The 228,700-nt window shown below is 57.5% G+C and carries 231 protein-coding genes, 1 other RNA gene, 1 pseudogene and 1 riboswitch (2 of these 234 running past the window's edge); of the genes and pseudogenes, 93 read left to right on the top strand and 140 right to left on the bottom strand.

Features of this window, described 5'->3' with window-relative positions:
* Positions 1-14, bottom strand: the start of a protein-coding gene (locus tag I9187_RS02840) for a glutathione S-transferase (protein ID WP_171181504.1). 616 nt of this gene lie to the left of the window's left edge; only the first 14 of its 630 coding nucleotides appear in the window; the start codon lies at positions 12-14; its stop codon lies off the left edge, out of view.
* An 18-nt stretch (positions 15-32) separates the two neighbouring features.
* Positions 33-530 (bottom strand): class I SAM-dependent methyltransferase, encoded by a 498-nt coding sequence (locus tag I9187_RS02835; protein WP_348540064.1) that lies wholly within the window; start codon positions 528-530, stop codon positions 33-35.
* A gap of 233 nt (positions 531-763) precedes the next feature.
* Here I9187_RS02835 and I9187_RS02830 point away from each other — a divergent pair, with 233 nt between their 5' ends.
* From I9187_RS02830 to I9187_RS02810, 5 genes are read left to right on the top strand one after another with little or no spacing between them, the layout of a single operon-like run.
* Positions 764-2,536, top strand: a complete 1,773-nt coding sequence (locus I9187_RS02830; protein ID WP_171181506.1) for an ABC transporter ATP-binding protein — start codon at positions 764-766, stop codon at positions 2,534-2,536.
* A gap of 28 nt (positions 2,537-2,564) precedes the next feature.
* A complete protein-coding gene (locus tag I9187_RS02825; RefSeq protein WP_245223124.1) occupies positions 2,565-4,442 on the top strand; it encodes an ABC transporter substrate-binding protein in 1,878 nt (625 codons plus the stop codon).
* Positions 4,443-4,456: 14 nt separating this feature from the next.
* Entirely contained in the window at positions 4,457-5,485 is a 1,029-nt protein-coding gene (locus I9187_RS02820) for an ABC transporter permease (protein WP_171094404.1), read from the top strand.
* Positions 5,482-6,636 (top strand): ABC transporter permease, encoded by a 1,155-nt coding sequence (locus tag I9187_RS02815; protein WP_171181511.1) that lies wholly within the window; start codon positions 5,482-5,484, stop codon positions 6,634-6,636. The genes I9187_RS02820 and I9187_RS02815 overlap by 4 nt, the downstream gene beginning before the upstream one ends.
* Positions 6,633-7,988 carry a CoA transferase gene (locus tag I9187_RS02810; protein ID WP_171181512.1) on the top strand — a complete coding sequence of 452 codons (1,356 nt, stop codon included), beginning with the start codon at positions 6,633-6,635 and terminating at the stop codon, positions 7,986-7,988. Before I9187_RS02815 ends, I9187_RS02810 begins: the two co-directional genes overlap by 4 nt.
* An 87-nt stretch (positions 7,989-8,075) precedes the next feature.
* On the opposite strand, the gene I9187_RS02805 is transcribed toward I9187_RS02810, so the two are convergent.
* On the bottom strand, positions 8,076-10,457 hold the full coding sequence (locus tag I9187_RS02805) for a mechanosensitive ion channel family protein (RefSeq protein ID WP_171181514.1): 2,382 nt from the start codon (positions 10,455-10,457) through the stop codon (positions 8,076-8,078).
* A gap of 393 nt (positions 10,458-10,850) precedes the next feature.
* On the opposite strand from I9187_RS02805, the gene I9187_RS02800 reads away from it, so the two are divergent.
* From I9187_RS02800 to I9187_RS02770, 7 genes are read left to right on the top strand one after another with little or no spacing between them, the layout of a single operon-like run.
* Complete coding sequence (locus I9187_RS02800; RefSeq protein ID WP_209509882.1) at positions 10,851-12,065, top strand: hypothetical protein; 1,215 nt, start codon at positions 10,851-10,853, stop codon at positions 12,063-12,065.
* The gene (locus I9187_RS02795; protein ID WP_171181518.1) at positions 12,062-13,309 is read left to right on the top strand and encodes a glycosyltransferase family 4 protein; all 1,248 of its coding nucleotides are present in this window, start codon (positions 12,062-12,064) and stop codon (positions 13,307-13,309) included. Before I9187_RS02800 ends, I9187_RS02795 begins: the two co-directional genes overlap by 4 nt.
* The gene (locus I9187_RS02790) at positions 13,309-14,385 is read left to right on the top strand and encodes a glycosyltransferase family 4 protein (RefSeq protein WP_171728109.1); all 1,077 of its coding nucleotides are present in this window, start codon (positions 13,309-13,311) and stop codon (positions 14,383-14,385) included. The genes I9187_RS02795 and I9187_RS02790 overlap by 1 nt, the downstream gene beginning before the upstream one ends.
* Positions 14,382-14,966 carry a histidine phosphatase family protein gene (locus tag I9187_RS02785; protein WP_171181522.1) on the top strand — a complete coding sequence of 195 codons (585 nt, stop codon included), beginning with the start codon at positions 14,382-14,384 and terminating at the stop codon, positions 14,964-14,966. The genes I9187_RS02790 and I9187_RS02785 overlap by 4 nt, the downstream gene beginning before the upstream one ends.
* The gene (locus I9187_RS02780; protein WP_209509881.1) at positions 14,963-16,105 is read left to right on the top strand and encodes a glycosyltransferase; all 1,143 of its coding nucleotides are present in this window, start codon (positions 14,963-14,965) and stop codon (positions 16,103-16,105) included. Before I9187_RS02785 ends, I9187_RS02780 begins: the two co-directional genes overlap by 4 nt.
* Positions 16,102-16,857 (top strand): polysaccharide deacetylase family protein, encoded by a 756-nt coding sequence (locus I9187_RS02775; protein ID WP_209940053.1) that lies wholly within the window; start codon positions 16,102-16,104, stop codon positions 16,855-16,857. Before I9187_RS02780 ends, I9187_RS02775 begins: the two co-directional genes overlap by 4 nt.
* A gap of 10 nt (positions 16,858-16,867) precedes the next feature.
* A complete protein-coding gene (locus I9187_RS02770) occupies positions 16,868-17,344 on the top strand; it encodes a class I SAM-dependent methyltransferase (RefSeq protein WP_171181529.1) in 477 nt (158 codons plus the stop codon).
* On the opposite strand, the gene I9187_RS02765 is transcribed toward I9187_RS02770, so the two are convergent.
* Positions 17,345-18,487 (bottom strand): alpha-D-ribose 1-methylphosphonate 5-triphosphate diphosphatase, encoded by a 1,143-nt coding sequence (locus tag I9187_RS02765; protein WP_171721902.1) that lies wholly within the window; start codon positions 18,485-18,487, stop codon positions 17,345-17,347.
* A gap of 52 nt (positions 18,488-18,539) precedes the next feature.
* Here I9187_RS02765 and I9187_RS02760 point away from each other — a divergent pair, with 52 nt between their 5' ends.
* Entirely contained in the window at positions 18,540-19,223 is a 684-nt protein-coding gene (locus tag I9187_RS02760; RefSeq protein ID WP_171238929.1) for a DUF1045 domain-containing protein, read from the top strand.
* On the opposite strand, the gene phnN is transcribed toward I9187_RS02760, so the two are convergent.
* Genes phnN through phnG form a run of 8 tightly spaced genes read right to left on the bottom strand, consistent with a single transcriptional unit; the run spans position 19,205 to position 24,801 of the window.
* Complete coding sequence (phnN, locus tag I9187_RS02755; RefSeq protein WP_209940052.1) at positions 19,205-19,753, bottom strand: phosphonate metabolism protein/1,5-bisphosphokinase (PRPP-forming) PhnN; 549 nt, start codon at positions 19,751-19,753, stop codon at positions 19,205-19,207. The two genes, I9187_RS02760 and phnN, sit on opposite strands and share 19 nt — an antisense overlap.
* Positions 19,750-20,433 carry a phosphonate C-P lyase system protein PhnL gene (gene phnL / locus I9187_RS02750; protein ID WP_171181536.1) on the bottom strand — a complete coding sequence of 228 codons (684 nt, stop codon included), beginning with the start codon at positions 20,431-20,433 and terminating at the stop codon, positions 19,750-19,752. The genes phnN and phnL overlap by 4 nt, the downstream gene beginning before the upstream one ends.
* Positions 20,434-20,455: 22 nt before the next feature.
* Entirely contained in the window at positions 20,456-21,226 is a 771-nt protein-coding gene (gene phnK, locus I9187_RS02745; protein WP_171181538.1) for a phosphonate C-P lyase system protein PhnK, read from the bottom strand.
* The gene (locus I9187_RS02740; RefSeq protein WP_171181540.1) at positions 21,223-22,083 is read right to left on the bottom strand and encodes an alpha-D-ribose 1-methylphosphonate 5-phosphate C-P-lyase PhnJ; all 861 of its coding nucleotides are present in this window, start codon (positions 22,081-22,083) and stop codon (positions 21,223-21,225) included. Before I9187_RS02740 ends, phnK begins: the two co-directional genes overlap by 4 nt.
* A complete protein-coding gene (locus I9187_RS02735; RefSeq protein ID WP_171181542.1) occupies positions 22,080-22,676 on the bottom strand; it encodes an HAD family phosphatase in 597 nt (198 codons plus the stop codon). The genes I9187_RS02740 and I9187_RS02735 overlap by 4 nt, the downstream gene beginning before the upstream one ends.
* Positions 22,673-23,764 (bottom strand): carbon-phosphorus lyase complex subunit PhnI, encoded by a 1,092-nt coding sequence (locus I9187_RS02730; protein ID WP_171181544.1) that lies wholly within the window; start codon positions 23,762-23,764, stop codon positions 22,673-22,675. Before I9187_RS02730 ends, I9187_RS02735 begins: the two co-directional genes overlap by 4 nt.
* A gap of 3 nt (positions 23,765-23,767) precedes the next feature.
* Complete coding sequence (gene phnH, locus I9187_RS02725; RefSeq protein ID WP_171721900.1) at positions 23,768-24,343, bottom strand: phosphonate C-P lyase system protein PhnH; 576 nt, start codon at positions 24,341-24,343, stop codon at positions 23,768-23,770.
* On the bottom strand, positions 24,343-24,801 hold the full coding sequence (gene phnG / locus I9187_RS02720) for a phosphonate C-P lyase system protein PhnG (RefSeq protein ID WP_171181549.1): 459 nt from the start codon (positions 24,799-24,801) through the stop codon (positions 24,343-24,345). The genes phnH and phnG overlap by 1 nt, the downstream gene beginning before the upstream one ends.
* 103 nt (positions 24,802-24,904) lie before the next feature.
* On the opposite strand from phnG, the gene phnF reads away from it, so the two are divergent.
* Positions 24,905-25,615 (top strand): phosphonate metabolism transcriptional regulator PhnF, encoded by a 711-nt coding sequence (gene phnF / locus I9187_RS02715; RefSeq protein WP_209509880.1) that lies wholly within the window; start codon positions 24,905-24,907, stop codon positions 25,613-25,615.
* A 44-nt stretch (positions 25,616-25,659) separates the two neighbouring features.
* Here the strand turns inward: phnF and I9187_RS02710 are convergent, their stop codons facing one another.
* From I9187_RS02710 to phnC, 5 genes are all read right to left on the bottom strand, one after another.
* The gene (locus I9187_RS02710) at positions 25,660-26,274 is read right to left on the bottom strand and encodes a chloramphenicol acetyltransferase (protein ID WP_171181553.1); all 615 of its coding nucleotides are present in this window, start codon (positions 26,272-26,274) and stop codon (positions 25,660-25,662) included.
* Between the two features lie 19 nt (positions 26,275-26,293).
* Positions 26,294-27,661 (bottom strand): phosphonate ABC transporter, permease protein PhnE, encoded by a 1,368-nt coding sequence (gene phnE, locus I9187_RS02705; protein WP_171181555.1) that lies wholly within the window; start codon positions 27,659-27,661, stop codon positions 26,294-26,296.
* On the bottom strand, positions 27,658-28,539 hold the full coding sequence (phnE, locus tag I9187_RS02700; RefSeq protein ID WP_171181557.1) for a phosphonate ABC transporter, permease protein PhnE: 882 nt from the start codon (positions 28,537-28,539) through the stop codon (positions 27,658-27,660). Before phnE (I9187_RS02700) ends, phnE (I9187_RS02705) begins: the two co-directional genes overlap by 4 nt.
* 67 nt (positions 28,540-28,606) lie before the next feature.
* Positions 28,607-29,509 (bottom strand): phosphonate ABC transporter substrate-binding protein, encoded by a 903-nt coding sequence (phnD, locus tag I9187_RS02695; RefSeq protein WP_209940051.1) that lies wholly within the window; start codon positions 29,507-29,509, stop codon positions 28,607-28,609.
* Positions 29,510-29,575: 66 nt separating this feature from the next.
* Positions 29,576-30,397 carry a phosphonate ABC transporter ATP-binding protein gene (gene phnC, locus I9187_RS02690; protein ID WP_171238919.1) on the bottom strand — a complete coding sequence of 274 codons (822 nt, stop codon included), beginning with the start codon at positions 30,395-30,397 and terminating at the stop codon, positions 29,576-29,578.
* A 163-nt stretch (positions 30,398-30,560) separates the two neighbouring features.
* Between phnC and rpe the strand changes: the two genes are divergently transcribed.
* A complete protein-coding gene (rpe, locus tag I9187_RS02685; RefSeq protein WP_171181564.1) occupies positions 30,561-31,250 on the top strand; it encodes a ribulose-phosphate 3-epimerase in 690 nt (229 codons plus the stop codon).
* Positions 31,251-31,331: 81 nt separating this feature from the next.
* Here rpe and I9187_RS02680 read toward each other — a convergent pair whose 3' ends face one another.
* The 5 genes from I9187_RS02680 to rpsL form a co-directional block, all read right to left on the bottom strand.
* A complete protein-coding gene (locus tag I9187_RS02680; RefSeq protein WP_171721897.1) occupies positions 31,332-32,195 on the bottom strand; it encodes a M48 family metallopeptidase in 864 nt (287 codons plus the stop codon).
* A gap of 250 nt (positions 32,196-32,445) precedes the next feature.
* Entirely contained in the window at positions 32,446-33,621 is a 1,176-nt protein-coding gene (gene tuf, locus I9187_RS02675; protein WP_171182005.1) for an elongation factor Tu, read from the bottom strand.
* Between the two features lie 60 nt (positions 33,622-33,681).
* Positions 33,682-35,799 (bottom strand): elongation factor G, encoded by a 2,118-nt coding sequence (gene fusA / locus I9187_RS02670; RefSeq protein ID WP_171180077.1) that lies wholly within the window; start codon positions 35,797-35,799, stop codon positions 33,682-33,684.
* Between the two features lie 18 nt (positions 35,800-35,817).
* On the bottom strand, positions 35,818-36,288 hold the full coding sequence (gene rpsG, locus I9187_RS02665; RefSeq protein ID WP_010441203.1) for a 30S ribosomal protein S7: 471 nt from the start codon (positions 36,286-36,288) through the stop codon (positions 35,818-35,820).
* Between the two features lie 15 nt (positions 36,289-36,303).
* Positions 36,304-36,675: a 30S ribosomal protein S12 gene (rpsL, locus tag I9187_RS02660; RefSeq protein WP_005621086.1), complete on the bottom strand. Its 372-nt coding sequence runs from the start codon at positions 36,673-36,675 to the stop codon at positions 36,304-36,306.
* 389 nt (positions 36,676-37,064) lie between these two features.
* Here rpsL and I9187_RS02655 point away from each other — a divergent pair, with 389 nt between their 5' ends.
* The gene (locus tag I9187_RS02655; protein ID WP_171180079.1) at positions 37,065-37,871 is read left to right on the top strand and encodes a putative rhamnosyl transferase; all 807 of its coding nucleotides are present in this window, start codon (positions 37,065-37,067) and stop codon (positions 37,869-37,871) included.
* 4 nt (positions 37,872-37,875) lie between these two features.
* Positions 37,876-38,682 (top strand): putative rhamnosyl transferase, encoded by an 807-nt coding sequence (locus I9187_RS02650; RefSeq protein WP_171180082.1) that lies wholly within the window; start codon positions 37,876-37,878, stop codon positions 38,680-38,682.
* Here the strand turns inward: I9187_RS02650 and I9187_RS02645 are convergent.
* Together I9187_RS02645 and I9187_RS02640 are read right to left on the bottom strand one after the other, a co-directional pair.
* Positions 38,667-39,536, bottom strand: coding sequence for a DMT family transporter (locus I9187_RS02645; RefSeq protein ID WP_171180085.1), 870 nt, complete (start codon positions 39,534-39,536; stop codon positions 38,667-38,669). The genes I9187_RS02650 and I9187_RS02645 overlap by 16 nt on opposite strands.
* 87 nt (positions 39,537-39,623) lie before the next feature.
* Positions 39,624-40,235 carry a hypothetical protein gene (locus tag I9187_RS02640; protein ID WP_171180087.1) on the bottom strand — a complete coding sequence of 204 codons (612 nt, stop codon included), beginning with the start codon at positions 40,233-40,235 and terminating at the stop codon, positions 39,624-39,626.
* A 223-nt stretch (positions 40,236-40,458) separates the two neighbouring features.
* Here I9187_RS02640 and I9187_RS02635 point away from each other — a divergent pair, with 223 nt between their 5' ends.
* Positions 40,459-40,956 (top strand): DinB family protein, encoded by a 498-nt coding sequence (locus tag I9187_RS02635; protein ID WP_171727852.1) that lies wholly within the window; start codon positions 40,459-40,461, stop codon positions 40,954-40,956.
* A 95-nt stretch (positions 40,957-41,051) separates the two neighbouring features.
* On the opposite strand, the gene rpoC is transcribed toward I9187_RS02635, so the two are convergent.
* The 7 genes from rpoC to rplK form a co-directional block, all read right to left on the bottom strand.
* The gene (rpoC, locus tag I9187_RS02630) at positions 41,052-45,293 is read right to left on the bottom strand and encodes a DNA-directed RNA polymerase subunit beta' (protein WP_171180089.1); all 4,242 of its coding nucleotides are present in this window, start codon (positions 45,291-45,293) and stop codon (positions 41,052-41,054) included.
* Positions 45,294-45,343: 50 nt separating this feature from the next.
* Positions 45,344-49,480 (bottom strand): DNA-directed RNA polymerase subunit beta, encoded by a 4,137-nt coding sequence (gene rpoB, locus I9187_RS02625; RefSeq protein WP_171180091.1) that lies wholly within the window; start codon positions 49,478-49,480, stop codon positions 45,344-45,346.
* 250 nt (positions 49,481-49,730) lie between these two features.
* Positions 49,731-50,105: a 50S ribosomal protein L7/L12 gene (gene rplL / locus I9187_RS02620; protein ID WP_008204003.1), complete on the bottom strand. Its 375-nt coding sequence runs from the start codon at positions 50,103-50,105 to the stop codon at positions 49,731-49,733.
* A gap of 79 nt (positions 50,106-50,184) precedes the next feature.
* A complete protein-coding gene (gene rplJ, locus I9187_RS02615) occupies positions 50,185-50,703 on the bottom strand; it encodes a 50S ribosomal protein L10 (protein WP_170387618.1) in 519 nt (172 codons plus the stop codon).
* A gap of 331 nt (positions 50,704-51,034) precedes the next feature.
* Positions 51,035-52,057, bottom strand: coding sequence for a Hint domain-containing protein (locus I9187_RS02610; RefSeq protein WP_171180092.1), 1,023 nt, complete (start codon positions 52,055-52,057; stop codon positions 51,035-51,037).
* Between the two features lie 204 nt (positions 52,058-52,261).
* Positions 52,262-52,960, bottom strand: coding sequence for a 50S ribosomal protein L1 (gene rplA, locus I9187_RS02605; RefSeq protein ID WP_171180094.1), 699 nt, complete (start codon positions 52,958-52,960; stop codon positions 52,262-52,264).
* Position 52,961: 1 nt separating this feature from the next.
* Positions 52,962-53,411: a 50S ribosomal protein L11 gene (rplK, locus tag I9187_RS02600; RefSeq protein WP_010440985.1), complete on the bottom strand. Its 450-nt coding sequence runs from the start codon at positions 53,409-53,411 to the stop codon at positions 52,962-52,964.
* Between the two features lie 454 nt (positions 53,412-53,865).
* Between rplK and I9187_RS02595 the strand changes: the two genes are divergently transcribed.
* The 3 genes from I9187_RS02595 to I9187_RS02585 all read left to right on the top strand — a co-directional run bounded on the left by I9187_RS02595 (position 53,866) and on the right by I9187_RS02585 (position 57,006).
* Entirely contained in the window at positions 53,866-55,065 is a 1,200-nt protein-coding gene (locus I9187_RS02595; protein WP_171180096.1) for a peptidoglycan-binding domain-containing protein, read from the top strand.
* 412 nt (positions 55,066-55,477) lie between these two features.
* Positions 55,478-56,245: a hypothetical protein gene (locus tag I9187_RS02590; RefSeq protein WP_171180099.1), complete on the top strand. Its 768-nt coding sequence runs from the start codon at positions 55,478-55,480 to the stop codon at positions 56,243-56,245.
* On the top strand, positions 56,242-57,006 hold the full coding sequence (locus I9187_RS02585) for a hypothetical protein (protein WP_209509674.1): 765 nt from the start codon (positions 56,242-56,244) through the stop codon (positions 57,004-57,006). Before I9187_RS02590 ends, I9187_RS02585 begins: the two co-directional genes overlap by 4 nt.
* 113 nt (positions 57,007-57,119) lie before the next feature.
* Here I9187_RS02585 and nusG read toward each other — a convergent pair whose 3' ends face one another.
* The 10 genes from nusG to ccoN all read right to left on the bottom strand — a co-directional run bounded on the left by nusG (position 57,120) and on the right by ccoN (position 66,188).
* Entirely contained in the window at positions 57,120-57,653 is a 534-nt protein-coding gene (gene nusG, locus I9187_RS02580) for a transcription termination/antitermination protein NusG (protein WP_170427716.1), read from the bottom strand.
* Between the two features lie 188 nt (positions 57,654-57,841).
* On the bottom strand, positions 57,842-58,039 hold the full coding sequence (secE, locus tag I9187_RS02575; protein WP_050605011.1) for a preprotein translocase subunit SecE: 198 nt from the start codon (positions 58,037-58,039) through the stop codon (positions 57,842-57,844).
* A 91-nt stretch (positions 58,040-58,130) separates the two neighbouring features.
* Complete coding sequence (ccoS, locus tag I9187_RS02570) at positions 58,131-58,289, bottom strand: cbb3-type cytochrome oxidase assembly protein CcoS (protein ID WP_170596844.1); 159 nt, start codon at positions 58,287-58,289, stop codon at positions 58,131-58,133.
* Between the two features lie 5 nt (positions 58,290-58,294).
* Positions 58,295-60,472, bottom strand: a complete 2,178-nt coding sequence (locus I9187_RS02565; protein WP_171180103.1) for a heavy metal translocating P-type ATPase — start codon at positions 60,470-60,472, stop codon at positions 58,295-58,297.
* A 3-nt stretch (positions 60,473-60,475) separates the two neighbouring features.
* Positions 60,476-60,934, bottom strand: coding sequence for a FixH family protein (locus I9187_RS02560; protein WP_171180105.1), 459 nt, complete (start codon positions 60,932-60,934; stop codon positions 60,476-60,478).
* A 2-nt stretch (positions 60,935-60,936) separates the two neighbouring features.
* Complete coding sequence (ccoG, locus tag I9187_RS02555) at positions 60,937-62,364, bottom strand: cytochrome c oxidase accessory protein CcoG (protein WP_171180107.1); 1,428 nt, start codon at positions 62,362-62,364, stop codon at positions 60,937-60,939.
* A 417-nt stretch (positions 62,365-62,781) separates the two neighbouring features.
* On the bottom strand, positions 62,782-63,645 hold the full coding sequence (ccoP, locus tag I9187_RS02550; protein WP_171180109.1) for a cytochrome-c oxidase, cbb3-type subunit III: 864 nt from the start codon (positions 63,643-63,645) through the stop codon (positions 62,782-62,784).
* Complete coding sequence (locus tag I9187_RS02545; protein ID WP_171095986.1) at positions 63,642-63,827, bottom strand: cbb3-type cytochrome c oxidase subunit 3; 186 nt, start codon at positions 63,825-63,827, stop codon at positions 63,642-63,644. The genes ccoP and I9187_RS02545 overlap by 4 nt, the downstream gene beginning before the upstream one ends.
* Positions 63,828-63,837: 10 nt before the next feature.
* Positions 63,838-64,566 (bottom strand): cytochrome-c oxidase, cbb3-type subunit II, encoded by a 729-nt coding sequence (ccoO, locus tag I9187_RS02540; protein WP_171180111.1) that lies wholly within the window; start codon positions 64,564-64,566, stop codon positions 63,838-63,840.
* A gap of 14 nt (positions 64,567-64,580) precedes the next feature.
* The gene (gene ccoN / locus I9187_RS02535; RefSeq protein ID WP_171095983.1) at positions 64,581-66,188 is read right to left on the bottom strand and encodes a cytochrome-c oxidase, cbb3-type subunit I; all 1,608 of its coding nucleotides are present in this window, start codon (positions 66,186-66,188) and stop codon (positions 64,581-64,583) included.
* Positions 66,189-66,389: 201 nt separating this feature from the next.
* On the opposite strand from ccoN, the gene I9187_RS02530 reads away from it, so the two are divergent.
* The gene (locus I9187_RS02530; RefSeq protein ID WP_171180113.1) at positions 66,390-67,229 is read left to right on the top strand and encodes a universal stress protein; all 840 of its coding nucleotides are present in this window, start codon (positions 66,390-66,392) and stop codon (positions 67,227-67,229) included.
* Between the two features lie 44 nt (positions 67,230-67,273).
* Here the strand turns inward: I9187_RS02530 and I9187_RS02525 are convergent, their stop codons facing one another.
* Both I9187_RS02525 and I9187_RS02520 read right to left on the bottom strand, forming a co-directional pair.
* Positions 67,274-67,528, bottom strand: a complete 255-nt coding sequence (locus tag I9187_RS02525) for a GlsB/YeaQ/YmgE family stress response membrane protein (protein ID WP_171180115.1) — start codon at positions 67,526-67,528, stop codon at positions 67,274-67,276.
* 72 nt (positions 67,529-67,600) lie between these two features.
* Positions 67,601-68,344, bottom strand: a complete 744-nt coding sequence (locus I9187_RS02520) for a transcriptional regulator FnrL (RefSeq protein ID WP_171180117.1) — start codon at positions 68,342-68,344, stop codon at positions 67,601-67,603.
* 61 nt (positions 68,345-68,405) lie between these two features.
* Here I9187_RS02520 and hemN point away from each other — a divergent pair, with 61 nt between their 5' ends.
* Entirely contained in the window at positions 68,406-69,761 is a 1,356-nt protein-coding gene (gene hemN, locus I9187_RS02515) for an oxygen-independent coproporphyrinogen III oxidase (protein WP_171180119.1), read from the top strand.
* 211 nt (positions 69,762-69,972) lie between these two features.
* Positions 69,973-71,901, top strand: coding sequence for an elongation factor G (locus I9187_RS02510; RefSeq protein WP_171180121.1), 1,929 nt, complete (start codon positions 69,973-69,975; stop codon positions 71,899-71,901).
* Positions 71,902-71,925: 24 nt separating this feature from the next.
* Here the strand turns inward: I9187_RS02510 and I9187_RS02505 are convergent, their stop codons facing one another.
* The 5 genes from I9187_RS02505 to I9187_RS02485 all read right to left on the bottom strand — a co-directional run bounded on the left by I9187_RS02505 (position 71,926) and on the right by I9187_RS02485 (position 78,290).
* Positions 71,926-73,503: an ABC transporter ATP-binding protein gene (locus tag I9187_RS02505; RefSeq protein ID WP_171238671.1), complete on the bottom strand. Its 1,578-nt coding sequence runs from the start codon at positions 73,501-73,503 to the stop codon at positions 71,926-71,928.
* The gene (locus I9187_RS02500; RefSeq protein WP_171180125.1) at positions 73,500-74,606 is read right to left on the bottom strand and encodes an ABC transporter permease; all 1,107 of its coding nucleotides are present in this window, start codon (positions 74,604-74,606) and stop codon (positions 73,500-73,502) included. The genes I9187_RS02505 and I9187_RS02500 overlap by 4 nt, the downstream gene beginning before the upstream one ends.
* Positions 74,607-75,701 carry a microcin C ABC transporter permease YejB gene (locus I9187_RS02495; protein WP_171180127.1) on the bottom strand — a complete coding sequence of 365 codons (1,095 nt, stop codon included), beginning with the start codon at positions 75,699-75,701 and terminating at the stop codon, positions 74,607-74,609.
* Between the two features lies 1 nt (position 75,702).
* Complete coding sequence (locus I9187_RS02490; RefSeq protein ID WP_171238672.1) at positions 75,703-77,607, bottom strand: extracellular solute-binding protein; 1,905 nt, start codon at positions 77,605-77,607, stop codon at positions 75,703-75,705.
* Between the two features lie 170 nt (positions 77,608-77,777).
* Positions 77,778-78,290, bottom strand: a complete 513-nt coding sequence (locus I9187_RS02485; protein ID WP_171180413.1) for a cytochrome c family protein — start codon at positions 78,288-78,290, stop codon at positions 77,778-77,780.
* Between the two features lie 120 nt (positions 78,291-78,410).
* On the opposite strand from I9187_RS02485, the gene I9187_RS02480 reads away from it, so the two are divergent.
* Positions 78,411-79,244: a prephenate dehydratase gene (locus tag I9187_RS02480; protein ID WP_171180131.1), complete on the top strand. Its 834-nt coding sequence runs from the start codon at positions 78,411-78,413 to the stop codon at positions 79,242-79,244.
* Between the two features lie 155 nt (positions 79,245-79,399).
* On the opposite strand, the gene I9187_RS02475 is transcribed toward I9187_RS02480, so the two are convergent.
* Together I9187_RS02475 and nudC are read right to left on the bottom strand one after the other, a co-directional pair.
* On the bottom strand, positions 79,400-79,867 hold the full coding sequence (locus I9187_RS02475; RefSeq protein ID WP_171180133.1) for an SRPBCC family protein: 468 nt from the start codon (positions 79,865-79,867) through the stop codon (positions 79,400-79,402).
* Between the two features lie 37 nt (positions 79,868-79,904).
* Complete coding sequence (gene nudC, locus I9187_RS02470; protein ID WP_171180135.1) at positions 79,905-80,888, bottom strand: NAD(+) diphosphatase; 984 nt, start codon at positions 80,886-80,888, stop codon at positions 79,905-79,907.
* Positions 80,889-81,086: 198 nt separating this feature from the next.
* Between nudC and I9187_RS02465 the strand changes: the two genes are divergently transcribed.
* The 3 genes from I9187_RS02465 to rsgA all read left to right on the top strand — a co-directional run bounded on the left by I9187_RS02465 (position 81,087) and on the right by rsgA (position 84,265).
* Entirely contained in the window at positions 81,087-82,940 is a 1,854-nt protein-coding gene (locus I9187_RS02465) for a bifunctional 2',3'-cyclic-nucleotide 2'-phosphodiesterase/3'-nucleotidase (RefSeq protein WP_245222934.1), read from the top strand.
* 39 nt (positions 82,941-82,979) lie between these two features.
* Positions 82,980-83,078: signal recognition particle sRNA small type (gene ffs, locus I9187_RS02460), an RNA gene on the top strand.
* A 158-nt stretch (positions 83,079-83,236) separates the two neighbouring features.
* Positions 83,237-84,265, top strand: coding sequence for a ribosome small subunit-dependent GTPase A (rsgA, locus tag I9187_RS02455; protein ID WP_171180137.1), 1,029 nt, complete (start codon positions 83,237-83,239; stop codon positions 84,263-84,265).
* A gap of 36 nt (positions 84,266-84,301) precedes the next feature.
* Here the strand turns inward: rsgA and I9187_RS02450 are convergent, their stop codons facing one another.
* Positions 84,302-85,159: a hypothetical protein gene (locus tag I9187_RS02450; RefSeq protein ID WP_171180139.1), complete on the bottom strand. Its 858-nt coding sequence runs from the start codon at positions 85,157-85,159 to the stop codon at positions 84,302-84,304.
* Between the two features lie 132 nt (positions 85,160-85,291).
* Positions 85,292-85,514, top strand: a riboswitch (cobalamin riboswitch).
* A 90-nt stretch (positions 85,515-85,604) separates the two neighbouring features.
* Here I9187_RS02450 and I9187_RS02445 point away from each other — a divergent pair.
* A complete protein-coding gene (locus tag I9187_RS02445) occupies positions 85,605-86,012 on the top strand; it encodes a hypothetical protein (RefSeq protein WP_171180140.1) in 408 nt (135 codons plus the stop codon).
* A gap of 2 nt (positions 86,013-86,014) precedes the next feature.
* Here I9187_RS02445 and I9187_RS02440 read toward each other — a convergent pair whose 3' ends face one another.
* Positions 86,015-86,515 carry a protein-tyrosine phosphatase family protein gene (locus tag I9187_RS02440; protein ID WP_171180143.1) on the bottom strand — a complete coding sequence of 167 codons (501 nt, stop codon included), beginning with the start codon at positions 86,513-86,515 and terminating at the stop codon, positions 86,015-86,017.
* A 139-nt stretch (positions 86,516-86,654) separates the two neighbouring features.
* Between I9187_RS02440 and I9187_RS02435 the strand changes: the two genes are divergently transcribed.
* The 4 genes from I9187_RS02435 to recR all read left to right on the top strand — a co-directional run bounded on the left by I9187_RS02435 (position 86,655) and on the right by recR (position 90,504).
* Positions 86,655-88,451 carry a DNA polymerase III subunit gamma/tau gene (locus tag I9187_RS02435; protein ID WP_256368838.1) on the top strand — a complete coding sequence of 599 codons (1,797 nt, stop codon included), beginning with the start codon at positions 86,655-86,657 and terminating at the stop codon, positions 88,449-88,451.
* Between the two features lie 87 nt (positions 88,452-88,538).
* Positions 88,539-89,408 carry a TauD/TfdA family dioxygenase gene (locus tag I9187_RS02430; RefSeq protein ID WP_171180146.1) on the top strand — a complete coding sequence of 290 codons (870 nt, stop codon included), beginning with the start codon at positions 88,539-88,541 and terminating at the stop codon, positions 89,406-89,408.
* A gap of 87 nt (positions 89,409-89,495) precedes the next feature.
* Positions 89,496-89,849 (top strand): YbaB/EbfC family nucleoid-associated protein, encoded by a 354-nt coding sequence (locus I9187_RS02425; RefSeq protein ID WP_171180148.1) that lies wholly within the window; start codon positions 89,496-89,498, stop codon positions 89,847-89,849.
* A gap of 61 nt (positions 89,850-89,910) precedes the next feature.
* Positions 89,911-90,504 (top strand): recombination mediator RecR, encoded by a 594-nt coding sequence (recR, locus tag I9187_RS02420; RefSeq protein ID WP_209509675.1) that lies wholly within the window; start codon positions 89,911-89,913, stop codon positions 90,502-90,504.
* Positions 90,505-90,573: 69 nt separating this feature from the next.
* Here the strand turns inward: recR and I9187_RS02415 are convergent, their stop codons facing one another.
* Positions 90,574-91,071 (bottom strand): lactoylglutathione lyase family protein, encoded by a 498-nt coding sequence (locus tag I9187_RS02415; RefSeq protein WP_171180152.1) that lies wholly within the window; start codon positions 91,069-91,071, stop codon positions 90,574-90,576.
* Between the two features lie 206 nt (positions 91,072-91,277).
* Between I9187_RS02415 and I9187_RS02410 the strand changes: the two genes are divergently transcribed.
* The gene (locus tag I9187_RS02410; protein WP_209509676.1) at positions 91,278-91,766 is read left to right on the top strand and encodes a hypothetical protein; all 489 of its coding nucleotides are present in this window, start codon (positions 91,278-91,280) and stop codon (positions 91,764-91,766) included.
* On the opposite strand, the gene I9187_RS02405 is transcribed toward I9187_RS02410, so the two are convergent.
* Entirely contained in the window at positions 91,763-92,392 is a 630-nt protein-coding gene (locus tag I9187_RS02405) for a ribonuclease T2 (RefSeq protein ID WP_171180155.1), read from the bottom strand. The genes I9187_RS02410 and I9187_RS02405 overlap by 4 nt on opposite strands.
* A gap of 130 nt (positions 92,393-92,522) precedes the next feature.
* Here I9187_RS02405 and I9187_RS02400 point away from each other — a divergent pair, with 130 nt between their 5' ends.
* Complete coding sequence (locus I9187_RS02400; protein WP_171180158.1) at positions 92,523-93,284, top strand: cell cycle transcriptional regulator TrcR; 762 nt, start codon at positions 92,523-92,525, stop codon at positions 93,282-93,284.
* Between the two features lie 50 nt (positions 93,285-93,334).
* On the top strand, positions 93,335-93,724 hold the full coding sequence (locus tag I9187_RS02395; RefSeq protein WP_171180160.1) for a hypothetical protein: 390 nt from the start codon (positions 93,335-93,337) through the stop codon (positions 93,722-93,724).
* Positions 93,725-93,780: 56 nt separating this feature from the next.
* On the opposite strand, the gene I9187_RS02390 is transcribed toward I9187_RS02395, so the two are convergent.
* Together I9187_RS02390 and I9187_RS02385 are read right to left on the bottom strand one after the other, a co-directional pair.
* The gene (locus I9187_RS02390) at positions 93,781-94,812 is read right to left on the bottom strand and encodes a permease (RefSeq protein ID WP_171180161.1); all 1,032 of its coding nucleotides are present in this window, start codon (positions 94,810-94,812) and stop codon (positions 93,781-93,783) included.
* Positions 94,805-95,113, bottom strand: a complete 309-nt coding sequence (locus I9187_RS02385; protein ID WP_171180164.1) for a metalloregulator ArsR/SmtB family transcription factor — start codon at positions 95,111-95,113, stop codon at positions 94,805-94,807. Before I9187_RS02385 ends, I9187_RS02390 begins: the two co-directional genes overlap by 8 nt.
* A gap of 133 nt (positions 95,114-95,246) precedes the next feature.
* On the opposite strand from I9187_RS02385, the gene I9187_RS02380 reads away from it, so the two are divergent.
* The 6 genes from I9187_RS02380 (at position 95,247) to I9187_RS02355 (ending at position 104,258) form a co-directional block, all read left to right on the top strand.
* Positions 95,247-96,707 carry a PLP-dependent aminotransferase family protein gene (locus I9187_RS02380; protein ID WP_171180166.1) on the top strand — a complete coding sequence of 487 codons (1,461 nt, stop codon included), beginning with the start codon at positions 95,247-95,249 and terminating at the stop codon, positions 96,705-96,707.
* Positions 96,708-96,830: 123 nt separating this feature from the next.
* Complete coding sequence (xsc, locus tag I9187_RS02375; RefSeq protein WP_171180169.1) at positions 96,831-98,606, top strand: sulfoacetaldehyde acetyltransferase; 1,776 nt, start codon at positions 96,831-96,833, stop codon at positions 98,604-98,606.
* 21 nt (positions 98,607-98,627) lie between these two features.
* Entirely contained in the window at positions 98,628-99,635 is a 1,008-nt protein-coding gene (gene pta / locus I9187_RS02370) for a phosphate acetyltransferase (protein WP_209509677.1), read from the top strand.
* Between the two features lie 90 nt (positions 99,636-99,725).
* On the top strand, positions 99,726-102,545 hold the full coding sequence (locus I9187_RS02365; RefSeq protein WP_209940050.1) for a molybdopterin oxidoreductase family protein: 2,820 nt from the start codon (positions 99,726-99,728) through the stop codon (positions 102,543-102,545).
* Positions 102,546-102,636: 91 nt separating this feature from the next.
* Positions 102,637-103,386 carry a 4Fe-4S dicluster domain-containing protein gene (locus tag I9187_RS02360; protein WP_171180175.1) on the top strand — a complete coding sequence of 250 codons (750 nt, stop codon included), beginning with the start codon at positions 102,637-102,639 and terminating at the stop codon, positions 103,384-103,386.
* Positions 103,386-104,258: a DmsC/YnfH family molybdoenzyme membrane anchor subunit gene (locus tag I9187_RS02355; RefSeq protein ID WP_171180177.1), complete on the top strand. Its 873-nt coding sequence runs from the start codon at positions 103,386-103,388 to the stop codon at positions 104,256-104,258. Before I9187_RS02360 ends, I9187_RS02355 begins: the two co-directional genes overlap by 1 nt.
* Positions 104,259-104,391: 133 nt before the next feature.
* Here I9187_RS02355 and dapA read toward each other — a convergent pair whose 3' ends face one another.
* Positions 104,392-105,264 (bottom strand): 4-hydroxy-tetrahydrodipicolinate synthase, encoded by an 873-nt coding sequence (dapA, locus tag I9187_RS02350; protein WP_171180179.1) that lies wholly within the window; start codon positions 105,262-105,264, stop codon positions 104,392-104,394.
* 134 nt (positions 105,265-105,398) lie between these two features.
* Between dapA and I9187_RS02345 the strand changes: the two genes are divergently transcribed.
* Complete coding sequence (locus tag I9187_RS02345; protein ID WP_171180181.1) at positions 105,399-107,372, top strand: lytic transglycosylase domain-containing protein; 1,974 nt, start codon at positions 105,399-105,401, stop codon at positions 107,370-107,372.
* Here I9187_RS02345 and I9187_RS02340 read toward each other — a convergent pair.
* Entirely contained in the window at positions 107,346-108,215 is an 870-nt protein-coding gene (locus I9187_RS02340; RefSeq protein ID WP_171180183.1) for a DMT family transporter, read from the bottom strand. The genes I9187_RS02345 and I9187_RS02340 overlap by 27 nt on opposite strands.
* Positions 108,212-108,877: a tRNA (5-methylaminomethyl-2-thiouridine)(34)-methyltransferase MnmD gene (mnmD, locus tag I9187_RS02335; RefSeq protein WP_171180184.1), complete on the bottom strand. Its 666-nt coding sequence runs from the start codon at positions 108,875-108,877 to the stop codon at positions 108,212-108,214. The genes I9187_RS02340 and mnmD overlap by 4 nt, the downstream gene beginning before the upstream one ends.
* A gap of 55 nt (positions 108,878-108,932) precedes the next feature.
* On the opposite strand from mnmD, the gene I9187_RS02330 reads away from it, so the two are divergent.
* On the top strand, positions 108,933-109,967 hold the full coding sequence (locus I9187_RS02330) for an FAD-dependent oxidoreductase (RefSeq protein WP_171238676.1): 1,035 nt from the start codon (positions 108,933-108,935) through the stop codon (positions 109,965-109,967).
* A 92-nt stretch (positions 109,968-110,059) separates the two neighbouring features.
* On the opposite strand, the gene I9187_RS02325 is transcribed toward I9187_RS02330, so the two are convergent.
* The 3 genes from I9187_RS02325 to I9187_RS02315 form a co-directional block, all read right to left on the bottom strand.
* Positions 110,060-110,602 carry an NAD(P)H-dependent oxidoreductase gene (locus I9187_RS02325; RefSeq protein WP_171180188.1) on the bottom strand — a complete coding sequence of 181 codons (543 nt, stop codon included), beginning with the start codon at positions 110,600-110,602 and terminating at the stop codon, positions 110,060-110,062.
* A gap of 132 nt (positions 110,603-110,734) precedes the next feature.
* Complete coding sequence (locus I9187_RS02320; RefSeq protein WP_171180190.1) at positions 110,735-111,406, bottom strand: OmpA family protein; 672 nt, start codon at positions 111,404-111,406, stop codon at positions 110,735-110,737.
* A 134-nt stretch (positions 111,407-111,540) separates the two neighbouring features.
* Complete coding sequence (locus I9187_RS02315) at positions 111,541-112,188, bottom strand: RluA family pseudouridine synthase (RefSeq protein ID WP_171180192.1); 648 nt, start codon at positions 112,186-112,188, stop codon at positions 111,541-111,543.
* Between the two features lie 92 nt (positions 112,189-112,280).
* Here I9187_RS02315 and I9187_RS02310 point away from each other — a divergent pair, with 92 nt between their 5' ends.
* Together I9187_RS02310 and I9187_RS02305 are read left to right on the top strand one after the other, a co-directional pair.
* Positions 112,281-112,691, top strand: a complete 411-nt coding sequence (locus I9187_RS02310) for a nuclear transport factor 2 family protein (RefSeq protein ID WP_171180195.1) — start codon at positions 112,281-112,283, stop codon at positions 112,689-112,691.
* A gap of 2 nt (positions 112,692-112,693) precedes the next feature.
* A complete protein-coding gene (locus tag I9187_RS02305; protein WP_171180197.1) occupies positions 112,694-113,404 on the top strand; it encodes an SGNH/GDSL hydrolase family protein in 711 nt (236 codons plus the stop codon).
* On the opposite strand, the gene rarD is transcribed toward I9187_RS02305, so the two are convergent.
* The 13 genes from rarD to I9187_RS02240 form a co-directional block, all read right to left on the bottom strand.
* Positions 113,395-114,300 carry an EamA family transporter RarD gene (gene rarD, locus I9187_RS02300; protein WP_171620043.1) on the bottom strand — a complete coding sequence of 302 codons (906 nt, stop codon included), beginning with the start codon at positions 114,298-114,300 and terminating at the stop codon, positions 113,395-113,397. The two genes, I9187_RS02305 and rarD, sit on opposite strands and share 10 nt — an antisense overlap.
* 265 nt (positions 114,301-114,565) lie before the next feature.
* Entirely contained in the window at positions 114,566-117,019 is a 2,454-nt protein-coding gene (locus tag I9187_RS02295; protein WP_171180202.1) for an FAD-dependent oxidoreductase, read from the bottom strand.
* Positions 117,020-117,109: 90 nt separating this feature from the next.
* On the bottom strand, positions 117,110-118,087 hold the full coding sequence (locus tag I9187_RS02290; RefSeq protein ID WP_209940049.1) for a helix-turn-helix domain-containing protein: 978 nt from the start codon (positions 118,085-118,087) through the stop codon (positions 117,110-117,112).
* Between the two features lie 8 nt (positions 118,088-118,095).
* Positions 118,096-118,989, bottom strand: a complete 894-nt coding sequence (locus I9187_RS02285; RefSeq protein ID WP_171180205.1) for a homocysteine S-methyltransferase family protein — start codon at positions 118,987-118,989, stop codon at positions 118,096-118,098.
* Positions 118,986-120,053 carry an alcohol dehydrogenase family protein gene (locus tag I9187_RS02280; protein WP_209509680.1) on the bottom strand — a complete coding sequence of 356 codons (1,068 nt, stop codon included), beginning with the start codon at positions 120,051-120,053 and terminating at the stop codon, positions 118,986-118,988. The genes I9187_RS02285 and I9187_RS02280 overlap by 4 nt, the downstream gene beginning before the upstream one ends.
* A 1-nt stretch (position 120,054) precedes the next feature.
* Positions 120,055-120,531, bottom strand: a complete 477-nt coding sequence (locus I9187_RS02275; protein WP_171180209.1) for a cupin domain-containing protein — start codon at positions 120,529-120,531, stop codon at positions 120,055-120,057.
* A gap of 18 nt (positions 120,532-120,549) precedes the next feature.
* A complete protein-coding gene (locus I9187_RS02270; RefSeq protein WP_171180211.1) occupies positions 120,550-122,997 on the bottom strand; it encodes an FAD-dependent oxidoreductase in 2,448 nt (815 codons plus the stop codon).
* Positions 122,998-123,013: 16 nt separating this feature from the next.
* Positions 123,014-123,394 (bottom strand): GFA family protein, encoded by a 381-nt coding sequence (locus I9187_RS02265; protein ID WP_171180213.1) that lies wholly within the window; start codon positions 123,392-123,394, stop codon positions 123,014-123,016.
* A 4-nt stretch (positions 123,395-123,398) separates the two neighbouring features.
* Positions 123,399-124,022 carry a LysE family transporter gene (locus I9187_RS02260; protein WP_171180215.1) on the bottom strand — a complete coding sequence of 208 codons (624 nt, stop codon included), beginning with the start codon at positions 124,020-124,022 and terminating at the stop codon, positions 123,399-123,401.
* On the bottom strand, positions 124,022-124,591 hold the full coding sequence (locus tag I9187_RS02255; protein ID WP_171180216.1) for an XRE family transcriptional regulator: 570 nt from the start codon (positions 124,589-124,591) through the stop codon (positions 124,022-124,024). Before I9187_RS02255 ends, I9187_RS02260 begins: the two co-directional genes overlap by 1 nt.
* 145 nt (positions 124,592-124,736) lie before the next feature.
* Entirely contained in the window at positions 124,737-125,279 is a 543-nt protein-coding gene (locus I9187_RS02250) for a GNAT family N-acetyltransferase (protein ID WP_209509681.1), read from the bottom strand.
* A gap of 99 nt (positions 125,280-125,378) precedes the next feature.
* The gene (locus I9187_RS02245; RefSeq protein WP_171180220.1) at positions 125,379-125,834 is read right to left on the bottom strand and encodes a GAF domain-containing protein; all 456 of its coding nucleotides are present in this window, start codon (positions 125,832-125,834) and stop codon (positions 125,379-125,381) included.
* Between the two features lie 73 nt (positions 125,835-125,907).
* Positions 125,908-127,080, bottom strand: coding sequence for an acetyl-CoA C-acyltransferase (locus I9187_RS02240; protein ID WP_209509682.1), 1,173 nt, complete (start codon positions 127,078-127,080; stop codon positions 125,908-125,910).
* A 103-nt stretch (positions 127,081-127,183) separates the two neighbouring features.
* On the opposite strand from I9187_RS02240, the gene I9187_RS02235 reads away from it, so the two are divergent.
* The 4 genes from I9187_RS02235 (at position 127,184) to I9187_RS02225 (ending at position 129,782) form a co-directional block, all read left to right on the top strand.
* Positions 127,184-127,522 (top strand): STAS domain-containing protein, encoded by a 339-nt coding sequence (locus tag I9187_RS02235; RefSeq protein WP_171180223.1) that lies wholly within the window; start codon positions 127,184-127,186, stop codon positions 127,520-127,522.
* Positions 127,523-127,537: 15 nt separating this feature from the next.
* Positions 127,538-127,903 (top strand): ATP-binding protein, encoded by a 366-nt coding sequence (locus I9187_RS02230; RefSeq protein WP_245222920.1) that lies wholly within the window; start codon positions 127,538-127,540, stop codon positions 127,901-127,903.
* Entirely contained in the window at positions 127,873-127,992 is a 120-nt protein-coding gene (locus tag I9187_RS22175; protein WP_348540063.1) for a hypothetical protein, read from the top strand. The genes I9187_RS02230 and I9187_RS22175 overlap by 31 nt, the downstream gene beginning before the upstream one ends.
* Positions 127,993-128,204: 212 nt before the next feature.
* Positions 128,205-129,782: a gamma-glutamyltransferase family protein gene (locus I9187_RS02225; RefSeq protein ID WP_171180228.1), complete on the top strand. Its 1,578-nt coding sequence runs from the start codon at positions 128,205-128,207 to the stop codon at positions 129,780-129,782.
* A gap of 35 nt (positions 129,783-129,817) precedes the next feature.
* On the opposite strand, the gene hspQ is transcribed toward I9187_RS02225, so the two are convergent.
* Complete coding sequence (hspQ, locus tag I9187_RS02220) at positions 129,818-130,144, bottom strand: heat shock protein HspQ (protein WP_171180231.1); 327 nt, start codon at positions 130,142-130,144, stop codon at positions 129,818-129,820.
* 80 nt (positions 130,145-130,224) lie between these two features.
* On the opposite strand from hspQ, the gene I9187_RS02215 reads away from it, so the two are divergent.
* Together I9187_RS02215 and I9187_RS02210 are read left to right on the top strand one after the other, a co-directional pair.
* A complete protein-coding gene (locus I9187_RS02215) occupies positions 130,225-131,106 on the top strand; it encodes an AEC family transporter (protein WP_171180233.1) in 882 nt (293 codons plus the stop codon).
* A 61-nt stretch (positions 131,107-131,167) separates the two neighbouring features.
* Positions 131,168-131,749: a lytic transglycosylase gene (locus tag I9187_RS02210; RefSeq protein WP_171180236.1), complete on the top strand. Its 582-nt coding sequence runs from the start codon at positions 131,168-131,170 to the stop codon at positions 131,747-131,749.
* 16 nt (positions 131,750-131,765) lie between these two features.
* On the opposite strand, the gene I9187_RS02205 is transcribed toward I9187_RS02210, so the two are convergent.
* The 4 genes from I9187_RS02205 to I9187_RS02190 form a co-directional block, all read right to left on the bottom strand.
* A complete protein-coding gene (locus I9187_RS02205; protein ID WP_171180238.1) occupies positions 131,766-132,362 on the bottom strand; it encodes an outer membrane lipoprotein carrier protein LolA in 597 nt (198 codons plus the stop codon).
* A 39-nt stretch (positions 132,363-132,401) separates the two neighbouring features.
* Positions 132,402-135,314, bottom strand: coding sequence for a DNA translocase FtsK (locus I9187_RS02200; protein ID WP_171180246.1), 2,913 nt, complete (start codon positions 135,312-135,314; stop codon positions 132,402-132,404).
* 14 nt (positions 135,315-135,328) lie between these two features.
* Complete coding sequence (locus I9187_RS02195) at positions 135,329-136,510, bottom strand: aminotransferase class I/II-fold pyridoxal phosphate-dependent enzyme (RefSeq protein ID WP_209940048.1); 1,182 nt, start codon at positions 136,508-136,510, stop codon at positions 135,329-135,331.
* 108 nt (positions 136,511-136,618) lie between these two features.
* Positions 136,619-137,947 (bottom strand): amidase family protein, encoded by a 1,329-nt coding sequence (locus tag I9187_RS02190; RefSeq protein WP_171180250.1) that lies wholly within the window; start codon positions 137,945-137,947, stop codon positions 136,619-136,621.
* Between the two features lie 52 nt (positions 137,948-137,999).
* Between I9187_RS02190 and I9187_RS02185 the strand changes: the two genes are divergently transcribed.
* Positions 138,000-139,262 carry an FAD-dependent monooxygenase gene (locus I9187_RS02185; protein ID WP_245222917.1) on the top strand — a complete coding sequence of 421 codons (1,263 nt, stop codon included), beginning with the start codon at positions 138,000-138,002 and terminating at the stop codon, positions 139,260-139,262.
* On the opposite strand, the gene I9187_RS02180 is transcribed toward I9187_RS02185, so the two are convergent.
* The 6 genes from I9187_RS02180 to I9187_RS02155 form a co-directional block, all read right to left on the bottom strand.
* Positions 139,259-139,444 (bottom strand): Trm112 family protein, encoded by a 186-nt coding sequence (locus I9187_RS02180; RefSeq protein ID WP_171180252.1) that lies wholly within the window; start codon positions 139,442-139,444, stop codon positions 139,259-139,261. The two genes, I9187_RS02185 and I9187_RS02180, sit on opposite strands and share 4 nt — an antisense overlap.
* Positions 139,441-140,082 (bottom strand): LON peptidase substrate-binding domain-containing protein, encoded by a 642-nt coding sequence (locus I9187_RS02175; protein WP_171180262.1) that lies wholly within the window; start codon positions 140,080-140,082, stop codon positions 139,441-139,443. The genes I9187_RS02180 and I9187_RS02175 overlap by 4 nt, the downstream gene beginning before the upstream one ends.
* A 27-nt stretch (positions 140,083-140,109) precedes the next feature.
* Entirely contained in the window at positions 140,110-141,024 is a 915-nt protein-coding gene (gene trxA, locus I9187_RS02170; protein WP_171180264.1) for a thioredoxin, read from the bottom strand.
* A gap of 75 nt (positions 141,025-141,099) precedes the next feature.
* Complete coding sequence (locus I9187_RS02165; protein WP_171180266.1) at positions 141,100-141,888, bottom strand: exodeoxyribonuclease III; 789 nt, start codon at positions 141,886-141,888, stop codon at positions 141,100-141,102.
* Between the two features lie 121 nt (positions 141,889-142,009).
* Positions 142,010-142,801, bottom strand: a complete 792-nt coding sequence (locus I9187_RS02160; protein WP_245222914.1) for a hypothetical protein — start codon at positions 142,799-142,801, stop codon at positions 142,010-142,012.
* Between the two features lie 211 nt (positions 142,802-143,012).
* Positions 143,013-143,699: a response regulator transcription factor gene (locus I9187_RS02155; RefSeq protein WP_171180271.1), complete on the bottom strand. Its 687-nt coding sequence runs from the start codon at positions 143,697-143,699 to the stop codon at positions 143,013-143,015.
* A gap of 162 nt (positions 143,700-143,861) precedes the next feature.
* Here I9187_RS02155 and ribA point away from each other — a divergent pair, with 162 nt between their 5' ends.
* A complete protein-coding gene (gene ribA, locus I9187_RS02150) occupies positions 143,862-144,953 on the top strand; it encodes a GTP cyclohydrolase II (protein WP_171180273.1) in 1,092 nt (363 codons plus the stop codon).
* The gene (locus I9187_RS02145; protein ID WP_171180275.1) at positions 144,950-145,450 is read left to right on the top strand and encodes a L,D-transpeptidase family protein; all 501 of its coding nucleotides are present in this window, start codon (positions 144,950-144,952) and stop codon (positions 145,448-145,450) included. The genes ribA and I9187_RS02145 overlap by 4 nt, the downstream gene beginning before the upstream one ends.
* On the opposite strand, the gene I9187_RS02140 is transcribed toward I9187_RS02145, so the two are convergent.
* A complete protein-coding gene (locus I9187_RS02140) occupies positions 145,434-146,093 on the bottom strand; it encodes a YggS family pyridoxal phosphate-dependent enzyme (protein WP_171727858.1) in 660 nt (219 codons plus the stop codon). The genes I9187_RS02145 and I9187_RS02140 overlap by 17 nt on opposite strands.
* Positions 146,094-146,194: 101 nt before the next feature.
* Positions 146,195-147,253 carry a porin gene (locus tag I9187_RS02135; RefSeq protein ID WP_171180280.1) on the bottom strand — a complete coding sequence of 353 codons (1,059 nt, stop codon included), beginning with the start codon at positions 147,251-147,253 and terminating at the stop codon, positions 146,195-146,197.
* A 283-nt stretch (positions 147,254-147,536) separates the two neighbouring features.
* Between I9187_RS02135 and I9187_RS02130 the strand changes: the two genes are divergently transcribed.
* From I9187_RS02130 to holA, 4 genes are all read left to right on the top strand, one after another.
* Positions 147,537-148,022 (top strand): DUF3576 domain-containing protein, encoded by a 486-nt coding sequence (locus I9187_RS02130; protein ID WP_171180282.1) that lies wholly within the window; start codon positions 147,537-147,539, stop codon positions 148,020-148,022.
* 72 nt (positions 148,023-148,094) lie between these two features.
* Positions 148,095-150,629, top strand: coding sequence for a leucine--tRNA ligase (gene leuS, locus I9187_RS02125; RefSeq protein ID WP_171180284.1), 2,535 nt, complete (start codon positions 148,095-148,097; stop codon positions 150,627-150,629).
* Positions 150,616-151,119 carry an LPS assembly lipoprotein LptE gene (gene lptE, locus I9187_RS02120; protein WP_171180286.1) on the top strand — a complete coding sequence of 168 codons (504 nt, stop codon included), beginning with the start codon at positions 150,616-150,618 and terminating at the stop codon, positions 151,117-151,119. The genes leuS and lptE overlap by 14 nt, the downstream gene beginning before the upstream one ends.
* Positions 151,116-152,144, top strand: coding sequence for a DNA polymerase III subunit delta (holA, locus tag I9187_RS02115; RefSeq protein WP_209509684.1), 1,029 nt, complete (start codon positions 151,116-151,118; stop codon positions 152,142-152,144). The genes lptE and holA overlap by 4 nt, the downstream gene beginning before the upstream one ends.
* Before the next feature lies 1 nt (position 152,145).
* On the opposite strand, the gene I9187_RS02110 is transcribed toward holA, so the two are convergent.
* Entirely contained in the window at positions 152,146-153,330 is a 1,185-nt protein-coding gene (locus I9187_RS02110) for a TIGR03862 family flavoprotein (RefSeq protein WP_209509685.1), read from the bottom strand.
* 48 nt (positions 153,331-153,378) lie between these two features.
* On the opposite strand from I9187_RS02110, the gene I9187_RS02105 reads away from it, so the two are divergent.
* Entirely contained in the window at positions 153,379-153,675 is a 297-nt protein-coding gene (locus I9187_RS02105) for an HNH endonuclease (protein WP_171180292.1), read from the top strand.
* Here I9187_RS02105 and I9187_RS02100 read toward each other — a convergent pair whose 3' ends face one another.
* Genes I9187_RS02100 through I9187_RS02090 form a run of 3 tightly spaced genes read right to left on the bottom strand, consistent with a single transcriptional unit; the run spans position 153,676 to position 155,758 of the window.
* Positions 153,676-154,413 carry a VOC family protein gene (locus I9187_RS02100; RefSeq protein WP_209509686.1) on the bottom strand — a complete coding sequence of 246 codons (738 nt, stop codon included), beginning with the start codon at positions 154,411-154,413 and terminating at the stop codon, positions 153,676-153,678.
* Positions 154,410-155,018: an enoyl-CoA hydratase/isomerase family protein gene (locus I9187_RS02095; protein WP_209509687.1), complete on the bottom strand. Its 609-nt coding sequence runs from the start codon at positions 155,016-155,018 to the stop codon at positions 154,410-154,412. Before I9187_RS02095 ends, I9187_RS02100 begins: the two co-directional genes overlap by 4 nt.
* Entirely contained in the window at positions 155,015-155,758 is a 744-nt protein-coding gene (locus I9187_RS02090; RefSeq protein WP_171236087.1) for an SDR family oxidoreductase, read from the bottom strand. Before I9187_RS02090 ends, I9187_RS02095 begins: the two co-directional genes overlap by 4 nt.
* Positions 155,759-155,900: 142 nt before the next feature.
* Between I9187_RS02090 and I9187_RS02085 the strand changes: the two genes are divergently transcribed.
* The 5 genes from I9187_RS02085 to lpxK all read left to right on the top strand — a co-directional run bounded on the left by I9187_RS02085 (position 155,901) and on the right by lpxK (position 161,936).
* The gene (locus I9187_RS02085; RefSeq protein ID WP_171620077.1) at positions 155,901-157,415 is read left to right on the top strand and encodes a DUF2125 domain-containing protein; all 1,515 of its coding nucleotides are present in this window, start codon (positions 155,901-155,903) and stop codon (positions 157,413-157,415) included.
* 164 nt (positions 157,416-157,579) lie between these two features.
* On the top strand, positions 157,580-158,926 hold the full coding sequence (locus I9187_RS02080) for a TldD/PmbA family protein (protein WP_209509688.1): 1,347 nt from the start codon (positions 157,580-157,582) through the stop codon (positions 158,924-158,926).
* Complete coding sequence (locus I9187_RS02075; RefSeq protein WP_209509689.1) at positions 158,913-159,713, top strand: 3'(2'),5'-bisphosphate nucleotidase CysQ; 801 nt, start codon at positions 158,913-158,915, stop codon at positions 159,711-159,713. Before I9187_RS02080 ends, I9187_RS02075 begins: the two co-directional genes overlap by 14 nt.
* A complete protein-coding gene (locus I9187_RS02070; RefSeq protein WP_209509690.1) occupies positions 159,710-160,948 on the top strand; it encodes a glycosyltransferase N-terminal domain-containing protein in 1,239 nt (412 codons plus the stop codon). Before I9187_RS02075 ends, I9187_RS02070 begins: the two co-directional genes overlap by 4 nt.
* On the top strand, positions 160,935-161,936 hold the full coding sequence (lpxK, locus tag I9187_RS02065) for a tetraacyldisaccharide 4'-kinase (RefSeq protein WP_209509691.1): 1,002 nt from the start codon (positions 160,935-160,937) through the stop codon (positions 161,934-161,936). Before I9187_RS02070 ends, lpxK begins: the two co-directional genes overlap by 14 nt.
* Positions 161,937-161,973: 37 nt before the next feature.
* Here the strand turns inward: lpxK and I9187_RS02060 are convergent, their stop codons facing one another.
* A complete protein-coding gene (locus I9187_RS02060) occupies positions 161,974-162,636 on the bottom strand; it encodes a DsbA family protein (RefSeq protein WP_209940047.1) in 663 nt (220 codons plus the stop codon).
* Positions 162,637-162,649: 13 nt separating this feature from the next.
* On the bottom strand, positions 162,650-163,156 hold the full coding sequence (locus I9187_RS02055; protein WP_171188610.1) for a DciA family protein: 507 nt from the start codon (positions 163,154-163,156) through the stop codon (positions 162,650-162,652).
* Positions 163,157-163,237: 81 nt separating this feature from the next.
* Here I9187_RS02055 and mutY point away from each other — a divergent pair, with 81 nt between their 5' ends.
* Together mutY and I9187_RS02045 are read left to right on the top strand one after the other, a co-directional pair.
* Positions 163,238-164,293, top strand: coding sequence for an A/G-specific adenine glycosylase (gene mutY / locus I9187_RS02050; RefSeq protein ID WP_171620087.1), 1,056 nt, complete (start codon positions 163,238-163,240; stop codon positions 164,291-164,293).
* A gap of 61 nt (positions 164,294-164,354) precedes the next feature.
* Positions 164,355-165,491, top strand: coding sequence for an alkane 1-monooxygenase (locus I9187_RS02045; RefSeq protein ID WP_171620089.1), 1,137 nt, complete (start codon positions 164,355-164,357; stop codon positions 165,489-165,491).
* Between the two features lie 79 nt (positions 165,492-165,570).
* On the opposite strand, the gene I9187_RS02040 is transcribed toward I9187_RS02045, so the two are convergent.
* The 4 genes from I9187_RS02040 to I9187_RS02025 all read right to left on the bottom strand — a co-directional run bounded on the left by I9187_RS02040 (position 165,571) and on the right by I9187_RS02025 (position 169,487).
* On the bottom strand, positions 165,571-166,953 hold the full coding sequence (locus I9187_RS02040; protein ID WP_171238701.1) for an adenylate/guanylate cyclase domain-containing protein: 1,383 nt from the start codon (positions 166,951-166,953) through the stop codon (positions 165,571-165,573).
* Between the two features lie 140 nt (positions 166,954-167,093).
* Positions 167,094-168,194 carry a site-specific DNA-methyltransferase gene (locus tag I9187_RS02035; protein WP_171188606.1) on the bottom strand — a complete coding sequence of 367 codons (1,101 nt, stop codon included), beginning with the start codon at positions 168,192-168,194 and terminating at the stop codon, positions 167,094-167,096.
* A 107-nt stretch (positions 168,195-168,301) separates the two neighbouring features.
* A complete protein-coding gene (locus tag I9187_RS02030; protein ID WP_171238719.1) occupies positions 168,302-168,919 on the bottom strand; it encodes a ribonuclease HII in 618 nt (205 codons plus the stop codon).
* 109 nt (positions 168,920-169,028) lie between these two features.
* Complete coding sequence (locus tag I9187_RS02025; protein WP_209940046.1) at positions 169,029-169,487, bottom strand: hypothetical protein; 459 nt, start codon at positions 169,485-169,487, stop codon at positions 169,029-169,031.
* A 175-nt stretch (positions 169,488-169,662) separates the two neighbouring features.
* On the opposite strand from I9187_RS02025, the gene I9187_RS02020 reads away from it, so the two are divergent.
* The 3 genes from I9187_RS02020 (at position 169,663) to I9187_RS02010 (ending at position 172,304) form a co-directional block, all read left to right on the top strand.
* Entirely contained in the window at positions 169,663-169,950 is a 288-nt protein-coding gene (locus tag I9187_RS02020) for a hypothetical protein (RefSeq protein WP_171180322.1), read from the top strand.
* Positions 169,922-170,623 carry a helix-turn-helix domain-containing protein gene (locus tag I9187_RS02015; protein ID WP_171238703.1) on the top strand — a complete coding sequence of 234 codons (702 nt, stop codon included), beginning with the start codon at positions 169,922-169,924 and terminating at the stop codon, positions 170,621-170,623. The genes I9187_RS02020 and I9187_RS02015 overlap by 29 nt, the downstream gene beginning before the upstream one ends.
* Positions 170,624-170,729: 106 nt before the next feature.
* On the top strand, positions 170,730-172,304 hold the full coding sequence (locus I9187_RS02010) for a DUF427 domain-containing protein (RefSeq protein WP_209509693.1): 1,575 nt from the start codon (positions 170,730-170,732) through the stop codon (positions 172,302-172,304).
* Between the two features lie 80 nt (positions 172,305-172,384).
* Here the strand turns inward: I9187_RS02010 and I9187_RS22050 are convergent, their stop codons facing one another.
* The 5 genes and pseudogenes from I9187_RS22050 to I9187_RS01990 form a co-directional block, all read right to left on the bottom strand.
* Positions 172,385-172,621 carry a DUF1217 domain-containing protein gene (locus tag I9187_RS22050; RefSeq protein WP_253282886.1) on the bottom strand — a complete coding sequence of 79 codons (237 nt, stop codon included), beginning with the start codon at positions 172,619-172,621 and terminating at the stop codon, positions 172,385-172,387.
* A gap of 79 nt (positions 172,622-172,700) precedes the next feature.
* Positions 172,701-173,180 (bottom strand): annotated as a pseudogene (locus tag I9187_RS22045) (DUF1217 domain-containing protein); the annotation flags it as partial.
* Positions 173,177-173,578, bottom strand: coding sequence for a flagellar biosynthesis repressor FlbT (gene flbT / locus I9187_RS02000; protein WP_171180328.1), 402 nt, complete (start codon positions 173,576-173,578; stop codon positions 173,177-173,179). The gene flbT and the pseudogene I9187_RS22045, both read right to left, overlap by 4 nt.
* A complete protein-coding gene (gene flaF / locus I9187_RS01995; protein WP_171180330.1) occupies positions 173,578-173,952 on the bottom strand; it encodes a flagellar biosynthesis regulator FlaF in 375 nt (124 codons plus the stop codon). The genes flbT and flaF overlap by 1 nt, the downstream gene beginning before the upstream one ends.
* Before the next feature lie 77 nt (positions 173,953-174,029).
* On the bottom strand, positions 174,030-175,241 hold the full coding sequence (locus I9187_RS01990; protein WP_171727863.1) for a flagellin: 1,212 nt from the start codon (positions 175,239-175,241) through the stop codon (positions 174,030-174,032).
* Between I9187_RS01990 and I9187_RS01985 the strand changes: the two genes are divergently transcribed.
* Positions 175,231-175,383 (top strand): hypothetical protein, encoded by a 153-nt coding sequence (locus I9187_RS01985; protein ID WP_171180334.1) that lies wholly within the window; start codon positions 175,231-175,233, stop codon positions 175,381-175,383. The two genes, I9187_RS01990 and I9187_RS01985, sit on opposite strands and share 11 nt — an antisense overlap.
* A gap of 67 nt (positions 175,384-175,450) precedes the next feature.
* Here the strand turns inward: I9187_RS01985 and flgN are convergent, their stop codons facing one another.
* Positions 175,451-175,810, bottom strand: coding sequence for a flagellar export chaperone FlgN (flgN, locus tag I9187_RS01980; RefSeq protein WP_171180335.1), 360 nt, complete (start codon positions 175,808-175,810; stop codon positions 175,451-175,453).
* On the bottom strand, positions 175,800-176,075 hold the full coding sequence (locus I9187_RS01975; RefSeq protein ID WP_209509694.1) for a rod-binding protein: 276 nt from the start codon (positions 176,073-176,075) through the stop codon (positions 175,800-175,802). The genes flgN and I9187_RS01975 overlap by 11 nt, the downstream gene beginning before the upstream one ends.
* 111 nt (positions 176,076-176,186) lie before the next feature.
* On the opposite strand from I9187_RS01975, the gene I9187_RS01970 reads away from it, so the two are divergent.
* Genes I9187_RS01970 through I9187_RS01960 form a run of 3 tightly spaced genes read left to right on the top strand, consistent with a single transcriptional unit; the run spans position 176,187 to position 178,996 of the window.
* Positions 176,187-177,410, top strand: a complete 1,224-nt coding sequence (locus tag I9187_RS01970; protein WP_209940045.1) for a flagellar hook-length control protein FliK — start codon at positions 176,187-176,189, stop codon at positions 177,408-177,410.
* 3 nt (positions 177,411-177,413) lie between these two features.
* Positions 177,414-178,076 carry a flagellar hook capping FlgD N-terminal domain-containing protein gene (locus I9187_RS01965; protein ID WP_171180342.1) on the top strand — a complete coding sequence of 221 codons (663 nt, stop codon included), beginning with the start codon at positions 177,414-177,416 and terminating at the stop codon, positions 178,074-178,076.
* Between the two features lie 50 nt (positions 178,077-178,126).
* On the top strand, positions 178,127-178,996 hold the full coding sequence (locus tag I9187_RS01960) for a phosphotransferase (protein WP_348540062.1): 870 nt from the start codon (positions 178,127-178,129) through the stop codon (positions 178,994-178,996).
* Between the two features lie 9 nt (positions 178,997-179,005).
* On the opposite strand, the gene I9187_RS01955 is transcribed toward I9187_RS01960, so the two are convergent.
* The 5 genes from I9187_RS01955 to I9187_RS01935 form a co-directional block, all read right to left on the bottom strand.
* Positions 179,006-180,307, bottom strand: a complete 1,302-nt coding sequence (locus tag I9187_RS01955; protein ID WP_209509696.1) for an FAD-binding oxidoreductase — start codon at positions 180,305-180,307, stop codon at positions 179,006-179,008.
* Positions 180,304-181,122, bottom strand: a complete 819-nt coding sequence (locus I9187_RS01950; RefSeq protein WP_171180347.1) for an ABC transporter permease — start codon at positions 181,120-181,122, stop codon at positions 180,304-180,306. Before I9187_RS01950 ends, I9187_RS01955 begins: the two co-directional genes overlap by 4 nt.
* Positions 181,119-182,009, bottom strand: coding sequence for an ABC transporter permease subunit (locus I9187_RS01945; protein WP_171236111.1), 891 nt, complete (start codon positions 182,007-182,009; stop codon positions 181,119-181,121). The genes I9187_RS01950 and I9187_RS01945 overlap by 4 nt, the downstream gene beginning before the upstream one ends.
* Positions 182,009-183,136, bottom strand: coding sequence for an ABC transporter ATP-binding protein (locus tag I9187_RS01940; protein ID WP_209509698.1), 1,128 nt, complete (start codon positions 183,134-183,136; stop codon positions 182,009-182,011). The genes I9187_RS01945 and I9187_RS01940 overlap by 1 nt, the downstream gene beginning before the upstream one ends.
* A gap of 76 nt (positions 183,137-183,212) precedes the next feature.
* Positions 183,213-184,298: a polyamine ABC transporter substrate-binding protein gene (locus I9187_RS01935; protein WP_171180349.1), complete on the bottom strand. Its 1,086-nt coding sequence runs from the start codon at positions 184,296-184,298 to the stop codon at positions 183,213-183,215.
* A gap of 140 nt (positions 184,299-184,438) precedes the next feature.
* Here I9187_RS01935 and I9187_RS01930 point away from each other — a divergent pair, with 140 nt between their 5' ends.
* Both I9187_RS01930 and I9187_RS01925 read left to right on the top strand, forming a co-directional pair.
* A complete protein-coding gene (locus I9187_RS01930) occupies positions 184,439-185,122 on the top strand; it encodes a GntR family transcriptional regulator (RefSeq protein WP_245222912.1) in 684 nt (227 codons plus the stop codon).
* A gap of 74 nt (positions 185,123-185,196) precedes the next feature.
* Positions 185,197-186,594 (top strand): aspartate aminotransferase family protein, encoded by a 1,398-nt coding sequence (locus I9187_RS01925; protein WP_171180353.1) that lies wholly within the window; start codon positions 185,197-185,199, stop codon positions 186,592-186,594.
* Between the two features lie 398 nt (positions 186,595-186,992).
* On the opposite strand, the gene I9187_RS01920 is transcribed toward I9187_RS01925, so the two are convergent.
* Both I9187_RS01920 and I9187_RS01915 read right to left on the bottom strand, forming a co-directional pair.
* On the bottom strand, positions 186,993-188,285 hold the full coding sequence (locus tag I9187_RS01920; RefSeq protein ID WP_245222909.1) for a lytic murein transglycosylase: 1,293 nt from the start codon (positions 188,283-188,285) through the stop codon (positions 186,993-186,995).
* A gap of 87 nt (positions 188,286-188,372) precedes the next feature.
* On the bottom strand, positions 188,373-189,086 hold the full coding sequence (locus I9187_RS01915; protein ID WP_171727865.1) for a YafY family protein: 714 nt from the start codon (positions 189,084-189,086) through the stop codon (positions 188,373-188,375).
* A gap of 84 nt (positions 189,087-189,170) precedes the next feature.
* On the opposite strand from I9187_RS01915, the gene I9187_RS01910 reads away from it, so the two are divergent.
* On the top strand, positions 189,171-189,866 hold the full coding sequence (locus I9187_RS01910) for a glutathione S-transferase family protein (RefSeq protein WP_171180359.1): 696 nt from the start codon (positions 189,171-189,173) through the stop codon (positions 189,864-189,866).
* Positions 189,863-190,249 carry a DUF1801 domain-containing protein gene (locus I9187_RS01905; protein WP_171180361.1) on the top strand — a complete coding sequence of 129 codons (387 nt, stop codon included), beginning with the start codon at positions 189,863-189,865 and terminating at the stop codon, positions 190,247-190,249. The genes I9187_RS01910 and I9187_RS01905 overlap by 4 nt, the downstream gene beginning before the upstream one ends.
* Here I9187_RS01905 and rnr read toward each other — a convergent pair.
* The 3 genes from rnr to dapE are packed head-to-tail and all read right to left on the bottom strand — an operon-like array spanning position 190,240 to position 194,264.
* Positions 190,240-192,498 carry a ribonuclease R gene (rnr, locus tag I9187_RS01900; RefSeq protein ID WP_171712081.1) on the bottom strand — a complete coding sequence of 753 codons (2,259 nt, stop codon included), beginning with the start codon at positions 192,496-192,498 and terminating at the stop codon, positions 190,240-190,242. The genes I9187_RS01905 and rnr overlap by 10 nt on opposite strands.
* Before the next feature lie 47 nt (positions 192,499-192,545).
* Positions 192,546-193,121 carry a TIGR04282 family arsenosugar biosynthesis glycosyltransferase gene (locus tag I9187_RS01895; RefSeq protein ID WP_171180366.1) on the bottom strand — a complete coding sequence of 192 codons (576 nt, stop codon included), beginning with the start codon at positions 193,119-193,121 and terminating at the stop codon, positions 192,546-192,548.
* A gap of 3 nt (positions 193,122-193,124) precedes the next feature.
* Positions 193,125-194,264: a succinyl-diaminopimelate desuccinylase gene (gene dapE, locus I9187_RS01890; RefSeq protein ID WP_171620116.1), complete on the bottom strand. Its 1,140-nt coding sequence runs from the start codon at positions 194,262-194,264 to the stop codon at positions 193,125-193,127.
* Between the two features lie 210 nt (positions 194,265-194,474).
* Between dapE and I9187_RS01885 the strand changes: the two genes are divergently transcribed.
* Positions 194,475-195,533, top strand: a complete 1,059-nt coding sequence (locus I9187_RS01885; protein WP_171180370.1) for a transporter substrate-binding domain-containing protein — start codon at positions 194,475-194,477, stop codon at positions 195,531-195,533.
* Here I9187_RS01885 and I9187_RS01880 read toward each other — a convergent pair.
* Complete coding sequence (locus I9187_RS01880; RefSeq protein WP_171180372.1) at positions 195,530-195,874, bottom strand: hypothetical protein; 345 nt, start codon at positions 195,872-195,874, stop codon at positions 195,530-195,532. The two genes, I9187_RS01885 and I9187_RS01880, sit on opposite strands and share 4 nt — an antisense overlap.
* A gap of 116 nt (positions 195,875-195,990) precedes the next feature.
* On the opposite strand from I9187_RS01880, the gene I9187_RS01875 reads away from it, so the two are divergent.
* Positions 195,991-196,326: a cupin domain-containing protein gene (locus tag I9187_RS01875; protein WP_171180425.1), complete on the top strand. Its 336-nt coding sequence runs from the start codon at positions 195,991-195,993 to the stop codon at positions 196,324-196,326.
* 57 nt (positions 196,327-196,383) lie between these two features.
* Here the strand turns inward: I9187_RS01875 and dapD are convergent, their stop codons facing one another.
* The 3 genes from dapD to I9187_RS01860 form a co-directional block, all read right to left on the bottom strand.
* Positions 196,384-197,211: a 2,3,4,5-tetrahydropyridine-2,6-dicarboxylate N-succinyltransferase gene (gene dapD / locus I9187_RS01870; RefSeq protein WP_171105853.1), complete on the bottom strand. Its 828-nt coding sequence runs from the start codon at positions 197,209-197,211 to the stop codon at positions 196,384-196,386.
* Between the two features lie 109 nt (positions 197,212-197,320).
* Positions 197,321-197,920 (bottom strand): GntR family transcriptional regulator, encoded by a 600-nt coding sequence (locus I9187_RS01865; protein ID WP_171180376.1) that lies wholly within the window; start codon positions 197,918-197,920, stop codon positions 197,321-197,323.
* A 44-nt stretch (positions 197,921-197,964) separates the two neighbouring features.
* Positions 197,965-198,876, bottom strand: a complete 912-nt coding sequence (locus tag I9187_RS01860; protein ID WP_171180378.1) for a threonine/serine dehydratase — start codon at positions 198,874-198,876, stop codon at positions 197,965-197,967.
* A gap of 79 nt (positions 198,877-198,955) precedes the next feature.
* Here I9187_RS01860 and I9187_RS01855 point away from each other — a divergent pair, with 79 nt between their 5' ends.
* Positions 198,956-199,798: a TIGR00730 family Rossman fold protein gene (locus I9187_RS01855; protein WP_171180380.1), complete on the top strand. Its 843-nt coding sequence runs from the start codon at positions 198,956-198,958 to the stop codon at positions 199,796-199,798.
* Positions 199,799-199,801: 3 nt separating this feature from the next.
* A complete protein-coding gene (locus I9187_RS01850) occupies positions 199,802-200,899 on the top strand; it encodes a cystathionine gamma-lyase (protein WP_171180382.1) in 1,098 nt (365 codons plus the stop codon).
* Here the strand turns inward: I9187_RS01850 and I9187_RS01845 are convergent, their stop codons facing one another.
* Complete coding sequence (locus I9187_RS01845) at positions 200,900-201,283, bottom strand: hypothetical protein (protein WP_171180384.1); 384 nt, start codon at positions 201,281-201,283, stop codon at positions 200,900-200,902.
* A 159-nt stretch (positions 201,284-201,442) separates the two neighbouring features.
* Here I9187_RS01845 and I9187_RS01840 point away from each other — a divergent pair, with 159 nt between their 5' ends.
* From I9187_RS01840 to I9187_RS01830, 3 genes are all read left to right on the top strand, one after another.
* Positions 201,443-202,363, top strand: a complete 921-nt coding sequence (locus I9187_RS01840) for a J domain-containing protein (RefSeq protein WP_171180386.1) — start codon at positions 201,443-201,445, stop codon at positions 202,361-202,363.
* Positions 202,360-202,698 (top strand): hypothetical protein, encoded by a 339-nt coding sequence (locus tag I9187_RS01835; protein ID WP_171095721.1) that lies wholly within the window; start codon positions 202,360-202,362, stop codon positions 202,696-202,698. The genes I9187_RS01840 and I9187_RS01835 overlap by 4 nt, the downstream gene beginning before the upstream one ends.
* A gap of 63 nt (positions 202,699-202,761) precedes the next feature.
* Positions 202,762-204,420, top strand: coding sequence for a U32 family peptidase (locus tag I9187_RS01830; protein ID WP_171236128.1), 1,659 nt, complete (start codon positions 202,762-202,764; stop codon positions 204,418-204,420).
* A 6-nt stretch (positions 204,421-204,426) separates the two neighbouring features.
* Here the strand turns inward: I9187_RS01830 and I9187_RS01825 are convergent, their stop codons facing one another.
* The 4 genes from I9187_RS01825 to I9187_RS01810 all read right to left on the bottom strand — a co-directional run bounded on the left by I9187_RS01825 (position 204,427) and on the right by I9187_RS01810 (position 207,572).
* On the bottom strand, positions 204,427-205,050 hold the full coding sequence (locus tag I9187_RS01825) for a cytochrome P460 family protein (RefSeq protein WP_209509699.1): 624 nt from the start codon (positions 205,048-205,050) through the stop codon (positions 204,427-204,429).
* 286 nt (positions 205,051-205,336) lie between these two features.
* Positions 205,337-206,524: a 23S rRNA (adenine(2503)-C(2))-methyltransferase RlmN gene (gene rlmN / locus I9187_RS01820; RefSeq protein ID WP_171180392.1), complete on the bottom strand. Its 1,188-nt coding sequence runs from the start codon at positions 206,522-206,524 to the stop codon at positions 205,337-205,339.
* 175 nt (positions 206,525-206,699) lie between these two features.
* Complete coding sequence (locus tag I9187_RS01815; RefSeq protein WP_171180394.1) at positions 206,700-206,867, bottom strand: hypothetical protein; 168 nt, start codon at positions 206,865-206,867, stop codon at positions 206,700-206,702.
* Between the two features lie 168 nt (positions 206,868-207,035).
* Positions 207,036-207,572 (bottom strand): invasion associated locus B family protein, encoded by a 537-nt coding sequence (locus I9187_RS01810; RefSeq protein WP_171180396.1) that lies wholly within the window; start codon positions 207,570-207,572, stop codon positions 207,036-207,038.
* Between the two features lie 178 nt (positions 207,573-207,750).
* Here I9187_RS01810 and I9187_RS01805 point away from each other — a divergent pair, with 178 nt between their 5' ends.
* Complete coding sequence (locus tag I9187_RS01805; protein WP_209509700.1) at positions 207,751-208,749, top strand: asparaginase; 999 nt, start codon at positions 207,751-207,753, stop codon at positions 208,747-208,749.
* Between the two features lie 5 nt (positions 208,750-208,754).
* Here the strand turns inward: I9187_RS01805 and I9187_RS01800 are convergent, their stop codons facing one another.
* The 11 genes from I9187_RS01800 to I9187_RS01750 form a co-directional block, all read right to left on the bottom strand.
* Complete coding sequence (locus I9187_RS01800) at positions 208,755-209,075, bottom strand: YciI family protein (RefSeq protein WP_171180399.1); 321 nt, start codon at positions 209,073-209,075, stop codon at positions 208,755-208,757.
* Positions 209,076-209,097: 22 nt separating this feature from the next.
* Entirely contained in the window at positions 209,098-209,526 is a 429-nt protein-coding gene (locus I9187_RS01795; protein WP_209509701.1) for an SRPBCC domain-containing protein, read from the bottom strand.
* Positions 209,514-209,843, bottom strand: coding sequence for a metalloregulator ArsR/SmtB family transcription factor (locus tag I9187_RS01790; RefSeq protein WP_171620122.1), 330 nt, complete (start codon positions 209,841-209,843; stop codon positions 209,514-209,516). The genes I9187_RS01795 and I9187_RS01790 overlap by 13 nt, the downstream gene beginning before the upstream one ends.
* Before the next feature lie 42 nt (positions 209,844-209,885).
* Entirely contained in the window at positions 209,886-210,764 is an 879-nt protein-coding gene (serB, locus tag I9187_RS01785) for a phosphoserine phosphatase SerB (protein ID WP_209509702.1), read from the bottom strand.
* A gap of 35 nt (positions 210,765-210,799) precedes the next feature.
* The gene (locus I9187_RS01780) at positions 210,800-211,528 is read right to left on the bottom strand and encodes a metallophosphoesterase family protein (protein WP_209509703.1); all 729 of its coding nucleotides are present in this window, start codon (positions 211,526-211,528) and stop codon (positions 210,800-210,802) included.
* Positions 211,529-211,649: 121 nt separating this feature from the next.
* Complete coding sequence (serA, locus tag I9187_RS01775) at positions 211,650-213,245, bottom strand: phosphoglycerate dehydrogenase (RefSeq protein WP_171180410.1); 1,596 nt, start codon at positions 213,243-213,245, stop codon at positions 211,650-211,652.
* Between the two features lie 99 nt (positions 213,246-213,344).
* Positions 213,345-214,499: a phosphoserine transaminase gene (locus I9187_RS01770; RefSeq protein ID WP_171180411.1), complete on the bottom strand. Its 1,155-nt coding sequence runs from the start codon at positions 214,497-214,499 to the stop codon at positions 213,345-213,347.
* A 198-nt stretch (positions 214,500-214,697) separates the two neighbouring features.
* Complete coding sequence (gene gcvP, locus I9187_RS01765) at positions 214,698-217,553, bottom strand: aminomethyl-transferring glycine dehydrogenase (RefSeq protein WP_171181986.1); 2,856 nt, start codon at positions 217,551-217,553, stop codon at positions 214,698-214,700.
* Positions 217,554-217,702: 149 nt separating this feature from the next.
* A complete protein-coding gene (gene gcvH, locus I9187_RS01760; RefSeq protein WP_171181988.1) occupies positions 217,703-218,068 on the bottom strand; it encodes a glycine cleavage system protein GcvH in 366 nt (121 codons plus the stop codon).
* Between the two features lie 18 nt (positions 218,069-218,086).
* The gene (gcvT, locus tag I9187_RS01755) at positions 218,087-219,181 is read right to left on the bottom strand and encodes a glycine cleavage system aminomethyltransferase GcvT (protein WP_209509353.1); all 1,095 of its coding nucleotides are present in this window, start codon (positions 219,179-219,181) and stop codon (positions 218,087-218,089) included.
* Positions 219,182-219,461: 280 nt separating this feature from the next.
* A complete protein-coding gene (locus I9187_RS01750; protein ID WP_171178125.1) occupies positions 219,462-220,652 on the bottom strand; it encodes a Zn-dependent hydrolase in 1,191 nt (396 codons plus the stop codon).
* A 134-nt stretch (positions 220,653-220,786) separates the two neighbouring features.
* On the opposite strand from I9187_RS01750, the gene I9187_RS01745 reads away from it, so the two are divergent.
* From I9187_RS01745 to I9187_RS01730, 4 genes are read left to right on the top strand one after another with little or no spacing between them, the layout of a single operon-like run.
* Positions 220,787-221,437, top strand: coding sequence for a histidine phosphatase family protein (locus tag I9187_RS01745; RefSeq protein WP_171239074.1), 651 nt, complete (start codon positions 220,787-220,789; stop codon positions 221,435-221,437).
* A gap of 18 nt (positions 221,438-221,455) precedes the next feature.
* Positions 221,456-222,070: a glutathione S-transferase family protein gene (locus I9187_RS01740; protein WP_171239075.1), complete on the top strand. Its 615-nt coding sequence runs from the start codon at positions 221,456-221,458 to the stop codon at positions 222,068-222,070.
* Between the two features lie 14 nt (positions 222,071-222,084).
* Positions 222,085-223,140 carry a saccharopine dehydrogenase gene (locus I9187_RS01735; RefSeq protein ID WP_171178133.1) on the top strand — a complete coding sequence of 352 codons (1,056 nt, stop codon included), beginning with the start codon at positions 222,085-222,087 and terminating at the stop codon, positions 223,138-223,140.
* Between the two features lie 3 nt (positions 223,141-223,143).
* A complete protein-coding gene (locus I9187_RS01730) occupies positions 223,144-224,286 on the top strand; it encodes a saccharopine dehydrogenase family protein (protein ID WP_171234827.1) in 1,143 nt (380 codons plus the stop codon).
* 84 nt (positions 224,287-224,370) lie between these two features.
* Here the strand turns inward: I9187_RS01730 and I9187_RS01725 are convergent, their stop codons facing one another.
* The 4 genes from I9187_RS01725 to I9187_RS01710 form a co-directional block, all read right to left on the bottom strand.
* Positions 224,371-224,574 (bottom strand): DUF1127 domain-containing protein, encoded by a 204-nt coding sequence (locus tag I9187_RS01725; RefSeq protein WP_171178137.1) that lies wholly within the window; start codon positions 224,572-224,574, stop codon positions 224,371-224,373.
* Positions 224,575-224,631: 57 nt separating this feature from the next.
* Positions 224,632-224,859: a DUF1127 domain-containing protein gene (locus I9187_RS01720; RefSeq protein ID WP_171178139.1), complete on the bottom strand. Its 228-nt coding sequence runs from the start codon at positions 224,857-224,859 to the stop codon at positions 224,632-224,634.
* 239 nt (positions 224,860-225,098) lie between these two features.
* Positions 225,099-225,416 carry a DUF3775 domain-containing protein gene (locus I9187_RS01715; protein WP_171178141.1) on the bottom strand — a complete coding sequence of 106 codons (318 nt, stop codon included), beginning with the start codon at positions 225,414-225,416 and terminating at the stop codon, positions 225,099-225,101.
* A gap of 85 nt (positions 225,417-225,501) precedes the next feature.
* A complete protein-coding gene (locus tag I9187_RS01710; RefSeq protein WP_171178143.1) occupies positions 225,502-226,275 on the bottom strand; it encodes a DUF1365 domain-containing protein in 774 nt (257 codons plus the stop codon).
* Between the two features lie 146 nt (positions 226,276-226,421).
* Between I9187_RS01710 and I9187_RS01705 the strand changes: the two genes are divergently transcribed.
* Genes I9187_RS01705 through I9187_RS01695 form a run of 3 tightly spaced genes read left to right on the top strand, consistent with a single transcriptional unit; the run spans position 226,422 to position 228,190 of the window.
* The gene (locus tag I9187_RS01705; RefSeq protein WP_171093317.1) at positions 226,422-227,078 is read left to right on the top strand and encodes a sigma-70 family RNA polymerase sigma factor; all 657 of its coding nucleotides are present in this window, start codon (positions 226,422-226,424) and stop codon (positions 227,076-227,078) included.
* 10 nt (positions 227,079-227,088) lie between these two features.
* On the top strand, positions 227,089-227,739 hold the full coding sequence (locus tag I9187_RS01700) for a ChrR family anti-sigma-E factor (RefSeq protein ID WP_171234825.1): 651 nt from the start codon (positions 227,089-227,091) through the stop codon (positions 227,737-227,739).
* A 46-nt stretch (positions 227,740-227,785) separates the two neighbouring features.
* Positions 227,786-228,190 carry a hypothetical protein gene (locus I9187_RS01695; RefSeq protein WP_171178147.1) on the top strand — a complete coding sequence of 135 codons (405 nt, stop codon included), beginning with the start codon at positions 227,786-227,788 and terminating at the stop codon, positions 228,188-228,190.
* Positions 228,191-228,193: 3 nt separating this feature from the next.
* Here I9187_RS01695 and I9187_RS01690 read toward each other — a convergent pair whose 3' ends face one another.
* Positions 228,194-228,700 carry the end of a DNA recombination protein RmuC gene (locus tag I9187_RS01690; RefSeq protein ID WP_171178149.1) on the bottom strand. It continues 723 nt past the right edge of the window, so only the last 507 of its 1,230 coding nucleotides appear in the window; its start codon lies off the right edge, out of view; it ends in the stop codon at positions 228,194-228,196.

Below are 228,700 nucleotides of genomic sequence, written 5' to 3'. Positions count from 1 at the left end.
TCGTAGAAAATCATGCTGGTGCCCCTTTCAGATCAACGGCGGTAAATGAAACAGCGCCCTTCAACGGCACCTTCGGGCAGCGGCATTTCTGTCAGCCCGTCGAAATACATGCGATCACTGGACACCATCAGACCGCCCTGCGCCAGCAAAGGTTCAATCAGCGGCGAGACGAACCGAGCAAATTTATCGTTCTTCTCACGGTTATGCCCGCCCAAGTCTGCGTGGATAAGGCTCGCTGTTGCGCCAAACCGGTCAACGGATGCAGGCAACGTATCGCGCACATCCCCCAGAATCACCCGATCCTCGGGTGGGGTTGAGTCTGGGTGAGAAGCCACCGCGCGTTCGAACACATAAACCGGGCGGTCATCCATATGCTGCACAAGATGGTGATAGGTACGGCCATTGCCCAAACCCAACTCGAAAACCGGGCCTTTCATGCCCGCCGTATGCGCAATCGCAAAATCCAGACACGCGCGTTGCGACACCATGCGGTCGATGAACAGATCCAGGCGGCTTTGATTCTCGGACACCAGCACATATCTCCTTGATACTATTCGGAAGCATAGATGCGCCCGATGCGGCCCTAGATGACAAATTCTCAAGACTTTGTGTAGCGATGAAGCCCAAAGTTTCACAATTCCGCGACATTTCAGCCCAAGAACGGGTTTGACTAGTCGGGCGGAACCGCGCGACACTAAGCAAAAAATCACGGGGAGTTGAATTAACCGATGTCACCTTTTGGTCAAACGGGTAGAAAACCCGCATGAACGCGTTGTTGTCCGTCAGAAACCTGAGCATTGGCTTTGGTACGGGCAATTCCGTGGTCACGGATGTGAACTTCGACGTCGAGGCCGGTCAGACGCTTGCACTAGTGGGTGAATCCGGATCGGGCAAAACAATCACATGTCGGGCCGCTTTGCGTATTCTACCCCGCTCTGCACAGATCCGCAGCGGCACAATTACGCTGAACGATTCCAAAGGTACGTGCGAGCTTACATCGGTCTCGGAGCGCGAGATGCGCAACATACGCGGCAACCGGGTTTCGATGATCTTTCAAGAACCTATGCGTTCACTGTCGCCCCTGCACAAGATCGGCAATCAAGTCAGCGAAGTCTTGTGGCTGCATCGTGGTCTTTCAGAAGCCGAGGCCCGCAAAGAAGTTCTGAGGCAGTTTGATCGCGTGGGTTTCCCCGACCCCCAGCGCGCTTATGACTCGTACCCGTTTGAATTGTCCGGCGGGATGCGTCAGCGCGCTATGATCGCAATGGCGATGGTATCCAAGCCCGAACTGCTGATAGCGGACGAACCAACCACTGCGCTGGATGTGACCACACAGGCGCAGGTGCTGGGGCTGATCAAGGAATTGCAGCGCGAGACCGGCATGGCGTTGATCCTTGTCACCCATGACCTGGGTGTCGTCGCCAATATGGCCGAACAGGTCGTGGTCATGCACAAGGGTCGCATCATGGAGTCGGGCCCGGCCGCGCCAATCCTGACCGCTCCGGCTCATCCTTATACGAAACAGTTGTTCGATGCCGCGCCGGAAATTCCGGATCAGGATGCCGTAGGTATTCCGATGCCAGACGAAGATCTGATTCTTCAGATGAAGGACGTGTCCAAGACCTACACCATGCGGTCCAGCAAGGGGTGGCAAGCCGACACCGCAATCTATGCCTGTCGCGGCGTCGACCTGAACCTTGCACGCGGCAAAACGCTGGCCATTGTTGGCGAAAGCGGATCGGGAAAGACGACAGCAGCCCGGATCGCATTGGGTGCCGAATTGCCCGACCCTGGTGGCGAAGTTCTGTTCCGCACTGCACCTGACGTCGACCCAATCACGGTGCACAGCATGACGCGCGCCCAGCGCACGGCGTTTCAGCGAAAGGCACAAATGGTCTTTCAGGACCCCTATAGCTCGCTCAGTCCGCGTATGCGCATTCAGGACGCGATGACCGAACCGTTGGAAATCCACAAGATCGGCACCGCAGCGGAACAGCGCGACAAAGCAGCCGAGATGCTGCAACGTGTCGGTTTGACAGAAGACATGCTGAAACGCTATCCCCACGCTTTCTCCGGCGGGCAGCGGCAGCGCCTTTCTGTGGCCCGTGCCATGATGTTGGACCCGCAACTGATTGTCTGTGACGAACCCACATCGGCTCTGGATGTCTCGGTTCAGGAACAAATCCTGACCTTGCTGGAGAACCTTCAGGACAGCCTGAACCTGTCCTATCTGTTTATCTCGCACGATCTGGCCGTTGTCGCCCGGATTGCCGACGAAGTTGCCGTTATGCGGCGCGGCCTGATTGTCGAACAGGCACCGCCCGAAACGCTATTCTACAATCCGCGTCACCCTTACACCAAGGCGCTGATTGCCGCTCAACCCGAACCCGACATCAACCGTCCAATTGACCTGCAAATGGTTTCATTGGGCGCCGGCGCACCGGACAGTTGGGAAGAAGCCTTCCGTTTCTCGGACACCGTGATACCTTCATTGGTGGAATTGGAACCGGGCCATAAGGTACGTTGCCATGTTTAAGACCACTCGCCCCCTGATCCTGGCCGCAATGCTGGCCCTGACGGGGATGCTGCCCGCCACGGCAGAAACCTTTCCTACTCCTCAGGAAAGCGCCTTCTGGAGCGCTGAAGTAGAAGCAGGCAACCTTCCGCCGATCGAAGAACGTCTTCCCAAGGAACCGCTGGTTGTTGATCTGACCGCCAAAGGCCGCGAATTCGGAACCCAAGGCGGTACGCTGCGTACGATGGTGACACGGTCGAAAGATATCCGCCAAATGGTCGTCTACGGCTATGCCCGCCTTGTTGGGTTTAACCAGGACTATGAAATTGTGCCCGATCTGCTGGCCTCGTTCGAGAACGAAGACAATCGCAAGTTCACGCTGAAACTGCGGGAAGGGCACAAATGGTCAGACGGCTCGCCCTTCACCTCGGAAGATTTCCGCTATTGGTGGGAAGAGGTTGCCAATAACGAACTGCTCAGCCCTTCAGGTCCGCTTGAGTTTCTGATCGTCGAAGGCAAATCACCAACGGTTACATTTCCTGATGAAACCACGGTGATCTTCGAATGGGAGGATCCAAACCCGGACTTCCTGCAAACGCTTGCCAATGCGCGACCGCCATTTATTTACCGTCCGTCCGCCTTCCTCAAACAGTATCACGAAAAATACGCCGATCCCGAGGAGCTGGCCTTTCTTGTTGAAGATGCAAGGGTCAAAAGCTGGGCCGCGTTGCACAACAAGCTGGACAACCTTTACAAGTTCGACAACCACGAACTGCCGACTTTGCAACCTTGGCTAAACGCAAGCTCGGGCAAGAAGATCAGGCATAACTTTGTGCGCAACCCCTACTACCACCGTATCGACAGCAACGGGGTACAGTTGCCCTATATCGACGTGGTTGAGATGGAGATTGTTGCCCCCGGCCTTGTCGCCGCCAAGACCAACGCAGGTGAAAGCGATCTGCAAGGTCGCGGATTGGCCTTCCGGGACGCGTCGATCCTTAAAAAAGGTGAGGCCCAAGGCGGCTACAAAACGCTGCTGTGGAAAACCGGCGTAGCGTCCCAGGTTGCGATCTATCCGAACCTTAACTTTGCGGATGACGTCTGGCGCGACGTGTTGCGCGACGTTCGTGTGCGACGTGCCTTGTCGCTGAGTATCGACCGCAAGACCATCAATCAGGCTCTGTATTTCAAACTGGCGCGCCCCGCAGCGATGTCAGTGCTGCCCGCTTCGCCGTTCTACAATGAAGAGAACGCCGAGGCCTGGGCGCAATACGATATTGATCAGGCCAATGCCCTGCTGGACGAAGCCGGTCTGACGCAGCGCGATAAAAACGGCATCCGTTTGCTGCCCGATGGCCGCCCGATGGAGTTGATCATCGAAACCGCAGGTGAACGGCAAGAGGTCGAGAATGCCCTGCAAATCGTCACCGACAACTGGCGCGAGATCGGGGTCAAACTGGTGATGCGTCCACTGGACCGCGACATTCTGCGCAACCGGGTGTTTGCGGGCAACTCGATGGCTTCAGTTTGGTTTGGATGGGATGACGGAATCCCGCAGGCTCACACTTCACCAGCTTATCTGGCACCCACTGATCAAGTGTTCCTCGCTTGGCCCAAATGGGGTCAATATTACCAGACAAAGGGTGAAGTTGGAGAAGCCCCTGACATGCCCGAAGCCGAACGTCTGATGGAACTGGCCCATGATTGGGAAATCGCCACAAGCGATGAAGAACGCACGGCAGCCTGGACAGAAATGCTGAAAATTCATGCGGACCAACTGTATGCAATTGGCATCCTGAACGGCGCGCCGCAGCCGGTGGTTGTCTCGAATCGTCTGCGCAACGTACCGGAACAGGCTATGTGGGCATGGGAACCAGGCGCGCATTTCGGCATCCATCGCCCGGATGAGTTCTTTTTCGCTGACTGAGCAGGAGCAGCAAAATGGTCATGCTGCGCTATGCGGTCTATCGGTTCTTTACGATGCTGCTGACTTTGTTGGTAGTTTCGGTCCTGATTTTCACAATCATCAACCTGCCGCCCGGTGATTACCTGAGCAACCAGATCGCCGAGCTTCAGGCCTCGGGGCAATCTGCCGGTGTCGCCAAGGCCGAGTTTCTGCGCACGGAATACGCTTTGGATCGTCCCATCTGGGAGCAATACCTGATCTGGATGGGGTTCTGGCCCGGACCGCACGGGTTTTCCGGTCTAATTCAAGGAAACTATGGCTGGTCTTTTGAATTTGACCGTCCCGTATCAGAAATTGTTGGCGATACGCTTTGGTTGACTGTGGTCGTCAATCTGGCTGCGATCTTGTTTGTCTATGCCGTAGCTTTGCCCCTTGGTGTTATCGCCGCGGCGCGGTCGCGAACGTGGATCGACTATACCTCGGCTTTTGTTGGATATTTGGGCCTGGCCACACCGAACTTCCTTTTGGCTCTGATCTTGTTCTACTACGGACACCAGTATTTCAACCTGCCCATTGGTGGCCTTATGGATCCCAAGTTCGAAGGCGAGCCGATGAGTTGGGACAAGCTGAAATCCATCCTCATTCATTTGATCGTGCCAACCTTCGTGATCGGCACCTCTGGGGCCTCGGCCATGATGCAGCGCCTGCGGGCAAATATGCTGGATGAGCTTGGCAAGCCTTATGTCGAAACTGCGATTGCCAAAGGTATGGCCCCGTCGCGGATGCTGACCAAATACCCACTGCGTGTGGCCTTTAACCCTTTCGTGGCCGATATCGGCAACCTGCTTCCGTCAATGGTATCAGGCTCAGTTCTGGTTTCCGTCGTTCTGGGCCTGCAAACAATTGGCCCGACCCTGCTGACGGCTTTGAAAACGCAGGATCAGTTTCTGTCGGCCTTCATCCTGATGTTCGTCGCTTTGCTCACGCTGATCGGAACGATGATCTCGGATATTCTGCTGGTGATGCTGGATCCGCGCATCCGTTATGAGGGGCGCGAAGCATGACTGATCGTCCCGATGACCGCTTTGTCGATGACGCGCCATTTGATCCGCAAGCGTCTGTTCAGCAGCTCGAACGCGCCGATCTGGACGCGCCAAATTGGGTGCTGGTCTGGCGCAAGTTCCGCACTCACAAGCTTGGCCTGATCTCTGGCATTTTCTTGCTGTTTTGTTATCTGATGTTGCCCTTTGCCGGGTTTATCGCACCCTATGGGCCGAACGAGCGAAATGGCGAACACCTCTATGCCCCGCCGCAATCTGTAAATTGGTTCCATGAGGGTGAGTTCATCGGGCCCCATGTGTATCCGATCGTCGCCGAAGCGGATCTTGAGACATTCCAGTGGAAATTTGTGCCCGACACAGACGACCCTCGTCCCATCAGGTTCTTTTGCGAAGGGTCAGAGTACCGTTTGGCCGGGTTCATACCGTCCGACACTCATCTGTTCTGCGCCCCCGAAGGCGCCACCCTGTTCCTGTGGGGATCTGACCGACTGGGGCGCGACATCTTCAGTCGTATCCTTTATGGCGCTCAGCTTTCGTTGACGGTGGGCCTGATCGGTATCTCTGTGTCGTTCTTTCTGGGCATCTTGTTCGGCTCGATGGCGGGCTATTTCGGCGGGCGCATCGACTGGACGATCAACCGAGTCATCGAAATTCTGCGCTCGTTGCCGGAACTGCCACTCTGGCTGGCGCTGTCCGCCGCCGTACCATCGAACTGGAGCCCTGTGGCGGTTTTCTTCATCATTTCGATTATCCTGGGCATACTCGACTGGCCTGGCCTTGCGCGTTCAGTTAGGGCCAAGTTCCTGTCACTGCGTGAGGAAGAATATGTGCGCGCGGCTGAAATGATGGGCGCGAGCTCGGGCCGGGTGATCCGCAAACACCTGCTACCCAACTTCATGTCGCACCTGATCGCATCAGCCACCTTGTCGATACCGGCCATGATCCTGGGGGAAACAGCGCTTAGTTTCCTTGGGTTGGGTCTGCGGGCACCTGCGGTCAGTTGGGGTGTCATGCTGAATGATGCACAGAACCTCGCCTCGATCGAAATCTACCCGTGGACGGCCATCCCGATGCTACCGATCATCGTGGTCGTGCTGGCGTTCAACTTCCTCGGTGATGGGCTGCGCGACAGCCTGGACCCCTATCAGCAATGAGCCTTCTGGCCACCCTTCCTGCTGCGGACAGCTATCGCAAAACGGGTGAAGGCGCGCTGCCCAGCGCTTTTGCCGTTTCTGAATTGGCCACAGCCAGCTTTGCGGCGGTAGGTCACGAAATGGCCCGGTTGATGCAAGCGCTCAACCTGCTCTCCGTTAAACCTGAGATCACGGTCGATCACCGGCTGGCGTCCCTTTGGTTCGGCTATTCTTTCAAACCAGACGGTTGGGACATGCCAAGCCTGTGGGATGCGGTCGCAGGCGACTATAAAGCCTCGGACGGCTGGATCAGGTTGCACACCAACTTAACTCGCCACCGAGCGGCTGCGCTGAAGGTTCTTGGTACTCCGCCTGATCGCGAGGCCGTGGCAACTGCCGTTAAGTCATGGTCCATAGCGGATCTGGAAACTGCCGTCGTGGCGGAAGGCGGCGTTGCCGCTGCGATGCGCAGTCGAGCCGAGTGGCTGGAACATCCGCAAGGCCGCGCCGTGTCACGCGATCCGCTGATCGGTTGGCAGGGGCCGCGTTATGTCAAGCTGCGCGACAGGCCGCACGCGACCGCCAAACGGCCCCTGGCGGGATTACGCGTGCTTGACCTGACACGTGTTCTGGCCGGTCCGGTCTCGACCCGCACGCTGGCCGGTTTCGGCGCCGAGGTTCTGCGCATCGACCCGCCTGATTGGGATGAACCGGGGGTGATCCCTGACATCTCACTGGGAAAGCACTGCGCCTATCTGGACCTGAAAACAAACGATGGCATGAAGCGGCTGCAAGAGCTGCTGTCACAAGCGGATGTGTTTGTGCACGGGTATCGACCGGGCGCATTGGATGTTTTGGGCCTGACGCGCGCCAAACGTGACGAATTGGCTCCGAACCGGATCGAGGTCACTCTGGATGCCTATGGCTGGCAGGGGCCATGGTCCACCCGGCGCGGTTTTGACAGCCTTGTGCAGATGAGCGCGGGCATCGCCCATACCGGAATGGGCTGGGCGCAGGCGGACAAACCTACCCCCCTGCCGGTTCAGGCCCTTGATCACGCAACAGGGTATTTGATGGCGGCCGCTGTTCTGTCCGCCCTGTCAGAGGCCGCATCGGGCAGTTCCATCATGCACGCCCACCTGTCCCTTGCCCGCACAGCTGAACTTCTGGCTGTCCTTGGCAAGGACGATACCGAAGCAGCACCGATCAATCCGACACCCAAAGACTACAACACGGAAACCGAAGCATCTGGCTGGGGGCCCGGTCATCGGCTCAAACCTGCGCTTAAAGTCGGCGAGGCATCAATGCACTGGGATTTGCCTGCATCGAAATTGGGAACATCACAGCCCATTTGGCCCTTGAACGCCAATTGACCCAACCGCCGCGCGGAACGCGCGGCTGGGCCCAACATATTGACGGGATCTCGTCAGAGATGTCCCTCAAAATGGCGGGAGCACGCCCTAGCGGTCGTCGCCTCCGGGGCCGATATCGTCCAGGTATTCTTCGTCAATTGCGGCCTGAACTGCACCAGTTACAGCCTCACGCTGTTTCGGGGTCAGATCCTCGGCTTCTTTTCCATCCGCCAGCCTCACCGTGACCTCGCGGTGGGCAAACTTGATACCCTCACGCGCAAAGAGTTCGCGAATTTCCTGATAAACCTTCTTTCGTACCAGCCACTGGTCACCCGGTTTGGTCATGAACTTAACCCGGATGATCATCGCGGAATCCTGCATCTCGATCACACCCTGAGATTTCAGCGGCTGGATGAAATTGTCGCCAATCACAGGATCGGTCAACAGCTGTTGGCCTAGTTTCTTGATCAGCTTGCGCACTTTCTCGACATCTGTGTCATAGGTCACGCGCAAGGGCAGTTTCATGATAACCCAATCGCGCGAATAGTTGGTCAGCACCTTGATCTCACCAAAGGGAATGGTGTTCAGCGCACCTAGGTGATGACGCAGTTGCATGGACCGGACCGAGATCTTCTCGACCGTGCCCTTTACATCCCCGATGTCGATATATTCGCCTTTGCGGAACGCATCATCCAACAGGAAAAAGGCGCCCGAAAAGATATCACGCACAAGTGTTTGCGACCCAAAACCAACTGCCAAACCTACTACACCAGCGCCAGCAAACAGCGGGCTGACATTGATGCCCAACTCCATCAGAACAATCAGAACAATCGTGACGACGACGACAGCCAGAATTGCACCCCGGAACAGGGGCAGCAATGTTGCCAGACGGCTTTGCCCACCCTCGCCGCCTTCATCGCCCAGCTCCGCTTCTGTGCCGTCATCGACCTCTTCGGCAATCTTGCTGTCTATCCAGATGCGGAAGAAGTGGAACAGGATATAGCCAATGAAGATGATGACCATCACATCCAGCGCACGTTCGACTGGCAGGTCCTGGCTCCAGTCCGCGTCCGGGTACCAGATGACCACTAGCGCATAAGCTCCGATCACAAAGGCCAGAATTCCGGCCACCCGACGGGCCAGATCTTCGTAGGTGAGAAGGTATTGCTTTCTTTGCTCGGCCTCAGGTGTTTCCAACGGCACGATGTCGTCTTCGCCAGCCGCGGCTTCTTCGTTTATTTCGTCGATCTTGCGGGTTCGATCAAAGTACCGTTCCAGCAGATAGTTCATCGCGCCATAGGCGATGACGACGGACATGAAGATCAGGTAACTGCTTGCAATCAGCGGAAGTGGCGTCGGATTCTCGAGCGCCAAATCAACGGCCAAACGGAACCAACTGAACACGACATAAACGATAAGAGCAGGCGCCCAGCCAAAGGACACGAAACGCAAGAGAAACGATACCTGATCTGATGCGCGCCCTCCCCGGATCGCATTCGAAATGGCCCGGGCATTGAACAAGATCATCAGAACATTGCCCAACGCACCAAGCATCGTGAGCCCGCCATAAACCATAGCATAAACGTTATAATTCAGGCCAAAATCCGCGACCCATGTTGCAAACAAAACAACCGAGATGTCGTAGGTCGCCAAAGCCGACGCCCAGATGTACAGCCTGCGCGCGTTCTTGTCGGAAAACGGCGGCAGGCGGTATTGGCTCAGATAGGGAGACAGAACCATCCGCCACAGATCGGATACAGTACGCGCCAAGAAGAACGCGGTGAAAATGGCTGTAACCGTAAACTGGATCGAGATGTCCTCGGCCTCGCCGAAGAACAGATACCCAACAATCAGCGCCATAAGCATGGCAAAGATCGTGCCACCAATCCCCATCAAAAAGCGGAAGACAAGGAACGGCATCTTTTCGCGGTATCCAACAGGGTCATCTTTGACCCGGGCCACAACCCAACGCCGAGCAAAGCGTTTGCCGTAAATCTCGATCGACAGCCAACGCCCCAACAGCAGGAAGAGGATGTTCCAGCCCAAGACCTCGACATAAGTCTGGATACGCCCGTCAGGGCTGGTCTGACGCAGAATATACTGCACTTCGAACACCGAATAAGGCAGCGCCTCGAGCCGTGATTGCATGGACTCACGGAACTTCGAGAACCGCTCCTGCGCCTTCATCAGTTGCGATCCGTCGCTCATAGGGTTGTTCGACCCACCGCCGTTTTGGGTGGGGCTTGCCTCGGCGTCGCCTGCTGTAGTTACGACCTGGCCGGTGCTGTCGATGACAATCACACTTGCGCCCGCCTCGCTGGCGGCGCGTATCGCAGCGGCAAGATCGCTTTCAGGTGCGGGCTCGGACGTGCTGCCCGTTCCGGCACCGTAACCTGGAATCAAGGATGATTGCGCCGAGACGCTGACCGGAAATGCCAGAACGAAAGACCACAAAGCCCATACGAGCGCGGCCAGAAAGGTATGTTTCATAGGGTCTTGTTTCCAGTTTTTCCGATGCAGTGCAGAATAAAGAAGCGTCGCGGGCAGTTCAAACACTCGCACGCCCCCGTTTCAAGAACATGTTCTGGCGTGTTCTCGGCGCACAAGCGATTTGCGCCTGTTTCCAATCCAGTGGAAATTGAATATGACGTTAGCAAAGGTTGCGGGCGTCCCATATGTTGGTGATTTCTTTGGTCCTTTTGCGATCCTTTCCAAGCTTTGGTGCGATATGTCTCTAATTCTTCAATATGATGTTGCCAAATCGCAATGCTTGGAACATTTGCGGGGTCGCATTTCTGCCTTTGGCAAGCACAACAAAAAAATATACGATAACGCTTGCGAACGCGCGGATTTCGCATCGAGATCAAGAAGACGGGCAATTCTATGAGCCTTGGCACCACCAACTCAAAACCGGACCGCGCGCCGCGTATCCTGTTTTACAGCCACGACACGTTTGGACTGGGCCATTTGCGCCGGTCGCGGGCTTTGGCTGCTGCGATCACCCAAGCCGACCCAAGTGCGTCAGCGCTTATCCTGACCGGATCTCCGGTGGCGGGTCGTTTTACGTTTCCGCGCCGCGTCGATCACGTGCGTCTGCCCGGTGTGACCAAACGCGCCGATGGATCCTACGCCGCACGCACGATTGGAATGGGTATCGACGAAGTGACTGAGCTGCGATCGGGCCTGATACAGACGGCGGTTCAGCAATTCGACCCCGATGTGCTGATCGTCGATAAGGAACCAACCGGGTTCCGGGGCGAACTATTGCCGACGTTGAACTATCTGGAACGAAACTGCGGCACGAAACTGGTGCTTGGGCTGCGTGACGTTCTGGACGAGCCCGAAGTGTTGGCCGCCGAATGGGCCCGCAAAGAGGCCGTTGAAGCGACCGAACGGTTCTATCACGAAATCTGGGTCTATGGGTTAAAGTCGATCTATGACCCCACCCAGGGCTTACCGCTGAGCCCTGCCGCACAATCCCGCATTCATTGGACGGGATACCTGCGTCGGGATCTTGGCCCTGTAGGCGAGTCACCCGAACAGCCTTATATCCTGATCACCCCCGGTGGTGGCGGCGATGGCAAGGCGATGGTGAACCTTGTTCTATCCGCTTACGAGAAAGACCCAAATTTGTCGCCGCGCGCTGTTCTGGTATACGGCCCCTTCCTGTCCGGCGAATTGCGCGAGGATTTCGAAGCGCGCGTTGCGGCACTGAACGGTCGAGTAACCGCAGTTGGGTTCGAATCCCAGATCGAAACGCTGTTTGTAGGGGCTGAAGGCGTTGTTTGCATGGGCGGCTACAACACCTTTTGCGAGGTTCTGTCCTTCGACAAACGCGCCGTCATCGTCCCACGTACCACGCCCCGGCTGGAGCAGTGGATTCGCGCCTCTCGCGCGGAAGAGCTGGGCTTGGTCAAAATGCTGGACGAACACCGTGACGGCCTGACCCCCGAGGCGATGATCGCCGCGATCCAAAACCTGCCCAAACAATCCTTGCCATCGCAGGCCATCCAGACCGGTTTGTTGGACGGGTTGGATTACGTCACCGATCGCATCGACGATCTGCTGGCCTGGGAACAGGAACGAGCCACCGGATGACTTCAGATTCCCCTAATTTGGCAGTTGTGGTCAAAGGCTGGCCGCGACTGTCCGAAACGTTTATTGCGCAGGAACTTGTCGCCTTGCAGGACGCGGGTCACCAGTTCGACATCTGGTCGTTGCGGCACCCGACAGATACCAAACGCCATCCCTTGCACGACCGCTTCGCCGGACAAGTCCACTATTTGCCTGAATACCTTTATCAGGAACCACAGCGTGTGTGGGCAGCGCGGGCGATTGCGCAAACCCTGCCCGGCTATGCCGAGGCTTACCGGATCTGGCGGCAGGACTTGCGTCGCGACCCAACACCAAATCGCATCCGGCGCTTTGGGCAAGCCTGTGTTCTGGCCGCCGAACTACCCCCGGAAGTTCTGGGGCTTTATGCGCATTTCATGCACACGCCGTCCTCGGTTGCCCGATATGCGGCCATTATGCGTGGACTGCCATGGAGTTTCTCTGCCCACGCTAAAGACATCTGGACCTCACCGGAATGGGAAAAGCGTGAAAAGCTGCAGGCTGCGACCCATGGCGCCACATTCGGTGCCACCTGCACAGCCATTGGGGCCGAGCATTTGCGGGGCCTGGCAGACGATCCAAATCGTATGGACCTGATCTATCATGGTCTTGACCTGTCACGGTTTCCAGACCCGCCGACGCGCACTTTGCGCTCCGCAAACGGTCCCTTCCATATGATCTCTGTCGGGCGACTGGTTGAGAAAAAGGGGTTCGATCGGCTGATCGCTGCTTTTGCCTTACTGCCGGAAACTCTGGACTGGCACTGGACCCATATCGGCGGTGGCGGTTTGGGCGATGCCTTGCGGGCTCAGGCCCGCGTGGCTGGTATCGCGGATCACATCACCTGGAAAGGCGCCTGTGATCAGCCCGAAGTGATCGAGGCGATGCGAAAGGCAGACCTGTTTGTGCTCCCCAGCCGCATTGCGGCAGATGGCGACCGTGACGGGCTGCCGAATGTTTTGATGGAGGCTGCATCTCAGCGTTTGCCGATCCTTTCGACCCCGGTCTCGGCAATCCCGGAATTCATCGAAACCGGAACGCACGGCATCCTGTCCAGCGACGACCCGAGCGCGCTGGCAGCAGCCATTGAATCACTGGCCAACAATCCGCAACAAGCAGCCCAAATGGCGCTTGCGGCTTATGATCGCCTTATAGCCGAGTTTCGGATGGACCCGGGCATCGTCCAGCTCTCGAAGCGACTAAACGCCATGTGCATGGAAACCGCGTGATGGCACGGGTCGCATTTTATGCACCGATGAAATCCCCCAACAGCCCAACCCCTTCGGGCGACCGCGAAATGGCGCGGAACCTGATCAAGGCCCTTGCTGCCGAAGGCGACACGGTTGATCTGGTTTCAGACCTCAGGATTTACGACAAGCGCGGTGATGTGGACCTGCAACATGCCTTGCAGCGTGCGGCAGACAAGGAAGCACAGAGGTTAGTCACCGACCTGCCCTCGGACACGGCTCTGTGGGTGACATATCACAATTACTACAAAGCCCCCGATTTGTTGGGTCCGCAGGTCTGCAAGGCGCGCGGCATCCCTTATGTACAGTTGGAAAGTACCCGCGCATCCAGCCGGTTGACCGGACCCTGGGCTGAGTTTGCCGCCGCTGCACATCGGGCCGGCGACGCCGCCGATGTCATATTTTATCACACCGCCAACGACCTGATCACATTGGAACGGGATCGATTTGGCGATCAGGCTTTGGTCGAGCTGCCGCCATTTCTGCCGCAATCCCAACTTCCCGCTGCAACCAGCGGGGAAGGTCCGATGCTGACCGTTGGCATGATGCGCCACGGGGACAAGCTGGCCTCTTACCAGATCTTAGCCGAGGCGCTTTCGCATCTGGCGGGTGACTGGCACCTGAACATCGCTGGCGATGGACCCGCTCGACCCGAAGTCGAGGCTTTGATGGAGACCTTTGGAGAAAAGGTCAGTTTTCTGGGTCAGCTCAACCGCGATGCGCTGCAAGCGGCCTATGAACACGCCTCTGTGCTGGTTTGGCCCGGTGTGAACGAAGCTTACGGGATGATTTACTTGGAGGCGCAGGCTGCGGGCGTACCGGTGCTCGCACAAGATCGACCGGGTGTTCGAGATGTGCTGGCCCCTGCGACTTACCCTTCGGTCGACACCGGGTCGCAAGGCTTTGCAGACCGTCTGCAAACTCTGCTGGAGGACGCATCGCTGCGCCGCTCCCTCGGCGCGGCTGCTCGCGAGTATGTGGCTGACCGTCATCTTATGCCACAAGCCACTGCCCGCCTTTGGGCAACTCTCCGCCCGTTACTGAAGGATTTGACATGACCAGGCTTGCGCTGCTTCGCCACGGGCACACACATTGGAACCGCGCTGGTCAGATACAGGGCCGCAGCGACATTCCCCTGGACGATGACGCGCGCTCAGAACTGTCAGGCTACTGCCTGCCACACGAATGGGCACAGGCTGACATCTGGTCCAGCCCGCTGCAACGGGCCAATGAGACCGCCCAAATCGTCTCGGGTCGCGGCCCGCAAACGTCAGACGCGCTGACCGAGATGAACTGGGGCGATTGGGAGGGTCAGCGCGGCGTTGATCTGATCGCTGACACAACAAGCGGTTACAAGCATATCGAAGATTGGGGTTGGGATTTCCGCCCGCCAAACGGTGAAAGTCCGGCTGACGTTCGTGACCGGTTGCGCCCCTGGCTGTCCGCTCTGCAAAACGATGCGGTGGCTGTCTGCCATATCGGCATCATGCGGGTCATTCTGGCCCAAGCTTGGGGTTGGAATTTCGAAGGACCTGCCCCCTTCAAGATCAAACGCAATCGGCTGTATATCGTCGATATGAACACCATGACCGCTGACCCCGATCCCATACGCCTGCCAAAACGCGAGACTTTGCCATGAAGGTGATGATCATTGTCACCCACCTGCTGGGAACAGGGCATCTCAGCCGCGCTTTGACCCTTGGTCGTGCATTTCGGAATGACGGTCACGAGGTCATGGTGGTGACGGGTGGAATGCCTGCACCGCAGCTGGATAGCCGTGGGATGACGTTGTTTGGGCTGCCCCCTTTAAGGTCGGACGGCACCAATTTCACCCGCTTGCTGACCGAAACCGGCGAAGAGGCTGACGCCGCCTATCATGCGGCGCGGACGACGGCTCTGGTTCAGGCCTTAAAGACGTTCCAGCCGCAGGTGCTGATCACAGAGCTTTATCCCTTTGGCCGTCGATCGCTGGCCGCCGAATTCGGCGCAGCGTTGGAAACGGCAACTAAGCTGCCGGTACGTCCGGTTATTCTGGGGTCGATCCGAGATATTCTGGCCCCGCCCTCGAAACCAGCAAAAGCGGAACGCGCGGACGAGATCGTAAAGCGTTACTATGACGGCGTACTGGTTCATTCGACCGAAAGCGTAACGCCCTTATCCGTCAGCTGGCCAGTGTCAGATCAACTGGCGGGCCGGTTACACTATACCGGTTTTGTCGCACCTACGTTGCCCCAACCCCACCCGGATTTGGTGGGTGAAGATGAAATTTTGGTCAGCGCAGGCGGCGGGTCCGTAGGACAGCCGATCTTTTGTGCGGCCATCGAGGCAGCCCGCCAGATGCCCAACACGCGTTGGCGCCTGTTGGTCGGCGGGACGGATGCAAAGGCGCGGATTGCCGAACTGTCGGAACAGGCCAAAGGCACCTCGGTCATCCTTGAACCTGTGCGGCCCGATTTTCGTCAGATGCTGCCGCTTGCGGCAGCGTCGGTCAGCATGTGCGGCTACAACACCGCTATGGATATTCTGCAAAGCGGTACACCAGCGGTATTTATCCCCTTCGATGATGGCAAAGAGGTTGAACAAGGTCTGCGCGGGCAGAGCTTGTCGGGATTATCTGCAATCGAAGTGCTGGAAAGTCAGTCTCTGAGCGGGACCACACTTGCGCAAGCGGTCGAACGCATCATTGCTGATGGACCCCGCGCAAAACAAGATTTCGGCTTTGACGGCGCCGCCCAAAGCGTGCGCATCGCCAAGCGCCTGCTGGAGCAGCGCGCATGACCCCCGACTGGCGCCCTCTGGACACCGAGCTGGACCTCTGGCGGGTTTCGGGTTTGTCGTTTCCGCTCTGGTGGCGTGACGATGACGCCATCGCTCCGACGCCGCAGCTCGACCGGTTGACTGATCTGTCTTCGCAATTGGATGTGCCCGTGCATCTGGCCGTGATTCCCAACGGCGCAACCCCGGCGTTGGCCGAATATATTGCGGACCGACCCTCTTTGATCCCTGTGGTTCACGGCTGGGCACATGCGAACCACGCACCAGAGGGAGAGAAGAAGGCTGAGTTTCAACTGCATCGACCGCTGGACCAAATGGTTGATGATGCAAAAGCAGGAATAGCCCGTCTTGACGCGATATTTGGTGTCGAAATGCGACCCATATTTGTTCCCCCGTGGAACCGCATCGCGCCCGAGATGGTCGCGCAACTTCCCGGTCTGGGCTTTCGTGTCCTGTCCACTGCGACGCCGCGCAAAACACCTTTTCCCGCACCGGGGCTGGAACAAATCAACACCCATCTTGACCCAATTGACTGGCGCGGCACACGCAGTCTGATCAACCCGGACGTCCTGATCAAGCAGACAGTTGATCTGTTGCGCGACCGGCGCGAAGGACGTGCTGACAACGCTGAACCATTTGGCATATTGACCCACCATCTGGTCCATGATCAGGACATCTGGACCTTTACCGAGGCCCTGCTGCGCAAATTGTTGAACGGCCCGGCCACGGTGTGGGTCGCACCCAGGAACGAATAAGGACACAACCATGAGCCGACTGGATTCCATGCTGCGCCGACTGACGGCTCAACGCGACGGTTTGAACTGGGCAGCCCAGCGCATCAGCGGCCAGCCAGGCGATGTGCTGGATATGGGTTTGGGAAATGGCCGGACCTATGACCACCTGCGTGAAATCCTGCCAGAGCGCCGGATCTGGGTGATGGACCGGGTCCTGCAATGCCACCCGGACAGCACCCCTCCAGCCGAAGATTTCCTGCAAGGCGAGGCCGAGCCGATGCTGAAGAAACTGGCAGAGAACGGGCACAGGGTCGCACTGGCACACTACGATTTCGGACGCGGGATCAAGCATGAAGATGTGGAAGAAGCCGCGCGGCTCAGCCCATTGATTGCGCAAGTCATGCAGCCCGGCGGTTTGCTGATCTCGGGGCAGCCCCTCGTCGGCTTCAACCAGATCAAAGGGCCCGAGACGATCGCCCCGGACCGTTACCTGTTCTATACCGCCTGATCACGCCACACGCCGACCGCGCGCCCAGACCGAGCTCAGGGCCGGTACTCCGGCCCGCATCCGAAAACGGATGACATCGGCTCGCGCATTGGCGCGCAACTCCCCCCGATCTTCTAGCCCCGCGGCCAGCGCAGGGGCCAGAGTGACCGTTTTCATACCGCGCGCCATATCATCCCACATCTCGCCCAGCATGGCCGCCGACAACAACAGGGCCGACGGCACATAGTCCGACGACATGATGTCCAAATGCCCAAGTTCGGCCAACTCGCGGGCTGCGACGTTGCCCGAATGTGAGCCGCCGCGAATGATATTCGGCGCGCCCATCATGACCTTGATATCGTGATCGTGACAGGCACGCGCTGCCTCGACCGTGGTCGGAAACTCAGCCAGTCGGATACCGTGACCTGCCGAGACTTTCACCTGATCTTCCGTCGTATCGTCATGGCTCGCCAGAACGGCTCCAAAACGGCGCGCGGCCTTGACGGTCTCAACCTCATGCACATCGCCATTACGGTCGCGAAGGCCCTTTAGCTGGGCCACATGCTGCAGGAATGTATCATCGTCCATCGCATGTTTGCCCTTCATATACGCCTCAAGCTTGGTCATGTCGCGGAACTGCCGCTGTCCGGGTGTGTGATCCATGATGGACACAAGACCAACCCGGTCCTCTGGCCCGAACTCATCCAGCTCTTCGACCAACGTCTCGGAACACACCTCGGCCCGCAAATGCAGGAAATGACTGATCTTCAGCGCATCCTGTTCCCGCAAATCCCACAATTCCTGCGACAGGCCACGTGCATACTTTCCATAACGCGCTGCTCCTGACGGGATCGATCCGACCCGCATCGCGTCAAACACGGTCGTGATCCCGGTGCTGGCCAATTCCGCGTCATGCGCAAGGATCGCAGCGGCATGAGGCCAGTCTACCTTGGGTCGGGGTTGAATGTGACGCTCCAGGTTATCTGTGTGCAACTCGACCAGACCAGGGCTGACAAAGTCGCCTTCGCAGTCGATGGCTCCAGACGGAACCGCGTTTCCAGTGTCGATCTCGGCTATGGTCTCGCCCACAATCCGAACGCTGCCGGTTACGGTTTCATTCGGCAACACAAGCGTGGCATTGGCAAGGATCAAGTCTTCTGTCATCTGAACTTCACACAGTTTGAGGTAGTGGAAGGCCACGCAATAGGAGGCCAATGTGACATTCACGCGATACGCGATTTATTTTGCGCCACCCGCAGCGGCGGAGTGGACGAAATTCGCAACCAGCTGGCTGGGTTGGGACATGGAAACCGGCACGTTGGTGGCACACCCGATGGTCGGAGAGATCGACGTTGCCGCCGTCACGAACGTACCGCGCAAATACGGGCTGCACGCGACGATGAAACCCCCCTTCCGACTGAGCGAAGGCCAAACCTTCGACGCCTTGCATGCAGCTTGTGGATCGCTCGCTTCCAACCAGCCCACTGTCATGCTGGATGGCCTCGAGATCGCCCGGCTTGGCCGGTTTCTGGCCCTGCGCCCGATGGGTGATACGCAAGCGTTGAACACCCTGGCCGCCACGTGCGTTCAGACATTGGACGGTTTTCGGGCACCCCCATCCGAGGTTGAACTGGCCCGCCGCCGCGCCGCCGGTTTGACCCCAGAGCAGGACGCCAATCTGGTTCAATGGGGCTATCCTTATGTGCTGGACGCGTTTCGCTTTCACATCACGCTGAGCGGCAAGCTGGATAAACCGACCCTTCGGGCCACCCAAGAGGCGCTGCAAACCCATTTGGCCCCGTTGCTGCCGCAGCCTTTCCAGATCACCGATCTGGCCCTGATGGGCGAGGCTGAGGATGGGCGGTTTCACCTGATCCATCGCTACGCGCTTTCCGGTTGAAGTTGCGCGAGGATCTCGGCGACGGTGTCTTCCAGTGCGCCGGAGTTGTCGACTTCGATGACGCGGTTCAATCCGTCGGGTAAAGGCGCTTTGGCACGACCCAACCGCCGCGCCTGTTCCGTCGCGCTTTCCCGCCCCCTTGCGGACAAGCGCTGTGCCAGAACATCAGCTTCGGCAGTCAGGGAAATCGCGATCAGATCGCCGAAAACCTCCTGCGCCTGAACCAATACCTTTCTTGATAGGTTGACCAGAACAGCATCTGCCTCGTTTCGCTGTCGTGTGATCTCGGTCGGAACACCGTAAAACAAGCCATGCGCAGGCCAGCTCAACGCAAAAGCCCCGGCCCGTTCCATCTGCTGAAACGTCGCGACGGAAACCCGGTCGAAATCCTCGCCCTCTTCCCCTTCAGGACGGGTAATCACGCGCCTCAGGCGTTGGATGCCCGATGCTTGGGCCACCAACGCTTGCATGACGCTGTCTTTACCGACACCCGAGGGGCCGACAACCGCTATGACCGGAGCAAGCGTCATGCAGCCAGCCCCGGTGTAAAATCCGAAACATTGACCTCGCGGTCACAAACCCGCTTACGCGCTTCAATGTCGTGGAAAATCCCAACAATCGCCGCACCACGATGCTTTGCCTCTTCAATCAGAGACAACACGGTTTCCCGGTTCTGCGCATCCAGGCTCGCCGTCGGCTCATCCAAAAGCATCGCGGGATACTCATGTGCAAAGCCGCGCGCAATGTTCACCCGCTGCTGTTCACCGCCAGAAAAGGTCGTGGGGCTCAGGGTCCACAAACGCTCGGGGATGTTCAGACGTTTCAGCAACCCGGCCGCCTTGTCCAGCGCAATTTGCTTGTCCGCACCTACGGCCAGCAGCGGCTCTGCCACAACTTCCAGCGTCGGCACCCGAGGCACAACCCGCAGAAACTGGCTGACATAACCCAACGTATCGCGACGCAGAGACAGGATCTGTCGTGGTTCGGCCTTTGCCACGTCCAGCCCACCAACCAACACCTGACCAGAGGCCGCCAGATAGTTGCCATAGATCACTCGCATCAGCGTGGACTTGCCAGTACCGGACGCCCCCGTCAGAGCAACACATTCCCCCGGCTCAACCTTCAGCGACGCACCTTGCATCACCGGGATCACAGCACTGCCCTGATTATGCAGGGTAAAGCTTTTGCTTACATCGATCAGTTCAATCATCGCTTCATCTTTTCCCAAACACTCAAACCTGAAGGACGCTGGACACAAGCAGCTGCGTATAGGCGTGCTGAGGGTCGTCCAGCACCTGGTCGGTCAACCCAGCTTCGACCACATGACCGCTTTTCATCACCATCAGCCGGTCCGCCAACAGACGCACCACGGCCAAATCATGCGTCACGATGATGGCGCTCAGCCCCATCTCACGCACCAGACCACGCAACAAATCCAGCAAGCGCGCCTGAACGGATACGTCCAGACCACCGGTCGGTTCATCCATGAACACCAGCCGAGGGCCCGTCACCAGATTGCGCGCGATCTGCAGACGCTGCTGCATCCCGCCAGAAAACGCGCTGGGGCGATCGTCCACACGGGCTGCTTCAATCTCGACGCGGCCAAGCCAGTCGATAGCCTTGTCCCGAATATCGCCATAGTGCCGATCACCGACGGCCATCAGCCGCTCACCAATATTGCCGCCCGCGCTGACAGACATCCGCAGCCCGTCGCGTGCGTGTTGATGCACAAAGGCCCAGTCAGTGCGGCCGAGCATTCGGCGTTCCGGTTCGGACATGGTGACTGTGTCTACCGGTCCGTCCACGCGGGTATCAAAGATCACCTGCCCAGCGTCCGGTTCCAGGTGCCCGGCCAGACAGTTGAGCAAGGTCGATTTGCCGGACCCACTTTCGCCGACGATCCCCATCACTTCTCCGGGGTAGAGATCGAAGTTCACATCTGTGCATCCGATCCGCGCGCCATAGCGTTTTTCGATGCCCTTGACTTGCAACAGGGGGGTCATGCTGCGTTCTCCTCAGCCAGTCGGCCCACGTGGCCTGTTTCGCGGCGCGACCGACAATAATCGGTGTCGGAACAGACAAACATCCGGTTCCCTGCATCATCCATGATGACCTCGTCCAGATAGCTGTCCTCGGCCCCGCACAGATCGCAGAGATGGTTGGCTTTGGTGGCCTCAAACGGGTAATCCTCGAAATCGAGGCTCACGACCTTGGTATGCGGAGGCACTGCATAGATACGCTGTTCCCGCCCTGCACCAAACAATTGGATCGCGTCCATCTCGAGCTTTGGGTTGTCGAATTTCGGGATCGGAGACGGATCCATCACATACCGCCCGGATACTTTGACCGGATAGGCATAAGCGGTTGAGATCGCACCGTGCTGGCTGATGTCCTCATACAATTTGACATGCATCAGCCCGTATTCTTCAAGGCTGTGCATTTTGCGCGTCTCGGTCTCGCGCGGCTCCAAAAAGCGCAGAGGTTCCGGGATCGGCACCTGATAGACGATGATCTGGTCTTCACGCAGCTTCGCTTCGGGGATGCGGTGGCGGGTCTGGATGACAGTGGCTTTTTCCGTCTCTTCCGTGGTGGAGACGCCAGCGGTGTTCTCAAAGAACTTGCGGATCGACACTGCGTTGGTGGTGTCGTCTGCGCCTTGGTCGATCACCTTGAACGTATCCTCGGGCGTCAGCGTCGCGGCCGAGACCTGAACGCCACCCGTCCCCCAGCCATACGGCATCGGCATCTCGCGGCTGGCGAACGGCACCTGATACCCAGGCACAGCCAGACCCTTCAGGATCGCCCGACGGATCATCCGTTTGGTTTGTTCGTCCAGGTAGGCGAAATTATACTCGCTCATAGGAAACCTCTTTCAGTCAACGCGCTTTCCAGCGCTTGAGGCGTCGTAAAGTGGATGCCATCCATGCCAACGGCGCGCGCGCCGTCGACGTTGTGCAGCCCGTCGTCGATGAAAATGCAGTTTTCAGGCGCAAGCCCGGCCCGCTCACACAAGCGATGAAAAATCTCGGGTTGCGGCTTCAAAAGCTTTTCCTGACCAGAGACTACCGTCACGCCGAAGACGTCGCCCAACTCGGGATGCGCGCCAACACCAACCGGCCATGTTTCCGCCGACCAGTTTGTAATCGCGTGAACCTGCGTGCCCTGTTCTTTCAATCGATAGAGCAGCTGCCAGGTTCCTTCGATCTTTTGCGGAACGGTCATGGCATAGCGCTCAACATACACACTCAGGCGCCGTTGGTCTTCGACGTCATCCAGTTCTGACGCCAGATCGGCGAAGTTCTCGCCGCCATCCGCCCTCAGATTGCGATCCTGAAAATCGATGCGGGTCAGGAACTCTGCCACGGCCTCGCGGCTGCCCATCTCGTGCAACCATGCCAGATGCGGATCCCATCGGATCAGCACATTCCCGATATCAAAAACGACGGCCTTCATTCTGCGGCCTCCTTTGGCGTAATGCGTTCTTCAGCCTCGCGACGCAGTTTGCGGACCAGCTCCAGCTCAGACTGGAAGTCGACGTAATGCGGCAGTTTGATATGCTCGAGAAAGCCAGTGGCCTGAATGTTATCCGCATGGCTCAGGACAAATTCTTCGTCCTGCGCGGGTGCACCCAGATTGTCTTCGCCCAGTTCTTCCCAACGCAGCGCGCGATCGACCAAAGCCATCGCGATGGATTTTCGTTCGGACTGACCAAAGACAAGACCATAGCCACGTGTGAACTGTGGTGGTTCTGTCTTCGAGCCCGTGAACTGGTTGACCGTCTCACATTCGGTTAGTTCAACCTCACCGATATCAATGGCGAAACCCAGCTCGGGGATCTCCATTTCCACCGCGACCTTGCCGATCCGAAGCTCTCCGACAAACGCATGGTTGCGGGCGTAGCCGCGCTGGGTGGAATAGGCCATGCCCAGTACAAAGCCCTCGTCCCCACGGGTCAGTGATTGCAAGCGCAGCGGTCGGTTTGACGGAAACTCCATCGGCTCGCGGGTCAGGTCGCCCGGGGTGTCATCGCTGGCGGGTTCATCCTGAATGATGTCCTCACCTTTCAGGAACTCGGTGATATGGGGCGTCGGCTCCTGACGTGCCGTGCCTTCGGGTGCCTTAGGGGCTTCACCATCAGCAGCCAGCTTGAAATCCAGCAAACGGTGCGTGTAGTCGAAAGTTGGCCCCAGAACCTGCCCCCCCGGCGCATCCTTGAACGTGGCCGAGATCCGACGGTCACACGCCATCTCAGAGGTCTCGACCGGGTTGGAATAGCCAAAGCGCGGCAGAGTCGTACGGTAAGCACGGACCAGAAAGATCGCTTCGATCAGATCGCCACGCGCCTGTTTGATCGCCAGCGCTGCAAGGTTGGGGTCGAATAATGACCCCTCGGCCATCACCCGGTTCACGGCAAGGCTCAGTTGTTCGCGGATCTGCGCAAGGCTCAGTTCCGCCACATCAGTCGCGCCCCGGCGTTCTTCGGCCAGCCACGTATGGGCGTTCTCGATGGCTTTTTCGCCCCCTTTGACAGCTACATACATCGCTTAGCCCTCTGTCCTGATCTGCGTGCTGCGCGGCAGGGCCGCGATCTTGTCACCGCAGGTAAAGAAGAAATCGCACCCCAGCGGATACAGCATCGCATTGTATTGAAGCGCTGGAACATCCGGCAGAGACAACCGCGCGGTGTCCTTGATCCCAGGGCCGCTCAGAATGGCACCGCTTTGCTCAAGCTGGTCGCATTCTACAATCAGGGTCGCAGACCGTTCCGGGTATTCCGGCGTGCCAATACGATAGGCGTTCAAGGGACCTAGTGCGCCCCACGTACCAACGGCGAAATCAGCGTTGCCCGCAGACACAATCGGCGCGCCCGTGTGGAAGGTCAGCCATTTGCACACCGCATCGGTGTCAGCATCACCCGCCAAATAGACCTTTGTTTCGGGATCGCACAGCGTCAGCAAGAGCGTGCCTGCTGCCATGGACAAAGGCGCAGGGGGTTCAGTGCCCATGAGGGTGCGGATTTCACCCGGGCGCGCCATGACGGTCATGGCCGCACGAAACGCGTGGGCGGCCTGGACAGGTGCGTTTTGAAAGCCCCCGGAAAACTGTGTTTGCGCGGCCATCAGTCTTCCCCCCGGACCAGCGTGAAAAACTCGACCTTGGTGGCAGCTGCCTTGGCGGCGCGTGTCGTCTTGGCCGCTTGCATTTGTTGCTGCAATGGGTCGAGCAATCGGGCCTGCAGATCATCCGCCGCCGGTGTCTGCATCATAGCATCAATCAACGCTGCGACTTCGGCTTTAGGCTTGGATCTGCCCTGCACATATCCGTGACCAACCGTGCCATCATGCAGCACGACCGAACAGCGCGTGACGGTCATTTCACCCAGATTGAACGGCGCTCCGGTAGCTCCGGTGCGACCTCTCACCATGACGCCGCCCACTTCGGGGCTGCGCAGCCAGTCAAAGCTTGGGCGGTCCTGAATGCCATCCCATAGCGTCATCAAAGCATCGTCCGGCGCGCGGGCCAGCAGACCCATCCATTCCTTCCGCGCCTGCGTCGCGATTTCTGTCTGATTTGTCATCAAAGCCTCTTGGCCGGGTTGTCTACATGAACTATACAACTAGACAAATATTACCCTTTAGGTATCCGAGTCGCAATCCGTGATGGTGTGAAGATTTGATGACATGAGCAAAACGCCGATCTGGAAAAGCATCGCCCTGCGCCTGACCTCGGACATCGCCGAAGGGCGCTATCAAACCGGAGATCGCCTGCCGACCGAAGCACAATTGGCCGCCACTTATGGCGTCAATCGCCACACTGTGCGGCGCGCGTTGGCAGACATGTCGGAACAAGGTCTGGTCCACGCCAGGCGCGGCGCAGGGGTGTTTGTAGCGGCGCGCCCCACGGATTATCCAATCGGCAAAAGGGTGCGATACCACAAAAACATCTCGGCCAGCGGTAAGATGCCGGGCAAGAAAATCCTCGCGCTGACCACACGCGCAGCAGATGAAGCCGAAGCGGAAGCCTTGGGTTTGGACAAAGGCGATCCGGTGCATGTCTATGACGGCCTGTCATTGGCGGCCGGACAGCCTGTGGCCGTGTTTCAAAGCGTTTTTCCAGCCGCGCGTTTTCCCAACCTGTTGCAGACACTGACCGAAACGCAATCGGTCACAAAAGCTCTGCAAGCTAGCGGCATCGCGGATTACACACGCATCTCGACCCGTTTGACAGCGCGCGGGGCAACGGCGACACAAGCCTTACAGCTCCAGCTGTCCGAAGGGGCCCCGGTTCTGTTCTCGGTTGGCGTGAACGCGGACCCAGATGGCCAGCCCGTTGAATATGGGCGAACCGTTTTCGCGGGTGAGCGGGTCACACTGACCCTGAACGAAGACTAGACCCCCACAGGGGGTTTTCGGTTTTTGGATCTGCAGGAACAGGGTTACGCGTATTTTTCCAGAAACGCCTCGGCACTTAGCGTGCGAAAGTCGGGCAAAGCCGCACGAAGTTTCGGGTTGTCCCAATCCCACCATGCAAGCTGTTCCATGCGATCGGCCACGATCTCGGGGAACCTTCTGCGCAACATCTGCGCCGTCACACCCGCAACAATCGTGTAGGGCGGTACGTCTTTGGTAACCACTGCACCCGAGGCAACCACGGCACCATTGCCGATCGTGACCTCGGGCTTGATAATCGCAGCGTGTCCGATCCAGGTGTCATGCCCGATCCGGGCGGTGCGACTGGCGCGATGAGCGAACCAATCCGCATCATCTTCGGCATCGTCCCAATAGTCGGCGGAACGATAGTGAAAATGATGCAGCGAGGCCTTGTCCATCGGATGATCTGTCGCCCCGATACGAGTAAAGCTTGCTATATTTGCGAACTTTCCAATTTCGGCATTGGCAATATCGCAGGTCCGGTCGCAATAGGAATAATCGCCCCAAACCGAGTTCGCCACTCGGCTGCCAGCACCAATCTCGACATATGCGCCAAAGCTGCTGTTGGTGATCTGACAATCATTATGAATATACGGCTGATCAGCGCGCAGTCGTGCCATTGAATGTCCCCATCTTTGTTCAGGGCAACAGGAATGTCTTGCGTGCAGCATCACGCGGCTTGCGTTTTTTACCCGCTTCGCCCTGGATCAACCGTTTGCGCAACCAACCCGAGAACCAGTCCATCAACATGACCATCAGGATGATCAGGATGATGTAGTAGGCGACCTCTTCCCAATCCTTTTGCGTGATGATTGCCTGCGTCAGTAGAAGGCCAATACCGCCGCCTGTGATTGCGCCAATCACCGTCGCGCTGCGGGTGTTGGATTCCAGAAAATACAATAGCTGGCTCAACAAAACGGGCGTGACTTGCGGAATGACCCCAAATCGGTATCTCTGCGGCGCATTTGCTCCTGTGGACTGAACGCCCTCTATCTGCTTCTGGTCCACATTCTCCAACGCTTCCGAGAAGATCTTGCCAAAGGTCCCGGTGTCGGTCACCAGTATGGCCAGCGCGCCTGTCAAAGGTCCGGGACCAAAGGCGCGGGCCAGCACCACGGTCCAGATCAAGGCATCCACACCGCGCACAAAGTCGAACACGCGACGCGTTGCAAAGCGGATGGATTTCATCGGATTGAAATTGCGCGTCGCAAGGAAGGCCAGTGGCAACGCGACCATGGCCGCGCCCAGCGTGCCCAGAAACGCCATCAGGATCGTCTCGAATATCGCCCAGGCCACATCCTGATGCCGCCACATCTTGTTGGTCCAGAAGTCATTAAAAATTGCACCCGCCTCACCCGACGCAGCGCGTCCGACCAGTTCGGGGACCGACTTGCCATAATAGGGGCTGTCGAGCGTGAACCAGAACAGCTCCCACCCGGTGAAATAGCGAAACACTTCCGACCGATTGCGTGTGACGGTCAGACGGCCCGCATCCGTCTTGATTGCCAAGCGGTTCTTGGAGACATTGATCCACTCTGGCACGTCACCCGCAGGCAACTCGGCCTGTACACCAGCCGAGCGGCTGGGTGTTGCCCGAACGGTTCCATAACCGGGGATGTCATATTCAACCGTTTCCGGCCCGAATCGCACCACGTGGCCGTCTTCCAGATCGATCACGGTTGTCTCGCCCAGCGTCACCCAATCCGGGGCCTGACCTTCGGGGTACGCGCCCTTGCGCTCGCCCTCGATCGCGGCCGAAACCTCGCCAGTTCGATTGTCACGCTCGATATGCGTCTTGTAGCTATAGCTGTCAGACACAAGCGTCTTGCCGTTTTCCCAATTTGCTCGCGCCGCGAGGCCCGGAACATCAAACGCAAAGAAGACGTAGACCAAATAGACAAGCACCAGCGCGGGCAGCCCGAAATTCACCAGCCTTTTGCGACTGAACAGACGGTCTGCTTGGGCTTTGAGCTCATCGACGGTCAGATTGGTTGCGAAGGTGCTCATACCGAGGCTCCTTTTTCCGACCCATGAGTCAGACGGTCGCGCAGAACACCTGACAGCTGGTCCACGACGACGATTGTTACAAAAAGCAGAAGGAAAATGGCCGCGGCCTCATCGTACCGCCCCTGTCCCCAGGACATGGCGTTGCGCAGCTCATAACCCAGACCGCCAGCGCCAACAAAACCCAGGATGGCCGAGGCGCGAATATTGATTTCGAACCGCAGCAGTGCATAGCTGACATAGTTGGGACCGACCTGTGGGATCACGCCCAGATACATGCGTTGCGACCAGTTCGCACCCACCGACTGCAGGCCCTCAACCGGCTTGAGCGAGGCGTTTTCGTTGACCTCGGAAAACAGCTTGCCCAGTGCACCTGCTGTGTGAATGGCAATCGCAATCATCGCCGGAACCGGACCACCGCCCAAAATGAAAATCAGAACTAGTGCGATCACAATCTCGGGGACGGCGCGGCACACATCTGCAATTCGGCGAAACAAAGGGATCAAGGCGGGCCAAAGTGCCATGCCGCGCGTCGACATCAGGGCCAGAAACGTACCTGCAATCGCACCGATCAAGGTCGAAGCGGCCGCGATATTCAGTGTTTCGATCAGCGCGGGGAAAAACTTGGCCAGGTTTTCCGGCAGCGCGCCGATTTTTTCCCACGCCTCGGCCAAAACCTCAGCGGGGTAGTCGAAAATACGCGTCCAGCCATCGCGGAAACTGCCAGCGTTGCGGTCGTCAGCAACACGAAAGCCCGAGGCCATAACGGCAACGAACAGGATCAGGAGGATACCACCATAGACCCGTTTGCGGCGCGTCATCGCCGTATAGTCATCGCGGATCTGGTCGACGGTCGGGGACCCAGCGGTCAGGTCTGTCATGGAATGCTCCTGGGTGGAAAAACGGGGCCCGGATTTTCGCCGGACCCCGATCATTGGGTATTCAGGCTTAGTTGGAGTTCAGCTTGCGTGCTTCGATGATGACTTCGTAGGCATCATGTGTGATCGGCTCGAACGCTTTCGCCTCACCTGCGGCAACGCCGTAGAAGCAATCACGGTCTTTCTCGTGCAGGCCAGCCATCAGGGCTGTCATCTTTTCTTTTACATCCGCAGGCAGCGCTGTACGCAGAACAACCGGACCTTCGGGGATCGGCTTGGATTTCCAGATTTCAACCATGTCGTTCATGTCGACCAGACCGGCATCAACTGCACGACGCAGCGCGCCCGAGTTGTATCCGTCTTCCCAGTTGCCAAGACCATCGGCCCAGGTCACGCCTCCATCAACGTCACCATTGTTGACCGCGACGATGGTCTGCTCGTGACCGCCGGTGAACTTCACTTCACCAAAGTAGTCGCCTGAGTCCATGGTGGCGCCGGTGGCCTGCGGGATTTCGATGGACGGGATCAGGTAGCCCGAAGTCGAATTCGGATCGCCAAAACCAAAGATCTTGCCTTTCATGTCGTCCAGCGAGGTAATGCCGCTGTCCTTGCGGGCAAACCCAACCGAGTAATACCCGTAACCGCCGTCGACGTTCACCTTAACCAAAACCGGCTCAACCGCTTCGGGATCGCTCAGATAAGTTTTGGCGTAACCCGACGCGCCCAACCATGCCATGTCAATGGTGCCGCCCAGCAGACCCTGGATCACACCGTTATAATCGGCAGGCGCAAACAGCTTGGTCTCAACACCCAGCGTTTCTTCGGTGTATTCACGCAGGCATTCGTTGTTGTTCAGACGATCCTGAGCGTTCTCACCACCCAGAATGCCTATGCGGAATTCGCTGATGTCCTGTGCCATGGCCGGGGCGGCAAGCGCAGTGGTAGCCACAAAGGCAGCAATCAGTTTTTTCATCTGTCTCTCTCCAGTTTGATTGCCCCGGCCTTTCATCGGGCCGGGCGATGAAAGGGGGATGGTGGCTCAGATGGTCGCTTCCGCTTCCATCAGGGCCTTCTGGGTGGCGTCCAGAGTTTCGATCTCGGTCGATGTCGCCTCTTCCGAGAAGCTGGCATCGGCACCATAGATTTCGCGGGCAACACCGGTCGTCAGTTGTTCGGGCAGCCCGTCAAAGACGATGCGTCCATCACGCATTCCGACCACGCGATCACAATAACGGCGTGCGGTATCCAGCGTGTGCAGGTTGGCGATGACGGTGCGGCCATCCTCTTCGTGGATACGCCGCAGAGCCTGCATCACAACCTGAGCGTTCATTGGGTCCAGCGAGGCGATGGGCTCGTCCGCCAAAATGATCTTGGGGTCCTGCATCAGGGCGCGTGCGATAGCGACGCGCTGTTGCTGCCCACCAGACAAAGCTTCGGCGCGTTTGGGCGCGTGTTCGGCGATTCCCAGACGATCCAGAATATCAATTGCGCGATGGATGTCTTCCATTGGGAACAGGTTGAACATGGTGGCCAGGGTCGAATGGCGGTTCAGCGTGCCATGCAAGACGTTCGAGACAACATCCATGCGCGGCACCAGGTTGAACTGCTGAAAGATCATGGCGCAGTCAGCTTGCCAGGCCCGCTTTTCGCGCCCCTTCAGTTGGGTCACGTCACGACCTTCGAACAGGATCTGACCGTCGCTGGAATCCGTCAGCCGGTTAACCATCCGCAGCAGGGTCGACTTACCTGCACCAGACCGTCCGATGATCCCGATCATGCAAGGCTTGTCCACATCCAGCGTCGCAGCGTCCACAGCAATGTTGTCGCCAAAGCGTTTGGTCAGTTTCTTGATATGCAGCACGTGCCACCCCCAAATGATGTTGGCGGTCAGCTACAGATGCCATTCAACGGATATGTGTCAGCGTGGTGAAAGTTTTGTAACGGACCAGCCGTCGCAGGGGCTATCCATCCCCCTGCCCCGCAGGTATACGCTTCGGCGACTCTTTTTCTGATACGAGGCCATCATGAGCTTTGACCGCACCATCAAGATCGCTCCGTCGATCCTGTCCGCCGATTTCGCCAATTTCGGAGCAGAGATTCAGGCCATCGAGGCACAAGGCGCAGATTGGGTTCATGTGGATGTCATGGATGGCCATTTCGTTCCGAACCTGACCTTTGGCCCACCTGCGGTTAAAGCCTTTCGCCCGCACGTGAAAACCGTGATGGATGTGCACCTGATGATCACCCCGGTTGATCCTTACATCCAGGCGTATGCCGATGCCGGAGCGGACATTCTGACTGCACATGTCGAGGCTGGTCCACATACACATCGCACCTTACAAGCGATCCGCGCCGCTGGAATGAAAGCCGGTGTCGCGCTGAACCCTGGCACCCCTGCCGAGGCGGTCGAGCATCTGCTGGACCTTACCGATCTGGTCTGTGTGATGACCGTAAACCCGGGCTTCGGTGGTCAGAAATTCATCGACATGACCGGTAAGGTGCGCAAACTGCGCCAGATGATCGGCGACCGCCCAGTGCATATCGAGATCGACGGAGGCGTCGACCCAAAGACCGCCCCGCTGGTTGCAGCAGCAGGGGCGGACGTGCTGGTCGCCGGGTCGGCGGTATTCAAGGGCGGATCGGTTTCCACCCCACAGGTCTACGGAGACAACATCCGCGCCGTTCGCGCTGCGGCTGAGGATGCGCTGTCCTGATCCAGCAGTTTGTGGCCGGTATGTCTGGCGGCGGCTGACCGGGCCTGCGCCGGATGGTCCCCGGGGTCACAAAGTCAGTCGCTACGTAGCCATTCCTGCGCCGCTGACACGGCGTTTGCGGGCCCGGCCACGGGAAGCGGAAACGCTGCTCGGGTATTTTTGTTTCGCGAAGACGATAAGCTCCGACACACGTGTGCAGTGGTGTGGGAAAGACGAAAAAGCGCGAGCCAACCAGCCAAAGAAACTCCCATTGTATTTTCTTCCCTGAGCGACATACGCGCGAATGTTGACACGGTCAGCAATCTCGGAGCCTACAGCCATTTTCATCATGGACCTCACAGCAACCCGGGTGTTGCCATCAATCATGCGCAATCCCATTCTGTCGCCTGATAGTTTGGTTGCGCGTTCGTAGCGGAAAAGCAAAATATTGAAGATCAATAGCTTCTCCACACTGTTAATGAAGAACTGCAGCCAGCCAAACCGAAAGTGTTTAGCTGCCAATGCGCCCACAAATCGCCCGACAATGAATCGCAGTTCGTCCTTTGTGTTTTCGTTCTTCAAAAGCTCGGAATTCAGAAGCAATATCTTGGTGTTGAGAAGCGACAGGATTGATGCGTTGTAAGATCCATCCTCATGGACATATGCCTCGACCGTTCGGTTGTAACCAAAAAGCTCCTTCGCTTCTTTGATCGCATCGTTGGCTTCAGGGAAAGACGCCGCTGAAACCTGGACAAAATTGTTCATCCAATGCGCGATAGCCAACCTGAGGCTGAACCACAGCGAGAAAAGGATGATCGGTACAAGCAAAAGAATGGTTCCAAAAGTTGCGACTGTTAGCAGCGCCGTTATGAAACCAAACGGAATCAAAACAAACAAGGTTATGTAAAAACGTGGAGTCTCAGTAGGATGTCTTAGTTCCTGCATTTCATTTTTTGACAAAGGCATGGGAAATCCCCCACAAAAATCGTGAAAAGTAATAGATTATGAAATTACATCTATTTTGTAAGACGAAATCAACTGTTCAGTCCTTCTACGGAATTGCTGAACCCGGTCGTATTATTGAGTACTATGCGCTAACGCCTAATATTCGGCGATGACTTTCTCAGCAAAGGGCTCGCCACAAAAAAGGCCGCCCCTTAGGGAGCGGCCTTCTTAGTCTCACCGATGTGCCGGGCTGAAGCCCGGCCTACCGTGATTACTCGATGATTTTCGACACAACGCCGGCGCCGACGGTGCGGCCGCCTTCGCGGATCGCGAAGCGCAGGCCCTGCTCCATCGCGATCGGGGCGATCAGCTCAACGCCGAACGACACGTTGTCGCCGGGCATGACCATCTCAGTGCCTTCAGCCAGGGTCACGGTGCCGGTCACGTCAGTTGTACGGAAGTAGAACTGAGGACGGTAGTTCGCAAAGAACGGAGTGTGACGACCGCCTTCTTCCTTGGTCAGGATGTAGGCTTCGGCTTCGAACTTGGTGTGCGGTGTAACCGAACCCGGCTTACACAGAACCTGGCCACGCTCAACGCCGTCACGGTCAACACCACGCAGCAGGGCGCCGATGTTGTCGCCTGCTTCACCGCGGTCCAGCAGCTTGCGGAACATCTCAACACCGGTGCAGGTGGTTTTCGAAGTGTCGCGGATACCGACGATTTCGATTTCGTCGCCAACGTTGATCACGCCACGCTCAACACGGCCGGTCACAACGGTACCACGGCCCGAGATCGAGAACACGTCTTCGATCGGCATCAGGAACGGCTGGTCAACAGCGCGCTCGGGGGTGTCGATGTAGTCATCAACAGCCGCCATCAGTTCCTTGATCTTCTCTTCGCCGATTTCCGGGTTGTTGCCTTCCATCGCGGCCAGAGCCGAACCTGCGATGATCGGAATATCGTCGCCGGGGTATTCATACGAAGACAGCAGCTCGCGGATTTCCATTTCCACCAGTTCCAGCAGCTCTTCGTCGTCAACCTGGTCAACTTTGTTCATGAACACGACCATCTTCGGGATGCCAACCTGGCGACCCAGCAGGATGTGCTCGCGGGTCTGCGGCATCGGGCCGTCAGCTGCGTTCACAACCAGGATCGCGCCGTCCATCTGGGCAGCACCGGTGATCATGTTCTTGACGTAGTCGGCGTGGCCGGGGCAGTCAACGTGCGCATAGTGGCGGTTGTCGGTCTCGTATTCCACGTGGGCGGTCGAGATGGTGATGCCGCGCGCTTTTTCTTCCGGCGCACCGTCAATCTGGTCATACGCTTTGAAGTCACCAAAATACTTGGTGATTGCTGCGGTCAGCGTCGTTTTACCATGGTCAACGTGGCCAATCGTGCCGATGTTGACGTGCGGTTTTGTACGCTCAAACTTTTCCTTTGCCATGATGGCCTCCTTTTTCGGTAATGAAGGGAGCCCCGCACCGGAGCTCCCTCAAATCTTCGCTTATGCGTATTTCGCCTGAATCTCGTCCGAGATGTTCTGCGGAACCGGATCGTAGTGGTCGAACTGCATGGTGAACTGGGCACGGCCCGACGACATCGAACGCAGAGTGTTGATGTAGCCGAACATGTTCGCCAGCGGAACGAACGCGTCGATCGCGATTGCGTTGCCGCGCGGTTCTTGACCAGACACCTGGCCACGACGCGAGGTCAGGTCGCCGATGATACCGCCGGTGTATTCTTCCGGGGTGATCACTTCGACCTTCATGATCGGTTCCAGCAGTTTCGCGCCTGCTTTGCGCATACCTTCACGCATACACATACGGGCCGCGATTTCGAACGCCAGAACGCTCGAGTCAACGTCGTGGAACTTACCGTCCAGCAAGGCAACCTTGAAGTCGATCACAGGGAAACCAGCCAGCGGGCCGCTGTCCATGACCGAGTTGATGCCTTTTTCAACACCTGGGATGTATTCCTTCGGAACAGCACCACCAACGATGCGGCTTTCGAACGAGTACCCTTCGCCCGGCTCAGTCGGCTGGATTTCCAGCTTAACTTCACCGAACTGACCCGAACCACCCGACTGTTTCTTGTGGGTGTAGGTGTGCTCGACCGGCATCGAGATGGTTTCACGATAGGCCACCTGCGGTGCACCGATGTTCGCTTCAACCTTGAACTCGCGCTTCAGACGGTCAACCAGAATGTCCAGGTGAAGTTCGCCCATGCCTTTCATGATGGTTTGACCCGATTCTAGGTCGGTTTCCACGCGGAAAGACGGGTCTTCAGCGGCCAGACGGGCCAGACCCTGGGACATCTTTTCCTGGTCGCCCTTGGTTTTGGGCTCAACCGCGATCTCGATCACTGGATCGGGGAAGGTCATGGTTTCCAGAACCACCGGATCCTTCGCATCACACAGTGTGTCACCGGTGGTGGTGTCTTTCAGACCCGCCAGCGCGATGATGTCGCCTGCAAACGCTTCTTCGATCTCTTCCCGGTTGTTCGAGTGCATCATCATCATACGACCGATGCGCTCTTTCTTACCTTTGGTCGAGTTCAGGATCGAGTCACCCTTGTTCATGGTGCCCGAGTAGATCCGGGTAAAGGTCAACGAGCCAACAAAGGGGTCGTTCATGATTTTGAACGCAAGACCCGAGAACGCCATTGCGTCATCGGCACGACGTGCGATGTCACGAACTTCTTCCTCGTCGCCGGGCTTAAAGCCCATGTAATCAACAACGTCCAGCGGGCTGGGCAGATAGTCGATCACAGCGTTGAGCAGCGGCTGAACACCTTTGTTCTTGAACGCAGAACCACCCAGAACCGGAACAAACGCGATGTCCAAGGTGCCTTTGCGCAGCAGGGCGCGCAGGGTCGGAACGTCGGGCTCATTGCCTTCCAGGTATTCCATCATCGCGTCGTCGTCCATTTCGACGGCCGCTTCGATCATCTTGCTGCGCCATTCGTCAGCCATGTCTTTCAGGCTGTCGCGGATCGGAGCTTTGATCCAGCTAGCGCCCAGATCTTCGCCCTGCCACAGCCATTCTTCCATGGTGACCAGGTCGATCAGACCTTCAAGCTCGGACTCGGCGCCGATCGGGATACCAACCGGAACAGCGCGTGCGCCGGTGCGGTCTTCGATCATGCGAACGCAGTTAAAGAAGTCTGCGCCGATCTTGTCCATTTTGTTGACGAAAACCATACGCGGAACCTTGTAGCGGTCAGCCTGACGCCACACGGTTTCGGTCTGGGGCTCAACACCGGCGTTTGCGTCCAGAACGCAGACGGCACCGTCGAGAACCGCCAGCGAGCGTTCAACTTCGATGGTGAAGTCAACGTGGCCGGGGGTGTCGATGATGTTCAGGCGGTGCTTGGGGGTATCGGCGGTCTGACCGTCTTCGGTGCGTTCCCAGAAGGTGGTGGTCGCAGCCGAGGTGATGGTGATGCCGCGTTCCTGCTCCTGCTCCATCCAGTCCATGGTGGCTGCACCATCGTGCACCTCACCGATGTTGTGGGATTTACCAGTGTAATACAGGATACGCTCCGAGCAGGTGGTCTTACCTGCGTCGATGTGCGCCATGATACCGAAGTTACGGTACAGTTCGAGCGGATATTCGCGTGCCATTTTTGATAAGCCTCTGAATTACCAACGGTAGTGGCTGAAGGCTTTGTTTGCCTCGGCCATCTTGTGGGTGTCTTCGCGCTTCTTCACGGCAGTACCGCGGGACTGTACAGCGTCCAGCAGTTCACCGGCGAGGCGTTCTTCCATGGTGTTTTCGTTGCGGCCGCGCGCAGCAGTGATCAGCCAGCGGATGGCCAGCGCTTCGCGGCGCTCGGGGCGCACTTCGACCGGAACCTGATAGGTTGCACCACCAACCCGGCGCGAGCGAACCTCGACCGATGGTTTGATGTTGTCGAGCGCTTCGTGGAACACTTCGACAGGAGCGCGCTTTACCTTGTTCTCAACGCGGTCAAACGCGTTGTAAACGATGCGCTCTGCGACCGACTTCTTGCCGTCGATCATCAGGTTGTTCATGAATTTGGTCAGTACCTTGTCGCCAAACTTGGCGTCAGGCAGGACTTCGCGTTTTTCGGCGGCGTGACGACGTGACATATCAGCCTCTCCTTCTTACTTGGGACGCTTCGCGCCGTATTTCGAACGACGTTGCTTACGGTCTTTGACGCCCTGAGTATCCAGAACACCGCGCAGGATGTGGTAACGCACACCGGGAAGGTCTTTCACACGGCCGCCACGGATCAGAACAACCGAGTGTTCCTGCAGGTTGTGGCTTTCACCGGGGATGTACGAGATGACCTCGAACCCGTTGGTCAGGCGCACTTTGGCAACCTTACGCATAGCCGAGTTCGGCTTTTTCGGTGTGGTGGTGTACACGCGGGTGCAGACGCCGCGCTTCTGCGGGCACTGCTCCAGGTGCATGGACTTCGAGCGTTTTACTTTAGGCTGCCGCGGTTTGCGGATCAGCTGTTGAATAGTTGGCATTCCGGTTTCTTCCCCGTTTTGCAACACACATGACATGCACGCGGGCTGCGTGCGGCTAAATTCGTTGCACTCATGCGTCCACAAGCGCAAAATCCGCGAGCGTTCCCATTCCGAGGTGAACGTCGCGGTTGGTTATCAGAGGACGCGAACTGCAAAATTGTCCGGGTCTTGACCAGTTCATTACTGAAATCGGTTTTGGGGCGGCCCCCGGTACCGAGATGAAGCGCGTAATAGGCGGAGTCGACCCAAGTGTCAACAGCACTATACCGGCAGCCTCGGGCGGGCAGGGATTAGGGCGTCGGAGGCTTCAACATAAGACGCTACCACCCCGTTGCAGCCGTTTCACGGCGGGGGCATAGTCGTGCGGAATACCAGGTGATGGACAACAGATGCAAGTGATTGGCCTGTGCCGCTTTTCCTATCCTTCGATTGGCGGCTTTCGGCTCAGCCAAGACTCAATCGAAGATCAAAGACGGTTTCTGTATGACACCGACAGGATGGAGGAACGCTTTCGCCTGTTTGAAACCATCACTCTGCCCGGCTTTCGCTCCCAAACCGATGAGGCGTTTGAGCTGCTGGTGCTTACGGGAACATGCCTGCCGCCACCCTATGCGCAACGGCTACGAGATCTGACCGCTGGGATCAAACAGATCCGCATCATCGAAAAGGAAGCCGCAGATCATAAGCGAGTGATGCGGGAGGTTCTGAACACCGCCCGAACAGACCCGCATAAACCCTGCCTTCAGTTTCGGCATGACGACGATGACGCGGTCTCGGTCGATTTCATAGAAAAGCTACGCTCTGCAATTCGCGAAAATGCAGGACTGGTACAGCAGAGCGAGTCGGTCGCGATAGACTACAACCTCGGTTACGTCGCCCGGCGTGACAAAAATGAGTTGCACGTCGCGCAGGTCTATCGATCACTGCTGGGGGTCGGCTTGGGTATGTATGTTCGGGGCGGAAGTAAACGGACAATCTTTGACCGACTGCACAACAGACTGGCGCGGTTCATGCCAGTCGTCAGCTACCCGGACGCACCAATGTGGGTGCGGATGCTGCACGGGTTCAACGACTCGGACCACGCCCGGAAGGATACGCGTGATTTGTTGCCCGTCACTGGGGAACAGGCAATGGATTTGCGTACACGTTTCTCTATCGACCCTGAAGAGGTCGAAACTACCCCTGTCGGGACTTGAGCAGATGCAGGTCCTCGGTCTTTGCCGCTTTTCCTATCCCGCCATTGGTGGGTTTCAGACCATGCATGCCTCTGTCGAAGAACGGCGGCAGTTCCTGTATCACCACGATCGGTTGGAAGAGCGGTTCCGTTTGTTTGAAACCATCGCCCTGCCCGGTCTGCGACAGCAAACCGACCAAGACTTTCATCTGCGGATCGTCATTGGTGAATGCCTGCCCAAACCCGCCTTCGATCGCCTGAACGACCTGACCGCTGACCTGAAACAGGTAGAAATTGTCGCCAGACCTCCGGGCCGGCACAGGAAGGTCATGCAAGAGGTTCTGAATGCGGCACGTCAAAATCTCGACGCGCCTTGCCTGCAGTTTCGTCACGACGATGATGATGCAGTGGCCGTGGACTTTGTCGAAAGACTGCGGGGAACGGCAGTTGATTGCGCAGCGCTCTTGCAGAGCCGCACTATGGTGGCGATTGATTTCAACTTCGGGTATCTGGCCCGCGCAAATGCCCAAGGGATTCAGGCCATTCGCGTGCATCGCCCGCTGATGACAGCCGGGCTTGGCATGTTTGTGCAGGGCGGCAACCGGAAATCAATCATGAATTTTGCCCACAACAGGATGAACCGGGCTATGCCTGTGGTCACCCGCCCCGATGGCCCGATGTGGGTGCGTGGCTTGAACCGATTCAATGACTCTCCCCGCACAAGAAGCACGAATGCCGACCTAAGTCCGCTTTCACCACCACAAAAAGCCGAATTCCTATCCCGCTTTGCCATTGACCAGACCTATGTCAGGCAGGTTCACGCTGCACCTTGACGAACCCGCTCGCGGAAGAGTGTGAACAACCCTGCGCCTACGATCAGCGCTGCACCTAGCATCGTCACCGCATCTGGCCATTCATCAAAAACGACCCACCCCAGCCCCAACGCCCAGAGCAGGCTGGAATACCGAAACGGGGCAACAAATCCAACATCCCCCTGACGCATGACCATGACGCTTAAAAGATATCCCATCAGCACAAAGACGGCAGCGACGGCGACCAGAGACCCTGCTGCAGCCGAGACCGGCGCCCATCCTTCAAAAACCGAAGCAATCGCCGCGACAACTGCGATTGAGCCCGAGGTTGCCAGGGTCACAACCATCGACGGCACATCGGCGGACATGCGTCGGGTAACAAGATCCCGAACCGTAATCAACGCCACTGCGATCAGGGCATAGACAGAATACACGCTGAACCCGTCCGGGCCCGGCCGTACGATCAACACCATACCAATGAACCCCACAACAATCGCCAAGGTACGCCGCCAGCCGACCTGCTCTGAGAAAACCAACGCCGCGCCCAGCGTGACAGTCAGTGGCAGCGCCTGCAAAATGGCCGTCACGTTGGCAAGCGGCATATTCTTCAACGCTGTCAAAAAAAAGAAAGTGGCAGCCAGTTCGGTCAAGCTACGCAGGGCGACCAGCCACTTGTCGTGCCGCGAAAAATTCAGGTGCAGCGCCCCCAGAGACCGCGCCAGCAGATAAACCAGCATAACGGCCAAAGCACCCCTTAGTGCAACCAACTGGAAAAGCGGCAATTCCTGTAACGCGACCTTCACCAGCGTATCGTTCAGGGTAAATGCCGCCATGCTGCCCATCATTAGCAAGGCACCTTTGGTGTTCGGGGTCATAAGGATTGGGCTCCGGGCTGGCAAACGCCTGTATTGGCCAGGGTATAACCTTGGATGTCAATATCGCTTGCCGCCACCATCCAGATGTCAGCCTAAAGGCAAAATAATTCCGAAGACGTTCAAGCTCGAAGGTTCCGTCGTGTCTTTGACAAAATCCACCCAGTCTTTTCCGTAGGTTTGCTCAAAAAATACCGGGTAGTTCCAAACCAGGTTGTGAAAGGTGAATGTCGTCAGCAACGCGCCAACCGTTAGCGCACCTGCAAATTCTCGAAGCTTACCTTTCAGAAAAAGCGTCACCATGATGCAGGCCCCACCCGCAAGACCGAGGCTGACGAAATCCTGCGTATCAACCTGTCGTTGAACTGGTATGCCGACGGATTGATACTGAATGTAGCGGGTCAGAAAAACGGCAAAGATCCCCAGCAAAAACGCCCCGACAAATGCACCTGGATAGGCCAGGCGTCGCCAGAAGCTCTCGGCTCTGGGCCGGGGTGCGTTTCTTGCATTCTCGTCTGAGCGCTGCCTGATCCGCGCAACGCGATCTTCGAAAGAGTTGTGTTCTGTGCCCATGAGCCAATTCAAAATCAAAATAATATCTCTGGTCGGAGCTAAGCTAGAGATTGTGGGTCCGCAAGAACGAAGCACCGTGCTTGAAGGCAGTGTTGGATCAAATTGTCGTGCTGTCTTGCCACAACGCAATCTGCTTTCGTGTTAACAAGCGCGAACCGAAAACAGGACTTGGTTATGCAGCGCATTGACAGGCTTGATTGAGAAAAAGCTCACGCAAAGCCGGTGACATCTGTAATTTCATAGTCACCCAACGACGTGATAGCGTGTGCGGGCCCCAGCGCAATTTGCCTTGTTCCAATGTAAAGCGCTCAATTTTCCCAATACTTCCACAATAACTCTGAGGCCATGAAAGATGATTTCAGCCGCTTATTGCCGACTTATGGCGCGCTACAATAGATGGCAAAATATCTCGCTCATCACTGCATCGGACGGCTTGACCGAAGCTCAGCGCTGGAAGGATCGAGGCGCGTTCTTCAAATCCATCGCTGCAACTATGAACCACCTCTATTGGGCCGATGCCCTTATGCTTGAGCGCATCAAAGGAAACGAACGCCCACAGGAAACAATCACCCATTCACTGACCAGCCCTTCAGATTGGTCTGAATTCAAAGACTTACGCACGCAGCGCGATACGGAAATCCAAGGATGGGCTTCTGGCACAACCTGTGAATATCTCAATGGTTTTGTCAGGTGGTACCCACCTGGCAGCTTATCCAAAATCGAAATGCCTAAGGCCGTCTGTGTTGTTCAGTTCTTTAATCACCAAGCCCATCACCGGGGGCAAATACATGCCATGCTCACCGCCGCAGGGGCCGCGCCAGAGCCTACAGATATACCGCTAATGCCTTAGCAATTGCTTTCAATTGCCGTGGGCCAACGTTGACACTTATCCAAGAAAAAAGGCCCCGCGTTTTGCAGGGCCTTTTTCAAATTTATACTGTGAGCTTACTCGCGGCTTTCCGGGGTTTCCACCAGAACGTCCAGCTCATCACCAACCATGTCGTCGTCGAAAGTCGGCGCGGCCAGAGCAGCGGCGGCTTCGGCCTCTTCCCGGCGGGCTTCGATGACCACGTTGTCACGCGACTGCGCGATGTGGCGGACGGCCTGAGTGGCCCCACCGGTACCGGCGGGGATCAGACGACCAACGATGACGTTCTCTTTCAGGCCAACCAGCTTGTCCTTCTTGCCCTGAACCGAAGCTTCGGTCAGCACACGGGTGGTTTCCTGGAACGACGCCGCCGAGATGAACGAACGCGTCTGCAGCGAGGCTTTGGTGATCCCCAACAGGATCGGTTCGCCCTGTGCCGGACGACCACCGCGCGAGAGGGTCTTCTCGTTGGCCGCGTCGAACTCCTGCTTGTCGACATGCTCGCCTTTTAGCAGGGTGGTGTCGCCTGAATCCAGGATCTCCCACTTCTGCAGCATCTGGCGCACGATGACCTCGATGTGCTTGTCGTTGATCTTCACGCCCTGCAGACGATACACGTCCTGCACCTCGTCGATCATGTAATCCGCCAGCGCTTCGACACCCATGATGGACAGGATGTCATGCGGAGCCGGGTTACCGTCCATCAGGTATTCACCCTTCTGGATGAAGTCCCCTTCGGCGACCGGGATGTGCTTGCCCTTGGGTACCATGTACTCGATGGTCTCCATGGACTCGTCCGCCGGTTCGATGCTGATACGGCGCTTGTTCTTGTAGTCGCGGCCAAAGCGCACGTAACCATCGGCTTCTGCGATGATCGCGTGATCTTTCGGACGACGGGCTTCGAACAGTTCGGCCACACGCGGCAAACCACCGGTGATGTCCTTGGTCTTGGCACCTTCACGCGGGATACGCGCGACAACGTCACCGGCTTCGATTTGCTGGCCATCTTCGACCGACAGGATCGCATCCACCGACATCGGATAGTGAACCGGGTTGCCCGCGTCGTTGCGGACCGGCTCGCCATCTTCACCGACCAGAATGATCTCGGGCTTGAGGTCGCTGCCTTTGGGGGCCGCGCGCCAGTCGATCACGATCTTCTGGGTCATGCCGGTTGCTTCGTCAGTCTCGTCGCGGACAGCAAGGCCCGAAACAAGGTCAACGTATTTCGCGGTACCGGCTTTCTCGGCGATGATCGGCAGGGTGTAGGGATCCCATTCGAACAGCTTGTCGCCACGGGCCACTTTGGTGCCGTCTTTGACGAACAGCTTGGAGCCGTAGCCCAACTTGAAGCTGGCACGCTCTTCGCCATGCTCGTCGTTGATCACCAGCTTCATGTTCCGGCCCATGACCAGGCTTTCGCCTGCGGCATTGACCAGGATCTGCGGGTTCTCGAACGCGACAACACCTTCTTGGTTGGCTTCCTGGAACGACTGCTGACCACCTTGCGCAACACCACCGATGTGGAAAGTCCGCATGGTCAGCTGCGTACCGGGTTCACCGATCGACTGAGCGGCGATGATGCCGACAGCTTCACCTGTGTTCACCATGGTACCGCGGGCCAAGTCACGACCGTAGCAGGTTGCACAGACGCCTTCCTCGGACTCACAAGTCAGAGGTGAGCGGATGCGCATTGAGGCAACACCGGCTTCGTCGATGGTGTCGGCCATACGTTCGTCGATCAGCTGACCTGCAGCCACGATCACCTCATCGGTGCCCGGACGCAGAACATCGTCAGCAGCGACACGGCCCAGCACACGTTCGGCCAGCGAGGCGACAACCTCACCGTCGTTCACAGCGGCTTCGGCTGTGATCGCACGCTCGGTGCCACAATCGATCTCACGAACGATACAGTCTTGCGCCACGTCCACCAGACGACGGGTCAGGTAACCCGAGTTCGCTGTCTTCAGAGCGGTATCCGACAGACCCTTACGGGCACCGTGGGTCGAGTTGAAGTACTCGAGAACGGTCAGGCCTTCTTTAAAGTTCGAGATGATCGGCGTCTCGATGATGTCACCGTTCGGCTTGGCCATCAGGCCGCGCATACCGCCCAGCTGTTTCATCTGAGTGACCGAGCCACGCGCACCCGAGTGGGCCATCATGTAGACCGAGTTCGGTTCCTGCTCGGACCCGTCCTCTGCCCGATCCGATGACGAGATCGTGCTCATCATCGCGTCGGTGACGCGATCGTTACACTTCGACCAGGCATCGACAACCTTGTTGTACTTTTCGCCCTGAGTGATCAGGCCATCCATGTACTGCTGTTCGAAATCCTTCACCTGACCGCGGGTGTCATCAACGATGCCCCACTTGTCGCCTGGGATGACCATGTCGTCCTTACCGAACGAGATGCCCGCCTTGAACGCTTCTTTGAAGCCCATCGACATGATCTGGTCACAGAAGATAACCGACTCTTTCTGACCGCAGTAACGGTAGACGGTGTCGATCACCTGCTGCACTTCTTTCTTCCGCAGCAGGCGGTTGACCAGTTCGAACGGCGCTTTGTTGTTCATCGGCAGCAGAGCACCCAGACGCAGACGGCCCGGAGTGGTTTCATAGCGCTTTTGAACTTCGTTGCCTTCGTCGTCGATCTGCGTGATCCGCGCGGTGATTTTTGAGTGCAGATGCACCTCACCCGCGTCCAGCGCATGCTGAACTTCTTCGATCGAACCAAAGACCTTGCCTTCGCCCGGCATGCCTTCGCGCTCCAGGGTCACATAGTAGAGACCCAGGATCATATCCTGCGATGGAACGATGATCGGTGCGCCGTTTGCAGGCGACAGAACGTTGTTCGTCGACATCATCAGAACACGGGCTTCCAGCTGCGCCTCAAGGCTCAGCGGCACGTGAACGGCCATCTGGTCACCGTCGAAGTCGGCGTTAAAGGCCGAACAGACCAGCGGGTGCAGCTGGATCGCTTTACCTTCGATCAGGACCGGCTCGAACGCCTGAATGCCAAGACGGTGCAGCGTCGGCGCACGGTTCAGCATGACAGGGTGTTCGCGGATCACCTCGTCGAGAATATCCCACACTTCGGGACGCTCTTTCTCGACCAGTTTCTTCGCCTGTTTCACGGTCGAAGACAGACCCTTGGCTTCAAGGCGCGAGTAGATGAACGGCTTGAACAGTTCCAGCGCCATCTTCTTGGGCAGACCACACTGGTGCAGCTTAAGCTCCGGACCGGTCACAATGACCGAACGGCCCGAGAAGTCGACGCGCTTACCCAGAAGGTTCTGACGGAAGCGGCCCTGCTTGCCTTTCAGCATGTCCGACAGCGATTTCAGCGGGCGCTTGTTGGCGCCAGTGATCACGCGGCCACGACGGCCGTTGTCGAACAGAGCATCCACGGATTCCTGCAGCATCCGCTTTTCGTTGCGGACGATGATGTCAGGCGCGCGCAGTTCGATCAGACGCTTCAGACGGTTGTTCCGGTTGATGACGCGGCGATACAGATCGTTCAGGTCCGAAGTCGCGAAACGGCCACCATCCAGCGGAACCAGCGGACGCAATTCCGGCGGAATGACCGGGATCACAGTCATAACCATCCATTCGGGCCGGTTGCCCGACTCGAGGAAGGATTCAACAACCTTCAGACGCTTGATGATCTTCTTGGGCTTCAGCTCGCCGGTGGCTTCGGCCAGATCGGCGCGTAGCTGCTCGGCTTCGGCTTCCAGATCGATCTGGGCCAGCATCTCGCGGATGGCTTCGGCACCGATATTCGCGGTGAACGCGTCCATGCCATAGGCATCCTGCGCATCCATGTACTCTTCTTCGGTCAGCATCTGGCCGTAGGTCAGGTCAGTCAGACCAGGCTCGATGACGACATAGTTCTCAAAGTACAGAACGCGTTCCAGATCGCGCAGCGTCATGTCCAGCATCAGACCGATGCGGGACGGCAGCGATTTCAGGAACCAGATATGTGCGACGGGCGCGGCCAGTTCGATGTGGCCCATACGCTCGCGGCGGACTTTCTGCAGGGTGACTTCCACACCGCATTTTTCGCAGACAACGCCGCGATACTTCATCCGCTTATATTTGCCGCACAGACATTCGTAGTCTTTGATCGGGCCAAAGATACGCGCGCAGAACAGGCCGTCACGTTCAGGCTTGAACGTCCGGTAGTTGATGGTTTCGGGTTTCTTGATCTCGCCATAGGACCAAGACAGGATCCGCTCGGGCGACGCCAGCGAGACCTTGATCTCGTCAAAGACCTTCGGGGGCGTCAGCGGGTTGAACGGGTTGTTGGTGATTTCCTGGTTCATTTGTTACCTCAAATCTTGCGGAAGGGGGGACGGGAGAAAGGGCAGCGCCCTTACTCCTCAACCTCCGCATCCAGGAGTTCCATATTCAGGCCGAGGCCACGGACTTCTTTCACCAGAACGTTGAACGATTCCGGTACGCCCGCTTCAAAGTTATCCTCGCCCTTGACGATCGACTCATAGACCTTGGTCCGGCCGGCGACGTCATCCGATTTCACGGTGAGCATCTCCTGCAGGGTGTAGGCGGCGCCGTAAGCTTCCAGAGCCCAGACTTCCATCTCACCAAAGCGCTGACCACCGAACTGCGCCTTACCACCCAGCGGCTGCTGGGTCACCAGGCTGTACGGCCCGGTCGAACGCGCGTGGATTTTGTCGTCCACAAGGTGGTGCAGTTTCAGCAGGTACTTGATGCCCACGGTGACCGGACGCGCGAATTGCTCACCGGTACGACCGTCGAACAGAACCGACTGACCGCTTTCCGAGAAGCCCGCACGCACCAGCGCATCGTTGACGTCAGCCTCTTTGGCGCCGTCGAAGACCGGGGTTGCGATCGGAACACCGCGGGTCACGTTGCCCGCTGCCTCGATCAGGCCATCCTCGTCCAGACCGGTGATGCCTTCTTCGTAGACATCTTCGCCATAGGCCAGCTTCATCGCTTCGCGCACCGGGGTCAGATCGCCGGAGCGGCGATATTCACCCAGAGCCTCATCAATGTTCAGACCCAGGCCGCGTGCAGCCCAACCCATGTGGGTTTCAAGGATCTGACCAACGTTCATACGCGAAGGTACGCCAAGTGGGTTAAGACAGAAGTCAACCGGGGTACCATCGGCCAGGAACGGCATGTCTTCCATCGGAACAACCTTGGAGATCACACCTTTGTTCCCGTGACGACCGGCCATCTTGTCGCCTGGCTGCAGCTTACGCTTCACGGCGATGAAGACTTTGACCATCTTCATCACACCCGGCGGCAGGTCGTCGCCACGACGGACTTTTTCGACCTTGTCTTCGAAACGGGCGTCCAAAGCACGCTTTTGCACTTCGTACTGCTCGTTCAGAGCTTCGACGATCTGCGCGTCCTGCTCGCCTTCCAGCGCCAGCTGCCACCACTGACCACGAGTCAGAGTTTCCAGCAGCTCCTCGGTGATCACCGACCCTGCCTTGACGCCTTTCGGCCCTTTGACAGCGGTTTTACCTAGGATCAAGCCCTGCAGACGCGCATAGATGTTGCGGTCCAGGATCGCCAACTCGTCGTCCCGGTCACGGGCCAGACGTTCGACTTCCTCACGCTCGATCTGCAGCGCACGCTCGTCTTTTTCGACGCCGTGACGGTTGAAGACACGGACTTCGACGACTGTACCGTAATCGCCCGGCTTCACGCGCAGCGAGGTGTCGCGCACGTCAGATGCTTTTTCACCGAAGATGGCGCGCAGCAGCTTTTCTTCCGGGGTCATCGGGCTTTCGCCCTTCGGAGTGATCTTGCCGACCAGAATATCGCCCGGCTCAACATCCGCGCCGATGTAAACGATGCCCGCCTCGTCGAGGTTGCGCAGCGCTTCTTCACCGACGTTCGGGATGTCGCGGGTGATCTCTTCCGGACCCAGCTTAGTGTCACGGGCGGCGACTTCGAATTCCTCGATATGGACCGAGGTAAAGACGTCATCACGCGCGATACGTTCGCTGATCAGGATCGAGTCTTCGTAGTTGTAACCGTTCCAAGGCATGAACGCGACGACCACGTTCTTACCAAGCGCCAGTTCACCCATGTCGGTCGACGGACCGTCGGCAATGACCTCGCCCTTCTGGACGGTGTCACCCACCTTGATCAGCGGACGCTGGTTGATGCAGGTGTTCTGGTTCGAACGCTGGAACTTGCGCAGACGGTAAATGTCAACGCCAGCGTCACCCAGTTCCAGATCTTCGGTGGCGCGGATAACGATACGCTGGGCATCGACCTGGTCGATGATACCGGCGCGTTTCGCCTGAATCGCAGCACCCGAGTCGATCGCAACCTTTTCCTCGATACCGGTACCGACCAGCGGTGCTTCGGCCCGCAGCAGCGGAACCGCCTGACGTTGCATGTTCGAGCCCATCAGAGCGCGGTTGGCGTCGTCATTTTCAAGGAACGGGATCAGCGATGCAGCGACCGAGACCAGCTGTTTCGGCGACACGTCGATCAGGTCTACATTCTCGCGCGGGGCAAGGGTGTAGTCACCGGCCTGGCGGGTCGACACCAGATCGTTGATGAACTTGCCATCGGCATCCAGCGTCGCGTTCGCCTGCGCCACGGTGTGACGCATCTCCTCGGTCGCGGACATGTAGTGAACCTCATCGGTCACCTCGGCGTCTTTGACAACGCGATACGGTGTTTCGATGAAGCCATATTTGTTCACGCGAGCAAAGGTGGCCAGCGAGTTGATCAGACCGATGTTCGGACCTTCCGGCGTTTCAATCGGGCACATCCGGCCATAGTGGGTCGGGTGCACGTCGCGCACCTCAAAGCCCGCACGCTCACGCGTCAGACCACCGGGCCCAAGCGCCGAGAGACGGCGTTTGTGCGTAACTTCCGACAGCGGGTTGGTCTGGTCCATGAACTGCGACAGCTGCGACGAGCCGAAGAATTCGCGGACAGCAGCCGCAGCAGGTTTCGCGTTGATCAGGTCCTGAGGCATGACAGTGTCGATTTCAACCGACGACATACGCTCTTTGATCGCGCGCTCCATACGCAGCAGGCCAACGCGGTACTGGTTTTCCATCAGTTCGCCAACCGAACGCACACGACGGTTGCCGAGGTGGTCAATATCGTCCACGTCGCCTTTGCCGTCACGCAGTTCAACCAGCGCCTTGATGCAGGCCACGATATCTTCACGGCGTAGGGTGCGCAGGGTGTCCGGCGCATCCAGTGCCAAACGCATGTTCATCTTCACGCGGCCAACGGCGGACAGGTCATAACGCTCGCTGTCGAAGAACAGGGTGTCGAACAGGGCCGACGCAGCTTCAACGGTGGGCGGTTCGCCCGGACGCATGACGCGGTAGATATCCATCAGCGCGGTTTCGCGGCTCATGTTCTTGTCCTGAGCCATGGTATTGCGCATGTACGGACCAACATTGACGTTGTCGATATCCAGAACCGGGATGTCGGTGATGCCCGCATCGATCAGTTCTTTGGCAGTACCGCCAATCAGGTCACCGTCTTTGTCGTATTCCAGGGTCAGTTCATCACCGGCTTCGACATAGATCGCGCCGTTTTCTTCGTTGATGATGTCCTTCGCGACAAATTTGCCAACGATGTGATCGAACGGAACCAGAAGGTCGGTTACGGTGCCTTCGTCGATCAGTTTTTTGACCGCGCGCGGAGTGACTTTCTTACCTGCTTCGGCAATCACTTCACCGGATTTGGCGTCAACCAGATCATAGGTCGGACGGGTCCCACGCACACGCTCGGGGAAGAACGGCGTGATCCACCCTTTCTTCTTGTCCAGCTTGTAGGACACGGTGTTGTAATACGCGTCCATGATCGCTTCCTGATCCAAACCCAGTGCATAAAGCAGGGTTGTCACAGGCAGTTTGCGGCGGCGGTCGATACGGGCGAACACGATGTCCTTGGCGTCGAATTCAAAGTCCAGCCAGCTGCCGCGATACGGGATGATGCGGCAGGCAAACAGCAACTTGCCCGAGGAATGGGTCTTGCCCTTGTCGTGGTCAAAGAACACACCGGGCGAGCGGTGCATCTGGGATACGATCACACGCTCGGTCCCGTTCACGACAAAGGTGCCGTTCGGCGTCATCAAAGGCATGTCGCCCATGAAGACATCCTGTTCCTTGATGTCTTTTACCGACTTCGCGCCGGTGTCTTCGTCGACATCAAACACGATCAGACGCAGAGTGACCTTCAGCGGCGCGCTGTAAGTCATGTCACGCTGCATACATTCTTCGACGTCGTATTTGGGTTTTTCCAGATCGTATTTCACGAACTCCAGAACGGAGGTTTCGTTGAAATCCTTGATCGGGAAAACCGACTGGAACACACCTTTGATGCCTTCGCCGTCTGTTGGCTGCTCTGCATCGCCGGAGCGTAGGAAAAGATCATAAGAAGATTTCTGTACCTCAATAAGGTTCGGCATCTCCAGCACTTCGCGGATTTTGCCGTAGTATTTACGAAGACGTTTCTGGCCAAGGAACGTTTGAGCCATGTCAGATGTCACCTTTCGATGTTCTCAGCGGGCAAAGACACCGTCGGGCCCCGGCATCTTGCACAATCGAGACAACACGTCCGGATCAATTCATGGCCACCGTCCCGAAGGCGGCCTCCCGATCCGAAAACCGTGTCTTAGAAAACACCCCATGCGTTGAGGCCCTTTCTAAGACAGGTTCGGCTGGACCCGGATTTCTCCGGACCCAGCCAAATTTTTCGGCGCATCAGCGACGCACCTGAGACTAAGCTTAGGCCAGCTCGACTTCGGCGCCAGCTGCTTCCAGCTTGGCTTTGACGTCTTCTGCTTCTGCTTTGTCCACGCCTTCTTTGATCTTGCCGCCGGCTTCGACCAGTTCCTTGGCTTCTTTCAGGCCCAGGCCGGTGATGCCGCGAACTTCTTTGATGACGTTGATTTTCGATGCGCCGGCGTTCTTCAGAACGACGTCGAATTCGGTTTTTTCTTCCTCAGCTGCGCCGCCGGCGTCGCCGCCTGCTGCCATGACAACTGCGCCGCCTGCTGCGGGCTCGATGCCATATTCGTCTTTGAGGATGGTTTTCAGTTCTTGTGCTTCCAGCAGGGTCAGACCCACGATGCTTTCTGCGAGTGCTTTCAGATCAGCCATTTTATCAGCTCTTTCCGTTTACAGTGTGTGTTCCAACGTCAGGGTATTCACCCTACGCAGATCATTCAGTGCCAACCGCTTACGCAGCTTCCGCCTTCTCTTCGATGGTGGAAAGGATGCTTGCGATGTTGCTTGCAGGTGCGCCAATCGCGCCGGCGATGTTCGAAGCAGGTGCGCCAATGCAGCCCACGATCGAAGCAATAAGCTCCTCGCGAGACGGCATTTTCGAAACTGTTTCGACGCCTTTGCGGTCCAGAGCGTTCTCACCCATTGCACCGCCGAGGATCTCAAAATTCTTGTTATCCTTGGCGAAGTCCTCGGCCACCTTGGCTGCTGCCACGGGGTCCTCGGAATAGGTCAGAACGGTCATCCCTGTCAGCAGGTCGGCCATGCTTTCACACGGCTTACCCTCAAGGGCGATTTTGGCGAGCCTGTTCTTGGCAACACGCACAGAGCCACCCGCGTCACGAGCACGTGCGCGAAGGTCCTGCATCTCGGCAACTGTCAGACCGGCGTAGTGAGCAACCACTACGACGCCAGAGCTTTCGAAGATTTGGCCGAGTTCCTCGACCACTTTCTCTTTCTGGGCTCTATCCACAGTTCTCTCCAAGTTAGGGGCGATACCTCACCCCGGCTCATATTTGCCGCAGCCTTCGCTCCGGCGTTCAGGTCCGTTGTTACGGGATTGGCCAAAATGCGCCCGAGGGTGGGACCCTCAGAATTCTTTGGTCTTACCCGTCTCAGGCAGGGAATTAAGGGACCAAATGGACCCACCCACCGTCTTGGACGAAACGAAAGAAAGCGCACGACGAATCGCACGCTTTATTCCGCAGGTCTACTTAGGGCAGAAGGGCGGGGTTTCCAAGGGGTAAATTGAGGGTTCGCCCCGATTTCAAGCGCCCTCGCATCTGACCCAACCGATGCAGGGATTATATGTAAGCACGCAACACTGACGCCGCGCCTGACCCGATGGTCATGGCCGCAGTGCGATCAAACCCTGCATCCGCGTTCTGCAGCGCCGGGAACAGAGACAGGATTTCACTGCGTTGCGAGGATGACAGCGTGCTGACCGAATTTTTGGTCAGGAAAAAGCTCTCGGTCAGAGCGCCGTTCGATTGCATGATGTGATGACGATCAAACATGAAATGCGTGTATCTCACTGTCCCGGATTCGCGGATCGATACACCGGGCATGCCGCACAGGTGCTTGGCCGCGACCAAAACCTCGGCCTGACCAAACAGCATTTCCGCCGCGGGCACATCAATCAAAACCCGGTGTTGCTGTGACACAACCAACGTGCCGGAGTTTCCAATCGCACCAGCCTGGATCACAACCGGGGCACACGCACCTTTGGCGGCCACCTCGGTATGGCCAACCCAAAGAACCTCTTGGAACCCGGCATCGCGGGTCCAGACCTTAGTGCCGACCCGCAGATCTTCGACTGGCAAATCGCCAGCCTCCGTTCGGATCAAAGTGCCTTCTCCAAAGCAGGTGATATAATCGGCGTAATCTGATGCCCCTAAGTTGGACCCGCCGACCTTTACGTAAGAGACACCATCCTGCAACGGGGCTGAAGATGCATATCCCCATACATCCTGCGTCACGCCACCTTGAGAGAATACGTATATGTCGATCTCAGGTCCGGTTGGGCTTCCCCCTGCATCCAGAGCCCGCACTGTAATCACGGATTCAGATTCAACGCCCTGCCCGTTTGCAACAATGCCGCCGCCATCAATGATCGTGTGGTTTGCCGTGTCATCATCGTTGAAGACATCAACGTCAAGCGTGTCATCCAGGGTGATGGTTGCGCCCATACCCGACGAGTACACAAAAACCGTGCCATTCGGTGTGTCAGAGTTGTTTATGATGCCGTCTCCGACAATCGACCCGTTACTGCTTGAGGTTACGACCAGACTTTCGTTGTCCTGCGCAAAGAATACTCGTTCGACCATATTAACTTCCAACCAAGTGTTTGACGCGCGCCAATTGACCCTGCCTCAAGACTGTCACGGCAAGCTTACCTGCGGGACGCTATCAAATCATTGAACCGATTTGAAAGAGACTGTTCTTCACAAATTTGAAAGCACGACCTGCAAAACAAAGAAACCCCGGCGGAATAATCCACCGGGGTCCACAATTCTTACGTTTCCAAGCGCTTATTCGCCCGAAGCTTCCGCAACATCCAGCGTCACGCCTGGGCCCATGGTCGAACTCAGCGCGATTTTCTTCATGTAGGTGCCTTTGGCGCCCGACGGCTTGGCCTTGGCAACAGCCGAGACAAAGGCGCGAACGTTTTCGACCAGCTTGGCTTCGTCAAACGACGCTTTGCCAACGCCAGCGTGCACAACACCGCCTTTTTCCGCCTTGAACTGAACTTCACCGCCCTTGGCTGCTTCCACGGCTGCTTTCACATCCATGGTCACGGTGCCAACTTTGGGGTTCGGCATCAGGTTACGGGGCCCCAGAACCTTACCCAGACGACCAACGATCGGCATCATGTCCGGGGTGGCAATGCAGCGATCAAATTCGATGGTGCCGCCCTGAATGGTTTCCATCAGGTCCTCTGCGCCAACGATATCTGCGCCAGCTTCTTTCGCTTCGTCAGCCTTCGGGCCGCGAGCAAAAACAGCAACGCGCATCGCTTTACCAGTGCCGTTCGGCAGGCCAACAACGCCGCGAACCATCTGGTCTGCGTGACGGGTGTCAACGCCCAGGTTCATCGCGATTTCGATGGTCTCGTCGAATTTCGAGGTTGCGTTGCCCTTGACCAGAGCAACAGCTTCTTCAACCGACAGGTTTTCCTTGCCGGCGACAGCTTCGCGCGCAGCGCGGGTACGTTTACCGAGTTTTGCCATCTTACTTCACCTCGATGCCCATAGAGCGGGCCGAGCCCAGGATGATCTGCATTGCGCCTTCGACGTCGTTGGCGTTCAGATCTTTCATTTTGGCTTCGGCGATTTCGCGAACCTGCTTGCTGGTCACGGTAGCCACGGTCTCACGACCTGGGTTTTCCGCGCCACGGGGGCGGTTACGCTTGCCGACCGGCTTCAGACCAGCTGCTTTTTTCAGGTAGTAAGACGCGGGCGGCGTCTTGATGTCCATGGTGAAGGACTTGTCCTGATAGTAGGTGATCACGGTCGGGCAAGGAGCGCCGGGCTCCATGTCTGCTGTCTTGGCGTTGAACGCCTTGCAGAATTCCATGATGTTGATGCCGCGCTGACCCAGCGCCGGACCAACTGGCGGCGACGGGTTCGCCTGACCTGCAGGAACCTGCAGCTTCATTGTACCAGCAAGCTTCTTGGCCATTTGGTTTTCCTTTCAACTTAGGCAGGACGCGTCCCACCCAGATTATGTTGCGTGGTCCGGTCGGGGATCGCGATCCCAGAAACCTCCCACGAGAGAATCTCGCCCGAAGACGATAGAGGCGGCGTGTACAGGGGAATGTGAAGCTTGGCAAGTGGTCTGGATTCCAATTGGAAATCATAGAATCAATACCCTCGCGTCCAAAGCAAGGCTTGGGCTTTGCCGAGCGTCCGATACAAGTCCGCTCCGATCGCCTCAATGAGATGCCAGGCGTTAAGCACCCAACAATGCAATAAAGTGTTAATGCCTTTAACTGCAGTGAAAAAAGCACTGCCGCACAACCTGCAAACCAGCGGGCAAACTACCCAAGCTTCAGACGGTCGTGGGCTTGGACACCCGTGCGGATCCCAGCTGTGTTATACTTAGTGAAAATAGTTATTTTTGGTGGAGGTTAATTATGATTTTCCGATTAGCAGCAACACTTGTCATCGCGGTCTCTTTCGCTGCGACCGCGCCTCAGACAGCACAAGCAGACGCTGGCGATTTCCTCGGCGGAGCCGTTGTCGGCGGGGTCGTGGGATATGCGATAGGCAAGGACCAGCAGAAAAAGAAAGCGCGGTCATCCACCCGGACATACCGACCGGGCATTCCGTCGACCACGCAAGGTGCGCAAACCCAAACAGCGCTCAACTATTTTGGCTACAATGCCGGGCGTGTCGATGGTCAGGTCGGCCGTGGCACCCGATCGGCGATCGAACGCTACCAGGCTTCAATGGGCTATCCTGTAAATGGCCATGACTTCCAGCCCTATCAATATGATTTCCTGATGCAAGCCTATTACTGGGCGACAAGCGGCGGACAAGCCACTATGCAACTTTCGGGCCAACCGCTGCTTATGGCTTATCGCCAAAAACTCCATAGCGGATCAGCCGTGGCTGCAGCCCCTCAGGCACCGGCACCGACCACGCCAGTCGCGACCCCTCAGGAGACCGAGACCGCGGAGACAAAATCTGCCAGTCTGCCAAGCCTGTTTTCCGGAGGAACCGGAGGTCCATCGCTAGCCAATCGCTGTAGCGGGGTGATGCTTCAAACATCGACCAATGGCGGTTATACAACTTTGTCGAACATGTCTGATCCTGATTTTGCACTCAGCGAGCAGTTCTGCCTCGCCCGAAGCTATGCCATGGCCCGCGGCGAGGAGCTTATGCAGGACATCCAAGGGCTGACGCCGGATCAGGTAACGGCCCAGTGCGACTCGTATGGCGATATGTTGGCACCGCAAGTGGTCGCCTTGTCTCTAAACTCAAAAACTGATGCAGAAACTCAGATGCGCAAGCTTGCGCTGGATTCCGGCCTTAGCCCCGAAGATCTTGCGGCAACAAGCAAGGTCTGCCTCGCGATCGGCTACCGTCAGGACAATATGGACACCGCAGTCGGGTCTGCGCTGATGCTGGTTGCAATGGGTGAGCCCGCCTACGGAGAGCTTATTGGCCACCACCTGCGCGAAGGCTTCGGTGTGCCAGAACGTCGTGATCTGGCGATGCAGTGGTACGATGCGAGCCTTTCGGCACTGGATGCCGGATCGCAAGCTGTTTTCCTACCGTCACAGACCGACCGCCCACAACTGCTGCGCGCAGCTATGGTTCAGGCGCAGTAGAGCGAGAAGAATGAAACGTAATTCGTCATCAAACAACGTCGCGGTGCCTGATGCTTCGCGGCGTTTTTTGCATGTTTGCGGACCTTGTTGATCTGACTAATGCGCAGTTTGATCTGATCCTCATCTGATCAGTATGCGTCGCCCCGAGACGTCGGAAACCAACTACAGAATTACCGCAACACAACCGTTTTGCGCCCTGACCATTCCCGAACACCAACAACCGCGTAAGAAGTAAAACAGATTTCTCAAAGACATAAGTTGCTTATGAACCCCCGACGGTTATCTTAGGGCAGGTTGGATATAGAAGGGGCGGTCTGAGTTGGCATCATCTCGACTAAACAAAGGGCTACTGATTTGTGTTCTTTTCGCAATTGTGCCCGGATGCGGCAGCAACGCCCAGGATCAGGGTGCAGTGTCCGAGACAACTGCCCAATCCGAAGCACCCCAAAACACTGCTTCACGCAACACGGCAGGAATTGACCCCGCCACCTATGCCGGTCGCTTTCAAGTCAAGCTGACCAAGGAAGTTCCTTTGCGCGATATTCCCGTTCCCTTCACCGTCTACGGCGGTCTAGAGGAATCCAGCCCAACCCGCCTGCGATTGCGAGCGTTCATGGATTTGCGTGGATTGCAGGAAAAGGCACCTCAGATACTGACTGGCCCCTTGGAAGAAAGCTGTAAACGCCAGATTTACCTCGAGATCCGAGATGTCACTGCAATAGGTGAAACCGTTAAAGTAGAAGGCTCAGCCCGCGCCCAGTTTACGCGGTGCAAACGAAATGAAGAACCCGGCTTTCGGTATTTCGGGGCCACGGTTGATGCAACTGCTGTCGCCAAGGCAGAGGTTAAAGGCCAATGCCTTACGTTCAGTATCGAAAGCGCTGACCTCAGACCGCGTGGGTTCATCGGAGCTGTTACCGACCTTTTTGGGCTGACCAACCGAATAAATGAAGCTGTCCTTGAAAAGGGCGGCGAGTTTTTGGCGGCCAATCCGGTTTGTCCGCCATTACCTGAAGAATTCTCTGTACTTGATCCGAATTACGAATCCGGCGGAACGCGCGAAATCGCGCCAGGAGGATTGGGCGCTGCTGTTGTCGGTTCGGCCGATGTAAGCGCCGAGACGATAGTGAAAGTCCTTGCAGGGCTGAAAGAACTTGGTGTGTTGGAGTTTGCTGAATGAGACTTTGGTTAATTCTTCCAGCCCTTATCGCAGCAGTTCTGGGCCCTCGCGCCCCTGACGCGCAGCAGGTAAACTTTGTCATCGACGCGACACTACCGGTTCGCGATACCGAACTGCCGTATACTCTTGATCTGAACCTCACCGCCGCTGCGCCCACTCGGATCGGGGTCGGTGCCCTTCTCGACCTGCGCGAAGTTCAAAAGGTTGTGCCCGAGCGGTTGGCTGACAATGCGATCGTCGACAATTGTGGTCTGCAAGTCAGACTTGATGATTTGAGCTTTAAGGCCGAAGACCAAGTAATAGATCTGGATGGGGACGTGACCATCACGATTTTTGAATGCAGCCGCACCGGTGAACGCAACTTTGAACGCGGTGAAGAAAAAAGAGCGATACTGGCAAGCCTATCCACCGAAGCAACTGTCGAAGTGCGGGACAACTGCGCCTATTTCAAGCTTATTGATCTTACCCTTACGGCCCCCGAAGAACAGCGAGAGCAACTGCTGGAAGACGACACATTAGACTCGGTGAAGGAGTTGATGTTGGCTGCAGTGGATCTTGCACTGAACGACACTCCGCTGTGCCCGGAACTGCCGGCAGAGCTTGCGTCACTTGACCCAACCTACGACAAAGGCGGCCCGCGCGAGATCGGAGAAGGTGGTCTTGGCGTTCTCCTTGAAGGCTCAGTGGACGTCAGCCCTTCGACAATCCTCGACATTCTGACAGTGCTTCAAGAACAAGAGCTTATTCCGGGCCGGCCGTAAAAACGGCTGGCCGTGTGGCTGGATCGCTGTTTGGTGTTGATTGATAAACGATCGTCAAAAAAAAACGCCGCGCTGCCCGTGGCAGCGCGGCGTCGAAAATAAGCGAAGAGCGATTAGCCCTGCTTCGTAACCTGCGTAAAGTCCAGCTCGACCGGGGTTTCGCGACCAAAGATCGAAACCGAGACCTTCAGTTTCTGGTTTTCGTCGTCCACACCTTCGACCATGCCGTCGAAATCCTCGAACGGTCCGTCGTTGACTTTGACCTTCTCGCCGACCTCGAAGGTGATCATCAGCTTGGGCGCTTCTTCACCTTCCTGAACGCGGTTGAGGATCTGGTTCACCTCGGCGTCACGCATCGGCATCGGGCGGCCTTGCGGGCCCAAGAAACCGGTCACGCGGTTGATCGAGTTGATCAGGTGATAGCCCTGATCTGACATTTCCATATGCACCAGAACGTAGCCGGGCATAAAGCGGCGTTCGGTCGTGACCTTCTTGCCGCGGCGCACTTCGATCACCTCTTCGGTGGGCACCAGTACTTCGTCGATGTCGTCTTCAAGGCCCTGTTCAGCCACCGACGTGCGGATCTGTTCTGCGATCTTCTTTTCGAAATTCGAAAGAACGCTGACCGAGTACCACCGTTTCGCCATGAACCTGTCGTCCTTGTCTGTCTTCGGGGTATCGGATTTGCCGGATACACCCGTCATTAAAATCTTGTCACGTTATCCGGAATAAAAAGCGGCGCGCAGCCCGAATCGCCACACGCCCATTCCGAATAGTCCTGCGTCAACTACTCTGACATTGCCCGCTGTGCAAGGGGGCAGCCGCGTTTCCACGCTTAGCTGAACGCGCCCAGAATCAGCTGAAGGCCACCCCGGATACCCAGATCGACCAAAGCAAAGAAGACCGCCGTAAGCGCCGCCATGATGAAAACCATAACCGTGGTCAACAGCACCTCGCGCCGGGTCGGCCAGACGACCTTGGACACTTCGGCACGGACTTGCTGAATGAACTGAATCGGGTTGGTGGTGGCCATTTGGCGTGTTCTCTCTGCTAGCGGATGGCCCGGACATAACCGGGCATTGCGGCAATTTCAAGGGCAGTTGGATCAACTCTGCCCTGAGCGGTCAGGGTTTGGGTTTATCGTCCCATTCATCGCTCAGGATCCGGCGCGCGTCACCCTCAGGATCTTCATACTGGTTCGACCGGACAGTGTAGACAAAAGCCACCAGGCCAACGCCGCCCAGCAACAGTGAAATCGGGATCAGGTAGGCAAGAACTTCCATCCGGTTCACCTCAACCGCAGGGCATTGAGCGACACGGTGATGGACGAGGTCGACATCGCAAGCGCCGCGATCAATGGAGTTGCAAGCCCAATCACTGCCAATGGAACGGCTATCACGTTGTAGACAGTCGCGATGCGGAAGTTTTCGCGAATGCGTTTTGTCGCTTTGACCGCCGTGTCGCAAGCATCCGCGATGGGGGAAAGGTCATTGCCCAACAACACAATGTCCGACGCCACCCGTGCGGCATCCAACGCTGACGCCGGTGAGATCGAAACATGCGCCGCCGCCAAGGCCGCCGTGTCATTTAGACCGTCGCCCACCATCAGGACATGGTGACCCTTATCGCTGAGGTCCTGAATGCGATGCGCCTTGTCCTGCGGCAAAGCTTCGGCAATCCAATCTGTGATCCCCAGTTTTTCAGCCAACGCGCGCACGGCCCCCTGCGAGTCGCCGGACATCAGGACCACATGCTTGCCAGCGGCACGCAACGCGTCGACCGCCTCGGCCGCACCCGGGCGCAACGCATCCGAGAACCGGAAGGCCAAAGGCGCATGATCGCCAATAGCCAGCCAGGCTGAGGTTTCACTGCCCTGCTCTGCGCCGACCCAAGCGGCCCGGCCCAAACGCACGCGTTGACCACGGTATTCACCTTCGGTGCCGTAACCCGGAACCTCAACGACGCCCCGCACGTTGGCAGGCTTGATCCCGGCCTCACGCGCGGCTTTCGCCAAAGCCACAGACAATGGGTGTGCCGACGCCTCGGCCAGCGCCAGGGCAACTTCGACCTTCGCGCGGGAATGATCCCCTAAGTTGACCAGTTCCGGCGAACCGGATGTCAGAGTGCCTGTTTTGTCGAACACCACCGTGTCAGCCTCGGACAAACGCTCCAACGCGGTTGCATGTTTGATCAACATACCTTTGCGGAACAACCGGCCAGACGCCGCCGTTGTCACCGCTGGAACGGCCAGACCCAGAGCACATGGGCAGGTGATAATCAGAACCGCCGCCGCGATATTCAACGCCGTGCGGATATCGCCGGAATAAATGTACCAGCCCAGAAAGCTGAGCGCTGATAGGATGTGAACGCCCGGCGCATAAAGCTTGGCCGCCTTGTCGGCCAAAGAAGTATAACGCGACCGACCGGATTCAGCGATGGCCACCAGATCCGCCATGCGGTGCAGCGACGTATCCTCGCCCACCGCAGTTGCGCGCAATGTCAAAGGACCAGTCAGGTTGACCTCACCTGCACTGACCAACTGGCCGATTTCGGCAAATACAGGCACCGTTTCTCCGGTCAGTAGCGAGCGGTCGAGTTCGGACTGGCCCGACACAATCTCACCGTCCACTGGCATCCGACCGCCGGGGCGCACAAGGATCAAATCGCCTACTTTCAGATCAGCAACTGCAATTTCATTTTCTACGCCATCCACCAAACGGATCGCGCGCGGCACCTCAAGCGCGGTCAGTTCTTCGGCCGCGGATCGGGCTGCGGCACGGGTGCGGTAATCCAGATAACGACCGGCCAGCAGGAAGAAGGTCAGGGTCAGGGCCGCATCGAAATAGGCATGTTCGCCACTCAACGCGGTTTCCCAAAGCGATGTGACCAGCGCCAACAAGATCGCCAACACAATTGGCACATCCATGTTCAGGCGGCGCACCCGCAAGGCGCTCCACGCATTGGCAAAGAAGGGCTGGGCTGAAAACGCGATGGCAGGCAGAGCAATCGCGGCAGAAATCCAGTGGAACATGTCCCGCGTGGCGTCAGTGGCCCCGGACCAGACCGAAACCGACAACAGCATGACGTTCATGGAAGCAAACCCGGCCACCGCCAGGCGCATCAGTAAGTCACGCCCTGCCTTGTCCGTCTGAGTGGCCGACAAGGCGCCCGGATCAAGCTCGTGCGCTTCAAAACCGGCTTTCTCAAGCACTGGGATCAGATCGACAGCACGTGTTTCAGGCGTTGCTTTGATCATCGCGCGTTTCAGGGTTAGGTTCACCCGTGCATTTTCAACACCGGGATGCGCGTTCAGTTCCCTTTCGACGGTCGCAATACAGGCCGAGCAGTGAATACCCGGCAAAGACAGGGCTATCTGCACATCCTCCGGAATCGACCGGGCGGGTTCCGCCGGGGCTGCAAGGCAGCCCGGGCAGGCTGCGGTGCCGGAAGAAAGCTGCGCCGTCATCGCTTACCCCTTCACATACAGCGGAACGCGCTGCGAAAATTCCGCGCCATCACTGTCCCGCGCCACCAGACGAATGTTCCAGTTGCCCTCGCCCAACGTGGCCGGCGTGGCGTAGGCCGTTCCGTCAAAGGTGAAATCCGGCACGAAATCCTCGCGGACATGAGTCGCGCGGCCCACAACAGCCTGCAACTCGCTGACCTGAACCGGCGCACCACTTTCATCGGTGATGTGCAGGATCAGCAACCCGCCCTTGGTTTCAGCCCGTACGGTCCACCCCAGCGCTTGTTGCTGTTTCAAACGTTCGTTGAACTCCTGACTGGCCACGTATGAATTCTTGACCTCAAGCCCCGGAAAGGTTTTGACCGCGCTGTAGGCCAGAACAAGGTTCACGGCGATGATCACGCCAAAGGCGCCCACAAACACCGCCAAAGCGTGTTTTCCGGTGAATTTCCGTTCCGCCATGATCAATTCCCCCGTCCGTTAAACGTGGTGTCCTTATAGGCCCGCTCACCGCTGCTCAGATCTTCAACCCAGATGCGGACCGGCGTTGAATCCGCTCCGGCTGGGCCCGTGTCGCGGGACGAGATAATATATACACGAGTCAATTGTGCTGTATCTGCCGGCACATTCACAGTGTGCAGGTTCGTGCCTTCGATTTCCAGCCGCATAGCCGGATCTCCGGTCAGAGACAGGGTGAACAGACGATCTTCGCCATGTTTGTTACGTAGCCGCACATCATAAGTGTTGCGGATCGTTCCATCAGACAGGGTTACAAATGTCGGGTTGCGGACCGGCGCAACAGTCAAATCGATATCCGAGCGAATGAACAGCGCAAAGAGCAGGGCAAAGCCAACCAGCGACCACAGGGACGTGTACATGATCGTGCGGGCCCGGAAGATATGCTTCCACACGCTTTTGGGCGGCTGGCCGGACCGCTCTCTCGTTTCATCGCTGAGGGCCATGTAATCGATCAGCCCACGCGGCTTACCGATCTTGGCCATCATGTCGTCACAGGCATCAATACACAGGGCGCAGGTGATGCATTCAAGCTGCTGTCCATCGCGAATGTCGATCCCAACAGGGCAGACATTCACGCAGGCCATACAGTCGATGCAATCCCCCAATTCGGAATCTGCAGTCCGTTTACCCTTGCCGCGTGGCTCGCCCCGCCATTCGCGGTAACCGACAACCAGTGTGTCTTCGTCCATCATTGCCGCTTGAATGCGGGGCCATGGGCAAGCGTAGATGCAGATCTGTTCGCGGGCGAAACCGCCAAAGAAAAAGGTAGTGCCCGTCAGGATCAGCATCGTTGTGTACGCGACCGGATGCGCGTTGCCAGTGACCAGATCCATCAAAAGCGTCGGGGCGTCTGCAAAATAGAATACCCAGGCCCCGCCCGTCGCCAAGCCAATCAAGAACCAAACGATCCATTTGGTGATCCGTAGGCGAGCCTTGCGGAAATCCAGCTTTTCTTGGCGGTGCAGGCGCAGACGAGCATTTCGATCCCCTTCGATCCAACGCTCGACCAGTATGAAAAGGTCGGTCCAGACTGTTTGCGGGCAGGCATAGCCACACCAGACGCGCCCAAGGGCCGAAGTGAACAGAAACAGGCCAAGGCCGGCCATGATCAGCAGACCGGCGACAAAGTAGAATTCATGTGGCCAGATTTCGATCCAGAAAAAATAAAACCGTCGGTTCGCCAGATCCAACAGTACCGCCTGATCCGGCAGGCTGGGGCCGCGATCCCACCTGATCCACGGGGTCACGTAGTAGATGCCCAGTGTCACTATAAGAATGATCCATTTCAGGTTCCGAAACGGTCCTGAGACACGTCTTGGAAAGATCGGCTCTCTGGCTGCGTAAAGGCTGGGGGCAGGATCGGAATCGCTCACTGGCTGGCTCCACTAATGGGTCTTCTGAAGGCGTCTTGTTCCAGATCACGGGCAAGCGAACTTTGACATGGGTCAAAACGCGCATCGAACACACATCTTTTGAAGATGAACCGACCTCTGAGATGTCGGAGTAGACGTTTTTTTAACCAATTATTCACGTATTCTAACAGAAAACCGGCTATTGTCGCGATACCGATCACGACGCTTATAAACCACGCGCTTCAGGCCGACCAATTGTCGCAGCCTGAGACTCGGGCCGTAAGAACGCCCCCAATAGCCCCACGAAAGCGGGCTGTAGGTCTGTAAGGTGGTTTGTTGGAAAATAAGGCACCGGCTGTTCAGGAAACGCGCGAACAGATGGAACAGCCGGTGCCACAACTTTCGGGCAGCGAACCGCCCGAAAGTGTTCCTTTAAACTTACTGACCACCACCCAACTGGTGGACATAGGCCGTGACAGCGCGGATCTGCGCGTCGGTCAGACGATTTTCCCACGGGGGCATCACGCCAAAGCGGCTGTATGTGACCGTTTCAGTCAGAGCTTCTTCACTGCCGCCGTAAAGCCAGATTGCGTCCGTCAGGTTCGGAGCACCCTGGAATACGTCGCCCTGGCCGTTTTCGCCGTGGCAGGCAGCACAGTTGTCATCGAAGACAACTTTGCCCGCTTGCGCCGCCGCGTCGTCGGTCTGCGCATTGGTCAGAGACATAACGTATTGGACAACCTGGGTGATCTCTTCGCTTTCGAGAATCTCACCAAAGGCCGGCATTTCAGAATAGCGCGCATCGTCGCTTTCTTCGTTCCGGATACCATAGGCAACGGTGTACTCGATATCTTCAAGCGAACCGCCCCACAGCCATGCATCGTCCAACAGGTTGGGGAAGCCGGGCGCGCCTTGAGCACCGGAACCGTGGCACTGTGCGCACCAGGTGCGGAATACGGCCCCGCCAGAGTTCACAGCGTATTGCTGCAACTCGGGGTCCTTCGAGATATCCTCGAGCGATGTCTCTACCAGCTTGGCATTCCAAGGGGCGTTTGCCTCTTCGAACGAAACCAGCTCCTGCTGAACCAGCTCACGCGAGGACCATCCCAGAACCCCTGCTGTTGCAGATTGAACCAGCGGCCATGCCGGATACATGATCGTATAGATCAGACCCCAGAAAATGGTCGCATAGAAGGTCCATAGCCACCAGCGCGGCATCGGGTTGTCGAATTCCTCGATCCCATCCCAGGAATGACCGGTTGTATTCGGATCACCCGGCTGTTTTTCAGGTGTCTTGCTCATTGCCGCGCCTCCTTGGATGTGGCGGGTTTGTCTTGATGCCGGAACGGGATGTTGGCGGTGTCGTTGTATTCTTTGCTGGCACCGGGGCGGAATACCCAGATGATGATGCCGATAAAGAAGACGAACAACACAAGCAGCATCCAGCTATCCGCGAACTGCCGTAGGAGTGTATATTCTTCCATCACACCCTCCTTAGCGGCTTGCGTCCGGGGTGAAGGTCGAGAAATCGACCAGCGTGCCCAGCATTTGCAGGTAAGCGATCAGCGCGTCGGCTTCGGTCAGATCGGACTGGCCGTCGAAGTTGCGCACGTTGACTTTATCGCCATAGCGTTCCAGCAACCCGTCATAGTCGCTGTCCGGATCGGCCTGCGCGCGGAAATCGGCCACGGCGTTCTCCAGCATGTCTTCGGTATAGGGCGTTCCCACCAAAGCGTTGGCAGCCATGATGTCACCGATATACTCGCCGTCGATCTTGCGGGTTTCGAGGAAGCCATACTTGGGCATCACCGATTCCGGCACCACCGATTGTGCATCGCGCAGATGGCGCACATGCCAGTCGTCCGAGTAACGGCCACCAACACGCGCCAGATCAGGTCCGGTACGCTTGGACCCCCACTGGAACGGGTGGTCATACATCGACTCAGCCGCCAGCGAGTAGTGGCCATAGCGCTCAACCTCATCCCGCATCGGGCGGATCATCTGGCTGTGGCAGACATAGCAGCCTTCACGCAGATAGATCTCACGACCCGCCATTTCGAGTGGGGTGTAAGGGCGCATGCCCTCCACCTTTTCGATGGTGTTCTCAAGGTAGAACAGCGGGGTGATCTGAACGATGCCACCGATGGTTACGACCAGGAAGCTGAAGATCAGCAGGAGGGTCGCGTTGGTCTCGAGGATCTTGTGTTTGTCGAGAATTGCCATTGCTCCGGCCCTCCTTATTCAGCCGGGACTGCGACGGTCAGGCTGGCCTCTTTGGCCGGCGCTTTACGTACAGTCATCCACAGGTTGTAGCACATGATGACCGAGCCAGCGACGAACAGGACACCGCCCAGCGCACGCACCACATACATCGGAAATTTGGCGGCCACGGTGTCGGCGAACGAGTTCACCAAGAAGCCGTTGGCATCCACTTCACGCCACATCAGGCCTTCCATGATACCGGTGACCCACATCGAAGCGGCGTAGAGCACGATGCCGATGGTGGCGAGCCAGAAGTGCCAGCTGACCATCTGCAGCGAGTACAGACGCTCGCGCTTCCACAGGACAGGTACCAGGAAGTACAGCGCACCAAAGGTGATCATGCCGTTCCAACCCAGCGCGCCCGAGTGCACGTGACCAATGGTCCAGTCGGTGTAGTGGCTCAGCGAGTTTACTGCGCGGATCGACATCATCGGGCCTTCAAAGGTGGACATGCCGTAGAAGCCGACCGAGATCACCATCATCCGGATCACCGGGTCGGTGCGCAGCTTGTCCCATGCACCCGACAGGGTCATCAGGCCATTGATCATACCACCCCAGGACGGCATCCACAGGATCACCGAGAACACCATGCCCAGCGTCGAGGCCCAGTCGGGCAGCGCGGTATAGTGCAGGTGGTGCGGACCAGCCCAGATGTACAGGAAGATCAGTGCCCAGAAGTGGATGATCGACAGCTTGTACGAGAAGACCGGACGCTCGGCCTGTTTCGGAATGAAGTAGTACATCATGCCCAGGAAGCCCGCGGTCAGGAAGAAGCCCACAGCGTTGTGGCCATACCACCACTGGATCATGGCGTCTTGAACACCCGACCAGACGATGACCGACTTCGAACCCCAGATGCTGACCGGAATGGTCATGTTGTTGACCAGGTGCAGCATCGCAACGGTCACGATGAACGCCAGATAGAACCAGTTTGCCACATAGATGTGGGGTTCTTTCCGCTTGATGATCGTGCCCAGATAGACAGCAAGGTAAGCGACCCAAACAACGGTCAGCCACAGGTCCACATACCATTCAGGTTCGGCATATTCTTTCGACTGAGTACCGCCCAGAATGTAACCGGTCGCGGCCAGCACGATGAACAGTTGATAGCCCCAGAACACGAACCATGCGAGGTTTCCACCCCACAGACGCGCGGCGCTGGTGCGCTGCACCACGTAGAACGACGTTGCGATCAGCGCGTTACCGCCAAATGCAAAAATCACCGCCGAGGTGTGCAGCGGACGCAAACGTCCAAAGTTCAGATACCCTTGGGCCCATTCGAAGTTGAGCACCGGAAACGCCAGTTGGAACGCAATAAAGGTTCCAGCCAGGAACCCTACCACACCCCAAAAGGCCGTTGCGATCACGCCGTAGCGGATCACGTCATCCATGTATTCGCCCGAGCGATCGACAAGAATATCTGGCTCTTCTGTGTTTCGAAGCGTCCAGATGAACAATCCACCGGCGATAAGCATCACCAGAATCGCATGCACCTGATACGCCAAATCGCGTGCATAATTTGATCCGATGGCGGCAAACACCACGACCAGACCAAGCACGATCAGCTTGATGTAATTCGACATATTGCGTCCCTTTGCCGTGCTTCGCGCGGTTTTGATTCTTTTGACACGCGAAACCTATTTGACTGGCTGCCGTTCTGAAGCACGACAGCCGCTATTGCTTTGATCTGTATCAAGACAGTTCCGCGTTTTCTGTGACACGCATAAAGGATGAAAGGGGCCAACCGGTCACATGAGACCATATGCCCGAACTAAGAGGTCGAAATGGCGTACAAATCTATTCTCACTGTCATGACCGAAACGCAAACGGCTGAGCCTGCATTGGCTCAGGTTATAGCGCTGGCAGAGTCGCAGGATGCCCATGCCGAGGCGCTGTGCCTTGGTGTCGATCGCAGCCAGACCGGCTATTACTATGCCGGAGCGAACGCCCTGATCGTTCAGGAGACGCTCAGCCGAGCCAACACCGAGGCGCAGGAGGTGCTGGCATTTGCCCAAGACTATTTGGGTAAATCCGGCGTTCGCTGGTCTGCTGAACATGGTGTGGCGCAGATCGCTGACATCGGACGCCATGTCGCGCATCGGGCCCGGTTTTCGGATCTTGTGGTTTTACCGCACCCCTATGGAAAAGATCGCGGGGCCGAAGCTGAACCCATCATCGAGTCCGCAATGTTTGAAGGCCATTGCCCGGTTCTGGTGGTTCCGGACGACACTCCGCCAATGAAAGTGCCACGCAATGTAATGATCGCCTGGAATGAAAGCGTTGAGGCGATGTGCGCCGTCCGGCGCGCTCTGCCCTTCCTGAAACAGGCGGAACTGGCCCGCATCGTTGTCATTGATCCTCCGCGCCACGGCCCTGACCGGTCGGATCCGGGCGGAATGCTGTCTCAGATGCTGGCCCGACACGGGGTCAAGTGTGAGATCGATGTGCTGAGCAAGACCATGACGCGCGTGTCAGATATTCTGAACCGTCATGCGTCGGACACGGAATCTGACTTGATCGTAATGGGTGCCTACGGTCACTCGCGCTTCCGCGAAGCAATACTTGGCGGTGCAACCCGCAACATGCTGGAACAATCTTCAGTTCCCGTTTTCCTGGCACACTGAACTCTGCCAAAAAGTTCGAAAGCCGCCCAAGTCGGCGGCTTTTGTCATGCCTTTCGGATAAGGCCGATCACAAACAACAGGATCACGGCCCCCACGGTCGCGAAAAAGACCGAGGAAAAGAACCCTCCGCCCACAGAAAAGCCTAGCGCGGGGAAAATCATGCCTGCCAGAAACGCGCCGACAATTCCGACGATGATGTTCCCCAGCAAACCGAATCCGCGGCCCTCCATGATCTTTCCCGAAAGCCATCCGGCGATTGCGCCGATAAAAATCATTGCCAAGACGCTGCTAAAAACCATGCGATGCTCCTGAGTTGTTAAACGCCGCGATCCAAGGTCACGGCGTTTATCCTATCCCATCGCGCACAAGGATCAGACCAAAAAGCCACCATCCGAGTCGTCGCCAGCTTCTTCCATGAGACGGCCCATATCCGGAATGGTCACATGGCGCTTGCCTTCCAGTGTGATCACGCCTTCCTTTTTCAAGGCCGAAATCTGGCGACTCACGGTTTCAAGGGTCAGGCCCAGATAGTCTGCCATGGCCTCTCGGGTCAGAGGCAGGTCAAACACAATCGGCCCTGCCAGACCCTTCTGGCTAATCGACGCATCCCGGCGCGCAATGATCGACAACAGGCTGGCGATTTTTTCGCGCGCGGTCTTGCGCCCAAGCACCAGCATCCATTCGCGGGCAGCATCAAGTTCGTCCAGCGTCATCTGCAACAGGCGATGGGCGATATGTGGTGTAGTTGCCATCAACTCTTCGAACGGTTTCTTGCGGAAACAGCACATGACGACATCTGTGGTCGCCTGCACATCGTAAGGCGCAACTTCGCGCCCGGGGCGGCCGACAAAATCACTTGGCAACAGCAAACCCACCATCTGGGTCCGACCATCTTCCATGGTCTGCGTCAACGAAGCGATCCCGGCCACGACCGAGCCCACAAAATTCATCTGATCGCCCGACCATATGATGGTCTGGCCCGCCTCGAAACTGCGGTAATATTTAATACTTTCAAGCTCTTCCAGCTCATCCGCATCGCAACGAGCACAAACTGCGCGATGCCGAATCGGGCAGTCTTCGCAATTGGAATGATCAAACTGTGCTTTTATTGTCATGCGGGTCCCCACTTGATCTCCATCAAAGTAACCAAGTCATCTGTCGCCTAAGGGTATCGCCATGATAGTGAAACCACAATTGGCAAAGCTTGGACTTTTTGACGCGAAAGTACCGCGTTACACAAGCTACCCCACCGCCCCCCACTTTAGCAATGATGTGGGAGCAGACTTGTTTGGTGACTGGATTTCGGGGATCAAACCCGGCAGTGCCATTTCCCTGTACATCCACGTTCCATTCTGTCGTAGACTGTGCTGGTTCTGTGCTTGCCGGACACAGGGAACCCAAACCGACAACCCTGTGATCGCCTATGTGGACGTTCTGAAGGCCGAGTTAGACCTGCTTGCAGCACGCCTGCCCAAAGGCGTGGTGCTATCGCGCCTGCACTGGGGTGGCGGTACGCCAACCTTGCTGAACGCGCAGCTGATGCGCGAATTGGCGCAATATATCCTGGGTATTGTGCCCATGGGGCCTGATGCCGAATTTTCGGTCGAGATTGATCCGAACGAAATTGATGAAGACCGTCTGGATGCGCTGGCAGAGGCAGGTATGAACCGTGCGTCGATCGGGGTGCAGGATTTCGACGACGAAATTCAGAAAACCATCGGTCGCATCCAAAGCTACGACACCACCCGCGACGCCATCGACATGATCCGCGAACGTGGCATTACCAGTTTGAACGCAGATATCCTTTTTGGCCTGCCGCATCAGACAAAGGCCCGGATGACCGAAAGCGTGCAGAAGCTGCTGTCGCTCAGCCCGGATCGCGTGGCTTTGTATGGCTACGCACATGTGCCTTGGATGGCGAAGCGCCAACAGATGATCCCGTCCGACGCGCTTCCCACGCCGGAACAACGGCTCGAGCTGTTCGATACCGCCCGCCGTCTGTTCCTGTGGGACAACTATGCCGAAATTGGCATCGACCATTTCGCCATACAAGATGACGGTCTGACCCGTGCCCTGCACGCGGGACGTCTAAAGCGTAACTTCCAAGGGTATACCGACGATCAGGCCGATGTTCTGATTGGCGTCGGGGCCAGTTCGATCTCGCGCTTTCCGCAAGGCTATGCGCAGAACGCCTCGGCCACCTCGGCCCATGCCAAAGCGGTTCGCGACGGGCAGTTTTCGACCGCCCGCGGGCACCTGTTCAAGGGTCAGGACATTTTGCGCGCGCGCCTGATCGAGGCGCTGATGTGCGATTTTAAGATCAACAGTGCCGAAATCCTGCGCGACCACGACATCTCGGCCGCCGCGTTGAATGACATGTATCATTCCGCCAATGCCGCATTCGACGGGCTGTTGCGGATCACCGAAGACGGGCTTTTCATCCCGCCCGAGGCACGCGCCCTGACCCGGATGATCGCCCGCAGCTTTGACGCCTATGACCTGAGCAAGGCAGGCCACAGCTCGGCGATCTGATCTCTTCTTCTGCGGGCCTCGCCGGGCCCGCAGGCCACTGGGCACAACGGGGGCTTGACGCGCGCCTGCGCTTTTCTCCACACTCAAGGGGCAGACTGGCCATCCATTCTGCGCCCTGAGGCGGGCAAATACAGACGGTCCTTGCCGACGAAAAAGCGGCGGACGCCCCTTTCGTGCAGCCATTCTGCAACCTGAAAGAGGGACAACACTAATGCGCGTTTTCACCGTCCTCGGGCCCAGCCAATCGGGCAAAACTACCCTGGTCGAGGCCATCAGCCGCCTCGACGGGCGCCCCACAACATTCGATGTTTCCGGAACCGTGCATTTGCACGGTTTTTCTTACCTGGACGAGCCTTGGTGTTCGATCGACGTAGATGGCGGCGGCGATGCGCTGGCCTATGTCGGGCCTGCAATGGCCATCTCGGACGCGGCGGTCGTGGTTGTGCCCCCCGATCCCAATGCTGCCGTTCTGTGCGCCCCTTACCTTCGACTGGTGGAAGAAGCGGGCATCCCCTGCTTTCTATTCATCAACCGCATGGATAATCCCAATGGGCGCATCCGCGACATCATCGCAGCACTGCAAACGTACTGCACCCATCATATCGCCCTGCGTCAGGTGCCAATCCGCGAAGGAGACACGATCATCGGCGCGGTTGATCTGATTTCTGAACGGGCCTGGAAGTATCAAGAGGGCCAACCCTCGGCCCTGATCGAGTTGCCTCAATCCGTGGAAGACCGAGAGCAGGAAGCGCGCACCGAGTTACTGGAAACTCTGTCTGATTTTGACGACCATCTGTTGGAGCAGCTGATCGAAGACAAGCAGCCCCCCAGCGACGAGGTTTATGACCTGGCCGCGCAAGTCTTGCAAAACCACCAGTTGATTCCAGCATGCCTAGGTGCCGCGAGCCATGGTAACGGGCTAACGCGGTTGATGAAGGCGCTGCGGCACGAAGCGCCTGAATTTGATATCGCCGCCGGGCGGGACGAAGCCGCCGACAGTGCCCGAGCCATTGCCGGTTTTGCAGATGTCAAAAAGCACATCGGAAAGATCGTTGTTTTGCGCGGGCTTGGGGATGGCGTCAAAGCGCATGAAGCTTTGGGCGGTGAGACCGTTGGCAATCTGACAACGCTTGATGCCAAGACCCAAATCGCAACGCTGGAAGCCGGGCAGATTGGTCTGGCGGTCAAATCCGACCACCTCAACCCCGGCTATATCTACGACAGCAATTCTGCGACTGAACTGCCGGAATGGGCGGCCTCGCACCCGGTCGCGCATCGTCAAATCGTCTCACCCGCGCATGAGCGGGACGATGTGCGCCTGTCCAACGCCCTAAGCCGTCTGGCCGAAATCGACCCCGGTCTGCACCTGCAACAGGATGAACTGAGCGGCCATTCGATCCTTGGATCGCAAGGCCCGCAACACATGCGCCGTGTGACCGCGAAGCTGGCCGAGGATTTTGGGATCGAGATTGAAGCGGATCAGGTCGAAACCGCCTATCGCGAAACCATCCGCGCGCCCATCGAACATCGGCACCGTCATCGCAAACAATCCGGCGGCGCCGGACAGTTTGCGGATGTGGTGATCTCGGTCGCACCCCTGCCTCGCGGGTCGGGGTTCCAGTTCGAAGAGGTGGTTAAAGGCGGTGCTGTGCCCAGGAACTATATCCCGTCCGTGGAACACGGTGCCAAGGACGCGCTGGAGCAAGGCCCCGAGGGTTTCCCCGTGGTCGACGTCAAAGTCACGCTGAGCGACGGTAAACACCATAACGTGGACAGTTCGGATTATGCGTTCCGAACCGCAGGAAAGAACGCGGTGCGTGAAGCGCTACCTCAGGCCAAGCCAGTGGTTTTGCAACCGATGCTGAACGCCGAGATTCACCTGCCATCGGACTTTGTGGGCGATCTCGTGCCAACGATCAGTTCGCTGCAAGGGCAGGTTCTGGGATTTGAAGGCAACCCAAACGCGTCGGGATGGGAGATCTTCAACGCCCAGATCCCCGCCGTGACCGAGGATGAACTGCATCGCACCCTTGCCAGTGCCACGCGCGGAACCGGGTGGGTCAAGCTAACCTTTGATCACTACGAAGAACTGCGCGGGCCAGTACCGAAAGCTGCGACCAAAGAAAAGGCAAGCGCGTAATGGCCAGAGGAAGGCGGGCTGATCTCAGCCCGCCGCTGCAATCAGCTCGCGGGTATAGTCGGTCTGGGCGTTTTCGAACAATGCCTCGGCCGCACCCATTTCCACCACATCCCCATTTCGCATGACGATCACGTTGTGCGACATCGCCCGTACGACTTTCAGGTCGTGGCTGATGAACAGATAGGCCAACCCGTATTTCTTCTGCAGATCGCGCAGCAGATCAACGATCTGAACCTGCACCGTCATGTCCAGCGCGCTGGTCGGTTCGTCCAACACCAGCAGTTTGGGCCGCAAAACCATCGCGCGCGCAATGGCGATACGCTGGCGCTGTCCGCCTGAGAACTCGTGCGGATACCGGTCCATCGCCGCAGGATCCAGCCCCACTTCGGTCATCACCTCGGCGACCAGCTCACGCGGGGCGCGGTGAGGGTCAATGTTGTGAATGGCAAGACCTTCCGCGATGATCTGCTGACAGGTCATGCGTGGGCTAAGGCTGCCGAACGGGTCTTGAAACACGATCTGCATATCTTTGCGCAATCTGCGTAATTCGCGGGTAGACCATCTTCGCACATCCTGATCGCGGAAGGTGATGCCGCCTTCGGACGCAATGAGGCGCATGATCGCCAGCGCCAGCGTAGTCTTGCCCGAACCGCTTTCGCCGACGATTCCCAAAGTCTCACCCGCGCGTACACTCAGCGTGGCGTCATTCACCGCCTTCACATAGCCAACAGTACGCTTCAGAAATCCGCGCTGGATTTGGAACCAGACCTTCAGGTGATCGGTGCGCGCGACCTCTTCCGCGTCTGAGGCAACCGGTTCGGGCTGACCCGAAGGTTCCGCGGCCAAAAGTTTCCGGGTATAGGGATGCTGTGGGTTGTCAAAGATGTCCTGCGTGACACCGGTTTCGACAATCTCACCATCCTTCATCACACAAACGCGGTCGGCAATCCGGCGTACGATACCCAGATCATGGGTGATGAACAGCATCCCCATATTCTCGGATTTCTGCAATTCGGCCAACAACTCGAGTATCTGCGCCTGAATGGTCACATCCAACGCCGTTGTCGGTTCATCGGCAATCAAAATGTCCGGCTTGTTGGCCAGCGCCATTGCGATCATCACCCGCTGTCTTTGTCCACCAGACAACTGGTGGGGGTAGCTGTCCAACCTGTCCTCGGGGTCGCGGATACCAACCTTGGTCAGTAGCTCCAAAATCCGCCCCCGCGCCGCGTCACCGGTTACCCCCTGATGCAGCGCCAGCGATTCCGCCATTTGCTTTTGAATCGTGTGCAGCGGGTTCAGCGAGGTCATTGGCTCCTGAAAGATGAAGCTTATGTCATTGCCGCGTACATCCATAAGATGCTGCTCGGACGCACCGATCATCTCTTGCCCATCATAGGTCACCGATCCTTCGACCAGTGCACTGTCACCCAGCAGTGACACTGTCGACAAAGCCGTTACGGATTTGCCTGAGCCGGATTCGCCCACCAATGCAACGGTTTCACCCCGATCTACTGTGAAGGAAACGCCTTTGACAGCAGCGCTGACCTGACCGTCCTGCCGGAACGAGACCTTGAGGTTGTTCACATCCAGCAAGCTCATGAGAAGGTCTTTCTAGGATCAAACGCATCCCGCACGCCTTCGAAAATGAAGACCAGCAGCGACAGCATGATGGCAAAGGTGAAAAAGGCTGTGAAAGCCAGCCACGGGGCTTGCAGGTTTTGTTTTGCCTGCAAGGTCAGCTCTCCCAAAGACGGGGCAGAAGATGGCAAGCCAAAGCCCAGATAATCCAGCGAGGCGAGACCGCCGATGGTTCCGGTGACAATGAAGGGCATGAAAGTCAAGGTGGCCACCATTGCATTGGGCAGCATATGGCGGAACATGATGGTCATATTGCCGACGCCCAGCGCCCGCGCCGCGCGCACATATTCAAGGTTCCGCGCGCGTAGAAACTCCGCGCGTACGACGCCGACCAAACCGGTCCAACTGAACAGGATCATCAACGCTACCAGCAGCCAGAAACTTCGGCCCAGAACAGCGAACATGATGATGATCACATATAACGAAGGCGTCGCTGACCAGATCTCGATGATCCGTTGAAAGATCAGATCCAACCAACCGCCGAAGAATCCTTGAATTGCACCAGCGAAAATACCGATCAGGCTGGCGGCACCGGTCACAAGCAGTGTGAACAGGATCGACAACCGGAACCCGTATATCACGCGTGCCAGCACATCGCGTTTGGTGTCATCCGTGCCCAACAGATTCTGACCGTTGGGCGGCAAAGGCGCAGCCCCAGGTCGGTCTACCGAAGTGTTGAAGGAGTATGGGATCAGCGGCCAAAGCGCCCAGCCACGCTCGAACCCTTCCGCCTGGAAAGTCCCGGCGTCGATTTGTTCTATGATGCCTTCGGGATCGTCGAAACACTCTTCCAGTCCGCCGCTATCGATCAGGCATTGAACTTCGGGATCGCGATAAATGGCTTCCGTCTGGAAATCGCCACCAAATTCCGTTTCCGCATAGAAGTTGAAGATCGGCGTATAGAACTCACCCCGGTACTTCACGACGATGGGTTTGTCATTTGCGATAAACTCGGCGCATAGGGAAAGGCCAAACAGAACCGAGAATATGATGAGCGACCAGAACGCGCGCCGGTTGCGACAGAAGTTGTTCCAGCGACGCTGGTTCAGAGGGGAGAGCGCCATTTACCCCTCCCGCTTTTCAAAGTCGATGCGCGGATCGACCAGCACATACATAAGATCGCTAATGATACCAACGACCAGCCCCATCAGGCCGAAGATGAAGAGGGTGCCGAAAATCACCGGGTAATCGCGCGCCACGGCTGCCTCGAATCCCAGACGGCCCAGACCGTCCAGCGAGAAAATCGTCTCGATGATGATCGACCCACCAAAGAACACGCCGATGAACACCGCAGGAAAGCCCGCGATCACGATCAGCATCGCGTTGCGGAAAACATGACCATACAGCACCTTTCGCTCGCTCAGTCCCTTTGCGCGGGCCGTCATGACATATTGTTTCTTGATTTCATCCAGAAACGAGTTCTTGGTCAGCAATGTCAGTGTCGCAAAAGCCGAGATCGTGAGCGCAATGGTCGGCAGCGCAATATGCCAGAAGTAGTCCGCAATCTTGCCGAACAGGCTGAGGCTCTCCCAATTGTCCGAGGTCAATCCGCGCAGCGGGAAGATCTGCCAGTACGACCCACCCGCGAACAGCACTAGAAGGAGGATCGCAAACAGAAAGCCCGGGATCGCATAAGCCACAATGATCGCCCCGCTGGTCCAGGTATCGAACTGTGATCCATCTTTGATCGCCTTGCGGATGCCCAGCGGAATAGAAACCAGATAAGCAATCAGGGTCGACCACAGACCCAATGAGATTGAAACCGGCATCTTTTCAAGCACCAGATCAATCACACTGATCGAACGGAAATAACTCTCGCCGAAGTCCAGCGTCAGATAGTTGCCCATCATAATCAGGAACCGCTCCAAAGGCGGTTTGTCGAAACCGAATTCTTTTTCCAACTCAGCAATGAACTCGGGCGGCAGGCCGCGTGCGCCGACATATTTATCATCGAAAACACCACCTGCGGGTTCAGAACCTGCGCCAGCATCGCCTCCACCCGCAAATCCGGCAAATACGTCCCCCTGACCTTCGATCTGCGCGATGATCTGCTCGACCGGTCCACCCGGCACGAATTGTACCAGCGTGAAGTTGACGATCATGATGCCCAAAAGGGTTGGAATGATCAGCAACAAGCGTCTTAGAATATAGGCGCCCATGTTATCGCAGTGCGCCTTTCGCTTTCAACGCAGCCTCTTTTTCCGGATTGATCCACCACAAATCCAGATGACCCAACGAATAGGGCGGCAGGTTTTCGGGGTATTCGTACATATCGTAATATGCCGTCCAGTAGTCAGCGATGAATCCCACAGGGACCACGAAGAACTCATAACGCAAGGCGCGATCAAGCGCAGTAAGTGCCGTGTCCTGATCTGCCTGATTGTCGGTTTCAAAAGACGCTTCAATGATTGCGTCAACTAGGGGGCTAGCCAATCCGGCGGGGTTAAAGAGGCTGAATGCAGCTTCTTCCGATCCATACATCTGGCTTAACCCGCCGCCTGTGGACAGGAATGAACCGTAACGTGTGGAATAGACCATATCGTAGTCCCTCTCGCGGCTGCGAAGGGTGTACTGCGCCGGGTCAACCTTTTCAGCCGAAGCGTCGACACCAATAGACTGCAAGTTCTGAACATAGGTTTCGATCATGGTTGCTGTTGAAGTCGGCAGGTTTGAAGGATAGGGGATATTCACCTTCAATGTCTGTCCTTCGGCATTGCGCCGCACATTGCCATCGCCAACAGGCCAACCGGCCTGGTCCAGTATTTTCGCTGCTTTACGAAGATTTCTCCGATCGTTCAGACGCGCAGGATTTGACTCGTGGGCCAAGACCGCAGGCTCTGTCAGAAAGTCTCCGGGCACAACGTCACCCAAAGCTTGCAAAAACGCCATCTCATCACCTTCAGGCAGACCTTTTGCCTCAAGCGGGGTGCCTTGAATGAAGGAATTGCGTGGCGCATTCAGCCCGAACAGCAAAGACTCGTTTGCCCATTCGAAGTTAAAGGCTAAGGCAAGGGCTTTGCGGACGTCCTTGTCAGCAAACTGCGGTTTTCCCAGATTGAAAACAAAACCCGATGGGGTCGGCGGACTACCATCCACGATCTCATCGCGAACCACCTCGCCTTCGCTCAGCTTCGGGAAATCATACCCCGTCGCCCAAAGCTTGGGGTCGCTTTCGATACGCAGCGTGTACTCACCGGCTTTGAAACCTTCGAACGCCGCGGTCTGATCAGCAAAGTATTCGACGCGGATTGTGTCGAAATTGTTCCGACCAACATTGAACGGCAGATCCTTGCCCCAATAATCATCACGGCGCTTGTAAACGATCCGACGATTGATGTCGTAGCTGTCAAGCTTATACGGACCTGATCCAACCGCTACTTCCAGGCGAGGCTCATCCAGGCGCCTGGACTCATCCGCTTCGAACCACGCTTTTGAAAATACGGGGGTCGAGCCTACTGTTTCGATCAGGCTACGGCGGGTAACTTCGGGGTTAAACGAGAACTTAACCGTATGTTCATCCAGCGCTTCGGCCCCCGTCACCATGCGACCCACGGCCTGCGCGTAAGAGGGCAGACCCTGTTCGATGAACAGGCGGTGGCTATAGACGACATCTTCCGCCGTTACCGGCGTTCCATCCCAAAAGGTTGCTTCGGGCCGCAGGTGAAAGATGACGTAGTTCCGCCCTTCGTCATACTCCAGACTTTCTGCCAATACTCCGTAATATTGCCCGACACTGTCATCCGCACTTTCAAACAAGCGATCATATTGCAGCGTCGTCAAAGCGCCAGCGCGCCCCTTGCGGGAATAGGGATTGAGAGAATCGAACGTGCCCGAGGCAGCCAAAGAAAGCTCACCACCTTTAGGAGCATCCGGGTTCACATAGTTCAGGTGAGCGTAATCAGCGGGATAATCCAGATTGCCAAAATATGAGTAGCCATGACTGCTGGTAACACCATCGTCCAAAGCCTGCACGATTTGCGGAGTGATCAAAGCCGTGCACAGCCCCAATATGCCAGCCCAAGGCCGTATCTTAAGATCACGTGCAGCGGGCATCAGGGATATCATGTGGCTCGTCCTTTGGGTCATTGTCATCATCAATGTCGTAACCGCTAGCTAAAGTGCCAACGCTGACAGATTCAAGTTTAGAATGCGTGAGCGCTTTGTGAAGTTTCCTTCAGACAAAAAAAGCCGCTGCATGGGGCAGCGGCTTTGGAAAGCTTTGATCTGACTGGCAATCAGTTGCCGATTGTCTGCAGATAGGCAATCACGTCTGCGCGATCCTGCGGCTTTTTCAGACCCGCAAAGCTCATCGATGTGCCCGAGATGTAGGCGCTTGGGCGTTCCAGGAAGGCATCCAGCGCCTCAGGCGTCCAGTTGCCGCCGTGGGCCTGCATGCTGGCCGAGTAACCTGTAAAGCCCTTGGCCGATGCAACAGGGCGGTCCACAACAGCGTACAGGTATGGGCCCGTTCCGTTTGCGCCGTCTTCCAGCTTGTGGCACGCGGTGCACTTGCGGAAAACCTTGGCACCTTTCTCAACGTCAGCGGCGGCCAGCAGGTCTTCGAAGACCACTTCTTCACCGTCGGCGCTTTCGCCCGAGCTTTCGGTTTCGATAATGTAGGCGGCCTCAGCGTGGCCATGGCCACCGGAAGAATAGAGGACATCCGCCCCCCATTTGGCCAGAAGCAGCACCAGGAAAGTGCCGAACAGGCCTGCAGCGGCCTTGGTAACTGTCATCGTGTCGAACATTGATCGCGAGTCCATTTCAGCTGTCTGGGCTGCTGTCTAAGGCTTCCCCTTACGAGAGGCAAGGTATAGACACCGCGACGAAACGACCAAATCGCGAACTTGTTGCATGGAATCGACCAAATGACCAATCGCATCGCATTTCAAGGTGAACCGGGCGCCTATAGTCACGAGGCGTGCCGCAACGCGCGGCCCGATATGGAGGCCCTGCCCTGCCGTACTTTCGAAGATGTGATCGAATCGGTTCGTTCTGGCGCGGCCGATCTGGCGATGCTTCCGGTCGAAAACACAACCTACGGACGGGTCGCCGATATTCACCGGCTGTTGCCTCATAGCGGCTTGCATATCATCGGCGAGGCATTTGTGCGGGTACATATCAACTTGTTGGGCGTCCCCGGCGCAAAACTGGAAGATATCACCGAGGCACATTCTCATCTGGTGCTGCTGCCGCAATGCGCGGGGTTCCTGAAAAAGCACGACATTCGCGGGCGTGTCAGCCCCGACAACGCCCGCGCGGCACGCGAAGTGGCTGAGGTGGGCGACCTCCACTCTGCAGCGCTGGCCAGCGAATTGGCTGGTGAGATCTACAACCTGAATGTGCTGGCCCGCCACATCGAGGACAGTGACGACAACACGACCCGTTTCCTTGTGATGTCCCGCCAGTTCGATCTGACACGTCGCGGCGAACATGGCATGATCACCAGCTTTGTGTTTCAGGTCCGCAATATCCCGGCGGCGCTTTACAAGGCGATGGGCGGCTTTGCTACCAACGGGATCAACATGACCAAGCTGGAAAGCTATATGGTCGACGGATCCTTCACCGCGACACAGTTCTATGCAGATATCGTCGGGCATCCCGACGACCGGAATGTGCAACTGGCCATGGACGAGTTAGAGCATTTCACGACCAACGTTGAAATACTGGGCGTTTACCCAGCCGCGCAACCGCGCGGATAGGTAACAATTCCTTCGATTGGGCAAATTTGGATTGGCGCAGGTTGCTGCGCCCAGCCTCCTTGCAAGCGATCATCACGCTAGCGCTTGTGGCCGTTCAACTCGACAACCTGCCTCTTTTGCTCAATCGCACAATGTAACAGCGCAACAGCGTTTTGTTATGCGCCATGCAGATGGCGCTGCTCCAACTCGCGTGCAAATTCACTCAGCCGGGATTGCAGCTGTTTGCGAAACCGGGATTGGCCCAACTTTACAGATTGCAACAACAGGCGTGCAGGCAAGGTTTTGGCCACCAGTGACATCTCGAGGCTCAGGCGCGTTCTGCGCGGTGACAGGGCCAGAAAATCCACACTTGTCAGGCCGGTCATGCCCTTGCTGTTGGCCTCGAAACGCATTTGCGAAGGCCGGTCGTAGCCCGCCATGATCACCGACATCTGGCGCAACTTGCCGCGCAGCTTGAACTCTGTCTGCCATTCAGTTCCCGCAGCAAAGATCGCCTCGGCATCTGAGCGCCTTACGTCGATCCCCCGGCGCATGGCCATGCGTTCGAACCGCTCGAAATCCGACACCATGTCGAATACCGCGTTGATTGGGGCTTCGATATCCTCACGGGCTGAAAACTGCATGATACCCTTCGATGTTTATGGCCGCGCCAATATTTCGTCAGTCCAGCGTATCCGCAAGCCAGTTCTCAAGAAGAAAATGTGCGATTGCACCTTTGCGAGCGGGCAACAGAGTTGGATGGTCCCCGGCAAAGGCCTGCATCATCTCGGATTTGCTCACCCACATCGCCTCTTCGATCTCGACGGGATCAATAGCGATGTCACACGATAGTGCCTCACCCGCGCAGCCGAACATCAACGAAGCCGGGAATGGCCAGGGCTGGCTGGACAGATAGGATACTTCCCCGACCGGCACGCCCGCCTCTTCCATTACCTCGCGGCGTACGGCAGCTTCCAAGGTTTCTCCGGGCTCGACAAAGCCGGCCAGCAACGAAAACATCCCCTCGGGCCAACCCGGAGACCGCCCCATCAGCACATTCTCCCCATATGTGATCAACATGATCACAACAGGGTCGGTACGTGGGAAGTGTTGCCCGCCACATGATGGACAACTGCGTTGCCAACCGCCTTGCGACATCTCACTGGCTGCACCGCAACGCGCACAAAACCGATGCGTTTCGTGCCAGCCGATCACTGCCTTAGCCGTCGCGGCCAGTTCCGCATCCCGCGCCGACAATCGCGTCATGATCCGGCGCAACTCGGCAAACACACACCCATACGGCAAATCCGGATGCTGCTGCTCAGATTTGTCTACGAACTCCCCTAGTCCGGTCAGGTCCAGACCTTCTGCCGTCCAGGCAGAGATATCCACGGCAAACAAAGGCGCATCTTCGGCGGTCAAACCCAAAAAGACCGGGGCCTCAACTATGCCTTCGGGGCCGTCACTGACCAACGGATGCGTCATCGGCAGCAAAACAAGCTGATCCAACCCATCACCTTCCACCAGAACTTTGCCGCGCCACACCATCATGCATTGCGTGGCCGGGTTGTTTGTCGCTTCTTCCAGAAGTTCAGCGCTCCCGCGAATATGGGCCGCCCGATCCAGGCCCGAGCCGCCAAACGTCACCTGCTCTGCGTGTTTCATTGGGTTTCCTTTTGGTTCGGGGCACAGGGCTGCCATGTCACAGCCTGCGTTGCAATGGCAATTCAATCCTTTGCGCTACACATCGCCGCCGTCGAAAAGCCGCATGACGGCCTCGGAAAAATCATTTAAGTTACGCTCTGTGCTATTTAATCAATAACCCTTTTCAAAAGCAGACTATCCGAAGTGAAGCAAAACCCATTGAAGCAGGTACGCCCCGCGAAAAACTACGGGCGTGTTCGCATTCTGGCAACGACTGACCTGCATATGCACCTGACAGGTTTTGACTATTACACAGACACCCAGGACCCGACGCTTGGGTTAACGCGCACCGCCAGCCTGATCCGAAACGCCCGTCAACAAGCCCATGACGCGTTGGTCCTTTTGGTGGACAACGGAGATTCTATTCAGGGTACACCTCTGGGCGAATGGGCTGTTCGTAACGACACACCGCATCCGATGATGCAGGCGTTCGCGGCGCTTGGTTACGACGCCATCGGCCTTGGAAACCATGATTTTGGCTTTGGGCTGCCAACCTTGGACGACATCCTCGCACAAGCGCCATGCCCGGTTTTGTGCAGCAACTTGCTTCGCTCGGGCGGCAATCAGATCTGGCATAGCCATGCAATCCTGGACCGAACCGTATCTGTGAACGGCACCGAGACACCCATTCGCATCGGCCTTATTTCTGGTCTTCCCCCCCAGACCGTCCGCTGGGAAGAACATCACCTGAACGGAGAGGTAACAGCCAGCGGTATCTTCTCAACCGCGCGCGACCTGACTGGGCTTCTGCGCAATCAAGGGTGTGATCTGATAGTGATGTTGGCCCATTCAGGCCTGGGTCCGGCGGATGCTTCTGAAGGCATGGAAAACGCCGTCATCCCCCTGGCAGCTATAGATGGAATCGACGCAATTGTCGCCGGGCACACTCACTTGACCTTTCCAGGCGGCGGCCACGGCGACGCCTCGTATCTCGATCAGGAAAAAGGGTTGATACATGAAACACCGGTTGTCATGGCCGGTTCCGCGGGGTCGTATCTTGGCGTAATCGATCTGGTTGTTACACCTCGGCCAGATGCCGGGTTCAGCGTTACGGATTGCCACGTTGAACTGCACCCTGTCTGTGAAAATGGCGCTGAGGTCGATGAAGACGATGACTTGGTGCGCCTTGTTGCCAATGCCCATCGTCAAACCCGTCGCGCAGTGGCCAAACCTGTGGCGCACGTGGCTGACACCATGCACAGCTATTTCAGCTTCTGCGCACCAGATCGCGGGCTGGCCCTGGTTGCCGCGGCACAGGCTGCAGCTCTGCGTCCTTTCCTGCATGGATCCGCCCCGGGCGAATTACCGCTTTTGTCAGTCGTGGCTCCCGGTAAAAGCGGCGGCCGCGCAGGCCCCAGGCACTTTACGGATGTTCCGGCAGGAGAAATATGCCTGCGCCATGTTGCGGATCTGTATCCGTTTCCCAACGAATTGCGTGCCATCCAGATCAGCGGCGCAGATGTGCTGGACTGGCTTGAAATGTCGGCAAGCATGTTCAACCAGCTTGCCTGTGATGTCGAAACGGATCTGATCAACCCCAAACGCGCCGGGTACAATTTCGACGTCATCTTTGGCCTGACCTATAAAATTGATCCGTCGCAACCAGCGCGCTTCAACGCCGAGGGGCGCATGATCGATCCTGCTAACAGACGGATTCGCGACCTGAAATACGCAGGCCAGCCGGTTCTTCCTGAACAGAGATTAGTGCTGGCCAGCAACAATTACCGCGTCAGCGGTGGTGGGCATTTCCCCGCCGCTTCCACGGCCCAACGCATCAATCTGCCGTCGCTGGACATCAAGGATTTGGTGCGGGATTACCTGTCCGATCGCCTTCCGCCTGATCCAATCGCGCAGCAACCTTATCCTTTTGTGCTGGCACCCCAAACAGGTACACAATCCGTGCTTCGAACCGGTCCGGGTGCGTTAAAACACATTAACGAATTGCGCCCGTTCAAAGCCAGACTGCTGGAATCAGATTCCAATGGGTTCGAACGTATTCGCCTGACATTCTGACGGGTTGTCTTTTGCCCACACCTTCCCTATATCCAGACTCGAGAGGTTGGCGCGGGCGAGCGCCTCGCCAACCTGGTCAGGTCCGGAAGGAAGCAGCCACAACGAGCCCCGCTTGGGTCGATGTCCAACCTCTCACTTCATGAACCTTAGCCACAGGAGGGCTTTATGATTGTAACAAAAACCCTTCGGGCAGCGCGGTTCTGATCTCACACTACTTGCTGACTGCCTGAACACATGACCCGGGGATGCGCGATCGCCATCCGTTGGGATTGCTGTTTCTGACAACAGGCAGACCAATGAATTCTTCACTTTCGGACCTTGGATGGTCCTCTCACTTTGCCGCGCAACACGCGGCTCATCCTTCGTGCACGCCTTTTCGCATCGCTTCCGTTCATAGGGACCGCCTGATCGGGCTGAATCCGCAGGGCGAATCTCCATTGCTGACCCTTGATCAATCGACCGGCAGCTATGCCGTCGGAGACTGGGTTCTCACGGACGACGACAATCGCGTGCAACATCTACTCGACCGGCGCAGCCTGTTGCACCGGCGCGCCGCCGGTACAGGCGCTGCGACGCAACTGATCGCTGCCAATGTCGATGTGCTGTTCATCGTCAGTTCGTGCAACGCTGATTTCAACCTGCCCCGGCTAGAGCGTTATCTGGCACTTGCACATCAGGCAGGATGTTACCCGGTTGTTGTCCTGACAAAGGCTGACCAATCGGATGACCCCAATCGTTTCTCGGAACAGGTGCAGGCTCTGGACCCGTTTCTGACAGTTCTGGCGATCAACGCGCTAGACCTAACGGAATTGGAAAAGGTCTTATCCTGGTGCCCCAAAGGCCAGACCGGAGCACTGGTTGGGTCGTCAGGCGTTGGCAAGACGACATTGTCCAACGGCTTGACCGATCAGGATTTGGCGACGTCAGGTATTCGCGAGAACGACGCTCGCGGTCGGCACACAACCACGGCGCGCGCGTTACACCGGATGCGCAACGGCGGCTGGCTGATTGATACGCCTGGAATGCGCGCATTGCGTCTGCTTGAAGCTCAGGACGGTATCGACGAGGTGTTCTCGGACCTCGCCGTACTTGGCCTGAACTGCCGTTTTTCAGATTGTCAGCACGAATCCGAACCAGGCTGTGCTGTACAGCGGGCGATCAAACAAGGCGTGCTTGACCCTGCCCGCTTGGATCGATGGCGAAAGCTTCGGCGCGAAGATCAGCGCAACTCGGAAACCGTCGCCCAATCCCGGGCACGGGACAAAGCGTTCGGTAAGATGGTGCGGGGTGTCATGAAGGATCGAAAACTGCATAAAGGGCGTTAAGCGAAAAATACTCGGTAATTCAAAAGTCGAGCCTGATCACGCGATCAGGCTCGGCCAAACTGCCGCATTACGCCGAGCAAAAGCTCCGATATGGCCAATCTCTGACAATCCGAAGTCATCAGACCTAAGCAGGTGCCGCTTAGCCTCGGCGCCATAAAGGTCGGCAAGCCGCCAGACAGCTTCGGGCGGGACCATCTGGTCGTCCTCGAAAGTGAACAAATCCACGGGTCTACCGGAGCCGTCCCAACGCGCCTCAGGAAGGTTTTGTCCGATTTCAGGTACATAATTCAAAGGAGCCGTGCACCATTCGCGCCATTGCCAGTAGACCGAGCCCGGCAAGTCCGCACCAAACCCGATCGCATTTCCCGGCAGATAGCCAAGTGCTTTGACCAGTACCGGTGCGTGTCCATACCAGAAAACACCGGCCAATCCACGGTAAGGCCATGGGTGATCACTGAGGGTTACGAGCCCCGAACACACGCAAATCATCCGATCGATTTGGTCGATGTCGGGCTGAACAGGCCCCAGCATCGCACCAACGGAATGACCAATGGTCCATTGCTGCGCATCAGGATAACGCCTGCGCATTTCCGCCCGCGCCGCTGGCATGTCGATCAAAGCCCAATCCGCCATTGTTGCACGCGCATCCTTCATACGGCCGGTCAGAGAATGCCCGAAATCCCGGTAGTCATAGGTCAGACACGCCATACCCCGCTCGGCCGCTAGCCACTGTGCGAAGTGGCGATAATAGTCGCGCGGCACACCCGTTGCACTATTCAGCACAACCACGGTTTCAGGCTCTGACAGCGGTCGGTACAACCGTGCTGCAAGGGTCGTGGACCCGGATGGGAAAAGGAAATCTTCAGCCAACACCGTCTGCTCTGCGTCCAACATGATCCCTGACCCTGCACTGAAAAACTGAATTGCTTGGCTTCAATATTTTAAACACTAAAGAGGAACGTTCCCCCCATCCAGCATGACCACACGTCGGGGTAAAAGATCAGCTTGACTCGGAACCGGATCAGACGCTAGCGATTGTGTGATGGTTCCTGTCCCCCACAAGGGGTCGGGATGAAAAGGGAACACGGTGCGGTTCAGTCTGGTCATCCGGGCGCAAACCAAATCCGCGACTGCCCCCGCAACTGTAAGCGGTGAGCGATGCCAAAACACCACTGGCCCCTAGGGCTGGGAAGGTCGGCAAAGCCATGACCCGCAAGTCAGGAGACCTGCCATCGGAACTGAAACCGAAACTCGGGCGGGGTGTCCGGGCAGGTCCTGACAGCACGTTGCCGTCCCACCTGACCCAACTCTCCTGCCCACCACGCGCGGAGGGCGCAGGATGATCTGGAAGACGAAGACGCATGAATACAGTGCAACGGTGTGTCAGCGGACGGGCAAAACCTGCCCTGCCCTGGCGCGGCTGGCACGCTCAATTTCCGAGGCGATGAAGCAGGCCACAGCCGCCACAAGCGACGGGTTCGAGTTTGAAGGTGGCAGTGAATTGTCACATTGCACGCAAGGATGCCACGCAACTTTCCGAGCGCAATCAGACAGAATTCGCATCTTTTGCGATACACAGCCTGAAGCAGAGCCGCAGGACCTGAACGCTTACGCCGATCTGATCTTTGGAAACACGTTCAGCGCCTTGCCATCCGGCATCATTACAGACCCACCCTGCGCGATGATCGAGGTTGCAAAGCTGCGGCCTCGCAAACCCGTGCACGCGCCTGAACAGATTTCGGCCTAAGACTATACGACTTGAGCCTGAAAATTCTGTGCTGCCCAGGCCAATTGGGCGTCTGTTTCCACGGCACAAGGACGCAGCGCCCGCAAACGCTCCAGGGCTTTGTCTGGCTGTTCGCCGCATTCGACCATCAGCCGCAGAACAACCATTCCCGACCTGCCGCAGCCGCCCCGACAATGCACCAGTACCCGCCCTCCACCCGTCAAAGCATGCCGGGCGGCCGCGCTGATCGAGGGCCACGCCTCTTCAACTGCAGGCGTAGGGGCGCCAAAGTCTTCGATCGGCAGATGCACCCACCGGCTGGCGCGGCTTTGGATATCGCTGCCGAATTCCTGCGCCCCGTTTTGGAGCATCTCGACGTCCGTTGTCATTGAAACAACCAGCCCCGGCTTCCATGCGGCAATCGTATCCAGATCCCTTTCATAATCCCCGCCCCGTCCGGGCATCGATGTCAGGGCAAGTGTACCCCCCGCGACTTGCAGGGCATAGATAACCAGTTGCGACATAAACCAGTGTCCTCCACCAAGAACTCTTAACGAAAATGCACCATAAATTTTGTTGGACCAGCTTAGTGCGAATCCGGTCAGAATCTAAATCAAAAATCATCGCGCCTCGCAGTGGACGCGGAAGGCAGCGACCACTACGCTGAGCCGAAGCACCGAATCCGACCGAGAAAACATGACCGACACGCCCAGCCCCGCCTATCAGGTTCTCGCCCGCAAATATCGCCCGGAAACCTTTGCCGATCTGGTGGGTCAGGATGCCATGGTGCGCACCCTGAAAAACGCGTTCGAAGCGGACCGGATTGCGCAGGCTTTCATCATGACCGGCATTCGCGGCACCGGAAAAACCACCACCGCACGGATCATCGCCAAGGGTATGAACTGTATCGGGCCCGACGGTAATGGCGGCCCGACGACCGAACCTTGCGGCCAATGCGAACACTGCGTGGCGATCATGGAAGGCCGCCACGTCGATGTGATGGAGATGGACGCCGCCAGCCGAACTGGCGTGAACGATATTCGCGAGATTATCGACAGTGTCCGCTATCGCGCCGCCAGCGCGCGTTACAAGATATACATCATCGATGAGGTCCACATGCTTTCGACCAGCGCTTTCAACGCGCTGCTCAAGACGCTTGAGGAACCGCCCGAGCATGTGAAGTTCATCTTTGCAACCACTGAAATCCGCAAGGTGCCGGTCACAGTTCTGTCCCGCTGCCAGCGCTTTGACCTGCGCCGGATCGAACCCGAGGATATGATCGGCCTTCTGCAAAAGATCGCGTCAGCGGAAGGCGCTGAGATCGCAGAAGATGCGCTGGCGCTGATCACGCGCTCCGCGGAAGGGTCTGCAAGGGATGCAACCTCGCTGCTGGACCAGGCGATATCGCACGGGGCGGGTGAAACCACTGCCGAACAGGTTCGCGCAATGCTGGGCCTTGCGGACCGTGGCCGCGTTCTGGACCTCATGGACATGATCCTGCGGGGCGACGCCGCAGGCGCACTGACAGAACTCAGCGGCCAATACGCAGAAGGTGCTGACCCATTGGCTGTCTTGCGCGATCTGGCTGAGATCACACATTGGGTGTCCGTCGTGAAGATCACGCCAGACGCCGCCGAAGACCCAACCGTTTCTCCGGACGAACGGAGCCGTGGCCAACACATGGCAGAGGCCCTGCCGATGCGCGTTCTGACCCGGATGTGGCAGATGTTGCTGAAAGCGCTCGAAGAAGTCTCGGCCGCGCCCAATGCCATGATGGCCGCTGAGATGGCCGTTATCCGCCTGACCCATGTTGCTGATCTGCCCAGCCCTGAAGAACTGGTCAAACGGCTGCAGGACGCCCCGCCGCCTCCGGCAGGTGGACCTAGCGGCGGCACCTTGATGTCTCGGCAGGGTGCAACACCCGCGCAGGCCAGCGCCACCCCCGCATCCACATACGCCTCGGCCCCACGTGGTTCAAGCGGCGCGCCGGTTGCCGCATTGGCACAGGATGCTCAGACGGCCCTGGCCCGGTACCCGACCTTTGAGCACGTGGTCGAACTGATCCGCGCCAACCGCGACGTGAAGCTTCTGGTTGAAGTGGAAAACGGCGTGCGACTTGTGTCTTATCAGCCCGGTCGGATCGAGTTCACCCCAGCCACGAATGCACCGACAGACCTTGCGCCCCGGCTGGGCTCTGCCCTGCAACGCTGGACCGGAAACCGGTGGGCTGTCTCGATCGTCTCGAACGGGGATACGCCGACAATTGCCGAAGTGCGAGATGAGGCCGAGCTGGCCTTGAAGGCCGAAGCTGAAAAGCATCCTCTGGTTCAGGCGGTGCTGGCGCAATTCCCCAAGGCAAAGATCACAAAGATCGAGACGCCGGAACAACGCGCCGCCCAGGTCGAGACCGAAGCGCTTCCTGAAGTTGAAGATGAGTGGGACCCGTTCGAAGAAGACTGACCCGAAAGCGCTCGATCCCGTGTCGCAAACGAAGCAGATCGACCCTTCAAACAGGTACACCCTTCCATGATGCCAGGGAGGGATTTCATGCGAACATCACCACTGCACCCACGTTTCGGATTGGTCGTTCACGACCTAGATTTGCGCGACGTTACCAAACAGCGTTACTTTCCGGAAATCCGGCGCGCATTCGAAACCCGCTCTGTGCTTTTGTTTCCGGCCCAATCGATATCTGATGCGGACCACATTCGCCTTGCCGAACTTTTTGGGCCATTGGAAAACCGTGAAGCCATGGCAGCGGGTCGCGATGTTGAGTTTCAGCTTCCCGAACTGACAAACAAAACCAAGGATGGGCTGCGTGCGAAAGACGATCTGCGTCTGTTGGATTTGCAGGCCAACATGTTGTGGCACACAGACAGCACGTTCCTGCCGACGCCGGCGCTGATCAATATTCTGACGGCAAAAGTCGTCCCGCCATCCGGCGGCGAAACCGAGATCGCATCGACCCGCGCCGCTTGGGCGCATATGCCAGATCGTCTGAAATCCGTTCTTAGGGACGCCATCATCTGGCACCGGTTGTCGCATTCCCGTTCAAAAATTTCAGCCGACCTCGCTGCGCTGCCAAAAATGACGCGATGGCCAGATCGCCCATGGCGCGCGATTTGGCCGAACCCGGTAACCGGAGAAGAAGCCCTGTTCATCGCCTCGCACGCCTTTGCCATCGAAGGCATGGGGCATGAACAAAGTCAGTCCCTACTGGACGAAGCCATCGCGTTTTGCACGCAGCCCGAATACGTCTATTCGCACCATTGGTCCGTCGGCGATGTATTGATCTGGGACGAGCGCGCAACAATGCATCGCGGTCGTCCCTGGGACTACGACCATCCAAGAACCCTGAAATCGATCTGCTGCTCGGTTACCGAGACAGACGGCTTGCACGACGTCCGCGTGGTTTGAAAGACCTCTCCGACCGGCGGGACAACCCTTGTGCCGCGCTTCGACGGGCCGTATCTAGAGACCAAACAGAGACACAGGAGAATACCTATGCTGAAAGGACTCGGCGGGCTTGGCGGTCTGGGCGACATGGCCAAGATGATGAAATCCGCGCAGGACTTGCAAACAAAGATGACCGAAATGCAGGAAGAGCTGAACAACATGATGGTTGTCGGTGAATCCGGGGCTGGTCTGGTCAAGGCGACGGCGACCGCCAAAGGCGAGCTCAAAGGTCTGGACATCGACCCGTCGATATTCAACGGTGACGACAAGGAAGTGGTCGAAGACCTGATTTTGGCTGCCATCAAGGACGCGCAGACCAAAGCTGCCGAGCGCTCTCAGGCTGAAATGGCCAAGCTGACCGAAAGCATGGGCCTGCCCGCAGACATCAAGCTGCCGTTCTGATTTTCATCATTTCACAATTGGATTCGCCGGAGCTTCCCTCCGGCGATACGCAGGACAGACCGTGAGTTCGAACAGCGACATCGACAATCTGATCGACCTGATGGCCAAACTGCCCGGCCTTGGCCCCCGCTCGGCCCGCCGCGCGGTGTTGCACCTGATTCGAAAACGCGCCCTGCTGCTGACGCCCCTTTCAGACGCGATGCAGCAGGTCGCAATCACCGCTCGGGAATGCCTGAATTGCGGCAATGTGGGCACCACCGATATCTGTGACATCTGCAACAGCGAGGACCGCGCAACCGGAGAGCTGTGCGTCGTCGTAGACGTGGCCGACCTCTGGGCGATGGAACGCGCTGGCGTGTTCAAGGGCCGCTATCACGTTCTGGGCGGCACGCTGTCGGCGCTGGACGGAGTTGGCCCGGACGAATTGCGCATCCCGCGCCTGAAGGATCGGGTTCTGGCCGAAGGGATCACAGAGGTTATCCTTGCGCTCAACGCCACCGTCGATGGCCAAACCACAGCCCACTACATCGCCGATCAGTTGGAGGGGCAGGTCCGCCTGACCTCACTGGCTCAGGGCGTGCCGATTGGCGGAGAGCTGGATTATCTGGATGACGGGACAATCACCGCGGCACTCAGGGCGCGAAAGGAAATATAGCGGGTCGTGTTGGACCAGCGCGACAACTGCATTGTCGCCCTAACGCTTATCAAAGCATGCTCGCAGGCTTCAGGTGTAAGCACCAGACGAGTAGGTCAGCTCATACGAGTGGCTGTAGAGTTCGAATACGATACCAAATGGGTCTTCAACATAGACCATGCGGTATGGCTTTTCTCCGGGATAATAGTGCCGGATCGGCATCCGCTGTTTTCCACCGGCTTGCACAATCTTTTCGACCAGACCTTCGATGTCAGGGTCCTGAATGCAAAAGTGAAACGTTCCATTTCTGCGGAAATCGATGTTGTTTTCGGGCGCGTAATTCCCGTCAAACTCAAAAAGCTCAATCCCGATGCGATCCGCAGTCGCCAGATGTGCGATACGTAGTTTTTTCCAATCCGGACCAAAAACATCCGTGCACATGACGCCAATATCCGAGTCATCCTCGACCACATCCGTGGGCGTCATGATGACGTAAAACCCTAGGACCTCGGAGTAGAATTTTACAGCCTCATCCACATTTGGAACCGACAATCCGATATGTGAAAAGGTTCTTGGAAATTGAGACATGGAACGCTCCTGAATCTGTTTCGGCATAAAACTATGGGTCAGCGTCCGGGTTTCAAGTTGCTGGCCAAGCCTTCATAGCAGGGTTCACCCTTGCGCATGGATCAAGACCCGGAGTCAAAAAGGTCGCTAAAAAGCAAAAGGGCCTTTGCCTTCCGTGCACGCGTAGTAGAATGCCTCAGACTTGATCCCTTTGATTGGAATACGTTATGACCCGCCTTCTCGCCCTCACCTTCGCCACCTTCACTGCAACCACCGCCGTGTCGCAGGAACTTGTCGACAAGGGCTTCGTCGAAGGCTGGAACATCATGATGGACCCAGCACTTGGCAATGGCTGTCTGATCCAGACGGTGTATCAGGATCTCTCGGTGGTCAGGTTGGGCTACGACGCATTGGGCAATCGCGGGTATTTCGCAGTCTACAACAAGGCGTGGGGCGACATTAAACAGGGTGAGAGCTATCCGATCCGCTTTGATCTGGACGGCAAAAGCTATGATGCCACGGCCATCGGGTTCAACGAGCGCGACGTGCCGGGCGCAACCGTGTTTTTCACCGACAGAAGCTTCGTCAACGCAATCGCCCAAAACAAGACAATGACCGTCTACAATCCGGCTGGTGAGGTCGTCATGGCCATCGATCTCAAAGGCACCGCCAAAGCACTGGACTATGCCCGCGATTGTCAGAACAAAAAGCTTTAACGAATCGGATCGAACAGAGCGTCCTTTGCGGTGCAGTCGCGGATCACGTCACGGCCACAAGGCACGGGATCAAGGTCGCGCGACAGGCACAGGCGGACCTCTTCGATATAGCCTTGCTTGCACGTGACCGTGATCATGTCGCGCTCTAGTTCGGGATTGGCCTTCAGAAACGCTTCTTCGACCACTTCGGCGGGTAACTTCACGGATGCGTCCAGCTTGCGGAAGACCTCCGGGCGCTCAACCGCATCATAGGTACTCCGGGACAGCGCGAAATAATCGGCTGCCGACAGCCCGGAACAGGTGCCGTGTTTCTTCCACTGGTGCCAGGCTAGGCCCGCACTGCCCTGAATATCTTCCATTTCGCGTGTCATACGTCGGGTTGGCGGTGCTTCCGGCGTTCTGCAATACGACGGCCAGCCTTGGTGAAATTGCGGCCAAAGGCCATGCAGAATCCAGCCATGATCATGACGCGCATCGCACTGATCAGACCCACGCGCATCACCTTCGCGGGCGCACCAGTTGGGCGACCAGCTGAGCGACAGAACATAGTAATCGAACTCTCCGGCCTTTTCGCCTTCGGCCAGCGCGGCAACCGCGCTGAAGACCCACAATACGAACCAGCGCATTCGCCTCTTCCCTTCTTGCACATGCGGGACTATATAGACCCCAAGTTCCCCGACAACGGAAACCTGCCCCAAATCCCCGGGGCCGCCGCATTCCGGCGACGGGACAGATGTATGTATAGGAGACGGGCTGATGGCAAAACCGCTTATGGCCAAGGCAACCGCCGTATGGCTGGTGGACAACACCACGATCAGCTTCAAGCAGATCGCGGATTTCGTAGGAATGCACGAGTTGGAAGTGCAGGGCATCGCCGATGGTGATGTCGCTGCTGGCGTTAAGGGCTTTGACCCGATCGCCAACAACCAGCTGACGCAGGACGAGATCGACGCGGCGCAGAACAACCCGCTTCACAAGCTGAAGCTCAAGTTCAATCCTTCGGCCGCTGGCGAAGAAAAGCGCCGTGGTCCGCGTTACACCCCGTTGTCCAAGCGTCAGGACCGTCCGAACTCGATCCTGTGGCTGGTCAAGTTCCACCCCGAACTCAGCGATGGCCAGATTGCCAAGTTGGTGGGCACCACCAAACCGACAATCCAGTCGATCCGCGAGCGTACCCACTGGAACATCACCAACATGCAGCCTATCGACCCGGTTGCTCTGGGCCTTTGCAAACAATCTGAGCTGGACACAGCCGTTCAGAAAGCAGCCGCCAAGAAAGCAGCCGAAGGCGGTGTGATGAGCGATGATGAGCGTCGCAAACTGGTCTCGACCGAACAGTCTCTGGAAATGGATGCCGCGCCGAAGATTCCGACAGCCATTGAAGGGCTCGAAACCTTCTCGCTGTCCGACGAGCCAGCAGAAGAAAAAGACGAAGAGCCGGTCATCGATGCCGACAGCTTCTTCAACCTTCCCAAAGGTGGGGCGGATGACGAAGACGAAGATGATCTTCGCCCATAATCCAAAATCAGCCCTGGCCGGTACGGCTGGGGCTTTTTTACGGACTAGCCATGCTTAACGTTTTTTCCGCTGTTTTTGGCCCGCATCGCGCCGTCTCGATTTATGCCTTCCTCAAAACCTGGGGTCTTGGTTTGGCTGGCGGCGTTGTCATGATCGCTATTGTCACGTTCCTGTTTCTGCTGGGTGACGAAGGTGAACACGAGCACGAAGCCTTCCTGACAGTACCGGTTTTGACTGCGACTGCCGTGAACGGAGATCTTAAAAACGGAGTCATCGCCTCGGTTCGGTTGCCGGATGGATCTGCTACTTCAATCACGTCGACCGAAGGGCAAATTTCCCAAACCGTGGGCACAACGGCTTGTATCGAGAAACGCGTATATGTCGAAAGTGGCGAGGCCCGGTATAGGTTCAAACTGCCACACCTGTGCGAAGACAACTGATGGGTTGAACCCGTGTAATAAAGCCGCCCGGCCCTCACGTCGGGCGGCTTTTGTATTTATACCATCTGAAAGATGATACCTGCGAAAATCGCACCACCCACACCAAGACTCAGGTAGGTCGCAAACACGCGGGGTTTGACCAGCGACCACACAGCGGCCATCGCCGGGATCGAGCTGACGGCACCAGCAACCATAAACGACATCGCTGCCCCTGCTGTCATTCCTTGCTCCATCAAACCGGCCAGCAGTGGCGGTGCGACGTACGAGTTCAGATAGGCCGGCATTCCCACCAAAGCGGCGACAACGATGGGCAGCACACCTTCCCCACCAACCGCGCCAGCGATGAGGTCGGCAGGTACGTAGTTGACCAACAGGGCTTCGAGCACGTAGGCCAGAGCCAGCCATTTTAACAGGAACAAGCCGTTGTGCACGAATTCCGAGCGGAACCGAACGCGTCGCTCAGGCTCCTGCCAGAATTTCCAGACTGGCTTGTCATCCAGTTTTGGACCGCATCCGCAGCATCCAACCGGTTTGTATTCGCGCAGAGGCTGGGCAAATGCACCCTGGCGCATCAGCAGCCGCACCGCGAACCCACCAAACAGGCCCAAAGCAACGGCCGCGACGGCTTTGCCAATGGCAAAGGGCCATCCCAATGCACCAGCGGCAATCAAAAGCGTCGGCGGGTCGATCAAGGGCGAGCTGAGCCAGAACGCCATAACCGCTGACAACGGCGCCCCAAGGGCCAGAAGACCCGCGATAAATGGAATGACCTCACAAGAACAGAAGGGCGCCAGCCCACCAAACAGTGCAGCCAGAAAGATCATCCGGGTCTCGCGCCCCTCAAAGGCGCGCGCCACCATCACTTCCGCACCGGTCGCCTTCAGGTATGACAAGAGCAACACGGCAAACAGGATGTATTGCCCTGTATGCGCCAAAGCCTTGGCGGCAAACGTTATGACTTCGCGCAGATTACCTGGATCCAGGACCGCCACAGCCGCAAGAATTGCAACGATCAATGCCCACGGCGTCTTGATCAGTTCAATCACGCCCTTGGCAGTCACTTTGGGGTTTTGTGTTAATTCAGCCATCGTTCGCAGCCTCTCCAACCGCGTCGGCGCAACATTCGCTTAGAATGAACTGCGCAAGGTTTCTCAATTCATCGTAACTGGCCCGGTTGATCGTGGTACGCCCGATCTTTTCCTGTTCAACCACACCACCGGCCGCAAGAAACCGCAGGTGATGGGCCAAGGTCGACGGGGCGATACCCGTCCTGCTCTGTATTTCACCAACCGTCAAACCGGCCTCGCCAGCCCGTACCAGGGTCTTGAGGACCTTCAGCCGGGCCTCCGAGCCCATGGCGGAAAATCCGGCAGCTGCTGCTTCCCACATGCGGCACCTCCATTAAACTAGATTTCTGGTTTTTTAGTTTAAATAAATCCTCTAGTCAACCCAGGCCCGGAAAATACGTCGCGCCCATGTAAGTCCAGATTGCACACCCCTTAAGTCCACCCTATAAGCAAGCATGGGGATTTCGGTTGATACATTCTTTCTTGAGCTCAACGGTCAGGGCACGCTGCAGGCTCAGATCCAGCAGATGATTGCCGAGGGCATCTTGTCAGGACGCTTTCACGTAGGAGAAAAGCTACCCTCCTCGCGTAAACTGGCCGCCCACCTTGGCGTCAGTCGAATCACGGTAACGCTGGCCTATACAGAGTTGCTGGCGAATGACTACCTGACTGCTAAGGGACGATCTGGATACTACGTTTCGCATAACGCTCCTGTCCCACCCAAATACTCTCCTGTCCAGCGCGGCACAGAATCCGTTGACTGGGACAAAGCACTGGCGCGTCGTTTTCTGGACCGCAACGTACTGCCAAAACCCAGCGACTGGCGCGAGTACCGCTATCCGTTCATTTACGGACAGGCTGACCGGACTTTGTTTGATCACGCCAACTGGCGCTTGTGCGCCGTGCGCGCGTTGGGACACAAGGACTTCGATTCACTGACCGGTGATTACGTGGATCAGGATGACCCTCTTCTGGTCGAGTTCATCGCCCGCCACACCCTTCCCAGGCGCGGCATTACCGCCCGCCCCGAAGAAATACTGATCACGTTGGGCGCGCAGAACGCGCTCTGGCTGGCGTCGCGAATCTTGCTGACTCACAATCGTTCCGCCGTGATTGAAGACCCCTGCTACTACGCGCTCCGGAGCCTACTGAACCATTGGGACTGCGCGGTTACGCCCTTGAGTGTCGATCAAAACGGGCTTCCGCCTGAGGCGATCCCTGACGACGCCGATGTCATCTTTACGACTCCCAGCCATCAAAGCCCGACCACCGCGACAATGCCAATCGAGCGCCGCAACCAACTGCTGGATCGAGCCCACGAACTGGATGCGATGGTTGTCGAAGATGACTACGAGTTTGAAATGGCTTTTCGAGGTGCGCCGTCCCCAGCACTCAAATCCATGGATCGGGATGGGCGCGTGATTTATGTCGGCAGTTTTTCCAAGTCGCTGTTCCCCGGTTTGCGACTTGGATATATGGTCGGCTCTGAACCTTTTATCCGTGAAGCACGTGCACTTCGGTCATTGGTCCTGCGTCACCCGCCTGGTCACATACAGCGTACAGCAGCATATTTTCTATCACTGGGTCACTACGACGCGCAGATCCGGCGCATGTCCAAAGCTTTGCAAGAGCGGCGTACGGCAATGAACTCAGCCATAGAAGAAAGCGGGCTGACCGTGGCCGGACGTGGCGTGATTGGCGGGTCCTCAATGTGGATGTCAGCACCCGAACAAGTAGACACGACCCAACTTGCATTAAAGCTGCAATCCCAAGGTGTTCATATTGAACCAGGCGCGCCATTTTTCTCCGGGCGGAACAGACCTCAGAACTTCTACCGCCTCGGTTACTCCTCGATCTCGACCGAGCGCATCGCGCCGGGCGTCAAACTGATCGCAGACGCCATTCGGACTGCCTAAGCGGCATCTGGACCTAATCTGGCTTTCGTTTTGGCCCTAACGCCAGTCGCGGCCATACGCCAAAACCTTATCAAACCCCGGGCAATCTGCCCGGTTTCACCCACTTGTTTGGAGAGCACTCACATGAAGATGACGACCGAAGAAGCCTTTGTTAAGGTTCTGCAGATGCACGGGATCGAACATGCGTTCGGTATCATTGGCTCGGCAATGATGCCGATTTCGGATCTGTTCCCGAAAGCTGGAATCAACTTCTGGGATTGCGCCCACGAAGGTTCAGGCGGCATGATGGCAGACGGCTACACCCGCGCCACTGGCAAAATGTCGATGATGATCGCGCAGAACGGCCCTGGCATCACCAACTTTGTCACCGCTGTTAAGACCGCCTACTGGAACCACACTCCGGTTCTGCTGGTCACTCCGCAGGCAGCCAACAAGACCATCGGTCAAGGCGGCTTCCAGGAGATGGAGCAGATGCGCATGTTCGCAGACTGTGTTGCTTACCAGGAAGAAGTGCGTGACCCCTCGCGCGTTGCCGAAGTTCTGAACCGCGTGATCATGAACGCCAAGCGCGCCAGCGCACCGGCGCAGCTGAACATCCCGCGCGACATGTGGACCCAGGTTGTAGACATCGAGCTGCCCAAGATCGTGGAATTCGAACGTCCCGCAGGCGGTGAAGATGCGGTTGCGGCAGCTGCAGAAATGCTTTCGAACGCCAAGAACCCGGTCATCCTGAACGGTGCCGGTGTTGTTCTGGCCGAAGGTGGCATCGAAGCTTCGAAAGCCCTGGCCGAGCGTCTGGACGCCCCGGTCTGCGTTGGCTACCAGCACAACGACGCCTTCCCCGGCAACCACCCGCTGTTTGCTGGCCCGCTGGGCTATAACGGCTCGAAAGCCGGTATGGAGCTGATCTCGGAAGCAGACGTTGTTCTGGCTCTGGGAACGCGTCTGAACCCGTTCTCGACCCTGCCCGGCTACGGCATCAACTATTGGCCGGCAGACGCGAAGATCATTCAGGTCGACATCAACCCTGACCGTATCGGCCTCACCAAAGACGTCAGCGTCGGCATCATCGGTGACGCAGCCAAAGTGGCCACCGGCATCCTGTCTCGCCTGAGCGAAACTGCAGGTGACGAAGGCCGTCAAGAGCGTAAGGACCGTATCGCCCAGAAGAAATCCGCATGGGCACAGGAACTGACCTCGATGACCCACGAAGACGACGATCCGGGCACCACCTGGAACGAGCGTGCACGTGCTGCCAAGCCTGACTGGATGAGCCCCCGCATGGCATGGCGCGCAATCCAGGCCGCGCTGCCGAAAGAGGCGATCATCTCGTCCGACATCGGCAACAACTGCGCCATCGGCAACGCCTACCCGTCCTTCGAAGAAGGCCGCAAGTACCTGGCCCCTGGCCTGTTCGGCCCCTGTGGCTACGGTCTGCCTGCCATCGTTGGCGCGAAAATCGGCCAGCCAGACGTTCCTGTTGTCGGCTTTGCTGGTGACGGTGCATTCGGTATCGCCGTGAACGAACTGACCGCCATTGGCCGTTCGGAATGGCCCGCCGTGACTCAGATCGTTTTCCGCAACTACCAGTGGGGTGCGGAAAAGCGGAACTCGACCCTGTGGTTCGATGACAACTTCGTCGGCACCGAGCTGGACACTCAGGTTTCCTATGCCGGTATCGCCAAGGCCTGTGGACTGAAAGGCGTTGTCGCTCGCACTCAGGAAGAGCTGACCGATGCGCTGAACCAGGCGATTGAAGACCAGAAAAACGGCATCACCACTCTGATCGAAGCTCTGATCAACCAAGAACTGGGTGAGCCCTTCCGCCGTGACGCGATGAAAAAGCCTGTAGCTGTTGCCGGTATCGACGCCGACGACATGCGCGAGCAAGCCGTCTAAGCAGAACAGGAGCCAGCGCGCATGACCCAAACACCAATCGAGCTGTTGCGTCAGCGCGCCCCGGACACCCGTCCTGTGATTTCTTTATGCGAAGGCAGTGATCCCCGCGTTGTTGCGGGGGCGCTTGCCGCCCAAAAGGCCGATCTGGCCGATGTTATTCTGGTTGGCCCGCAAGCCGAAGTCGAAGCAGCCCTGAAAGACCAAGGTGCTGCTCCTTCACAGAACGTTGCGGTGCATGACCCTGCAACCTCGGATCTGACCGAGGAGTTTACCCAAACATTTTACGAATTGCGCAAACACAAGGGCGTCGACTTGGCCAAGGCTCGCGCTGCCGTTGAAACAGCGCCGGTCTATGCCGCCATGCTGGTGCGCAGCGGGCGCGCCACCGGAACGGTTGGCGGTGCAGTGCACACCACCGGCGATATTGTCCGTGCTGCAATTCAGGTCATCGGAATGGCCCCCGATGCAGGAATGGTTTCGTCATTTTTTCTGATGTACCCTCCGGAAAATGCCCAACCCGACGCACGGGCTATGCTTTATTCAGACTGCGGTCTGGTCATCAATCCGTCTGCTTCTGAATTGAGCAAAATCGCCATCGCCTCGGCCGCTTCGGCAAAGACTCTTCTTCAGATCGATCCCAAAATCGCAATGCTCAGTTTTTCGACGAAAGGCAGCGCCAAACACCCGGACGTGGACAAGGTGATCGAAGCCACGGACACTTTACGTCAGACCGCACCTGATCTGTCCGTCGACGGAGAATTGCAGTTTGACGCCGCTTTTGTTCCTTCGGTCGGCGAACGCAAATCCCCCGGATCATCCGTCGCCGGTCAGGCCAACGTGATGATTTTCCCCAATCTCGATGCGGGCAATATCGGCTACAAGATCACTCAAAGACTGGGAGGTTACACCGCGATTGGTCCTGTGCTTCAGGGGCTGGCCCAACCGGCCAACGATCTTTCGCGCGGATGCTCCGCCGAGGATGTGACTCAAATGATCGCTGTGACCTGCCTGCAAGCCAAAAAGACGTAACGCACTTATTCGCACCGTTTTTCGGAACAGTGTTCTCAAATTGGGAAGAAACTGACACATTCTTCCCAACCCAACCGACAGGACCCGCCAATGACCCATCAGCAGCCGATCCTTGATACATCTCCGAAAGTTTCGGACGAGGTGCGCAAGACCACGTGCTATATGTGTGCCTGCCGCTGCGGCATCAACGTGCACATGAAAGACGGCAAAGTCGCCTATATCGAGGGCAACCGGAATCACCCCGTCAACAAAGGCGTCCTGTGCGCCAAAGGCTCTGCGGGGATCATGCAGGTCAACGCGCCGTCGCGGCTGCGGGCGCCGCTGAAACGCGTTGGCCCGCGCGGCTCGGGTGAGTTCGAGGAAATCAGCTGGGATGAAGCGCTGGAACTTGCCGTCAGCTGGTTGAAGCCGATCCGCGAGGACAATCCTGAAAAGCTGGCCTTCTTCACCGGCCGCGACCAGAGCCAAAGTTTCACCAGTTTCTGGGCACAAAATTTTGGCACATGTAATTACGCAGCGCATGGCGGTTTCTGCTCCGTAAACATGGCTGCGGGTGGCATCTATACGATGGGCGGCGCGTTCTGGGAATTCGGACAACCCGACTGGGACCACACCAAGCTGTTCATGTTGTTTGGCGTGGCGGAAGACCACGATTCAAACCCGATCAAAATAGGTATCGGCAAAATCAAGGCTCGAGGTGCGCGGGTCATCGGTGTCAACCCGATCCGCTCGGGCTATAACGCCGTGGCGGATGACTGGGTCGGCATCACACCGGGCACCGATGGGCTGTTCATCCTGTCTATGATTCACGTGTTGATGAAAGCAGGCAAGATCGACCTCGACTACCTCAGCCGCTACACCAACGCACCGGTACTGATCGACGCGTCCGAAGGCGCGACCAAGGGTTTGTTCCTGCGGGATGAGGATGGCAAACCGCTTGTCATCGACCGCGTCACCGGTGAATTGACTGCCTTTGACAAGCCCGGTGTTCGCCCGGACTTGTCGGCCACTTACGAAAAAGACGGCGTCACCCACCGCCCGGTCTTCCACCTGATGGCCGAACGGTATCTCAGCGATGAATATGCCCCCGAGAATGTCGCCGATCAGTGCGGCATCCCGGCCCAGCGTATCCGTGCCATCGCAGGTGAACTGGCCCGCGTCGCCTTCGACGAAGCGTTCGAGTTGGATCACGAATGGACCGATTTCCGCGGTGAAAAACACACCAAGATGATCGGCCGGCCCGTCGCCATGCACTCGATGCGCGGCGTCTCGGCCCATGCCAACGGTTTCCAAACCTGCCGCGCGCTGCATGTGCTTCAGATCCTGCTGGGCACGGTCGAGGTTCCCGGCGGCTTTCGCTTCAAACCGCCCTACCCCAAACCGGTCGAGGCGCACCCGAAACCACATTGCAAGGTTACTCCGAACTCACCGCTGGACGGCCCGCATCTGGGCTTTGTTCAAGGACCTGATGATCTGGCACTCAAGGCTGATGGCAGCCCGGCGAGGATCGACAAGGCGTTTACATGGGAAAACCCGATGTCCAGCCACGGGCTGATGCATATGGTGATCTCGAACGCCCACGCAGGTGATCCCTACAAGATCGATACGCTTTTCATGTACATGGCCAACATGTCGTGGAACTCGACCATGAACACCAAGGGCGTCATGGAGATGTTGACCGACAAGGATGAGAACGGCGATTACGTGATCCCGCGCATCATCTACTCCGATGCCTACAGTTCGGAAATGGTGGCTTATGCCGACCTGATCCTGCCAGATACCACCTATCTGGAACGCCACGATTGTATCTCACTGCTTGACCGCCCCATCTGCGAGGCCGAAGCCGCCGCAGACGCGATCCGCTGGCCTGTAATCGAACCTGATCGCGACGTACGCGGGTTCCAGTCGGTGCTGATCGATCTGGCCAACCGCATGGGCCTGCCCGGCTTCACCAATGAAGACGGCAGTGCCAAGTGGACGGACTATGCCGATTACATCGTGAACCACGAACGCAAACCGGGCATCGGCCCGCTGGCTGGGTTCCGGGGCGGGAACGGCGACAAGGAAGGTCGGGGCGAGGTCAACCCGGACCAGTTGAACCGCTACATCGAAAACGGCGGCTTCTACGTGGCCCACATCCCTCAGGGTGCGGATTATTACAAGCCGTGGAACACTGCCTATCAGGACTGGGCCGTAGACATGGGCATCTATGACAGCCCGCAACCCTACCTGTTCCAGCTTTATTCCGAACCGATGCGCAAATTCCAGCTGGCCGCCGAAGGCCATGGCGAACGTCAACCGCCGGATCATCTGCGCGCGCGCATAAAAGAGACGCTGGACCCGATGCCCATCTGGTACGAAACCGATCAGACTGGCAACGAGGGCTTCACCGTCAATGCCCTGACCCAACGCCCGATGGCGATGTATCACAGCTGGGGCACCCAGAACGCCTGGCTGCGCCAATTGCACGGGCGCAACCCGCTCTACGTGCCGACCAAGCTGATGCGCGAGCACGGGCTGCAGGACGGCGATTGGGCCAAGGTGACGTCTCCGCACGGAGAGATCACGGTCCCGGTCATGGAAATGGCGGCACTGAACGACAACACCGTCTGGACCTGGAACGCCATCGGCAAACGCAAAGGCGCTTGGGCCCTGCAGGAGGACGCGCCCGAAGCCACCAAGGGTTTCCTGCTGAACCACCTGATCCACGAGCTTCTGCCAGCAAAGGGCGACGGTTTGCGCTGGGCCAATTCCGACCCGATCACCGGTCAGGCCGCTTGGTTTGACCTCAAAGTCAAACTCGAAAAGGCCGCACCGCCTTCAGATGCAGAAAGCCAGCCGGAATTTGCACCGATCAAATCACCAGTTGGCCAAGGTCCGAAAGACCTGGCGTGGAAGGTGGGAAAATGACCCGATCCGCTTTTCATCTGGCCCAAAATACCTCGGGGTCTGGGGCTGAGCCCCAGCCCGCCCTCACAACAATCGCGGAGGCAAGGCAGTCATGACCCAGCTCCCCACATCCACCGAGCGCAAGATGGGTCTGGTCATTGACCTGGACACCTGCGTGGGCTGCCACGCCTGCGTGATCTCGTGCAAAGGCTGGAACACCGAAAACTACGGCGCGCCTCTGTCCGACCAGGACGCCTATGGCGCCAACCCCTCGGGCACGTTCCTGAACCGGGTGCATTCGTACGAAGTGCAACCTGCGGAAGGTCACGCTCAGTTGATCCACTTCCCTAAGTCGTGCCTGCATTGCGAAGATGCGCCCTGCGTCACCGTCTGCCCGACTGGTGCCAGCTATAAGCGTGTTGAAGACGGCATCGTTTTGGTGAACGAAAGCGACTGCATCGGCTGCGGCCTCTGCGCTTGGTCGTGCCCTTACGGCGCGCGCGAGCTGGATCAGGCCGAAGGCGTCATGAAAAAATGTACGCTCTGCGTTGACCGAATCTATAACGAAAACCTGCCAGAGGTGGATCGTGTCCCTTCTTGTGTACGCACCTGCCCCGCTGGTGCTCGGCACTTTGGCGATCTGGGCGATCCTGACAGCGACGTCAGCAAGCTGGTTGCAGACCGGGGTGGCATGGATCTGATGCCCGAAATGGGCACCAAACCCGTTAACAAATACCTGCCGCCGCGCCCCAAGGATACGGTTGAAGACCAAATCGACATATTGGCACCCCTGTTGGCGCCGGTCGCTGAAGAACCCAAAGGTTTCCTCGGCTGGCTCGACAAGACGCTGGAGAAACTCTGATGCATCCTGCACCCTCCGTCATTATCTTCACCACTTTGTCCGGACTGGGTTTTGGCCTGTTGGTCTTCCTGGGCCTCGGGTTTCCAGCCGTCTCGGGCTGGATAGCTTTTGTCTTCTTTGCCATCGCCTATGCGTTGGCTGTCGGCGGGCTGATGGCATCAACGTTCCATCTGGGCCACCCGGAGCGCGCTTGGAAAGCCTTTACCCAATGGAAGACCAGTTGGCTCAGCCGCGAAGGCTGGTGCGCTGTTCTGGCCCTGATTTTCATGGGCCTCTACGCGCTTGGTCTGGTATTTCTGGATCAGAAGTGGAGCCTTTTGGGCTTGATCGGTGCGCTGTTCTCGCTGGCAACTGTTTTCACCACGTCGATGATCTACACACAGCTCAAAACCATCCCGCGCTGGAACATGAACCTGACCCCAGTGATGTTCCTTAGCTTTAGCTTGGCGGGTGGTGCATTGCTGGCTGGTCAAACAAGCGTTGCTATTCCACTGCTTCTGATCGCCGCGCTTGTACAGATCTTGTACTGGCGCAAAGGGGATCAGGCGTTTACATCCTCGGGAACCGATCTGGGCACCGCGACTGGTCTTGGCGCGCGCGGATCCGTCCGCGCCTTTGAACCACCGCATACCGGAACCAACTATCTGCTGCGGGAATTTGTGCACGTAGTCGGTCGCAAACATGCCGAGAAGCTGCGGATCATCTCGTTTGTTCTGGCCTTTTTGCTGCCGGTGTTGCTGCTGGTTTTACCATTCAATCACGTCTTCGCGTTGCTGGCCGTAGCGTCGCATCTGGCGGGTGTGGCGACGTCACGCTGGTTGTTCTTTGCGCAAGCAGAACATGTCGTAGGGCTATACTACGGGAAACGTTAAAGGGGGCTCTGCCCCCGACGCGGCAAGCCGCGCCTCCCCCGAGGTATTTATAGCCAGATGAAGTCTGGACCCGTAAAATGAAAAGGGCGGCTCTCGTGCTTCGAGGCCGCCCTTTTGTCATCTCGGGTCCATCTTAGATCAGGCTGGCATGTGCCATTGCGGCTTCAATTGCGGCCTTGGTGCTGTCCTCAAGCTCGGTCAAAGGTGAACGGACCTCGGTGCTGCAGAGACCAAGTTTGCTGAGTGCGTATTTGGCGCCAACAAGGCCCGGCTCGATAAAGATGGCTTCGTGCAGCGGCATCAACTTGTCCTGATAGGCCAGCGCTTTTGCATAGTCCCCGGTCAGTGTGGCCTGTTGGAACTCGGCACAGAGCCTGGGGGCTACGTTTGCGGTGACCGAGATGCAGCCAACACCGCCATGAGCATTGAAACCAAGCGCCGTCGCATCTTCACCGGAAAGCTGGCAGAAATCTGAGCCACAGGTCGCGCGCTGTTGGCTGACACGGGCCAGATCGCCCGTGGCGTCTTTGACTCCAACGATGCGTGGCAGCTTCGACAACTCACCCATTGTAGAGGGTGTCATATCGACAACGGACCGTCCGGGAATGTTGTAGATGATGATCGGAATATTCGCAGCTTCGTGCAGAGCCTGAAAATGTGCGATCAGGCCGTTTTGGGTCGGCTTGTTGTAATAGGGGGTGACGACCAGCGCTGCGTCCGCGCCGACCTTTTCGGCGAACTGCACGAACCGAATAGCCTCGACCGTATTGTTCGATCCGGCCCCGGCGATGACCGGAACGCGGCCCGCCGCTGTTTTCACAACCTCTTCGATCACCGTTTCATGCTCATCATGGCTGAGCGTGGGGCTCTCGCCCGTGGTTCCGACCGGCACCAGACCGGTCGAGCCTTCGGTGATCTGCCAATCCACAAGGTGTTTGAGCGTCTTCAGGTCCAACTCGCCGTTATTGAACGGGGTGACGAGGGCTGGCATTGAGCCTTTGAACATGACACGCTCCTTTAAGGTGCAATTTGCGGTTTTTGCGCCTCGGTCCCTCACGTTTCCAGCTTTGTGAGTTGATCCCGGCGACGCACGGTTTATCCTCACAGGCTCTATCCTCGGTTGGTTGGGAAATGCAAGGGATGACACGCTTTCTGGCATTGTTGATTGCTGTGATTGTGTATTCAGTGACGGCACCGCAGCTTGCGCGGGCGGATGCCGCAGGTGATTTGCGCGCAGGTCTTTATGAAATGCGCAAGGGCGACTGGAACGCCGCGCTGCGTGTGTCTGGCCAGCGCGGGTCCGTATCGCGCGATATCATCGTCTGGCACTGGCTGCGCGAAGGGTTCGGCAGCTCGGGCGATGTGCTGGTGTTTCTTGAACGCCGTCCGGACTGGCCCGGACTTGCATGGTTGCGCCGCAAAAGCGAACCGGTCTTTACCGGCGCCGATCCTGACAGGGTATTGAAGTTTTATTCTGACATGCCCCCTCAGACTGCTGAAGGTGCTTTGAACTATGCAATCGCTCTGAAAGCAAAGGGGCGCGTCGGAGACGCCGAAGCGGATATCGTCACCGCGTGGCGGACCATGCCGATGGGTTCGGGGTTGCAGAAGACGTATCTGGAAAACTTTGCGAAGCTGTTGAAACCGCATCACACCGCACGTTTGGACCGAATGTTGTGGGATGGTCATCTGGTCAGTTCCGGCCAAATGCTGTCGCTGGTCAATGCCGATCAGCGCAAGTTGGCAGAGGCGCGGATCGCCTTGCAAAAGCGCCAGCCTGGTGTGGACAGCAAAGTCGCGGCGGTTCCGAAATCGCTAAAGGATGCGCCTGGGCTTGCCTTTGATCGGTTTGTCTGGCGGGACAGGAAGGAACTGGATGACAGTGCCATTGACCTTATGCTGGCGCGTTCGACTGGCCCGGATGCCTTGGGCGAACCCGACAAATGGGCCGAAGGGCGCCGCCGTCTGGCACGGCTTGAGATGCGGTCTGGACGATTGGCACGAGCTTACGACGTCGCCGCCAATCACCACATGACACCTGAAATGGGCTATGGATATGCGGATCTGGAGTGGCTGGCAGGGTTTCTGGCGCTGCGTAAGCTGAATGACCCAGCCACGGCTGTACGGCATTTCCAAAACTTCTCGGACGCGGTCCGATCCCCAATCTCGAAGGGGCGCGGCGGCTATTGGCTTGGGCGGGCTTATGCTGCGTTGGGGGATGCGGACAAAGCATATGACGCGTATGCCGCAGGGGCCGACTACCAGACTTCGTTCTACGGCTTGCTTGCTGCGGAACAGATAGGAAGGCCGTTTGACACAGAGCTGGCCAACCCACGCCGCGCACCGCATTGGCGGCAGGCAGAATTTGCCGATTCCAGTGTTTTGGAAGCAGGCTTGCTGCTGCTGAAGGCCGGAGAGGCGAACCTGTCCGAGAGGTTCCTGACCCATCTGGTTGAAAGCCTTGATCCGGTACAGGCCAATCAACTTGGCGACTTGGTCATCGAGCTGAAACAGCCGCACCTGGCGGTTATGATCGCCAAGCGGGCAGCGACCACAGGCACTGTTTTGCCCGCAGCATATTACCCGATGCATCCGGTGGCCGATATGCGCCTGCCTATGGCCAAGGAAATGACGCTGGCGATTGCGCGACGCGAAAGCGAGTTTGATCCTGTCGTCATTAGTGGCGCGGGAGCGCGCGGCCTGATGCAGGTGATGCCTGCAACAGCCAAGCTGGTCGCAGGTGAGCTGGGCATTCTCAGTGGCCACAAAACCGGCCGATTGACCACGGATTGGCAGTACAACGCCAAGCTGGGGGCCAACTACCTTTCTGGACTGGCCGCTGATTTCAACGGCAACGTAGTGATGATGGCGGCCGGGTACAACGCGGGGCCAAGGCGACCGATCTCGTGGATGGAACGTTTTGGCGACCCCCGCGCGGGCCAGATCGATATCGTCGACTGGATCGAGACAATTCCGTTCAGTGAAACCCGCAACTACGTGATGCGCGTGACCGAAAGCCTGCCGGTTTACCGGGCCCGATTGGGGCAGCCCGCGCTTCCGGTCCCGTTCTCGCAGGAGCTGATCGGATCATCTCTGGCGGCGTTCGCGCCATAAGGTGAACAGCCCTGCGGCCACAACAATTGCTGCGCCTACGACAACTTCGGGGCGCAGCATCTCGCCAAAGACCGAGATCCCCAGAATCGCGCTCCAGACCAGATGGAAATAGGCGAAGGGCTGCACCGCGCTGGCCTCGGCCATCTCGTAGCACTTGATCAGCAACCAGTGCCCGGATGCACCACTTACACACAGCAACGCCATCCAGCCCCAGTCGGCGGGGACCATCGGCTCCCAAAACCACATACCGACCAGAGTCATTGCAACTGCGCCTGAGACGCCGGTCCAGAAAAAGCTGGTGGCTGTGCTGTCCTGACGCGCGGCATAACGTGTCAACAAGGCGTAGATCGCAAACATCAGGGCGGAAATCAGGGGAATGATCGCCCATGGGTCAAATACCCCAACGCCGGGCTGCAAAATGATCAGAACGCCGATACACCCCACTCCAATCGCGCTCCACCGCCGCCATCCGACTTGTTCGCCCAGAACCGGCCCGCTGAGTGCGGCGACAAGCAAAGGATAACATATGAAAATGGCCATGCTGTCGATCAGTCCAAGCACAGTGAAGCCGAAGACCGCGACGCAGATCTCTGCGGCCAACAACACGCCCCGGGTGATCTGCAGACCCAACTGATTTGTTTGCGTCGCGGCCCTCAAACCGCCTGCAGAGCGCGCGGCTATCGCTATGACAAACGCCGCGAAGAACCAATAGCGGATCATAACCACCATGTAGGTGTTGTAGGTCCCGGCCAAATGGCGCGAGATTCCGTCCTGTAGGGCAAAGACAATTGTCGCGCCCACCATTAAGGCGATGCCTGCGCCAACGTTGTTCTTTTGTGTCATGCTTTGAATGCCCGCGTCATATGTCGCTTGCGGCCATAGCCGGGCGCGCGGGTGATGTCGAACCCGGCATCCTCCAACCCTCGGCGCACAAAGCCTGCGGCGGTATATGTGGCGGCGGTCCCCTCTGTAACGGTGTGGTTTGCAACCTCCTGCATCAGGTCTGCACCCCATAGTTCCGGATTCTTGGCGGGCGAAAACCCGTCAAGAAACCAGGCATCTGCTATTCCGGCCCATTTCGGCAAAGTCTCACGAGCATCTCCGATGATCAGCTCAAACGCGAGGGTTTCAAGCGTGCAATCGCGGCCCGTCCAATGCGCAAGAAACCGGCTGCTCCACGCTTGCAATTCGGGAAAGGCTTCAAGCGCACGCTGCATATCTTTCGCGGCCATGGGAAAAGCTTCGAAACTGGTAAACCGCAAGGGTCCTGTTTGACCTGATTTCTCCCACTCAGACCAAACGGTCAGCAGATTCAGGCCCGTGCCAAAACCCAGCTCGGCAATGTGAAATCCAGGTGTGAAGCGCGCAGGCAAATCATTGCCAGCCAAAAACACGTGTCGCGTCTCTTCCAGCCCGTTCTGCAGCGAATAATAGGGATCATCGAAACGATCCGAGACCGGTATCTGATCCTCGGTCCAAGTCAATTTGGCACGCTGGTCTGCCATCGGGGAATCCTGTAGCTAAGCGGCGCGACACTGAACAAGGAAAAGGGAATTGGCAATGGTCGATGTTACAGTTCGCGGTGCAGGCATTTTCGGCCTGTCCATTGCCTGGACCTGCGCCCGGCGCGGCGCGAAAGTGCAGGTTGTCGATCCATTCGGCCCCGGAGCCGGCTCCAGCGGCGGTCTGGTCGGCGCATTGGCCCCGCATGTACCTGAAAACTGGAACGCCAAGAAAGCCTTTCAGTTCGAAAGCCTGATCATGGCTGAAGCTTTCTGGCGGCAAGTCGAAGAAACCGGCGGCGTTTCCTCCGGTTATGGTCGGTTGGGTCGCCTTCAACCCATCTCGGATACCCGCAGCCTTGACCTTGCGCGGCAGCGCGAAGGTACGGCAGATAGACTTTGGCAAGGTCAGGCCGAATGGCGCGTGATCACCACCGCGCAAGCTGGAGCGTGGTGCCCGCCCAGCCCCACCGGATTTGTCATCCGGGACACTCTGACCGCACGGATGCACCCCCGGCGAGCCTGCGCCGCGCTTGTTGCCGCCCTTGAGGTTATGGGCGTTCACGTTGTCAATGATGCGGAAAACAAAGGACAGGTTGTACACGCAACTGGCCTTGCCGGGTTAAAAGAGCTCAACGATGCCTACGGCAAGACCGTTGGCAACGGCGTCAAAGGGCAAGCTGCCCTGTTGCGCTTTGACGCGGGTGAGGTCCCGCAGCTCTTTGCCGATGCTATACATATTGTGCCCCACGCGGACGGAACACTGGCGATCGGATCAACCTCGGAGCGGGAGTATGACGATCCGACCAGCACAGACAGCGCTCTGGACGACGTGATTGACCGCGCCACGCGTGCCCTGCCGCTGCTGCACGGGGCCGAGGTAATAGAACGCTGGGCTGGTGTCCGCCCCCGCAGTAAAAGCCGCGCGCCAATGCTGGGCGCACATCCATTGCATCAGGGGCAGTTCATCGCAAATGGCGGGTTCAAGATCGGGTTTGGCATGGCCCCCAAGATCGCCGAGGTCATGGCTGATCTGATGCTGGAAAACCGGGATGAAATCCCCGAAGATTTCCGACCCGACGCCTCATTGTAATCGATGCACTCTACGAGATGGACGCATATACCCAACACCACCCTTTGAGGCTAGCCAGCCCGAACGTGCCATGCCCAATACGCGAGCCAGTTTCAAAAACCAGCCTCGGCACGGAGTTTCTGCATCAGTTTGTGCAGTGACTTTTCATAGCGGTCAGAGGCCAGTTTTCCGTGCTCGTCAAACTCGTTCGAACTGTTCGCCAGATGGATTTCAGGCCCCTGCAGAATGCGTGGCTGAAAGGGCACCATAAACGACCGCAGGATCATCTGTGCCCGCTCACCGCCTGCACGACCCGCTGCCGCCGACATGACCGCAACCGGTTTGTCGGCCCAAGGGTTACCCTGAGTGCGGCTGACCCAGTCCAGCGCGTTCTTCAGAACGCCAGATGGACCCTTATTGTACTCCGGCGTCGAGATAATTACCGCGTCAGCCTGTGCGATTTGATCTGCCAGAGACTGCACCGCTGCCGGTATGCCCTCACCCTCTTCCAGATCCCCGTCATAAAGGGGCAAGTTCAGGTCTGCTTCGACAAAGTGGGCCGGATCAAACAACCGGGCCGCTTCCCGCAAAAGCTTGCGGTTGGTCGCATCCTGACGCAGGGATCCAGACAGACCAAGGAGAGTGGGTTGAGACATCTAGGGGAACTCCATTTCTGTGATTTCTGGAAAACTAGCCCGAGTTGGACCTGTTCCAAACCCCATTTGACGCACAGTCAATGCGCAAACGGGGCCGCCAAAGGCGACCCCGTGCAAAATGTTTAATCCGCGTTACGCGTTTCCGCTGGGCACAACAACGATTTCAACCCGCCTGTTTTGCGCCTTGCCTTCCGGTGTCAGGTTCGATGCCACAGGATTGTTCTCGCCCTGACCGATTGTTGTGATGCGATTATAGCTGACACCATTAGCCTGCAGGACATCCGCAACCGCATTGGCGCGACGTTCAGACAGCCCTTGATTGTAACCCGCGTCACCGTCGCTGTCTGTGTGACCGATGATCTGCACGTTCGAATTGGGGTAATTGACCAGATTTTGACCCACTTTCACCAGATCAGATCGTAGCGCCGGGCGCACGGTCGAACTGTCGGTGTCAAAGGTAATATCGTTAGGAACAGTCACAATCAGCCGGTCACCCGCATTAACGATGGTGATCCCGTCATTTGCCAATTGCTGACGCAGCTCTGCCGCCTGTTTGTCCAGCTGGTTGCCGATCAGACCGCCACCAGCAGCGCCAATTGCGGCCCCTGCCAGCGCGCCCAGACCGGGGTTCGAGTTGTTGGCAATCGCCCCTATGCCCGCCCCGACAAGACCGCCCAGAACGGCGCCTTGCTTGGTATTTTGGTTTGGATCGCTTTGCACCGACAACGTACCTGGATCTGTGCAAGCCGACAGAACAAGAACCGAACTCAGCCCCGTGGCCAGAATAAACTTGGAAATCGTCATGATATCACCTTCTGCTCAAACACCCGTTTGTCAGGTGCGTTTGGTTTTCCCCAGTATATCACGGCCAGGGTGTTGGGTCTCAAGCAACAATCCAGTGAGATCGGCAATTAGCCGCCAACTGGGATGCGAATTCTTCAAAAATCGGCCCCGGCACGAAATTTCATTGAAACCCCGCCTTCTGGGTGTTTCAGGCGCAGTTCTTCCGAATGCAGCATCAGCCTTGGGAAATCCGCCGCCGCACCCGTTGCATAAAACGGGTCACCCAGAATCGGATGACCCAGCGCCTGCATATGAACCCGCAACTGATGAGACCGTCCGGTTTTGGGAAACAGGCGCACACGCGTTGTTTCGCCCTCATGTTTTACAACGCGCCAATCGGTGAGCGCAGGCTTTCCGGTGTCATGGCAGACCATTTGTCGGGGCCGGTTGGGCCAGTCCACAATCAAAGGCAGGTCCACTGTGCCGGTCTTTGGCTCCAAGCGCCCCCAGACACGAGCGACGTAGGTTTTGCGTGTCTGACGCTGTTCGAACTGCATACTCAGGTTGCGCTGTGCATGGGGCGTTTGGGCAAAAACCATGACACCGGATGTATCCCGGTCCAGCCGATGCACCAGCAATGCCTGGGGAAAAGCCGCCTGCACCCGCGTCAGAAGACAATCCGCCAGATGTTCACCACGCCCCGGCACCGAAAGCAGGCCAGACGGTTTGTTCACCACAATGAGTTGCGCGTCTTCGTGCAAGATATCCAGCGGGGTTTGAGGGGGGTCATAGGTCTCGCTCATGCGGGCCTGCCTATCGCAGCCCGTGACCTCCCGCAACGTCGTCCTTGCCTGTGACCAGAAGTTCAGTGACCTTCTGCACAGGAGGAAACGACATGCACCCGACCATCGAACGAATGCAAGAGGTTGTCGCCAAAGGCGATGAATCCCTGATCCACGCGCTGTTGGCCGAGGACGTTCAGTTCCTGCCCCCGACCTATTACAGCACCTGGACCGGGCGTGCGCCTGTGACCGCCGTTCTGGGACATGTTGGTCAGGTGTTTTCAGACTTCCGCTATCGCCGCATCATGGGCGAAGGAAAAGACTGGGCGTTGGAATTCCAGTGCAAGGTCGGCGATCTTGACGGGATCGGGGTGGATCTGATCACGCTGAACGACGAAGGCTTGATTCAGACCTTCGAGGTCGTGATGCGCCCTTACAAAACAGTGGGTGCGTTACGAGAAGCGATGATGGCGCGCGTGATGACCGACGCACGCTTTCTTAAGTTCAAAGACGCCCTGAGCTGACTATGCGCGGTTTGATTGCAGCCGATCAGGTCCTGCGCATTCCCCTGCTGCCGGTTTTGGCGGCACAGGGTCTTTCTGTGCGCCGCAACGCTCAGATGTTGCCTGAACCGGCTGGTCCGCGAACGGGCAGATCAGGTCGCGGACCACGCCTGCGCCTGCTCATCTGCGGCGACAGCTCGGCTGCTGGCGTTGGGGCCGGAACCCAAGCGCAGGCTCTGTCAGGGCAGCTGGTTGACCGGCTGGCCAAACACTATTCGGTCGAGTGGCAATTGAAAGCGGCCACGGGGCACACAACACTGGACACACTCGACCGCCTGAAAAGCGTGCAGGGGGAGTTCGACGCAGTTGTCACGGCCTTAGGCGTCAATGATGTGACCCGCGCCGTTACATCCCGACAATTTGCGCACCGCCAAACGCAGCTTATCAATGCTTTGTCCAACGATCTGGGAGCGCGACGCATTGTCGTAACCGGAGTTCCACAAATGAACAGGTTCCCGGCCTTGTCCCATCCTTTGGCCTGGGTCCTTGGCCGTCAGGCGGCCCGGCTGGATCAGGCGCTGCAGCAGGTTGTGTCCGCTCACCCCCATGTCTGGCATCTGAAACTCGATCTGCCGGATGACCCGGCGCTTGCTGCCCCGGACGGCTATCATCCCAGTCCACACGCCTACGCCCTTTGGGCAGACGCCGCAGCGCAACTGTTGCGTCAGGCCTGAGCCCGCGCCTGCCGGATCATCGGGATCGAATAGACAATCAACGCCGCCCAGATTAGCGGGAAAGCGATCATCCGACCGGTGTCGATCTTTTCGCCAAACACAGTGATTGCCGTCACAAAGATCATGGTCGGCGCGATGTACTGCAGGATACCCATCGTGGACAGCCGCACCAGCTTGGCACCGTTTGCATAAACCAGCAGCGGCACGGCCGTCACGATTCCGGCGCAGGACAACAGCAAGGTATCGGAAAGAGCCACGCCAAATTTTCCCGTACCCTGCACACCCAGAAATGTGACGTAGACCAAAGCCGGGATCAAAAGGATCAGCACCTCAAGCAAGAATCCTTGATTGGGTCCAATTGGCAGAGATCGTTTGAAAAAAGCGTAAAATCCCCAGCTGACCATTAGACCAAGCGCAGCCCAAGGTAGTCGACCCGCTTCCAGGACCAAAACCAACACACCCAAAGCGGCCAGACCTACGGCCACCAATTGCGTCCGCGTCAATGGCTCGCGCAACAAAATCGCGCCAAGCGCGATGCTGAAAAGCGGGTTGATATAGTATCCCAGGGCTGCATCCAACGCGTGCCCAGTCGAAATCGCCCAAACATAAATCGCCCAGTTCACCGAGATCAGCGCTGCCGTCAATGCAGCCATCCCCAACATCTTCGGATTGGTCAGAGCCGCCTTAAGGTCCCTAGTGCGCCCGAGAATAACCAACAGCAACCCGGCCACCGGAACCGACCAAATAATGCGATGGGCCACAACCTCAACCGGCCCGATATGGTCCAGCGCTTTCAGGTAAAGCGGCAGAAACCCCCACAAAACATAGGCGGTAACCGCAAGCGCAAGGCCCTTCGGGGTATCTGCATTCTGAGAAGCAGGAGGCGTGTTTGCCACAGTAAGTCTCCGGTAAGTACCGGACACACTTACGGCAGTTCAGGTCAACTTGAAAACTCTGAAAACCGTGAAGTCGTACATAACGAATAGTGATGGGTCGATCTCAGACGTCGCTTGGAAACTCATGTTAGTGCAGCGAGGCGCTGCCTCGCGCTCCGAGGTATTTTTAGGCCAGATGAACAAGGGATCCTACATTCATCTGGCCCCAAATACCTCGGGGGAGTCGCCCGAGAAGGGCGGCGGGGGCAGTGCCCCCTCGCCATTGTCAGACTTTCACGCGCTCGGATTTTGGGTCGTACATCGGCTTAAGCGAAGCTTCTGCTCTAACCTTCACCCCACAGACATCGATCTCATAAGTGGATGCCAGAACGTCCGCAGCCTTTTCGCCTTCGCATGGGACATAACCCAGACCAATGGCACCGCCCAATGTGTGGCCATAGTTGCCCGAACTCAGATAGCCCACATATTCGCCATCGCGGACAATTGGTTCGTTGTGGAACAGCAGCGGTTCGGCGTCTGTTAACTTGAACTGCACCAACCGGTTCTTGGGGCCACTTTCCTTGCGGGCAATCACGGCTTCCCGACCGATGAAGTCGCTGCCCTTGTCCACCTTGACGGCAAAGCCAAGACCCGCATCCACCACATGATCCTCGCAGGTGATGTCGTGCCCGAAATGGCGGAAGCCTTTTTCGATACGGGCGCTGTCCATCATGTGCATCCCGCACAGCTTCAGCCCCATATCCTGTCCGGCCTCGTGGAGGGTTTCGAATACATGGCCTGCCATGTCCGCAGAAACATAGATCTCCCATCCAAGCTCGCCCACATAGGTGACGCGATGCGCACGCGCCAGGCCCATTCCGATCTCAATCTCCTGCGCAGTGCCGAAGGGGTTGGCCGCGTTGGTGAAATCGTTGGGCGACACTTTCTCGAGCAGAGCACGCGAGTTGGGCCCCATAACGGCCAAAACACCCTCACCTGCTGTGACATCGGTGATCACGACGTTGAAATCGCCCGCGTGGCGCATCATCCAGGTTTGATCTGCCAGACGTGTCGCGGCAGGAGTCACGACCAGATATGCGGTTTCGCTCAGGCGTGTGACAGTCACATCGGCTTCGATCCCGCCGGCACGGTTCAGAAACTGCGTGTAGACAATCTTGCCATTAGGTACCGAGTAGTCGCCACCACCGATATAGTTCATGAACTTTTCGGCGTCGGGACCTTCGACGCGGACCTTGCCGAAAGACGACATGTCATACATGCCGACATTTTCGCGCACGGCGCGGTGTTCAGCAGCCGAGTTCTTGAACCAGTTCTGACGCTTCCAGCTATACTGGTATGCGCGCTCTTGCCCTTCACCCGCGAACCAGTTGGCGCGCTCCCAACCAGCCAACTCGCCCATGACAGCACCCTGTTCCAAAAGGTGGTGGTGGAACGGCGTTCGACGCACACCGCGCGCAGTGGCTTTTTGACGATAGGGGAAGTGGTCGGCATACAGCAGCCCCAGCGTCTCTTTCGAGCGTTCGAAGAGGTACTTTTTATTGCCCTGGAACGGCTGCATCCGGCTGATGTCCACATCGCCCAGATCAAAGGGTTTCTCGCCTGTGTCCATCCATTCAGCCAGCGCCATACCCGCGCCACCGGCAGACTGAATACCGATCGAGTTGAAGCCCGCAGCGACCCATACATTATCCATCTCGGGCGCAAGGCCTAAATGATAGGCATCGTCAGGTGTGAACGATTCCGGGCCGTTGAAGAAAGTGTGGATACCGGCTTCGGCCAGCATCGGCATCCGCTCACACGCAGCTTCGAGGATCGGCTCAAAATGGTCGAAGTCTTCGGGGAGTTGATCGAATTCGAACGTGTCCGGGATGCCGTCCATTGCCCACGGTTTCGCGTTGGGTTCGAACGCGCCCAGCAGGATTTTACCTGCATCTTCTTTGTAATACGCGCATTCGTCAGGCACACGCAGCACTGGCAGTTGGGTCAGACCGTCGATATTTTCGGTCACGATATAGAAATGCTCGCACGCATGAAGCGGCACGTTGGTACCCGCCATGCGGCCTACCTCGTGGCCCCACATCCCGGCGCAGTTCACCACCATGTCGCATTCGATATGGCCCGAAGCGCTGCCGTCATCCGCGACCCAATCCACCCCGGTGACAGAACGGCCCTGCTTGACGATGTCAGTGACTTTAACCCGTTCCTTCACGACGGCGCCGCGTTGCCGTGCACCTTTGGCCAGCGCCAGTGCGATATTGGCGGGATCACCCTGGCCGTCCAGCGGCAGGTAAACGGCCCCTTTGACGCCATCGAGATTGATATGCGGATACAGCTCCTGAACGCGTTCGTTCGAGATTTCTTCGACCTCGACACCAAAGGCGCGCGCCATGGCCGCCTGACGGTAAATCTCTTCCTTGCGCTCGTCGGTCAAAGCCACGGTGATTGATCCACAGCGTTTGAAGCCCGTGGCAACGCCGGTTTCTTCTTCCAGAGATCCGTAAAGTTCCTGGCTGTATTTCGCCAGCTTGGTCATGTTCGCAGTGGCACGCAGTTGTGCGATCAAACCCGCCGCGTGCCATGTGGTACCGCTGGTTAGCTGTTTTCGTTCCAGAAGAACAACATCCTTCCAGCCCTTTTTGGTCAGGTGATAGGCAACAGAACATCCGATGACACCGCCGCCAATTATGACCACGCGGGCCTTGCTGGGAAGATCAACCATGATGACGACTCCGATAGTGTTTGGTCTGCGGAAGGATGCCATAGGAGGTCGACAGGAAATGCACCAAAAACGTCACCAAATTCGTGAAAATCATCTTTGGTTGGTCTGACGCCTGTCCCGCCTCATGACAAACGGAGTAACCCCGAAGAAGCTCTTGTAAACAGAAGAAAATCCGTTTGGAAACCCACAAGCCATACCGATTTCGCGCACGCTCATCGTGGTGTTCATAAGCAAGTTGTTGGCCTTTGCCAGACGCATTTCACGATAAAACCCATTGGGCGTGGTGCCCAAAAAGGATTTGAACTTACGCTCCAACGACCGATTCGACAGGTTCAGATCCTCGACAATCTGCTGGATGGGCAGCGGATCTTCGATGTTCTCTTGCATCAGTTTGATGCACTGATCCAGTTTTGCATCTCCGGTGGCCGAGGTTTTTGCCCCGGAAAACGGCTGCATGGAAGAAAAGTCGCGAATCTGCTCATGCAGCATGATATCCGCGACGGTCATTTTCGCCGGCCCCGAGATGTGCCGCCCGATGACAGCCAGTGCGATGTCCGCAGTCGCACCCATGCCCGCACATGTGACCACAGGTCCGTTCTCTGTGGCAATCAGAAGTTTCGCCTCAAACCGGGCGCCGCGCTCACGCAGGAAAGAGGCATTTTCCCAATGGGTTGCCAGGTCTTCGGTGCCTTTTTCATCTATGTAACGGCTGGCGGCTTCAGACAGCAGAAAAACCTGTGCACCACGGTACGTATAATCCGAGACAGTGCGCCCAAGCGACAGGTCGGGTTGATCCGGGTCGGAATTGCCGATGACAAATAGATAGTCCGCCTTGGGCTGCTGCGGCACAATTGAGGTCGAAACAACCGCGTCACTGCTGCTGGCCACATCGCCACCGCGCAGCGACCGGTACGAATATGTGAAAGGTGGAGAAGCACAAACACGGTTCGCCACACGCAGAACATCCACCAGCGAGGCTAGCTCAAGCAGCACAAAACCGGGCGCGACCAGTATGTCGAAATGCTGGATCGTCTGCTTTGGGCTTCTCTGTGTCGCTTCTACTGTCATCTGTGTGCTCAGACGATATTGTGCCCGGCCGCCCGCAAACGGTTGGCCAGTGTTTCGATATGATCCGGGCCGATTTCGCAGCATCCGCCAACAATAGTAGCACCCTGACCGATCCAACGCATCGCGTGATCTGCATAAGCGTCCGGGCCAAGATCGTGACGTTGTTCCAATGCGTCCACTGTCGGCGCATCTTCGAGGAACCCGTCCGAGATATGCGTGAACCCATTGGCATAGGCCCCAAATGGCAGAGACATGCCGGACAGGATCTCCAACGCGGCCGGGATCGCTTCGGGACGCGAACAGTTGATCAACAGCGCATCCGGGGAAAACTCTTTGATAAGCGGAGCAATATCCGCCAAGGGCTCTCCCGACCTGAGGAAACGACCGTCGTCATCATTTACTGAAAGAGAAAGCCATACCGGCTTGCCACATTCCGACGTACCCCGTAGCGCACCTTCGGCTTCAAGTACTGATGACACCGTCTCGATCAGAAACAGATCTACGTGATCCGCCATAAGGCCAACCAGTTCCGCAAATTTCTCACCAGCATCGATTGGGTCGGGCTTCAGGTCAGGTCTGTACGATGCCAGCAAAGGCCCCAATGATCCGGCAACGCGCCCTTGCCGACCCTCGCAAGCCGCTTGTGCTTGCGAGACGGCTGTATCAACAAGGGCCTCAAGCTGATCTTCGATGTTTTCAAACCGCAGTCGCGACCGGTGAACCGCATATGTGTTGGTGGTCGCAATGGTGGCCCCGCGCCGAAAATATTCGGCGTGAACTTCGCGCACCAATTCGGGGTGTTCAATCATGACACGGGTTGACCAAAGCGCCGTTGGAGCATTGCCACTGAGCTTAACCAGTTCCTGCCCGATCGAACCATCCAAAAGGGTGATATCTGTCATGCTATCGCTCCTTGAGGCAAAAGAACCAGCTTGCCCGGTAAGGTCTTGGATTGGAAGTCCGCTTGCGCCTGGGCGATATCCTTTAACGGATAGGTGCAAGAGATCAACGGTTTGATCCGTCCCGAATTCATCAATTCGACAAGACGTCCAAAGACTTCAGGGCTTTGATGGGTGCACCCGTGAATTGTGATGTCGCGCAAGTAGATATCCCGCAGATCGGCCTGAACAATTGGGCCTGCGATTGCACCCGACACGGCGTAGTGCCCTCCGGGTTTCAGGACAAGGATCAGCGATGCCCAAGCAGGACCACCAACGACGTCAATGACCACATCAAAGATGTCTTGAGGCAGCGGTTCACTACGGTCAAACGTAGCTCTTGCCCCCTGGGACATGACGACCTTGGCTTTCGCAGCGCCCGTTACGCCCCATACAGTGGCCCCGCGCAGTGACGCGAGCTGTACAGCGGCCAGACCGACACCACCTGACGCACCAGTGATCAAGACCTTTTGCCCTGCAGTCACGCCTGCGCGGGTCAGCAGGTTTTCGGCGGTTCCAAAGGCGCAGGGTATGGCTGCAATTTCAACATCCGACAAGGGCGAGGTGCTGACGTCGTACAGATCATCCGCCTCTACTAGACAGTATTGGGCAAACGCGCCGTCGATCTCTGACCCCAGCGCAACGAACCCCCGAGGATGTCCGGGACGCGGGCGCGGAAGGTTGATCGGGCAGGTTACGCGTTGGCCCGGGCTGAAATGAACTCCTTCGCCCACCATCTCGACAATGCCGCACAGATCCCCACCCTGAATGCGGGGGAAGTGCAAGGCACCGCCCCACCCACCGGCTTCGACGTCTTGCTCCACGGTATCCGTAGCGCCGGTCACATCCGACGAGTACCAGCCGACACGCGTGTTGATATCCGTATTGTTCACACCGGCCGCGGCAACCCGAACAAGCACCTGGCCCGGACCGGGCTTTGGCACCGGAATATCTTCGCGCCACTCCAAGACTTCGGGTCCACCGTGACCGGTCAGATAAACGCCAGACATGGTGTTGGGGATAGCCATCTCAGACCTCATCATCCGGGTGCGCGGGAACAGGCCCCATGGGAACGATATCGTACCTTGCGTTGACCTTCGCCATTTTGGCCTCATCGGCAAAGTCTGCCTCGGTCATCTTCGCGAGTTCGGCAAGGAACCCATCAAACCCTGACGGCTGAAAGATCATGAGCATTTTGGCAGGTGTATCAACTGCAATGCGGCACGCGTGCGGTACTCCGGGCGGAACGTGCATCGTGGTGCCCTGCCCGCATCGATGCCAGTCGCCGTCGACATAGAAGTCAACTTCACCTTCCAAAAAATAGAAGGTTTCGGCGTGCGTATCGTGGCGATGAAGGCCAAGCGCGAAGCTGGCCTTCAGATTGTCTTCCATAAGCGTGTATGCGCCGTCTGTGTCCTGACCTGACACCTTCACGAAGGTATGGTCATTTTCCCAGTCATAGTTGGGGCCCTCGCCGGGCCCCAGTTTGGCGTATCGTTTGCTCATGGCGGTCTCCGCAAGGGGTTAAGCGCGCAACCGCTCGTTCTCGGGATCCCAAAGCGGTTGATCCTGCTCTACCACAGCGCGGCACTTTTGGCCGTAGATTTCGACCTCAAGCTCGGTACCCGGGTTTGCAAGCTCAGCCTTAATCATGCCCAGAGCGATGGATTTGCCGACACGGTACCCCCATGCGCCCGACGTCGTCTCACCGACGATCTCGTCCCCCTGCCAGATGCAGGACATGTATGGCGCGTCGCAATCGCCAGCCTCAACAGTCAGGGTGACGAACGACTTCTTCACGCCTTGCTGCTTCTCGCTCAGGATCGCGGCCTTGCCGGGGAAGTCCTGCGGTTTGTCCAGTTTGACGAACCGCTCCAGCCCCCCTTCGAGCAGCGAGTAATCGCTCGACAAGTCGCCTTTCCACGCGCGGTAACCCTTTTCGATGCGCAGCGAGTTCAGGGCGTACATACCGAACGGCTTGGCCCCCGCATCAAGGATCGCGTCGTAGATCGCAGGCATATCCGCGTTGAGCGCATGAACCTCCCACCCCAACTCACCAGCAAAAGAAACGCGGATCAGGTGGGCCGGTTGGCCAGCCACGGTTGCGGCCTGATGGGTCAGCCAGCCCGAGGACAGATCGGCGTCGGTCAAACCCGACAGGATCTCACGCGATTTCGGGCCGGTGACGATCAGCGTGTCGCGGGTTGTGGTGACGTCCTCAACCGATACGCTGGCGGGCATTGCATTCACCAGAATATCCCGGTCATGCCATTGTGCCGTTGCGGCGGTGATCATGACGAACTCATCTTCGCCTAGGCGCAGACAGGACATTTCGGTCAGGATGCGGCCCCGGTCATCCGAAATGTAGACCAGATTGATACGGCCAACTTTGGGCAATCCACCTGTGATCAGACCGCGCAACGCCTCGGCAGCGCCTTCGCCTTTGACCATGAAACGCGAGAACCCTGGCAGATCAAGCACGCCACAATGGTCGCGTACGGCCTCGCATTCTTCTTTGATCCGCTGCTCCCACGGGCCGGAACGGCCCCAGGTATGCGTCGCCTCCAAAGATGTATCATCGCCCGGCTGCGCGAACCAGTTGGCACGTTCCCAGCCGTTATACACACCCATCACGCCGCCCAGCGCTTTGACCTTGTCATGTACCGGCGACAGCTTTTTGTCACGCGCGGCAGGCCATTCGTGGTGCGGGAAATGCATGGCGTATTCGTTGCCGTAGACTTCCATGCCTTTCTGGTTGCAATAGTCCTGATCGGTATAATCGGTGTAACGGCGCGGATCGACGGCCCACATGTCCCACTCGGTCGCGCCATCAACGATCCACTCGGCCAGCACCTTGCCCGCGCCACCGCCCTGCGCGATGCCAAAGGTAAAGCTGTGCGCCTCGAACGCGTTTTTCACACCCGGCATCGGACCAATCAGCGGCAGGCCATCCGGCGCGTAGGGGATCGGGCCGTTGATCACCCGGCCTACGCCCGACGTTGCCATCAGCGGCACCCGCTCCATTGCGTCGGTGACGATGTCCTCGATTCGATCCAGATCGTCATTCCAAAGCTGGAAGCTGAAATCCTCGGGCATCGGATCGTCTTCGGTCATCCAGTGGCCTTTGCAGTTGGGCTCGTAGGGGCCGAGGTTGAAGCCGTTCTTCTCCTGCCGCAGATAGTAGGAGACATCGACGTCCCGCAGCAGAGGCAGCTTGCCGCCGTGTTCCTTCGACCACGCTTCAACTTCGGGGACTTCATCAGTCAGCAGGTATTGGTGGCTCATCACCATGGCAGGCACAGTTCGGCCGCCGAATGGCTTGAACATCTCACCCACGCGCTGTGCATAGTAACCCGCGGCGTTCACTACGTAGTCACAGGCGATGTCGCCTTTGTCCGTATGCACGGTCCAGGTGCCATCGTCATGCTGCGTCACACCGGTCGCAGGACAGAAGCGGATGATCTTCTGACCCAAATCGCGCGCGCCTTTGGCCAGTGCCTGCGTCAGCTGCGCCGGGTCGATATCGCCGTCGGTGGGATCATACAAAACGCCCTCAAGGTCATGCGTCTCGAGGAACGGATAGTGCTCCTTGGCCTGTTCCGGGGTCCACATCTCCATCGGGATGCCCTGATAGCGGCCCATGGACATGGCGCGCTCGAACTCTTGCATCCGCTCTTTGCTATGCGCCAGACGGATGGAACCCGAAACGTGATAGTTCATCGGGTAGTCGACCTCTTCAGCCAAGCGCGAATACAGCTCGGTCGAGTAGCGCTGCATGTTCATGATCGCCCATGAGGTCGAGAAGGTCGGCACATTGCCCGCCGCGTGCCAAGTCGAGCCAGCAGTCAGCTCGTTCTTTTCCAGCAGAACGCAGTCGGTCCAGCCCTTCTTGGCCAGATGATAAAGGGACGAGCAGCCCACGACGCCGCCACCGATGATGACAACACGGGCTTTGGTTGGAAAGTCACTCATGTGTTTTGATCCTCTGTTACTGTGCCCGCTGGGGCAGATCGTCTGAGATGTCGTAGTAGTCACCTTTGTCAGCGACAAAGATGTGCTTTGAGAGTTTCAGGCCCGTAGGTTCGCTGAGCGCACCCATGGAAATCGAAATCGTGTCTTCGGCATTGTGCTGCCAGAACAGGAAAGAGCCACATTCACTGCAAAAGCCACGCCGCGCGGTATCTGACGCACGGAACCAACACAGCGTGTCGCTGGCGGAAAAGCTCAGGTTGTCCTGATGGGTCGAGGTCGAGGACCAGATATGGCCCGACTGCTTGCGACACTGGCCGCAATGGCAGGCCGAGGGCGGCGACAGCTCTCCATCGATCGTAAACGCAACCGCGCCGCACAGGCAGGAACCAGTATGCATTAGACTACCCCCTTGCTGTGGGCGTGGAGCTGGCCCCCAGCAACACGCCATAGATGATGAAACAGGTTGCCATCACGCGGCGAACCCAGATGTTGAACACAGCCCCTAGTGCCGCCTTGCCCATCAGCGCACCCAACAAGGTGAAGCCGGTATAGCTGAGCGTAGTGATGATCAGCGCGGTGGGCATGATCACCCCCATTTGCTGCCAGATCGGCACGTCAGGTTGCACGAATTGCGAAAAGGCAGCGAGGTATCCGGCCACGCTTTTAGGATTGATCGTCGCCACTGCCAGCGCGTGAAAATAGACATGCCGAGCAGGTCGTTCAGAGGCCGGCGCTGGTTTCGTAGCGTTCATCCAGCCTCGGATGCCGACCCAAATCAGGAAAGCGGCCCCCACAAGTTTGGCCGCGAAGAACCCGGTCGGTGACGCGGCGATCAGTGCGGTGATGCCCAGCGCCGACATGATCAGAAACGCGCTTGCTTGCGTCAGGATTGCCAGAACACCCAACATCGCCTTTGGGAAGGGCAAACTCATCCCGTTCGAGATACAATTGACCGCATTCGGACCCGGCGTGGTCACGAACACCACCCAAAACAGCGCGAATATGGTCCAGGCTTCAAAGCTCATCAATACACCGGCGGGGCAATGACCCAGATTGCCACTGCGTGCTCATCATAGGGGTTGGACCATTGGTAAGTTTCGTGTTTGATCCGAAAGCTGTCACCCGGGCCAACGGTAAATACGCGCGACCCGATGGTCAGATCCAACCGGCCCGAAATCATGTAGCCCACTTCCTGCGTCGGGCGATTAGCGGGCGTCTGCATCTTCGAATTGGGCTCGAACGTGGAATGCACCATTTCGAAATCATCGGTCAGATCAGGCGAAAGCAGTTCTTCGATCAACCCTTCTTCCCCCGACCCCATGGGCCGGCGCGTTCCCGCACGAACAACATATCCCTTCTCATCAACCGGAACCGCCGCATGAGCAAACAGCATCGACATAGGTACACCAAGGCATTCTGCGATCTGTCGCAGATCCGAGATGGAAGGGTCGGACATGTCCCGTTCAACCTGGCTGAGCCAACCGACCGAGCGCTCCAGCCGTGTCGCGATCTCGGTCAGGGTTAACCCACGCGCCTTGCGCAAGGCACGCAAGTCAGCACCCAATGTCGCGCTTTGTGGGGCTTGGTTGTTCACACAGACACTCCGAATCTCGTGAAATTTTTTATCCTTTTTTCACGATGAGGCAATTTAGTGAAAAATCCAAGCCTTTTTTCATGCACCCCTCATTCCGGATCGATGCGCACTCGGGCTTGCATCGCAGGTAATCTGCCTTTGGAAACTAAACAGCCGACGGCTCTGTCGGTTTACCGGTTTGGCAGACATACATCTCGGTATCTGCCGGCGCATTTTCACAAAGCAACACAAAGCCTGATTTTTGAAGAACGCGGGTGGAAGCCGGGTTATCACGTCCTACCCCGGCAACAAGGCGTGTGACCGGGCCCGGTGTCAACGCAGCGATCAGCCCATCCAAAAGCTCTGAGGCATAGCCATTGCCCCAGGCGTTTTCTGCGATCAGATAGCCGAGATGAATATTTGGGACTGCATTGAGACTTAACTCAGTAGCCAGAATCGTAAGTCCGATCAGATGATCATCTTGTCTTTGCCGCACCACCAGAACATCACTTTCAACGCAACGGGCGTCGATCCAGTGCGAAATGTCCCGATCCTGCAACTGCATGGATGGCGGCAAGCACTTCAAGACATTGGGTGTCAGCAATGTGCTGAGCTCGCTTTCGAGTTTCTGCCGCAGCAACGGGACCTGAAGTTCTTCCGTCCAATGATTGACCAAAAGGCGCGGTGTGGAGAACTGGTTTGGTGTCATGCCCGCTCCAACTCAAATTCGGCAGCTACACTGTATCAGATGCCGAGAAGAACCAAAACACAGCCACCATTGAACGAGTCTGAACCCATCCAAAAACTGCTACGCTGAAGCGAAGGTCTGTGACAGAATCGTCGACAGATTTTCCGCGTCATCGACCGAAAACGCATCCGGTTGATTGCTGTCGATGTCAAAAACCGCGATCACCTCACCCGCTGCGTTGCGAACGGGTAAAACCAACTCGGACCGAGTTGAAGAGGCGCACGCAATATGGCCGGGGAAGGCGTCGACATCCGGCACAAGCTGCACCTCACCTGTCCTTGCGGCGGCACCACAGACGCCCCGGTCAAATGGGATGACAAGGCAACCGTGCCCGCCTTGATAAGGGCCGATTTTCAACAAGCCAGGGTCAACGACCCGATAAAACCCTGTCCAGTCAAAGCGGTCATCGGAATGATGCACCTCGCACGCGACCGTGGCCATCAAAGCGACCAGATCCGTTTCGCCTTCAGTCAAGGCCGCGATTGTCTTGGTCAGGGTATCGTATTCGACTTTCATTGTTTCTTATCCATAGGGGCCGCGCGGGGGCCATGCCCCCGCACCCTCGAAGTATTTGGAAAAAGATGAAGGGTCAAACGCGTTCGATTGCTATCGCTGTGCCTTCGCCGCCGCCAATACAGATTGCCGCCACGCCGCGTTTGAGGTCCCGCTTCTCCAAAGCGTTCAGCAATGTGACCATGATGCGCGCGCCCGAGGCACCAATAGGATGACCCAACGCACAGGCCCCGCCATTCACATTCACTTTGTCGCGCGGCAGACCCATCTCATGCATGAACGCCATCGGCACAACCGCGAAGGCTTCGTTAACCTCCCACAAGTCAACGTCATCCTTGCTCCAACCGATGCGGGACAAAAGTTTCTGTGCGGCCGGAACCGGCGCAGTGGTAAAAAGCCCGGGCGCTTGCGCGTGACTTGCATGACCCAGAATACGTGCGCGCACCGCCAATCCTTGCGCTTCGGCTGCTTCGGCCGAGGCCAGGACAAGCGCTGCGGCGCCATCCGAAATCGAAGAGGAGTTGGCAGCCGTCACCGTGCCGTCCTTTCGAAACGCGGGTTTCAAGGTCGGGATTTTGTCAGGGCGGGCAGATTTCGGTTGCTCATCACAGTCCTGGACAATCTCGCCCTTACGCGTGCGAACTGTGACAGGCGCAATTTCCTGATCAAAGGCCCCGTTTTCCTGTGCGGTCAGGGCATTCGACAAAGATTGCAGAGCGTACTCATCCTGCGCTTCGCGTGTGAACTGATACGCTTCGGCACAGTCTTCGGCAAAGGTGCCCATCAGACGACCTTTGTCATAGGCATCTTCCAGCCCGTCCAGGAACATATGGTCGACCACCTGACCGTGGCCAATTCGGGCGCCGCCGCGCATCTTGGGCAGCAGGTAAGGAGCATTTGTCATACTCTCCATGCCGCCAGCGACCATTGTATCCGCATGGCCCAGCGCGATCTGATCAAAGGCGACCATCGCCGCTTTCATGCCCGAGCCGCACATCTTGTTTAACGTGGTCGCAGGAACTTCTTCGCCCAAACCAGCTGAAAATCCGGCCTGCCGCGCGGGGGCTTGGCCTTGCCCCGCAGGCAAAACACATCCCATCAGAACTTCATCGACGGTCTGGGCCCCGGCCTGGCGCAACGCAGCCCGGATTGCGTCCCCCCCCAGGTCGGCGGCGGCAACGCCATCGTACATGCCCTGAAAGCCACCCATCGGCGTTCTGGCGGCTCCTGTAATCACAACATCTTTCATCCGGGTTTTCCTCCTGCTTTCGGGTTCTTGAATACCGAATGGTAAGAATTGGCGTCTAGCGTATTTCTACGACTCATTTTTCAGTTTGGAGGGCGCCCGAGCCATGGGGCTGACCAGCACATCACACGGCCCAATACAGGTCATAACCGTGCATTCCGACCGGATCGATGCCGCGATGGCCATTCAGTTCAAGGAAGACATGCGCGCGGAAACCGAAAACGGCGCAGATCGGGTTGTGCTGAATTTGTCGGGGGTTGAGTTTATCGATTCCAGCGGTCTGGGCGCGATTGTGGCGTCGATGAAGCAACTGGGCAAAGACCGCAGGCTGGATCTGGCCGGACCGCAACCCGTGGTCCAGAAAGTCTTTCGCCTGACCCGGATGGACACCGTTTTCCGGCTGTTTGAAACACTGGACGACGCACTGTCGGACCCGGATGCGTGACCAAGGCAGGAGTGAATGGGCGTGGAGCCAATTTGTAACGAGACCTGCCTGGAACTAAGCTTCCCCGCAACAGACGCCGAAGCCAGCGCAGGTATCGCGCGGCTTAGCAGCGGTCTGGCAAACCATGGTTTGCCGCCTGATAAATCTGACGATGTGAAGATTGCATTGGCCGAAGCAATCAACAATGTGGTGGAACATGCTTACAAGGGCATTGCTCCGGCTAAGGTGCAGGTGACTTGTCGACTTGATCGGAATCGGCTGGACATCTTGATCTCGGATACCGGGCACCCGCTGCCTGGCCTACAAATGCCGGACGGAACGCCCGCGCCGCTGGGAAAACAACGCAAGATTTGCCGGAAGGGGGGTTTGGCTGGTTCCTGATTCACCAACTCACCAGTGACATCCAATATGAGCGCCGAGATGGGTGTAATCGGCTTTCGCTGCGGTTTAACTTCGGCAAAAGTGCGTAATCAGGCCCAATTGGTCACAATAACGCCATTTTCGAAACATTGTCGCGCCGCAAACAACCGCCATACAGTGACTCGTAGCTCAGATAGCTTCCCTCGGCGCCAATTATCACAGCCCCCACCCAGTGAACGGCGTCGAGGAACTTCTTCCCTGAAATTTCTGGACAATCCCCGATCAGTGAATAGCTTTCCCCTGTTCCAAGGAGAAAGAAACTATGCGGGATTTGCACAAACCAGGCCGGTCAGAAGTCTTTGCGACACAAGGGATGTGCGCAACCTCTCATCCGCTGGCGGCCAAAGTCGCAATCGACATTTTGGAACGGGGCGGCAACGCAATGGATGCTGCAATTGCCGGAGCGGTCCTTTTGGGAATTTGCGAACCGCAAATGACCGGACTGGGTGGCGATTGTTTTGTTCTGTTCAACCGCGCTGGAGAGAACCGGGTCCGCGCTCTGAACGGCTCGGGGCGGTCACCAGCCGGCTCGCAAGCACAGCCTTTGCGCGATCTTGGTCTGTCCTCTGTGCCACTGAACGGACCGGACTCCGTTACAATTCCGGGTGCCGTGGATGCGTTCTGCCATCTGGCAGAGGCCGAAGGCCGTTTGGGGTTGGAGGCAATCCTGTCCCCTGCAATTCACTACGCGGAAGCCGGCATTCCGGTTGCGCCCCGCGTTGCGTTTGACTGGAAGATTGGAGCTGCAACGCTGCAAGGTGCCGCGCGCGACCATTACCTGATCGATGGGCAAGCACCTGATGTCGGTCAAGTTTTTCGCGCACCTGGTCAGGCTGAAGTGTTGCGGCGCATCGCGCGCGAAGGACGCGATGCGTTTTATTCGGGCGCAATTGCCGAAGACATGATCGCTGCCGTGTCAGCGCAGGGCGGTGTGCATTCCGCCGACGACTTTCAAAACACGCAATTTACAGAAACGCAGCCCATGCGAGGGGCCTATAACGGGATCGAACTGGTTGAGCATCCGCCAAACGGCCAAGGCGCAACTGCAATTTTGTTGCTCAATATTCTGAAACATTTGGATCTGGCCAACATGGACCCCTTTGGCGCTGAACGGGTCCATATCGAGGCTGAGGCCACCAAGTTGGCCTATGACGCGCGCAACCGGTTCATCGCGGACCCGGACCATGTGTCCAAAGCCGAGCGTTTCCTTGACCCGGACTTAGCCGCAAAACTTGCCGCGCTTATTGATCCGAAACGCGCCATGCCTTCGGCGGCTCAACTGACCGAGGCTGTTCACAAGGACACCGTGTATATAACCGTCGTAGATCGCGACCAGATGGCGGTTTCGCTGATCTATTCGATTTTCCACAGCTTTGGGTCGGGGATCGCCTCGGAAAAATACGGCATATTGCTTCAGAACCGTGGCGCAGGCTTCACGCTGGAGCCGGGGCACCCGAACGAACTGAGCGGTGGCAAGCGTCCGATGCACACGATCATTCCAGGGATGCTGACCGAGAATGGCCGCATTATGATGCCATTTGGCGTGATGGGCGGAGCCTACCAGCCAACAGGCCACGCTAGATTTGTTTCAAACCTCAGGGATTTCGGACTTGAACTGCAAGAGAGCATCAACGCCCCCCGTGCGTTTTTCGACGGATCGGTTCTGAAACTGGAACGCGGCTACCCTGAAGGGGTTGCGAAACAATTATCGGAAATCGGACACACTATCGAAAGACCGGAAACGCCGCTTGGGGGTGCGCAGTCGATCCGAATCCGCGAAGATGGTATTTTGGAGGGGGCCAGCGACCCACGCAAGGACGGTTGCGCGCTTGGCTACTGATAAACGCGCAACCACGATCGCGTGGTTGGAGAACCTCAGTTCAGTTGGAAATGCAGGGGGTATGCTCCGTCTTCGAACGGACCGAACATATTGGGGATATCAGGGTGCTCGACCGGCTCTCCGGAATAGTCCGCAACCAGATTTTGTTCTGAAACATAAGCAACATAGAAGGATTGGTCGTTCTCAGCCAGCAGGTGGTAAAACGGCTGTTCTTTCCGCGGACGACTGTCTTCGGGAATGGCCTGATACCATTCCTCGGTGTTCGAAAATTCTGGATCCACGTCAAAAATCACCCCTCGAAAAGGGTGTTTTTTGTGACGAACCACCTGGCCTAAGCCGTATTTTGCACGTGTCTTTAGCATTGTTTCAGCCCCCAAAGCATTTACTACCCGTTTCTGGCCCTAAAAGCCAATCATTGATGTGAAACTCAGGGAAACAGTCTGTGAACCTAATATTGACAGTGTTCGAAATTGCGGCGCCGGTCTTTCTGTTGGCGGGGATCGGTTTTGTCTGGGTCAAACTTGGATTCGAGTATCGTCTTCAGTTTGTTACCCGCTTTGCAATGACCCTGGCTGTCCCCAGCCTGATCTTCGTTGCCTTGATGCAGACCGAGATTCCGGGAGGCGATCTGACGCGCTTCACCGCTGCCACGATCGTCGCAAACATTATTCTGGCATTTGTGTTTTGGGGCGTCGTTCGTGTTCTGAAACTCGAACAGCGTACGTATCTTTCTCCGCTGATATTCGGGAATACCGGTAATCTGGGACTGCCGCTGTGTATTTTCGCGTTTGGCCAGGCCGGTCTAGGCTATGCCGTAATTTTTCTGTCGGTGACCGCTTTGTTTTCGTTTACTTACGGCATCTACCTTGTGGCGGGCAAAGGCGCCTTTGGTCAGGTCATCCGTCAGCCCATGGTTTGGGCAACGCTTTTGGGGGCCCTGTTTTTGTGGCAGGGCTGGGAAACTCCGCTTTTTTTGACCAACACTTTGGATTTGCTAGGGCAAATGGCTGTTCCGATGATGCTCGTGACCGTTGGAGTGGCTATCGCACGCCTGACCAGTCGCAGTTTGGGTCAGGCTGTATGGCTGTCGTTTCTCAAGCTGCTGGTATGTTTCATCCTCGGCTGGGGGGTCGCCGTTGTATTTGAGTTGGATGCAATTGCCTTCGGTGTGCTGGTTCTGCAGATGTGCACCCCTGTCGCGGTAACCTCTTATCTTCTGGCGGAACGCTTCGAAGCTGACGCGGATGCCGTCGCCGGGATGGTGATGGTGTCAACCGTACTTTCCGTTGCGGCACTGCCCGCTATCCTTGCTATCGTTCTGTAACGATTGTGATTTCAAAATCGCTCAATCTGCGCTAGAATGCCCAAAAAAAGGCATGAGGCACATGAGCAGAATTCTTATCGTACTCTTCGGGGTGCTGCTTCTGGCATCCTGTGGGGGCGGCTCCAAACAGCCGCCCAGCAAATTAAATGACGCGTGCAGCATTGCGCGCGAAAAACCCGACTATATCAGGGCTTTCAAGAACACGGAACGTAAATGGGGTGTTCCCGTACACGTTCAGATGGCCACGATCTATCAGGAAAGCCGCTATCGCCACGATGCGCGCACCCCACACAGATATGTGTTGGGTGTGATCCCGATGGGGCGTCAAAGCAGTGCCTATGGCTATGGTCAGGCGTTGGATGGCACTTGGGAACAGTACCAGCGTGAAACCGGAAAACGCCGCGCCAAGCGGGATCGGATTCGCGACGCGTCAGACTTTATCGGCTGGTATATGAACAAAAGCTACGAACGTAACGGCATTCACCCGGCCGATACGCGCAATCAATACCTGGCTTATCACGAAGGCCATACCGGTTTCGCACGCGGCAGTTACAACAGCAAATCCTGGCTGTTGAACGTTGCGAATGATGTAGACGCGCGTGCGCAGCTATATCAGGCGCAGTTGTCAAACTGCCGGTACTGACAAAGTTTGGCTCGGGTCAGCGATTGCCTGACCCGACCCTTTTACTGTTCGAGAACAAACCCTGATCTAGGCGTCCGCCTTCAGTCAGAGCACCCAGAAGAACAGTTGTCTGTCCCCCCGCATTGTCGTGAATGACCCATTTGCGCAGTTCGACCGGGTCGTTTGTGAACATCAGCTCAATCCGTCCTGCTTCTGGGTTCTTTGGGTCTTGCGCCGTGACTACAGTGGCGGTGCCGTCAAAACTGTGCCCCACGACCATATTGGCCTGCCCCAAGTTCACATTCCGCGCCAGTACTATGGAAAGGGGTGTCCGCTTCAGCGGGTATTGCTCGGGCGGTTGGTTAGATTTCGGGTCAAAGATCTGTACGCTGCCGGAACGCGCAAGCACGACCGCACTGTTGGGTGGATCGTATTCGAACCGCATCTTGCCCGGGCGCTGCATCCACAGCTTACCGGTGCTCAGCGATCCATCGTCGTTCACTTGCGTGAAGGTCGTCTCAACCGTTTTCAATCCATTAAGGTAATTCGAAATCTGCGACAGCGGCAGCTTATCCGCCGCCCATGCGGCAGGTGCGGCGAGTGTCAAAGCAAGGGCAAAAGCAATCTGTTTCATGCCGTACAGATAGGCCTTCTGCCCTTGTTATTAAATATCTTACTGTTCAGGGACTAGGATTTCGCGTTTACCGACATGATTTGCCGCAGAAACAACGCCTTCGTCCTCCATCTGCTCAACGAGCCGGGCAGCCTTGTTGTAGCCAATGGCAAGTTTCCGCTGGATATACGAGGTCGAGCATTTGCGATCCTTGATCACAATCGCCACTGCCTGATCGTACAGAGCATCCTCACCGTTCGTGTTGCCACCGGTATTCAGACCCAGAACGGCATCGATGTTTTCTGCCTTTTCCTCGGCCGGGCCATCGACCACGCCGCTCATGTAATCGGGCGGGCCAAACTGCTTCAGGTGGTTGACGATTTCCTCGACCTCCTCGTCAGACACAAAAGGACCGTGGCAGCGGGTGATCTTGGCGCCACCCGCCATGTACAGCATATCGCCCTGCCCCAGCAGTTGTTCGGCACCCATCTCGCCCAAGATCGTGCGGCTATCGACTTTCGATGTCACCTGGAACGAAATTCGCGTTGGGAAGTTTGCCTTGATCGTGCCGGTAATCACGTCAACCGACGGACGCTGCGTGGCCATGATAAGGTGAATGCCCGAGGCCCGCGCCATCTGCGCCAGACGCTGGATGCAGGCTTCGATTTCCTTGCCTGCGACCATCATCAGGTCGGCCATTTCGTCGACGATCACAACGATATAAGGCATCGCCTCGGGGGCGAATTCTTCGGTTTCAAAGGTCGGCTCGCCGGTCTCATCATCAAACCCGGTCTGCACCGTGCGGCTGAACATTTCGCCTTTGTCCAACGCGTCCTTCACACGGCCATTGTAGCCCGCGATGTTGCGGACGCCCATTTTGGACATCTTGCGATAGCGGTCTTCCATCTCACCCACGACCCATTTCAAGGCCACGACCGCCTTTTTCGGGTCGGTGACGACAGGGGACAGCAGATGCGGGATGCCATCATACACCGACAATTCCAGCATCTTCGGGTCGATCATGATCAGGCGGCATTCATCCGGCGACAGCTTGTACAGCAGCGACAGGATCATGGTGTTGATCGCCACCGACTTACCCGAGCCGGTCGTACCTGCGATCAGCAGGTGAGGCATCTTGGCCAGGTTGGCCACAACGGATTCACCACCGATGTCCTTGCCCAGCGCCAGCGGCAGTGCGTGGTTGCCGTCGCCAAAGTCACGGCTGGCGAGGATTTCGCGCAAAACCACCATCTCGCGGTTTTCGTTCGGCAGTTCAATGCCGATGACAGAACGGCCCGGCAAGGTCGAAACCCGTGCCGACAGCGCCGACATGGAACGCGCAATGTCATCGGCCAGACCAATCACACGGCTGGCCTTCAGGCCCGGTGCCGGTTCCAGTTCGTACATGGTGACAACGGGACCGGGGCGCACGCTGACGATCTCACCTTTGACGCCATAGTCATCCAGCACGTTCTCCAGCATCCGCGCGTTTTCTTCCAACGCCTCATCACTCAGATGATGGCGTTGAATGCTGGCTGGGTTTGACAACAATCCCAGCGGGGGCAGTTCAAAATCCGAGTGCTTTTCTTCAAAAGACAACGCAGGTTGTGCCTCGGCCTGTGCGCGGCGCGACGGCGGCGGTGCGCGGCGCACCGGTTGCGCGACCACGGGTTTGCGCGGCTCCGCCACTGGGATCTTCATCGCAGGGCGCGACTGCGGCACGGGTTCCGCCATATCCTCAACAAGCGGTTCATCGTCCAGTTCGGGGTCCGGTGCATAATGGCCTTGGATCGCTTCGGGCGCATACTCGACCGGGGCCGGATCATGCCACTCGGGTGCAGCACCTGCTGTCATCGGGGGTTCGGGCGGCAACCCGCTGGCGGTAACCGGTGGCTCGGCCGGCAATTCATCCGGCTGATGCGCATTCAGGATCAACGGGTCGGGCCGACGGCCTCGGCCTTTGGTCAAAGGCAGGTTCGGATCCGGCTCGGGCGTCATCTCACCTGTTGCTACTTTGCGATTGCGCACAGCAGCCGAGATTTTTGAGCGGATGCGATCTTCGCCGGGCATTTCGTCAAAGCCCGCAATCGGTTCGGGATCGACCAACTCGGGCTCAGGCATCGGTTCCGGGCGGCGGATCAACGACGGCATACGCGCCAGCAGGCCGGTTTTGGGCGCAGGTTCGGGCTCTTCTTCCAGTTCTTCAAAGACGGGATCGCCGAAGGCGATGTCATCATTCAAAACAGGTTCCACCCGCGCGGCGCGGTGCTCTTTCCATTGCGCCTGTCGATCCCGAGCCGCCTGTGCAGTAGCCGAGGCACCACGGCCCAGCAGATTCATCAGCAGGTCGTAGGCCATCACCAAACCCAAAAGGAACGCACGGAAGCCGCGTTTCACGTCGGCTTTGGTAAAGCCCAGAACAAAAATACCCAGCGCGATCATCCCGACCGCCATGGCCAGCGACATCAGCTTGACCAGAAAATGCGACGAGATCGGCAAAAGCGTCAGCAACGCGCCCATAACCGTGTCGCCGAACAGACCACCCAGACCATAGCTGTGCGTCGCGCGCCATTCGGCACCGGGAACAAGGGTCGCAGCGTAGACCGAAACAACGGCAATCCATATCGGGGCAAAAATCAACCGGGCGATGGCGCGGTCTTCACCGAAATGACCCGCAAAACGCATACCCCAGCCGATCAGAACAAGGGCAACACCCCAGCTTCCCCAGCCCACAATCATGAAAAGGGGCGCTGCGATCGATGCGCCTATACGCCCCATCCAGTTCTGCACCGGCGCGTCGGTCGAAACCATCCAGTTCGGATCATCGGGCGTGTAGGACCAAATCATCGCCGCCGCAGCCAAACCCAGCAGGATCAGGGCGATGCCGATCAGTTCCTTGCTGCGCCGCTCCAAGGCGGCTTGCGTGGTGCTGTCCAACAATGGATCGCGATTGCGCGCGTTATATGATGCCATTTTGCCCTCGTACCTCACGAATAGATGCAGTCGCGGAGTGTGATCAGACCACGCTGCAACTCTGTTTTTGGGGCTACCAATGCAACCCGGATAAAGCCTTTGCCCGGGTTATTCCCCGGATCACCTTGTGAAAGATATGCGCCCGGCAGGACCCGAACCCCGGTGTCCTTCCAGACCTTCAATGCGGTGTCTTCGCCATTGTCGACCGGCAGCCACAAGAAGAACCCGGCCTCAGGCGACATGTATCCCTGCACGCCCGCGAAGACTTCATCCGCGATGGCGTATTTTTCCTGATAGAGCGCGCGGTTCTCGCGGACGTGTTCTTCATCTGCCCACACCTTTGCCGCGGCAGCCTGCAAGGGCAGCGGCAAAGGCGACCCGGCGTAGGTGCGCAATTGCTTGACCTGTTTGATCGTCTCCGGCCCGCCCGCGATCAGCCCCGACCGTAACCCGGCCAGGTTCGAACGTTTGGAAAGCGAGTTGAACAGTGTGATCCGTTCAGGATCAGCGCCCAATTCTTGCGCGACGGTCAAAACGCCCGTCGGGGCCTTGTCCCGGTAAATCTCAGAATAGCATTCGTCGGCAAAAATGCGGAAATCGTATTGCTCGGCCAAACGGATCAGTTCGCCCCAGTAGTCACGCGAAGCAACAGCCCCCTGCGGATTGGCAGGCGAACAGATATAGGCCACAGCGGTGCGATTCAGCACCTCCGCGGGCAGGCCGGCATAATCTGGCAGATGACCCGTTGCGTCGGTGGCGGGTACAAAATAGGGCTGCGCCCCGACCGAAAGCGAAGCGACCATGTAGACCTGATAAAACGGATTCGGGCACAGGACGATCGGTTGCTGGCCGTTCTTCTGTTCCGGACACAGCGCCATAGCGGCGTTGTAAAGCCCCTCACGGGTGCCGTTCAGCGCCATCACTTTGGCATCCGGGTCCATCTGAACGCCATAGCGGCGATGAATCCAATCCGTGATCGCACCACGCAGGTCTTCTGAACCTTCGTTTGGCGGATAGCCCTGAAACCCAGAGGCGTTTTCCATGATGACATCCGTCACCCAGGCCGGAAAATCATGTGTGGGTGCGCCAATCGTCATGTGAACGACGTCACCGCCCGGCTGGTGATGATCCAACAGGGCGCGCAGACGCGGGAATGCATAAGCCGGTAGGTTCGAAAACCGCTCGGGGAAATCCATAGTACTGCCTCAATATCGGGGTCATTTACGCCCCGTTTTTTTGGCAGGTTACAGCCCGGGCCCCTCTTCGTCCAGACAAAGAGGTTCCGAATCAGGGGATTGTGGCATTCAGGCCAGTACCGCTTCTGCTGCTGAGCCCAGCCGCAAAAGGGCCTCTTCCGAGCCGGGATAACCCAACATCATCAACCCGCAACTGGGGGTTCCGGTGGGTAGGCTCAGCGCTGCAAGACCCATCAGATTGCCAATCCGCGTGTTGCGTAGGGCCAGTAGATTCTCGGTCACGTAGTAGTCGTGGTCGCTCATCAACCGTTCCAGATTAGGCGGCAGAATCGGGGCCGTGGGGGCCAGAACCGCATCAAAACCGGCGGTTGCTGCGTCCCATGCGGTGCGGCAAGCCTTGAGCTTGGACCAGGCGGCCACATAGTCGGGGCCAGAGAATCCCATGCCAATACGGAACCGTTCAAGAATCTCAGGATACATCGCTTCGGGATTGGCTTCGATCACATCGCGCCACAGCCCATAGGCCTCGGTCGTGTAAACGATGCTGGTCAGGGTCATGGCCTCGTTCAGCGCAGGCACCTCTAAAGGCACGATTTCAGCCCCCGCATCCGCAAGTTTTGCAAGGGCATCCTCATATGCCTTACCCGGTGTGTCACGCAGATCGTCCTTGGCGATGTTCTGCAAATCGGCAAAGCGCCGGCCTTTCAGCGACGCACCGCGCAGATCGGCTGGCGTTCCACCCTCAAGCAGAGCCAGCATATGCGCTGCGTCCGCGACTGACCGCGCCAGAGGCCCGACCGTATCAAACCGCAAGCAGAGCGGCACCACACCTTCCAGGCTCAGCCGCCCGACAGTGGTTTTCAATCCCACAAGGTCATTCCACGCCGCCGGAATACGCACCGACCCGCCCGTGTCCGATCCAATTCCACAAGCCGCCAAACCCCACGCAACCGAAGCCGCAGCCCCTGAAGACGACCCACCGGGGACAGCGGCTTCATCATGAACGCAAGGCGGCGTTTCGGTAATCGGGTTAAGACCCAGACCAGAGAATGCCAGCTCACTCATATGCGTTTTGCCTAGACAGACGGTGCCCATCTGAGTCGCATTGCACAACACCAGCGCATCCGCATCCGGCACACGATCTTTTAGCAACGCCGAACCCGCCTCGGTCACAGTGCCCGCTGTGTCGAATAGGTCTTTCCAACTGATCGGAACGCCGTCCAGCAAAGACCGACGCAGGCCCAGTTTGGCGCGTTGCTGGGCTGCTTCAGCCTCGGACCGGGCGCGGTCGTGGGTGACGCGGGCATAGATGCGGTCCCGATGCGGATGAGAGTCGATGGCTGACAGGTAGGTTTCCGTCAGCTCAACCGGGTCAATCTGACCCATCCCAATGCCACGGCCCAAATCACACGCGGTCATGGTCAACCAATCCTGCATCTCACCCCTCCTGATTTTTCGGCTTTGGGTGACGGTAGCGACAGGACTGCACATGGACAATCCCGAAAGGGCGCGCATATTGCAGGGCATGACACAGGCATCTGACATTCTGATTGTGGGCGGCGGGCTGAACGGCCCAGCCTTGGCGCTGGCACTGGCACAAACCGGGCACTCGGTCACGGTGATTGATGCGCTGGCGGAAAAGGTTCGCAAGAATGCGGCATTTGACGGTCGTGCCTATGCGCTGGCCCTGGCGTCGCAACGGCTGCTGGATGCGATCGGCGTATGGGATCGCGTTGCTGAACACGCTCAGCCAATGCTGGAAATCAAGGTCACAGATGGCCATGCCGGAACAGGGCCATCGCCGTTTTTCATGCATTTTGATCATGCCGAGATCGAAGAAGGCCCGATGGGGTATATGGTCGAAGACCGCCATCTGCGCCGCGCTTTTCTGGACGCAATGGCAGAGGCGCCGCGCATCTCCCAGATAAGCGGTAAGACAGTTGTATCCCAACAAGCCGACGCCACCGAAGTGACCTTAACGTTGGACGACGGCACAACCGTGGGCGGCGGCCTGCTGGTTGGGTGCGACGGCCGCCGCAGTGACACCGCGTCACGGGCGGGTATTAAACGCACCGGTTGGGATTATGGTCAGACCGCGCTGGTCTGTGCCATCGAACATGATCTGCCGCACAATGGCATTGCCCATCAGTTCTTCATGCCCCCCGGTCCGCTTGCGATTCTGCCGCTGACCGGAAACCGCAGCTCTATCGTCTGGAGTGAGCGTACCGAGGCTGCAGCACGGATCAACGCCATGTCTGAAGAAGATTATCTGCAAGTGCTACGCCCAAGGTTCGGCGATTTCCTGGGTGATATCCGTCTGGCAGGCGACCGTTTCACATACCCGCTGAACCTGACCATCGCCAATTCCTTCATCAGTGACCGCATGGCACTGGTCGGCGATGCCGCGCACGGGATGCACCCAATTGCAGGCCAAGGGCTAAATGCCGGCCTGCGCGACGTCGGCGCATTGGCCGAGGTTCTGACACTGGCCGGGCGGCGCGGCGAGGATATCGGCTCGGTCATAGTGTTGGAGCGCTATCAGGAATGGCGCCGCTTTGACACCGCCTCGCTTGCGATGGCGACGGATGTCTTCAACAAGCTGTTTTCCAACGATAACCCCCTGCTGCGCCTCGGGCGGGATATTGGAATGGGAATTGTCGGGTCATTGCCCGGATTGCGCCGTGGCTTCGTTCGTGAGGCCGCAGGATTGACCGGAGATCTGCCCAAGCTGTTGCAAGGGCGAGCTATCTAGTCGAGCTGCCGCGCCTCATCGATCAACATGACCGGGATCCCGTTGCGGATGGGAAAGGCCAACCCGGCAGCTTTGGACACCAGCTCTTGTTTTTCTGCGTCATAACGCAACGTTGTGTGTGTCTGCGGGCAGATCAGCGCTTCGAGCATACGGCGGTCGAAAGCGTGGTCAGTGTCAGTCATTGCAGTTTTTCCTCGTTTGATCCGCCGCGCATGGCGAATTCAATCAGCGTCACCAGCGTCTCGCGCCGGGTACGCAGGCAGGGGGCCTCCAAAAGAGCTTGTTTTTCTTCGGGATCGAAATCCAAAAGCATAGACAATGAGTTCACAAGCAACTCATCTTCAGCGTCTTTCATTGACTCCCAATCGGTCGACAATTGCCGGGACAAAAAGAAACGTTCCAGAAGGGTCAGGAATTTCGGGCGATTGAACCCGTCGTCTTTCTCGGCCTTACCAAGATCGCGATCAAATCCATCCCACGAGACAGCACACCGGCGATAGGGTGTGAACGCGTCCAACTCTGACACAATTCGGAAGCGGGACACTCCGGTCAACGTGATCAGATACCGGCCGTCTTCTGTTTCGGAAAACTGCGTCACCCGCCCCGCACAGCCAATACGGTGCAGCTTGTTCTCGTCGCTGACCGATGGGTTCGGCTGAACCATCGCGATCAGCCTTTCCTTGGTTTTCAGCGCATCGTCCAGCATCTGTAGATAGCGCGGCTCGAAGATGTGCAGAGGCAAAGGCGACCGGGGCAATAGCAGTGCCCCGGGCAATGGAAAAACGGATACCGTATCCGGCAAGTCGGCGGGATGAATCATGTACCCAATTCTAGCTCTGATCGGGGATTAGGCAAATATCATCGAGCTGAGTTTGCGGCGACCGTTCAGAACAATCGGATCATTGGGCTTGAGTGCATCAAAGATAGTAAAAAGCTGGGTTTTGGCCGCGCCGTCATTCCATTCGCGATCCCGGCGGAACAGCTCCAACAGTTGCGCCACAGCCTCTTCCACATCGCCGTTCGCATGCAGGGCCTGGGCCAGATCGAACCGGGCTTGGTGGTTGCCAGGATCAGCCTCAACAGCAGCCGTCAACTCGGCGACGGGGCCTGCATCCGCGGCCTGTTTGGCCAGCGCAAGTTGTGCATGTGCAGCCTCCAGCTCGGCGGATGTCGAAATCTCAGCTGGGGCGCCATTCAGAATCGCCTCGGCCTGTTCCAGATCGCCGGTTGCGATATGTGCCCGCACCAAACCGCCATAGGCTGCTGCGTGGTTCGGGTCTTCACCCAGAATGGCCGCAAAAGTTTGCGCCGCGTCCGCAGCCGCGCCTTCGGTCAGCATTTCCTCGGCGGCTTGCACTGCATCATCCAACTGGCCGCCCGGGCTTTCACCGCCAGCCGCTTCGATCACACGGTCGACAAACGCCTTGATCTCGGACCCTGGCAGCGCGCCCTGAAACCCATCGACCGGTTGGCCCTTGAAAAAGGCATAGACGGTTGGGATCGACTGAATCCGCATTTGCGAGGCGATCATCTGCGCCTCATCCACGTTGATCTTGACCATCTTCACCGCGCCTTTCGCGGCGGTAACAGCCTCTTCCAGCATCGGGCCCAACGTTTTGCACGGACCACACCAGGGTGCCCAGAAGTCAACAATTACTGGCGTTTCCTGCGAAGCTTCGACCACGTCGGCCATGAAAGTGGCCTCGCTCCCGTCTTTGATCAGATCGGTGGCGGGGGAATCTGCGCCGTTCAGAAGGTCCATGGCAATCACTCTTTCGTTCGAACTTGCGCCCTATATGCAATCGCTTGCCGCAGAAACCAAGGGCAGAGTTACATCTCAGACGTCAAAGGTCGCAAAGACCGGAGCATGATCGCTGGGCTTTTCCCACCCGCGCGCGTCCCGCAGGATGCGGCTGGAATGGCCCGCGTTGGAAATATCCGGCGTGGCCCAGACATGATCCAGCCGCCGCCCTTTATCGGCTGCGTCCCAATCGCGCGCCCGATAAGACCACCAGCTGTACAGCTGACCCTCAGGTATATCCTGCCGCGTAATGTCGACCCAACCACCTGCGTCCTGTGTTTCGGCCAGGTGCTCAACCTCGATCGGTGTGTGCGAGACAACCTTGAGCAGTTGTTTATGCGACCAGACATCGTCTTCACGCGGGGCGATGTTCAGATCGCCGACCAGTATGGATTTCTCGGGCTTCTCCGCATGGAACCAGTCGCGCATTTCGGTGAGGTAGTCGAGCTTCTGGCCGAATTTCTCATTCACCTCCCGATCCGGCACGTCACCACCTGCCGGGACATAGAAGTTGTGGATGGTGACACCATTCTCCAACCGCCCGGCAATATGGCGGGCGTGGCCAAGACCGGCGAAGTCCTTGTCGCCCACCTCTTCCATCGGCAGGCGCGACAGGATCGCGACGCCGTTATAGCCCTTCTGACCGCGTGCAACCATGTGGGTATAGCCCAGCTCGGCAAACCCTTCGGTCGGGATCTTTTCGACAGGTGATTTACACTCCTGCAGGCACAAAACATCCGGCGCTTCTTCCTGCAACAATTTCAATACGATAGGCTCGCGAAGGCGGACCGAGTTGATGTTCCAGGTGGCAAGGGTGAAGGGCATGGGGGATTCCTTTGTCGCGGTTGGACGGAGGTTAGCGTGGTGTGGGATGGGGTGCCATGGGAAAAGGCCCCAAAAAGCCAGGTCAATGAATGACCGCTATGCGGACGAAGCCGCCGTTCAATCAAAGGTCGGGTTTATGAAGTCCGGAAGCGATGCGCGCGCGCTCGTAAAGACGTGAAAGAAGTGCTCCTAAAAGGTTGACCCAGGTCATCGGAACTAGAACGACAAGGCCATGACCCTTCGTGAAACCTGGATTGCGTCGCTTAAAGAACTGCACGTCTGATGGATCAAGCTGTTCATTGAGACGTTTTTCTTGCGGTGTTTCGATAGTGACCCAGCCGACGTCCCGCACAAACGGGTCTTCTGGACGAACTGCCGGATCAGAGAAACTTTCTATGAGCTGGCGCGCGATTTCCTGAATATCAGCGGGCTGTTTAATGTCCGGGTGCGGGAAAATTCGCCGAAAATACTTGCAGAACAGGTGATAGCTCGATGTATGAACGAGCGTGCCGAGATAGTACACCGGGGTGAATGGATGGCTGAGCTTTTCAGTTAAAGCACGTACGATCCCGAAGCCGTAGGTTGCGCCGCGCCCGCGAAACCCAGGTTCCAACCCAGCCTCTGCCCGCAGTACTATGGCGCTGCGCCCATGCACTTGGCGTCGAAAACGGTGAACTGCACAATAACCAATAACACGTTGGTCTGCCGCGCAGTAAAGCTGGATGGATGTTGTTTCTGCCGGTGGTTCTATCACGTGCTGATGAAACTCTTCGGCGGAAACACCCGCAAAGATCTTTTGATGTACTGAATACAGTTTGTGCGACAGAGTTCGACGCTCACTGGCCGACAGTTGTGTCGGCACAACAATCCTGCTTCGGACAATCTTAGATACTTTTCCGGTATGGCGTTCCATTTCCATTGCGATCGATTGTAACGCGAGGGTTTGGAGATGTCTCTGCTGGGCTCAAAGCAGCCATCTTGCCAACCACCCCACAAAAAAGCCGGGCCATTCGGCCCGGCAGTCCAACAGGGAGGTGCATGTCATGACCCGGACATGCGCGGGTTGGGAGTAACCTAATTATGAGTTCAGAGTATCACTTTGATCCACATCAATCCACACCCAGTTAAGACACCAGCCGATATCCACCCGATTCTGTGACCAAAAGGCGCGCATTGGACGGATCGGGCTCGATTTTCTGACGCAGACGGTAGATATGGGTTTCCAACGTGTGGGTTGTCACACCGGCGTTATAACCCCAGACCTCGTGCAGCAGAACATCCCGCGCCACGACGCCGTCGGTCGAGCGGTACAGGAACTTGAGAATGTTCGTTTCCTTCTCGGTCAGGCGAATTTTACGGTCATCTTCGGTGATCAACATCTTCATCGCCGGTTTGAACGTATAGGGGCCAAGCACAAAGACCGCGTCTTCCGATTGTTCGTGCTGGCGCAGCTGGGCACGGATGCGGGCCAGAAGTACGGGGAATTTGAAAGGTTTGGAGACATAGTCGTTCGCGCCAGCATCAAGACCCAGAATGGTATCAGCGTCGCTGTCATGGCCGGTCAGCATCAGGATGGGGCTTTTGACGCCTTGCTTGCGCATCAGGCGGCACAGCTCGCGCCCGTCCGTGTCGGGCAGGCCAACATCCAGAATGACCAAGTCATAGATCGCCTCACGCGCACGTTCCATCGCCGAGGCTCCGTCAGAGGCTTCGAACACATCGAAATCCTCGGTCATTACAAGTTGCTCGCTGAGAGCCTCGCGCAGATCCTCGTCATCGTCCACCAACAGGATTTTTTTGAGTTGTGCCATTTCCCGGTCCTCCAAACGCTTTTCCATCACTTGCGCGCGAAAGATGCAATCAACAAGATTTGCTGCAACGGTCTCACGCCTTCGTGTCAGAGTTCGCAGAAATGTTTCACATTTCGTTCCGAAAGAGCTAGGAGAAGGGTTGAACGTAATAGGGTAACCTAGATGAGTCTCGCCCCCGATATCACTGAGTTGCTGGCCCGAGCCCGGGCTGACTTGCGCATGGGTGTTCCCGTGGCACTGACCGACGACAGCGGTTATAGCGTGCTTGCAGTGTCGGCAGAGACGCTGAGCCCGCAGCGCCTGGCTGACCTGAAGGCATTAGGGACACCGGTTGTGGCGATAACCGGGCGTAGGGCCGAAACGCTCAAAGCGCGGGCCTATGACGGGGATTTAGCACGTGTTGTGGTGCCCGCAGATGCGGATATCACCTGGGTTCAGGCAGTGGCTGACCCTTCGGACGACCTGAGTGCGCCGATGAAAGGCCCGCTGATGACCGAGCGGCAGGGCAATGCCAATCTGCATCGTATCGCAATCGCGCTGGCAAAGTCCGCGCGGATTCTTCCAGCGGCGGTCGTTGTTTCGATAGAAGACGGTCGTTCGTTTGCTGCCACGCATGGCCTGACCTGCATTGATCACACGCGCGCCGCACCGCATCTGGCAGATCGTAGCGCATTGCACGAAGTGGTTGCCGCCCGATTGCCGATGGAAGTGTCAGAGGCCGGTCGCCTGCACGTTTTCCGGCCAGAAGATGGTGGCGAAGAACACTATGCCGTCGAAATTGGCCGCCCGGATCGGGACAAGCCGGTATTGGCCCGTTTGCACTCGGCCTGCTTTACAGGCGACCTGATGGGCAGTCTGAAATGCGACTGCGGGCCGCAGTTGCGCGGAGCATTGGCACAGATGGGATCTGAAGGCGCTGGTGTCTTGCTTTATCTCAATCAGGAAGGTCGCGGAATCGGATTGGCCAACAAGATGCGGGCCTATTTCCTGCAGGATCAGGGGTTTGACACGGTCGAAGCAAACCACAGGCTGGGTTTTGAAGATGATGAACGCGATTTCCGGCTGGGCTCGGACATTTTGAAGTCACTGGGCTTCAACTCGGTCAGGTTGTTGACCAACAACCCGGCCAAGATCGCAATGATGGAGCGGACAGGGATTGCCGTGACCGAACGCGTGCCCCTGAAAGTGGGTGAAACAGCGCATAACCGGGGCTATCTGGCGACAAAGGCTGCGAAGTCGGGGCATCTGCTTTGACCCCCAGTGACCTTGTACTGACTCCGCGCGGTATTCGGTTTCTGGGCAGAACCTTCCCTTGTTCCATTGGAAAAGGCGGTTTGAGCAAATCAAAGCGAGAAGGTGATGGCGCGACACCCACTGGGGCGCATCGGATTATCGGAATGCTTTACCGCGCAGACCGGATTGCACGACCGAATTACTGGGCGCGACCAATTGGCCCGCAGGATTTATGGTCGGATGACGTATCTGACAGCAACTACAACCATATGGTTGCTGCGCCATACGCCTTTAGTCACGAAAAACTTCGTCGATCCGACCCGCTTTATGATCTGGTTCTTTTGACAGACTGGAACTGGCCCAACGCCGTCCCCGGCGATGGATCAGCAATCTTCTTACACCAATGGCGCAGGCCGGGCTATCCAACCGAAGGATGCGTGGCTTTTCGTCGGGATCATTTGCACTGGATCGCGGGGCGCATTGCCTTGGGAACCCGCCTGATTATTCCTGAGGTTTAACGCGTTCGCCAAAAATGGCCGAGCCAACGCGGACATGGGTTGCACCCAAAGCGATAGCTTGCTCGAAATCGCCACTCATCCCCATCGACAATCCCTCCAGACCGTTGCGCGCGGCGATTTTGGCTAAAAGAGCGAAATGCAGCGTAGGCTCTTCGTCTACGGGAGGGATACACATTAATCCGCGAACCGGCAAATCCAAAGCCTTGCAGTCGGCGATAAACCCGTCAGCATCCGCGGGAAGTATACCGGCCTTTTGTTCCTCCTCACCCGTGTTGACCTGAATGAACAGATCCGGGCAAGACCCCATCTCTTGCGCCAATCGCGCCAGTGTCTTGGCCAGTTTAGGACGGTCCACCGAGTGGATCGCGTTGCACAGCTCCATCGCCTGCCGGGCTTTGTTGGTCTGCAAAGGGCCAATTAGGTGCAGATCGACCCCATCAAACTGTTCTTTGAAGGCCGGCCATTTCCCGACGGCTTCCTGTACCCGATTCTCGCCGAAAAACCTGTGCCCCTGCTCGAGGACCGCCTGTACACGTTCATTCGGCTGAACTTTCGACACGGCGATGAGTTTAACAGAGCCTGTCGGACGCCCCGACCTGGCCTCGGCTTTGGCGATACGAGCGGTGATATCTTGCAGCGACATGGGATCCTCAATCTGTATTTGGCGCAGAAAAACACCAAGTCGGCACAAAAGAAAAGGGCGAGTCCGAAGACCCGCCCTCAAACCTTACGGTTCAGATCAGCTTAGAAGTTGAACTGAGCACCGAAGTCAGCAACGATGGTCGAGTCTGCGCAGATGTCGCAGTCGTTTACACCGATACCACCGCGCAGCGATGCACCGCCACCCAGGTCGTAGATCGCACCGATTGCGACCTGCTGAGTGTCGAGGTCAGCTTGACCGTCACCATAGGTGAACAGCAGGGTGGTTGCAGCGCCCAGGTTGTAGGCTGCCGACAGACCCCATGCGGTGCCGTCAGTTGCTGCGATTCGGGTTTTGTCGTCTGCCACGAACAGAGTACCCGAGAAGTCACCCCATTCACCACCCAGAGTCAGAACGGTCAGGCTCGGTTTGCTAAGACCGGGAGCTACGTCGGTCTGACCGTAAGCCACAGCGGCGGTGATGTTGTTGAACGTGTAGGTCGCGCTGACATCCCAGCGGTCAGCATTGGAGGGAACACCGTTGAGAGCAACGGTCGCCTGGTCGTACGACGCGCCAAAGGCGAAGTCACCAACGGCGTACTGGAAGAACACGGCGTTCGCACCCGAACCGGTCGACGAGTAACCCAGGAAGCTGTAGTTAACACCCGAATACTGGCCTGCGAACAGTTCCAAACCAACTTCGTTGCCATAGTAGTTTGCCAAGTTGTCGAATGCACCTGCAACGTTGCCCGCGTCAACACGCAGACCGCCGTAGATGACCGAGAAGCGCGCGCCGTTCAGGCCGGCCGAGTTTGCTTCACCGTTGCCGCTGTCTTCGTCAGCTTGCAGACGAACACGACCTTCGAAACGAACGCCACCGTCGGTTTCAACGATGCCGTCGATGTTCAGACGGAAACGCGAAACCAGGATTGCGTCGTCAGTGTCAACAATTGCGGTGCCGACAGTGGTTTGACCGGTATTGACGTTAATTACACCGCCCGAAATTGTGGTTGTGGTCACATTTGTGTTCACGTTCGGAACGGAACCGATACGATCTTCAACGTACCCAATACCAAAACGGCCGTAACCGCTGAAGTTAACTTCAGCTGCTGCAACGCCTGCGGTCGCGATCAGCGCCGTCGATGCGAAGAGAACTTTTTTCATCTTGTTTCCCTCGGTTTCAAAAAGAGTTATCTACTCGACACATGCCTCGGCATATGTCTCAGCACGGACACCGTTTCGCTCTTTTTGCCCCCTTTGCGCAAGCTTGGCATAAGCGCTGCGGCGTCATTGGGATCAGATTGGTGCAAGGATGCCACAGTCCGCTTCCCCCCCCAATACCGGCCACCCGCCAGGAATTCAGAAGAATAGGGTTGTTGCAGAGGGGGTCCTTGGCTAGGAGTATCCCCTGAATATCGTAGAACAAGTGAAACAGGACCGGTTTACAATGCGCCTGCCGACGATTTTGGGATTGATCATGCTGACCGCCGCTGTTTCGGCATGTGGACAGAATCAAAGCGCCTCGACGACCTATACGCCCAACCTCGCCGGCGGCAATTCAGATGAGCGCGAGTTGAACGATCCTAACCGTTCGACAATTTGGGACATTTTCGACCGTAGCACAGCTGAGCAGGTGACCAATGTGAATCGTTATCTGTGGGCGGCTTCACTTGATGTGCTGAGTTTCCTGCCCGTGCAAGAAGTCGATCCGTTTACCGGTGTCATTGTAACGGGTTACGGCACACCGCCGGGTGGAGGGCGTTCATACCGGGCTACTGTCCATATCAGTGACCCTGCGCTGGCAGCCAGGTCGTTGTCCGTTGCTCTGCAAGCCAACGGCGGGGCACCTGTAAGCGCTGCAACGACCCGCGCTGTAGAGGACGCTATTCTGTCTCGTGCGCGTCAGCTACGCATTGCGGACAACAAGTTCTAGCAACCCGCCGAAAATCACACTAATACCACGCCGGGTTCCTACCCGGCGTTTTCATTCACGAAGGACCGCACAATGTCGCGCTATTCGGCCAACGAAATCGAAGCAAAATGGCAAGAGGCCTGGGACAAGGCTGGAATCTTCACCGCCAACCACAAGGCGGACAAGCCAAAGTATTATGTGCTTGAGATGTTCCCTTACCCGTCCGGCCGAATCCATATGGGGCATGTGCGCAACTATACGATGGGTGACGTGATTGCGCGTCACAAGCTGGCGACAGGGCATAACGTACTGCACCCGATGGGATGGGACGCCTTCGGGATGCCTGCCGAAAACGCCGCGATGGCTATTGGTGGCCATCCGAAAGATTGGACTTATGGCAACATCGCCGACATGCGCGGGCAGATGAAGCCTTTGGGTCTGTCGATTGACTGGTCTCGTGAATTCGCCACCTGTGACCCTGAATACTATGGCCAACAGCAGGCTCTGTTCCTGGACATGCTTGAAGCCGGGCTGGTTTACCGCAAGAACGCGGTGGTGAACTGGGACCCGGTCGACATGACCGTTCTGGCCAACGAACAAGTGGAAAACGGGCGCGGCTGGCGCTCGGGCGCTTTGGTGGAACGACGCGAACTGACGCAGTGGTTCTTCAAGATTTCCGACTATTCCGAAGAACTTCTGGACGCGTTGGACACGCTGGACAATTGGCCCGCCAAGGTCCGCCTGATGCAGGAAAACTGGATCGGCAAGTCGCGCGGCCTGCAATTCGGGTTCGAACGCACCGATGGTGGCGACCCAATCACGGTTTACACGACTCGCCCCGACACGCTGCTGGGCGCGTCCTTTGTTGGTATCTCGCCGGATCACCCGATTGCCAAGCAGCTCGAGGCCGAAAACCCCGAAGTTGCTAAATTCGTTGCCGAATGCCGCAAAGGCGGCACCACCGAAGAGGCCATCGAGACCGCCGAAAAGCTGGGCTATGACACCGGTATTCGCGTCAAGCACACGCTGGACCCGAACTGGGAACTGCCGGTTTGGATCGCGAACTTCATCCTGATGGATTACGGCACGGGCGCGATCTTTGCCTGCCCGGCGCATGACCAGCGCGACCTTGATTTCTGCCGCAAATACGACCTGCCGGTGATCGATACTTTCTTTGCCCTGGACGATGACACGCCGGTCGACAAGATCGCGTTCGTTCCGCCGAAAACCGAAAAAGTCCGCTGGGTGAACCATTTCGCGGGCCTGACCGAGGCAACCGGCGACGAGGCGATCAACGCAACTGTCGACTTTGCAGAGAGCGCTGGCTGGGGCGAAGGTGTCACCAAGTACCGCCTGCGTGACTGGGGCCTCAGCCGCCAGCGGTATTGGGGCTGTCCGATTCCTGTTGTGCACTGCGACAGCTGCGGTGTAGTGCCCGAGAAAAAAGAAAACCTGCCAGTCCGCCTGCCCGACGATGTCACATTCGACAAACCGGGCAACCCGTTGGACCGCCACCCGACGTGGCGGGATTGCGCCTGCCCGAAATGTGGGGCTCCGGCCAAGCGTGAAACCGACACGATGGACACGTTTGTCGATTCGTCGTGGTATTTCGCCCGCTTCACCGCGCCACGGGCCGAAACGCCCACCGATCCGGCCGAGGCCGAGTACTGGATGAATGTCGACCAGTATATTGGTGGCATCGAACACGCGATTCTGCACCTGCTGTATTCCCGGTTCTTTGCACGCGCGATGAACATAACCGGTCACCTACCGAAAAAGGCCATCGAGCCCTTCGATGCGCTGTTCACGCAAGGCATGGTGACGCATGAGATCTACCAGACCAGAGACGCGAATGGCCGCCCGGTCTATCACCTGCCCGAGGACGTTACCGACGGCAAACTGGCAGATGGCACTGAGGTCGAGATCACCCCCTCGGCCAAGATGTCGAAATCCAAGAAAAACGTGGTGGACCCAGTTAGCATTATCTCGGCCTTCGGAGCCGACACCGCGCGCTGGTTCGTACTGTCCGATTCGCCGCCCGAGCGGGACGTGGAATGGACTGCTTCGGGTGCAGAGGCTGCCTTTAAACACCTGAGCCGCGTACATCGCATCACCTATGAAATCGTCGAGTCGGACGTTCCGGCCAATGGTGAAGACGAAACCCTGCTGCGCGAGATGCACAAGGCGATCCACGATGTCTCGGGCGGCGTCGAATCCTTTGGCTTCAATGCCTCGATCGCCAAACTGTATGCTTTCACAAACACGCTAGCCAAATCCAAGGCAGGCTCTGGGGCCAAACGCGAAGCCGCCAAAACGCTGGCACAGCTGATGTCGCCGATGACACCGCACCTGTCTGAAGAGCTTTGGAACATGTTGGGTGGTGAAGGTCTGGTTGCCACCGCAGCCTGGCCCGTCGCTGATGAGGCGATGCTAGTTGATGACACCGTTACCCTTCCGATCCAGATCAACGGCAAGCGTCGCGCGGAAATCAGCGTCTCCAAGGATCTGGCCAAGGACGAGGTTGAAAAAATCGCGCTCAGCACCGAAGCTGTGCAAAGGGCGCTGGATGGCAACGCGCCCAAGAAAGTGATCGTAGTTCCAGGTCGGATCGTGAATGTCGTTGTTTAACCGCAGAACCCTTTTGCTGATGCCGCTGGCCGCCTGTTTCCTTGGCGCGGCCTGTGGCTTCCAACCGGTCTACGCACCTGGGGGAACGGGTTCGCAACTCTACGGCAAGGTTGCTGTGTCCGAGCCGAACAATGTCGACAGCTATCTTCTGGTCCAGAATCTGGAACAGCAACTGGGCCGCAGCGCTGATGCGGTCAGCAAGTACAAATTGGACGTGCGGGTCACAACCGTGACGCGTAGGGCAGCGATTACCACGACGAATGAAACGCAACGGTACACGATTGACGGGCGGGCCCAGTATACGCTGCGGTCCAATGCAACCGGACAGATCGTGGCTTCGGGTACTGCGACCGACTTTGTGGCCTATTCCGCCGCGGGTTCGACCGTTTCCACCCTGGCTGATGAGCGCGACGCCAAAGACCGCCTGATGGTGATTCTATCGAGCCAGATCGTGAACCGATTGAATTCAAAACCGGATCTGGCCACATGAAGCTGAGCCCGCGCGAGGCTGATGGATATTTCTCCAAGCCGGACGTGGACAAGACCGGGTTGCTGATCTATGGCGCGGATGCGATGCGGGTCGCGCTCAAGCGTCAGCAGGTTCTGACAGCTTTGCTTGGCCCCGGTGCCGAAGAGGAAATGCGCCTGACACGCCTGCCCGGCAGCGATCTGCGAGGTGATCCCGCGTTGTTGCTGGATGCCGTCAAGGCCGTTGGGTTCTTTCCCGGCCCCCGCGCGGTATTTGTCGAAGAGGCCACCGAAACCGCAGCACCTGCGATTTTGGCCGCACTTGAAGATTGGACCCCCGGAGACGCCCAGATCGTCGTTACGGCCGGGCAACTGAAACCCAGTTCGAAAATTCGCAAAGCGTTCGAAGCACACCCCGCAGCCTATGCGGTAGGCATCTATGACGACCCGCCATCCCGCGCCGAGGTGGAACGGATTCTGACCAAGTCAGGCCTGAAGAACATACCCCGCGATGTCATGTCTGCCATCAGCGAGCTGGCAGTCAGCCTCAGCCCCGGCGATTTCGCCCAAACCGTTGAGAAACTGTCGCTTTACAAGCGTGGGGACAGTTCAGAACTGACCATCGAAGACGTCGAAGCATGCGCCCCACGCTCGACCGAAGCCGCATTGGACGATGTTCTTAATGTGGTAGCCGAAGGCCGCGCGGGCGAGATCGGACCATTGATCCGGCGCTTGCAGGCGCAAGGGACTAATGGTGTGACATTGTGCATTGGGGCGACCCGGCATTTTCGAACGCTTTATGCCTGCGCCTCGGATCCGGGCGGCGCGGCACAGGGTATCGGCAAGCTGCGCCCGCCGGTTTATGGCAAGCGGCGGGACCGTATTCTGCGACAGGCGCAGGGATGGGGCGCACCGAAGCTGGAAACTGCGCTGACGGTTCTGACCGACACGGATTTATCGCTTAGGTCTGCAGGTCAAACGGCACCCGCTATGGCCTTGGTGGAACGCGCCATGATCCGCCTTGCGATGCTGGCGCGATCACGTTGAACTACCGGGTCTTTTCCAGCCAATCTGCGGCTGCCAGACCAGCCCACCGTCCGGTAGCCAGACAGGCTGTCAGCAAATAACCCCCTGTCGGGGCCTCCCAATCCAACATCTCTCCGGCACAGAACACACCCGGCAACGCGGTCAGCATCAGGCCGCCATCCAACGACGCGCTTTTAACGCCCCCTGCCGTCGAGATTGCTTCATCCATCGGGCGCAGACCGGCGTACAGGATGGGCAGTTTCTTTAACACTGCAAACTGATCTGGTTGAGCTGTGCCGCTGCGTTTCATCATCTCATGGAAAATTGCGGCTTTTTGAGGCGACAGGTTCAGTGACTTTCTAAACCACTGAGACAGAGTAACTTTCGACCGTTTCGCGGCATAGCGCGCCTGCAGGGTTTTGTGATCCAGATCGGGCACCAAATCCACAAACAACGACTGCCCGACACGCAAGGCTGGGGTGAGCGAATACAGCCCGCTGCCCTCCAGCCCCTTTGCAGAAATTGCGGCTTCGCCTCGACTTTCAGAATCGCCTGCCATCCAGCGGACCGATTTCAACGCGGCCCCAAAGTGTGGTCGCATATGATCGCTCCAATCTACGGAAAGAGCAGAATTTGCTGGCTCGAATGGAGCCAGAGCCACACCTCTACTTGCAAGAGCTTCTGTCCACTGACCGTCCGAGCCAAGGCGCGCCCAACTTGCCCCACCCAGCGCCAGTACGGTGACATCAGTCGAAACGCTGCGCACCCCGTCGGGGGTGTCGAACTTCAGCGCCTCACCCTCCCAGCCTGTCCAGCGCCAGCGGGTATTGACCTCTACCCTTGCGTTTCCTAACCGGGCCAGCCAGGCGCGCAATAGGGGGGAGGCTTTCATAACCTCGGGAAAAACCCGGCCTGTTGAGCCTGTAAACAACGGCTGACCCAGATCGCGCGCCCAGCGTTGAACCGCATCGGAATCGAAAGCGGAAACCATTGGAGTCAACCAATCCGCAGCCTCGCCGTATGCGCGGATCAAGGTATCGAACGGCTCTTCCTTGGTCAGGTTCAGTCCAGATTTTCCAGCCATCAGGAACTTACGCGCGACTGACGGTTTAGCCTCGGCCACCAGCACGGAATGCCCTGCAGCGGCCAGTTGTTCGGCGGCCATCAACCCGGCGGGGCCTGCTCCGATTACCACTGCCTGCGCCATTCACATCCTCTTGCCTTCGCCACTTTCAGGCGCAAGTTTCTAACCATTATGACGAACAGCGATCCGATCTGCCCGCTTTGCGACCGCCCGATCCCCGACGGAGGCGGCAGCCTGCATCATCTGATCCCAAAACTCAAAGGAGGCAAGGGCGGGCCAACCGTTCTTTTGCATCAGATCTGCCATAAGGAGGTCCATGCCACACTGACCGAGGCCGAACTGGCGCGCAATTACAACACGGTCGAAGCCCTGCGCGCGCATCCAAGGCTTGAAAAGTTCCTGAACTGGGTTCGCAAACGCCCACCCGGCTTTCGGTCAAAGGTTCCAGGCAAACGGCGCGGACGGTAATCAACCCGGCAGGATCGGATCACCAAAGGCGTCGTTCAGAGGTTCAGGCACGCCTTCGATTTCAATGCCCTGAAAATCTGGTACAGGCGCGAACTGAGCCCCCGCAACGTGCTGAAATTCCAGCGTTGTATAGGGCTGTTTCCAAAGCCATTCGCGGTTTTCTACCGACCACAGATCGGGATTTGGAGGCGTTTCCTGCGTGAAGGCATAGAAATGCAAATCAAATCCATATGGCGCAACGTCTTGCATGGATAACAATGACATACCTTGCGCGCGCCAAAACGTGTCTTCAGCCGCGATATCCCCGGTCCGCAACGTGATCTGACCGATCCGCGCCTGCGCGAAGGGCGCATCGGGATCAGCGGCGTACGGAGGCCGGTTGCCTTCGAAATCCTGTTGCAGCAGCTCGATGACAAAGCCTTCGGGGTCGGTCAGATGACACATGTAGCCGATATCCATGAACTGGTTCGGATCGCTTACCGGGACATCCCGCGCGCGCAGATGGGTCGCCGCAAGATCAACATCCGGTACGGTTATGCCGATCTTCCAATAGCGCTGGCCTCGGTCATGGGTGTATCCACCGCCGCCGGGCAGCAACAGAAGATCTGCATCCTCGCCCGCATAACCTACACGAACGTTAGCCCCTTCTTCCCTGACAAACATTCCCAAAATGTCGCGATAGAAGGCCGCCAAATTGAGCGGATCAGCGACCCGCAGGCGCAGGGCCGACAGCCTCATGAACACAACCTTGCGATTCCGGCGGCAATCTTCGGGTCGGCGTTGACGCTATCGGCCACCAGATCGCGTGCGGTTTGCATCAGGTGATCAGCCTCGACAATCCGGTCCACCAAACCAAAATCATATGCCTCTTGTGCGCTGATTTTCTGGCCCGCCATCAGAATAAGCTTGGTACGTGCCGGTCCCACCAAAGCCGCCAACCGCTTGGGGTCGGAAGGTTGCGGCAGAAACCCCAGCTTCATCACCGGATAGAAGAACTTGGCCGAGGGCACCGCGATACGCAAATCGCAGGCCAAGGCCATACCGTTGGCCCCGCCAGCCAGAGTTCCGTTCAGTGCAGCAACAGTCAGACAGGGCAGAGCCGCAATAGCACCAGAAAGACGTTCCCAGACATCCGACGTGGCCAGACCGGCGCGCGCTTCGTCAAGATCGGCACCGGCACTGAACACCTTGCCCGCCCCGGTCAGGATCAACGCCTTCGCCTCAGTCGCGGCCTCGGCAATCTCGGCCAGTTCGGTAAGCATGCCCCCGGTCAGAGCGTTGGCCTTGCCCGGGTTATTGATTGTGACTGTCCACAGGCCATCCGCTTTGATCAAATTGATCATATCAGCCCAACCCGTTTGCGAATATCCTCCAACCGCAGCGAGATTTCGGTGCCTAAAAACTCATTCGCATCATCGGAACACATCCAGAGCAGCGCCCGCGCGGGCCAGTCTGCGGGAATGTGCACATCCCAATCCAGTTGACTAACCGGATTGATGCCGCTGGCCTTGATCGACCGCTGCATATCCGTGGCCACCGTCCCCGGTGACAGGCCCATGGCGCGAATACCGTTATGGGCCTCTTCCAGATGCAGACATTCCGTTAGCATTTTGGCCCCGGCCTTGGACGCGCAATAATGGCTCCATGCCTCAACCGGGTTTGATGCGGCCCCGGACGAGATGGTCAGAATGCTTCCCCCGCCAGCGGCCCGCATGATCGGCAGCGCGGCGCGCATTCCATAAAAGACACCCTTGAGGTTGATGTCGATGGCCTTGCTCCATGCCTCAGTATCGGCGTTCGAGAGATGAAAGATCGGATCGATCACACCGGCGTTTCCGATCAGAACATCCAAGCCACCGAAGCGGTCGACACAGGTGGCCACGGCCTGCTCGACCTGCGCAAAGTCGCTGACATCACACGCCAAAGCGATGGCCTGATCGCCCAAAGCGGCTGCCAAAGCATCGATCTGGTCGTGGCTGCGCGCCACCAAAGCCACATTGGCCCCGGCTGCGGCAAAAACGCGCCCTGCTTCAGCCCCGATTCCCCGGCTGGCCCCTGTAATAAGAACCGTTTTACCCTGCATCTGCCTCTCCTCACGCGCTGCAATTGCTTTCGGCTACAGCCGTAGCCCGGAAACGGGGAAAGGGTCCAGCCCTTGCCCCCCCTTGACGATACCCGTCACAAACCCGACCATGCGCCACAAATTGATCAAGAAGGGTTACCTTATGTCCGTTTTTCTCCGCCGCAGCTGCGGTGCAGCTTTGGCTTATGCCGTTGCCACTCAGGGCGCGCTTGCCGACCTGACGGCTGATGATGTCTGGTCCAACTGGCAAGGCTATTTTACCTCGATGGGCTATACCATCACGGGCGACGAAAGCTCGGCGGACGGTGTGACCACGATTTCGAACATGACGCTTTCAATGGCACTGCCCGAAGAGGAAGGGCAATTCCAAATGGTCATGCCCGAAATGACGCTGACCGAAAACGGCGACGGGACTGTGTCGGTCGGCATACCCGAGAACTTTCCCATGAAAATCACGGGTCAGGCCGAAGAAGGCGACTTTGCAGCTACGGTGACCTATTCTCATAGCCAATTGAACATGGTCGTATCGGGCGCCCCCGAAGACATGACCTATGACTACAATGCCGATATGCTTAGTATTTCACTGGACTCGATCGCAGTTGACGGCGAAACGGTTCCGGATGACGTCTTTGACCTGGCGGTCGCGGCGAATGATCTGAACGGCAGCTCGCGGATGCAGATCGGCGAAAACCGCGATCTCACACAGACATTCAATGCAGCCAGCCTGACCTACAACATGAACTTTCAGGACCCTGAAAGCGGTGAAACCGGATTGATCAATGGGCAGTTGGACCAATTGGCATTTGAAGGCGAAAACGTGTTTCCGAAAGACATTGATCTTTCTGACCCTCAGTCCTTTTACGAAGCCGGTTTTGCGTTCGACGGAGTCTTTACCTACGCGTCGGGCAACACGGATCTGAGTGGAACCAGCGAAGGCCAGGCATTTTCGATGAACAGTACTTCGGAAGGTGGGCGATTTGCAGCCACCATCGATGCCGAAAAGCTGGTCTATGACATCGACCAAAACAGCACGACGCTGGCAGTGACTACAGCAGACCTGCCCTTCCCGATTGAAATCTCAATGGCCAATGCCGGGCTTAACTTTGAGTTCCCGGTTCAGCAGTCGGACGAAGTTCAGCCGTTTGGTCTGGGGTTCAATCTGACCGATTTCACGATGTCGGACGTACTGTGGGGTATTTTCGATCCTGCAGGCGCACTTCCGCGTGATCCCGCGACAATCGCGCTGGATGCCACCGGCACAGCAAAGGTTCTGATGAACATCTTCGACCCGGAAATTGACCTCGAGTCCGAGGAAGCTCCGGGTGAGCTGCATTCTCTGAAAATCAATGAACTGCTGGTGTCTCTGGTCGGTACGAAACTGACAGGTGACGGCGATTTTGCGTTCGACAACTCGAACACCGAAGAATTCGATGGCTTGCCCAGCCCAAGCGGCGTTGCGAACCTGGAACTTGTTGGTGCCAACCAGTTGATCGACACCCTGATCGGCATGGGTATCATTTCAGACAATGACGCCTTGGGGGCTCGGATGATGATGGGCCTGATGGCAGTTCCGGGCGAAGAACCGGACACACTGAATTCGACCATCGAATTCACCGAGGATGGTCAGATCCTAGCGAATGGCCAGCGTATCAAATAATGTTTGAAAAGGGCCGCGTATCTTGCGGCCCTCTTTCCACCGTTCCTCGCCCAAATCTCTGAACCGGGGTGGGTCTGTCGAAATCCCCATCACACAATCCGGTCACGGGTCTTGCGAGACGGGCAGTCCAAGGCTAGGTCCTTGGAAATAAACCCGGAGGCCTTATGACCCGCACACCAGAAGAAATCAGCCAGCAATTGCTTGATGTGGCCCGCAAAGCAGGCGCAGAGGCGGCGGATGCCATCGTGCTTGACGGCTCCTCGGTTGCGGTCGAGGTGCGGGGCGGCGCGCTGGAACATGCAGAACGCTCGGAAGGCACGGATTTGGGGTTGCGGGTCTTTCTGGGTAAACGGTCTGCCATCGTATCCAGTTCCGACAGCCGCCCGGAAACCCTGCACGCTATGGCGGAACGCGCCGTTGCCATGGCCAAAGAAGCCCCCGAAGACCCGTATTCAGGATTGGCTGATCGCGACCAGCTGCTGAGCAACTGGGATGCGCAGTCACTGGAACTCATTGACCCAACCCCGGCCCCATCCGCCGAAACCCTGATGCAGGACGCTCTGGCAGCCGAAGCTGCGGCATTGGCTGTATCAGGTGTCACTCAGGTCTCAGATGCGGCCGCGAGCTATGGAACCCACCGCGTGCATCTGGCCGCCACAAACGGCTTTTCCGGCGGCTATGAGCGCAGCAGCCGGTCAGTGTCTTGCGTTGCGATCTCGGGCGAAGGCACCGGGATGGAACGGGAATATGACGGCGACAGTCGGACGTTTCAATCCGACCTGCGCAGCGCGGTTGAGATCGGGCGCACCGCAGGTGAACGCGCCGTGCAGCAGGTGGGCGCGCGCAAGCCTGAAACCGGCAGTTTCCCTGTGTTGTTTGATGAACGCATCTCGTCTTCACTGATCGGCCATCTATTGGCTGCCAGCAATGGTGCAGCGATCGCACGCGGCGCGTCTTGGCTCAAGGATTGCTTGGGGCAAGAGGTTCTGCCCGCGCATTTGTCGCTGATCGAAGACCCGCGCCGCCCGCGCATCTCGGGCTCTCGCCCTTTTGATGCCGAGGGTTTGCCGACACAACGCAGGGCAATTGTTGAAAACGGTGTCCTCACCGGGTGGACGCTGGATCTATCCAGCGCACGCAAGCTGGACATGGTGTCAACAGGCAACGCTGCGCGTGGCGTGTCCGGCCCGCCTTCTCCCAGCAACTGGAACCTCAGCCTGACGCAGGGCGACAAAAGCCGTGCTGATCTGGTGCGTGATATGGGTACCGGCTTGCTGGTCACATCCATGATCGGGTCGACGATCAACCCCAACACCGGTGACTATTCACGCGGGGCTTCTGGGTTCTGGGTGGAAAACGGCGAGATCAAACATCCGGTCAATGAATGCACTATCGCAGGTAATTTGCGGGACATGTTACGACGGATTATTCCGGCGAATGACGCCCGTCCATATCTGTCACGCGTGGTCCCCTCGTTGCTGATCGAAGGAATGACACTTGCCGGCAACTGACCTGTCCCTGCTCATTGACGCAGCACTCGAGGCCGGCAAGATCGCCACACGATATTCCGGGACGCAAGCGCAGCGCTGGGATAAACCCGATGGCGCCGGTCCAGTGACCGAGGCCGATTTGGCCGTGAACGCAATGCTTGGGGATCGGCTGCGTGCCGCACGACCGGGGTATGGCTGGTTGAGCGAGGAGTCCGAGGACACGTCCGAGCGGCTGGAGCGCCGCAACGCCTTCATCATCGATCCGATTGACGGCACGCGCAGCTTTGCCGAGGGTGCGCGCACATGGGCGCATTCGATCGCCGTCGCCAATGAAGGCAAAGTGACGGCCGCTGTCATCTATTTGCCGATGCGGAATTTGCTTTATGCTGCCGCCCGGGGAATGGGGGCAACGCTGAATGGTGAGGAAATCAAAACCTCGGCCTATGTCGACTTGCAGCAATCGGAAGTTCTGGCAGCTAAGCCGACTCTCGATACACGGCACTGGCGCGACGGGCATGTGCCTGACTTCGGGCGCGCATATCGCCCGTCTCTGGCCTATCGCATGGCTCTGGTTGGACAGGGGCGGTTTGACGCGATGCTGACTTTGCGCCCAAGCTGGGAATGGGACATTGCCGCCGGTGATCTGATTATCCAAGAGGCCGGTGGTGTGTGTACCGACCGGGCTGGGCAATCTTTGGTGTTCAACAACGCCACTCCTCGGCTGAACGGAGTAATCGCAGCGAACGCGGCGCTGCATGAAGAGCTTTCAAAGCGGCTGGATCTGAGCGGACCCGGGATTGGGGCATGAGCAAGCCGGGATCCCTGAGCTTGGCGGCCTACAGGGTTCTGTCCTGGGGAATGCGCAACACCGTCGGTCAGCGCATCGACCTACCTCGTCCTGAAGGTGAGTTGCTCTGGATTCAAGTCGCCACGCCGGGTCACTTGCGCGCTGTGAGCGACTTTTGCCAACGCTTGCTTCAGGTTCGATCCGAACTGAGCTTTGTCCTGACCGGTTCACCGGACGCAGATCTGGACAGTTGGCCAGGTTGCGATTTCCATCTGACCAACCTGCCTCAGGACCAAAGCGGGGCTGTGCGTGGTTTCCTGGAGCATTGGCATCCGACAATGGGTCTTTGGGTCGGCGGTGATCTGAAGCCCAACATTTTAATCAGAGCAAGTGATCAGGACATCCCGCTGATATTATTCGATGCCGAATTCAGCGTCTCCTTGCCGCGAAGTGCACGTTGGTTGCCGGACATCACCCGGGCAACCTTTGACTGTTTTCAAGAAATCATGACGGCATCGCCAGAGACTGCACGCCATATACGCAGACTTGGTGTTCAATCGTCCAAGGTCCACGAGGCTCCACCCCTGCGTATCAGCCCAAACCCGCGACCCTGGCCCGAAGACGAGTTGATTGAAACCAACCACACCCTTGCAGGGCGTCCGGTTTGGCTGGCGGCTTGGGTACAAGACAAAGAATTCATTTCGGTTCTAACGGCCCATCGGCAGGTGCTTCGGATGCTGCACCGTCTTGTTCTGGTTCTGCATGTCGCTGACGAAACGGAAGCAGGGCCGCTAAAGCGGCGGCTTGAGACCATGGATTTGCGTTGCGTCAATTGGGACGACGGCGACGAAATCGAAGACAGCACCCAAGTGATCCTGACCGCTGACCCAGAAAACCTGGGCCTTTGGTGCCGTGTATCCGCTGTGACCTTTTTGGCCAGCTCTCTGGAACGTGGCGCCGGTGGGCGTGATCCGTCCGAGTCTATTGCATTGGGATCAGCCATCATTCACGGACCCTTTGTGCACCGCCATGACGCGTTGTATTCTCAGCTGCAGCGGGCGGGCGCTGCGAAACAGGTCAAGACAGCGACCGAATTGGGGGATGCACTTATCGAACTTTTGGCACCGGATCTTGCGGCCGGGATGGCGCTGGCGGGATGGCAGATGATAACCGAAGGCGCACCCCAGGCGGACGCCCTGATCGACATGGTGCAGGATATTCTGGATCAGCGGAGTGCAGAACGTGCGGGCACCTGATTTCTGGAACACTTCCCCTGAGCAACGGGATCTGAGGGCGCGCCTTCTGGCGCCGCTCGGTCACCTCTATGCGGCAGCAACAGCCCGCCGGATCGCCTCGCAAACTGGTGCGCAGCCCGGGGTACCAGTGATCTGTATCGGCAACCTAAATGCAGGTGGTACCGGTAAGACTCCCACGGTGATTTGGACGCTCGAACAACTAAGAAACGCATGGCACGAGCCGCATGTCGTCACGCGTGGGCACGGGGGGTCTTTGGAAGGCCCGGTGCAGGTCGATCCGGCCAAACACACAGCCGCCGAGGTCGGAGATGAGCCGCTGCTGCTGGCAATGTTCGGCGAGGTTTGGGTGGCCAAGGACCGGGCTGCAGGCGCACGTGCGGCTGCGGCTGCAGGCGCGACCGTGATTGTTCTGGATGACGGGTTCCAAAACCCTTCGGTCAGCAAGGATTTCTCGGTTATCGTCGTCGACGCGCAGCGCGGGTTTGGAAACGGCTTGTGTCTGCCCGCCGGTCCCTTGCGCGAACCCGTGGATGTAGGCCTGAAACGCGCCGATCTGGTTTTGTCGCTTGGCGACGAGACCGCACAAAAGACCTTTGCCGAACAATGGCAAGACCACCTGACGGTGCCTCATGTCACCGGGGCAATCGAACCGCTGCAAACCGGTATGGACTGGACAGGAACCCGGGCGCTGGCCTTTGCCGGTATCGGACACCCGGAAAAGTTCTTTCAAACTCTGCGCCGTATGGGTGCCGATTTGATACGGGCCGAAGCATTGGACGATCACCAGCCCCTAACCCAGGCCCTGATGACCCGGCTGGAAAACGACGCACGCGCTCTGGGTGCTCAGATGGTGACCACAGAAAAAGACGCCGTGCGCCTGCCACCTGCATTCCGAAGTAAGGTGATCACGCTGCCGGTCCGGCTTCAGATACCAGAAGGCGAAAAGGTCAAAGAGATGCTGTTGACCACGGCCCCGTCACCTAAGTAGATCCGGCCGACCCCATCGGGAGCCGACCGGCAAAAGATCAGCTGCCAAGCTCGGCTTCGATCAGCTTTTTGAAATCCGTGTAGGATTGATTGTCGACCTTCTTGCCATTCACGATGAAGGACGGGGTGGCTTGAATGCCGTCACGCTCAGCGTTTTCCTGGTACCACGCGGCCAGTGTACGCGCCTTGGTGCCGTCTTGCAGACATGCTTCCAGCTGATCGCCGTCGATCCCGGCCAAACGGCCGATCTTGCGCAGCTCGTCAACGATCTCAGCCGGACCGCCCGCGCGTGTCCACTCGGACTGCTTCTCGTAGATCACGTCGGTGAGGCCAAAGAACTTTTCGGGTCCGGCGCAGCGTGCGACCATCGACGCCCACAGACCGTAGCGGTCAAAATAAACCTCACGATAGGTAAACTTGACCTTTCCGGTATCGATAAAGTCTTTCTTGAGCTGCTTGTACGCGCCCTGATGAAAACTCGCACAATGCGGGCAGGTGAAAGAAGCATATTCGATGATCTCGACCGGTGCGTCTTCGGCACCCTGCACCATTTCGATAACGGTCGAGGTATCAATCTCAGCCTCCTGCGCCTCAGCAGTGCTCACCAACAGGTTGGACGAATTGGAATTTGACAGCGACAGCCAATAGCCTCCAGCGGCTACGGCGACGGCCGCACAGATTACGGTTGCAATACGGCTCATTCTCGGCCCTTTCTCAGCGTTTCTGTTTGGATAAAACGTTGCAAGCGAGACGTTCAAGGGCTGCGCGCAAATCTTCATCATTCACGTCGCGTGACACTTTGTCGGCTTCGGCGGCAACGTCTGGAGCAATCTGGGGTTTTGCCTGCTTCGGCTTGTGGTCGAAACTGGCCTGCCCCTCGGCAAAACCGGTCGGAGCAGTCTGGGTGATGCGGATGCGGCTGATGGCGTTGTATCCGTAAACCGCGTTGACCTTACCGCGCAGTTGTTCCTTCTGCATTTCCAGCATCGGTGCCTGCGGGCCGGTGGTCAGCACGGTCAGGGTCGCACCAAAGCCGCCCTTGCCATAGCCCACATTGACCGGGCGCGCGATGGCAGCGGTGTCCTGACCTACAATCTCGGCCCAATGGGTCAACAACCGCGACACGGCAAAGCCACGGCTTTCACCGGCGCGCCGGATCTGATCATTCAGCAAGGACGCGGTGCGTTTGAACCCGCGGGTCGAGGAACGTCTGCGTTGCATCTGGTTTCCCACTCCTACACCGCTATTGTAATAGGCAGACCATCGGGTGCCAGCGAAACCCGACAAGGAGATGAATAAAACTTGCGTGACTCCCCTGAATTCATCGTCAGCACCCCGCTTTTGGAGTGGTATGACCGCCACGCGCGCGACATGCCATGGCGCGTCAGCCCTGCGGATCGGGCGGTCGGGGTGCGCCCTGACCCCTATCGGGTCTGGCTATCCGAAGTGATGTTGCAGCAAACCACCGTGGCGGCAGTGCGAGACTATTTCCTGCGTTTCACAACCCGCTGGCCAACAGTTCACGCGCTGGCCGCAGCGCCGGATGAACAGGTGATGGGGGAATGGGCTGGGCTTGGATATTATGCCCGCGCCCGCAACCTGTTGAAATGCGCCCGTGCTGTGGCGCAAGACCACGATGGCCAGTTTCCTGACACCTATGATGCATTGCTGAAACTGCCCGGCATCGGCCCGTATACCGCCGCTGCGATCTCGGCCATTGCATTTGATCAGCCCGAAACAGTGCTGGATGGCAATGTCGAACGGGTCATGGCCCGGTTTTATGACATCCACGATCCTTTGCCAGGGTCCAAACCTTTGCTGAAAGAAAAAGCCGAGGCCCTGACACCGACCACGCGACCCGGTGACTATGCTCAGGCGGTTATGGATCTGGGGGCCACGATCTGCACGCCGAAATCTCCGGCCTGCGGCATATGTCCGTTGCGTGATCCCTGTCAGGCCCGCATCGCGGGTACCATGATCAACTTGCCCCGAAAGACACCGAAAAAACCCAAGCCCACCCGCTATGGCCACGTCTATATTGCGCGCAAGGCAGACGGGGCCATGGTGCTGGAACGCAGACCGGACAAGGGGCTGCTGGGCGGAATGCTAGGCTGGCCCGGATCAGAGTGGAACGATGCCCCAACCGAACGCGCCCCGTTCGCGGCAGAGTGGACGATCCTGCCCGCAGAAGTGCGCCATACCTTTACGCATTTCCATTTGATTCTCAGAGTTTGGACTGTCGATCTAGAGGATCAATTCGTGCCCGAACACCTAACCGTGCTAGACAAGCACAGTTTCAAACCCAGCGACCTGCCGACAGTGATGCGCAAAGCCTACGATCTGTGGAGAGAACGTTAAGACCGCTGTGCAATCCGCCGGGTCGCGGATAGGCTAGGCCCATAACGTCGGAGCAGAAAAAATGATCGCAACAGGCACATTGTCCCGCTGGCAATCCGCCTCCCCTTTCTGGGTGTCCCTGCTGTTGATCCCGTTGATCTGGTTCACCGCAATTGCCGGAGGCTGGTGGGTCCTGTTGATCCCACTTTCAACGTGGTGGGCTTTTGCGGTTCTGGACCGGATCACCGGCCTGAACGAGCAAAACGCCGATCCGGAGACATCTGATGATGTGTTGCGCTGGTACATCCTGCTGACCAAGCTTTGGGTGCCGCTTCAATTCCTGACGCTGTTTGGTTTGATCTGGTATGCAACCCACACCAACCATCTGTCGACGCCCGCAAAGATTGGCCTGTTTTTCGGTATGGGCGTCCTGTCCGGTACAATCGGGATCAACTACAGTCACGAGCTTATGCACCAGAAAAGTCGGGGCGAGCGATGGCTGGGGGATATCCTTTTGGCCATGGTACTGTATTCTCATTTCCGGTCCGAACATCTGCTGGTCCATCACCGTTACGTGGGCACACCACGCGATCCGGTGACAGCCCGTTACAATGAAGGGTTCCACCGCTTTTATCCCCGCGTTCTATGGCAATGTCTGATGTCAGCCTTCAACGCCGAACGCGACAAGCTGGCCCGCAAAGACCGGCCATGGACGGATCGTTCCAACCCGTTTTGGCGATACTGGGCCCTGCAAGGCGCGATGCTGGCGCTGGCTGCGCTGATCGGAGGGTGGGCTGGTTTGGCCCTGTTTCTGCTGCAAGCCGGTGTCGCGATCTGGCAGCTTGAGCTGGTCAACTACGTCGAACACTACGGCCTGACACGAAAATATCTGGGCGACGGTCGGTACGAACATGTCTTGCCGTGTCATTCCTGGAATGCGGCGCATAAGGCATCAAACTGGTTGCTGATCAATCTGCAGCGCCATTCCGACCATCACTACAAACCCAACCGCCGGTTTCCGCTGTTGCAACATCACAGACCAGACTCAGCCCCGCAATTGCCGTATGGCTATCCGGTGATGACAGTCGCAGCGATGATCCCTCCGCTTTGGAAGCGGGTGATGAACCCGCGTGTTCGGGAATGGCGACGCCATTATTACCCCGAGATTAAGGACTGGCACCCCTACAACAAGGCTTTGAACCCGATGCCCAAAGCGTGACCGCAGCGCGCGTCTGCGCGCTGTCTGGCCCAACTGTCAGCACGGCATCTTCGATGCTGTTCTGATGGGCGGGAGGGTTTCAGTTCTTCATCACCCAGATATTCATCGGCGTCTCTACCCCGCGGACAGATTGATCGCGATGTGCAGTGAAGCCTTCCATCGCACCTGGCACAGTGGGGTTTTCTTCGGCTACCCGTTCCCGCACAGCATCGCTGACAACTATGTTTGCCTGAAACTCGCGCGTCAGTGCCTCCAGCTTGGCAGCCACATTAACCGCATCACCGATCACTGCAAATTCCAGCCGGTTGGCGCCAATATCCCCCAAAACGACCGAGCCATAGTGCACCCCAATCCCAACTTGGATTTCAGGTTCTCCGGCACGCCGACGATCCAGATTCCAGCGGTCGATCACTTTTACCATCGCGCGCGCGCAGCCCAAGGCATTGCTCGCATCCAAGGGCGTCGGCACCGGCGTACCAAAAGTCGCCATCAAGCCGTCACCCAGATACTTGTCCAGGGTTCCATGGTGCCGGAACACTTCGGTCTCCATACGGGCGTGGAAACCTCGCAGCACCTCGATGACCTCATAGGGATCACGCCCGGCGGCGTATTTGGTGAAACCCACGATGTCGATGAACAAGACTGCCACATTCTCTTTACGGACCTGTTTCAGCGGCTCGTCGTTCTGGCTGAGTTCATCCACCACGTTAGGAGAGAAATATCGCGACAGGTTGGCCCGTTCCCGCTCCAAACCGGCGTTGCTCATCAACAGCTGGTTCAATCGCCGCATCGAGACACCCAATGTCACCGCAACCATGATAAAAACGACGACTTGCTGGATACGCTGCGGGGCCATGAAGCTGTTGGGATTTAGCAATTCCGCCACATCCGGATACCCTTGCAAGGCCGTCGCAACCTTTTCGCTGATACCTGGAATGGGGGTGGCCACCCACCAGGCAATGATCCACCCCGCCGTCCACATCATCGCGGTCCAGGAGCCGATGGCAATCACCGTCCGCCAAGAATAGGCCAAAGTCCCAGCTGCCAAAATGATGAAAAAATACTGGAAGTTGTCGAACCGATATTGCATCGCCAACGGTCGAACATCTTCGCTGAACGGGTTAGGCACAATCATTCCAAGCGTCATGATCAGCAGGTCGACAAAGATCAGCAGCAACTCAACCCGCGACTGCCCAACGCGACCCGCTCGGCGGATCAGCCACCCGTTGGCGCAGATCAGCAACAGGATGAAGTGATACCAAAGCACTTCCCACTGCGGGTTAAGGAAAATCAGAAGAACCCCAGTCAGCGCCATCGCCACCCAACGGGCACGCACGGCCAGTTCCAACCCTTCGCGCTTGTGCCGTTCTAACGCCGCCTCGGTATACTTGTTGTCCAAATCATATGTATCAGGCTGTGTAAAAAACAGGCTGCGGCGGGGCTGCGCGGTCGTCTCGGTCATGGCCGTGATCTTTCTTGCAGTGTCAGGGTCACTGTCATGCAACCACTCTTGATGCCAAAACAAAAGACCCCGCCGTAGGATCGGCGGGGCAAGGCTTAGTGCCTTGTGTCAGGCCACAGGCACCGGCGGTGTTCGTGAAATCAGTTCATCTCGGCCCGGATCTGCTGACGCAGAACGTCGATCGGAACCGTTTTTCCATCACGCTTGAAGCACCAGTATGTCCAGCCGTTGCAAGATGGAGCGTTTTCCAGATGTGCGCCAACCTGATGGATCGAGCCTTTGACGTTTTGACCGACCAGCGTGCCATCGGCGCGCACTTTGGCCTTGTGGCGCTGGTTCATGGAATAGAGTTCTTCGCCCGGTCTCAGCATTCCACGCTCGACCAGTTGGCCAAAGGGTACGCGCGGTTCGGCGCGTTTGCTGGCGCTGACTTCCAGCGCTTCGCGATCGAACTTGCGCACCTTGGCGATGCGTTTCTCGGCCACTTTGCGATAGCTTTCCTCACGCTCGATTCCGATGAACTCGCGACCCAGCATTTTGGCGACTGCACCGGTTGTACCTGTGCCAAAGAACGGATCCAAAATCACATCGCCCGGATTGGTCGAGCCAATCAACACGCGGTGCAGCAGCGACTCCGGCTTTTGCGTCGGATGCGCTTTGTCGCCGTTTTCGTCCTTCAGACGCTCATGCCCGGTGCAGATCGGCAGCACCCAGTCGCTGCGCATTTGCACGCCTTCGTTCAGCGCTTTCAAAGCTTCATAGTTGAACGTGTATTTCGCACCTTCGCGCTTGCTGGCCCAGATCATAGTCTCATGCGCGTTGGTAAAGCGCTTGCCCCGGAAATTCGGCATGGGATTCGACTTGCGCCATACAACGTCGTTCAAAATCCAGTACCCCGCGTCCTGCAGGGCCGAGCCCACGCGGAAGATGTTGTGATAAGACCCAATAACCCAGATCGCGCCATTGGGCTTCAGCAGACGGTGTGCCGCCTTCAGCCATTCGCGCGTGAACTGGTCATAGGCACCAAAGCTGGAAAACTGATCCCAGTGATCATCAACCGCATCCACCTGAGAGTTATCCGGGCGGTGCAACTGGCCTTTCAACTGCAGATTATAGGGCGGATCCGCGAAAATCAGGTCAACCGACGCCTCGGGCAGACTGTTCATCACTTCGATGCAGTCCCCGGAAAGAATCGTGTTTAAAGGGAGCGCTTTTGCGCCCTTTTTGGTGGTCGTTGTCATATCACTGCCTCAAGTATCCACGGCGCTTTTGCGCTCATTTGGTTGAGACAAGGATGAGTCAAAGACGATTCGCCGTCAATTTCTTTTTTGAATCAGCACCTTACGATTTACTCTTGATACAAGATATTGTGCACCGGCTTGAACGAACGTCTATGGTGTGGGGTCACGCCAAGATTTTGCAGCGCCTCTTTGTGTTGTTTTGACGGATAACCGGCGTTGGTTTCCCATCCATAACCCGGATGCTGTTGCGCCAAATCCACCATCACCTGATCCCGCCAGTTTTTCGCAAGGATCGAAGCAGCTGCAATCGACACCGAACGGGCATCCCCCTTCACGACGGCCTGCGACGGGATTTTCATGCCACGCGGAATCATGTTGCCGTCGATCAGCAGGAAATCAGGGGCAGGTGTCAGTGCCTCAACCGCGCGCACCATCGCCAAATGCGAAGCCCTCAGGATGTTAATCTCGTCAATCTCGGCAACGGTCGCTTCGGCAATGGCAAATGCAGCGCTGGAGCGAATCTCTGCGTCCAGTGCGGCCCGACGTTTTGCGGTCAGCTTCTTGGAGTCATTCAACCCCTCGGGAATATCCTTTGGGTTCAGAATCACGGCTGCAGCCACAACAGGCCCGGCCAAAGGGCCACGCCCGACCTCATCCACTCCGGCGATACGAATATGGCCCCGCTCCAGCAGCGCCTGCTCAAGTTCGAAATCTGGCTTTGTCATGCCATCGGAAAACCGCGTTTCACGCAGCACCGCAAGAAAAAAGAGAGGGTGGCCCAAACCACCCTCTCTAACACGACGCTTCATGGGCGCCGCTCCTGCTCGACCGATGTTACTGATAAACGACGCGGTATCCTTTCTTGCGCAGGCATGCAGGCTCATATGCCCGCTTAACCTTTTTGCCGTTCCAGAAACCAACCTTGCACTCTTTCGGCAGGCTATGGACATGTTTGTAGTGCGTCTTCAGGCACTTCGGACCAAGCAACAAATGGTCCTGTGAATACCCGTTATACTTGCGCAGGCAGCGCTGCGGCAGATCGTACCGCGCCACGCGCGGCGGCAACGGGCGCACGGGCTGTGGCTTGTAGGGTTTCGGGTTATATGCCTGATAACGAGCCGCCCGGTCTTTGTGCTTTTCTTTGTTATAATAATGAACTCCCGCGCCGATGATCGCGATGGCCGCCAGACCACCCAGAATGTCCTTGGCATCCGCCGCCTTCGCCTGAGAAGCCGAGACACCAGTAATGGCAACAGCGGTCGCAATGATCAGAGCGATGAATTTCTTATGCATGATGCGCATCCTTTTCGTTGATTGGGCGACCGTATGACGGACCGCGTCCTGACTGCCCTGACACTGGGGCGGTGGGTCCAGACAGGCAATAACAGCCCTGTGTTATCCGATATCAGAACCCGCAAACCCCTTGGGTTATTGAATATCGCGGCAACTCATGCGCAGGATGCGGCCTATGAAACAGATCCTCTCTTCTCTGACCTTTGCGGCCCTGATATCGCTTGGTTCTGCCGTGTCTGCGGCGGATTGCTATGCGGATTACAAGGCCAAGAAAGACAACCCGCTGCGCCTGCATTACGGGGTCATTCAGGTCTCGGCCTGCGACAAGGGCCGGGCCCGGGCTGAAATCGCACAGCGCCTGAACGCATCGGGGTGGACACTGCTAGAGGTGCAATCCGTTTTTGGGCCAGAAGGGCTGGATCAGAGGAAGGACAATGCCGGACAATTCTATCTCCGTTTCTGATGCGCGCCGGTCGGGCGTCCGGCTGGTTGTGCTGGGCATCGCTGCCATCGTTGCTATCCTGATCACCGCTGCCGTTTTCCTGTTCTGGACGCTGCCAGACGCAAACGCCTTCAACGCGCGGGTCGAACGGCTGTTTGTCGAGGCCGATCTGACCTCGCAAACAGAAATCCGGTTGCTTGAAATACTGGCCCAGTCCGGCACCGCCTTTGCCGACACCTTGTCCAGTTACCGAATGGTCATCTACGTACTATTGGTTTTTGCCAGCGCGATGATGATCTCGGCGCTGGTCTTTCTGGTGATGCTGGTTCTGCTGAACCGACGCATGGCTCAGATTGAACGCACTGGCATTCAGGTGACATCCCTGCTGATCAGTCGCGAGGAGAACACCGTTTACCTCAACAATATGGATTTCAAACTGACGCCCGCCGCCATGGAAACCCTATCCGTTCTGGCGGAATCCCGGCTGGATGACGAGGTTCTGTCCGGTGCCCAGATCGAAGGAGTGATTTCCGGTCGCGACGAAGCCGACTGCGACGAAGCCGCAGGCGCAACGCGGATCAAACGGCTGCGCGACGCGCTTGGAAATCAAATGGTCAGTGAACTTTTGGTCAAGAATATCGCCAAGAAAGGCTATATGCTGTCCATAGAAAAAGACGTCATTCAGATGGTCTGATCACTTGGACGCCAACGCTCGTTTCCGGTAAAATCCAGTTTCGGCCTCTTGGAAAGTGGGATGGGAGCGCCCATTCTGAATATACCAAAGGCAAGGGAGGTCGCTTATGAACGTCCACGCCGCACCAAAGATGAATGGATATGGAATCTCTGTCGAACCTCTGAGCGGCAGGATTGCGATTTACCGCGATGACGTCCTTTTGGCTGAAAGCACAAATGCCAAGGTTATGTATGAAACACGCCTGCCGCCCACGGTTTATGTGCCGCGCGCAGACGTTTGCGTAGATCTGAGCGCAGAAACTGAATTGCAAACTTTTTGCCCGTTCAAAGGCACGGCCACTTATCACGACATTAGCCTGCCCGGTGAAACACTGACCAATTCCGTTTGGGCCTACGAAGACACTTTGCCAGAAAGCAAAGCGATACAAGGCTGCATCGGGTTTACGCCCAGCGCCTATACACGGATAGATTTGGGCGACAACCGCCTGCGCGAAGTTGACGATGGCAACATCAGCGGGCCTCTGATTGATTGGCTGATGCGCGGTGCGTCGACAGCGACGACACCAGAGAGCTTTACAGAAGCTTTGGCTGAAAAAATGCTGGAGCACGGTATCGCGATACAGCGTCTGAGTATTTTGGCATGGTCCCTACACCCCTTGATCGTGGGCAAGCATTATATCTGGGAAAAAGGCGAAGAAGAGATTCTGACCCGGGCGCCAACATACGAAATCCATGATCACCCGGCCTTCATAAACAGCCCGCTGCGCCACGTCTCGAACGGTTTGGGGGGCGTGCGGCAACGGCTGAACGATGACAACCCGCACAATAGTTTCCCGATCATGGAGGATTTACGGGCCAAAGGCGCGACCGACTATGTCGCCATGCCGCTGCCGTTTTCCGATGGGCGGACAAATGTACTGACACTGACCTGCGATCACCCAGACGGGTTTACGACAGAAAACCTGGGCCTTGTTTTCGAGTGCTCTTCGGTTATCGCGCGATTCTATGAAGTGTTCATGCAACGAGAAAACGCTCAGGTTTTGTTGGAAACATATGTCGGCAAACGCACGGGTGCCCGTGTTTTAGGAGGAGAGATCCGGCGCGGGGACGGGGATGAGATCGACGCGGCGATCATGTTCTGCGATCTGCGCAACTCGACAAGCCTGGAAGAAAAGCTGGGGCGCAGCGACTACATCAATGTGTTGAATGCGTTCTTTGAAACGGTCTCAGGTATCGTTCATGAAAACGGTGGGGAAGTTCTTAAGTTTATTGGCGATGCTGTCTTGGCCGTCTTTCCAGCTGCGGACGAGAACGCCGCAACCGCACGTATGAACGCACAACTATCAGCGGTCAAAATCGTTGAAACGTTGGGGGAGCTGCGTAAGGACGGCTCTGACACGCATTGTGACTGTTCGATCGGCGTGTCCTACGGGCGCGTGACCTATGGAAATGTGGGTTCACGCGAACGCCTTGATTTCACAGTCATCGGTCAAGCCGCTAATATCGCCGCACGTTTAGGAGAGTTCGGGAAAACCAAAGGGCATCGCATTGTCGTGTCCGAAGATATCGAACCCGCCTGCTCGAACGCTTTGCCTTTGGGTGCGGTAGAGCTGCACAACGTGTCTCAACCTGTTGTGTCATATGCTTTGCGTACGGAGGCGGATGCCATTCTGGACAACTAAAACCCAAGCGAAAATGTTGTCTACAGACAGATGATCCCGATCCAAAATGGGGCGGTCCAACTTTGGGTCAAACACTTTTTCTAACCAGCCCCGAGCAGGATCAGAGCCGTCTGCCCCGGTGAAATCGTATTCTGAAGCTGCGCAACCTGACTTCGGGCCAAGTAAGTGTCGGTCAGTTGCTCGAGTGCTTTCTGATCCGAAAACTGAGCCAAATCCTCCGACCCCGTCAGCTGCAACAGCCGGTCCTTGAATTCGACCAGTTGTTTGTCGATGTCCAACTGAGCAAAGGACCGAGGCAGGCCAAGCGCTGTTTCCATCATGCTGCGCAAGGGGGGGCAGGCCCATCAGTTCAAACCACTTGGTATCTGCGCTTGACGCCGTATTGGCCAAATCGGCCAGCTCGCGCTGCGCGTAAAGCGAGATACGCATTGTCTCGTCCGAATCGCCTACGGCGACTTCAAACCGTGTCGTCACATTGGCCTTAGCAATCTTTTCCATGTTGGTTTTCAACGCTGTTTTACGAACGTCCCCGGGCCCAAACCCGAAAGCGTCTGAGAACTCTCGATACCGTTTGTCCGCCAGACGGTTGGACAAAGCGTCATTGGCCTGCGTTCCGTCCTCAAGGATTTTGCGGACAAAAAACCGATTGTCCAAATCGCCTTCTAATCCAAACGCGCCCAAGGCGACCTGCAACAACCTGCGATCCGACACCAGCTGTTCTGCAGATTCCACCTTGCCGATATTCTCAAGAAAATACCGCGTCTCCCGCTCATTCACCAAGGAAGACGAGAAACTTTGGAACTGATTGTCGTACGTACGCTGAAGAAACCGCCAGCCCACAATTCCACCAGTGGGGATAACTGGCTGAAAGGTCATTGCTGATAGGCCATAAGCCGCTCTTCACGTGGTAGAAGCGAACGGAGGGACTTAAGACATTTGTAGTAATGCTCGGCCACCAAGGCATCTGTGGCCTCAGACAGCACCTTGCGACTGTCCGCATCCGTGAACACCTGGCTCAACTCTTCCACGCTACGCAGCAATTGCTGACGTGCCTGATCCGGCTCCATGTCACCTGACAAAACCAGCTGCGCGGCATAACAGACACGGCGCACAGGCGTATTAACTTCGTCAGGATGGATCGCATCCCGCAGCCGCAGAACGTTTGCCTGTGGCGTCATGATTGAAAACCTGCTCCGACGATCCCCGTTCTCAATAACCACGCCGTTGATAAGTACTCTTTCTTTCGGGGCAAGTTTCAGGACCAAACCGCTCATCAGGTCGCCCCCATTTGACGCAGCCCGCGCAATACGGCCGTGTTGATTTCCAACAGTGGCTCGACCGTTGCGCCGTCTCCCAACACACGACTGCTGTGTTGTTCGGTAAACTCGGCAAGGTAGAATATCCGCGCCCGCAGATCGTTTGGCAAAGCGTTCGCTTTGTCCGCGACGCCTGTTGCCAGCACCCCCCAAAGCCGTCGATTCTCATGAACGGCCTGAACAAACGCCGAGAAATCTGTCGCCTTGCGGGCTGTTGCGGCCTTAAGACGCCGCGTGATCCTGGAAATTGCCTCATATTCGGTATCCCGGGGCGTTCGTGTCGGCGCGGCGGTTTGAGCGAAAGTGCGGTGGGCGAGCGTTTGCGGTATCACTTGAAATCCTTCCAAAGGGCCGTCGTCAGGCGATCAGGGTCGGGGCACGAAAATCACGCCCCGACCCGCTTTGTGGTTTAGCGGAACAACGACAGGATCGACTGTGGTGCCTGGTTGGCGATCGACAACGACTGAGTAGCCAGCTGCTGTTGTACCTGCAGCGCCTGCAGCCGCGCAGAAGTCTCCTCCATGTCCGCATCGACAAGCGAGCCGATACCGGACTTGAACGAGTCAGCCAGGTTCGAGATGAACTCTTTCTGGGTCTCGATCCGACCCTGCGAGGACCCGAAAGCAGCCGATGCGTCAATCGAGGTATCGATCAGCGTTTCGATCGTCGCCAAAGCGGCAGTCGCGCCAGCGCCGGTCGAGACGTCAATGCCCGTCAACGCACCCAGACCACCCGAACCAGCGTTCACGTATTGAGCCGAGAACGAGATGTCGTCGCCGGTCGAATTGGTGATGGACAGAGTGCCTTGAGTGCCAGAATCGTAGTCAACAGTCAGGCCGGAAATCCCCAACTCCTCGATCTTTGCTTTCAGACCCACGGCAACCAGGTCGCCCGTTGTGGTCGCGGCTGCATCGGCTGCGGAAACTGTGTACGACACAACCTGATCGTCAATTGCGACAACAACCTTGTCACCCGCCGCGAAGGCCCCGCTGGATTCATCCGTAACCAGAGCCGTTGCTGAAGTCGCACCGTTGTCGATGGTCGCACCAACTCGGTCATTGCGAGTAGACGCCCCGGTTGAACCGTCAAATACTTGGGCTGCGGTGTAACCACCAGTGGACAAGTCCTGACCTGTTACAGTGATTGACGATGCCGTGACATTGCCAAGGCTGTCCCGATCCAAGGACGCGAGGATCGACGCAGAGCCTGCAGAGCCGTCCACCAGGTTCAGACCGTTGAACTGCGCGGCGCTGACAACCGAGTTGATCTGGTCTTTCAGGGCAGTCACGTCATCGTTGATTTTGCCGCGGTCAACGTTGTCTTCCTGCGCTGCAACGATCTTTTCCTTCATCTGTGTCAGCAGATCGGTCACGGTTTCCGACGCGTTCCGGGCCACAGCAACGGTCGATTCCCCCAACGCCAGGCTGTCCTTGATGGCGTTGAAGCCTTTGACATCCGATTCCATCACTTTGGATATCGCCCAAACTGCCGAATTGTCCTTGGCCGTCGCGACATCCTTACCGGTCGAAGTCGCGTCCTGCGTCATCGCCAGATTTTTGTTCACCGACTTCAGTGTCTGCAGCGCAACCATCGCGCCATTGTTTGTCAGAATGCTGGACATTGCTGTCATCCTTGTCCGTTTGAGCCATTTTGCCCGTGTTCACCCCGCAAAACCTGCGGGCATTGGTGTCGTTCTGACCTATGCGATGCGCCGCTTGGCCAATCGCGCCACCTGCCATTTTCAGGTGCAGCCTCACTCTTGAACCAGATCCCCTAACGGAGTGCTAAAACCTCAAGGCGGGAAATTTCGGATTTGAATCAAACTCCTGCCTATGCCCTTTTTTCCAATTTCACTGTTCCACGCATCGCGAATTCGCTGCGCTGACCATCAGCGCCGTAGGTACTGAATTCCTGCCGAACCCGGCGCAGTTCAGCCATGCGGCTGGCCACGGCGCGGATTCCGTCGGCCGCACTGTTCAGCAAGGCCTGATTACGCGCGACCTTCTGCTGCACCCGAATCAATGCGTCGCTGTCCTGCACTTGAAGATCATTTATTGCGCCGATCAGCTTCTCTTTTTCCGGAACAATATGTGTCAATCGATCAAGATCCCCTTGCACAAGCGCCGCGCGCTCAAGATCCAGAACCTCTTCCAAAGACTTGATCAGCGTCATGTTGACCTCAGATGTCATCAGCTTTCTCCATCAACGACTTGAGCAGTATTTCAGAAAGACCGACGCCGCCGGACCGGGCGAGTTGCTGCGCCTGATGCTGAACAAGAAACGAGCCAAACTGGTCTTCCCCTGTCCCACCGCCAAAACTCTGGCGCGTTTCTCCCAGCCCAGCGGATTTTAGCATTTCACTTAAAAAGGCCGCCTCCAGTTGAACGGCTGCTTCTTTGAGTTGGGTCTGGGCCAAAGGAATTTGGCCCGCCTGCGCGTGGGTGGAAACTTGCATAGCTTTCTCCGAAATTTGCTTCGAACTTTCTCGATCAAAAGCGAAAGCAGTTAAAATAAACGTAACTTCCTGAGTGCAGAGTTCTGGCCAATCACACGGAGCCGGAGCAAAATGCCCAACTCAATTATGCTGGCCACTACGGCGTCAATAGCCCCTGCAAAACCGACCTCGTCACAAAATGAAATGGGGCAGGCCAGCGGGGTGACACGCTTTGAGGACATCCTGGGCCAAGATGGAAAAGCCGACGATCTGCCCGATACCGACCTGTCCCTTGCCGCCCCTGAAATCGAAACGCCGGACGCAGAAGCACAAAGCATAGATATGGCGGAACCCGAAGCTGCCCCGCTTTTAGAACCTCTTCGTGTAGTGGAACTGGTGAGCTCTTCAACACATGTCGCGTATAGTCAGCCTGTGGCTGAAGGAGGGCTTTCAAGTAACACACCGGCATCGGCAGGTGATCCTAGTGCATCCGCTGAAAATGACCCGGAACGGCCAAAGTTTTCATCGACAACAAGCCAGCCCGACCCGGTTGATGCTCCTGCACCCGCATTAACGCGATCCAAGACAGGTCAGGTATTGCCCGCTTCGCGCCAGCACGTGACGCCTGTTACGGTCGCGGAAGAGAGCCAGCCGATTGACCAACTGACTAAGGGGAAAAACAAGTTCAACGCACCGGAAACCGCCCCAATATCTCAAATCATTGATCCCGTTCAACGGCCTGAGGTCACACCCGTGATAATCAAACCAGCTAGGCCGGCCCACGCGCCGCCTGTTGCACAGCTTCAAATGATGGCAGACATTATCGAGAAGGAACACGCAGTCCTTGATCAGGGCGCTGAAACCAAAGTTGTTGCCAAGGACGAACCACTCCAAACCGCTCCGCGTGAAACGACGCAACACCTTTCTGGACAGTCAACTTTTGCCCGCGCCGAAATCGCACGAGCAATCGCTGGTCAACTTGCGGCGTCGATTCAGGCTCGTCCAGGTTCCGGAGCAATGGAGATTGCGCTGAACCCTGAAGAATTAGGGCGAGTTTCTATTATTCTGAACGGGCGAGACGACGGCATGCATATGACAATTGCCACCGAACGCCCCGAGACCCTGGAGCTGATGCGACGCCATTTATCCGCACTTGCGGAAGAGTTTCAGAAATTGGGATACGGTGAATTGAACTTTGATCTGGGCACATCTTCCGATGCGGATGGCCAGGCGGTTGGCACCGATACACCCGAGTCCGGATCTGCGTTCGGTGACCCGCAAAGCGATTCGGATGCTCAAATCGTATCTCGGCAACAAATTCAGGTCCTAGGCCGGGGCATCGACATGAGGTTTTGACCGATGATCACTCCCGTCACCACCACACAAGCATCGACCTTTCAGCAATCCGCAGAGAATACACAGACCTCTGCGATCACATCTGACTTTGAGACCTTCTTGCTAATGCTCACTGCCCAAGCACAGAATCAGGATCCGTTAGAACCCATGGACTCGACTCAGTATGCATCGCAGCTGGCCCAGTTCTCGATGGTCGAGCAACAAGTTCAAACCAATGATCACTTGTCGTCTTTGGCCGGCACTTTGGGCAGCGTCAATCTGAATGAGCTTGCAAGCTGGGTCGGTATGGACGTCCGATCAACATCTGCTTTCCATTTTGACGGTCAGCCCAAGACACTGTTTGCTCAGGCTGATCCAAAGGCCGACACTGCCAAACTGGTAATACGTGACGAAAACGGAACCGTTCTCGATAGAATGACAGTGTCCCCAGCACAATCCGAGTTTGTGTGGGCTGGCGTGACCGCATCAGGCGATCCGATAGGCACCGGCAACTACACTGCTACGCTGGAAAGCCACAAGAATGGAGAACTGCTGACCCAAACGCCAGCTGCTGCCTATAACCGCGTTGTAGAAGCACAGGTTGGGGGCAACTCAGTGCTATTGACCCTCAGCAGCTGGCAGGTGATTTCCGCACGCGAGGTGAACGCCGTTCGAACTGGTGCTTGATCTGCGGCACAGGAGCGTCCAAAGCTTGGCAAATCGACTCGCCAAAAAAAGTGACAGAAGCTCTGCCCGAAACGCCTGCACCTCCTCGCGATCTGGTTGACCACCTCTGCGCTCAGGGGCTGGTCAGCACATACCCGCGTTTTGAATCGCTGTATGGCGGACGCACCAATCAAGTTTGGAAAGTTCTAGAGGACGGAGGCGACAAGGTGCTGAAGCTTTACAGCACCACGCTTCGCAATCCGCTGTTTCGTAATGACGCTGAACTCGAGGCGCGGTGCCTGGAGACCCTTGGCCCGGAAGGCTTCGTGCCGCGTTTGCGTGCAGCAGGGCGGCACAAGGACGCGCATTGGGTTTTTTATGACCACGCACCCGGAACACCCTGGAAGAAGGGCACCGATACGGTTGGCAGGTTGTTGCGACGATTGCATGACCTTGTGCTTTCTGTCCCGGCCCCGGCCGGATGTAACGGCAGTGCCGATCTAAAGGCCCACGGGTGTCTCATTCTAAAAGGCTGCACCTCGGAGGCACGGCACAGGTTGTTTGAACAGCAACCAACGATGGAGGTCGCGCCCACGGAACGGACATGTTTGATCCATGGTGATCCTGTTGCAGGCAACATTTTGGTTGCAACTGACGGCCTGACATTGATCGACTGGCAATGCCCGGCCCGTGGCGACCCAACCGAAGACCTTGCCTTGTTCCTGTCGCCTGCCATGCAACGGCTGTACCGGGGGGCACCTCTGTCAAAAGCAGAGGAAGACCAGTTTTTGTTCGCCTATGATAATGCGGAAATCGTAGCCCGATATCAGCACCTCAAACCCTGGTACGCCTGGCGTATGGCAAGCTATTGTCTGTGGCGCGCGGAGAATGGCGCGCCCGATTATGCAGAAGGTCTGAGGCTGGAAACGGCTGCTTTGTGATCGTCGGCTTTATCTAAGATCCGCAAGAGCCATAAGGGCATAGGCTGGCGGCATGATTGCCCGCCGCCAACGTCCCATTGGAAACCGCTGAGGTGTTTGACTCATGAGCGTGGGCAAGCCGGCATTCTGCCCCAAGGCCAGCCTTGCCAAGGCTCGGCCACAATAGGTTCCCATAGCGACGCCGTTGCCATGATATGCAAAGCCAGCGTACATGCCCGGCTGCTCAGGTATGGGACCGACATAAGGCGTCAGCGCACGGGACATGCACACCAATCCGGACCAAAGATGCGTGGCTTCAACCTGTGACCAGGCCGGAAACATCTTTTTGAAATCCTGCTGAACCTTTGCCCGTATGGATGCTTCTGTCTGCACTGAGGACCGCAGACCGCCCCGCATGCCAAACAGAAATCGCCCGTCCGGCATCAGGCGGAAGTAATGCAGAAGGTTACGCGTGTCGTAACACATCTGGTCCGACGTCCAGCCCTGTTCCATTTGCTCGGCCTGGCTGAGCGGTCGCGTAACCATAACCGTAGACTGGGCAGGCATGTACCGACCCGACATCCAATCTGGAATGTCTTCGCTGGAATACCCGTTGGTGCAGATCAGCACGATTTCTGCGTTGACCTGCCCAGTATGTGTTTTCAAAGCAAATCCTGATGCAGTTTTATCGATACGCTGCACCGGGCTGTTTTGAAACACGCGCGCACCCAAAGCTTCCGCTGCTTTCGCAAGCCCAAACAAATATTTGCGAGGGTTCAGGCCAAAGCCAACCGGGTGCGTGTACCCACCCAAAAAGGGACCGCCCAATCCCAACCCGGGTAAGTCTGCTGCATCATGCAGCACGCCCATCTCATCTTGGTTTCTGCGCAACACGTCCATGGCGTGGTTCGAATGCGCCAATTGGGTTTCTCCGCTGGAATGTCTGTCTGCTGCTATCCCATGCTGGTCAAGAAGAGCGGCGACCAGGTTCACCGCATCTTCTTCCGCCGCAGCATAGGCTTGCGCCGCAGCGCGCCCGTAGCGACGCTCCATCATCGCTGAACTAAGTTTGGACCCACCGAGACAGCAGAAACCGCCATTTCGCCCCGACGCACCCCACCCCGGCGGACCAGCTTCGAAGACCGCAACTGAAGCGGCTTCAGCCAAATCCAGGGCAGCGGAAACGCCAGTAAACCCGCCACCAACAACCGCGACATCCACCTTCGTGTCGCCCTGCAACTCTGGCCAATCCAAGGCAGGCACTGTTTCGTCCCACCAACAGCCGTCGCGTGGTGCGTCGCTATAAGCGTAGTCGGGAAATACCCGCTTCATTCGGTGCGTGCCGCGGCCATCTCATCCTGCCGCTGCCTGACCATCGCCCGTTTGGTCACAAGCGAGGCCGTAATCACCCCAACTGTCACCACGGCAATCATGATCGTGGACAATGCGTTGATTTCCGGACTGACGCCAAGGCGCACGGCCGAGAAGATCTTGATCGGCAATGTCGTGGCCGACGGCCCCGAGGTGAAAGAGGCAATCACCAGATCGTCCAGCGACAAGGTGAAGGCCAGCAACCAACCTGAGATCACCGCCGGTGCGATGATCGGCAGGGTAACAAGGCGGAACGCCTGCGCCGGTGAACATCCCAAATCCAGCGCAGCTTCCTCCAACGAGCGATCGAAAGTGATGAGGCGCGAGGACACAACAACCGAAACGAAACACATCGAAAAGGTCGTGTGGGCCAGCACGATGGTCAGAATACCGCGATCCAGACCAATTCCGATAAACAGCAGCAACAGTGACAGACCGGTGATCACTTCGGGCATCACCAACGGTGCATAGATCATGCCGGAAAACAGCGTCCGGCCAAAGAACCGCCCGCTTCGGACAAGCACATAAGCGGCAGCCGTTCCCAGAATCGTTGCCAGTGTCGACGAAAACACCGCGACCCGGATCGTGACCCAGGCAGCATCCAAAAACGCCTCGTTCTGAAGAAGCTCTCCGTACCATTTGGTAGAAAACCCGGCCCAGACCGTGACCAGCTTGCTTTCATTAAAGCTGAAAACGATCAGGATGATCATCGGGATGTACAGGAACGCAAATCCCAACGTCAGCGAAACCGTATTGAACCAACTTAATCTGTTCATCCGTCGGCCTCCGCCTGTTTCTGCTGGTTCCGCTGGAACAGCACAATGGGAATCACCAGGATCAACAGCAACACGATGGCCACAGCACTGGCCACCGGCCAGTCTCGGTTCGAGAAGAACTCCTCCCACAGAACCTTGCCGATCATCAGCGTACCTGAACCGCCCAGAAGCGAGGGGATCACAAACTCACCGATCACTGGGATCATCACAAGGAAGCAACCCGCGATGATCCCGGGTTTGGACAGCGGAATCGTCACCAGCCAGAACGCTTGCAAACGGGAACATCCCAGATCTTCGGCTGCCTCGATCAGTGATCCATCCAAGCGCTCCAAAGCCGAGTAGATAGGCAGGATCATGAAGGGTAGATAGGTGTAAACGATGCCGATATAGACAGCGGTCGAGGTGTTCAGGATCGTCAGCGGGGTCGAGATGAGACCCGTCCAAAGCAAAATCTGATTCAGGTACCCTTCGTTCGAAAGAATACCCATCCACGCGTAAACCCGGATTAGGAATGAGGTCCAGAAGGGCAGGATAACCAGCATCATCAGCGTCGGACGCCATTCCTGGGGTGCACGTGCCATGCCATAGGCAATAGGGTAGCCAACTAACAGCGTCAGGAAGGTCGAGATCAAAGCGATCTTGACGCTGGACAGGTAGGCTTTCCAATACAAATCGTCTTCGGTGAGCCAGACATAATTCTCAAAATCCAGCTGACTGAAGAAATCTTTGATCCCCGCCCAACCGGCTGAAAAGTCCAAAGTCGGAGTATAGGGCGGAATGGCAAGCGCCGTGTCCGACAGTGAAATCTTCAAGACAATGAAGAACGGCACCAGAAACAATGCCAACAGCCAGACATAAGGGATGGCGATCAGAACAGCGCGGCGCATCAGTTGGCCAACAAAACCGCAGCCGTCGCTGTCCAGGACAGCCAGACCGGGTCTTCCCAGGTGAACGAACGGCGCGAGATGCGGCGGGTGTTGGCCGTCTGCGCCTTGATGATTGTGCCATTTTGCAGTTCGACGTGATAGGTGGACAGATTGCCCAGATAGGCAATGTCATGAACCTTGCCCTGAACGGCGTTGACCGCATCGGCCGGCCGCTCGGCAGAGATAGTCACTTTTTCAGGGCGGATCGCCAGATGACAAGACTGACCGTTCGAGAATCCGGTTGACGATGACGCCGTCAAAGGGGCCTGACCTTCGGCCCAATCAATCTGATAAGTATCCTCCCCCGATGGGGCTGCACGGCCTTCGATAATGTTCACATCTCCAATGAAATCAGCGACATAGACCGAAGCCGGGTTTTCATAAATCCGGTCGGGCGTGGCAACCTGCATCAGCTGCCCCTGATCCATCACTGCCACGCGGCTAGCAACGGTCATGGCTTCTTCCTGGTCGTGGGTGACGATCACGAAAGTCGTGCCCGTTTTCTCTTGAATATCCATCAATTCGAACTGCGTATCTTGGCGCAGTTTCTTGTCGAGCGCGCCCAACGGTTCGTCCAACAGCAGAAGTTTTGGAGCCTTCGCCAGCGAGCGCGCCAAAGCCACGCGCTGTCGTTGTCCACCTGAAATCTGATGCGGCTTACGGCGGGCAAACTGCTCCAACCGTGTCAGACGCAACATCTCTTCAACACGCTCATCCAGGTCATGTTTCGGCATGTTGTCCCGGCGCAGACCAAACGCGATGTTTTCCCAGACGCTGAGATGCGGGAAAAGGGCATATGACTGAAACATCATGTTCACGGCCCGCTTGTTCGGTGGGATCGGGTCGATATCCTGACCGCCCAGTAGAATATGGCCTTCGGTTGGGGTTTCGAACCCGGCAAGCATCCGCATCATCGTTGTCTTGCCGCATCCCGACGGACCAAGCAGGGCAAAGAATTCACGCTCGAAAATATCCAGTGACAGATTGTCGATCGCCGTGAACTCACCGAAGCGCTTGGTCACGTTCTGAAACTGGATCAAGGGTTTCGCCTGTGGGTCATCCCACGGCGCAAAGACGTCAGAATTCAAGGCAGCCCCCGCTTGTCTTAAAGGACAATATTGCAGCGGGGCGGTTTCCTGACCGCCCCGCGCTTGTTCACTCCGATCAGGTACCTGACTTGATCTTGGTCCAAAGACGAGTCACGACGCGCTGCGTTTTCGCGGGATATGGCGTCGTGATGTACAGGTTTTGCATCGTGGCCTCATCCGGATAAATCGCCGGATCGCCGATCACGTCTTCCTCGAGGAACTCCTGCGAAGCTTCGTTGCCGTTGGCGTAGTAGACGTAATTGGACGCGGCAGCCATGTTGTTGGCATCCAGGATGAAATTCAGGAACTTATGCGCGCCTTCCGGATTCGGTGCATCCGCCGGGATCGCCATTTGGTCAAACCACATCAGCGATCCTTCCGCGAACGGATGATATTCGATGTTCACACCGTTCTCGGCTTCGGCTGCGCGGTCTCGTGCCTGCAGGATGTCACCTGACCAACCCACGGCAACGCAAATATCGCCATTCGCCAGCGCGTTGATATATTCCGAACTGTGGAATTTCTGGATATGAGGGCGAACGCTTGTCAGAACGTCTTCAACTTTTTTGATCACATCCGGATCGTGGCTGTCGGGGTCCTCACCGATGTACTGCAAGGTCATTGGTATCATTTCGGCTGGCGCATCAAGGAAATGAACACCACACGCCGCCAGTTTTTCCATGTTCTCTGGCTTCAAAACCAGATCCATGCTGTTCAGTGCCACATCGTCGCCCAAGGCTTCTTTGACCTTGTCGACATTCACACCAATGCCCGTGGTGCCCCACATATAGTTAATCGAATAGGCGTTGTTTGGGTCATATCCAGCAGTTCGCTCTTGAATAACGTCCCAAAGGTTGCCCGCATTCGACAATTTGGCCGCATCCAGTTCCTGAAACGCCCCTGCCTGAATTTGACGTTGAAGGAACGTGCCAGAAGGCACCACCACGTCATAGCCCGAACCACCAGCCAGCATCTTGGTTTCCAGAACCTCGTTGCTGTCAAACACGTCGTAGATGAGGGTCAGACCAGTTTCTTCCTCGAATTTGCTCAGAAGCTCTTCGTCGATGTAGTCGGACCAGTTGTAGACACGCACCTCTTCAGCGAAAGCCGCTGAAGTCCCCAATGCGATGACCGCTGTCATGGTCAGCGTTTTGATTGTCATATTCTTCTCCCTGCAAGTGTACGGCTATTTTCCCGTTTTTTTGGATTTGATCAAGTTTTGCGTTTTTCCCTGATCCAGCGTATGGTTTCACGAGGTCTGTCACCTGACAAGTCAGGGTATGTCGAAATAGGATGAACCAATTGGATTTGATCAAAAATAAGGCATCTTCGCCGCAAGCCGAAAGCGGGAAACAGCCCGCGCACGAGCAGGTTTATCAAACCCTCAGGTCGCAGATCCTGTTTGGGGAATTGGTCCCTGGGCAACCCGTCACAATCCAGGGTCTGACTGATTCGCTGGGTGTTGGAATGACCCCGGTCCGCGAGGCAATCCGTAGGCTGATTTCGGACGGGGCCTTGGTATTTCAAGGTAACCGCCGCGTTAGCGTTCCGCTTTTGACCTCCGACGACATTGAGCAGATGATTTTCGCCAGAATCTCAATAGAATCAGAGCTTTCCAGACTCGCCACTGCGAATTTACAGGCAGACGACATAGATCATCTTGAGCGTATCGACAAACAGCTGGATCATATGATCGCAGATGGCGACGTTGGGGGCTATCTGCGTTTGAACCAGGCCTTTCATGAATCGCTATATTCCCACGCCAATGCAGCGATTCTCAGTGATCTTGCCGAAAGACTGTGGCTGCGTTTTGGCCCGTCTCTGCGTGTGGTGTGCGGTCGCTTTGGCACGCAAAGCCTGCCTGATCGGCATAAGGATATAATCAGCGCATTACGAAACGGAGACGCTCAAAAGGCGGCAAAAGCTACCGCTCAGGACATTGAACAGGGTATGGAATTGATCTCGGAGTCGCTCACATCAGGCTGATTTCGTCCGATTCGATTGACAGTCCAAAATTTGATCATATTGTGATCACCACTGCTTTTGTGGGAGAGCCTCAGATGTCCACCATCACCAACCATATGCCAACCGCCGAACTACAGGCACTGGACGCCGCGCATCACCTTCATCCATTTTCTGCCAACGGCGCGCTGGGTCAGGAAGGCGCACGCGTGATCACTCGCGCCAAGGGGGTCTATCTGACCGACAGCGAGGGCGAAGAGATTCTTGACGCCATGGCTGGCTTGTGGTGCGTCAATATCGGTTACGGTCGCGACGAACTGGCCGAAGTAGCCGCACGTCAGATGCGTGAACTGCCCTATTACAACACATTTTTCAAAACGACCCACGTTCCGGCCATAGCGCTGGCCGCAAAGATTGCCGAGTTGGCGCCTGGCGATCTGAACCACGTCTTCTTTGCGGCGGGCGGGTCCGAGGCCAACGACACCAATATCCGTCTGGTCCGAACTTACTGGGCCGAAAAAGGCCAGCCGAATAAGAACATCATCATTAGCCGCCATAATGCCTACCACGGGTCTTCCGTGGGCTCGGCCTCATTGGGAGGTATGGCAGGAATGCACGCGCAAGGCGGCATCCCGATTCCAAACATTCACCACATCAACCAACCCAATTGGTGGGCCGAAGGTGGTGACATGTCGCCCGAAGAATTCGGACTGGCCCGCGCACGCGAACTGGAAGAAGCCATTCTGGAACTGGGCGAAGACCGCGTTGCAGCCTTTATCGCCGAACCCGTGCAAGGCGCAGGCGGCGTGATCGTCGCGCCGGATACTTATTGGCCGGAAATCCAGCGTATCTGTGACAAGTACGACATCCTTTTGATCGCCGACGAGGTCATCTGCGGATTTGGCCGTACCGGCAATTGGTTCGGTTCGCAAACCGTCGGGATCAAGCCGCACATCATGACCATCGCCAAGGGCCTGAGCTCCGGTTATGCGCCCATCGGTGGATCAATCGTGAACGACGAGATTGCCCAAGTGATCGGCGGCACCGAGTTCAACCACGGCTACACCTATTCCGGCCATCCGGTCGCCGCTGCCGTAGCTTTGGAAAATCTGCGCATTCTTGAAGAAGAGAAAATCGTCGAGCATGTACGCGATGTAGCTGCCCCTTACCTGAAGGAAAAATGGGAGGCTCTGGCCGAACACCCGTTGGTCGGTGAGGCAAAGATTGTCGGCATGATGGCCTCAATCGCGTTGACACCAGACAAGGCCAGCCGCGCCAAATTCGCGTCCGAGCCAGGCACTGTCGGCTATATCTGTCGCGACCGGTGCTTTGCCAACAACCTGATCATGCGCCATGTCGGCGACCGGATGATCATATCACCCCCGCTGATCCTGACCCCCGCAGATATCGACGAGATGTTCGTGCGAATCCACAAATCGCTGGATGAGGCGCAGGCCGAGATCATCGCACAAGGATTGATGAAAGCGGCCTCGTAAGCCATTTCGCAATTATAGAGTCAGGGGACGCTTTGAACAGCGTCCCTTTTCTTATTTGGCTTCAAACTTACGTTTCTTACTGCAAACCCAGACGTAGAACTCTGCACGTTGCCACCTTTGAGAAGACAGTCGTCAATAGTTACGAGACCTCTTGCCAACAGCTACCATAAGTTTACGCGCGACAAAAAACTTGATTTCACCCACGTCAGCTTCAAATATTCGAATGCGATTCGGAAGAATATTACCTCGGCCTGTATCGCAACCTGCCATCCCGCAGGGTCTACCTCCTGTCTGCCGTGTGAGTGGTGGCAGACGGGAGGCTTCACAATGCCAAATCGTGAAAGACGCAGTCAGCGCCCGCGTTTGAAACTGAGCCGGCCCTGGGTTTTACGACTGCCTTATCGCAGCCGCTCCAATAATTCCTCAGTTGGATACCCATCTGGCCGCAAACCTTGCGCCAGTTGGTATGCGCGCACCGCGCTGATCGTGTTTGGCCCAGCGCGCCCATCTATACCCTTTGTATCAAACCCGGCATTGGTCAGGCGGGTTTGCAGTTCCTTTTTCTCGGTGAAACTCAACACGCGGTCAGCGCGCGGCCAGTCGGATCGAAACGGTACACCTCCGGCCAGCCGGTCGGACAGATGCCCGATGCCGATCACATACGCGTCGGCCCCGTTATACGCCTCGATCACTTTGAAATTGTCGAAGATCATCAAGGCAACACCCCGCCCGCCTGCGGGAAGCAGAATCGCGGCCTGACCGTGATCCGGAACTGCTTTGCCATCGGTTCCCACAACACCCTGCGCGGCCCATTCGGACGGCATCTGGGTGAAGTCGCGCCGCGCCGACGCGTAATCGAAATCCGCAGGCAATCGCACTTCGACACCCCAAGGTTGCCCCTTAGTCCAGCCGTGTTGCGCCAGATACGACGCCGCCGAAGCCAGCGCATCCGTTGGGTCATCTGACCAAATGTCGCGACGGCCATCTCCGTCAAAGTCGACCGCATGATCCAGATACGAGGTCGGCATGAACTGCGTGTGGCCCATCGCGCCCGCCCAACTGCCCAACATATTTGCAGCGCTTACGTCGCCTGCCTGCACGATCCTTAGGGCAGCGATTAACTGAGTTTCGAAGAACTGAGCACGCCGTGCATCAAAAGCCAGTGTCGCCAAAGACCTGAGCGTGCGGCTACTGCCACGGTAGGACCCAAACGAGGTTTCCAGCCCCCAGATTGCCGTGACCACCTCTTTCTCGACTCCGTATTCAGCCTCGATCTGCTTCAGCACCTGCCGGTGCCGTTGCATTGCGGCCCGACCATTGGACAGGCGCGTATCCGAGACGGCGGAATCGAGATATTCCCAGATCGGTTTCGAGAATTCCGCCTGATTTCGATCCCGCGCGATAATGTCTTCGTCAAACGTTATGTCCGAAAACACCTTAGACAGCGTTCCTTGCGATATGCCCTGCTGTCGCGCCCTATCCTGAAACGCGCTCAGCCAAACCTGAAACCGCGCTGCCGCAGCCGCAGACACCTGCAGCGCCTCGATTGATGGTCGCGGAACGGGTCGAAGCGAAACAGCCAAGTCTGCCGAGGCCAGCTGTATCGTTTCGCCAAGCATATTGCCGCCCGACCATTTTCCAGTTTTTGTTGTGTCCGCCTGCACCATGGATGCCCATAATGCGACGGTCATGACGCCGCCTACGCATTTATGCATACCGATTTTTCCTGATTACTGCTCACCCTTAGGGTAGCGCAAAATCGGTAAATCACAAAGCGCTCAGGTACCTGCCTCGCAGTCTTGTGCTTCCCGGTCTGCGCGTATGCGGGCCAGCACATCGCGCAGCATCGGCACCCGGTTTGGCCTAAAGCTTTGATCCGTCACACACATATCCTGCATCCGGTCGAGGCGAAAAACGCGGAAATCCTGCCTCAGATGACACCAGCTGAGTAACACGTTCGAACGGTCCATATAGACGATGCTAAGCGGATCTACGCGCCGCCGCGTGGCCTCTCCCTTTGCGTCGGCATACGAAAACTCTACTGCACGCTCATCCCAAGCCGCCTGTCTTAGTGTTGCCGCGTCAATCGTCGGTGCCGGGGGTCGGTCAAACCGGGTGGCCGCCAAAATTGCGTGACTCAATCGGTGCGACTGACGCGCGGGCAAGCGGCCCTGCAACTTTCGAAGGGCAACATTGGCAGCTTCTGCCAAAGCCGGATCACCAATAACCTGAACTTCACGCAGGCCCAGAACCAGCGCCTCAAGCTCATCATCGGTGAAGCCCAGCGGGGGCAATGTTGCATCCTCGATCAGAGTAAACCCAAACCCCGCTTCGCCGTCGATCACGGCCCCCAGACCACGCAGCGCATCGATATCGCGATGGATGGTCCGGGCAGACACATCCAGATCCTGCGCTAGTTGCGCTGAGGTTTTGGGCGACGGGCCAGAACGCAGGGCCTGCATCAATTGGAAGAGTCGGGCGGTGCGAGACATGATGCACCCTAGCTTAAACCTAATGTCAGAAACTGTCATCAGTGCCGACTACGTATCAAGCATCCCCACAAACGGAGCCCAGTGATGCTGACCCTTCTCACCTATCCTTCTGCCTTCGGCCTGTTCAGTGCCAGCCCGTTCTGCGTCAAGACGGCTTTGATGCTGCAACATTCCGGCCGGAAATGGCAGCGCTCTGACATGCTTGATCCCCGAAAGATGCCGCATCAGAAACTACCCGTTCTGCGCACACCCGAGCGTCTGATCCCCGACAGCGACCTGATCCGCGACTGGCTGGAAACCAACGGCGCAAATTTCGATCAGGGGCTGACCGATGTGGAAAAGGCGCATTCCCGCGCTTTGGTACGCATGGCCGAAGAACACCTGTATTTTCACATCGTTCTGGACCGTTGGGGCAATGACGACGTGTGGCCGATCCTACGCGAAACCTTCTTTACCGGGATACCGGCCCTGATCCGCAAGCCTGCGTCCAACGCAATCCGAAAATCTGTTCTGAAGGGGATTACGTCTCAAGGGATTGGGCGGTTCTCGCTGTCCGAACGGTTGGACAGGGTTGAACGCGATCTTGAAGCGATCTCGGCCTATCTTTGGCAATCCTCGTTCTTGCTGGGGGACAGGCCGACGTCTGCGGATATGAGCGTCGGTCCGATGCTGGCTGCAATGCGCGTAACGCCTGCGGATACCCCGCTGACCCAGCGCATCAAACAGGATAAGGTGTTGAACAGTTACGTGGACCGGATGGAACAGGCGATACCCGTTTGAAACCTTTTGATAACCCCAAAGTCGCCGCAGCATTCGAGGCCCTGGCACCGCCCGCGCGCGCAGGGGCCTTTGCGCTGCGTGACCTGATCATTGATACGGCAACAACTCTGCCCGCGGCCACCCCGCTGCGAGAGGAGCTGCGCTGGGGCCAACCTGCGTATCTTGCGCCCAAAGGATCAACGATCCGGCTGGGGGCACACAAGTCGGCCAGTTTTGCACTGTTCGTGCATTGTCAAAGCCGATTGATGGGTGATTTCACCTCTGCCTTCCCGAATGAAGATCGCATTGACGGGACCCGTGCCCTTCTGTTCGACGACCCGCATCAGATAGATCCGAACCGCCACGGGTGGCTGATCGCCCGGGCGCTGACCTATCACCTCTGACGGCGCTTGCGTTCCACCTTGCGCTTGATCTTGTCCTTCTTGCGCTTGGTGCTGACAGCCTTTCGGCGGGTCGCCCGCTTGGAATGACCCCGTCCGCGCGGCAGCGCCTGATCGTCGATCGACAAAAGTTCCAGTTCCAGACCGCCAGTAACAGGTGTTGCTTCGGTCAAGCGAACGGTGACACGCTGACCGATGGCGATGATCAGGCCGGTGTCCGACCCCATCAGTGTCCCGGCCTCGCGGTCGAAATGAAAGAACTCGCGCCCCAAAGACCGCACCGGCACCAGCCCGTCCGCGCCGGTTTCGTCCATCTTCACGAAGGCCCCGAAACGGGCGATGCCGCTGATCCGGCCAGAGAACTCATTGCCCACCCGCTCGCTTAGATAGGCGGCCAGATAACGATCGGTTGTGTCCCGTTCCGCCATCATCGAACGGCGCTCTGTGTCCGAGATGTGCGTGGCGATTTCGTCCAAGCGCATAATTTCATCTTCAGTCAGCCCGTCCTTGGCCCAGCCATGGGCCGAGATCAGAGCGCGATGTACGATCAGGTCGGCATAGCGGCGGATGGGTGATGTGAAATGCGCATAGTTCCGCAGCGCCAATCCGAAATGCCCGAAGTTCTCGGGGTTATAATAAGCCTGCGCCATTGACCGCAGAGTGGTCAGATTGATGAGTTCGGCGTCCTCTGTCCCCGCAGCCGCGTTCAACAATGCGTTCAGATGCCGGGTCTGCAATACCTGCCCCTTGGCCAGGTTCAAACCCGCCGCCTGTGCTGTTTCCCGCAAGCTTTCAAGCTTCTCAGGCGCGGGTTCCTCGTGCACACGGAACAATAGCGGGCGGCGCTTGGCAATCAGGGTTTCAGCAGCGGCGACATTGGCGAGGATCATGAACTCCTCGATCAGCTTATGGGCATCCAAACGGTCGCGGAACGCCACGCTCGTCACTTCGCCGGTTTCTGACAGAACGATCTTACGTTCGGGCAAATCAAGCTCTAGCGGCTGCCGCACCGCGCGGGCCTTTTTCAAGGCAGCGTACGCGGCATAGAGCGGTTTTAACACTGGCTCCAGCAACGGCCCGGTGCGATCATTCGGAGTGCCGTCAATGGCCTCTTGTACTTCTGAGTAATTCAGCGAGGCAGCCGACCGCATCAGTCCGCGGACAAAGCGATGTCCAATCTTGTTCCCATCTCCGTCGATCTGCATCCGCACAGCGATACAGGCACGCGGCACACCCTCGTGCAGGGAACACAAATCGCCCGACAAACGATCCGGCAGCATCGGAACCACCCGATCAGGAAAATAGCTTGAGTTGCCCCGCTTTCGCGCCTCACGATCCAGGGCAGTTCCGGGCTGCACATAAGCGGCGACATCTGCAATGGCGACCCAGATCACGTGCCCGCCCGGGTTCTTCGGGTCGTCATCGGCGTGCGCATAGCATGCATCGTCATGATCCCGCGCGTCCGAAGGGTCGATGGTGAGCAAAGGCATTTCCCTAAGGTCTTCGCGGCCCTTCAAACCAACTGGCTTGGCCTTGTCCGCCTCGGCAATCACCTTGTCAGGGAAGTCATCCGGAATGCCGTGCTGATGAATCGCGATCAGTGACACAGCCTTGGGCGCGGTCGGATCACCCAAACGTTCAACAATGCGCGCACGCGGCAGACCCATGCGATTTTTGGGTCCCGCCTGCTCAGCTTCGACCAATTCGCCGTCTTTAGCGCCCAGCAGTGCCCCGTCGGCAACCAGCCATTCGGTGGATCCGGCCTTGTCGATGGGCACGATCCGCCCCCCTTCGGCGCCCTTGCGGAAGATGCCGACGATTTTGCGCGGGTTGGTTCCGATGCGGCGGATCAGGCGAGCTTCATAGTTATGATCTTCTTCATGCACCACGGTCAGACGCGCCAGAATGCGGTCGCCCTCGCCCAGCGCCGGATCACTGGCGCGGGCAATGATCAGCACGATGGGCTCGACCCCCTCACCATGCCACTCCAGCGGACGGGCAAACAGGTCTCCATCTTGGTTCGGTGCCTTGACCTGCAAAACGCTGACCGGCGGCAGGCGATCCGGGTCGCGATAGCTGCGCTTGCGCTTTTCAAGATGCCCTTCGGCCTCAAGTTCTTTGAGGATGCGCTTGAGATCAATCCGATCTGCGCCCTTGATGCCAAAGGCCTTGGCAATATCGCGTTTCGACGTCAGAGTGGGGTTCGCCGAGATCCAGTCCAGGACCTCCTGCTTGGTGGGGATGCGAGTCATATCTTCGGCCTATCACGCGTTTGCGACCGCGTCATGATCAAAAAACTTCAGGCTTTCAGATCGGCCACCGTATCCACATCGCGCAGGTGATCCAGCAACGAGACCCGCGCGCCGGGAACCGTGGCCAACGTGTCCGCCAAAGCGTGTTCCGTCGACCAGCGCACATTGCGAAACAGACCTGCTGGCAAAGCCGCATAGCGTTGCGCGCCAACCAACCAGTAACCGCCATCCGGTGCAGGGCCAAAGACCATTTGAGACCGCCCCAGTGCACCAAAAGCGCTGGCAATGTGAGCCCGCGAAATTCCCGGAATATCGGCACCGATCAGGCAAACCGGACCTTTGGGCATGCCCCGCAGCATTCGCCCCATCCGATCCCCCAGATCGCCACGCCCCTGTGCGGCGCGCGGCAAATCAGCCGGCCAGACCCGACTGTTCAGACCCTCTGCATCCGGGGACACCGCCAATACGATCTGCCAGCGTGGATCCCGCAGACGCCGGATCAACGACCGGGTCTGATGCCGGAACCACCATGCTGCACCCACCATGCCGATGTCGCGACCCAACCGTGTTTTCACCCGACCCGGATGGGGTTCCTTGACCATGATCACCAATGTGCGCGGCATGGGTCAGGCAAAGTATTCCGTCAGGATGCGCGTGTAGATCGACTTGAGCTGTTCGACCTGTGCCACCTCGACGCATTCATCCACCTGATGCATGGTGCGCCCGACCAGCCCAAACTCAACCACCGGGCAGTGATTTTTGACGAAACGCGCATCCGATGTGCCTCCTGTTGTGGACAACTCGGGCGTGACACCGGTTTCCGCTTCGACCGCCTTGGCCACCAGATCAGACAGTGGCCCCGGCGGGGTCAGAAAGCTTTCCCCAGAAATCTTGATTCTTACGTCCACCTCAACGCCGTACTCGGCAGCCACCTGATCCGCCTCTGATTGCAACCAATCGCTTAGGCTCGCACCGGAATGCAGATCGTTGAAACGAATATTGACCGCGCCACTGCTCCGGGCTGGGATCACGTTGGTGGCAGCGTTCCCCGTGTCGATCGTGACCACTGCCAAAGTTGAGGCGTCGAAGTGATCCGTGCCCTGATCCAGTTCGTGACTTGCCAACCGATCCATCAGCCGCGCCATCGCAGGCAGTGGGTTCTTAGCCCGATGCGGATAGGCCGAATGCCCCTGAACGCCAGTGATCGTGAACCATGCCGTCATCGAACCGCGACGGCCGATCTTCATCATCTCGCCCATCGTGTTCGGGCATGTGGGCTCACCTACCAGGCAGACCGACATGCGCTCATCTGCGCTGCTCATATAGTCGAGCAAGGCGGTGGTGCCATCCAGCGCATCACCTTCTTCATCGCCGGTAATCGCCAGGATGACGGCCCCGTCCGGCGGTGTGTCGCGCACGAAGTCTATCGCAGCCGCAGCAAACGCCGCGACCCCGGATTTCATATCGGTGGTACCGCGCCCGTACATCACACCGTCCCGCACCTCGGCCCCGAAAGGCGGCATCGTCCAAGCCTCTTCGTCGCCTACCGGAACAACATCTATGTGGCCGTTGAACCCGAAGCTGCGCGCGTGGCCTTTCTGGCCCCACCGCGCGAACAGGTTACTGATGCCGCCACGGTCGACACGTGTGCACTCAAAGCCCGCGCCAGTCAGAACCGAGTCGAGCAATTCAAGCGCGCCGCCCTCTTCCGGTGTGACCGATGGGCAACGAATCAGGTCGGCTGTCAATTGAACGGGGTCGGTCATGCGGAGGCCTCTGGAGCTTTGTCTTTCGCGGGTTCGCGCACAGATTCAACGAATTGCCCGGTTTTCCAACCCCAATCCACAAAAAAATCAATCTTCCGACGCCGGACGTGTCAAAGCGAGACCCCAACAAAACATGGCAATTTACCCAGCGACCACCTTGCCGTGTGTCACACAATCGCGTTACAGGGCCGCGAAACAGGTGAAAAGAAAATGAAACGCGCGTTTTACGCTCTGATCTGCCTGACTTTCGCCGTCATCGCACAGCAGAGCCTGGCACAGACCCTTTCCGTCACGACCGTGACACGCCCCCCGTTTTCCTATGTCGAGGACGGGGATGAAACGGGTTTCTCGATGGACTTGCTTGCGGCACTGGCCGAGTCGCTGGGCTGGGACTATTCCGTCAACCGTGTGGACGCCTTTTCCGAAATGCTGGGTGCCGTACAAGACGGGTCTGCCGACCTAGCCATCGCCAATATCTCGATCACGGCGATGCGTGAAACACAGATGGATTTCAGTCAGCCGATCTTTGAGGCAGGGCTGCAGATCATGGTGCCGTCAGACGCGGTTCGTCGGCCCTCGCTGTTGCAGGCGTTGCTGTCCAAAGAACTCTTCATTGCTATCGGTCTGGCCTTTGCCATTCTACTGGGCGGCGGCATGTTGATGTGGAGCTTTGAGCGCCGCGCCCAACCTTATTTCGACCGCAAACTGAACGAAGCCTGGTTCCCGTCATTCTGGTGGGCGCTCAACTTGGTTGTGAATGGCGGCTTCGAAGAGCGGATGCCCCGCACCCCATTTGGGCGAATGTTGGGGGTCGTGCTGGTTGTGTCGTCGCTGTTCATTGTGTCGGTTTTCACCGCACGCATAACCTCGGTCATGACGGTAGACGCGATTACCGGCAGCGTGAACTCGGTCAACGATCTTTACGGCAAAAATGTCGGCACCATTTCCAACTCGACCGCGGCAAGTTTTCTAAACCGGCGTGAGATCGAATTCACCGGCTATCCCGGACTGGAGCAGATGCTGGACGCCTTCAAGGCCGAGGAACTTGACGCAGTCGTATTTGACGCGCCAGTCCTGTCCTATTTCGCCTCGCATGAGGGGCGGCGTATTGCGTCCATGACAGGCGGCATCTTCCTGCGCGAAAACTATGGCATCGCATTCCCGACAGGATCGCCGCTGGTCGAGGACGTCAATCAGGCTTTACTGTCACTGCGCGAAGATGGAACTTACGACGAAATTTACCGCAAGTGGTTCGGTACACGAAACTAGGCTTCAGCCTCGTCGCCATAAAACGGTGTCATCTGCGCGACGATCACGGCGTTTTCGTCCAATGCGCGTTGCATTAGGGCACGCTCGTCCGGCTCTATGTCATGCCCTTGCGCTTCGCGTTCCGCCAAAGTGCCATACCCGGTGACATCCAGCGGCGCTGTATCGGCTTGCTTCAGAATGGCCACCGTTTCGCGCACGGCCTCGGCCTCGTCGACTCCGCTGGCATAGCAGATCAACGCCGCGCCGGTCGCCCCTTCGGGCAGCCCGTCACCATCCTTGCGACCGATCTGGACCAGAAGAGTATAAACTTGCTGACGCGAAGGTTTCTTTTGCTTTTCCATGCGCAGGGCCATAGCTGCGTGCCCGCCGACGGTCAAGAAGCCCAGAATTGCAGACGGGCAATCTGGCGTCCATAGTACCGGTAAACAGCCGAACCATGACAACACAGGACCATTTCATGACATATCCCGATTTCATCACAGCATTTCCCAGCCTCGACGTCCCTTTCCCCGAAGATGTAGTTCAGACCGCTGTGATCCGGTCGGATGCTGGGCTGGTGGCGTTTTTTACTTTTCTCAAGGATTTTGAACTGCCCGCACATTCTCACAAAGCCCAATGGGGCACTGTCGTCGAGGGTGAGGTCGAACTGACCATCGGCACCGAGACCAGAATATACCGCCCGGGCGACAGCTATTCGATCCCTTCGGGTGTCGAACACGGTGGCAAGATCAAAGCGGGTTCTCGTGTGATTGACGTTTTTGAAGAACCAGACCGCTATCCGGTGAAGGCATAAGGCTCAAAAAAGGGCTGCAGCGCAAGCTACAGCCCTTCTTGGAGGATATACGGCAATTTAGTCGCGCAGCAATTCGTTGATGCCGGTTTTCGAGCGTGTCTTTTCATCCACCCGTTTCACGATCACGGCACAGTACAGGCTGATGTTGTTCTTGGAAGGCATCGAACCGGCAACAACCACCGAATAGGGCGGCACTTCGCCATAGGTGACTTCGCCGGTTTCACGGTCCACGATTTTGGTGGATTTGCCGATGAACACGCCCATGCCCAGAACCGAACCTTCGCGTACGATACAACCCTCGACCACTTCGGAACGGGCACCGATAAAGCAATTGTCTTCGATGATGGTCGGTCCGGCCTGCATGGGCTCAAGGACACCACCGATGCCGACGCCCCCCGACAGGTGAACGTTCTTGCCGATCTGCGCACAGGATCCAACGGTGGCCCATGTATCAACCATGGTGCCTTCATCGACATAAGCGCCCAGGTTCACAAAAGACGGCATCAGAACAGCGCCGGGTGCGATATAGGCAGACTTGCGGACAACGCAGTTCGGCACAGCACGGAACCCGGCGGCTTGCCATTGGCTTGCGTCCCAACCGGCGAACTTGCTGTCCACCTTGTCCCACCAGCCGCCAGCCTGCGGACCACCGGACTGGATTTCCATATCCTTGATGCGAAAGCCCAGCAGAACCGCTTTCTTGGCCCACTGGTTCACGTGCCAGTCGCCATTTTCAAGCTTTTCCGCAACACGCAGCGATCCGCTGTCCAGCGCGTTCAGCGTATCCTCGATCGCTTCACGCTGTTCGCCGGTGGTGGCGGGCGTGATTGTGTCGCGCGCCTCCCAGGCGGCTTCGATGGCGGCTTCCAGTTGCGCGTTGGACATGGGGCGTCTCCCTACAGAATCTGTTCGTGTCGGTTTGGCCTATACGCAAGTGGAAACAATGGTGCAATGCGACGAACATGGATCATTTTGCGTCTGAAACGGCCTTTCGTCAGCTTGCGCGGCGTATATGGCGGGTCAGGATGCCCTTGGCGGTGCTCAGATCCCTGCGCCTGAGGGCCTGAACCAGCGCGGCGTGATCCTTGTCTACCTGCTGCACCCATTTTGACCGCCAATGTGCGAACAGGTGGCGCGCGCTTGCGATATGCAGATCGTCAATGGCGTGCAAAAGCCGGGGTAGGCCACAAGGTGTCAGAATGGCACGATGGAACGCTCGGTTCAAAGCTTCCCATTGCGGCATCGTCTGCGCCTCATCACAGGCGATGCGTGCGCGATCGATCTTGTCCAACGCGACCGGAGACATGTTCTGCACGGATTGCTGCAACGCAAGGGTCTCTAACGCCACTCGCATTTCTATCACCTCACGCACTTCTGCCGGGTCCAGCGCGGTGACGCGCATCCCGCGGCGAGGCTCATGCCGGGCCAATCCATGCGCCTCAAGCCGCAACAGGGCTTCACGTACAGGGACGTGACTGGTGTCAAATTGGCGGGCAATATGGTCTTGCCGCAGCTTTTCCCCGGCCTCAAGCTCTCCGGTGATGATTTGCTGGCTCAGGTTTTGGTAGATCGTGTCGGAAATCGTAGCGGACATGGATTATAGATAAAATCCGCCCTACCCGTTCACAAGCCGATAATTCACCCTGCAAACGGGTCCGGTGCAATATTTGCGCCGCACAGCAGAACGGCAACACGCTCATCCGGTTCAGGCTGGTAGACACCCGACGCCAATGCAGCCAAGGCTGCTGCGCCTGCGGGCTCCACCAAAATGCGGTGGCTCTGCCAAAGCGCCTTTTGCGCATCCGCAATCGCGTCATCCGATACCAGAACCGAGCTCATGCCTTGCGCCAGATCGAAACAGATCTGTCCGATCCGCCGCGCGCCCAGCGCATTTGCAGCGATACCCGAGACAGATACATCCACCGGCTTACCCGCCTGTAACGCAGCGTTCAGCGCGCACGAGGTTTCAGGTTCGACTGCAACGACCTTGCGCGCGCCGTCAAACCACGCCAGCGCACCGGCAATAAGACCGCCGCCACCCACAGCAACCAGAACCGTATCGGCCTGCAACCCCTGAGCATCCCATTCGGCAAAACAGGTCCCTTGCCCCGCCACTGTCGCCGGGGCGTCATAGGCGTGAATTTGCATGGCACCAGTAGCTGCCTCATGTTCTTGCGCCGCGGTCAGCGCGTTGGCGTATTCGCCGGACACGACGCTTAGATCCGCGCCAGTTTGCCGGATCAGCGCGATTTTCGACGGACCTGCCAGTTCCGGTACGAATATCTTGGCGGGATAGCCCAGCGTCTGCGCAGCATAAGCAGCCGCCGCACCATGGTTGCCCCCGGACGCGGCCACAACGCCTGCCTGTGGCACGTCCATGCTGAGCAATGTGTTGAACGCGCCCCGTGCCTTGAAACTGCCAGTGTGCTGCATGTGCTCGAGTTTTAGCTCGATCGGATAGCCCGGAATGCGGCTTTCCATCACTGGGGTCACTTGTGCATATCCGGCGATACGGTCGCGGGCTTTTGAAATTTCACTTTTCCAATTCATTCTTGTCTTTCCGTGACTGGCGCTCTGATCGCGAACCCTATAGCTGTTTCATGAACACGCAAGCAGGGATCGATCACCTATGAGAGAAGACCGCCACAATCCGTTCCGCGACGCGCAGACCGACCGCTCGACCGCGAGTGAGGTTCCGGACACGCCGCAGACGCGTTCACCTGCCTATCGCCTTGCCTTTGCCGATGACGAATTCTTGTGCCGGGACGAATTGCGCCCGGTGCGTCTGCAACTGGAATTGCTGAAGCCCGAGATGATCATGATCGAGCGCGAGATCACCTCGACCATTGTGATGTTCGGCGGCGCGCGCATTCCGGAACCGTCGCAGAAACACACGGCGCGAACAGAGACTTTGGCCGGGTTGTCACAATATTACGATGAGGCGCGTGAGTTCGCGCGGCTAATGACCGAAAAGTCAAACGAAACCGGATGCCGTGAGAACGTCATCGTCACCGGCGGTGGTCCCGGTGTGATGGAGGCCGGAAACCGTGGCGCGCAGGACGCGGGTGGGTGTTCGATCGGCTTGAATATCGTGCTGCCGCATGAACAGGCGCCGAACCTCTATGTGACGCCGGACCTCAGCTTCAACTTCCATTACTTTGCCATTCGCAAGATGCATTTCCTGATGCGCGCCCGCGCCATCACCATCTTCCCCGGCGGTTTTGGCACCATGGATGAACTGTTCGAATCCCTGACCCTGATCCAGACCGGGCGGATGGACCGCGTGCCCTTCCTGCTGTTTGGCCGCGAATTCTGGGAAAAGGTCATCAATTGGGAAGCGCTGGCCGATGCCGGCACCATCTCGGAAGAAGACCTCGACCTGTTCCGGTTCGTCGACACCGCGCAAGAGGCGGTCGAGATCATCGAGAACTGGGAACCCGCCCCGCCCCGCGACGAAATTCCGGGGCGCTGAGCTATGGCTTCTAAAACCGGAGAGATGCTGCACCTGCGCGGCAACGCGTTGAACGCCGGTGAGCCGGTAACCCTGCCACTGACCCAAAGCAGCATGTACCACCTGCCCGGCGTGACGGAAGGTTTGCGCACCTATGGCCGCGTCGACAACCCAACCTGGGAGCATCTGGAACATGTTCTGGCCCATCTGGAGGACGCACCCTGCCTGACATTCCCTTCGGGGATGGCAGCGATCTCGGCAGCGTTGTTCGCGACCCTGAAGGCCGGATCACGCCTGCTGATCCCGTCGGACGGGTACTACGTGACACGCCTGCTGGCGGATCGTTTCCTTTCAGGTCTGGGCGTGACCGTTGAGGAACGACCCACTGCCGCCTTTACCAACGGCGGTTTTGACGGGTTCGATGTTGTCTTTGTAGAAAGCCCCTCGAACCCCGGTTTGGATATGATCGATCTGGCAGCGGTTGCTGAACAGGCGCGCGCAGCCGGGGGAGTGACCATTGCCGACAACACGACGATGACCCCGCTGGGTCAACGCCCACTGGAACTGGGCATCGATGTGGTTGTATCGTCAGATACCAAGGCGATGGGCGGGCATTCCGACATGCTGATGGGCCATGTGGCCAGCCGCAACAACGATATCATGGAACGGGTCGAGGAATGGCGAAAAGTGTCCGGATCAATCCCCGGACCGCATGAGGCGTGGCTGCTGCATCGCGGGCTGGAAACGCTGGATGTACGCTTTGACCGTATGTGCAGCTCGGCGCAGGTGTTGGCCGAACGTTTGGCGTCACATCCCACAGTGAAACAGGTCCGCTATCCAGGTCTGCCGGGCGATCCATCCCACAAACTGGCACAGTCACAGACGGCACGCTTCGGGTTTCTGCTGTCCCTGACACTGGAAAGTGAAGAGAAAGCCGAAGCCTTCATCAACGCTTGCCCCCTTCTGCGCCCCGCCACTTCTTTCGGAGGGGTCCACAGTTCAGCCGAACGTCGCGCGCGATGGGGCGACGATGTCGATCCCGCCTTCATCCGCCTGTCCGTCGGATGCGAACCTGTAGAAGAACTGTGGCAAGCCATCGAGGCCAGCCTGAACGCGCTGTGATTACTTCTTGGCTTCGCGCAGTTCTTTGAACACGTAGATCGGCAGCACAACGCTGGCGATCAGCGCCCCCAGCCAGACCAACAGCGTTGCTCCCAACAGGTTCGCAACTCCACCTACGGTCAGCCCAGCGGTTATCAGATCAGTCACCAACAGGCCTACAAAGGTCACGATCAAAGCAATCCCGCCCTTCAGCGCAGGCGCTTTCTTTTCACCCAGCTTCAGGATCAGGGGTTCGGCAATCAGCTGCACCACGGTGAAGACGATTACAACGACGATGAAAGAGATCGGCTTGATCGCAAATCCTGACAACAACAGCGAGGCAAGCAATAACCCAATGGCATTCCCGGCCAGCAAGGCCAGAGCCGACTTAATTCTACGAGACATGAGACGATCTCCGTCAATCAACAATTAGAAACATGCAGATGTTAACAGACCTGCAGGATTTTACGAGGCAATTCAATCGTCTCTTCCTTTTGACCCGTTGAAATCGCATGGTAGAAGACATTCATCAAGATCAGACATGCCCTGACCCGTGAGAGTGAGATGAGCGACGATCCCTATTCCGTTCTTGGCGTGGCAAAAGACGCCAGCGCCGCCGAGATCAAGAAAGCCTATCGGCGCATTGCCAAGGAATGCCATCCGGACCTGAAGCCCGGCGATGCCGAGGCTGAGGCCAAGTTCAAAGCCGCCGCCGCAGCCTACGATTTGCTGAAAGACCCGGAAACCCGTGCCCGGTATGACAATGGCGAGATTGACGCCTCGGGTCAGGAACGCCCGCAACAGCAGTTTTACCGTGAATATGCCGAAGCCGCTGGCAACCCCTATCGCGGACGTCAGGCAGACCCGGACGACATGTCCGACATCTTCGCCGAATTCATGCGCGGGCGTGGCGGGTTTGGCGGCCAGCGCGGCCATGAGTTTCACGCGCCGGGGCACAACCTGAACTATTCGCTGCAGATCAGTTTTCTGGATGCCGTGTTCGGGGCGAGTCAGAAACTTACCCTGCCCGACGGCGACCGAATCGAGGTGAAGATCCCGGCTGGAATTACAGACGGCCAGACCATCCGCCTGCGCGGCAAAGGGGCGCCGGGATTTGGTGAAGGCCCTCCGGGCGACGCTCTGGTAACTGTTTCGGTCGCCAGTCATCCGGTATTTGATCGTCAGGGCGACGACATCCACATCACGCTGCCCATCACCATTGACGAGGCGATTCTGGGCGGCAAAGTCCCCGCCCCTACGATTGATGGCGGCGTGAATGTCAGCGTACCGGCGGGCACCAGCAGTGGTAAAACCCTGCGATTGCGGGGCAAGGGTGTCAAAAAACGCGGCTCGTCCGAGCGTGGGGATCAGTTGATCGAACTGACCGTATCGATGCCCGACAAGATTGATGACGACCTGAAACAGTTCATGGAGACCTGGCGTGAAACACACAGCTACGATCCCCGGAAAGGAATGCCGTCATGACCCTGACCGAGAAGGAACTGATCGAAACCGTCGCCCGACTGACCTCGGACCGACTGACCGAGTATCTGGCGGCCGAGATTGTGATCCCCGAACAATCAGATAAGGGGTTAGTTTATCACAGCATCGACGTCGCCCGTCTGGAACTGGCCTGCGAGTTGCACGAACAGTACGACATGGAGGCAGATGCACTGTCGATGATGATCTCACTGATTGATCAGATGCACGGGCTGCGGGCCGAGTTGCGCGAGGTTCTGAACGCGGTCGAGGCTCAACCCGAACCGGTGCGTCAGCAACTGGTTGAAGTGATCGGCACAGCGCGATTCCGTCGCAGATAACGGGGTTTTGGACTCGACCCATTTGGCGTAGAAGGCCGCCTTGATCCTTTGCCAGGTGGCTCTATGACCCAGTCCCGATCCGAATTGCTGATGCCCGCGGGCAATCTGCGCAAGTTGAAACTCGCCATCCTGTACGGCGCAGACGCAGTGTATCTGGGCACGCCCGACATGTCGTTGCGCACGAAATCCGAGTTCTCGCTGGAAGAGGTGATCGAAGGGGTTGAGTTCTGCCACAGCCATGGCCGACGCGCCTATCTGACGCTGAACCTGTTTTCGCATAATAAAGACATCCCGAAACTGGATGAGTACATCGACACGGTGCGCAAGGTGCAGCCCGACGGGCTGATCATTGCTGATCCGGGTGTGTTCCAATATGTCCGCGAACGCGCACCCGAACTGCCGCTGCATATCTCGACCCAGGCCAATATCTGTTCGTGGCTGTCGGTGAAGTTCTGGCAGGATCAGGGCGCTGAACTGGTGGTTCTGGCACGCGAAGTCTCGTACCCCGAGCTTGTGGAAATCCGCGAGAAGTGCCCTGACATCAAGCTTGAGGCTTTCGTCCACGGTGCGATGTGCATGACCTATTCAGGTCGTTGCCTGCTTTCGAACTTTATGGCCGAACGCGGGGCGAACCAGGGCAATTGCGCCAATTCCTGCCGCTGGAACTATGGCCTGAAACTGCGCCTGAAGGACGGCACGCATCAGGAACTGCGCATCACCGACGAAAACGCGGACCTGTTTGAATTCCTGCTGGAAGAAGGCTGCCGCCCCGGTGATTTGATGCCAATCGAAGAAGATGATCGCGGGTCATACATCCTGAACTCCCGCGATCTGTGCATCATGCCCAAGCTGGATGAATACCTGAAGATCGGTGTCGACAGCCTCAAGGTCGAAGGGCGCGGTAAGTCGGAGTATTACGCCGCCATCGTTGCGCGGGCGTATCGGATGGCGATCGACGACTACAATGCCGATCCTGAGAACTGGGATCCCAGACCATATATGCGCGAACTGGAAACCGTAGGAAACCGCGGCTACACGCTCGCCTTCCACGAAGGGCGCCTGACCAACTATGCGCATGACTACGAACACACCGCTTCGATCGCGCAGTGGGAGTATGCGGGGATTGTCACCGAAGTGACTGAAGACGCCTTTCTGGTCGAGGTGAAGAACAAGCTGGAACCGGGCGACGTGTTGGATTTTGTCTCGCCTATCTCACGCGATACGGTTCTGCTGCGTGTCTACGATTTCGAACGCGCGTCTGACGGCAAGCGGCTGGATGTGGTGCATGGCAGCACGAAGACAGCCATCCGACTGCCTTTCACCCTGTTCGATCACGAAGACATTGACGACCTGCGCGCGCGCTTCCCGGTTTATTCGGTCCTGCGCAAGGAACGTGCCCTGACCGACGAACACTGGAGCCGCATTCGTTTCGACAAACTGGTGCAAGGGCTGGAAACCACTGGCCGCGACAACCCGACGGCTTATGCCCGTCGTCGCGACGAACTGGTCGAAAAGATCGGCGAGGATGGCAATGAACGCCGGTTCAAGACCAACCGTATCGGAACCGAAGGCTGCTGTGGCAAGGGGTGTAACGGGTGTCTGATCTTCTGGCAGGATGAGAAATACGCGCTGGCTCGAGAAGTTCTGTCAAAACGCAAACAAGGCGAACAACTCAGCCGCCGCGAGGCGACGGAACTGAAGCTGCCAGGCGAACCGGCCTGATCCGGTTCATTCGCTCTTGCGATACTCTTCCGGCACATAAAACGTGTAGTCTCGATCCGCCACCTGTTCGTGGCAGACATGGCAATACGCGACTTCACCGGCGCGATCACCCAAGGTATCGCCAAACACAGAACCGTCTGGCAGGACCATGATATAACGCCAATCCGCTGTATCCGGGTTCGCCCCGTTTGCCAGTTTCTCCATTATGAACATGGCACCTGGATGTATGCGCCCTTCATCCGTCACGGTCATGCTGTCCTTGGCCAGGACAGAACCCATAGGCAGCTCTTCGCCTTTTTGCAAAGTCGCATAGTTATGGGCCATGCGGTTGGCATAACTGTTCACAAACCGCTGGCCATGGGTTGCCGAAATATAGGGTGCATCGTTGAATAACGGCCAGCTTTGGTAGTTGAGGATCAGGTCCAGTTGCGCCGCTGCATACCCGCGCGCCATGCGACGGTTCAGCGAACGGTAGTGCTTCAAAGCCTCGTCCTTGCTCAGCTCAGCAGGGTTTTCGATCGCGATATGAGCATTTTCGCTGTCGGCAAAAACCAAACTTGAACTTACCGCAAACGCAAAGGCAAACAAGATTGCTCCGAAAAGGTTAGTGTTAGTAAAGCTTGTGTTCATAATATTGGCCCACCTGAAAATCAGTTCGCCTGAGCACCGCCTGACAGCACCGGTTTAGTCTAGCGACCTCGCAATAACTTGCCAGCTCTGGCCCGGTCCGCTCACCACCTTGTGCATGGATTTGAAAAGGGCCATGCTAGCGATGAACACGGGAAACATAGCAAATTATGCATATTGTTTCAGCACCTGAAACATTAAGTTTACAAGTACACTTATGGCGTGCAGGTGGCGACCGAAAACACTTGATGCGCGATACAACCGACCCGGTCGGACGCCGGCGGAAACTCTATCGGCTCAACCCTGTTTCGGCCTCGATCTGTTTGCGAGACTTGCGAGCGCGTTCGGTTGCCGATTTCAACTGACCACAGGCCGCCATGATATCCTCACCGCGCGTCTTGCGAATGGGCGATGCATAGCCCGCGTGGTAGATGATATTCGCAAAAGCCCGGATACGGTTGTTCGAGCTGCGCTTATACGGCGCGCCGGGCCATTCATTGAACGGAATCAGGTTGATCTTGGCCGGGATGTTGTAACGCTTGATGTGGTCGATCAGGCGGTGTGCATCCTCATCACTGTCGTTCACGCCATCCAGCATCACATATTCAAAGGTGATCCGTTCGGAGTTCGACGCATTGGGATAGCTGGCCAGCGCCTGTAGCAATTCTTCGATGTTCCAACGCTTGTTAATCGGCACCAGCACGTCGCGGGTCTCATCCGTGGTGGCATGGAATGAGATCGCCAGCAAACAGCCGATTTCCTCAGCCGTGCGCGCGATTTCGGGCACGACGCCAGAGGTCGACAGCGTGATACGGCGGCGCGACAGGGAAATCCCTTCGGGATCCATGGCGATTTTCATCGCATCACGGACGTTTTCGAAATTGTAAAGCGGTTCGCCCATGCCCATCAGAACGATGTTCGACAGCAGGCGCGTTTCATCCTTGGGCGCACCGGGGGTGGGCCATTCGTCAAGATCATCGCGGGCCATCATGATCTGACCAACGATCTCGGCCGCAGTCAGGTTGCGCACCAGTTTCTGGGTGCCGGTATGACAGAATGAACAAGTCAGCGTGCACCCGACCTGAGACGAGATGCAAAGCGTGCCGCGATCCTCTTCGGGGATATAGACGACCTCAACCTCATGCCCGCCTGCGATACGGCACAGATACTTGCGGGTGCCATCCTCAGAAACCTGGCGGGTCACAACCTCGGGGATTTCGATCACGAAATTCTCGGCCAATTGTGCGCGGTAGGCTTTGGCCAGGTTGGTCATCTCGGCAAAGTCTCGCACACCCCATTGATAGATCCACTGCCAGATCTGACCGGTGCGCATCTTGGCCTGCTTTTCCGGCGTGCCGTGTTCGATCAGAACAGCGCGCAGCTGGTCGCGGGTTAGCCCGACAAGGTTGATCTTTCCCTCGGGCAGTTTGCGAGGGAGGGTCAGGACATCTTGAGTGATCGGCGCTTTGGGCGACATTTTGGGCTCTCTGAGGCGTATCTCGAAAGATTCTGGCTTGGGATGCGCCTCTATATAGGAACCTGCGCAAAGATCAAAAGGATTCGTCACAATTGGCGGGTATGCATGGAAAAGCCACAGTAACACAGTCACTGCGGCCATTGTCTTGTTTTAATCCGTACGGATCAAAGCCCGCTTAGACACCTGCCGGCGGAATGTAGCAATCTTCGGCGTCCAGAGTCTTAACCGGGTCTTCCGGGCCGCACTGTTCGCCAGTCACCGGATATGTCTCACCTGTGTTTTCACAAGCGCTTAGCACCATGGCCGAGATCATCATCAGCGCAGCAAGAAATTTGTTCAGCATCGGGGCAACTCCTTCGTTTCCTCTGAACTATTTAGTTCAGAAAGTGCGAGGGCTTACTTTGATACGGATCAAGTGCGGGCGCGGACGTCGCGTAATGCTGGCGCGCCGGACAGCATCAAAAACAAAAGCCCCGCCATACCGACGGGGCCTGCACCGAAATACGCTGACTTAATTAGTGCAGCGTTGCTTCGCGTCGTCAATTGCTGCGGTAAAGCCCAGTAACGAGAAGGTGTCTTTCGTCTGCGTCCCGCGTTCCGAGCGGGCCGTCAGAACAGCCTCGTTCCCGCGCTTCATCGCTTCGATCACTTTGGGTTCCTGCCCTTGAGTCGAAGGCCAGGCCCATTCGCCATCAGTAATGAATTCGAATTCGGCGTCGTCGATCTTGACGTTGACGGTCGAACCCGCCGCAAAGGGATAGCCGCCGGTGAACGACACTGTTCCGTTCACGTCATCGCCTGGTCGAAACACCACAAACAGCAAAATGTCGCTACGCCGCACAGAAACCACGCGACCACCGCGGGTGTTAACCGTTTCGTCCGGGGTTGCGACGCTCCAGCATTCAGTGGGGTCTTCTTCAACAAAGACGCTCCAATCTGTCTTGACCGCAACACGGTTGGTGCTGCTGGCCTGCTGAGCGATTGCAGATGTCGCGACGGTACCTGCCACAGACAGGCCCGCGATCACACGAACGAGCATTGATCCCATTTGTCCAGCCTCCTAGCTCGACCCATACCTCAAACCCATCGGACATGGCTGCGAACCCTTCCGGCCCGTCTATTCCGTTGCGCATTCCGATGATTGCCGACATACACACACTAACGCAGGTTTCGCCACAGGCGAAAGGGCGATTGGCAGAATTTTGCGCATAATTTCGGAGGTCCAGATGACGCAGCCCATACCCATGACAGAACTGTGGCGTGGTGCTTTGCTTGAGAGTTTGCATCTGGGCCACGCGGTGATCTGCGATGACAGCGGCCAAATCGCCCGCAGCTGGGGCGATCCGCAAGCGGTGATCTACCCAAGGTCCTCAGCCAAAATGATTCAGGCACTTCCACTGGTCACGTCGGGTGCCGCGGCGAAATACGGCTTGAACAGCGAACATCTTGCGCTGGCCTGCGCCTCACATAACGGTGCCGCGATCCACACCGATCGGGTAACAGCATGGCTGGATCACCTGGGGCTGACCGAGCATGATCTGCGCTGCGGCCCACAGGAACCAGCAGATACAGCAGCTCGCGATCGGCTGATTTTAGCTGACGACACGCCTTGCCAGATCCACAACAATTGCTCGGGCAAACACTGTGGATTTCTGACATTGGCTCAGCACATGGGCGCAGGCCCGGAATACCTTGAAATCGACCACCCGGTGCAACAAGCCTGTCTGTCAGCCATTGAAGAAACCACCGGAGAGACCAGCCCGGGATATGGCATCGACGGCTGTTCCGCTCCAAATTTCGCGATCTCGCTGGCGGGATTGGCACGTTCGATGGCGTGGTTTGCCAGTGCCGCAGACCGCTCGGATCGCTCCTCTGATGCTGCGGCACAACTGGTTGCGGCAATGGTCAAGCACCCCGAGCTGGTGGCCGGTGAGACCCGTGCCTGCACCGAGCTGATGCGCGCCATGAATGGCAGGGTTGCCATCAAAACCGGGGCCGAGGCCGTGTTTGTGGCCATCATACCGGAAAAACGTATGGGCGTTGCGTTGAAGATCACCGACGGCACCACCCGCGCCAGCGAATGTGCGATTGCCGCGATACTGGTCAGCCTCGGCGTGCTGGAGGCCGATCACCCGGCCACCCGCAAATTCATGAACGCCACGCAATACAGCCGGCGCGGGCTGGAATGCGGCGTGATCAAACCTGCGCCGGGCTTCCCCGGCTAAGGTCCTCACATCTCGATCTCATGCACCTCGGCCACTTCGACCGAGCCTGAACCGTTGACGACCATTGGACAACCCTTGGCCATGGCGGTCGCTGCGTCGATGCTGTCGGCCTTGATCACCGTAAAGCCCGAGGCCGGGTTCGCACCGCCGTTGTCAACGACCCCGCTGTTGGTGACGGTATAGGACTGGCCCACCGGGTTGCCGGGGATTTCCAGCGCCTCACCCATGTCCTGAAACCAGGCACCCCAGGCGGCCATGGTCGCCTCAATCTCGGCGGGGTCGGTTGGGGTGTGGCCCCCATGATATACAAACAAAAATTGGGGCATGTCGCTCCTCCCTGATGAAAACCTATTTGCAAAGTGCTTCGAGTTTACGCAGCGAAGATGTCCAACCCTGATTGTGGTTCGCTGCCGCTTCGGCATCGGCCAGTTCTCGGTGATCCAGTGTCAGTCGTGATCCGGTGTCGGTTGCTGCGACCGACAAAGTCACGTGGCTTTCGTTGCCGCGCTGGTCCTGATCATCATGCCAGCCCCATGTGAAACCCACTGATTTAGGTGGATCGACATGGGTCACATGGCCTGAAACCTTGTATCGTTGGCCCTCGCCATTCTCCATCACCGAATACCATGGGCCTGTTCGCGAAAAATCCAGATTATGTTCGGGCACATGCATCCCTTCGGGCCCCCACCATTGCAGCAACCTGCTGCCGTCACTGATCCATGCGAACAAGTCTTCAGGGCTGACGGGGAAGTCCCGTTTCAGTTTCAGGTCGGCCATGAATTCTCCCTTTCGATAATTTCGCTCAAACGATCGAGGCTGCTTTCCCAGAATTGGCGCCTGGAAATGGTCCAATCGGCAATCAGCCGCAGCCCCTCGGGTCGGACAGAATACATCCGCTGCGTGCCTTGGGCGCGCTGTTGCACCAGCCCTGCCTCTCGCAAGACCTTTAGGTGGCGCGAAATTGCAGCCCCCGAGACACCGCGCCCTTCGATCAGGTCACCGGCGGGCAGTTCACCCTGTTCCATCAATTGTTCGACAATCGAAAATCGGGTGGCGTCAGACAGTGCTGAAAAGGCGGTCAGAAGCGTGCTCATGACCACTATTTAACACAAATGTTAAATAAAAGATAGCCTCGGTTATTCCTCGGCAAAGTCAGCGCGGCTGTACCCTTGCAGGTAAAGCAGCGCCGTCAGGTCACCGTGATTCACACGCACGTCGCATTGGGCGGCAACTGAAGGCTTGGCATGAAGGGCAACTCCGGTTCCGGCCCGGCCCAGCATTCCAAGGTCATTTGCTCCGTCGCCAACGGCCATTACGTCATTTTCAGACAGCTCAAGCCGGGCAGAGATCTGTTCCAGTGCTTCGATCTTGGCCTGCCGTCCCAAAATGGGGCGCGCAACATCGCCCGTCAGTTTCCCGTTTTTAGTCAACAGCGTATTGGCCCTGTTTTCATCAAACCCCAGCAACTCTGCCACCCGTGCCGTAAAGGCTGTGAACCCACCCGATACCAACGCCGCATGGGCACCGTTCGCCCGCATCGTGGCCAGCAATGCCCTGCCACCCGGCATGAGGGTGATCCTTTCGTTCAGAACTTTATCAATGACGCGCTCATCCAGATCCTTCAGCAATCCAACCCGTTCGATCAACGCCCCCTCAAAGTCCAGCTCTCCGTTCATGGCACGGGCAGTGATGTCCTTGACCCTGTCTCCAACACCGGCTTCATCCGCCAGTTCATCGATGCATTCTTGCTGGATCATCGTGCTGTCCATATCGGCCAGCAGCATCTTTTTGCGCCGCCCTTCTGCAGGTTGCACGATCAGGTCGACACCCATGCCCTGCAAGTCCGCCCAGACGTCCCAGCGATTGTCGGGCATGTCGCTCAATTCAAACTCTAGCGCCTCATCAGGGCTGAGCCAGATGACATCCCCGCCGCCCCACGCGTTGCGCAGCGACTCGGGCAGGGTGCGGTCCAGCGAAGGCGCTGCAGGATTGGTCAGCAAAGTTGCGACATACATATTCAATCTCCAATGTCGTGCCTGCGTCAGGTGGTTTAAGGCGTCAATGGGATACGGCCCCGTGCCGTCAATTCCCAACAAGTCTGCCCTTCGAATACAGCCACACCAACCGGACGCCCATAGCCCGCGCCTGTATCCAGGTTGACGCGATTTCCATAATGCGTCGCCTGATCCACTGGCGTGTGACCATGCACGATCAGCTTGGGATGCGGACCTCGATGGTTGTGAAAAACCTGCCTGATCCAGACCAGATCACTTGCGCGTTGTTCATTGAGCGGCACGTTCGGGCGGATACCGGCGTGAACAAAGGCAAGCTCGGGCGTCTGATGCATCAACGCCAAATCGCGCAGGAAGGTCAGGTGAGACTTTGGCACCGCCCCCTTCGCCATCCGGTGCAAGTCTTCCAGCCGGATTTGACCTTCAAACTCCACCCCGTAACTACGCAAAGTCTCAATCCCGCCTAACCGATCATGCAGCCAGTGGTACCCCACGAGCAGATGCGGATCGTGGCGTGGAGTGTCTTCCATGAACCAGGCAAACATCCGGTCGTGATTGCCCAGCAGGGTGATCCAGTTCCGACCCGCATCACGCCCGTCGATCAGGTGATCGATCAAGCCCCGGCTATCGGGACCGCGATCCACGTAATCACCCAGAAACACAACCTGAGCATCAGGTCCGCCGTCACTTTGGATCAAAGACAGTGCGCGCTCCAGTTCAGCCACCTGTCCGTGCAGATCACCGATTACATAGACAGGCTGTGTCATAGACATCCTCCGCCGGTAGTGCTCAGCACGCTTGTGCCCCAGATTGCGGTTCCAGAGAACAAAGGACCCGGGTCTTTTCAAAACCGGGCCCTGAACTGTTTCTCAAACTCAACAGGCCGCGTCAGGCGACATCAAACACCAATGGCTTGATTTGCGTGAACAGACCCGTTTCCGCCAGCTTGGCGCGGGCCTCGGCTGGAACCGGTTCGTCTACGTAAAGCAGCGCAATGGCTTCACCGCCTGCCTCGGAGCGACCAAGGGTAAAGTTGGCGATGTTGACGTTGTTCTCACCCATGGTCTGACCCAATGCACCGATGATGCCCGGCACGTCTTCGTTGGTCGTGTACAGCATATGAGCGCCGATCTCAGCGTCGATATTGATGCCCTTGATCTGGATAAAGCGCGGCTTGCCGTCGCTGAACACAGTGCCCCCGATCGAACGCTCGCGCTTGTCGGTCACAACGGTGACTTTGATATAGCCCTCAAACGCGCCCGATTTGTCCTGATTGGTGGTCGAGATTTTGATCCCACGCTCTTTCGCGACAACCGGGGCCGAAACCATGTTCACCTCGGGGTTGAACTTTTTCATGATCCCCGCGACCACTGCGCAGTTTAGCGCGGCAAGGTTCATTTCAGCGGCCACACCATCATAAAGGATGTTGATCGCCTTAACAGGCTCATCCGTCATCTGACCAATAAAGCCGCCAAGATGCCCGGCCAGCTTGATCCAAGGCCCCATGACCTTGGCCTCTTCCGCCGTCACGCTGGGCATGTTCAGCGCATTCTCGACCGCGCCTGTCAGCAAATAGTTCGAGATCTGTTCGGCCACCTGCAACGCCACGTTCTCCTGCGCCTCGGTCGTTGCCGCACCAAGGTGTGGTGTACAGACCACGTTGGGCAGGTTGAACAGCGCATTTTCCTTCGCCGGCTCTTCGCTGAACACGTCAAAGGCTGCCCCGGCGACGTGTCCGGATTGCAGAGCTTCGGCCAGAGCGTCTTCGTCTACCAGTCCACCACGTGCACAGTTGATGATACGAACCCCTTTCTTGGTTTTGGCAAGGTTCTCGCGGCTCAGGATGTTGCGGGTCTGGTCAGTCAGCGGTACGTGCAGCGTGATAAAGTCGGCGCGCGACAGCAACTCGTCCAGTTCAACTTTTTCCACGCCCATTTGCGCGGCTTTCTCTTCGCCCAAATAGGGATCATAGGCGACGACCTTCATCTTCAGTCCAAGGGCGCGTTCACAAACTATGCCACCAATGTTCCCTGCACCAATAACACCGAGGGTCTTGTTGGTCAGCTCGATCCCCATAAACTTGGACTTCTCCCACTTGCCTGCATGGGTCGAGGTAGAGGCCTCGGGGATTTGCCGCGCCACGGCAAACATCATCGCAATCGCGTGTTCAGCGGTCGTAATCATGTTGCCGAACGGCGTGTTCATTACGATCACACCTTTCTTCGAAGCCGCATCCTTGTCGATATTATCCGTGCCGATACCAGCGCGGCCAATGACCTTCAGCTTGTCGGCTTTCTCCAGGATGGTCGGTGTGACCTTGGTGGCCGAGCGGATGGCAAGACCGTCATACTGACCGATCACTTCGGCCAGCTTGTCTTTGTCCTTGCCCAGATCAGGCATGAAATCCACGTCGATGCCACGATCACGGAAAATCTGCACGGCGGTTTCGCTGAGCTTGTCAGATACGAGTACTTTGGGGGCCATTTTCTCTGGTCCTTTGAAGAATTCTGGGGGTTGGCGGGCTGAAGCCCGCCCTACGATTTCAAATGTGAGTAGGCCGGGCTTCAGCCCGGCACCGGGTCATCAGGCAGCTTCGGTTTGCGCTGCGATCTCGGCCTCGAAGGCCCAGGCCAACCAAGGCAACATCGCCTCGATATCCGAGGTCTCAACCGTACCGCCGCACCAGATACGCAGACCCGCAGGCGCGTCGCGATAGGCACCGATATCCAATGCAATATTCTCGACCTCCAACCGTTTGGCCACAGCCTTGGCAAAAGTCGCACCGTCCTGAATGCGTGCATCGGTAAACTTCAAGCACACAGATGTGTTCGATTGCGTCGCCGCATCCTCGGCCAGATTGGCGATCCAATCATTCTTCGCACAGAACGTATGAACCGCATTGGCATTCGCATCAGCACGGGCGATCAGCCCTTGCAACCCACCGACCGAGCGCGCCCAGTCCAGCGCGAACAGATAATCCTCAACCGCCAGCATCGAGGGCGTGTTGATCGTGGCTCCGGTAAAGATACCTTCGATCAGCTTGCCGCCTTTGGTCAGACGGAAAATCTTGGGCAGCGGCCATGCGGGGGTGTAGCTCTCCAGCCGTTCAACCGCACGTGGGCTCAGGATCAACATGCCGTGGGCCGCTTCGCCACCCAACACTTTCTGCCAGCTAAAGGTGGTGACATCCAGTTTGTCCCACGGCAGGTCCATCGCAAAAGCGGCGCTGGTCGCATCACAAATTGTCAGGCCCTGACGGTCATCAGCGATCCAGTCGCCAGTGGGAACCCGCACGCCCGAGGTTGTTCCATTCCAGGTGAACACCACGTCATTGGCGAAATCGACCGAAGCCAGATCCACGATCTGCCCGTAATCCGCCGTTTTCACCTCGGCATCGATCTTCAGCTGTTTGACCACATCCGTCACCCAGCCCGCGCCAAAGCTTTCCCAAGCCAGCATCTCGACCTTGCGCTCACCTAGCAGCGACCACAACGCCATCTCAACCGCACCGGTGTCCGAGGCGGGAACGATCCCGATTTTGTAATCTGCCGGAATACCCAGCACCTCACGCGTGCCTTCAATGGCCGCTTTCAGCTTATCCTTGCCAACAGCGGCCCGGTGGGAACGACCCAACGCGGCATCGGCCAATTTAGTCAGATCAAATGTAGGGGGTTTGGCACAGGGGCCCGAGGAAAAACGCGGATTTGCCGGCCGCGCTGCCGGTCGTTCAATCGTCATCTGTATTACCCTTTCAGATACACGCCCCTCGTTGGGGAGGGGTGTCCCACGCACAGAGCTATGGGGCCTTTGCACCTGCAGCAAGCGGAAAAGACACTTCGTCAGGCGAAAACGACATCTGAAAAGGCTACAAATCGGAACGCGAGTTTCCGATTGGCGAAAACCCCGCCTATGTTTTGGCGGGGTTTTGTTATGGGATTATTCTGCGGCGTCTGCGTATGCGTCCATTGGGGGGCATGTGCAGACGAGGTTTCTGTCGCCATATGCGTTGTCGACGCGGTTGACGGGGGACCAGTATTTGTCGACGCCCATGGAGCCCGGAGGGAAGCAGGCCTGTTCACGGGTGTAGGGGCGGTCCCATTCGCCGACCAGATCGCGCACGGTGTGGGGGGCGTTTTTCAGCGGGTTGTTGTCCGCGTCGATCTTGCCGTCGATGATGTCCTGCGCTTCCGAGCGGATGGACAGCATGGCGTCGCAGAAACGATCCAGCTCGGCCATGGGCTCAGACTCGGTCGGCTCCACCATCAGGGTTCCGGCCACCGGCCAGCTCATGGTCGGCGCGTGGAAGCCTGAATCGACCAGGCGCTTGGCCACGTCGTCGACGGTGACATGCGCCTCGGCATCCAGCGGACGGGTGTCGAGGATGCATTCATGCGCCACCCGGCCCGTTTCCGAGGTGTAGAGGATCGGATAGGCATCCTTGAGCCGCGCCGCGATGTAGTTGGCGTTCAGGATCGCCACTTTCGTGGCCTGCGTCAGACCCGCGCCGCCCATCAGCAGCACATAAGCCCAGCTGACCGGCAGGATCGAAGGCGAGCCGAAGGGCGCTGCCGAGACCGGGCCCACGGCGGTGCCGTATTCCGGGTGACCGGGCAGGTGCTCTTCCAGATGCGCCTTGACGCCAATCGGACCCATGCCGGGGCCGCCGCCACCATGCGGGATGCAGAAGGTCTTGTGCAGGTTCAGGTGGCTGACGTCACCGCCAATATCCCCCGGACGCGACAGACCCACCATGGCGTTCATGTTGGCCCCGTCGATATAGACCTGACCTCCATGGTCATGGGTGATCTGGCAGACCTCCTGCACGGTGGTCTCGAACACGCCATGGGTCGAGGGATAGGTGATCATGCAGGCGGCCAGATGATCGCTGTGCTTCTCAGCTTTGGCGCGGAAGTCGTTCAGATCAATGTTGCCATTCTCATCCGCCAGCACCGGCACAACCTGCCAGCCCACCATCTGGGCCGAGGCCGGGTTGGTCCCGTGCGCCGAGGTTGGGATCAGGCAGACATTGCGCTGCCCTTCGCCGCGGGCGAAGTGGTAGTTGCGGATGGTCAGAAGGCCCGCGTACTCGCCCTGCGCGCCCGAGTTGGGCTGCTGGGAGATCGCGTCATAACCGGTGATCTGGCACAGCTTGTCGTTCAGATCGGCGATCATCTCGTGATAGCCCTGCGCCTGATCTTCGGGGCAGAACGGGTGCAGATTGCCAAACTCGGGCCAGGTGACCGGGATCATCTCGATCGTGGCGTTCAGCTTCATGGTGCAGGAGCCCAGCGGGATCATCGCCCGGTCCAGCGCCAGATCGCGGTCGGCCAGACGGCGCATATAGCGGGTGATCTCGGCCTCGGCCCGGTTCTGGTGGAAGATCGGGTGGGTCAGATAGGCACTTTCGCGCAGCGCATAGTCCGGCAGGCGGTACTGCTTGTTCGAGCTGTCATCGGTGCGGTCGATGCCGAAAGCACCCCAGACGGCCTCGATGGTCTCAGGCCGGGTCTGTTCGTCCAGACTGATGCCCACTTTCGTATCGCCGACCTTGCGCAGGTTGACGCCACGGGCCACGGCAGCTTCCATGACGGTCTTCTGCAGATGGCCGACCTCGACCGTGATGGTGTCGAAGAACACTTCCGGCTCAACGGCAAAACCCGCCTCTTCCAGGCCAGCGGCCAGGCGCGAGGTCTTGCGGTGCACCGATTGCGCGATGGCCTTGATGCCGTCGGGGCCGTGATAGACCGCATACATCGAGGCAATGACCGCCAGCAGCGCCTGCGCGGTGCAAACGTTCGAGTTGGCTTTCTCGCGACGAATGTGCTGTTCGCGGGTTTGCAGCGACAGGCGGTAGGCCTTGTTGCCACGGCTGTCGATGGACACACCGATGATCCGGCCCGGCATCGAGCGCTTCAGCTTGTCGGTGGTTGCCATGTAAGCGGCGTGCGGGCCGCCATAGCCCATCGGCACGCCAAAGCGCTGGGTCGAGCCGATGGCGATATCCGCGCCCATCTCGCCCGGTGACTTCAGCAGCGCCAGCGACAGGATGTCGGCGGCAACAATGGCGATGGCTTTGTGTTCATGCAGTGCCGCGATCTCGGCGGTGAAGTCGCGCACATGGCCATGGGTGCCGGGGTATTGGAAGATCGCGCCAAAGACCGCGCCCGCATCCAGGCTGTCGGGATCACCCACCTGCACGTCGATGCCCAAAGGCTCGGCACGCGTCTTAATGACCGCGATGGTCTGCGGGTGGCAGTTCTTGTCGACAAAGAAGGCTGCATTGTTCGCCTTGGACCGCCCGCCGCGCTTGGCCATGGCCATGGCTTCGGCAGCCGCCGTGGCTTCGTCCAGCAAGGACGCGTTGGCCACGTCCAGCCCGGTCAGGTCGCTGACCATGGTCTGGAAGTTCAGCAGCGCCTCAAGACGACCCTGGCTGATCTCGGGCTGATAGGGCGTGTAGGCCGTGTACCAGGCCGGGTTTTCCAGAATGTTGCGCAGGATCGGTGCAGGTGTGGTGGTGCCGTAATAGCCCTGACCGATCAGCGAGGTCAGAACGGTGTTCTTGCTCGCCACCTCTTTCATGTGGAACAGAGCATCACGTTCCGTCATCGCCGGACCCCAGTCCAGCGGCTCTTTCTGCCGGATCGCGGGCGGGACGGTGACGTCGATCAGTTCGTCCAATGTCTTGAAGCCGATCACCTTGAGCATGTCGCGCATCTCGGTGGGCGACGGGCCAATGTGGCGGCGGTTGGCAAAGTCATAGGCTTCGTAGTCGGTCAGTTTGAAGGCCATTGCAGCGCTCCTATGAATAAGTCAGGTCCGGCAGAGACCGCGCAGATCTCCGGTGGAAGGCGGGCCAGTCCGGCCCGAGCGGGCGGAGCCCCAAAAGCAGAAGCTCCGGATAAAGCGGTGGAACCCCAGGCGCGGGCCCCCGGTTTGGTTTAGCCGATGAAGGCTTTGTATCCGGCCTCGTCCATCAGGTCCTCAAGCTGCGATGCGTCCGCAATCTTGATCTTGTAGATCCAGGCTTCGCCTTCGGGGTCTTCGTTCAGCGCGCCGGGGTTGTCGGCCAGCGCTTCGTTCACTTCAACGATCTCGCCATCCACCGGAGCATAAAGCTCGGACGCGGCCTTGACGGATTCGATCACGCCGATCTCGCCGTCTTTCTCGAACTCGTCTCCCGCTTCCTGCTGCTCGACAAACACCACCTCACCCAGCTGTTCAGCCGCGTGCTTGGTGATGCCAAGCGTGGCGGTATCGCCCTCAACGGTCAGCCATTCATGCTCTTCGGAATAATAGGTTGCCATCTTGTCTCTCTCCTGACTTCAACGCTTGTAATTCTGTGTGACAAAGGGCAGCGCCACGATCTGCGCCGGTTGCGCCTTGCCCCGAATGATCAGGTTCACCTTCTCGCCGGGCTCACCATGGCCCTTCGACACGTAGCCCATCGCAACCGGACCACCCACCGTGGGGCCAAAGCTGCCCGAGGTGATCTGACCAATCGTGTTGCCCTCAAGGCATTGCACCTCAACGCCCTGACGCGCCGGTGCCCGGCCGTCGGGCTTGATGCCCACCAGCTTGCGCGCCGCGCCCTCGGCCAGTTCCTTTTGCACGCGATCCGCGCCTGGGAACCCGCCTTCTTCCTTGCGGCGTTTTTGAATAGCCCAGCCCAGGGATGCCTCGATGGGCGAGGTGCTCTGGTCGATGTCATTGCCATACAGGCACAGCCCCGCCTCAAGCCGCAGGCTGTCGCGCGCGCCCAGACCCGCAGGTTCGCAATCTTCATGCGCCAGGAAAGCCTTGCTGATCTCGATCGCCTTGTCCTCGGGGATCGAGATCTCGTAACCATCCTCGCCGGTATAGCCCAGACGCGAGATGCGGCATTCAACGCCGTTGATATCGGCCACGGTGGTTTCCATGAACTTCAGATCGCGGGCAGCAGGGCAAAGTTCCCCCACCACATCCTCGGCCTTGGGACCCTGCACCGCCACCAGCGCCCGGTCGAAGATCTCGGTCACTTCGACGCCTTCGAGGTGCGCGCGCATATGCGGAATGTCCTGATACCGCAGCGCCGCGTTCACAACCACAAAGAAATGATCGCCCGCATTCGACACGATCAGGTCATCCATGATCCCGCCATCCGCATTCGTAAAGAACCCGTACCGCGCCTTGCCTTCCTTCAGCGTCGCATAAGCCTGAGGGCACAAAGCTTCCAGCTTCTCACCCACATTCTCGCCGCGCAAAATCACCTGACCCATGTGAGACACATCAAACAACGCCGCCTTCTCACGACACTGCTTATGCTCCCCCATAATCCCCAGCGAATACTGAACAGGCATCTCCCAGCCAGCAAAATCAACCAACTTACCTCCCAACTCAACATGCAACGAATACAAGGGAGTGCGTTTCGGTGAAGTCATTGCGGATACCTTTTCCTACCTATGGGTCGGTGCGCATCCCAACAGTCTGCAACAAGCAGTGAGGATTGCAACGATTCCAGACAGCCTACGCCCGACGCACCGTTCCTGGGAACGTTCTGCATACGGATGTATGCACATAAATGTTCCTATAGGAAACTTTTTTCCCTTAAGCAACACGCCTTGTTTGAAACTCAGAGGCTCGAAACGTTTTCTGCCGGAATTTTTCCAGTCTACTTGACCGCAAGAAACAGAAAAAACAGTATTTTACCCTCACTTTTTGCTATTGCCCCGCAAGTGACTGAACAGCGGCGTCAAGCACGCTCAGGCCAGCAAGCAGGTCGCTTTCGGCGGTGTCTTCAGCGAAATCGTGACTGATTCCGTTGATCGACGGCACAAACAACATGGCAACCGGCATCAGGCGCGACACGTTTGTTGCGTCATGCAACGCGCCCGAGGGCATCCGGCGCCATTTCCCCGGAGCAACCTGTTGCGCGCCACCTTCCAACGCATCCTGCAATGCCTTGTCCATGGCCACAGGTTCAAGCCCCAGCATCGGGCCATACTCCAGCGCCATCGCCTGTTCATCGGCTACCTCTTGTGCTGTCGCGCGAATGATCTCTTCCATCCGGACGAGGCGCTCCGCATCGCCATCCCGCCATTGCATCGAAAACCGAACCCGACCCGGAACTATGGATGAGGCATTGGGGTACACGTCAACACGTCCGATGGTCCAGACGGTCTGAGGCGTCACCACATTTCGGAAACGTTCATTGAGACGCGTGTTGAAAAGGGACAACGCCTGAAACGCGTCGCGGCGCAGGTGCATCGGTGTGGTGCCTGCGTGGTTCTGCTGACCCTCAAAAGTGATCGACATGTCGCGGATGCCGACAATATCAGTGACGACGCCGACCTGATCTCCTGTCGCGTCCAGGGACGGGCCTTGTTCGATATGCATCTCGATATAACCTTTGAAGTTGGACGGGTCGATAAAGCCACCAGACAGTTCGGACATTGAGGACCGCGCGGCACCAAAACTGACGCCCGCACCATCTGTCAAAGCATCTGCCCGTTCCAATGGCAGGCCACCGGACCATACGGCTGAGCCTGTGGTCACGCCGAACCGACCTTCTTCGTCCTGAAAGCTGACGACCGAGATGGGCCGATCACTTGAACGCGCGATTTCCAGTGCTGCAATGACGCCAAGCGCTCCGTCCAGCCAACCGCCCTCGGGCTGACTGTCGGAATGCGATCCCATCAACAGCGACGGACCTTCGGCCAACCCAAACAAGTTTCCGACCGGATCGAAATGCGGTGTCAGCCCCGCGTCAGACATGCGTTCGGCAAGCCATTTGCGCGCTTGGATGTCTGCTTGGGAATAGGCCGGTCGGATCACACCCTTGCCTACACCCGAGGCCCCGAATTCACGCAGCTTGTGCAAATCCGCCAAGAACCGTTCGTGATTGACCGACATGACACCTCCAAGTTTTCGTTGGGCAGACCATAGCCACAAACCGGAACACAGCCAGGAATTTTTCAACCGCACATGAAACCCCTCTGGTCCCGGGGTAGAACCTGCCCTAAGACGTCTGCGCAAGAGGGACCGACATGTCACATATCACATTGGTGCGTCACGGGCAGGCCAATACCGCAGCGCGCGACGAAGTAAGCTATGACAAGCTCAGCGAGTTGGGGCATCAGCAAGCCCGTTGGCTGGGCGCGCATCTGCGCGACACACGCAGCCACTATACCCGCGTTTATTGCGGCACTCTGACTCGCCATGCAGAAACCGCCCAAAGCATGGGGCTGTCTGACCCGATCCGTGATGCACGATTGAACGAGATTGAATATTTCACCCTGGCACAACTGCTCGAAGAACAGCACGGGGTTGCGATCCCCACGGACCGCGAGGGTTTTGTCGAACATCTGCCCCAAACCTTTGCCGCTTGGGCCAATGGCGACATCAGGAACGCACCCGAAACCTTCGAAGCGTTCGAAACGCGTGTTCGTGATGCGCTGAGTGAAATCGGAACCGAAGGCGGACCCGCCATTGTTGTCACCTCGGGCGGGTTGATCTCGATGGTGGTGCGGCAGGCGATGGGGTTGGACATCCCGTCGATGGCACGTGTGGCCCTTGCCATCATGAACACGTCAATGCATCGTCTGCATCCGATTGGGGCGCAACTGAGCCCGGTTCTTTTCAATGCCGTTCCGCATCTTGAGGCACCCGACCGGCAGTTCGCGCAGACCCACCTGTAACCAGATCGGAGATACCCCATGCAGCTTTATTATGCCCCTCGCACGATCTCGGTCGCTGTTGCGATTGCTCTGGAAGAGGCCGGCTTAGAATATGAGGTGATCAAACTGGACTTTGCCGGGGGCGAGCAGACGAAACCGGCTTACCGGCAGATCAACCCCAAAGGTCGGGTGCCGGCGCTGGTTGTTGATGGTGGTATCCTGACCGAAACCGGAGCGCTGCTGGAGTATGTCGCTGCCCAAGCACCTGCCGCAGGCTTGGTTCCTGCTGATCCGGTCATGGCCGCGCGCATGCGTGAGGTGATGTTCTATCTTGCGTCGACCATGCACGTGAACCACGCGCACAAGATGCGCGGAGCGCGATGGGCGGACAAGAAGCCAAGCTGGAAAGACATGAAGGATAAGGTCCCACAAACAATGACAGCATCCTGTGAATACATCTGTTCAAACGGCCTGCGTGGGCCGTTTGTTCTGGGTGAGGCATTTTCGCTGGCAGATGCCTATCTTTATGTGGTTTGCAGCTGGCTGGAAGGCGACGGCGTCGATGTCACGGCCTTCCCCAAAATTCTCGCCTTCCGCGAGGCGATGGAGGCGCGGCCTTCAGTTCAGGCGGTACATGCCGCCGGAATGCTCTGACAAAAGGAAATACGATGACACATCTCTGGGTCCGGGCAGAACAGCGCCCGAACGAGGAACGGGTTGGGCTGACCCCCGAAGGTGCCGCGGCGTTGATCGCGGCTGGCATCCGCGTGACGGTCGAGGAAAGCCATGTTCGTGCCATTCCAATCGACGGCTACAAGGACGCAGGCTGCGAGATCGCACCTGAAAACTCCTGGCCTGACGCTCCGGCGGACGCGATCATTTTCGGCCTCAAAGAGTTGCCCGAAGATGGCACGCCCCTGCCCCACCGACACATCATGTTCGGACATGCCTACAAGGGCCAGCATTCCGGCCGCGCTTTGCTGGAACGGTTCAAGGCCGGGGGCGGCACGCTGTATGATCTTGAGTATCTGGTGGATGAAGACGGTCGTCGGGTTGCGGCCTTTGGCTATTGGGCCGGCTATGCGGGTGCGGCAGTGACGCTCAAAGCATGGGCCGCGCAGCATCGGGGCGACCAATGTCCGCCTGTTGGGGTTTATGCCGGTAAGGACAAGCTTAATGCCGATTTGCTGGCCGAACTGGACGCCACAGGGGCCGAACGACCAAGCGCCATTGTCGTCGGGGCCTTGGGCCGCGTCGGCACTGGTGCTGCCGATCTGTGCGAAGCGATGGGTATCACTGTCACCAAATGGGATATGGCCGAAACTGCCAGCGGTGGTCCTTTCCCGGAAATCCTGGACCATGACCTGTTCCTGAATTGCATCTTCGCGCGGCCGGGTACGCCGGTCTTTGTTCCGCGTGACGCGCTGACCGCATCACGCAAGCTGACTGCCATTGGCGACGTCGCCTGCGACCCGGACAGCGATTACAACCCGGTGCCGGTCTACGACCGCGCAACCACATGGGAGGCCCCAGTGCTGCGCGTGGCCGATGATCCGGTGATGGACGTCATGGCCATCGACAACCTGCCGTCGATGCTGCCGGTCGAAAGCTCGGAAGACTACGCCGCGCAACTGCTGCCGTCTCTGCTGACACTGACCGATCTGGACAGCGGCGTCTGGGGTCGGGCAGAAGCAACCTACAAAACGCATATTGAAGGACTCTGAACGATGACGATTCACTGGTGTGGCACCGGCCTGTCGGCCATCCCCGGCCTGCGCCGCCTGATCGAGGGCGGGCACAAGGTCACTGTCTGGAACCGAACCATCGAAAAGGCCCAAGCCGAGGTCGGCGACCTGACCGACGATATCCGGGCGTTCGACATCGAAGCCCTTGCCAAGGTGCTGGGCAAAGGCGATGTGATCGTCTCGATGCTGCCGGGCGACTGGCATGTTCCGCTGGCAGAATTGGCGATCTCGAAACAGGCCAACTTCGTCTCATCTTCGTACATCGCGCCCGAGATGCGTGCGCTGGACGACAAGGCGCGCGAGGCCGGTGTGATTCTGGTAAACGAAGTCGGGCTGGACCCGGGCATCGACCACCTGATGGCTCATGCGTTGGTCGACGACTATCGCGCCTCAGATGTGTTCGATCCTGAAAACCACCTGAGCTTTATTTCTTATTGCGGGGGCATCCCGAAAACGCCCAACCCGTTCCGATACAAGTTCAGCTGGTCGCCTCTGGGCGTGCTCAAGGCACTGCGGTCGCCCTCGAAGTCGATCCGCGACTATGCCCCGCTGGATGTTGCACGCCCATGGGATGCCATCAGCAGCTATATCGCGCCGCTGCCCACACCGGAGAGCTTCGAGGTTTACCCCAACCGCGACTCGATCCCCTTCATGGCGCAATACCATTTCGAGGATCACTGGCCGGTCAAGGAATTCGTCCGCGGCACCCTGCGCCTGAACGGCTGGGCCGACGCGTGGTCGGATGTGTTCACCGAGATCGAAACTCTTTCCGGGCCCGAAGGTGACGCTCGCCTGAAAGAGATGTCGGATCAGTTCTGGGACGAAAACGCCTACGATGAGGGCGAACCAGACCGCGTTGTGCTGTGCGTTGGCCTAAAGGCCGAGAAGAACGGTATTGAGGTCTGGAACAAGACCTATGTCATGGATGCCTGGGGCGATGCGCGCGGCACCGCCATGGCGCGTCTGGTGTCGATCCCGGTATCACTGGCAATCGAGGCGGTCCTGAACCGAGCAATCCCGGCAGGGGTTCACGCAGCGCCCAGCGATCCGAAACTTGTGCAGGATTGGATGAGTGAGATCGATACGCTGGCACAACATTTGCAGATCGTTGATCACTTGGCCTGATTGAAAAGTGAAAGCCATCCCAGTTTTGCTGGAATGGCTTTCATAGTTCTTGGCTAAACATGACTTGCGTTCCCTTTCGGGCTTTCAGATGTACCGCTCAATCGTGTCTTCGATGTCGCTTCGATTGATGCCGAGCTCGGACAATTGTTGATCGCTCAAAGCGTTCAGATGCTGGGCCGCCCGGACAATGTCCGGGCTGATGGCACGGATGCGCATGGCACGGTCGAATAGCAGCAATGCACTAGCAGCCGGGGCCGGTTGATTGGTGGGCGGGATAACGTCAAACATATTGATAACCTCACTAACAATGAACTGGGGATGATTTAACTCAGGGGTTTTTCACCATCATTGCCGGTAGGGTTTGTTGTGATAAACACTCTCGTACGCGCATCGATTGATCTGGTCCCGCTGGACACCGATATCGGCAAGTTGTTGATCATCCAGCTTCTCAAGATCGCGCACAGTTTTTGCAAGAATTCGGCGACGGAAGTGCTCGACCTTTTTGTCGGCGTACTTCGAAAACAGACCATCAAGAAGGCCGTTCTGGGTGTTTACTGCTTGGGTATGTACCATGTCTTTGTCCTCCTAAACTTGATTTGCGTTGTCTTGGTGAAATCAAACTTGGGGACGCCGCCTTAACGTTATCAAAGCGCATCATTAAGGTTTGTTTAAGTCTGGGTCAGAGAAAGCACGTGGAGGATGAGTTATGCCGAGGCGTGTCCGCAATTTACGCCAGCAAAGTGTATCTCAGTAATAGATAAAGCCCAGATGGCGGCCAAACCGCCATCCTCGTATTTGGTGTGGAAAACGAACTACATCAGGTCGTTCTCAATATCCTCAGCCGAAATGCCCAAAGCATCCAACCCGTTCTCCAAGTGATCCGACAAGTGTGGGGTTCCAATCAGATAGTCGGCACAGGGGGTCGAAGCTTCGGACTTGGCGGTGGCGATGGCTTCGGCCAAATCCTCGGCGAAAAAGCTTTCGCGGCCGATCCACATGATGGCGACCAGCTCGGCCTGTTCGTCTTCGCCCATGCGGTCGATGAACGCCCGCAGCTCGCCCTCGGCCCGGTTCAGTTCGCGGCCCATCATGGCCACCTGGGCAACTTTCCTTGCCGAAATTTCCAACATGTCTTCAGCTCCTGTTGTTCGCGGTTGTCAAACCATCACAATCATCGACAGGGGCCTGAGTCTTTGATCTTACGCAAACTGGGGGTCAGTCACGCACACGCGACATTGGCTGGTCTGGTACAGGCTGGGATCGAAACGGGCGAAAGGTTGCCTTTTTAAGCCACAGTTTGAACGCTTGCCAAACAATCAGAGTAAATGTCCGCCGGGCCCCAAACGGACGCCGCAGCAAGGACCACAGGATCACCCGATTGGTTAGCGGCTGACGGGGTCCTGTCAAGGTGGCGATCAACCCACCGTCGGGTCGAGTATAGTCGATCCAAACACCAACCCTGTCAGGACGGAAATCAAATCGAAACGTATAACTGCCTTCGATCTTCTGGAATGGCGAAACATGCATCAGCTTGTCCGCCACCACCCGATCCGATGGTTCGATGGATGCAAAGTCTGGCTTGTGGCACAGATAACTGTGACGCGTCCCAAAGGTGTTCGTCACCTCGGCCACCACCGTATAGAGTTGGTCGTTGCCGTCAAAGCAGAACCAGAAGCTGACGGGGTTGAAGACATGCCCCAGAACCCGTGGCTGGGTCAGCAATATTATCCGCGCCGGTTGCGGCACGGCCATCTCGTCAAAGCGGGTACGCACCCACGCGGCACCTTCGCCCTGACCGGGCGCCCCGCCATGATCACGCGTACGCCAATTGGCGAGGTTTGCGCGGTCACGTGAAAACAACAGGGGTGTGGACAACTTGGCCTCGGGGTCGAACAGGATGTAATCGACCGAATACCGAAACGCGTTTTCGATCCCGCCCTTGCGCCCGTGATAGGTGTGGCCCGCGATATGATCAATTTCTTTTGCCATCGTGTGTTTTCAGACCTGCCCATAACCGCTTAAAACAGCATCGTTTTCCGCCGTATTTGTATAGTAGTGTTACGGAAAATAGCGCGCTTTGGATCAAAATGTCCCGATAAAGTGATCCGGCTTGGGGCGCAGCCCGTAATGTGGTTATGTTTACCGAGATCAATACTGCGACCTTGGACGAACCTGCGGCTGACACAGCCGCCCCTCAGCCTTGGCGCGGGAAGAAACGCATCAAGGGTAGACAGGTGAACGGAACGAAAGCAAGTTGCGACACCAGAACCGAGTGGGTGGAACACGTCAAACGCATCCGGGATGCGCAGGACCAGTCGGCCTTTGCCGAGCTGTTCCAACACTTCGCGCCACGCATCAAGGCGTTCCTGATGAAATCAGGGTCTGATGCCACCATGGCCGAAGAATGCGCGCAAGAGGTGATGGCGACCTTGTGGCATAAGGCCCATCTGTTCGATCCAACACGGGCCACTGTGGCCACGTGGGTTTTCACGATTGCTCGGAACAAGCGCATCGACGTTCTGCGCAAGCAACGCCGCCCCGAACCCGAGGAACTGGGATGGGGACCCGAGGCCGAGCCTGACCAGGACGACGTAATCGCGCTGCAACAGGAAACCGCGCAGCTGCGCACCGCCATGCTGGCGTTGCCTGAAGCGCAGAGAGAGCTGATCGAGAAGGCGTATTTCGGCGACCTGAGTCACCGCGAAATTGCGTCTCAGACCGGGTTGCCCCTGGGAACGATCAAATCACGTATTAGGCTGGCGCTGGACCGCTTGCGCCACGCGATGAACTGAGATGAGTAAGATGAGCAAGTCGATTAAACATCACCTTACAGATGACCTGCTGATGGCATATGCCGCAGGAACTCTGCCCGAGGCGTTCGATCTTATGGTCGCAACCCATCTTTCCCTGTGTGACCATTGCCGCGCACGGGCCGAGAGCTTTGACGCCGTTGGCGGGCAGGTTCTGGATGATCAGGCAGGCTCGGTTGCCATGTCTGATGCGTCCCTCGCGGCGACCATGGCCTTGATTGCGCAGGGCGCACCGAGCCCCAAGCCCGCGCGACCGGGCTGCGCCGTGCTGCCTACCCCCTTGCAGGACTATGTGGGCGGAACTGTCGCGGACATCCGCTGGAAATCCATCGGTATGGGCGTGAAGCAGGCCATTCTGCCGACCACCAAAGAGGCCACGGCAAGGTTGTTGTTCATCCCGGCCGGTGCTGCGGTCCCGGATCACGGTCATCAGGGCATGGAACTGACTATGGTATTGCAGGGCGCGTTTTCGGACGAGGTGGATCACTTTGCCCGCGGCGACGTTGAGATCGCTGACGAGGATTTGGAACACACACCTGTCGCGGATATCTCGGAAGACTGCATTTGTCTTGCAGTCACAGATGCACCGTTGAAATTCAACAAGCTTATGCCGCGATTATTCCAGCCCTTCCTGCGCATCTGACCTGCTGGTGATTTCCGGCTAAAGCGAAGCTTGAAAGGAAACAGACATGACAGGAAAACTTCTTTTGTCGGCCCTTCTGCTTGGTTTCGCGCCTGCGGCGTTAGCCCAGATGACCTCAGAGGTGCAATTTCAGTCCGGCAATTATGGCACCATGGTCAGCGGGGCTGTCACTGGCGACGAATACTTCGACTATGTGTTGGGTGCAAAAGCCGGTCAGGAGATGTTCGCCGACCTTCAGGTGAGTGACACCAATGGAAACGGCGTGGTCTATTTCAACATCCTGCCCCCGGGCAGTGATGGGGTTGCGATTTATAATGGCTCGATTGACGGCAATACCGCTCGGATCAACCTGCCAGAGGACGGAGACTATACGATCCGTGTTTATCTGATGGGAAATGACCGAGATACCGGCAAAACCGTCGGGTACAACCTGGACCTGTCGATCCAGTAAGTCTCAACCTTCGTGACGCGCCAATGGCACAACCTCTGACGCGGCATCAGGTGCGATTTCTTCAAAATCGAAATTGTGCAGACGCTGCGCCCGTCGGCCGGCTTTTTCGGCGCTGATCTTAATTTCCGAGATATCCTTTGCCGCCTGACCAAAATGACGATCCAGATTGGTCACACGATCACCCAGACGCTCCACATCCTTGTGCAGCAGTCCCAATTCTTTGCGGATCGCACCTGCCTGTTCGCGCATCCGGGCATCTTTCAGGATCGCGCGCATCGTGTTCAGCGTCGCCATGCAGGTGGTCGGCGAAACGATCCAGACGCGCTTGCTGAAACTTTCCTGAACCAGCTCAGGGAACTTTGCGTGAAGCTCGGCATAGACGGCCTCGGACGGCAGGAACATCAGCGCACCATCAGCGGTTTCACCATCCAGTATGTATTTCTCGGCAATGTCGTTGATGTGCTTACGCACCGTGCTGCGGAACATCTGCAACGCCGCTTTCAGCTCAGT

Origin of the sequence: Ruegeria sp. HKCCE4148 (genome assembly GCF_017872495.1) — a bacterium.
Classification (GTDB): Bacteria; Pseudomonadota; Alphaproteobacteria; order Rhodobacterales; family Rhodobacteraceae; genus Ruegeria.
Note: the sequence above shows the minus strand (reverse complement) of the source record. Positions and strands in the feature narration are given on the sequence as shown.

Coding starts and splice junctions, on each gene's coding strand:
- I9187_RS02830 (WP_171181506.1), top strand. CDS start 764: ATGAACGCGTTGTTGTCCGTCAGAAACCTGAGCATTGGCTTTGGTACG.
- I9187_RS02825 (WP_245223124.1), top strand. CDS start 2,565: ATGCTGGCCCTGACGGGGATGCTGCCCGCCACGGCAGAAACCTTTCCT.
- I9187_RS02820 (WP_171094404.1), top strand. CDS start 4,457: ATGGTCATGCTGCGCTATGCGGTCTATCGGTTCTTTACGATGCTGCTG.
- I9187_RS02815 (WP_171181511.1), top strand. CDS start 5,482: ATGACTGATCGTCCCGATGACCGCTTTGTCGATGACGCGCCATTTGAT.
- I9187_RS02810 (WP_171181512.1), top strand. CDS start 6,633: ATGAGCCTTCTGGCCACCCTTCCTGCTGCGGACAGCTATCGCAAAACG.
- I9187_RS02805 (WP_171181514.1), bottom strand. CDS start 10,457: ATGAAACATACCTTTCTGGCCGCGCTCGTATGGGCTTTGTGGTCTTTC.
- I9187_RS02800 (WP_209509882.1), top strand. CDS start 10,851: ATGAGCCTTGGCACCACCAACTCAAAACCGGACCGCGCGCCGCGTATC.
- I9187_RS02795 (WP_171181518.1), top strand. CDS start 12,062: ATGACTTCAGATTCCCCTAATTTGGCAGTTGTGGTCAAAGGCTGGCCG.
- I9187_RS02790 (WP_171728109.1), top strand. CDS start 13,309: ATGGCACGGGTCGCATTTTATGCACCGATGAAATCCCCCAACAGCCCA.
- I9187_RS02785 (WP_171181522.1), top strand. CDS start 14,382: ATGACCAGGCTTGCGCTGCTTCGCCACGGGCACACACATTGGAACCGC.
- I9187_RS02780 (WP_209509881.1), top strand. CDS start 14,963: ATGAAGGTGATGATCATTGTCACCCACCTGCTGGGAACAGGGCATCTC.
- I9187_RS02775 (WP_209940053.1), top strand. CDS start 16,102: ATGACCCCCGACTGGCGCCCTCTGGACACCGAGCTGGACCTCTGGCGG.
- I9187_RS02770 (WP_171181529.1), top strand. CDS start 16,868: ATGAGCCGACTGGATTCCATGCTGCGCCGACTGACGGCTCAACGCGAC.
- I9187_RS02765 (WP_171721902.1), bottom strand. CDS start 18,487: ATGACAGAAGACTTGATCCTTGCCAATGCCACGCTTGTGTTGCCGAAT.
- phnN (WP_209940052.1), bottom strand. CDS start 19,753: ATGACGCTTGCTCCGGTCATAGCGGTTGTCGGCCCCTCGGGTGTCGGT.
- phnL (WP_171181536.1), bottom strand. CDS start 20,433: ATGATTGAACTGATCGATGTAAGCAAAAGCTTTACCCTGCATAATCAG.
- phnK (WP_171181538.1), bottom strand. CDS start 21,226: ATGACCCCCCTGTTGCAAGTCAAGGGCATCGAAAAACGCTATGGCGCG.
- I9187_RS02740 (WP_171181540.1), bottom strand. CDS start 22,083: ATGAGCGAGTATAATTTCGCCTACCTGGACGAACAAACCAAACGGATG.
- I9187_RS02735 (WP_171181542.1), bottom strand. CDS start 22,676: ATGAAGGCCGTCGTTTTTGATATCGGGAATGTGCTGATCCGATGGGAT.
- I9187_RS02730 (WP_171181544.1), bottom strand. CDS start 23,764: ATGTATGTAGCTGTCAAAGGGGGCGAAAAAGCCATCGAGAACGCCCAT.
- phnH (WP_171721900.1), bottom strand. CDS start 24,343: ATGGCCGCGCAAACACAGTTTTCCGGGGGCTTTCAAAACGCACCTGTC.
- phnG (WP_171181549.1), bottom strand. CDS start 24,801: ATGACAAATCAGACAGAAATCGCGACGCAGGCGCGGAAGGAATGGATG.
- phnF (WP_209509880.1), top strand. CDS start 24,905: ATGAGCAAAACGCCGATCTGGAAAAGCATCGCCCTGCGCCTGACCTCG.
- I9187_RS02710 (WP_171181553.1), bottom strand. CDS start 26,274: ATGGCACGACTGCGCGCTGATCAGCCGTATATTCATAATGATTGTCAG.
- phnE (WP_171181555.1), bottom strand. CDS start 27,661: ATGAGCACCTTCGCAACCAATCTGACCGTCGATGAGCTCAAAGCCCAA.
- phnE (WP_171181557.1), bottom strand. CDS start 28,539: ATGACAGACCTGACCGCTGGGTCCCCGACCGTCGACCAGATCCGCGAT.
- phnD (WP_209940051.1), bottom strand. CDS start 29,509: ATGAAAAAACTGATTGCTGCCTTTGTGGCTACCACTGCGCTTGCCGCC.
- rpe (WP_171181564.1), top strand. CDS start 30,561: ATGAGCTTTGACCGCACCATCAAGATCGCTCCGTCGATCCTGTCCGCC.
- I9187_RS02680 (WP_171721897.1), bottom strand. CDS start 32,195: ATGCCTTTGTCAAAAAATGAAATGCAGGAACTAAGACATCCTACTGAG.
- tuf (WP_171182005.1), bottom strand. CDS start 33,621: ATGGCAAAGGAAAAGTTTGAGCGTACAAAACCGCACGTCAACATCGGC.
- fusA (WP_171180077.1), bottom strand. CDS start 35,799: ATGGCACGCGAATATCCGCTCGAACTGTACCGTAACTTCGGTATCATG.
- rpsG (WP_010441203.1), bottom strand. CDS start 36,288: ATGTCACGTCGTCACGCCGCCGAAAAACGCGAAGTCCTGCCTGACGCC.
- rpsL (WP_005621086.1), bottom strand. CDS start 36,675: ATGCCAACTATTCAACAGCTGATCCGCAAACCGCGGCAGCCTAAAGTA.
- I9187_RS02655 (WP_171180079.1), top strand. CDS start 37,065: ATGCAAGTGATTGGCCTGTGCCGCTTTTCCTATCCTTCGATTGGCGGC.
- I9187_RS02650 (WP_171180082.1), top strand. CDS start 37,876: ATGCAGGTCCTCGGTCTTTGCCGCTTTTCCTATCCCGCCATTGGTGGG.
- I9187_RS02645 (WP_171180085.1), bottom strand. CDS start 39,536: ATGACCCCGAACACCAAAGGTGCCTTGCTAATGATGGGCAGCATGGCG.
- I9187_RS02635 (WP_171727852.1), top strand. CDS start 40,459: ATGATTTCAGCCGCTTATTGCCGACTTATGGCGCGCTACAATAGATGG.
- rpoC (WP_171180089.1), bottom strand. CDS start 45,293: ATGAACCAGGAAATCACCAACAACCCGTTCAACCCGCTGACGCCCCCG.
- rpoB (WP_171180091.1), bottom strand. CDS start 49,480: ATGGCTCAAACGTTCCTTGGCCAGAAACGTCTTCGTAAATACTACGGC.
- rplL (WP_008204003.1), bottom strand. CDS start 50,105: ATGGCTGATCTGAAAGCACTCGCAGAAAGCATCGTGGGTCTGACCCTG.
- I9187_RS02610 (WP_171180092.1), bottom strand. CDS start 52,057: ATGGTCGAACGAGTATTCTTTGCGCAGGACAACGAAAGTCTGGTCGTA.
- rplA (WP_171180094.1), bottom strand. CDS start 52,960: ATGGCAAAACTCGGTAAACGTACCCGCGCTGCGCGCGAAGCTGTCGCC.
- rplK (WP_010440985.1), bottom strand. CDS start 53,411: ATGGCCAAGAAGCTTGCTGGTACAATGAAGCTGCAGGTTCCTGCAGGT.
- I9187_RS02595 (WP_171180096.1), top strand. CDS start 53,866: ATGATTTTCCGATTAGCAGCAACACTTGTCATCGCGGTCTCTTTCGCT.
- I9187_RS02585 (WP_209509674.1), top strand. CDS start 56,242: ATGAGACTTTGGTTAATTCTTCCAGCCCTTATCGCAGCAGTTCTGGGC.
- nusG (WP_170427716.1), bottom strand. CDS start 57,653: ATGGCGAAACGGTGGTACTCGGTCAGCGTTCTTTCGAATTTCGAAAAG.
- secE (WP_050605011.1), bottom strand. CDS start 58,039: ATGGCCACCACCAACCCGATTCAGTTCATTCAGCAAGTCCGTGCCGAA.
- ccoS (WP_170596844.1), bottom strand. CDS start 58,289: ATGGAAGTTCTTGCCTACCTGATCCCGATTTCACTGTTGCTGGGCGGC.
- I9187_RS02565 (WP_171180103.1), bottom strand. CDS start 60,472: ATGACGGCGCAGCTTTCTTCCGGCACCGCAGCCTGCCCGGGCTGCCTT.
- I9187_RS02560 (WP_171180105.1), bottom strand. CDS start 60,934: ATGGCGGAACGGAAATTCACCGGAAAACACGCTTTGGCGGTGTTTGTG.
- ccoP (WP_171180109.1), bottom strand. CDS start 63,645: ATGAGCAAGACACCTGAAAAACAGCCGGGTGATCCGAATACAACCGGT.
- I9187_RS02545 (WP_171095986.1), bottom strand. CDS start 63,827: ATGGAAGAATATACACTCCTACGGCAGTTCGCGGATAGCTGGATGCTG.
- ccoO (WP_171180111.1), bottom strand. CDS start 64,566: ATGGCAATTCTCGACAAACACAAGATCCTCGAGACCAACGCGACCCTC.
- ccoN (WP_171095983.1), bottom strand. CDS start 66,188: ATGTCGAATTACATCAAGCTGATCGTGCTTGGTCTGGTCGTGGTGTTT.
- I9187_RS02530 (WP_171180113.1), top strand. CDS start 66,390: ATGGCGTACAAATCTATTCTCACTGTCATGACCGAAACGCAAACGGCT.
- I9187_RS02525 (WP_171180115.1), bottom strand. CDS start 67,528: ATGGTTTTTAGCAGCGTCTTGGCAATGATTTTTATCGGCGCAATCGCC.
- I9187_RS02520 (WP_171180117.1), bottom strand. CDS start 68,344: ATGACAATAAAAGCACAGTTTGATCATTCCAATTGCGAAGACTGCCCG.
- hemN (WP_171180119.1), top strand. CDS start 68,406: ATGATAGTGAAACCACAATTGGCAAAGCTTGGACTTTTTGACGCGAAA.
- I9187_RS02510 (WP_171180121.1), top strand. CDS start 69,973: ATGCGCGTTTTCACCGTCCTCGGGCCCAGCCAATCGGGCAAAACTACC.
- I9187_RS02505 (WP_171238671.1), bottom strand. CDS start 73,503: ATGAGCTTGCTGGATGTGAACAACCTCAAGGTCTCGTTCCGGCAGGAC.
- I9187_RS02500 (WP_171180125.1), bottom strand. CDS start 74,606: ATGGCGCTCTCCCCTCTGAACCAGCGTCGCTGGAACAACTTCTGTCGC.
- I9187_RS02495 (WP_171180127.1), bottom strand. CDS start 75,701: ATGGGCGCCTATATTCTAAGACGCTTGTTGCTGATCATTCCAACCCTT.
- I9187_RS02490 (WP_171238672.1), bottom strand. CDS start 77,607: ATGATATCCCTGATGCCCGCTGCACGTGATCTTAAGATACGGCCTTGG.
- I9187_RS02485 (WP_171180413.1), bottom strand. CDS start 78,290: ATGTTCGACACGATGACAGTTACCAAGGCCGCTGCAGGCCTGTTCGGC.
- I9187_RS02480 (WP_171180131.1), top strand. CDS start 78,411: ATGACCAATCGCATCGCATTTCAAGGTGAACCGGGCGCCTATAGTCAC.
- I9187_RS02475 (WP_171180133.1), bottom strand. CDS start 79,867: ATGCAGTTTTCAGCCCGTGAGGATATCGAAGCCCCAATCAACGCGGTA.
- nudC (WP_171180135.1), bottom strand. CDS start 80,888: ATGAAACACGCAGAGCAGGTGACGTTTGGCGGCTCGGGCCTGGATCGG.
- rsgA (WP_171180137.1), top strand. CDS start 83,237: ATGAATTCTTCACTTTCGGACCTTGGATGGTCCTCTCACTTTGCCGCG.
- I9187_RS02450 (WP_171180139.1), bottom strand. CDS start 85,159: ATGTTGGACGCAGAGCAGACGGTGTTGGCTGAAGATTTCCTTTTCCCA.
- I9187_RS02445 (WP_171180140.1), top strand. CDS start 85,605: ATGATCTGGAAGACGAAGACGCATGAATACAGTGCAACGGTGTGTCAG.
- I9187_RS02440 (WP_171180143.1), bottom strand. CDS start 86,515: ATGTCGCAACTGGTTATCTATGCCCTGCAAGTCGCGGGGGGTACACTT.
- I9187_RS02430 (WP_171180146.1), top strand. CDS start 88,539: ATGCGAACATCACCACTGCACCCACGTTTCGGATTGGTCGTTCACGAC.
- I9187_RS02425 (WP_171180148.1), top strand. CDS start 89,496: ATGCTGAAAGGACTCGGCGGGCTTGGCGGTCTGGGCGACATGGCCAAG.
- I9187_RS02415 (WP_171180152.1), bottom strand. CDS start 91,071: ATGTCTCAATTTCCAAGAACCTTTTCACATATCGGATTGTCGGTTCCA.
- I9187_RS02410 (WP_209509676.1), top strand. CDS start 91,278: ATGACCCGCCTTCTCGCCCTCACCTTCGCCACCTTCACTGCAACCACC.
- I9187_RS02405 (WP_171180155.1), bottom strand. CDS start 92,392: ATGCGCTGGTTCGTATTGTGGGTCTTCAGCGCGGTTGCCGCGCTGGCC.
- I9187_RS02400 (WP_171180158.1), top strand. CDS start 92,523: ATGGCAAAACCGCTTATGGCCAAGGCAACCGCCGTATGGCTGGTGGAC.
- I9187_RS02395 (WP_171180160.1), top strand. CDS start 93,335: ATGCTTAACGTTTTTTCCGCTGTTTTTGGCCCGCATCGCGCCGTCTCG.
- I9187_RS02390 (WP_171180161.1), bottom strand. CDS start 94,812: ATGGCTGAATTAACACAAAACCCCAAAGTGACTGCCAAGGGCGTGATT.
- I9187_RS02385 (WP_171180164.1), bottom strand. CDS start 95,113: ATGTGGGAAGCAGCAGCTGCCGGATTTTCCGCCATGGGCTCGGAGGCC.
- I9187_RS02380 (WP_171180166.1), top strand. CDS start 95,247: ATGGGGATTTCGGTTGATACATTCTTTCTTGAGCTCAACGGTCAGGGC.
- xsc (WP_171180169.1), top strand. CDS start 96,831: ATGAAGATGACGACCGAAGAAGCCTTTGTTAAGGTTCTGCAGATGCAC.
- pta (WP_209509677.1), top strand. CDS start 98,628: ATGACCCAAACACCAATCGAGCTGTTGCGTCAGCGCGCCCCGGACACC.
- I9187_RS02365 (WP_209940050.1), top strand. CDS start 99,726: ATGACCCATCAGCAGCCGATCCTTGATACATCTCCGAAAGTTTCGGAC.
- I9187_RS02360 (WP_171180175.1), top strand. CDS start 102,637: ATGACCCAGCTCCCCACATCCACCGAGCGCAAGATGGGTCTGGTCATT.
- I9187_RS02355 (WP_171180177.1), top strand. CDS start 103,386: ATGCATCCTGCACCCTCCGTCATTATCTTCACCACTTTGTCCGGACTG.
- dapA (WP_171180179.1), bottom strand. CDS start 105,264: ATGTTCAAAGGCTCAATGCCAGCCCTCGTCACCCCGTTCAATAACGGC.
- I9187_RS02345 (WP_171180181.1), top strand. CDS start 105,399: ATGACACGCTTTCTGGCATTGTTGATTGCTGTGATTGTGTATTCAGTG.
- I9187_RS02340 (WP_171180183.1), bottom strand. CDS start 108,215: ATGACACAAAAGAACAACGTTGGCGCAGGCATCGCCTTAATGGTGGGC.
- mnmD (WP_171180184.1), bottom strand. CDS start 108,877: ATGGCAGACCAGCGTGCCAAATTGACTTGGACCGAGGATCAGATACCG.
- I9187_RS02330 (WP_171238676.1), top strand. CDS start 108,933: ATGGTCGATGTTACAGTTCGCGGTGCAGGCATTTTCGGCCTGTCCATT.
- I9187_RS02325 (WP_171180188.1), bottom strand. CDS start 110,602: ATGTCTCAACCCACTCTCCTTGGTCTGTCTGGATCCCTGCGTCAGGAT.
- I9187_RS02320 (WP_171180190.1), bottom strand. CDS start 111,406: ATGACGATTTCCAAGTTTATTCTGGCCACGGGGCTGAGTTCGGTTCTT.
- I9187_RS02315 (WP_171180192.1), bottom strand. CDS start 112,188: ATGAGCGAGACCTATGACCCCCCTCAAACCCCGCTGGATATCTTGCAC.
- I9187_RS02310 (WP_171180195.1), top strand. CDS start 112,281: ATGCACCCGACCATCGAACGAATGCAAGAGGTTGTCGCCAAAGGCGAT.
- I9187_RS02305 (WP_171180197.1), top strand. CDS start 112,694: ATGCGCGGTTTGATTGCAGCCGATCAGGTCCTGCGCATTCCCCTGCTG.
- I9187_RS02295 (WP_171180202.1), bottom strand. CDS start 117,019: ATGGTTGATCTTCCCAGCAAGGCCCGCGTGGTCATAATTGGCGGCGGT.
- I9187_RS02290 (WP_209940049.1), bottom strand. CDS start 118,087: ATGACAGTAGAAGCGACACAGAGAAGCCCAAAGCAGACGATCCAGCAT.
- I9187_RS02285 (WP_171180205.1), bottom strand. CDS start 118,989: ATGACAGATATCACCCTTTTGGATGGTTCGATCGGGCAGGAACTGGTT.
- I9187_RS02280 (WP_209509680.1), bottom strand. CDS start 120,053: ATGGCTATCCCCAACACCATGTCTGGCGTTTATCTGACCGGTCACGGT.
- I9187_RS02275 (WP_171180209.1), bottom strand. CDS start 120,531: ATGAGCAAACGATACGCCAAACTGGGGCCCGGCGAGGGCCCCAACTAT.
- I9187_RS02270 (WP_171180211.1), bottom strand. CDS start 122,997: ATGAGTGACTTTCCAACCAAAGCCCGTGTTGTCATCATCGGTGGCGGC.
- I9187_RS02265 (WP_171180213.1), bottom strand. CDS start 123,394: ATGCATACTGGTTCCTGCCTGTGCGGCGCGGTTGCGTTTACGATCGAT.
- I9187_RS02260 (WP_171180215.1), bottom strand. CDS start 124,022: ATGAGCTTTGAAGCCTGGACCATATTCGCGCTGTTTTGGGTGGTGTTC.
- I9187_RS02250 (WP_209509681.1), bottom strand. CDS start 125,279: ATGACACCAAACCAGTTCTCCACACCGCGCCTTTTGGTCAATCATTGG.
- I9187_RS02245 (WP_171180220.1), bottom strand. CDS start 125,834: ATGAAAGTCGAATACGATACCCTGACCAAGACAATCGCGGCCTTGACT.
- I9187_RS02240 (WP_209509682.1), bottom strand. CDS start 127,080: ATGAAAGATGTTGTGATTACAGGAGCCGCCAGAACGCCGATGGGTGGC.
- I9187_RS02235 (WP_171180223.1), top strand. CDS start 127,184: ATGGGGCTGACCAGCACATCACACGGCCCAATACAGGTCATAACCGTG.
- I9187_RS02230 (WP_245222920.1), top strand. CDS start 127,538: ATGGGCGTGGAGCCAATTTGTAACGAGACCTGCCTGGAACTAAGCTTC.
- I9187_RS02225 (WP_171180228.1), top strand. CDS start 128,205: ATGCGGGATTTGCACAAACCAGGCCGGTCAGAAGTCTTTGCGACACAA.
- hspQ (WP_171180231.1), bottom strand. CDS start 130,144: ATGCTAAAGACACGTGCAAAATACGGCTTAGGCCAGGTGGTTCGTCAC.
- I9187_RS02210 (WP_171180236.1), top strand. CDS start 131,168: ATGAGCAGAATTCTTATCGTACTCTTCGGGGTGCTGCTTCTGGCATCC.
- I9187_RS02205 (WP_171180238.1), bottom strand. CDS start 132,362: ATGAAACAGATTGCTTTTGCCCTTGCTTTGACACTCGCCGCACCTGCC.
- I9187_RS02200 (WP_171180246.1), bottom strand. CDS start 135,314: ATGGCATCATATAACGCGCGCAATCGCGATCCATTGTTGGACAGCACC.
- I9187_RS02195 (WP_209940048.1), bottom strand. CDS start 136,510: ATGGATTTCCCCGAGCGGTTTTCGAACCTACCGGCTTATGCATTCCCG.
- I9187_RS02190 (WP_171180250.1), bottom strand. CDS start 137,947: ATGCAGGATTGGTTGACCATGACCGCGTGTGATTTGGGCCGTGGCATT.
- I9187_RS02185 (WP_245222917.1), top strand. CDS start 138,000: ATGGACAATCCCGAAAGGGCGCGCATATTGCAGGGCATGACACAGGCA.
- I9187_RS02180 (WP_171180252.1), bottom strand. CDS start 139,444: ATGACTGACACTGACCACGCTTTCGACCGCCGTATGCTCGAAGCGCTG.
- I9187_RS02175 (WP_171180262.1), bottom strand. CDS start 140,082: ATGATTCATCCCGCCGACTTGCCGGATACGGTATCCGTTTTTCCATTG.
- trxA (WP_171180264.1), bottom strand. CDS start 141,024: ATGGACCTTCTGAACGGCGCAGATTCCCCCGCCACCGATCTGATCAAA.
- I9187_RS02165 (WP_171180266.1), bottom strand. CDS start 141,888: ATGCCCTTCACCCTTGCCACCTGGAACATCAACTCGGTCCGCCTTCGC.
- I9187_RS02160 (WP_245222914.1), bottom strand. CDS start 142,801: ATGGAACGCCATACCGGAAAAGTATCTAAGATTGTCCGAAGCAGGATT.
- I9187_RS02155 (WP_171180271.1), bottom strand. CDS start 143,699: ATGGCACAACTCAAAAAAATCCTGTTGGTGGACGATGACGAGGATCTG.
- ribA (WP_171180273.1), top strand. CDS start 143,862: ATGAGTCTCGCCCCCGATATCACTGAGTTGCTGGCCCGAGCCCGGGCT.
- I9187_RS02140 (WP_171727858.1), bottom strand. CDS start 146,093: ATGTCGCTGCAAGATATCACCGCTCGTATCGCCAAAGCCGAGGCCAGG.
- I9187_RS02135 (WP_171180280.1), bottom strand. CDS start 147,253: ATGAAAAAAGTTCTCTTCGCATCGACGGCGCTGATCGCGACCGCAGGC.
- I9187_RS02130 (WP_171180282.1), top strand. CDS start 147,537: ATGCGCCTGCCGACGATTTTGGGATTGATCATGCTGACCGCCGCTGTT.
- leuS (WP_171180284.1), top strand. CDS start 148,095: ATGTCGCGCTATTCGGCCAACGAAATCGAAGCAAAATGGCAAGAGGCC.
- lptE (WP_171180286.1), top strand. CDS start 150,616: ATGTCGTTGTTTAACCGCAGAACCCTTTTGCTGATGCCGCTGGCCGCC.
- holA (WP_209509684.1), top strand. CDS start 151,116: ATGAAGCTGAGCCCGCGCGAGGCTGATGGATATTTCTCCAAGCCGGAC.
- I9187_RS02110 (WP_209509685.1), bottom strand. CDS start 153,330: ATGGCGCAGGCAGTGGTAATCGGAGCAGGCCCCGCCGGGTTGATGGCC.
- I9187_RS02105 (WP_171180292.1), top strand. CDS start 153,379: ATGACGAACAGCGATCCGATCTGCCCGCTTTGCGACCGCCCGATCCCC.
- I9187_RS02100 (WP_209509686.1), bottom strand. CDS start 154,413: ATGAGGCTGTCGGCCCTGCGCCTGCGGGTCGCTGATCCGCTCAATTTG.
- I9187_RS02095 (WP_209509687.1), bottom strand. CDS start 155,018: ATGATCAATTTGATCAAAGCGGATGGCCTGTGGACAGTCACAATCAAT.
- I9187_RS02090 (WP_171236087.1), bottom strand. CDS start 155,758: ATGCAGGGTAAAACGGTTCTTATTACAGGGGCCAGCCGGGGAATCGGG.
- I9187_RS02085 (WP_171620077.1), top strand. CDS start 155,901: ATGTCCGTTTTTCTCCGCCGCAGCTGCGGTGCAGCTTTGGCTTATGCC.
- I9187_RS02080 (WP_209509688.1), top strand. CDS start 157,580: ATGACCCGCACACCAGAAGAAATCAGCCAGCAATTGCTTGATGTGGCC.
- I9187_RS02070 (WP_209509690.1), top strand. CDS start 159,710: ATGAGCAAGCCGGGATCCCTGAGCTTGGCGGCCTACAGGGTTCTGTCC.
- I9187_RS02060 (WP_209940047.1), bottom strand. CDS start 162,636: ATGAGCCGTATTGCAACCGTAATCTGTGCGGCCGTCGCCGTAGCCGCT.
- I9187_RS02055 (WP_171188610.1), bottom strand. CDS start 163,156: ATGCAACGCAGACGTTCCTCGACCCGCGGGTTCAAACGCACCGCGTCC.
- I9187_RS02045 (WP_171620089.1), top strand. CDS start 164,355: ATGATCGCAACAGGCACATTGTCCCGCTGGCAATCCGCCTCCCCTTTC.
- I9187_RS02040 (WP_171238701.1), bottom strand. CDS start 166,953: ATGACCGAGACGACCGCGCAGCCCCGCCGCAGCCTGTTTTTTACACAG.
- I9187_RS02035 (WP_171188606.1), bottom strand. CDS start 168,194: ATGACAACGACCACCAAAAAGGGCGCAAAAGCGCTCCCTTTAAACACG.
- I9187_RS02030 (WP_171238719.1), bottom strand. CDS start 168,919: ATGACAAAGCCAGATTTCGAACTTGAGCAGGCGCTGCTGGAGCGGGGC.
- I9187_RS02025 (WP_209940046.1), bottom strand. CDS start 169,487: ATGCATAAGAAATTCATCGCTCTGATCATTGCGACCGCTGTTGCCATT.
- I9187_RS02020 (WP_171180322.1), top strand. CDS start 169,663: ATGAAACAGATCCTCTCTTCTCTGACCTTTGCGGCCCTGATATCGCTT.
- I9187_RS02015 (WP_171238703.1), top strand. CDS start 169,922: ATGCCGGACAATTCTATCTCCGTTTCTGATGCGCGCCGGTCGGGCGTC.
- I9187_RS02010 (WP_209509693.1), top strand. CDS start 170,730: ATGAACGTCCACGCCGCACCAAAGATGAATGGATATGGAATCTCTGTC.
- I9187_RS22050 (WP_253282886.1), bottom strand. CDS start 172,621: ATGGAAACAGCGCTTGGCCTGCCTCGGTCCTTTGCTCAGTTGGACATC.
- flbT (WP_171180328.1), bottom strand. CDS start 173,578: ATGAGCGGTTTGGTCCTGAAACTTGCCCCGAAAGAAAGAGTACTTATC.
- I9187_RS01985 (WP_171180334.1), top strand. CDS start 175,231: ATGCTGGACATTGCTGTCATCCTTGTCCGTTTGAGCCATTTTGCCCGT.
- I9187_RS01990 (WP_171727863.1), bottom strand. CDS start 175,241: ATGTCCAGCATTCTGACAAACAATGGCGCGATGGTTGCGCTGCAGACA.
- flgN (WP_171180335.1), bottom strand. CDS start 175,810: ATGACATCTGAGGTCAACATGACGCTGATCAAGTCTTTGGAAGAGGTT.
- I9187_RS01975 (WP_209509694.1), bottom strand. CDS start 176,075: ATGCAAGTTTCCACCCACGCGCAGGCGGGCCAAATTCCTTTGGCCCAG.
- I9187_RS01970 (WP_209940045.1), top strand. CDS start 176,187: ATGCCCAACTCAATTATGCTGGCCACTACGGCGTCAATAGCCCCTGCA.
- I9187_RS01965 (WP_171180342.1), top strand. CDS start 177,414: ATGATCACTCCCGTCACCACCACACAAGCATCGACCTTTCAGCAATCC.
- I9187_RS01955 (WP_209509696.1), bottom strand. CDS start 180,307: ATGAAGCGGGTATTTCCCGACTACGCTTATAGCGACGCACCACGCGAC.
- I9187_RS01950 (WP_171180347.1), bottom strand. CDS start 181,122: ATGAACAGATTAAGTTGGTTCAATACGGTTTCGCTGACGTTGGGATTT.
- I9187_RS01945 (WP_171236111.1), bottom strand. CDS start 182,009: ATGCGCCGCGCTGTTCTGATCGCCATCCCTTATGTCTGGCTGTTGGCA.
- I9187_RS01935 (WP_171180349.1), bottom strand. CDS start 184,298: ATGACAATCAAAACGCTGACCATGACAGCGGTCATCGCATTGGGGACT.
- I9187_RS01925 (WP_171180353.1), top strand. CDS start 185,197: ATGTCCACCATCACCAACCATATGCCAACCGCCGAACTACAGGCACTG.
- I9187_RS01920 (WP_245222909.1), bottom strand. CDS start 188,285: ATGACCGTCGCATTATGGGCATCCATGGTGCAGGCGGACACAACAAAA.
- I9187_RS01915 (WP_171727865.1), bottom strand. CDS start 189,086: ATGTCTCGCACCGCCCGACTCTTCCAATTGATGCAGGCCCTGCGTTCT.
- I9187_RS01910 (WP_171180359.1), top strand. CDS start 189,171: ATGCTGACCCTTCTCACCTATCCTTCTGCCTTCGGCCTGTTCAGTGCC.
- rnr (WP_171712081.1), bottom strand. CDS start 192,498: ATGACTCGCATCCCCACCAAGCAGGAGGTCCTGGACTGGATCTCGGCG.
- I9187_RS01895 (WP_171180366.1), bottom strand. CDS start 193,121: ATGCCGCGCACATTGGTGATCATGGTCAAGGAACCCCATCCGGGTCGG.
- dapE (WP_171620116.1), bottom strand. CDS start 194,264: ATGACCGACCCCGTTCAATTGACAGCCGACCTGATTCGTTGCCCATCG.
- I9187_RS01885 (WP_171180370.1), top strand. CDS start 194,475: ATGAAACGCGCGTTTTACGCTCTGATCTGCCTGACTTTCGCCGTCATC.
- I9187_RS01880 (WP_171180372.1), bottom strand. CDS start 195,874: ATGGAAAAGCAAAAGAAACCTTCGCGTCAGCAAGTTTATACTCTTCTG.
- I9187_RS01875 (WP_171180425.1), top strand. CDS start 195,991: ATGACATATCCCGATTTCATCACAGCATTTCCCAGCCTCGACGTCCCT.
- dapD (WP_171105853.1), bottom strand. CDS start 197,211: ATGTCCAACGCGCAACTGGAAGCCGCCATCGAAGCCGCCTGGGAGGCG.
- I9187_RS01865 (WP_171180376.1), bottom strand. CDS start 197,920: ATGTCCGCTACGATTTCCGACACGATCTACCAAAACCTGAGCCAGCAA.
- I9187_RS01860 (WP_171180378.1), bottom strand. CDS start 198,876: ATGAATTGGAAAAGTGAAATTTCAAAAGCCCGCGACCGTATCGCCGGA.
- I9187_RS01855 (WP_171180380.1), top strand. CDS start 198,956: ATGAGAGAAGACCGCCACAATCCGTTCCGCGACGCGCAGACCGACCGC.
- I9187_RS01850 (WP_171180382.1), top strand. CDS start 199,802: ATGGCTTCTAAAACCGGAGAGATGCTGCACCTGCGCGGCAACGCGTTG.
- I9187_RS01845 (WP_171180384.1), bottom strand. CDS start 201,283: ATGTCTCGTAGAATTAAGTCGGCTCTGGCCTTGCTGGCCGGGAATGCC.
- I9187_RS01840 (WP_171180386.1), top strand. CDS start 201,443: ATGAGCGACGATCCCTATTCCGTTCTTGGCGTGGCAAAAGACGCCAGC.
- I9187_RS01835 (WP_171095721.1), top strand. CDS start 202,360: ATGACCCTGACCGAGAAGGAACTGATCGAAACCGTCGCCCGACTGACC.
- I9187_RS01830 (WP_171236128.1), top strand. CDS start 202,762: ATGACCCAGTCCCGATCCGAATTGCTGATGCCCGCGGGCAATCTGCGC.
- I9187_RS01825 (WP_209509699.1), bottom strand. CDS start 205,050: ATGAACACAAGCTTTACTAACACTAACCTTTTCGGAGCAATCTTGTTT.
- rlmN (WP_171180392.1), bottom strand. CDS start 206,524: ATGTCGCCCAAAGCGCCGATCACTCAAGATGTCCTGACCCTCCCTCGC.
- I9187_RS01815 (WP_171180394.1), bottom strand. CDS start 206,867: ATGCTGAACAAATTTCTTGCTGCGCTGATGATGATCTCGGCCATGGTG.
- I9187_RS01810 (WP_171180396.1), bottom strand. CDS start 207,572: ATGGGATCAATGCTCGTTCGTGTGATCGCGGGCCTGTCTGTGGCAGGT.
- I9187_RS01805 (WP_209509700.1), top strand. CDS start 207,751: ATGACGCAGCCCATACCCATGACAGAACTGTGGCGTGGTGCTTTGCTT.
- I9187_RS01800 (WP_171180399.1), bottom strand. CDS start 209,075: ATGCCCCAATTTTTGTTTGTATATCATGGGGGCCACACCCCAACCGAC.
- I9187_RS01795 (WP_209509701.1), bottom strand. CDS start 209,526: ATGGCCGACCTGAAACTGAAACGGGACTTCCCCGTCAGCCCTGAAGAC.
- I9187_RS01790 (WP_171620122.1), bottom strand. CDS start 209,843: ATGAGCACGCTTCTGACCGCCTTTTCAGCACTGTCTGACGCCACCCGA.
- serB (WP_209509702.1), bottom strand. CDS start 210,764: ATGTATGTCGCAACTTTGCTGACCAATCCTGCAGCGCCTTCGCTGGAC.
- I9187_RS01780 (WP_209509703.1), bottom strand. CDS start 211,528: ATGACACAGCCTGTCTATGTAATCGGTGATCTGCACGGACAGGTGGCT.
- serA (WP_171180410.1), bottom strand. CDS start 213,245: ATGGCCCCCAAAGTACTCGTATCTGACAAGCTCAGCGAAACCGCCGTG.
- I9187_RS01770 (WP_171180411.1), bottom strand. CDS start 214,499: ATGACGATTGAACGACCGGCAGCGCGGCCGGCAAATCCGCGTTTTTCC.
- gcvP (WP_171181986.1), bottom strand. CDS start 217,553: ATGGCCTTCAAACTGACCGACTACGAAGCCTATGACTTTGCCAACCGC.
- gcvH (WP_171181988.1), bottom strand. CDS start 218,068: ATGGCAACCTATTATTCCGAAGAGCATGAATGGCTGACCGTTGAGGGC.
- gcvT (WP_209509353.1), bottom strand. CDS start 219,181: ATGACTTCACCGAAACGCACTCCCTTGTATTCGTTGCATGTTGAGTTG.
- I9187_RS01750 (WP_171178125.1), bottom strand. CDS start 220,652: ATGTCGGTCAATCACGAACGGTTCTTGGCGGATTTGCACAAGCTGCGT.
- I9187_RS01745 (WP_171239074.1), top strand. CDS start 220,787: ATGTCACATATCACATTGGTGCGTCACGGGCAGGCCAATACCGCAGCG.
- I9187_RS01740 (WP_171239075.1), top strand. CDS start 221,456: ATGCAGCTTTATTATGCCCCTCGCACGATCTCGGTCGCTGTTGCGATT.
- I9187_RS01735 (WP_171178133.1), top strand. CDS start 222,085: ATGACACATCTCTGGGTCCGGGCAGAACAGCGCCCGAACGAGGAACGG.
- I9187_RS01730 (WP_171234827.1), top strand. CDS start 223,144: ATGACGATTCACTGGTGTGGCACCGGCCTGTCGGCCATCCCCGGCCTG.
- I9187_RS01725 (WP_171178137.1), bottom strand. CDS start 224,574: ATGTTTGACGTTATCCCGCCCACCAATCAACCGGCCCCGGCTGCTAGT.
- I9187_RS01720 (WP_171178139.1), bottom strand. CDS start 224,859: ATGGTACATACCCAAGCAGTAAACACCCAGAACGGCCTTCTTGATGGT.
- I9187_RS01715 (WP_171178141.1), bottom strand. CDS start 225,416: ATGTTGGAAATTTCGGCAAGGAAAGTTGCCCAGGTGGCCATGATGGGC.
- I9187_RS01710 (WP_171178143.1), bottom strand. CDS start 226,275: ATGGCAAAAGAAATTGATCATATCGCGGGCCACACCTATCACGGGCGC.
- I9187_RS01705 (WP_171093317.1), top strand. CDS start 226,422: ATGTTTACCGAGATCAATACTGCGACCTTGGACGAACCTGCGGCTGAC.
- I9187_RS01700 (WP_171234825.1), top strand. CDS start 227,089: ATGAGCAAGTCGATTAAACATCACCTTACAGATGACCTGCTGATGGCA.
- I9187_RS01695 (WP_171178147.1), top strand. CDS start 227,786: ATGACAGGAAAACTTCTTTTGTCGGCCCTTCTGCTTGGTTTCGCGCCT.